At 73.2% G+C, this 226,259-nt stretch carries 205 protein-coding genes, 3 pseudogenes and 1 riboswitch (2 of these 209 running past the window's edge); of the genes and pseudogenes, 114 read left to right on the top strand and 94 right to left on the bottom strand.

Annotated elements, in window-relative coordinates; all coding sequences use genetic code 11:
* Positions 1–72 carry the 3' portion of an ABC transporter ATP-binding protein gene (locus ABZ449_RS00690; protein ID WP_360337784.1) on the top strand. It extends 729 nt beyond the left edge of the window, so only the last 72 of its 801 coding nucleotides appear in the window; its start codon lies off the left edge, out of view; it ends in the stop codon at positions 70–72.
* Positions 73–134: 62 nt separating this feature from the next.
* Here ABZ449_RS00690 and ABZ449_RS00695 read toward each other — a convergent pair whose 3' ends face one another.
* The 4 genes from ABZ449_RS00695 to ABZ449_RS00710 form a co-directional block, all read right to left on the bottom strand.
* The gene (locus ABZ449_RS00695; protein WP_360337787.1) at positions 135–1,184 is read right to left on the bottom strand and encodes an isocyanide synthase family protein; all 1,050 of its coding nucleotides are present in this window, start codon (positions 1,182–1,184) and stop codon (positions 135–137) included.
* A gap of 138 nt (positions 1,185–1,322) precedes the next feature.
* Positions 1,323–2,678 (bottom strand): cytochrome P450, encoded by a 1,356-nt coding sequence (locus tag ABZ449_RS00700; protein WP_360337790.1) that lies wholly within the window; start codon positions 2,676–2,678, stop codon positions 1,323–1,325.
* 150 nt (positions 2,679–2,828) lie between these two features.
* Positions 2,829–4,202 carry an MFS transporter gene (locus ABZ449_RS00705; RefSeq protein WP_360337793.1) on the bottom strand — a complete coding sequence of 458 codons (1,374 nt, stop codon included), beginning with the start codon at positions 4,200–4,202 and terminating at the stop codon, positions 2,829–2,831.
* 268 nt (positions 4,203–4,470) lie between these two features.
* On the bottom strand, positions 4,471–5,034 hold the full coding sequence (locus tag ABZ449_RS00710; RefSeq protein WP_360337796.1) for a sigma-70 family RNA polymerase sigma factor: 564 nt from the start codon (positions 5,032–5,034) through the stop codon (positions 4,471–4,473).
* A 55-nt stretch (positions 5,035–5,089) separates the two neighbouring features.
* Here ABZ449_RS00710 and ABZ449_RS00715 point away from each other — a divergent pair, with 55 nt between their 5' ends.
* Complete coding sequence (locus tag ABZ449_RS00715) at positions 5,090–5,356, top strand: zf-HC2 domain-containing protein (protein ID WP_360337798.1); 267 nt, start codon at positions 5,090–5,092, stop codon at positions 5,354–5,356.
* Between the two features lie 309 nt (positions 5,357–5,665).
* Here the strand turns inward: ABZ449_RS00715 and ABZ449_RS00720 are convergent, their stop codons facing one another.
* Entirely contained in the window at positions 5,666–6,589 is a 924-nt protein-coding gene (locus ABZ449_RS00720; protein ID WP_360337801.1) for a hypothetical protein, read from the bottom strand.
* A 767-nt stretch (positions 6,590–7,356) separates the two neighbouring features.
* On the opposite strand from ABZ449_RS00720, the pseudogene ABZ449_RS00725 reads away from it, so the two are divergent.
* A pseudogene (locus ABZ449_RS00725) lies at positions 7,357–8,571 on the top strand (cytochrome P450); the annotation flags it as partial.
* Between the two features lie 35 nt (positions 8,572–8,606).
* Here ABZ449_RS00725 and ABZ449_RS00730 read toward each other — a convergent pair.
* Positions 8,607–9,293 (bottom strand): N-acyl homoserine lactonase family protein, encoded by a 687-nt coding sequence (locus tag ABZ449_RS00730; RefSeq protein WP_360338761.1) that lies wholly within the window; start codon positions 9,291–9,293, stop codon positions 8,607–8,609.
* Between the two features lie 78 nt (positions 9,294–9,371).
* On the bottom strand, positions 9,372–9,830 hold the full coding sequence (locus ABZ449_RS00735) for an Lrp/AsnC family transcriptional regulator (RefSeq protein ID WP_360337804.1): 459 nt from the start codon (positions 9,828–9,830) through the stop codon (positions 9,372–9,374).
* A 286-nt stretch (positions 9,831–10,116) separates the two neighbouring features.
* Here ABZ449_RS00735 and ABZ449_RS00740 point away from each other — a divergent pair, with 286 nt between their 5' ends.
* Complete coding sequence (locus ABZ449_RS00740; protein WP_360337807.1) at positions 10,117–10,746, top strand: LysE family translocator; 630 nt, start codon at positions 10,117–10,119, stop codon at positions 10,744–10,746.
* A 22-nt stretch (positions 10,747–10,768) separates the two neighbouring features.
* Positions 10,769–12,277 (top strand): CoA transferase, encoded by a 1,509-nt coding sequence (locus ABZ449_RS00745; RefSeq protein ID WP_360337810.1) that lies wholly within the window; start codon positions 10,769–10,771, stop codon positions 12,275–12,277.
* A gap of 343 nt (positions 12,278–12,620) precedes the next feature.
* Here ABZ449_RS00745 and ABZ449_RS00750 read toward each other — a convergent pair whose 3' ends face one another.
* Positions 12,621–13,220: a DUF308 domain-containing protein gene (locus tag ABZ449_RS00750; protein WP_360337813.1), complete on the bottom strand. Its 600-nt coding sequence runs from the start codon at positions 13,218–13,220 to the stop codon at positions 12,621–12,623.
* A 233-nt stretch (positions 13,221–13,453) separates the two neighbouring features.
* On the opposite strand from ABZ449_RS00750, the gene ABZ449_RS00755 reads away from it, so the two are divergent.
* Positions 13,454–15,274, top strand: coding sequence for an NAD-binding protein (locus ABZ449_RS00755; RefSeq protein WP_360337816.1), 1,821 nt, complete (start codon positions 13,454–13,456; stop codon positions 15,272–15,274).
* A 184-nt stretch (positions 15,275–15,458) separates the two neighbouring features.
* On the opposite strand, the gene ABZ449_RS00760 is transcribed toward ABZ449_RS00755, so the two are convergent.
* From ABZ449_RS00760 to ABZ449_RS00790, 7 genes are all read right to left on the bottom strand, one after another.
* Positions 15,459–16,244 (bottom strand): enoyl-CoA hydratase, encoded by a 786-nt coding sequence (locus ABZ449_RS00760; RefSeq protein ID WP_360337819.1) that lies wholly within the window; start codon positions 16,242–16,244, stop codon positions 15,459–15,461.
* Between the two features lie 136 nt (positions 16,245–16,380).
* Positions 16,381–17,466 (bottom strand): enoyl-CoA hydratase/isomerase family protein, encoded by a 1,086-nt coding sequence (locus tag ABZ449_RS00765; protein ID WP_360337822.1) that lies wholly within the window; start codon positions 17,464–17,466, stop codon positions 16,381–16,383.
* 262 nt (positions 17,467–17,728) lie between these two features.
* On the bottom strand, positions 17,729–18,961 hold the full coding sequence (gene fahA / locus ABZ449_RS00770) for a fumarylacetoacetase (protein ID WP_360337825.1): 1,233 nt from the start codon (positions 18,959–18,961) through the stop codon (positions 17,729–17,731).
* Positions 18,958–19,872, bottom strand: coding sequence for a hypothetical protein (locus ABZ449_RS00775; protein ID WP_360337828.1), 915 nt, complete (start codon positions 19,870–19,872; stop codon positions 18,958–18,960). The genes fahA and ABZ449_RS00775 overlap by 4 nt, the downstream gene beginning before the upstream one ends.
* Positions 19,869–21,071, bottom strand: a complete 1,203-nt coding sequence (locus ABZ449_RS00780) for a cupin domain-containing protein (RefSeq protein WP_360337830.1) — start codon at positions 21,069–21,071, stop codon at positions 19,869–19,871. The genes ABZ449_RS00775 and ABZ449_RS00780 overlap by 4 nt, the downstream gene beginning before the upstream one ends.
* Before the next feature lie 183 nt (positions 21,072–21,254).
* Positions 21,255–22,469, bottom strand: coding sequence for a 4-hydroxyphenylpyruvate dioxygenase (hppD, locus tag ABZ449_RS00785; protein WP_360337833.1), 1,215 nt, complete (start codon positions 22,467–22,469; stop codon positions 21,255–21,257).
* 231 nt (positions 22,470–22,700) lie between these two features.
* Positions 22,701–24,062: a phosphoribosyltransferase family protein gene (locus ABZ449_RS00790; protein WP_360337836.1), complete on the bottom strand. Its 1,362-nt coding sequence runs from the start codon at positions 24,060–24,062 to the stop codon at positions 22,701–22,703.
* 415 nt (positions 24,063–24,477) lie between these two features.
* Here ABZ449_RS00790 and ABZ449_RS00795 point away from each other — a divergent pair, with 415 nt between their 5' ends.
* The 4 genes from ABZ449_RS00795 (at position 24,478) to ABZ449_RS00810 (ending at position 26,983) form a co-directional block, all read left to right on the top strand.
* Positions 24,478–24,870, top strand: a complete 393-nt coding sequence (locus tag ABZ449_RS00795) for a hypothetical protein (RefSeq protein ID WP_360337839.1) — start codon at positions 24,478–24,480, stop codon at positions 24,868–24,870.
* Positions 24,867–25,277, top strand: coding sequence for a hypothetical protein (locus ABZ449_RS00800; protein ID WP_360337842.1), 411 nt, complete (start codon positions 24,867–24,869; stop codon positions 25,275–25,277). The genes ABZ449_RS00795 and ABZ449_RS00800 overlap by 4 nt, the downstream gene beginning before the upstream one ends.
* A gap of 93 nt (positions 25,278–25,370) precedes the next feature.
* Positions 25,371–26,036 (top strand): cupin domain-containing protein, encoded by a 666-nt coding sequence (locus ABZ449_RS00805; protein WP_360337845.1) that lies wholly within the window; start codon positions 25,371–25,373, stop codon positions 26,034–26,036.
* A 236-nt stretch (positions 26,037–26,272) separates the two neighbouring features.
* Positions 26,273–26,983: a response regulator transcription factor gene (locus ABZ449_RS00810; RefSeq protein WP_360337848.1), complete on the top strand. Its 711-nt coding sequence runs from the start codon at positions 26,273–26,275 to the stop codon at positions 26,981–26,983.
* Between the two features lie 53 nt (positions 26,984–27,036).
* Here the strand turns inward: ABZ449_RS00810 and ABZ449_RS00815 are convergent, their stop codons facing one another.
* Together ABZ449_RS00815 and ABZ449_RS00820 are read right to left on the bottom strand one after the other, a co-directional pair.
* Positions 27,037–28,752, bottom strand: a complete 1,716-nt coding sequence (locus ABZ449_RS00815) for an acyl-CoA dehydrogenase family protein (protein WP_360337851.1) — start codon at positions 28,750–28,752, stop codon at positions 27,037–27,039.
* Between the two features lie 177 nt (positions 28,753–28,929).
* Complete coding sequence (locus ABZ449_RS00820) at positions 28,930–29,478, bottom strand: PadR family transcriptional regulator (RefSeq protein ID WP_360337854.1); 549 nt, start codon at positions 29,476–29,478, stop codon at positions 28,930–28,932.
* A 185-nt stretch (positions 29,479–29,663) separates the two neighbouring features.
* Between ABZ449_RS00820 and ABZ449_RS00825 the strand changes: the two genes are divergently transcribed.
* Complete coding sequence (locus ABZ449_RS00825; protein ID WP_360337856.1) at positions 29,664–30,137, top strand: SPW repeat protein; 474 nt, start codon at positions 29,664–29,666, stop codon at positions 30,135–30,137.
* Positions 30,138–30,250: 113 nt separating this feature from the next.
* Here the strand turns inward: ABZ449_RS00825 and ABZ449_RS00830 are convergent, their stop codons facing one another.
* Positions 30,251–31,657, bottom strand: coding sequence for a class II fumarate hydratase (locus tag ABZ449_RS00830; protein ID WP_360337859.1), 1,407 nt, complete (start codon positions 31,655–31,657; stop codon positions 30,251–30,253).
* Positions 31,658–31,882: 225 nt separating this feature from the next.
* Positions 31,883–32,668 carry a carbon-nitrogen hydrolase family protein gene (locus ABZ449_RS00835; RefSeq protein WP_360337862.1) on the bottom strand — a complete coding sequence of 262 codons (786 nt, stop codon included), beginning with the start codon at positions 32,666–32,668 and terminating at the stop codon, positions 31,883–31,885.
* A 367-nt stretch (positions 32,669–33,035) separates the two neighbouring features.
* Between ABZ449_RS00835 and ABZ449_RS00840 the strand changes: the two genes are divergently transcribed.
* The gene (locus ABZ449_RS00840) at positions 33,036–35,060 is read left to right on the top strand and encodes a cholesterol oxidase substrate-binding domain-containing protein (protein ID WP_360337865.1); all 2,025 of its coding nucleotides are present in this window, start codon (positions 33,036–33,038) and stop codon (positions 35,058–35,060) included.
* 30 nt (positions 35,061–35,090) lie between these two features.
* Here ABZ449_RS00840 and ABZ449_RS00845 read toward each other — a convergent pair whose 3' ends face one another.
* Positions 35,091–35,750: an XRE family transcriptional regulator gene (locus ABZ449_RS00845; protein WP_360337868.1), complete on the bottom strand. Its 660-nt coding sequence runs from the start codon at positions 35,748–35,750 to the stop codon at positions 35,091–35,093.
* A gap of 159 nt (positions 35,751–35,909) precedes the next feature.
* Between ABZ449_RS00845 and ABZ449_RS00850 the strand changes: the two genes are divergently transcribed.
* Together ABZ449_RS00850 and ABZ449_RS00855 are read left to right on the top strand one after the other, a co-directional pair.
* Positions 35,910–36,650 carry an AzlC family ABC transporter permease gene (locus ABZ449_RS00850; RefSeq protein ID WP_360337871.1) on the top strand — a complete coding sequence of 247 codons (741 nt, stop codon included), beginning with the start codon at positions 35,910–35,912 and terminating at the stop codon, positions 36,648–36,650.
* On the top strand, positions 36,647–36,958 hold the full coding sequence (locus ABZ449_RS00855; RefSeq protein WP_360337874.1) for an AzlD domain-containing protein: 312 nt from the start codon (positions 36,647–36,649) through the stop codon (positions 36,956–36,958). Before ABZ449_RS00850 ends, ABZ449_RS00855 begins: the two co-directional genes overlap by 4 nt.
* Before the next feature lie 102 nt (positions 36,959–37,060).
* Here ABZ449_RS00855 and ABZ449_RS00860 read toward each other — a convergent pair whose 3' ends face one another.
* Entirely contained in the window at positions 37,061–37,399 is a 339-nt protein-coding gene (locus ABZ449_RS00860) for a hypothetical protein (protein ID WP_360337877.1), read from the bottom strand.
* Positions 37,400–37,572: 173 nt separating this feature from the next.
* Here ABZ449_RS00860 and ABZ449_RS00865 point away from each other — a divergent pair, with 173 nt between their 5' ends.
* The 5 genes from ABZ449_RS00865 (at position 37,573) to ABZ449_RS00885 (ending at position 42,970) form a co-directional block, all read left to right on the top strand.
* Positions 37,573–38,760, top strand: a complete 1,188-nt coding sequence (locus ABZ449_RS00865; RefSeq protein ID WP_360337880.1) for an acyl-CoA dehydrogenase family protein — start codon at positions 37,573–37,575, stop codon at positions 38,758–38,760.
* Positions 38,761–38,855: 95 nt separating this feature from the next.
* Entirely contained in the window at positions 38,856–39,233 is a 378-nt protein-coding gene (locus ABZ449_RS00870) for an ADP-ribosylation/crystallin J1 (protein ID WP_360337883.1), read from the top strand.
* A 182-nt stretch (positions 39,234–39,415) separates the two neighbouring features.
* A complete protein-coding gene (locus ABZ449_RS00875; protein ID WP_360337886.1) occupies positions 39,416–40,294 on the top strand; it encodes an alkaline phosphatase family protein in 879 nt (292 codons plus the stop codon).
* A gap of 531 nt (positions 40,295–40,825) precedes the next feature.
* Positions 40,826–41,308 (top strand): hypothetical protein, encoded by a 483-nt coding sequence (locus ABZ449_RS00880; RefSeq protein WP_360337889.1) that lies wholly within the window; start codon positions 40,826–40,828, stop codon positions 41,306–41,308.
* Positions 41,309–41,644: 336 nt separating this feature from the next.
* On the top strand, positions 41,645–42,970 hold the full coding sequence (locus tag ABZ449_RS00885) for a multidrug effflux MFS transporter (protein WP_360337893.1): 1,326 nt from the start codon (positions 41,645–41,647) through the stop codon (positions 42,968–42,970).
* A 189-nt stretch (positions 42,971–43,159) separates the two neighbouring features.
* Here ABZ449_RS00885 and ABZ449_RS00890 read toward each other — a convergent pair whose 3' ends face one another.
* From ABZ449_RS00890 to ABZ449_RS00930, 9 genes are all read right to left on the bottom strand, one after another.
* A complete protein-coding gene (locus tag ABZ449_RS00890; RefSeq protein ID WP_360337896.1) occupies positions 43,160–45,217 on the bottom strand; it encodes a glycosyl hydrolase family 18 protein in 2,058 nt (685 codons plus the stop codon).
* 660 nt (positions 45,218–45,877) lie between these two features.
* Positions 45,878–46,471: a hypothetical protein gene (locus ABZ449_RS00895; protein ID WP_360337899.1), complete on the bottom strand. Its 594-nt coding sequence runs from the start codon at positions 46,469–46,471 to the stop codon at positions 45,878–45,880.
* 147 nt (positions 46,472–46,618) lie between these two features.
* On the bottom strand, positions 46,619–47,566 hold the full coding sequence (locus ABZ449_RS00900; RefSeq protein WP_360337902.1) for an ABC transporter substrate-binding protein: 948 nt from the start codon (positions 47,564–47,566) through the stop codon (positions 46,619–46,621).
* A 45-nt stretch (positions 47,567–47,611) separates the two neighbouring features.
* Positions 47,612–48,286: an ABC transporter permease subunit gene (locus ABZ449_RS00905; protein ID WP_360337905.1), complete on the bottom strand. Its 675-nt coding sequence runs from the start codon at positions 48,284–48,286 to the stop codon at positions 47,612–47,614.
* A complete protein-coding gene (locus ABZ449_RS00910; RefSeq protein WP_360337908.1) occupies positions 48,283–48,951 on the bottom strand; it encodes an ABC transporter permease in 669 nt (222 codons plus the stop codon). Before ABZ449_RS00910 ends, ABZ449_RS00905 begins: the two co-directional genes overlap by 4 nt.
* A complete protein-coding gene (locus tag ABZ449_RS00915) occupies positions 48,941–50,155 on the bottom strand; it encodes an ATP-binding cassette domain-containing protein (protein WP_360337911.1) in 1,215 nt (404 codons plus the stop codon). Before ABZ449_RS00915 ends, ABZ449_RS00910 begins: the two co-directional genes overlap by 11 nt.
* Before the next feature lie 214 nt (positions 50,156–50,369).
* Positions 50,370–50,756 carry a rhodanese-like domain-containing protein gene (locus ABZ449_RS00920; RefSeq protein WP_360337914.1) on the bottom strand — a complete coding sequence of 129 codons (387 nt, stop codon included), beginning with the start codon at positions 50,754–50,756 and terminating at the stop codon, positions 50,370–50,372.
* A complete protein-coding gene (locus ABZ449_RS00925) occupies positions 50,750–51,385 on the bottom strand; it encodes a cysteine dioxygenase family protein (RefSeq protein WP_360337917.1) in 636 nt (211 codons plus the stop codon). Before ABZ449_RS00925 ends, ABZ449_RS00920 begins: the two co-directional genes overlap by 7 nt.
* Positions 51,386–51,581: 196 nt before the next feature.
* Positions 51,582–51,659 carry a putative leader peptide gene (locus ABZ449_RS00930; protein ID WP_107086570.1) on the bottom strand — a complete coding sequence of 26 codons (78 nt, stop codon included), beginning with the start codon at positions 51,657–51,659 and terminating at the stop codon, positions 51,582–51,584.
* A 332-nt stretch (positions 51,660–51,991) separates the two neighbouring features.
* Between ABZ449_RS00930 and ABZ449_RS00935 the strand changes: the two genes are divergently transcribed.
* From ABZ449_RS00935 to ABZ449_RS00950, 4 genes are all read left to right on the top strand, one after another.
* Positions 51,992–52,834, top strand: coding sequence for a nitrilase-related carbon-nitrogen hydrolase (locus ABZ449_RS00935; RefSeq protein WP_360337920.1), 843 nt, complete (start codon positions 51,992–51,994; stop codon positions 52,832–52,834).
* An 11-nt stretch (positions 52,835–52,845) separates the two neighbouring features.
* Positions 52,846–54,297 carry a dihydropyrimidinase gene (hydA, locus tag ABZ449_RS00940; RefSeq protein WP_360337923.1) on the top strand — a complete coding sequence of 484 codons (1,452 nt, stop codon included), beginning with the start codon at positions 52,846–52,848 and terminating at the stop codon, positions 54,295–54,297.
* 219 nt (positions 54,298–54,516) lie between these two features.
* Positions 54,517–55,530 (top strand): TIGR03842 family LLM class F420-dependent oxidoreductase, encoded by a 1,014-nt coding sequence (locus ABZ449_RS00945; protein ID WP_360337926.1) that lies wholly within the window; start codon positions 54,517–54,519, stop codon positions 55,528–55,530.
* A 181-nt stretch (positions 55,531–55,711) separates the two neighbouring features.
* Positions 55,712–57,268, top strand: coding sequence for an NCS1 family nucleobase:cation symporter-1 (locus ABZ449_RS00950; RefSeq protein ID WP_360337929.1), 1,557 nt, complete (start codon positions 55,712–55,714; stop codon positions 57,266–57,268).
* A 134-nt stretch (positions 57,269–57,402) separates the two neighbouring features.
* Here ABZ449_RS00950 and ABZ449_RS00955 read toward each other — a convergent pair whose 3' ends face one another.
* On the bottom strand, positions 57,403–58,650 hold the full coding sequence (locus tag ABZ449_RS00955; protein WP_360337932.1) for a glycosyltransferase: 1,248 nt from the start codon (positions 58,648–58,650) through the stop codon (positions 57,403–57,405).
* Positions 58,651–58,935: 285 nt separating this feature from the next.
* On the opposite strand from ABZ449_RS00955, the gene ABZ449_RS00960 reads away from it, so the two are divergent.
* Positions 58,936–59,202, top strand: coding sequence for a GlsB/YeaQ/YmgE family stress response membrane protein (locus tag ABZ449_RS00960; protein WP_360337935.1), 267 nt, complete (start codon positions 58,936–58,938; stop codon positions 59,200–59,202).
* A 245-nt stretch (positions 59,203–59,447) separates the two neighbouring features.
* Positions 59,448–59,711, top strand: coding sequence for a GlsB/YeaQ/YmgE family stress response membrane protein (locus ABZ449_RS00965; protein ID WP_360337938.1), 264 nt, complete (start codon positions 59,448–59,450; stop codon positions 59,709–59,711).
* A gap of 23 nt (positions 59,712–59,734) precedes the next feature.
* Here ABZ449_RS00965 and ABZ449_RS00970 read toward each other — a convergent pair whose 3' ends face one another.
* The 5 genes from ABZ449_RS00970 to ABZ449_RS00990 all read right to left on the bottom strand — a co-directional run bounded on the left by ABZ449_RS00970 (position 59,735) and on the right by ABZ449_RS00990 (position 63,912).
* Positions 59,735–60,691 (bottom strand): ADP-ribosylglycohydrolase family protein, encoded by a 957-nt coding sequence (locus tag ABZ449_RS00970; RefSeq protein WP_360337941.1) that lies wholly within the window; start codon positions 60,689–60,691, stop codon positions 59,735–59,737.
* Positions 60,692–60,797: 106 nt separating this feature from the next.
* The gene (locus ABZ449_RS00975; protein WP_360337944.1) at positions 60,798–61,385 is read right to left on the bottom strand and encodes a TetR family transcriptional regulator; all 588 of its coding nucleotides are present in this window, start codon (positions 61,383–61,385) and stop codon (positions 60,798–60,800) included.
* A gap of 85 nt (positions 61,386–61,470) precedes the next feature.
* On the bottom strand, positions 61,471–62,484 hold the full coding sequence (locus ABZ449_RS00980) for an aldo/keto reductase (RefSeq protein WP_360337947.1): 1,014 nt from the start codon (positions 62,482–62,484) through the stop codon (positions 61,471–61,473).
* A gap of 188 nt (positions 62,485–62,672) precedes the next feature.
* A complete protein-coding gene (locus ABZ449_RS00985; protein ID WP_360337950.1) occupies positions 62,673–62,975 on the bottom strand; it encodes a GNAT family N-acetyltransferase in 303 nt (100 codons plus the stop codon).
* A gap of 49 nt (positions 62,976–63,024) precedes the next feature.
* A complete protein-coding gene (locus ABZ449_RS00990; RefSeq protein ID WP_360337953.1) occupies positions 63,025–63,912 on the bottom strand; it encodes a methyltransferase in 888 nt (295 codons plus the stop codon).
* Positions 63,913–64,107: 195 nt separating this feature from the next.
* Between ABZ449_RS00990 and ABZ449_RS00995 the strand changes: the two genes are divergently transcribed.
* Positions 64,108–65,586, top strand: coding sequence for a histidine kinase (locus ABZ449_RS00995; protein WP_360337956.1), 1,479 nt, complete (start codon positions 64,108–64,110; stop codon positions 65,584–65,586).
* Positions 65,583–66,242 carry a response regulator transcription factor gene (locus ABZ449_RS01000; RefSeq protein WP_360337959.1) on the top strand — a complete coding sequence of 220 codons (660 nt, stop codon included), beginning with the start codon at positions 65,583–65,585 and terminating at the stop codon, positions 66,240–66,242. The genes ABZ449_RS00995 and ABZ449_RS01000 overlap by 4 nt, the downstream gene beginning before the upstream one ends.
* A gap of 517 nt (positions 66,243–66,759) precedes the next feature.
* Here the strand turns inward: ABZ449_RS01000 and ABZ449_RS01005 are convergent.
* On the bottom strand, positions 66,760–67,587 hold the full coding sequence (locus ABZ449_RS01005) for a hypothetical protein (protein WP_360337962.1): 828 nt from the start codon (positions 67,585–67,587) through the stop codon (positions 66,760–66,762).
* Between the two features lie 13 nt (positions 67,588–67,600).
* Between ABZ449_RS01005 and ABZ449_RS01010 the strand changes: the two genes are divergently transcribed.
* The 6 genes from ABZ449_RS01010 to paaE all read left to right on the top strand — a co-directional run bounded on the left by ABZ449_RS01010 (position 67,601) and on the right by paaE (position 73,126).
* The gene (locus tag ABZ449_RS01010) at positions 67,601–68,761 is read left to right on the top strand and encodes a M20 family metallopeptidase (RefSeq protein WP_360337965.1); all 1,161 of its coding nucleotides are present in this window, start codon (positions 67,601–67,603) and stop codon (positions 68,759–68,761) included.
* A gap of 274 nt (positions 68,762–69,035) precedes the next feature.
* On the top strand, positions 69,036–70,076 hold the full coding sequence (paaA, locus tag ABZ449_RS01015; protein ID WP_360337968.1) for a 1,2-phenylacetyl-CoA epoxidase subunit PaaA: 1,041 nt from the start codon (positions 69,036–69,038) through the stop codon (positions 70,074–70,076).
* Positions 70,073–70,390, top strand: coding sequence for a 1,2-phenylacetyl-CoA epoxidase subunit PaaB (gene paaB / locus ABZ449_RS01020; protein WP_360337971.1), 318 nt, complete (start codon positions 70,073–70,075; stop codon positions 70,388–70,390). The genes paaA and paaB overlap by 4 nt, the downstream gene beginning before the upstream one ends.
* Positions 70,391–70,403: 13 nt before the next feature.
* A complete protein-coding gene (paaC, locus tag ABZ449_RS01025) occupies positions 70,404–71,330 on the top strand; it encodes a 1,2-phenylacetyl-CoA epoxidase subunit PaaC (protein ID WP_360337974.1) in 927 nt (308 codons plus the stop codon).
* Positions 71,324–71,935 carry a 1,2-phenylacetyl-CoA epoxidase subunit PaaD gene (gene paaD / locus ABZ449_RS01030; protein WP_360337977.1) on the top strand — a complete coding sequence of 204 codons (612 nt, stop codon included), beginning with the start codon at positions 71,324–71,326 and terminating at the stop codon, positions 71,933–71,935. Before paaC ends, paaD begins: the two co-directional genes overlap by 7 nt.
* Positions 71,936–73,126 (top strand): 1,2-phenylacetyl-CoA epoxidase subunit PaaE, encoded by a 1,191-nt coding sequence (gene paaE / locus ABZ449_RS01035; RefSeq protein WP_360337980.1) that lies wholly within the window; start codon positions 71,936–71,938, stop codon positions 73,124–73,126.
* Positions 73,127–73,129: 3 nt separating this feature from the next.
* On the opposite strand, the gene ABZ449_RS01040 is transcribed toward paaE, so the two are convergent.
* Complete coding sequence (locus ABZ449_RS01040) at positions 73,130–74,365, bottom strand: NAD(P)-binding domain-containing protein (RefSeq protein WP_360337983.1); 1,236 nt, start codon at positions 74,363–74,365, stop codon at positions 73,130–73,132.
* A 175-nt stretch (positions 74,366–74,540) separates the two neighbouring features.
* The gene (locus tag ABZ449_RS01045; protein ID WP_360337986.1) at positions 74,541–74,912 is read right to left on the bottom strand and encodes a YbjQ family protein; all 372 of its coding nucleotides are present in this window, start codon (positions 74,910–74,912) and stop codon (positions 74,541–74,543) included.
* Positions 74,913–75,037: 125 nt separating this feature from the next.
* On the opposite strand from ABZ449_RS01045, the gene ABZ449_RS01050 reads away from it, so the two are divergent.
* From ABZ449_RS01050 to ABZ449_RS01060, 3 genes are all read left to right on the top strand, one after another.
* Complete coding sequence (locus ABZ449_RS01050) at positions 75,038–75,967, top strand: hypothetical protein (protein WP_360337989.1); 930 nt, start codon at positions 75,038–75,040, stop codon at positions 75,965–75,967.
* 101 nt (positions 75,968–76,068) lie between these two features.
* Positions 76,069–76,605 (top strand): hypothetical protein, encoded by a 537-nt coding sequence (locus tag ABZ449_RS01055; protein ID WP_360337992.1) that lies wholly within the window; start codon positions 76,069–76,071, stop codon positions 76,603–76,605.
* A gap of 166 nt (positions 76,606–76,771) precedes the next feature.
* Positions 76,772–77,470, top strand: coding sequence for an aminoacyl-tRNA hydrolase (locus ABZ449_RS01060; protein ID WP_360337995.1), 699 nt, complete (start codon positions 76,772–76,774; stop codon positions 77,468–77,470).
* 149 nt (positions 77,471–77,619) lie between these two features.
* Here the strand turns inward: ABZ449_RS01060 and ABZ449_RS01065 are convergent, their stop codons facing one another.
* Genes ABZ449_RS01065 through ABZ449_RS01075 form a run of 3 tightly spaced genes read right to left on the bottom strand, consistent with a single transcriptional unit; the run spans position 77,620 to position 80,134 of the window.
* Positions 77,620–78,363: a hypothetical protein gene (locus ABZ449_RS01065; RefSeq protein WP_360337998.1), complete on the bottom strand. Its 744-nt coding sequence runs from the start codon at positions 78,361–78,363 to the stop codon at positions 77,620–77,622.
* 50 nt (positions 78,364–78,413) lie between these two features.
* Positions 78,414–79,220 (bottom strand): hypothetical protein, encoded by an 807-nt coding sequence (locus ABZ449_RS01070; protein ID WP_360338001.1) that lies wholly within the window; start codon positions 79,218–79,220, stop codon positions 78,414–78,416.
* Positions 79,217–80,134 carry an ATP-binding cassette domain-containing protein gene (locus ABZ449_RS01075; RefSeq protein WP_360338004.1) on the bottom strand — a complete coding sequence of 306 codons (918 nt, stop codon included), beginning with the start codon at positions 80,132–80,134 and terminating at the stop codon, positions 79,217–79,219. Before ABZ449_RS01075 ends, ABZ449_RS01070 begins: the two co-directional genes overlap by 4 nt.
* Positions 80,135–80,395: 261 nt before the next feature.
* Between ABZ449_RS01075 and ABZ449_RS01080 the strand changes: the two genes are divergently transcribed.
* Entirely contained in the window at positions 80,396–81,655 is a 1,260-nt protein-coding gene (locus ABZ449_RS01080) for a histidine kinase (RefSeq protein ID WP_360338007.1), read from the top strand.
* A complete protein-coding gene (locus ABZ449_RS01085; RefSeq protein WP_360338010.1) occupies positions 81,652–82,359 on the top strand; it encodes a response regulator transcription factor in 708 nt (235 codons plus the stop codon). The genes ABZ449_RS01080 and ABZ449_RS01085 overlap by 4 nt, the downstream gene beginning before the upstream one ends.
* A gap of 115 nt (positions 82,360–82,474) precedes the next feature.
* On the opposite strand, the gene ABZ449_RS01090 is transcribed toward ABZ449_RS01085, so the two are convergent.
* From ABZ449_RS01090 to modA, 3 genes are all read right to left on the bottom strand, one after another.
* Positions 82,475–83,551, bottom strand: coding sequence for an ABC transporter ATP-binding protein (locus ABZ449_RS01090; protein WP_360338013.1), 1,077 nt, complete (start codon positions 83,549–83,551; stop codon positions 82,475–82,477).
* 191 nt (positions 83,552–83,742) lie between these two features.
* Positions 83,743–84,558: an ABC transporter permease gene (locus ABZ449_RS01095; RefSeq protein WP_360338764.1), complete on the bottom strand. Its 816-nt coding sequence runs from the start codon at positions 84,556–84,558 to the stop codon at positions 83,743–83,745.
* Between the two features lie 197 nt (positions 84,559–84,755).
* Positions 84,756–85,604 carry a molybdate ABC transporter substrate-binding protein gene (gene modA, locus ABZ449_RS01100; RefSeq protein WP_360338016.1) on the bottom strand — a complete coding sequence of 283 codons (849 nt, stop codon included), beginning with the start codon at positions 85,602–85,604 and terminating at the stop codon, positions 84,756–84,758.
* A 428-nt stretch (positions 85,605–86,032) separates the two neighbouring features.
* Between modA and ABZ449_RS01105 the strand changes: the two genes are divergently transcribed.
* The 7 genes from ABZ449_RS01105 to ABZ449_RS01135 all read left to right on the top strand — a co-directional run bounded on the left by ABZ449_RS01105 (position 86,033) and on the right by ABZ449_RS01135 (position 94,542).
* Complete coding sequence (locus ABZ449_RS01105; protein ID WP_360338019.1) at positions 86,033–87,100, top strand: RNA ligase (ATP); 1,068 nt, start codon at positions 86,033–86,035, stop codon at positions 87,098–87,100.
* Between the two features lie 119 nt (positions 87,101–87,219).
* On the top strand, positions 87,220–88,623 hold the full coding sequence (locus tag ABZ449_RS01110) for a cytochrome P450 (RefSeq protein ID WP_360338022.1): 1,404 nt from the start codon (positions 87,220–87,222) through the stop codon (positions 88,621–88,623).
* A 374-nt stretch (positions 88,624–88,997) separates the two neighbouring features.
* Complete coding sequence (locus tag ABZ449_RS01115) at positions 88,998–89,891, top strand: MHYT domain-containing protein (protein WP_360338025.1); 894 nt, start codon at positions 88,998–89,000, stop codon at positions 89,889–89,891.
* Positions 89,892–89,998: 107 nt separating this feature from the next.
* Complete coding sequence (locus tag ABZ449_RS01120; protein WP_360338028.1) at positions 89,999–92,968, top strand: nitrate- and nitrite sensing domain-containing protein; 2,970 nt, start codon at positions 89,999–90,001, stop codon at positions 92,966–92,968.
* On the top strand, positions 92,965–93,375 hold the full coding sequence (locus ABZ449_RS01125) for a roadblock/LC7 domain-containing protein (protein WP_360338031.1): 411 nt from the start codon (positions 92,965–92,967) through the stop codon (positions 93,373–93,375). Before ABZ449_RS01120 ends, ABZ449_RS01125 begins: the two co-directional genes overlap by 4 nt.
* Positions 93,376–93,518: 143 nt before the next feature.
* A complete protein-coding gene (locus tag ABZ449_RS01130; protein ID WP_360338767.1) occupies positions 93,519–93,845 on the top strand; it encodes a DUF742 domain-containing protein in 327 nt (108 codons plus the stop codon).
* A 124-nt stretch (positions 93,846–93,969) separates the two neighbouring features.
* Entirely contained in the window at positions 93,970–94,542 is a 573-nt protein-coding gene (locus tag ABZ449_RS01135) for an ATP/GTP-binding protein (protein ID WP_360338770.1), read from the top strand.
* 141 nt (positions 94,543–94,683) lie between these two features.
* Here ABZ449_RS01135 and ABZ449_RS01140 read toward each other — a convergent pair whose 3' ends face one another.
* Positions 94,684–95,058 (bottom strand): hypothetical protein, encoded by a 375-nt coding sequence (locus ABZ449_RS01140; RefSeq protein ID WP_360338034.1) that lies wholly within the window; start codon positions 95,056–95,058, stop codon positions 94,684–94,686.
* 333 nt (positions 95,059–95,391) lie between these two features.
* Between ABZ449_RS01140 and ABZ449_RS01145 the strand changes: the two genes are divergently transcribed.
* Both ABZ449_RS01145 and ABZ449_RS01150 read left to right on the top strand, forming a co-directional pair.
* Entirely contained in the window at positions 95,392–95,982 is a 591-nt protein-coding gene (locus ABZ449_RS01145) for an RNA polymerase sigma factor (RefSeq protein ID WP_360338037.1), read from the top strand.
* 97 nt (positions 95,983–96,079) lie between these two features.
* Positions 96,080–97,126, top strand: coding sequence for a hypothetical protein (locus ABZ449_RS01150; protein ID WP_360338040.1), 1,047 nt, complete (start codon positions 96,080–96,082; stop codon positions 97,124–97,126).
* 197 nt (positions 97,127–97,323) lie between these two features.
* Here the strand turns inward: ABZ449_RS01150 and ABZ449_RS01155 are convergent, their stop codons facing one another.
* On the bottom strand, positions 97,324–98,763 hold the full coding sequence (locus tag ABZ449_RS01155) for a cation:dicarboxylase symporter family transporter (protein ID WP_360338043.1): 1,440 nt from the start codon (positions 98,761–98,763) through the stop codon (positions 97,324–97,326).
* A gap of 197 nt (positions 98,764–98,960) precedes the next feature.
* Here ABZ449_RS01155 and ABZ449_RS01160 point away from each other — a divergent pair, with 197 nt between their 5' ends.
* The 4 genes from ABZ449_RS01160 (at position 98,961) to ABZ449_RS01175 (ending at position 104,934) form a co-directional block, all read left to right on the top strand.
* A complete protein-coding gene (locus ABZ449_RS01160) occupies positions 98,961–100,904 on the top strand; it encodes a sensor histidine kinase (RefSeq protein ID WP_360338046.1) in 1,944 nt (647 codons plus the stop codon).
* Positions 100,901–101,629 (top strand): response regulator, encoded by a 729-nt coding sequence (locus ABZ449_RS01165; RefSeq protein ID WP_360338048.1) that lies wholly within the window; start codon positions 100,901–100,903, stop codon positions 101,627–101,629. Before ABZ449_RS01160 ends, ABZ449_RS01165 begins: the two co-directional genes overlap by 4 nt.
* 270 nt (positions 101,630–101,899) lie before the next feature.
* Entirely contained in the window at positions 101,900–103,399 is a 1,500-nt protein-coding gene (locus tag ABZ449_RS01170; RefSeq protein WP_360338051.1) for a diaminobutyrate--2-oxoglutarate transaminase, read from the top strand.
* Between the two features lie 80 nt (positions 103,400–103,479).
* Positions 103,480–104,934 carry a pyridoxal-dependent decarboxylase gene (locus ABZ449_RS01175; protein ID WP_360338773.1) on the top strand — a complete coding sequence of 485 codons (1,455 nt, stop codon included), beginning with the start codon at positions 103,480–103,482 and terminating at the stop codon, positions 104,932–104,934.
* Positions 104,935–105,083: 149 nt separating this feature from the next.
* Here ABZ449_RS01175 and ABZ449_RS01180 read toward each other — a convergent pair whose 3' ends face one another.
* From ABZ449_RS01180 to ABZ449_RS01225, 10 genes are all read right to left on the bottom strand, one after another.
* Complete coding sequence (locus ABZ449_RS01180) at positions 105,084–105,881, bottom strand: inositol monophosphatase family protein (RefSeq protein ID WP_360338776.1); 798 nt, start codon at positions 105,879–105,881, stop codon at positions 105,084–105,086.
* Between the two features lie 225 nt (positions 105,882–106,106).
* Positions 106,107–107,354 (bottom strand): type III PLP-dependent enzyme, encoded by a 1,248-nt coding sequence (locus ABZ449_RS01185; RefSeq protein WP_360338054.1) that lies wholly within the window; start codon positions 107,352–107,354, stop codon positions 106,107–106,109.
* Positions 107,351–109,234 (bottom strand): IucA/IucC family protein, encoded by a 1,884-nt coding sequence (locus ABZ449_RS01190; RefSeq protein WP_360338057.1) that lies wholly within the window; start codon positions 109,232–109,234, stop codon positions 107,351–107,353. The genes ABZ449_RS01185 and ABZ449_RS01190 overlap by 4 nt, the downstream gene beginning before the upstream one ends.
* Positions 109,231–110,454, bottom strand: a complete 1,224-nt coding sequence (locus tag ABZ449_RS01195; protein ID WP_360338060.1) for an MFS transporter — start codon at positions 110,452–110,454, stop codon at positions 109,231–109,233. The genes ABZ449_RS01190 and ABZ449_RS01195 overlap by 4 nt, the downstream gene beginning before the upstream one ends.
* Positions 110,451–112,418, bottom strand: a complete 1,968-nt coding sequence (locus ABZ449_RS01200; RefSeq protein WP_360338063.1) for an IucA/IucC family protein — start codon at positions 112,416–112,418, stop codon at positions 110,451–110,453. The genes ABZ449_RS01195 and ABZ449_RS01200 overlap by 4 nt, the downstream gene beginning before the upstream one ends.
* Complete coding sequence (locus tag ABZ449_RS01205; protein ID WP_360338066.1) at positions 112,415–113,641, bottom strand: ATP-grasp domain-containing protein; 1,227 nt, start codon at positions 113,639–113,641, stop codon at positions 112,415–112,417. Before ABZ449_RS01205 ends, ABZ449_RS01200 begins: the two co-directional genes overlap by 4 nt.
* Positions 113,642–113,762: 121 nt before the next feature.
* Positions 113,763–114,758, bottom strand: a complete 996-nt coding sequence (locus tag ABZ449_RS01210) for an iron-siderophore ABC transporter substrate-binding protein (RefSeq protein WP_360338069.1) — start codon at positions 114,756–114,758, stop codon at positions 113,763–113,765.
* An 88-nt stretch (positions 114,759–114,846) separates the two neighbouring features.
* A complete protein-coding gene (locus ABZ449_RS01215; protein ID WP_360338072.1) occupies positions 114,847–115,773 on the bottom strand; it encodes an ABC transporter ATP-binding protein in 927 nt (308 codons plus the stop codon).
* On the bottom strand, positions 115,773–116,741 hold the full coding sequence (locus tag ABZ449_RS01220) for an iron ABC transporter permease (protein ID WP_360338779.1): 969 nt from the start codon (positions 116,739–116,741) through the stop codon (positions 115,773–115,775). The genes ABZ449_RS01215 and ABZ449_RS01220 overlap by 1 nt, the downstream gene beginning before the upstream one ends.
* Before the next feature lie 62 nt (positions 116,742–116,803).
* Complete coding sequence (locus ABZ449_RS01225) at positions 116,804–117,781, bottom strand: iron ABC transporter permease (RefSeq protein WP_360338782.1); 978 nt, start codon at positions 117,779–117,781, stop codon at positions 116,804–116,806.
* Between the two features lie 312 nt (positions 117,782–118,093).
* Here ABZ449_RS01225 and ABZ449_RS01230 point away from each other — a divergent pair, with 312 nt between their 5' ends.
* Both ABZ449_RS01230 and ABZ449_RS01235 read left to right on the top strand, forming a co-directional pair.
* On the top strand, positions 118,094–118,936 hold the full coding sequence (locus ABZ449_RS01230; RefSeq protein ID WP_360338075.1) for a (2Fe-2S)-binding protein: 843 nt from the start codon (positions 118,094–118,096) through the stop codon (positions 118,934–118,936).
* 72 nt (positions 118,937–119,008) lie between these two features.
* Entirely contained in the window at positions 119,009–119,410 is a 402-nt protein-coding gene (locus tag ABZ449_RS01235; RefSeq protein ID WP_360338077.1) for a VOC family protein, read from the top strand.
* Here ABZ449_RS01235 and ABZ449_RS01240 read toward each other — a convergent pair.
* Positions 119,371–119,808 (bottom strand): DUF6191 domain-containing protein, encoded by a 438-nt coding sequence (locus ABZ449_RS01240; RefSeq protein ID WP_360338080.1) that lies wholly within the window; start codon positions 119,806–119,808, stop codon positions 119,371–119,373. The two genes, ABZ449_RS01235 and ABZ449_RS01240, sit on opposite strands and share 40 nt — an antisense overlap.
* Before the next feature lie 193 nt (positions 119,809–120,001).
* Between ABZ449_RS01240 and ABZ449_RS01245 the strand changes: the two genes are divergently transcribed.
* From ABZ449_RS01245 to ABZ449_RS01265, 5 genes and pseudogenes are all read left to right on the top strand, one after another.
* Complete coding sequence (locus ABZ449_RS01245) at positions 120,002–120,760, top strand: dienelactone hydrolase family protein (RefSeq protein WP_360338083.1); 759 nt, start codon at positions 120,002–120,004, stop codon at positions 120,758–120,760.
* A gap of 162 nt (positions 120,761–120,922) precedes the next feature.
* Positions 120,923–121,873 (top strand): alpha/beta hydrolase, encoded by a 951-nt coding sequence (locus ABZ449_RS01250; RefSeq protein WP_360338086.1) that lies wholly within the window; start codon positions 120,923–120,925, stop codon positions 121,871–121,873.
* 113 nt (positions 121,874–121,986) lie between these two features.
* Positions 121,987–124,062, top strand: coding sequence for a serine/threonine-protein kinase (locus ABZ449_RS01255; RefSeq protein WP_360338089.1), 2,076 nt, complete (start codon positions 121,987–121,989; stop codon positions 124,060–124,062).
* A 38-nt stretch (positions 124,063–124,100) separates the two neighbouring features.
* Positions 124,101–124,499, top strand: a pseudogene (locus tag ABZ449_RS01260) (GNAT family protein); the annotation flags it as partial.
* A 498-nt stretch (positions 124,500–124,997) separates the two neighbouring features.
* Complete coding sequence (locus ABZ449_RS01265; protein ID WP_360338092.1) at positions 124,998–126,635, top strand: M4 family metallopeptidase; 1,638 nt, start codon at positions 124,998–125,000, stop codon at positions 126,633–126,635.
* A 362-nt stretch (positions 126,636–126,997) separates the two neighbouring features.
* On the opposite strand, the gene ABZ449_RS01270 is transcribed toward ABZ449_RS01265, so the two are convergent.
* Positions 126,998–128,020 (bottom strand): iron-siderophore ABC transporter substrate-binding protein, encoded by a 1,023-nt coding sequence (locus tag ABZ449_RS01270; RefSeq protein WP_360338095.1) that lies wholly within the window; start codon positions 128,018–128,020, stop codon positions 126,998–127,000.
* A gap of 58 nt (positions 128,021–128,078) precedes the next feature.
* On the bottom strand, positions 128,079–128,855 hold the full coding sequence (locus ABZ449_RS01275; RefSeq protein WP_360338098.1) for a MerR family transcriptional regulator: 777 nt from the start codon (positions 128,853–128,855) through the stop codon (positions 128,079–128,081).
* Positions 128,856–129,069: 214 nt separating this feature from the next.
* Between ABZ449_RS01275 and ABZ449_RS01280 the strand changes: the two genes are divergently transcribed.
* The 3 genes from ABZ449_RS01280 to ABZ449_RS01290 are packed head-to-tail and all read left to right on the top strand — an operon-like array spanning position 129,070 to position 132,550.
* Positions 129,070–130,644 carry an NAD(P)/FAD-dependent oxidoreductase gene (locus tag ABZ449_RS01280; protein WP_360338101.1) on the top strand — a complete coding sequence of 525 codons (1,575 nt, stop codon included), beginning with the start codon at positions 129,070–129,072 and terminating at the stop codon, positions 130,642–130,644.
* The gene (locus ABZ449_RS01285) at positions 130,641–131,648 is read left to right on the top strand and encodes an alpha/beta hydrolase (RefSeq protein ID WP_360338104.1); all 1,008 of its coding nucleotides are present in this window, start codon (positions 130,641–130,643) and stop codon (positions 131,646–131,648) included. The genes ABZ449_RS01280 and ABZ449_RS01285 overlap by 4 nt, the downstream gene beginning before the upstream one ends.
* The gene (locus ABZ449_RS01290) at positions 131,645–132,550 is read left to right on the top strand and encodes an SDR family oxidoreductase (protein ID WP_360338107.1); all 906 of its coding nucleotides are present in this window, start codon (positions 131,645–131,647) and stop codon (positions 132,548–132,550) included. The genes ABZ449_RS01285 and ABZ449_RS01290 overlap by 4 nt, the downstream gene beginning before the upstream one ends.
* A 108-nt stretch (positions 132,551–132,658) precedes the next feature.
* On the opposite strand, the gene ABZ449_RS01295 is transcribed toward ABZ449_RS01290, so the two are convergent.
* Positions 132,659–133,984: a PLP-dependent aminotransferase family protein gene (locus ABZ449_RS01295; RefSeq protein ID WP_360338785.1), complete on the bottom strand. Its 1,326-nt coding sequence runs from the start codon at positions 133,982–133,984 to the stop codon at positions 132,659–132,661.
* Positions 133,985–134,136: 152 nt separating this feature from the next.
* Here ABZ449_RS01295 and ABZ449_RS01300 point away from each other — a divergent pair, with 152 nt between their 5' ends.
* On the top strand, positions 134,137–134,799 hold the full coding sequence (locus ABZ449_RS01300; protein WP_360338110.1) for a LysE family translocator: 663 nt from the start codon (positions 134,137–134,139) through the stop codon (positions 134,797–134,799).
* 65 nt (positions 134,800–134,864) lie between these two features.
* On the opposite strand, the gene ABZ449_RS01305 is transcribed toward ABZ449_RS01300, so the two are convergent.
* The 4 genes from ABZ449_RS01305 to ABZ449_RS01320 form a co-directional block, all read right to left on the bottom strand.
* Positions 134,865–135,986 (bottom strand): serine hydrolase domain-containing protein, encoded by a 1,122-nt coding sequence (locus ABZ449_RS01305; protein ID WP_360338113.1) that lies wholly within the window; start codon positions 135,984–135,986, stop codon positions 134,865–134,867.
* A gap of 140 nt (positions 135,987–136,126) precedes the next feature.
* The gene (locus ABZ449_RS01310) at positions 136,127–137,062 is read right to left on the bottom strand and encodes a hypothetical protein (protein WP_360338116.1); all 936 of its coding nucleotides are present in this window, start codon (positions 137,060–137,062) and stop codon (positions 136,127–136,129) included.
* Positions 137,059–137,775: a hypothetical protein gene (locus ABZ449_RS01315; protein ID WP_360338119.1), complete on the bottom strand. Its 717-nt coding sequence runs from the start codon at positions 137,773–137,775 to the stop codon at positions 137,059–137,061. Before ABZ449_RS01315 ends, ABZ449_RS01310 begins: the two co-directional genes overlap by 4 nt.
* A gap of 64 nt (positions 137,776–137,839) precedes the next feature.
* Complete coding sequence (locus ABZ449_RS01320; RefSeq protein ID WP_355252924.1) at positions 137,840–137,965, bottom strand: hypothetical protein; 126 nt, start codon at positions 137,963–137,965, stop codon at positions 137,840–137,842.
* Positions 137,966–138,197: 232 nt separating this feature from the next.
* On the opposite strand from ABZ449_RS01320, the gene ABZ449_RS01325 reads away from it, so the two are divergent.
* Both ABZ449_RS01325 and ABZ449_RS01330 read left to right on the top strand, forming a co-directional pair.
* On the top strand, positions 138,198–138,971 hold the full coding sequence (locus tag ABZ449_RS01325; protein ID WP_360338122.1) for an SDR family oxidoreductase: 774 nt from the start codon (positions 138,198–138,200) through the stop codon (positions 138,969–138,971).
* 212 nt (positions 138,972–139,183) lie between these two features.
* The gene (locus ABZ449_RS01330; protein WP_360338788.1) at positions 139,184–141,088 is read left to right on the top strand and encodes an ABC transporter ATP-binding protein; all 1,905 of its coding nucleotides are present in this window, start codon (positions 139,184–139,186) and stop codon (positions 141,086–141,088) included.
* 102 nt (positions 141,089–141,190) lie between these two features.
* On the opposite strand, the gene ABZ449_RS01335 is transcribed toward ABZ449_RS01330, so the two are convergent.
* Entirely contained in the window at positions 141,191–141,859 is a 669-nt protein-coding gene (locus ABZ449_RS01335) for a lysophospholipid acyltransferase family protein (protein ID WP_360338125.1), read from the bottom strand.
* A 177-nt stretch (positions 141,860–142,036) separates the two neighbouring features.
* Between ABZ449_RS01335 and ABZ449_RS01340 the strand changes: the two genes are divergently transcribed.
* Entirely contained in the window at positions 142,037–142,249 is a 213-nt protein-coding gene (locus tag ABZ449_RS01340) for an EF-hand domain-containing protein (protein WP_360338128.1), read from the top strand.
* Between the two features lie 161 nt (positions 142,250–142,410).
* Here ABZ449_RS01340 and ABZ449_RS01345 read toward each other — a convergent pair whose 3' ends face one another.
* Complete coding sequence (locus ABZ449_RS01345) at positions 142,411–144,612, bottom strand: bifunctional glycosyltransferase family 2 protein/CDP-glycerol:glycerophosphate glycerophosphotransferase (protein WP_360338131.1); 2,202 nt, start codon at positions 144,610–144,612, stop codon at positions 142,411–142,413.
* Positions 144,613–145,531: 919 nt separating this feature from the next.
* Between ABZ449_RS01345 and ABZ449_RS01350 the strand changes: the two genes are divergently transcribed.
* On the top strand, positions 145,532–145,798 hold the full coding sequence (locus ABZ449_RS01350; RefSeq protein ID WP_224282190.1) for a hypothetical protein: 267 nt from the start codon (positions 145,532–145,534) through the stop codon (positions 145,796–145,798).
* Positions 145,799–146,046: 248 nt separating this feature from the next.
* Entirely contained in the window at positions 146,047–146,508 is a 462-nt protein-coding gene (locus ABZ449_RS01355) for a YjbQ family protein (protein ID WP_360338134.1), read from the top strand.
* Positions 146,509–146,555: 47 nt separating this feature from the next.
* Here ABZ449_RS01355 and ABZ449_RS01360 read toward each other — a convergent pair whose 3' ends face one another.
* Complete coding sequence (locus ABZ449_RS01360; RefSeq protein ID WP_360338137.1) at positions 146,556–147,110, bottom strand: DUF1990 domain-containing protein; 555 nt, start codon at positions 147,108–147,110, stop codon at positions 146,556–146,558.
* 266 nt (positions 147,111–147,376) lie between these two features.
* Between ABZ449_RS01360 and ABZ449_RS01365 the strand changes: the two genes are divergently transcribed.
* Positions 147,377–147,595 (top strand): hypothetical protein, encoded by a 219-nt coding sequence (locus ABZ449_RS01365; protein WP_360338140.1) that lies wholly within the window; start codon positions 147,377–147,379, stop codon positions 147,593–147,595.
* A gap of 88 nt (positions 147,596–147,683) precedes the next feature.
* On the opposite strand, the gene ABZ449_RS01370 is transcribed toward ABZ449_RS01365, so the two are convergent.
* A complete protein-coding gene (locus tag ABZ449_RS01370) occupies positions 147,684–150,719 on the bottom strand; it encodes an SMC family ATPase (protein ID WP_360338143.1) in 3,036 nt (1,011 codons plus the stop codon).
* Positions 150,716–151,885 (bottom strand): exonuclease SbcCD subunit D, encoded by a 1,170-nt coding sequence (locus ABZ449_RS01375; protein ID WP_360338146.1) that lies wholly within the window; start codon positions 151,883–151,885, stop codon positions 150,716–150,718. The genes ABZ449_RS01370 and ABZ449_RS01375 overlap by 4 nt, the downstream gene beginning before the upstream one ends.
* Positions 151,886–152,406: 521 nt before the next feature.
* Here ABZ449_RS01375 and ABZ449_RS01380 point away from each other — a divergent pair.
* From ABZ449_RS01380 to ABZ449_RS01390, 3 genes are all read left to right on the top strand, one after another.
* Positions 152,407–153,282: a hypothetical protein gene (locus tag ABZ449_RS01380; protein WP_360338149.1), complete on the top strand. Its 876-nt coding sequence runs from the start codon at positions 152,407–152,409 to the stop codon at positions 153,280–153,282.
* A 306-nt stretch (positions 153,283–153,588) separates the two neighbouring features.
* On the top strand, positions 153,589–154,245 hold the full coding sequence (locus tag ABZ449_RS01385) for a hypothetical protein (RefSeq protein WP_360338152.1): 657 nt from the start codon (positions 153,589–153,591) through the stop codon (positions 154,243–154,245).
* A gap of 516 nt (positions 154,246–154,761) precedes the next feature.
* Entirely contained in the window at positions 154,762–155,559 is a 798-nt protein-coding gene (locus ABZ449_RS01390) for an SGNH/GDSL hydrolase family protein (protein ID WP_360338155.1), read from the top strand.
* Between the two features lie 90 nt (positions 155,560–155,649).
* On the opposite strand, the gene ABZ449_RS01395 is transcribed toward ABZ449_RS01390, so the two are convergent.
* From ABZ449_RS01395 to ABZ449_RS01405, 3 genes are all read right to left on the bottom strand, one after another.
* Positions 155,650–156,618 (bottom strand): nitroreductase/quinone reductase family protein, encoded by a 969-nt coding sequence (locus ABZ449_RS01395; RefSeq protein ID WP_360338158.1) that lies wholly within the window; start codon positions 156,616–156,618, stop codon positions 155,650–155,652.
* Between the two features lie 722 nt (positions 156,619–157,340).
* Complete coding sequence (locus ABZ449_RS01400) at positions 157,341–158,507, bottom strand: polysaccharide deacetylase family protein (protein WP_360338791.1); 1,167 nt, start codon at positions 158,505–158,507, stop codon at positions 157,341–157,343.
* A 294-nt stretch (positions 158,508–158,801) separates the two neighbouring features.
* On the bottom strand, positions 158,802–160,628 hold the full coding sequence (locus ABZ449_RS01405) for an AMP-dependent synthetase/ligase (protein WP_360338161.1): 1,827 nt from the start codon (positions 160,626–160,628) through the stop codon (positions 158,802–158,804).
* A gap of 528 nt (positions 160,629–161,156) precedes the next feature.
* Between ABZ449_RS01405 and ABZ449_RS01410 the strand changes: the two genes are divergently transcribed.
* From ABZ449_RS01410 to ABZ449_RS01435, 6 genes are all read left to right on the top strand, one after another.
* A complete protein-coding gene (locus ABZ449_RS01410) occupies positions 161,157–164,279 on the top strand; it encodes a nitrate- and nitrite sensing domain-containing protein (RefSeq protein ID WP_360338164.1) in 3,123 nt (1,040 codons plus the stop codon).
* Positions 164,276–164,695, top strand: a complete 420-nt coding sequence (locus ABZ449_RS01415) for a roadblock/LC7 domain-containing protein (protein WP_049652175.1) — start codon at positions 164,276–164,278, stop codon at positions 164,693–164,695. Before ABZ449_RS01410 ends, ABZ449_RS01415 begins: the two co-directional genes overlap by 4 nt.
* Positions 164,696–164,703: 8 nt before the next feature.
* The gene (locus ABZ449_RS01420; RefSeq protein WP_360338167.1) at positions 164,704–165,285 is read left to right on the top strand and encodes a DUF742 domain-containing protein; all 582 of its coding nucleotides are present in this window, start codon (positions 164,704–164,706) and stop codon (positions 165,283–165,285) included.
* 103 nt (positions 165,286–165,388) lie between these two features.
* Entirely contained in the window at positions 165,389–165,940 is a 552-nt protein-coding gene (locus tag ABZ449_RS01425; RefSeq protein WP_360338794.1) for an ATP/GTP-binding protein, read from the top strand.
* Positions 165,941–166,340: 400 nt separating this feature from the next.
* Positions 166,341–166,499, top strand: coding sequence for a hypothetical protein (locus ABZ449_RS01430; RefSeq protein WP_360338170.1), 159 nt, complete (start codon positions 166,341–166,343; stop codon positions 166,497–166,499).
* Positions 166,500–167,331: 832 nt separating this feature from the next.
* Entirely contained in the window at positions 167,332–167,853 is a 522-nt protein-coding gene (locus tag ABZ449_RS01435; RefSeq protein ID WP_360338797.1) for a winged helix-turn-helix domain-containing protein, read from the top strand.
* A 165-nt stretch (positions 167,854–168,018) separates the two neighbouring features.
* Here the strand turns inward: ABZ449_RS01435 and ABZ449_RS01440 are convergent, their stop codons facing one another.
* Entirely contained in the window at positions 168,019–168,801 is a 783-nt protein-coding gene (locus ABZ449_RS01440; protein ID WP_360338173.1) for an IclR family transcriptional regulator, read from the bottom strand.
* Between the two features lie 447 nt (positions 168,802–169,248).
* On the opposite strand from ABZ449_RS01440, the gene ABZ449_RS01445 reads away from it, so the two are divergent.
* The 6 genes from ABZ449_RS01445 (at position 169,249) to ABZ449_RS01470 (ending at position 175,199) form a co-directional block, all read left to right on the top strand.
* Entirely contained in the window at positions 169,249–170,334 is a 1,086-nt protein-coding gene (locus tag ABZ449_RS01445) for an ABC transporter substrate-binding protein (protein WP_360338176.1), read from the top strand.
* A gap of 70 nt (positions 170,335–170,404) precedes the next feature.
* Positions 170,405–171,433 carry an ABC transporter substrate-binding protein gene (locus ABZ449_RS01450; RefSeq protein WP_360338179.1) on the top strand — a complete coding sequence of 343 codons (1,029 nt, stop codon included), beginning with the start codon at positions 170,405–170,407 and terminating at the stop codon, positions 171,431–171,433.
* 8 nt (positions 171,434–171,441) lie between these two features.
* The gene (locus tag ABZ449_RS01455; RefSeq protein ID WP_360338182.1) at positions 171,442–172,296 is read left to right on the top strand and encodes an ABC transporter permease; all 855 of its coding nucleotides are present in this window, start codon (positions 171,442–171,444) and stop codon (positions 172,294–172,296) included.
* Positions 172,293–173,087 (top strand): ABC transporter ATP-binding protein, encoded by a 795-nt coding sequence (locus ABZ449_RS01460; RefSeq protein WP_360338185.1) that lies wholly within the window; start codon positions 172,293–172,295, stop codon positions 173,085–173,087. Before ABZ449_RS01455 ends, ABZ449_RS01460 begins: the two co-directional genes overlap by 4 nt.
* A 114-nt stretch (positions 173,088–173,201) precedes the next feature.
* Positions 173,202–174,107, top strand: coding sequence for an ABC transporter substrate-binding protein (locus ABZ449_RS01465; protein WP_360338188.1), 906 nt, complete (start codon positions 173,202–173,204; stop codon positions 174,105–174,107).
* Between the two features lie 3 nt (positions 174,108–174,110).
* Positions 174,111–175,199 (top strand): LLM class flavin-dependent oxidoreductase, encoded by a 1,089-nt coding sequence (locus tag ABZ449_RS01470; protein ID WP_360338191.1) that lies wholly within the window; start codon positions 174,111–174,113, stop codon positions 175,197–175,199.
* 172 nt (positions 175,200–175,371) lie between these two features.
* Here ABZ449_RS01470 and ABZ449_RS01475 read toward each other — a convergent pair whose 3' ends face one another.
* The gene (locus ABZ449_RS01475) at positions 175,372–176,364 is read right to left on the bottom strand and encodes an aldo/keto reductase (protein ID WP_360338194.1); all 993 of its coding nucleotides are present in this window, start codon (positions 176,362–176,364) and stop codon (positions 175,372–175,374) included.
* A 474-nt stretch (positions 176,365–176,838) separates the two neighbouring features.
* Between ABZ449_RS01475 and ABZ449_RS01480 the strand changes: the two genes are divergently transcribed.
* From ABZ449_RS01480 to ABZ449_RS01505, 6 genes are all read left to right on the top strand, one after another.
* Positions 176,839–177,858 (top strand): LLM class flavin-dependent oxidoreductase, encoded by a 1,020-nt coding sequence (locus tag ABZ449_RS01480; RefSeq protein WP_360338197.1) that lies wholly within the window; start codon positions 176,839–176,841, stop codon positions 177,856–177,858.
* 410 nt (positions 177,859–178,268) lie between these two features.
* Complete coding sequence (locus tag ABZ449_RS01485) at positions 178,269–178,835, top strand: TetR/AcrR family transcriptional regulator (RefSeq protein WP_360338200.1); 567 nt, start codon at positions 178,269–178,271, stop codon at positions 178,833–178,835.
* Positions 178,836–178,904: 69 nt separating this feature from the next.
* Entirely contained in the window at positions 178,905–179,588 is a 684-nt protein-coding gene (locus tag ABZ449_RS01490) for a DUF4865 family protein (protein ID WP_360338203.1), read from the top strand.
* A 17-nt stretch (positions 179,589–179,605) separates the two neighbouring features.
* On the top strand, positions 179,606–180,175 hold the full coding sequence (locus tag ABZ449_RS01495) for a carboxymuconolactone decarboxylase family protein (RefSeq protein ID WP_360338206.1): 570 nt from the start codon (positions 179,606–179,608) through the stop codon (positions 180,173–180,175).
* Positions 180,172–181,125: a phosphotriesterase gene (locus ABZ449_RS01500; protein ID WP_360338209.1), complete on the top strand. Its 954-nt coding sequence runs from the start codon at positions 180,172–180,174 to the stop codon at positions 181,123–181,125. The genes ABZ449_RS01495 and ABZ449_RS01500 overlap by 4 nt, the downstream gene beginning before the upstream one ends.
* Before the next feature lie 70 nt (positions 181,126–181,195).
* On the top strand, positions 181,196–181,687 hold the full coding sequence (locus tag ABZ449_RS01505) for a GNAT family N-acetyltransferase (RefSeq protein ID WP_360338212.1): 492 nt from the start codon (positions 181,196–181,198) through the stop codon (positions 181,685–181,687).
* 135 nt (positions 181,688–181,822) lie between these two features.
* Here ABZ449_RS01505 and ABZ449_RS01510 read toward each other — a convergent pair whose 3' ends face one another.
* Complete coding sequence (locus tag ABZ449_RS01510) at positions 181,823–182,587, bottom strand: SDR family oxidoreductase (protein ID WP_360338215.1); 765 nt, start codon at positions 182,585–182,587, stop codon at positions 181,823–181,825.
* A gap of 137 nt (positions 182,588–182,724) precedes the next feature.
* Between ABZ449_RS01510 and ABZ449_RS01515 the strand changes: the two genes are divergently transcribed.
* Positions 182,725–183,345: a TetR family transcriptional regulator gene (locus tag ABZ449_RS01515; protein ID WP_360338218.1), complete on the top strand. Its 621-nt coding sequence runs from the start codon at positions 182,725–182,727 to the stop codon at positions 183,343–183,345.
* Positions 183,346–183,629: 284 nt separating this feature from the next.
* Positions 183,630–184,772, top strand: coding sequence for an alpha/beta hydrolase-fold protein (locus ABZ449_RS01520; protein WP_360338220.1), 1,143 nt, complete (start codon positions 183,630–183,632; stop codon positions 184,770–184,772).
* A 143-nt stretch (positions 184,773–184,915) separates the two neighbouring features.
* Here ABZ449_RS01520 and ABZ449_RS01525 read toward each other — a convergent pair whose 3' ends face one another.
* Positions 184,916–185,245 (bottom strand): MoaF N-terminal domain-containing protein, encoded by a 330-nt coding sequence (locus ABZ449_RS01525; protein ID WP_360338223.1) that lies wholly within the window; start codon positions 185,243–185,245, stop codon positions 184,916–184,918.
* Between the two features lie 416 nt (positions 185,246–185,661).
* Positions 185,662–185,827, top strand: a riboswitch (cyclic di-AMP (ydaO/yuaA leader).
* A gap of 2 nt (positions 185,828–185,829) precedes the next feature.
* Between ABZ449_RS01525 and ABZ449_RS01530 the strand changes: the two genes are divergently transcribed.
* Positions 185,830–187,200, top strand: coding sequence for a hypothetical protein (locus ABZ449_RS01530; RefSeq protein WP_360338226.1), 1,371 nt, complete (start codon positions 185,830–185,832; stop codon positions 187,198–187,200).
* A gap of 65 nt (positions 187,201–187,265) precedes the next feature.
* On the opposite strand, the gene ABZ449_RS01535 is transcribed toward ABZ449_RS01530, so the two are convergent.
* Together ABZ449_RS01535 and ABZ449_RS01540 are read right to left on the bottom strand one after the other, a co-directional pair.
* A complete protein-coding gene (locus ABZ449_RS01535; protein ID WP_360338229.1) occupies positions 187,266–187,946 on the bottom strand; it encodes a hypothetical protein in 681 nt (226 codons plus the stop codon).
* A gap of 387 nt (positions 187,947–188,333) precedes the next feature.
* A complete protein-coding gene (locus ABZ449_RS01540) occupies positions 188,334–189,131 on the bottom strand; it encodes an IclR family transcriptional regulator (protein WP_360338231.1) in 798 nt (265 codons plus the stop codon).
* Positions 189,132–189,333: 202 nt separating this feature from the next.
* Between ABZ449_RS01540 and aceB the strand changes: the two genes are divergently transcribed.
* Both aceB and ABZ449_RS01550 read left to right on the top strand, forming a co-directional pair.
* Positions 189,334–191,013 carry a malate synthase A gene (gene aceB, locus ABZ449_RS01545; RefSeq protein ID WP_360338234.1) on the top strand — a complete coding sequence of 560 codons (1,680 nt, stop codon included), beginning with the start codon at positions 189,334–189,336 and terminating at the stop codon, positions 191,011–191,013.
* Between the two features lie 144 nt (positions 191,014–191,157).
* Positions 191,158–191,559 carry a gamma-glutamylcyclotransferase gene (locus ABZ449_RS01550; protein ID WP_360338237.1) on the top strand — a complete coding sequence of 134 codons (402 nt, stop codon included), beginning with the start codon at positions 191,158–191,160 and terminating at the stop codon, positions 191,557–191,559.
* 260 nt (positions 191,560–191,819) lie between these two features.
* On the opposite strand, the gene ABZ449_RS01555 is transcribed toward ABZ449_RS01550, so the two are convergent.
* The 6 genes from ABZ449_RS01555 to ABZ449_RS01580 form a co-directional block, all read right to left on the bottom strand.
* Complete coding sequence (locus ABZ449_RS01555; protein ID WP_360338240.1) at positions 191,820–193,205, bottom strand: 8-oxoguanine deaminase; 1,386 nt, start codon at positions 193,203–193,205, stop codon at positions 191,820–191,822.
* A gap of 68 nt (positions 193,206–193,273) precedes the next feature.
* On the bottom strand, positions 193,274–194,764 hold the full coding sequence (locus ABZ449_RS01560; RefSeq protein ID WP_360338243.1) for a nucleobase:cation symporter-2 family protein: 1,491 nt from the start codon (positions 194,762–194,764) through the stop codon (positions 193,274–193,276).
* 312 nt (positions 194,765–195,076) lie between these two features.
* Entirely contained in the window at positions 195,077–195,997 is a 921-nt protein-coding gene (gene pucL, locus ABZ449_RS01565; protein ID WP_360338246.1) for a factor-independent urate hydroxylase, read from the bottom strand.
* Between the two features lie 33 nt (positions 195,998–196,030).
* Positions 196,031–196,366 carry a hydroxyisourate hydrolase gene (gene uraH / locus ABZ449_RS01570; RefSeq protein ID WP_360338249.1) on the bottom strand — a complete coding sequence of 112 codons (336 nt, stop codon included), beginning with the start codon at positions 196,364–196,366 and terminating at the stop codon, positions 196,031–196,033.
* A gap of 96 nt (positions 196,367–196,462) precedes the next feature.
* Entirely contained in the window at positions 196,463–196,966 is a 504-nt protein-coding gene (gene uraD, locus ABZ449_RS01575) for a 2-oxo-4-hydroxy-4-carboxy-5-ureidoimidazoline decarboxylase (RefSeq protein ID WP_360338252.1), read from the bottom strand.
* Positions 196,967–197,384: 418 nt separating this feature from the next.
* Positions 197,385–198,005 carry a site-specific integrase gene (locus ABZ449_RS01580; protein ID WP_360338255.1) on the bottom strand — a complete coding sequence of 207 codons (621 nt, stop codon included), beginning with the start codon at positions 198,003–198,005 and terminating at the stop codon, positions 197,385–197,387.
* Between ABZ449_RS01580 and ABZ449_RS01585 the strand changes: the two genes are divergently transcribed.
* The 5 genes from ABZ449_RS01585 (at position 197,994) to ABZ449_RS01605 (ending at position 200,299) form a co-directional block, all read left to right on the top strand.
* The gene (locus ABZ449_RS01585; RefSeq protein WP_360338258.1) at positions 197,994–198,224 is read left to right on the top strand and encodes a hypothetical protein; all 231 of its coding nucleotides are present in this window, start codon (positions 197,994–197,996) and stop codon (positions 198,222–198,224) included. The two genes, ABZ449_RS01580 and ABZ449_RS01585, sit on opposite strands and share 12 nt — an antisense overlap.
* Complete coding sequence (locus tag ABZ449_RS01590; protein ID WP_360338261.1) at positions 198,199–198,717, top strand: DUF6879 family protein; 519 nt, start codon at positions 198,199–198,201, stop codon at positions 198,715–198,717. Before ABZ449_RS01585 ends, ABZ449_RS01590 begins: the two co-directional genes overlap by 26 nt.
* A gap of 16 nt (positions 198,718–198,733) precedes the next feature.
* The gene (locus tag ABZ449_RS01595; protein WP_360338264.1) at positions 198,734–199,582 is read left to right on the top strand and encodes a helix-turn-helix transcriptional regulator; all 849 of its coding nucleotides are present in this window, start codon (positions 198,734–198,736) and stop codon (positions 199,580–199,582) included.
* 103 nt (positions 199,583–199,685) lie between these two features.
* Complete coding sequence (locus tag ABZ449_RS01600; protein WP_360338267.1) at positions 199,686–200,045, top strand: hypothetical protein; 360 nt, start codon at positions 199,686–199,688, stop codon at positions 200,043–200,045.
* Positions 200,042–200,299, top strand: coding sequence for a hypothetical protein (locus ABZ449_RS01605; protein ID WP_360338270.1), 258 nt, complete (start codon positions 200,042–200,044; stop codon positions 200,297–200,299). Before ABZ449_RS01600 ends, ABZ449_RS01605 begins: the two co-directional genes overlap by 4 nt.
* 118 nt (positions 200,300–200,417) lie before the next feature.
* Here the strand turns inward: ABZ449_RS01605 and ABZ449_RS01610 are convergent, their stop codons facing one another.
* The gene (locus ABZ449_RS01610; protein WP_360338273.1) at positions 200,418–200,828 is read right to left on the bottom strand and encodes a hypothetical protein; all 411 of its coding nucleotides are present in this window, start codon (positions 200,826–200,828) and stop codon (positions 200,418–200,420) included.
* Positions 200,829–201,288: 460 nt separating this feature from the next.
* On the opposite strand from ABZ449_RS01610, the gene ABZ449_RS01615 reads away from it, so the two are divergent.
* Positions 201,289–202,638 carry a hypothetical protein gene (locus ABZ449_RS01615; protein WP_360338276.1) on the top strand — a complete coding sequence of 450 codons (1,350 nt, stop codon included), beginning with the start codon at positions 201,289–201,291 and terminating at the stop codon, positions 202,636–202,638.
* A complete protein-coding gene (locus ABZ449_RS01620) occupies positions 202,638–203,339 on the top strand; it encodes a hypothetical protein (RefSeq protein ID WP_360338279.1) in 702 nt (233 codons plus the stop codon). The genes ABZ449_RS01615 and ABZ449_RS01620 overlap by 1 nt, the downstream gene beginning before the upstream one ends.
* 282 nt (positions 203,340–203,621) lie before the next feature.
* On the opposite strand, the gene ABZ449_RS01625 is transcribed toward ABZ449_RS01620, so the two are convergent.
* The gene (locus ABZ449_RS01625; protein ID WP_360338282.1) at positions 203,622–204,011 is read right to left on the bottom strand and encodes a helix-turn-helix domain-containing protein; all 390 of its coding nucleotides are present in this window, start codon (positions 204,009–204,011) and stop codon (positions 203,622–203,624) included.
* Positions 204,008–204,262, bottom strand: a complete 255-nt coding sequence (locus ABZ449_RS01630; protein WP_360338285.1) for a thiamine-binding protein — start codon at positions 204,260–204,262, stop codon at positions 204,008–204,010. The genes ABZ449_RS01625 and ABZ449_RS01630 overlap by 4 nt, the downstream gene beginning before the upstream one ends.
* A gap of 205 nt (positions 204,263–204,467) precedes the next feature.
* Between ABZ449_RS01630 and ABZ449_RS01635 the strand changes: the two genes are divergently transcribed.
* The 12 genes and pseudogenes from ABZ449_RS01635 to ABZ449_RS01690 all read left to right on the top strand — a co-directional run bounded on the left by ABZ449_RS01635 (position 204,468) and on the right by ABZ449_RS01690 (position 217,935).
* Positions 204,468–205,313, top strand: a complete 846-nt coding sequence (locus ABZ449_RS01635; protein WP_360338288.1) for a TIM barrel protein — start codon at positions 204,468–204,470, stop codon at positions 205,311–205,313.
* Positions 205,314–205,486: 173 nt separating this feature from the next.
* Complete coding sequence (locus ABZ449_RS01640; protein ID WP_360338291.1) at positions 205,487–206,374, top strand: 2-hydroxy-3-oxopropionate reductase; 888 nt, start codon at positions 205,487–205,489, stop codon at positions 206,372–206,374.
* A gap of 480 nt (positions 206,375–206,854) precedes the next feature.
* The gene (locus ABZ449_RS01645; protein ID WP_360338294.1) at positions 206,855–207,997 is read left to right on the top strand and encodes a glycerate kinase; all 1,143 of its coding nucleotides are present in this window, start codon (positions 206,855–206,857) and stop codon (positions 207,995–207,997) included.
* 112 nt (positions 207,998–208,109) lie between these two features.
* Positions 208,110–209,501, top strand: coding sequence for an allantoinase AllB (allB, locus tag ABZ449_RS01650; RefSeq protein WP_360338297.1), 1,392 nt, complete (start codon positions 208,110–208,112; stop codon positions 209,499–209,501).
* 10 nt (positions 209,502–209,511) lie between these two features.
* A complete protein-coding gene (gene alc, locus ABZ449_RS01655) occupies positions 209,512–210,708 on the top strand; it encodes an allantoicase (protein ID WP_360338300.1) in 1,197 nt (398 codons plus the stop codon).
* 129 nt (positions 210,709–210,837) lie between these two features.
* Positions 210,838–210,990 (top strand): annotated as a pseudogene (locus tag ABZ449_RS01660) (catalase-related domain-containing protein); the annotation flags it as partial.
* A 351-nt stretch (positions 210,991–211,341) separates the two neighbouring features.
* Complete coding sequence (locus tag ABZ449_RS01665) at positions 211,342–212,121, top strand: IclR family transcriptional regulator C-terminal domain-containing protein (protein ID WP_360338303.1); 780 nt, start codon at positions 211,342–211,344, stop codon at positions 212,119–212,121.
* Positions 212,122–212,328: 207 nt separating this feature from the next.
* Positions 212,329–213,246: a metal-dependent hydrolase gene (locus ABZ449_RS01670; protein ID WP_360338306.1), complete on the top strand. Its 918-nt coding sequence runs from the start codon at positions 212,329–212,331 to the stop codon at positions 213,244–213,246.
* A gap of 183 nt (positions 213,247–213,429) precedes the next feature.
* Positions 213,430–214,518, top strand: a complete 1,089-nt coding sequence (locus ABZ449_RS01675) for a PDR/VanB family oxidoreductase (protein WP_360338309.1) — start codon at positions 213,430–213,432, stop codon at positions 214,516–214,518.
* A gap of 34 nt (positions 214,519–214,552) precedes the next feature.
* Complete coding sequence (locus ABZ449_RS01680) at positions 214,553–215,506, top strand: M24 family metallopeptidase (protein WP_360338312.1); 954 nt, start codon at positions 214,553–214,555, stop codon at positions 215,504–215,506.
* Positions 215,503–217,242 carry an SDR family oxidoreductase gene (locus ABZ449_RS01685; RefSeq protein WP_360338315.1) on the top strand — a complete coding sequence of 580 codons (1,740 nt, stop codon included), beginning with the start codon at positions 215,503–215,505 and terminating at the stop codon, positions 217,240–217,242. The genes ABZ449_RS01680 and ABZ449_RS01685 overlap by 4 nt, the downstream gene beginning before the upstream one ends.
* 72 nt (positions 217,243–217,314) lie before the next feature.
* On the top strand, positions 217,315–217,935 hold the full coding sequence (locus ABZ449_RS01690; protein WP_360338318.1) for a LysE family translocator: 621 nt from the start codon (positions 217,315–217,317) through the stop codon (positions 217,933–217,935).
* Between the two features lie 28 nt (positions 217,936–217,963).
* On the opposite strand, the gene ABZ449_RS01695 is transcribed toward ABZ449_RS01690, so the two are convergent.
* From ABZ449_RS01695 to ABZ449_RS01720, 6 genes are all read right to left on the bottom strand, one after another.
* On the bottom strand, positions 217,964–218,257 hold the full coding sequence (locus ABZ449_RS01695; RefSeq protein WP_360338321.1) for a hypothetical protein: 294 nt from the start codon (positions 218,255–218,257) through the stop codon (positions 217,964–217,966).
* Between the two features lie 99 nt (positions 218,258–218,356).
* Positions 218,357–219,616 carry an XdhC/CoxI family protein gene (locus ABZ449_RS01700; RefSeq protein ID WP_360338324.1) on the bottom strand — a complete coding sequence of 420 codons (1,260 nt, stop codon included), beginning with the start codon at positions 219,614–219,616 and terminating at the stop codon, positions 218,357–218,359.
* 209 nt (positions 219,617–219,825) lie between these two features.
* Positions 219,826–221,283: an NCS2 family permease gene (locus ABZ449_RS01705; RefSeq protein WP_360338800.1), complete on the bottom strand. Its 1,458-nt coding sequence runs from the start codon at positions 221,281–221,283 to the stop codon at positions 219,826–219,828.
* A 307-nt stretch (positions 221,284–221,590) separates the two neighbouring features.
* Positions 221,591–223,957, bottom strand: coding sequence for a xanthine dehydrogenase subunit D (gene pucD / locus ABZ449_RS01710; protein ID WP_360338327.1), 2,367 nt, complete (start codon positions 223,955–223,957; stop codon positions 221,591–221,593).
* A complete protein-coding gene (locus ABZ449_RS01715; RefSeq protein ID WP_360338330.1) occupies positions 223,954–224,442 on the bottom strand; it encodes a (2Fe-2S)-binding protein in 489 nt (162 codons plus the stop codon). Before ABZ449_RS01715 ends, pucD begins: the two co-directional genes overlap by 4 nt.
* On the bottom strand, positions 224,439–225,326 hold the full coding sequence (locus ABZ449_RS01720; RefSeq protein ID WP_360338333.1) for an FAD binding domain-containing protein: 888 nt from the start codon (positions 225,324–225,326) through the stop codon (positions 224,439–224,441). Before ABZ449_RS01720 ends, ABZ449_RS01715 begins: the two co-directional genes overlap by 4 nt.
* A gap of 338 nt (positions 225,327–225,664) precedes the next feature.
* Here ABZ449_RS01720 and ABZ449_RS01725 point away from each other — a divergent pair, with 338 nt between their 5' ends.
* A protein-coding gene (locus ABZ449_RS01725) for a helix-turn-helix domain-containing protein (protein ID WP_360338336.1) crosses the window boundary here: on the top strand, positions 225,665–226,259 show its beginning. Its footprint extends 998 nt past the window's final position; only the first 595 of its 1,593 coding nucleotides appear in the window; its start codon is at positions 225,665–225,667; its stop codon lies off the right edge, out of view.

Below are 226,259 nucleotides of genomic sequence, written 5' to 3' on the forward strand. Positions count from 1 at the left end.
ACCGGCGATCCGTTGATCGCCTTCGACCACCGGTTCCCGGTAGCGGCACAGGCCGCCGTGCCGGGGCGGTAGCCCGTATCGGCTCCTGTTCCGCCGACCCCGGTGCTGCCGGCTCCGTTCCACCGGCTTCCGATCTACCGGCACTCGTAGTGGCTCGGCCGACCGTCCCGCAGGACCAGTCGGCCGAGCCGCTCGGCTTCCGTGCTGCGCAGCAACTCGCTTTCACCGTCGGTGCGGTGGAGAACCGCGGAGTGCCAGGGCGTGATCCAGGCGTCGGCCGCGGCCAGCAGCCGGATGCCGAACTTGGACGCCCCGGCCGGCTGCGGGTGGATGGAGAGCCGGACGGCCCGCGGGTGGTGCTCGGCGATCAACTCGCCCCAGGCGCGGCTGCGCTGGATCACGCCGTAGGCGCGGCGGCGGCACTCCCGCTGGAGGGCGGAGCGGGTGCCGGTGAAGCCGACGGTGTCCTCGGTGAGGAAGCGGGTGATGCCCCGGTAGAGCCGCAGGGTCTCCTCCTCGGCCAGCACCTGTTCGCGCAACTCCTCGACGCTCGGCGCGTACCGGGCGTGCACCCGGGCGCGCTTCTCGTCGTACGGGAGGTCGCCGAGGACGGCCCGCAGGTCGAAGGTGTCGAGGTGGGCCAGGCCCTCGTGGGCGATCATCGCGGTCAGGGCGTCCGAGTAGGCGTCTATGTGGTCGTCCGGGACGTTGATCAGGTCGCCGAAGATGTGCCCGTCCGAGCAGATCAGGATGCGGGCGCCGGGAGCGTACAGGTGGCCGATCTCGGCGCACAGCCCGTCGAGGAAGGTCAGCGACAGCCGCTCGCCCTCGTCCGGCAGGTGGCCGAGTACCTTCGCCGGGTTCGGTGACTTGCAGGGGAAACCGGGCAGGGTCAGGACGATCGGTTCGCCGGCGGTGATGAAGTCCGCCAACTGGGCGAGCTGGAGCGGGAAGTGCTCCGGGCGGGCGTCGAACTCCGGGTCCGCGGCGCGGCGGTGCGGCAGCAGCAGGCCGAGGACGCGGGCGGCGAGCCGCTCGGCCGACGGGCGGTCCTGGAGCCCGGCGGTGACGGCTCTGGTGACGGCGGTGACGGCGGTGACGGCGGTGACGGGGGTGACGGGGGTGACGGGGGTAGTGGTGACGGGGGTGATGGTGACGGCAGGGGCGGTGCCGACGGGCGGCATGGGGGTCCTCCACGGAAGATGGTGCGGTGCGGCTTCGGGCTGCGGACGACGGTCGACCGGCTCCGGGCGGTCGGAGCCGGGGGCGGAACGGAGAGGCGGAGCAGAAGGGGCGGAGCAGGGGGTGCGCTGCCCCTGGGGTCAGCGGCGGTGGTCGTAGGCGACCGGCAGTCGGTTCACGCCGCGCGCCAGGACGGCCGGGATCCATGCCAGGTCGGCCAGGCCGTCGCCGGGCGCCTCGGCCGGGCGCAGGCCGGGCAGCCGGGTGAGCAGGGTGGCGAGGGCGATCTGGAGTTCGGCCCGGGCGAGCGCGGCGCCGGGGCAGTAGTGGATGCCGTGACCGAAGGCCAGGTGGGCGTTGGGAGTGCGGTCCAGGTCGAGGCGGTCGGGATCGGGGAACTGCTCGTCGTCGCGGTTGGCGGCGCAGAGCGAGACGATCACGGAGTCGCCGGCCGGGACGACGGTGCCGAACAGGTCGCTGTCCTCGGCGAAGAACCGCCAGGTGGTGAGCTCGAACGCGGCGTCGTGGCGCAGCAGTTCCTCCACCGCCCGGGCGAGCCTGCCGGGTTCGTCGAAGCCCTCGCGCAGCCGGGCGAGCTGCTCGGGGTGGCGCAGCAGGGTGACCAGCATGGTGGTGATCTGGTTGGTGACCGGCTCCTGCCCGGCGACCAGCAGCTGGAACACCATCGAGTCGAGCTCCGCGCGGCTCAACTCGCCCGCGTCATGGGCGGAGACGAGCCGGCCCAGCAGGTCCTCCCGGGCCGCCCAGCCTGGTTCCCGGCAGTCCAGGCGCTTGCGGGCGACGACATCGGCGATGTACGTCTGGAGGCCGCGCAGCCGCGCCTCGTACGCCGGGCGGCCGGGGTCCTGCGGGCCGACCGGCTGGACGACCTTGCCCCAGTCCCGATCGAAGCGCTCCGCCAACTCGTTCGGCAGGCCGATGACTTCGGCGAGCACTCGGAAGGGGTAGTGGGCCGCGAAGCCGGCCACCAGGTCAGCGCCGCCGGACTGCGGCAGCTCGTCCACCAGCGCGTCGGCCAGCTCCTGGAACCGGGGCCGCAGCGACTCCACCCGGCGCGGGGCGAAGGCTTCCAGCACGAGTCTGCGCATCGAGCTGTGCTTGGGCGGGTCCTGGTGGAGCAGGTGGACCTGGAGCTGCGAGTGCTGCGGCTCGGGCATGATCGACGCGAGCCGGCGCCAATTGTCGTTGCCCAGGGAGTGGTTCTTGCCCAGGCGGGGGTCGTTGAGGGCCGCGTGGGCGGCCCGGTGGCCGGTGACCAGCCAGGCGTGGATGCCGCTCGGGAACTCCACCCGGTGCACCGGCCCGGCCTCGCGCATCCGCCGGTAGAGCGGGTACGGGTCGCGCTTGTACGCCGGGCCGTACAGCGGGACGGGGGAGGGCAGCCGGTCGTACCCGTACGGGCAGCGCGGGGCGTCGTCGGGGGCGCCCGGAGCGGGGCTCGTGTCGGGGCTCATGCCGGGATTCGTGTCGGTCATCCGAGGGGTCCTTCGGTGTCGGGCGGGGCGGTGTCGGGCGGGGCCATGCGTGGCGGGGCCGGCGTTGCGGTGCGGGGCATGGCGGTGTTGGGCGGTGCGGTGTTGGGCGGTGCGGGGCTGGGCGTTGTGGTGCGGTGCGTTGTCGGGAGGTCAGGACTCGGGGCGGCGGTACAGGGCGAGCAGGGCGACGGCGGTGGCCGCGACCAGGGCGGCCAGGGCGATCCCGGCGCGCGTCCCGCTGGTGTCGCGGGTCCCGGCCAGGGCGGCGGCGGTGCCGAGGGCCGGGCCGAGCGCGAAGCCGAGGCTGCGGGCGAGCTGGACGGCGGAGCCGGCGGTGGCGAGCTTCCCGGGTGGGGAGGCGGACATCACCAGGGCCTGGGTGGGGCCGCCGTTGAGGCCCATCCCGGCACCGGCGAGGGCGAGTCGTGCGGCGATGTCGAGGGCGGACCAGCCGGGGTCCAGCGGGGTGAGCAGGGCCAGGCCGAGAGTGGTGACGGCGGCGCCGGTGAGCGCCGTCGGGCGGGCGCCCCAGCGGTCGGCCAGCCGGCCACCGACGCGGCCGGCCAGCACCATGCCGAGCGGGAACGCCAGCATGGTGAGCGCGGTGGCCGTGGCGCTCTCGCCCCGGGGGCCGCGCAGGTGCTGGGCGAGCAGGTAGTGGCAGGCCGCGAAGCCGGCGGCGAGGGCCAGCACCGAGGCGTTGACTCCGGCGGTCCCGGCGGCCCGCAGCACCTCGGCCACCGGCCGGCCGCCCGGGCGGCGAAGCCAGAGCAGCACCAGCGGCGCGGCGGGCAGGGCGAGCAGCAGCCACAGCGGGGCCCGCGGGGCCAGGGTGAGCCCGAGCAGCGTGGCGGCGACGGCGGCACCGATCAGCGCGGCGTCGCCGAGCGAGGACCGGTCGGGCGGCCGCAGTCCGCCGCGGCGAGGGGCGTGGCGTCGCACGATCAGGACGGCGGCCAGGCAGACCGGCAGCTTGACGAGGAAGATCGCCCGCCAGCCCAGGTGGTCGAGCAGCAGACCGCCGACCACCGGTCCGGTGACGGCGCCGAGCGGACCGAGCGTCGCGGGCACACTCATCGCCCGGCCGCGCAGTTCGGGCCGGACGGAGGTGGCGGCGAGCACCGGCATCAGGACGAAGAGCACGGCTCCGAAGGCGCCCTGGAACAGTCGCGCCGCGATCAGCCAACCGGCCCACGGGGCGCAGGCGGCCAGTGCACTGCACAGGGCGAAGCAGCCGACCGCCAGCAGCAGGGCCGAGCGGGTGCCGACCTGGTCAAGCCACCGGCCGGCTGGCAACAGCAGGGCAACGAGCGGGAGTTGGTATCCGAGGGCGGCCCACTGGGCGACCCCGGGGGAGACGTGCAGGCCGGCCGAGATGTCGGTGAGCGCGAGGTTGACCACGTTCATGTCGAGCATCGCGACGAACGACAGCAGGCCGGCGGCCACGACCAGGCTCCAGCGGTCGACCGGTTCTCGCTGATGGCGCGTCAGGAATCGGTCGGTCGAGGTCGGTTGCGCGGTCATGAAGTCCCTCCGTCTCCCGTGCTGCCGGACCGGACGCCGCCTCGGCGGCGGGGTCCGGTACAGCAGTCGGTGGCGCAGGGGTTCCGGTTCCGAACACCTGGGGGATTTCTTCCGGGGGTGGCGGAATGCGGCGACGGACGGTCGACGGCCGACAGGCGGCAACGTTCAGCGAACAGATGACAGATTTCGAAATCTGTCATCTGTTCGCCGTCGCTCGTTCGATGTCAGCTGTCAGCTGTTCGCCACCCGTCCGCCACCCGTCCGCCGCTCAGCAGGCGGTGGCGAGCTCCCCGGCCTCGGCGGCGCGCAGGCGGGCCACCAGCTCTTCTCGCGCCCGGGCGACCCGGGAGCGGACCGTTCCGACGGGACAGCCGGCGACCTCGGCGGCCTCGGCGTAGCTCAGGCCGACCACCTGTGTCAGTACGAAGGCCTCCCGCCGCTGGGCGGGCACCCGGTCGAGCAGGTCGCCGAGCGCGATGCCGTCCTCGAACCCGGCCGTCGGCGTACCGCCCTGCCGCTCCGCAGCCTCCTGCCAGTCCGGCAGTGCCGCGCAGCGCGGCCTGGCGGCGGCCATCCGGTACCGGTCGATCACCGTGCGCCGGGCGATCGACAGCAGCCAGGTGCGGGCCGAGGATCGCCCGGCGAACGCGGGCAGGCCGCGCAGGGCGCGCAGGAAGGTCTCCTGCGCGAGGTCGTCGGCGGACTGCACGTCGGTCAGATGGGCGACGAAGCGCCAGACGTCCCGTTGGGTCGCCCGGACGAAGGCCTCGACGTCCGCCGCCCGTCCGGAGCGGGCGGTCAGTGCCAGTGCGGTGAGCTGTTCGTCATCCACGGTGGCCCCCCACCCGGCCGGTCTCGACACCACGGCCGTGCGAGACGATGGTCGTATGAGATGCGCGCAGTGTCGTACCGCTCTGTCCGCCCGGCTCGACGGCGAACCGAGCGGCCTGCCGGAGGTCCGGCTGGACAAACACGTCGCGCGCTGCCACGGCTGCCGGGAGTGGCTGGCCCGGGCCGAACAACTGCGCGGTCTGGTGCGGGCGGGCACTGCCGACGGGCCCTCGCCCGAGTGGTCGGCCCGGCTGCTGGCCGGCCTCGGCGGGGACCGGTCGGGAGATCGTGCACCGAACGGTCCGCGGGCCGTCGAGGGCTAGGCGCGGCCAAGGCGCCCGGAGGGGCGGGAACGGCAGGAGGGGGGCGCCGGCCGGAGCCGGTGCGCCGTCGAAGTGAGGCATGGGAAGGTCCCGAGGGGAAGGCGGGGACGGCGTCGCGCAGCGCGACCCCGTCGGCGTCCATGGGCAGCCGCGCGGCACGCCGGCCCCCGGGGGAGGCACAGCGGCGTACGCGAGCCCGCACCCTGGCGCCACGACGGCACGAGGCGCGGCCGTACGGCAGGGCGACCTGCCCGTCGCGGGGGCCCGGCGGCCGGAGTCGGCCGGGGCGGAAAAGGAGCGGCGGGCGCGTCAGCAGGCGAGGGCGAACGCCGGCGGCCCACGCCGGACCACGGCATGCGTCAGCAGCGCCGACCGGGGCGGCCGGGCCCGGTCGTCGACCGGGCGGGGCGGCGCCGGGGCCCGGTGGCCGAAGGGGCGCGCGAACAGCGCCAGCAGCGGGAGCAGCAGAACCCCCGCCACCACCGAGCCGAGCGCGCCGAGCAGCTCGAAGAGCCGGACGAGCGCGGCGTCACCGCGCCAGAGCAGGAGCGCACACGCCAGCGCAGCGAGCACGTGGGCGGCGGTCATCCCCGGCGACATGCCGTGGGACATCCCGTGCGCCATGTCGTGCGCCGGTCCGCTGACCAGGCCCTGCGCCGCGTCGTACGACCCGCCGCCGTGGAACGTGCCGTCCGGCATCACGTGCGACCCGGCAGGCATGCCGGTCATGCTCGTCATGCCTGTCGTCCCGGACAGGTCGGGGCGCACGGTCGTCGCGCCCGGCGCTCCGTGATGCGTTCCCGCCGTCAGTCGCAGGCTTCCGGTGGTCGGTGGGACGTCCGGGTCGATGCCCGCCATCCGTGCCAGTTCGATCGGGGAGAGCCCGCCGGGCGCCCGGTCGGGGTTGCAGAGCAGGAGGGCGGCCCAGTCCGTGGTGGCGAGCCGGCCGAGGCCGCCTCCCCCTCGGGAGAGCGTCCCGGCCTGTTGGAACAGCTGGTGCAGCGCGGTCTGGGCCACGACCATCCAGAGGCTGATCACCCCGAGCCCGCGGCGCTTCCCGGCGAGCAGCCAGGTCAGCCCGAGGACCGCCCCGAACCCACCGGCCAGCACGCTCGGCGAGACACCGGGCCCGGCCATGGCGACGTGCGCGGTGGCGGCCAGCGCCACGCACAGCGCGGCGAAGACCACGGCGCGCAGCAGGCGGATCCGGTCGGTCATCACGATGGCACTCATCGTCGCACCTGCCCCGCCCGGCCCGTACCGCACCCTCCGCTCATGGCTGGTTCTGTGCCGTGAGACCATGCCCGGCCGCTCGCTCCGGCAGCTCACCCCGAGGCCTGTCGGACCGCCTCCCGGCCCGGTCCATGGCCCCGGCGCGTCGAGACGATCAATCACTCGTACGACCATCGGGGCGGTTTGACAGCGCGGTATCTCATGCTCACTTAATGTGCGTCACCCAGTACGGTGCGTATCGGGATGATGCCGTTCAGAAGCAGGGAGGTCCGGCCTTGGAGACCCCGACGGATACCTCGGCGCCCATTGCCGACAGTGCCGAGTCCGCTGCCCCCGCGGAGCCGAGCGTCCCGCAGCAGGCGACGGCCCCGAGAGGCGCGACGGCGTCGAGCGAGGCGAAGGCTCCGGCCGAAGCCGAGGAAACCGAGGAAACCGAGGAAACCGAGGAAGCCACCGAGCCGGCCGAGGCCGCTGAAGCCGCAGGGTCGGCCGAACCTGCCGAACCCGCCGAGCCGACCGGGGCCGTTGGACCCGCCGAGCGTGCCGAAGCCGCTGAGTCGGCGGAACCCGCCGAGTCCGCTGAAGGCGCCGAGCCCGCCGAGCCCGCCGAGCCGGCCGAGCCAGCCGGAGCCGTTGAAGCAGGCGAAGCCGTCGAGCCCGCCGACTCATCAGAGTCCCCCGAGCCCGCCGACTCTGCCGACCCCGCAGCTCCGCCCGAGGCCGCCGACTCGGCCGACTCCGCCGCCCCCGCCGCGCCCGAGTCCGCAGACCTCGCCGACCCTCGCTTCTGGCAGCTGCCTGCCCCCGCCCGCGCCGCCGCCTTCGCCGAGCTGCGCAGCCGCCCCGCCCCGGTGTTCTTCGGCGACCGGGCCACCGGGCGGGGCTTCCATGCCCTGGTCCGCCACGCCGACGTGGTCGAGGCCAGCCGCACCCCCGCCGTCTTCCTCAGCGGCCCCGGCGTGACCACCCCCGTCCCGGCCCGCTGGGTCCGGCTGCTGTTCGGCGACTCGATGGTCAACCTGGACGATCCCCGTCACGCCCAGCTGCGCCGGATCGTCTCGCGGGCGTTCACCCCGCGGCTGCTCGACCGGGTCGAGGAGGACGTCAGGCGGATCAGCACCGAGTTGGTCGACCGGATCGAGCGCGAGCGGCCGGAGGACTTCGTGACCGCCGTCGCCGCCGAACTCCCGTTCCAGGTGATCTGCACCATGATGGGCATCCCGGAACGGCCCCGCCGCACCATCCTCGAGCTGGTCAACCGCACCTCCGAGGACATCGGCGTGGCCCGCCCGCTGCGTCGCCGGCTGCGGGTTCCCGGGCGCGGGCTGCGGGCGCTCGCCCGGATGCAGGGCATCGTCGCCGGGATCGGCCGCCAACGCCGTCGCCGGCCGGAGGAGGACCTGATCTCCGCGCTGGTCACCGCGGACGTGGACGGCCGTCGGCTCACCGGGCGCGAGCTCGGCGCCTTCTTCAGCCTGCTGCTGGTCGCCGGGGTGGAGACCACCCGCAACGCGCTGGCCCACGGCCTGCACCTGCTGACCGTCCATCCCGAGCAGCGGGCCCTGCTGCTCGCGGACCTCGACGGGCTGCTCGGCGGCGCGGTGGACGAGATGGTCCGCCACTCCACGCCGATCATCCAGTTCAACCGGACCCTCGCCGTCGACCACGAGCTGGGCGGTTCCGGCGGGCCGCTGCTGCGCGCGGGAGAGAAGGTCGCGCTGTTCTACGGCTCGGCCAACCGTGACGAGGAGGTCTTCCCCGAGCCGGACGCCTTCGACATCACCCGCACGCCCAACGCCCACCTCGGCTTCGGCGGTGGCGGTCCGCACTACTGCCTCGGCGCGCACCTGGCCCGGCAGGAGATGACGGCGTTGTTCCACGAGCTGTTCACCCGCCTGCCCGAGGCGCGGTCGGTCGGCGAGCCGCAGCTCGTCCCGTCCAGCTTCGACCACCGGGTCCGCTCGCTGCGCTTCACCTTCTGAGCCTCCTCCCGGGCGACGTCAGCCTCCGCACCCGGCTAGTCGGTCGGCTCCCAGACCGCGTGGTCGTGCGCGAACAGCACGCGGTGCGGCCCGTGCTCCGCCACCTGGTCGAGCCAGGCGCGGTACCCCGGCAGCGGTGCGGCGACGCCCTCGCGCGCCGCCCGGCGGGCGAGCAGCGCCTGCCCGTACTCGGAGGCGAAGTCGTACGCCTGCCCGGCCAGCAGGACCGGGCCGCCGCCCGGGCGGTCGATCAGCAGTGACTGGTGGCCCCCGGTGTGGCCGGGCGTGGGAAGCACCCGCACGCCCGGCCAGACCTCGGTCTCGCCGTCGAGTTCGCGGTACTCGGCGCCGGGGAAGTCGACCAGCGCGCCGATGGTGTACCCGCCGCGCCGGGCGGTGGCCAGCTCCTCCGCCTGGACCAGGACGGGGGTGCCCGCGAACAGCGGGTTTCCGCCGCAGTGGTCGAAGTGCAGGTGGCAGTTGACCACCAGGTCGATGTCGCCGACGGCGACCCCGGCCGCGGCGAGCGCCTCCGGCAGCGGGCGGCGGACCGGGCGGTAGTGCGCCTCGGTCTCCGGCTCGCCTCCACCGATCCCGGTGTCGAACAGCAGCAGCCCCTCCGGACGCCGGACCAGGTATGCCAGCACCGGCTCCACGCGCGGCTCCGGGCCGCCCACCTCGGTGGCCGGCCGGACGAAGTACCCCAGGTCGAGACGGTGGATCACGCGCACTTCAGCCCCCCACGTCGTACTGCGTCGCTCTGCCCCGTGCGGCGGCCGCACGGGCCCCCGGTTCGCACCCTACCCGCCGACCGGTAGGCCCCGGTCGGCCTTCACCTGCTTCATCGTCAGGTGCGAGTTGACCTGCGCGATGCCCGGCAGGCCGGAGAGCACGTCGGTGATGAAGCGTTCGTACGCGGCGATGTCGGCCACGGCGATCCGCAGCAGGTAGTCGGGCTCGCCGAACAGCCGGTGGGCCTCCACCACCTCCGGCAGTTCGGCCACCCGGCGCTCGAACTCGGCGACCGTCACCTGGTCCTCGTGACGCATGGTGATGGTCACGAAGGGCTGGAACCCACGTCCGACGGCCGCGCCGTTCAGCACCGCCCGGTAGCCGCGGATCACGCCGTCCTGCTCCAGTCGGCGCACCCTGCGCAGGCAGGGGGAGGGGGTGAGGTCGACCCGGGAGGCCAGCTCGGTGTTGGTCAGGTGCCCGTCCTGCTGGAGTTCGCGGAGGATTCTGCGGTCGATTCGGTCCATGGCGCAACATTCTGCCAAAACGTGGCTCTGACCAGCGAGAAGTCGCCATCGCGTGCCAGCCCGGTCCGGCTACCTTCAGTGACCGGGGCCGCTGCACCGGCTGCACCGGCCCCCGGGACCTCCCAGCGGGCCCCCGGGACCTCCCAGCGGGCCCCCGGGACCTCCCAGCGGGCTCCGGCACCTCCCGGCCGACCCACCGGGGCGAACCCGGCGGACCGCCCGGGCACCCCCGGCCGACCCCGCCGGGCCCACATCGCGACGATCACGACAGGCCACGCCCACGCCCATGGACACCCACGCCCTCCTCCTCTTCCTCGGAGTCGACCTGCTGCTGGTCTGCACCCCGGGCCCCGACTGGCTCTACATCGCCGCCCGAGGCCTCGGCCAGGGACGCCGTGCCGCGCTGACCGCGGTCGGCGGGGTCTGCGCCGGGTACGCCGTCCACACCCTGCTCTCCAGCGCCGGACTGGCCGCCGCGCTGCGCGCCGTCCCGGCCGCCCTGCCCGTGCTGCGCCTCACCGGTGCCGCGTACCTGCTGGTGCTGGCCGTCATGATGCTGCTGGCGCTGCGCAAGGGCGGGGGCGCCGCCGCCCTGGCCGCGCCCAAGCCGCAGTCCACCAGGACGGTGCTGCGCCAGAGCGTGCTGACCGCGCTGCTCAACCCCAAGGGCCTGCTGCTCTACCTCTCCCTGGTGCCGCAGTTCGTCGACCCGGCCGCCGCGCTGCCGGTCGGCGTGCAGGTGCTCGCGCTCGGCTCGCTCAACGTGCTGGCCTGCGCGGTGGTGTACGGGCTGGTCGCGCACGCCAGTGGGCGGCTCGGCGGCCGGTTCGGCGGCTCCCCGCAGGCGGCCCGCCGGATGACCGTGGTGTCGGCGGTCCTGCTGATGTTGGTGGCGGGCGTCACGGCGACCGCCTGAGAACCGGAGCACAATGCCGGACATGACTGATCGTCCGTTGCCAGAAGGAACCACCGGAATCGCCGGATCCACCGGATCCACCGGAACCACCGGAACCACCGGATACGTCGACGGCCCCACCGCCCATGCCTGGGCGGCTCTCGGGGGATCACCCGAGCTGCTGGAACGGGTGAGCTTCCAGGGGCCGGACGACGTCCTGCCCTCCGGTCTGCCGGTGCTCCGGCTCGCCCGCGCCACCGTGGCGGTCTGCTCGCTGGCCGCCGCCGAACTCGCGGCTCACCGCAGCGGTGCGGCGGTCCAGGCCGCCTCGGCGGTCCCGGCGGCCCCGGTCGCTCCGGCTGCCCAGGCCGTCCCCGCCGTCCGGGTCGACCAGGGCGCGGTGGCCACCGCCTTCGTCAGCGAGCGGCACCTGACGGTCGACGGCCGTGCGCCCGTCTCCTTCGCCCCGCACTCCGGCTTCTGGCGCACCGCCGACGGCTGGGTGCGCACCCACGCCAACTACCCGCACCACCGCGCCCGGCTGCTCTCCGCCCTCGACCTCGCCGCCGACGCCGGGCCCGAGCAACTCGCCGAGGCGCTCGGCAAGCTGCCGGCCGAGCGGGTCCAGGAGCGCGCGTACGCGGCGGGAGCGCTCGCGGTCGCCGTCGCGCCGGTGGGCCCTGCCATGCACCCCCTGGTGGAGCACCGGGAGGTCGGTGCAGCCGCCGCGTCCGCGCCGGTCCGTCCGCTCGGTGAGGCCCCGGTGGACCGGCCCGCCGCCGGGGTCCGGGTCCTCGACCTCACCCGGGTGATCGCCGGACCGGTCGCCACCCGCGCCCTCGCCCTGCTCGGCGCCGACGTCCTGCGCGTCGACCCGCCCCGGTTGCCGGAGGCCGAGGACGCCCACGCCGACACCGGCTTCGGCAAGCGCTCCACCCGGCTCGACCTCGCCGCGCCGGCCGACCGTGCCGTGTTCGAGGAACTGCTCGCCACCGCCGACGTCGTCGTCACGGCCTACCGCCCCGGCGCCCTCGACGCCCACGGCCTCGGCCCCGACGCGTTGTTCGCCCGCCGCCCGGACCTGATCCTCGCCCAGCTCCGCGCCTGGGGCTGGGCCGGCCCCTGGGCCGGCCGGCGCGGCTTCGACAGCCTGGTCCAGGCGGGCGTCGGCATCGCCGCGCACGAGGCCGCCCCCGACGGCCGCCCCGGCGTGCTGCCCGCCCAGGCCCTCGACCATGGCACCGGCTACCTCATCGCCGCCGCCGTCCTGCGCGCCCTCACCGACCAGCGCACCCGCCGCCCCGGCGGCCGCCATCTCCGCTTCTCCCTCGCCGGCACGGCCTCCTGGCTGCTGCACGGCATCGAACCGGAACCGGACGCGCCGCACGAGGCCTCGCCCGAGCGGTACGACCCCTCCCGGTGGCTGACCGAGACCGATTCCGCGTACGGTCGGCTGCGCCATGCCCTGCCGCCGATCGGGTACGAGGGCGCGCCCGCGGACTGGTCGCGCCCGCCGGGGCGCTGGGGAACGGACGAGCCGGTCTGGCTCTGACGGCCTCGGGCGGCGCTGTCCAGGGCGTCCGGCAGCGGGGACGGACGCCGGGGCCGGGGAGCTGTTCGACCCGGCCGAGGAGCGGATGCTCGTCGCCGTCACCGAACTCGACGGCTGACCGACGTCCGGCTCGCCCCGGAGCGGCTGGAGGCCGCCACCTTCCGGATCGGCTACGCGCCGCGCCCGTGAAGCCGGGTGCCCGTGAAGCGCCCCGCTCCTGAAGTCCCGGTCCTGAAGTCCCGGCCATGAAGCTCCACGGTCGTGAAGCTCCCGGTCGAGAAGCCCCTTGCTCAGCCGTGAGGCCGTGCCCCGGTGGGGCACGGCCTCACGACACCGGGGGAGGTCAGACGCCGGATGGGATCTGCTTGGCCCGGCTGCGGACCTGGATCGCCGTCACGATCTCGACCAGGCCCAGGATCACCAGCCAGCATCCGGCCAGCACGGCCAGCGCGGTGATCGAGCCGACCGGCCACACCATCAGCAGCACGCCGGCCAGGGTGTTGGCCACGCCCGCGAAGGCCTGCCAGCCGCGGGCGGGCATCAGCGGGTCGGAGATCGCGGCGGCGAGCTGGGTGATGCCGCGGAACAGCCAGCCGATCCCGATCCAGAGCGCGAGCAGCAGCAGCGACTGCGCCGCGCTGCGGAAGCAGAGCAGCCCCAGTAGCACGCAGATCGCACCGCTGATGAAGGCCAGCACCCGAAGCGCCGTGGTGGAGTGGGTGCCGAACGCGGCGATCAGCTGCACGACGCCGATCACCAGCAGGTAGAGGCCGAACAGTACGCCCACCACCAGGAGCGTCTCCTCGGGCCAGGCGAAGACCACGATCCCGAGGGCGAGCGAGGCGAGTCCGGCGAGCAGCAGGACCTGCCAGGCGGCCTTGGCGAGCAGTCCGAGCGGTCCCTGGACCGGGGTACCGTCGGGGGTGATGATCGGAGGGGCCACGGTGGCGTACTCCTCGGGTTGAGGCCGGGCGACGGGTGACCGGTGACCGGTGTCGTGCTGGGTGCATGACGCCGTACGGGTGAGGTCGGGTCGGCCGGCTGACGGGCAGGGGACGAACCCCAGCGTCTCCGCGCCACGGCCGGACCGCGCGCCGGATACGGCCGTCCGGGGGATCCGCCGCAGTCGCCGGAACGTCACCCTCCGGACACTTTCCGTCGATATCATCCGGCGATATGACTTCTGAAGGGTGGGGGACCCCTCCGGTCGAGCCGATCAGCCAGCACTACATCGTCTGCGGGGGCAACGCGCTGGCTCACCGACTTGTCCTGGAACTCGTCGAGCACTACGAGGTCCCGGTCGTCGTCCTGGTCGCCGACCGAACCCGCGATCACGCGCCGCAGATCGAGCAACTCGACGGCGTCGCGGCGGTCGTGGAGTACGCCAGCATCACGGAGGAGGCGCTGCGTGCGGTGTCCATCGGCACCGCGCGCGGCCTCGCCCTGGTCGAGGGGAGCGACCAGGAGAACATCCACGCCGCGCTCAGCGCCCAGAACCACAACCCGGACATCCGCATCGTCTTCCGGATGTTCAACCAGCGGCTCGGCGAGAACATCGAGCGGCTGCTCAGGAACGGTGCCGCGCTCTCCGGTTCCGCCACCGCCGCCCCGGCCTTCGCCTCCGCGGCGCTCGGGCGCCCCAACTCGGTGGAGATCGACGGGCGTTACCTGCACATCGCGTTCGACGACGACATCACCTCGGACCGGATCTGCGTGGTCGCCGACCAGATCGACCGGCAGGACCTCGGCAGGATCCGGCTGCTGCCCGAGCAGCAGGGCGACTCGGCCGAATTCGTCAGGCTCGCCAGCGAGTTCGGCGACGACGGGCCGATCCGACCCGGCGGCGTGCGGCGCGAACCGGCGCCTGTGGTCGAACCCGCCGCGGAGGAGGAACCAGCCGGCAGGGCGGCGCTCCAGATGCTGCGGATGGAGCCCCGGGAACCGATCGACTGGAAGCGACGGCTGCGCTGGCGGCTGCTCGACACCATGCGCTTCTTCACCAGCGCCCGGATGCGGTTGGTGCTGCTCACCGCCCTCGCGGCGGTGCTGCTGGCCTTCGGGGTGCTCTGGTACCTCAACCGGAACTTCGGCTGGACCGTCTACGTCACGCTGCTCGACCTGGCCGGCGCCGCCCAGCCGGACCAGCTCTCCGACATCTCCTCCGGGACGGGCACCGGCGGGTTCTGGCAACGCGTCGCGCAGGTGGTGATCACCATCTGCGGGATCACCTTCGCGCCGGTGGCCACCGCCATCGCGGTCGAGGTGCTGGGCTCCGGGCGGCGCGGGCAGCCGCGCAACCCCGGGGCGGGCACCCGGGACCACGTGATCGTCGTCGGCCTCGGCAACGTCGGTACCCGCGTCGCGACCCAACTGCACGGCATGGGCGTGCCGGTGGTCTGCATGGAGCGGGACCCGCAGGCCCGCGGCATCTCCGCCGTCCGGGCGCTGGGGATCCCGGTGGTGATGGGCGACGGCCCCTTCGAGCAGCAACTGCGCCGGGCCCGGCTGAAGCACAGCCGGGCGCTGGTCGCGGTCAGCGGGGACGACGCCACCAACCTGGAGGCGGCCCTGGAGGCGCGCCACGGCAAACCCGAGGTCCGGGTGGTGGTGCGGCTGTTCGAGGACGACTTCGCCAGCCACTTCTACAAGACGCTGGACAACGCGGCCTCCCGGTCGGTGTCCTATCTGGCCGCGCCCGCCTTCGCGGCGGCGCTGATGGGGCGGGAGGTGCGCGGGACGCTGTCGGTGCTCCGGCACGTGCTGCTGATCGCCGAGCTGAAGGTGGAGGACGGCAGCGGGCTGATCGGGCTGAACCGGCACGACCTGGAGGACCCGGGCGGCGTCCGGGTGATCGCCGTGCGCTTCGCCCACGGCGGGTCGCTGCAGTGGAACTTCCCGGACCGTACCCGGCGACTCGCCCCGGGCGACCAGATCGTCGTCGCCGCCACCCGCAGTGGGCTCGCCCGGCTGAACACGGTGGCGGTGGAGGAGGGCTGAGCGTGGCGGCCGACAGCGGGAGGCCTTCGACGAACAGCCGACGGCCTCCCGCGGGCGGCTCTCGGCTGAGGCTTCAGCGGACAGCGTTCAGCGGACAGAGTTCAGCTGACAGATTTCAGATGCTGAAATCTGTCAGCCGTCTGCTGTCGACTGTCCGCCGTCATCCGTCGGACGCCCTCCGCCGTCAGCGGTTCCGGAACTCCGGCGGGCGCTTCTCGGCGAACGCCGCCATGCCCTCCTTCTGGTCCGCCGTGGCGAAGGCCGCGTGGAAGAGGCGGCGCTCGAAGCGGACGCCCTCGGCCAGGGTGGTCTCGAAGGCGCGGTTGACGCTCTCCTTCATCATGATCGCTGCCGGGGCGGACATCGCCGCGACGGTCTCGGCTGTGGCGAGGGCCTCGGACAGCAGCTGGTCCGCCGGGACGATCCGGGAGACCAGTCCGGCCCGCTCGGCCTCCTCGGCGCCCATCATCCGGCCGGTCAGGCACAGCTCCATGGCCTTCGCCTTGCCGACCGCCCGGGTCAGCCGCTGCGAGCCGCCGATGCCGGGGATCACCCCGAGCTTGATCTCCGGCTGACCGAACTTCGCGGTGTCCGCCGCCAGCAGGATGTCGCAGAGCATCGCCAGCTCGCAGCCGCCGCCCAGCGCGAACCCGGCCACCGCCGCGATCACCGGCTTGCGCAGGGCGCCGAGCCGGTCCCACGGGCCCAGCCAGTCGTCCAGGTAGACGTCCGGGAACCGGTTGCCCTGCATCTCCTTGATGTCGGCGCCGGCCGCGAAGGCCTTCTCCGAGCCGGTGATCACCAGACAGCCGATCTCCGGGTCCCGGTCGAAGACGGTCGCGGCGGCGACCACCTCGTTCATGAGCTGGGTGTTCAGCGCGTTGAGCGCCTTCGGCCGGTTGAGCGTGATCAGCCCCACCCGGCCCTTGCGCTCGACCAGGATCGTCTCGTAGGTCTCGGTCTCGGTCATCGCCGTCGACTCCCATTTCCGCTGCTCGGCGCCCGTGGGAGCGCCCTGACCACCCAACGATCTACGACGCGCCCCGCCTCGCGCCAGTCTTGGTATGCGAGACGCCGGTCACCAGGTGCTGGAGGAGGGGCGGGGATCAGGCCAGGCCCAGTTCGTCGCCCTCGCGCGGGGCGAAGTAGCGGGCGACGTCCGCCTCCGTCACCTCGGCGAGCGTGCCGGGCTTCCAGCGGGGGTCGCGGTCCTTGTCGATCACCTGCGCGCGGATGCCCTCGACCATGTCGTGGCTCTCCAGCGCGGTGCAGGAGATCCGGTACTCCTGGTCGAGCACGGCCTCCAGCGAAGGGAGGGTGCGGGCGCGGCGCAGCGCGGCCAGGGTGGTCTTGACGGCGGTGGGGGAGTTCGCCAGGACCGCGACGGCGGCCTCCTTCGCCTCCGGGACACCGGAGTTCAGCAGCCGGTCGACGATCTCCTCGACCGTGTCGGCCGCGTAGCAGGCGTCGATCCAGCTGCGCTGGGCGGCCAGCGCGGCGGGCGGCGCGGGCTCGGCGTGCGCGGCGACCATGCCGTCGACCAGGGCGGCGGCCTCGGCGGCGGTGCCGCTGGTCGCCGCGGCGGTGCTCCGGGCCAGGGCGTCGAGCAGGTCGGGGATGCGCGGCGAGGGTACGAAGTGGTCCGCGAACCCGCACAGCAGGGCGTCGCCCGGGCCCATCGAGGTTGCGGTGAGCGCGAGGTGGGTGCCCAACTCGCCCGGGGCGTGGGCGAGCAGTCGACTGCCGCCGACGTCAGGGGCGATGCCGATCCGGGTCTCGGGCATCGCGACGGTGGAACGCTCGGTGACGATCCGCACCGCGCCGTGGGCGGAGACGCCGACGCCGCCGCCCATGGTGATGCCGTCCTGGACCGCGACGTACGGCTTCGGATAGCGGGCGATCAGGGCGTTCAGCCGGTACTCGTCGCGGAAGAACGCCCGGGTGCCCGCTCCTCCCGCCCTGGCGTCGTCGTGCATCGCGCGGATGTCGCCGCCGGCGCACAGGCCGCGCTCGCCCGCGCCGGTCAGGACGACGGCGCGTATCCGGTCGTCCTCGGCCCAGTCGTCCAGAGTGGCGCGCAGGGCGGTGACCATGCCGTGGGTCAGCGAGTTGAGCGCCCTCGGGCGGTTCAGCACGAGCCGCCCGACGCCGCCGTCCAGGAAGGCCTGGACCTCCGCCACCTCTGTGCTCATCCGGCCCGCTCCCGTTCCTCTGTGCTGTCGACATCCGTCGGAGCCCGTCGGAGTCCGATGGAGTGCGCCGGAGCCCTTCGAAGTCCGCCTGGTGTCCACCGTACCGGGGGCGGCGGGGAGCACTGATCACCGGATCGGGAAGCGGGGACGGAGAACGGATGACAGCTGACAGATGATGAAATCTGTCAGCTGTCATCCGTGACCGGTGATCCGTGATCCGTGGTCCGTCAGCTGTCAGCTGCCGACTGTCACCCGTGAGCGCTCAGCCGCGCACGCGTCCGGTGACCTCGCCGAACCCGATCACGGCGCCGTCCGGCCCGGGCGCGGTGGCGGTGATGGTCACCTCGTCGCCGTCCTCCAGGAACGTCCGGGTCGTCCCGTCCGGGAGCTTCAGCGGCTCCTCGCCGTTCCAGGTCAGCTCGATCAGTGCACCCCGGGTGTCCCGCTCCGGCCCGCTGACCGTGCCGGAGGCGAACAGGTCGCCGGTGCGCAGCGAGGCGCCGTTGACGGTCATGTGGGTCAGCTGCTGCTGCGCCGTCCAGTACATGGTGGCGAACGGCGGCCGGGAGACGGGGTGCCCGTTCAGCCGGACCTCCATCGCCAGGTCCAGGCCCCACGGCTCGCCGCCCCGGTCGTCCAGGTACGCCAGCGGCTCGACGTCGCGCTCCGGCGGTGCGACCCGGGCGTGCTCCAGCGCCTCCAACGGCACGATCCACGGCGAGACCGAGGTCGCGAAGGACTTGCCGAGGAACGGGCCGAGCGGCACGTACTCCCAGGCCTGGATGTCGCGCGCCGACCAGTCGTTGAGCAGGCAGACGCCGAACACGTGCTCGCGGAAGTCGTCCAGGACGACCGGCCGGCCGAGCTCGGACGGCGTACCGACGACGAAGCCGACCTCGGCCTCGATGTCCAGCCGGCGCGACGGCCCGAAGGTCGGCGCGGAGTCGGCGGGCGCCTTGCGCTGTCCGTGCGGCCGCACCACCGGCGTGCCGGAGACCACGACCGTGCCCGCCCGCCCGTGGTAACCGATCGGCAGGTGCTTCCAGTTGGGGGTGAGCGGCTCAGTGCCCGGGCGGAAGATCCGGCCCAGGTTGGTGGCGTGGTGCTCCGAGGCGTAGAAGTCGACGTAGTCGGCGACCTCGAACGGCAGGTGCAGCTCCACCGCGTCGGCCGGCAGCAGCGCCGGCGACAGCGCCTCGCGGAAGGACTCGTCGGTGAGCCAGGTGGTGAGGTCCGCCCGCACCCGGGTCCAGGCCGGACGCCCCGCCGCCATCAGCGGGTTGAGCGAGTCCGCCTCCAGCAGCGTCGACGGCGCGCCGGCCGCGCGGGCGGCCGCCCCGGCGTCCAGCACGAAGTCTCCGACGCGCACGCCGATCCGGCGCCGGCCCGGCTGGTCGGCGGCGGTGAAGACGCCGTACGGCAGGTTGTGCACGCCGAACGGCGAGTCCTGGGCGCTGGCGAGCCAGCTGCCGGTGCTGCTGGGGGTGGTGCTCAACGGTCCTCCTGGTGCAGTGGACTGGGCGACGACAGCAGGCCGAGTGCGGCCAGGTCACCCAGGGGCTCGGCGATGCTACAGGTGCCGAAAGCAGTGAACGAGTTGCGGATCACCGTGACCTGACGATCCGTCAGCGACCGGACCGCCTTGGCCAGCACCTCGCCGTCGCGCTCCGCCAGCACCGCCGCGGCCGCGGCCCGGTCGGTCTCCTGTGCGGCCAGCAGCACGTTCAGGAAGCCGTGGTGCTCGAAGCCGGTCTCCGGGTCGGTGTGCCGGACGGCGTTGTGCAGCCCGGCCGTGCACTTGTACGGCAGCCCGCGCCGCGCGCAGCCGGTGAGGAAGGCGGCCAGCTCGTCCTCGTCCGGGAACGCCTCGGCGACCAGCCCGCCGGTGCGGAACTTCGCCCGGTACGGGCTGTCCACCAGCGCGTCCAGGACGGCGTCCAGTCCGTCCCCGCGCAGGAGTTCGCGCGGCAGTTCGACGGCGGCCGGGACGTCCGGTGGCAGCAGCCGGTCCAGTGCGGCCACCGCCTCGGCGGCGTCCCGGGTGGCCAGCTCGACGCCGGCCAGCTCGAACGGCGCGGCGGCGGCGAGCGCCGGGGCGAGCTCGGTGCTGCCCCCCGGCAGCACCAGCCCGACCTTGAGCGGCCGGTCGCCCGCCACCGCCGAGCCGTCCGCCCCCGCCGTGCCCCCGTCGGTGTCGGCGGTCGAGACCGCCGCGGCCAACTCGCCCAGTCGGCCGGCCCCGCAGAGGAACGGCCCGACCGCCTCGGCGTACCAGGCAGCGCGGTGCGCCCGGTGCGCGGGCACCGCCTCGACGACCGGGAGGTTCCCCGGCGGGAACACCGCCGCGTCGTCGAACAGTTCGCGGAACAGCTCGGGGATCACTCCCCCCGAAGGCAGTGCGCTCATCGCCCGGGCCCCCGACCGGCCCAGGTCCAGGCGTAGTCGGCGTCCTCGCCGGCCCGGCCGCCCTCGCCGAGCTCCAGCGGGCGGAAGGTGTCCACCATGACGGCCAGCTCGTCGAAGAACTCCACGCCGATGCTGCGCTCGTACGCCCCCGGCTGCGGGCCGTGGGTGTGCCCGCCCGGGTGCAGCGAGATCGAGCCCTGGCCGATGCCGGAGCCCTTGCGCGCCGCGTAGTCGCCGCCGCAGTAGAACATGACCTCGTCGCTGTCCACGTTGGCGTGGTAGTAGGGCACCGGGATCGACAGCGGGTGGTAGTCCACCTTGCGCGGAACGAAGTTGCAGATCACGAAGCCGTTGCCCTCGAAGACCTGGTGGGCCGGCGGCGGCTGGTGGATCCGGCCGGTGATCGGCTCGAAGTCCTTGATGTTGAAGGCGTACGGGTACAGGCAGCCGTCCCAGCCGACCACGTCGAAGGGGTGGTGCGGCACGGTGTAGCGGGTGCCCGCGACCCCGTTCGGGCCGCGGTGCTTGACCAGCACGTCGACGTCCCCGGGGGCGTCGACGACCAGCGGTCCGACCGGTCCGCGGAAGTCCCGCTCGCAGTACGGCGCGTGCTCCAGCAGCTGCCCGTACTTCGACAGGTAGCGCTTGACCGGGGTGATGTGGCTGTTCGCCTCGATGCAGTACGCGCGCAGCGGCTCGTCGCCGGACGGCACCCAGCGGTGGGTGGTGGCGCGCGGGACGATCACGTAGTCGCCCTGCCCGACCTCGATCGAGCCGAACACCGTCTCGACCGTGCCGGAGCCGGACTCCACGTAGACGCACTCGTCGCCGAGTCCGTTGCGGTAGAGCTCGCTCGGGGCCCCGGCGGCGACGTACGAGATCCGCACGTCGCCGTTGCCGAGGACCAGCCGGCGGCTGCCGACGACGTCCGCGGACTTCCAGTCCTGGTCCGCGAACAGCTCGTGCAGCTTGAGGTGCCGAGGGAGGAGCGGGTGGTTGGGCACCGTGGACTGGTCCGGCAGCTCCCAGGGCACCGCGTTGACCACCGCCGACGGGATGCCCCGGTGGTAGAGCAGCGAGGAGTCCGAAGAGAACCCCTCCTCGCCCATCAACTCCTCGTAGTACAGCCCGCCTTCGGGGGTGCGGTGCTGGGTGTGCCGCTTGGGCGGGATGCTGCCCAGCTGCCGGTAGTACGCCATCTCCGTGGTCCTCCTCGACCGTTTGGCAGAGATCCGTTCGTCAGAGCTCGGCGGAGCCCGTCACGGGCCCCGTTGGCCGGAGCCCGTCGGAGCTCCGTTCGCCGGAGCCCGTCAGAGCTCCGATCGCCGGAGCCCGTCAGAGCTCCGATCGCCGGTGCCCGGCTCGTCGGAGCCGTCGGACGCTCACAGGTTGCCGCGTCGGTCCTGCTCGCGCTCGATGGACTCGAAGAGCGCCTTGAAGTTGCCCTTGCCGAAGCCGAGCGAACCGTGCCGCTCGATGAACTCGTAGAAGACGGTGGGGCGGTCGCCGATCGGCTTGGTGAAGATCTGCAGCAGGTAGCCGTCCTCGTCGCGGTCGACCAGGATGCCGCGCTTCTTCAGCTCCTCGATCGGCACCCGGACCTTGCCGATCCGCTCGCGCAGCTCCGGGTCGTCGTAGTAGGCGTCCGGGGTGTTGAGGAACTCCACGCCGCGGGCGCGCAGCACGTCCACGGTGGTGAGGATGTCGTTGGTGGCGAGCGCCATGTGCTGGCAGCCGGGGCCGGTGTAGAACTCCAGGTACTCGTCGATCTGGGACTTCTTCTTGGCGATGGCCGGCTCGTTGAGCGGGAACTTCACCCGGTGGTTGCCGCTGGCGACGACCTTGGACATCAGCGCGGAGTACTCGGTGGCGATGTCGTCGCCGACGAACTCGGCCATGTTCACGAAGCCCATGACGCGGTTGTAGAACGACACCCACTCGTCCATCCGGCCCAGCTCGACGTTGCCGACGGCGTGGTCGAGGGCCTGGAAGAGGCGCTTGGGCGAGCCCTCCGGGTGGGTGACCTTGCTCTCCGCGACGACGTAGCCCGGCAGGTAGGGGCCGTGGTAGCGGGAGCGGTCGATCAGGGTGTGGCGGGTCTCGCCGTAGGTGGCGATGGCCGCGCGGCGCACGGTGCCGTTCTCGTCCGAGACGTCGTTCGGCTCCTCCAGCACGGTGGCGCCGGTCGCGCGGGCGTGCTCGATGCACTTGTCGACGTCCGGGACCTCCAGGGCGAGGTCGACGACGCCGTCGCCGTGGCGGCGGTGGTGGTCCAGCAGCGGGCTGCCCGGCTGGACACCGCCCTTGATCACGAAGCGGCAGGAACCGGAGCGGAGCACGTACGCCTTGCGGTCCCGGCGGCCGGTCTCCGGGCCGGAGTAGGCGACCAGCTCCATGCCGAAGACGACCTGGTAGAACTGCGCCGTCTGGGTGGCGTTGCCGACCACGAAGACGACCGCGTCCTGGGCCGTCACGGGGAACGGGTCGGTGGCGGCGTCGTGCTCGACGAGGCCGACGAGGCGGCGCAGCTGGTCGGCGTCAAGACCGGCCTCGCGCTCCTCGGGGGTCAACTCAAGGGCGTGGGTCTGCGGGGTCATCGCTCGTTCCTCCACTTCGGGCCTCGCCGTCGAGGCTTCCGCTGGATCGCGACCGCACCGCGAACGGGTGGGCGGTGTGGTTGCGGAGAGCTTGCTACTGTCGGGGTGGTTGGGCAACAGGTCGGATTTTGACTGCTCAATGTGTACAAGCTGATCAGAAAATCCCGCTATTGGCTGCGCAAAATGCGCTGCTGACCGGGGACGATGCACGAATCCTGCGCAATGGGACGGTCACGCACTTCCGAGGCCGGTGGGGCGCGGGAGGTGGCGCAGGAACCAGTCCGAGGCCAGTTCGGCGACCCGGTTCAGCGTCCCGGGTTCCTCGAACAGGTGGCTCGCGTGCGGGACCACCGCGAGCCCGGTCTCGCAGCGCAGCCGACTCCGGGCCTGCCGGTTGAGGTCGAGCACGGTGGGGTCCAGGGAGCCGACGACGAGCAGCGTCGGAGCGCGGACCCGGGCCAGGGTCTCGGGTGCGGCGAGGTCCGGGCGACCGCCCCGGGAGACCACGGCGCGCACCGCCGGGCCCAGCTCGGCGGCGGTGTGCAGCGCGGCCGCGGCGCCGGTGCTGGCGCCGAACAGGCCGAGCGGAAGGCCCCGGGTCTCGGGCACGGTGGCGTCCGGGTCGCCCTGCGCCGTGCCCAGGTGCCGGGCTACGGCGGTCAGCCGGCCGCCCAGCAGCGCCACGTCGAACACGTTCCGCCGGTCGGCCTCCTCGGCCTCGGTGAGCAGGTCGAACAGCAGCGTGGCCAGCCCGGTGCGGTTCAGGTACTCGGCGACGTACCGGTTGCGCGGGCTGTGCCGGCCGCTGCCGCTGCCGTGCGCGAAGACGACGACCCCGCGCGCGCCGGCCGGGACGGCCAGCCGGCCCGCGAGGCGGGCCCCGGCGACGGGCAGCAGCAGCTCGCGGTCGACGCCGGCGGAGGCTGCGGGCGGGTCGCCGCCGGCCTCGGCCAGCAGCCGCAGCACTTCCTCGTCCTCGGTCTGGGTGAAGTCGGCGTAGAACTCGCCGATCGCGTAGAACGGGGACGGCGTGTCGACGCAGACCAGTTCGTCGGCGACCTCGTCGAGGCGCTCGGCCCAGTCCGCCGGCGCGACCGGAACCGCGAGCACCACCCGGTCCGCGCCGCGCTCCCGGACGATCCGGCAGGCCGCCCGGGCGGTGGAGCCGGTGGCGATGCCGTCGTCCACCACGATCACCGTGCGCCCGCGCAGGTCGGTGGGCGGCCGGTCGCCCCGGTAGCGGCGGGCCCGGCGCGCCAGCTCGGCGCGCTCGCGCCGCTCCACCTCGGCCAGTTGCTCGTCGGTGACCGCGGAGAACCGGATGATCTGGTCGTTCAGCACCCGGACGCCGTCCTCGCCGATCGCCCCCATGCCGAGCTCCGGCTGGTAGGGCACGCCGAGCTTGCGGATCACGCAGATGTCCAGCGGCGCGCCGAGCACCGCGGCGACCTCGGCGGCCACCGGCACGCCGCCCCTCGGCAGCGCCACGATCACGGTGTCGGGGCCGGCCAGGTGGCCCAGGCGTGCGGCCAGCCGACGGCCCGCCTCGGTGCGGTCGGCGAAGCGGGTGAAGTGGGTTCCGGTGACGTGCATGACACGGCCTCCGGTTCCACCGTACGTCGTTCCGGTCGGCTCGGGGCGTTCGCGGGCGGGGGCGTTCCGTGTGCGTCTCGGGTGCGCTCGGGGTGCGGGTGCGGGTGCGGGTCGGTGGCGAGGCGGAGACGGGACGGGATCTCCGCGCGGCGGCGGGCCGGGATCCCGGGTGGGGCGGACCGGGATCGGGGCCGGGGCCAGATCGGGATCGGGGCCGGTGTCAGACCGGGATCGGGATCGGGGCCGGGGGCAGACCGGGATCGGGATCGGGGCCGGGGTCAGACCGGGATCGGGCCGGGATCGGATCGGGAGCCGGACGGGACGACACCCCCGTGTGGCCGGGACAGCGGGCGGCGCACGGTGGAGCACAGAGGCGGACCACGGAGCCCGCCCGCGACCGGAAGGAGCGCCCGTCATGTCGGGCACCGTCATCACCGACCTGCGCCGCCGAGGCGCCGTCGACCCCGGCCGCCTGCTCGCCGGACCGCTGCGCGGTGTCGGCCTGCAACGACTCGACCCGGGCCGGCGCGTGGAGCTGGCCGCCGACGGCATCGAGCACGCGCTCTACGTGATCGCCGGCTCCGGGCTCGCCGAACTGCCCGAGGGCACCGCGCACCCGGACCACCCGGAGCGCGCCGACGCGGGCCTGCCGCTGGTCGAGGGCACCGCGGTCGTGCTGCCGCTCGGCTCGCGGACCGTCCTGACCGCCGGGACGGCCGGGCTGGAGTACTTCCACGCCCTGCTCGCCGTCCCCGCCCCCTCCGTCCACCGTTCCGAAGCCTCTCCCGAAGAAGGTGACCCCAGGTGATCGTCACCACCGACACCGGCGCGGCCATGGTCGTCATCGGCCCGAACGGTGAGCGCGTGCGGATCCGCTCCCTCGCCCGGAGCCGGATGCTCGCCAGCGCCTGCGAGGCCTTCGACCACCTGCGGCTGAGCCCGGGCGCCCACCACGTCCTCCCGGGCCGGCCCGACACCGAGACCGTCCTGCACGTGCTGCGCGGCGCCGCCATCGTCGGCCAACTGTCCGAGGAGCCGGACCACTTGGCATCCGAGGGCGATCTGCTGCTGGCCCGCCGCGGCCGCACCCTGCACCTGGAAGCCGGGCCGCTCGGCGCGGAGCTGCTCTGCCTGACGCTCGCCGTCCCCCGGCACTCCGCCGGCACCCGGGCCGCCCTGGCCCGGCGCCGCGCCACCCGCCGCGACCGGCCCTGACCGGCCCTGACCGGCCCTGATGGGTCCTGACGGGTCCCGGCCGGTCGTGCCTGTCCAGCCTGTCCTGCCTGACCTCGTCGGAGGAGGTCTCTCGTGATCCTCGTCCCTGCCGCCGTCCCCCGCACCGCACCCGCGTTCCAGCGGCTGATCGACCCCGAGCAGCGGCCGGCCGTCCGCGCCGGACTCACCGTCGAGGCGCTGCCGCCTGGCGTCCGGGTCGAGCAACTCCCTTACGAATCCTCCGAGTCGGTGACCGTGGTGCTCTCCGGCCGGCTGTTCGCGGCCGGCCGGATCCTCTCCCCGGGCGAGGCACTGCACCACCGCCCCGGCACCTCCTGCCGGATCGCCGCCGTCCGCGGCACGCCGACCACCGTGCTCACCGTCCGCCCGACGCCGCTCCGGGGTGCCATCCCGGCCCAGCGGTCGGACTCCGCGCCCGCCGCGAGCCGGCGGCAGGTGGAAGTGGGCATCGTGCGGCTCGACCCGGGCGGCACCTGCGGACCGTACACGGACCGGGCCGCCGACGCCTTCCTGGTGGTCCTCTCCGGGGCCGCCGCCTTCCTCGGCGATCTGGGTGAAGTCCTGCTGCACTCCGGTGACTTGGTCTACGCCCGGGCCGGGGAGCGGTACGGCCTGCGGGCCGGCCGGCGCGGACCGGTGACCGCCGTGCTGGGCCGCGTCGGCGCACCCGGTGCCCTTCTGGGACCGGAATGGGACGGCAGGCCCATGCGCTCGGGGCGGACCGGTCCGCAGGGCTGAGGCCGAACGATCGACCGACGGGGTGGCGCCACCTCGCAGGCGGGCCGGGGCAGCGCGGACCTGGCCCGCAGCGTGACTCGGGTCAGGGTTCGAGCTCCGACGGCCGGGTGCCCCGAGTGCCCGGACCGGTTCGGATCCTTCCGGTGCCGGCCCCGCTCCTCCCGTCCCCGACACGCCGAGAACTTCACGAGCATGTCACGGAAAGTAATGCTATCGCCGCTGATAGTGTCGTCCGGGTGGATGAAGAACAGCCGCTGGCACCCACGGACCCGGGCGGTGGCCCGGCCGTCCGTGTGCTGATCGTGGACGACCACCCCCTCTTCCGGGAGGGGCTCAGGGCGGCGCTGGAGAGCGCCGAGGGCGTCCTCGTGGTCGCCGAGGCCGAGCGGGTCGCCGATGTCCCGGAGGCGGTCGCCCGGCACCGCCCGACCGTGGTGATCATGGACCTCTCGCTGCCCGACGGCTCCGGGCTGGAGGCCGTCCGGCAGCTCGCCACCCAGGAGGCGCCGCCGCCGGTGCTGATGCTGACCATGTCGGACGACGACGGGAACCTGCTCGCCGCCCTCCAGGCCGGCGCGCGCGGCTATCTGGTCAAGGGCGCCGGGCGGGAGGAGGTGCTGCACGCGGTGCGGACGGTCGCGGCGGGCGGCGCGGTGTTCGGCGGCGAGGTGGCCGGACGGATCACCGCCCTGTTGGCCGGGGCGAAGATGCGCGAGGCGGGACAGCTCTTCCCCGAACTCACCGCCCGCGAGGCCGAGGTGTTGGACCTGGTCGCGCGCGGGCTGGACAACCGGCGGATCGCCCGGGAGCTGGTGGTCGCGGAGAAGACCGTCCGCAACCACATCACCCACATCTTCGAGAAGCTGCACGTCGCCACGCGCGCCGAAGCGGTCGCCCGGGCCCGCGACATGGGCCTCGGCGACGGCCGGGCCGCCCCGGAGAGGTGAACCGGGGGTGCCGGCCCGCCGACCGGCACCCCCGGGGTCCCGCAACCTCCGCGCTACGGCTGCATCTCGTACGCGCCGGAGAGCGCCTCGACCTGCTCCCACACCCGCGCGTCCCGCGCCGGGTCGGCGACCGGGCGGCGCACGTTGGCCAGCGCCCAGGCGGCCTGCTGCTCGGTGGCCGAGGCCTTGCCGTGCAGCTCGGTGGCGTGAGCGGAGAAGTCGCGGACCAGTGCGTCGAAGATCCGGTCCAGCACGTCGCCGCCGTGCTCGGAAGTGGTCAGGCCGGTCAGCTCGGCCTGCTCCAGCACCAGCTGGCCGTAGACGATCAGCGCGAACAGCTGGCCGATCTCCAGCAGGAAGTCCAGGTCCGCCTGCTGCTCCTTGCTCGGGGCGTTCTGGAGCAGCAACTCGCAGAAGCCGTCGGCCTGTTCGCGGAAGCGGGCGACGTTCGGCAGTTCGGCGTGGCGGTCGTAGGCGGTGCGCCAGTCGTGGAAGCGGATCGCGCCGAGGCCGCGGGCCGGGCCCTGCCGGAACAGGAAGGCGTCGTCGGTGGCGTCCAGGCGGGTCGGCACCGGGGCGTAGTCGGCCGGGGCGAACAGGTAGTTGCCCATGAACTTGAGGATCAGCGCCAGGTTGACGTGGACGGTGCCCTCCAGCTTCGGCAGGCCGCGGATGTCCTTCGCGGCCTTGTCGAAGTAGGTGTCCGCCTCGAAGCCCTTGGCGGCGATGACGTCCCACATCAGGTCGACGACCTTCTCGCCCTCGGTGGTGACCTTCATCTTGGTCATCGGGTTGAACAGCAGGTAGCGGCGGTCCTCGGGGGAGGCGCTGCGGAAGTAGTCCACGGCCCGTGCGCTGAACAGCTTCATCGCCGTCAGGCGGACGTACGCGTCGGTCAGCTCCCGCTTGACGTGCGGGAAGTCGGTGACCCGCTTGCCGTACAGCACCCGGTTGTGGGCGTGCGTGACGGCCTCGTACATCGCGTGCTCGCAGATGCCGATCGAGGCGGTGCAGAGGTTGAACTTGCCGACGTTGACGGTGTTGAGCGCGGCGTCGAAGGCGGCCTGGCCGGTGTGCAGCACGTCCTCGGCGCGCACCGGGTAGTCCTCCAGGCGGAACTCGCTGACGTACATCTGCGCGTTCACCACGTTCTTGACCAGGTGGTACGCGTCGTGGCGGCTGTCGGCGGCGAAGAAGACGTAGCCCTCCGGGCCCTCGACGTCCGAGCGGCGGCCGAACACCGAGACCAGGCCGGCCACGTTGCCGTTGCCGATGTAGTACTTGGAGCCGGTCGCGGTGAAGCCGCCCTCGCCGTCCGGGGTGAGGATCATGTCGGTGGAGTAGATGTCGGCGCCGTGGGTGCGCTCGGAGAGGCCGAAGGCCATCACGTGGCCGTCCGCGAGGAGCTTGGCGGCGCGGGCGCGGACGGCCTCGTTCTCGCTCTGCCAGACCGGGCCGAGGCCCAGGATGGTGACCTGCCAGGTGTACCAGTAGCCGAGGCCGTAGAAACCGAGGATCTCGTTCAGCTCGGCGATCCGCGCGGTGTCCCAGCGCTTGTCGGGGTCGGCCGCGGCGGGGGTCAGGAACTCCGCGAACAGGCCCTCCTTGGCGGCGAAGTCCAGGAAGTCGGCGTACCAGCTGCGGTCGATGTAGGTGTCGATCAGCGCCTTCTTGCCGCGGGACTCGAACCAGTCCACCGTCGCGCGCAGCAGCCGGCGGGTCGGCTCGTCGAACTGTGCGGGGTCGTAGTTGCGCGGGTTGAAGAGCATCGAGGGGCTCCTGGGGGTCGAGGGTGTGGGGAGGGTGGGCGACAGGATTGGGATGACAGATTTCAAACTCTGTTACTTGTCGTCTGTCGCCTGTTATCCGTCCGCTGTCATCTGTTCGCTGTCATCGGTCGGCCGTCATCGGCCCGGCGTCATCCGCCGGGCGCTGTCTGCGGGCCGTCATCTGTCGGCGGCGAGGCGGCGCAGGGTGGCGAGCACGTCGTCGAGCCAGGCGAGGGTCATCCGCTCGTACTCGATGCCGCCGCGCAGCACCACGTGCTGCAGCTGCTCGTGCGCACCGAGTGCGGTGGTGTCGGGGAAGTCCCGCTGCTCGCCGTGCAGGTAGCGGGCGAGCAGGGCGGCGTGGCCCTCGCGGTGCCGTTCGACCTCGGAGATCAGTGCGGCCGGGTCGTCGAAGGCGGCGGCCCGGATCTTGACCGCGAGCTCGTGCCGGACGGTCTCCGGCTCGACCGGTTCGCGCAGCCAGCCGGCCAGCGCGGCCCGTCCGGGCCCGGCCGCCGAGTAGACCTTCTTGTCCGGGCGCCCGTCCTGGGGGACCTCCTGCGAGGCCACCCAGCCGTCCGCCTCCATCCGCCGCAGCACCCGGTAGATCTGCTGATGGGTGGCGGTCCAGAAGCGTCCGATCGAGCGGTCGAAGCGCCGGGCCAGCTCGTAGCCGGAACCGGGCTGCTCCAGCAGCGAGACGAGGATCGCGTGCTCCAGTGCCATGGCTCGCATCCTGCTATGCAACGAGTTGCATAGGCAATGGCGGCCCGGATGGTTGAGACGCAGGTCACCGGCGTGACCGGATGGTTATCGCTCATTCCGGATGATCGGGTGCAAAAGCATGGATAAGCGCCAGAATGGGTACGGGGCAAGCGCCTTACCGGTTCCGACCACAGGAGGTGGTATCGGTGGCAACCCATATCCCGACGACGGGCATGGAGCACCATCCGGACATCGTCGAACTCCGTGAACGCTACGAGCGGGTCACCTCGACCCCCCGTGCCCAGGGCGTCGAAGCCCTGGCCGTCCTGGCCGGTCTCTTCCTGGCGGCATCGCCATGGATCGTCGGCTTCACCGCGTTCAGCACCCTGACCGTGACCTGCCTGATCGTGGGTCTGGCCTACACGGCACTGATGGCCGGCTACGGCTCGGCCTACGAGCGCACCCACGCCCGGGCCTGGGCGGCCGCTGCGCTCGGTGTCTGGACGATCATCTCCCCGTGGGTCGTCTCCGGGTCCGTCGCGCACGGCAAGAACATCGTGACCTGCATCATCGCGGGCGCCGTGATGTTCCTGCTCGGCCTCGCGGCGATCTCGATGGCGACCATGACGGCGAACGGAGCGTCGATGCGGCGCGGCCGGGCCGGCCGCGCCAAGGGCTGATCTTCCCCACAGCCCCGTGACCGGGGCGCGGAGGGCGCAACCGCCCGCCGCGCCCCGGCGCGCGTCCCGTGGCGAAGACGGTGCCCCGCCGCGCCCGGCCGCCGCCCGCCCCGCTACGGGTGGGTCATCCGCAGCACGTCCAGGGCCTCGTCCAGCTGTTCCCCGGTGAGCCTGCCCTGCTCGACGTAGCCGCGCTCCAGAACCACCTGACGGATCGTCTTGCGTTCGGCCAGTGCCTGCTTGGCGACCTTCGCGGCCTCCTCGTAGCCGATGTAGCGGTTCAGCGGGGTCACCACCGAGGGCGAGGACTCCGCGTACTCGCGGGCCCGCTCCACGTTGGCGGTGATGCCGTCCACCGTGCGGTCGGCCAGCAGCCGGGCGCTGTTGGCGAGCAGCCGCACCGACTCCAGAACGTTGCGGGCGATCACCGGGAGCATCACGTTCAGCTCGAAGTTGCCGCTCGCGCCCGCCAGCGTGACCGTGGCGTCGTTGCCCACCACCTGGGCGGCGACCATCAGCACCACCTCGGGCAGCACCGGGTTCACCTTGCCCGGCATGATCGACGAACCGGGCTGGAGGTCCGGCAGGTTGATCTCGCCGAGCCCGGTGCGCGGACCGGAACCCATCCACCGCAGGTCGTTCGCGATCTTCGTGAACCCGACGGCCACGGTGCGCAGTTGACCGCTCAGCTCGACCAGGGCGTCCCGTGCGCCCTGGGCCTCGAAGTGGTTCCGGGCCTCGGTCAGCGGCAGGTCGGTGGCGCGGGCGACCTCCGCGATGACGGCCGCCGGGAATCCGGGCGGGGTGTTGATGCCGGTGCCCACCGCCGTCCCGCCGAGCGGGAGTTCGGCCACCCGGGGCAGGGTGGCCAGCAGCCGCTCCCGCCCGTGCCGCACCTGTGCCGCGTAGCCGCCGAACTCCTGGCCGAGCGTGACGGGCGTGGCGTCCATCAGGTGCGTGCGGCCCGACTTGACCACCTGGGCGAACTCGGTGGCCTTGCGCTCCAGCGACTCCGCCAGGTGCTCCAGCGCCGGGACGAGGTCATGGGTGACGGCGGCGGTCGCGGCGATGTGGATCGAGGACGGAAAGACGTCGTTGGACGACTGGCTGGCGTTGACGTGGTCGTTCGGATGGACCGGCCGGCCCAGCCGCTCCCCGGCCAGGGTGGCGATCACCTCGTTGGTGTTCATGTTGGACGAGGTGCCCGAGCCGGTCTGGAACACGTCCACCGGGAACTGGTCGTCCCAGCGCCCTTCCGCGACCTCCTCGGCCGCCGCCGCGATCGCCTCCGCCGTCTCCTCGTCCAGCACTCCGAGCCGGGCGTTCACCCGGGCCGCGGCGGCCTTGATCCGGGCCAGCGCGGCGATGTGCGCCCGCTCCAGCCGCTGGCCGGACACCGGGAAGTTCTCCACCGCCCGCTGCGTCTGCGCCTGCCACTTCGCGTCGGCCGGCACCCGGACCTCGCCCATCGAGTCGTGCTCGATCCGGTAGTCCTGCGCCTTCTCCTGCTCGCCACCCATCGCGCGCTGCACCTCCTGTACGGGCCCGAACGGCCCGGAACGGATCTTCGATCACCACAGCCGCGAACGGGGCCCGGGTATTTCCGGTCGGGGTGATCCGGCTCCGTTCAGTTCCGTCCGGTCCGGTCAGGTCCGGCGCTGGTCCGGCTCCGTGCCGTGCCGGTGTGCCCGGTGCCCGGGGCCGGCCGGTGCCGCTCGCTCTGGCTCGCTCTCCGCTCCCGGCGCCTACCGGCGGGGCAGCTCGGCGCGGACCAGCTCTCCCGGGTCGGTACCGGCCCGGACGACGAGCTCGCCGCCCGGGGCCCAGACTCCGGAGCCGCCCGAGCTGTCCGGGTACTCGCCGGTGGCCCCGGCACAGGTCGCGAGCACGCACCACACCCCGTGGGCGGCGGCCCGGTCACGGAAGTGGCCGTCCCGGCGCTCCGCCTGGGCGGCGCCGGGGCCGTACAGGGTGGAGGCGACGTAGGCGTCGATGCCGAGCGCGGCGGTCTCCTCGGCGTGCGCCGGGTCCGCGGCGTCCGCGCAGACGGCGAGGCCGAGCCGCAGGCCGTCCAGCTCCAGGACGACGGGCTTCTCGCCGGGGGCGAAGCGCTCGACCTCGGCGCCGTGCAGGCGCATCTTCCGGTAGACGACCTCGGCGCCCTTCCGGGTGACCGCCAGTGTGGCGATGGACTCGCGCCCGTCGGCCTCGGCCACCGGTGCCCCGACCAGGGCGACGGCGCCGGTCGCGGCGCAGGCCGCCACCAGCGGCGCGAGCCGGGCGTCCGCCGGGTCGACAGCGGGTGCGGCCAGGTCGTAGCCGGTCAGCGACAGCTCGGGGAACACCACCAGCCGGGTGCCCGCCTCCCGCACCGCCTCCGCGTGCCGGGCGACGTTCTCGGAGACGGTGTCCGGACGGCCGGCGGCGGCGCAGATGGGCTGGGCGACGGCGACGGTCAGCGCTCCGCCCGCGGACGGATCCGCGGGCGCGTTCGCGGGCGAGGGCTCGGGTGCAGGCGTGGACGAGGGCATGGCGGAGCCTCCGGCGGAGCGCGGTGGGGTGATCGTGATCAACCTATGTGCCCGTCGGGGCTGTGGGCAACGGAGCCAGGTCGAGGAGCGGACCAGGGCGGGAGCGCGACGCGGGACGGGGCTGGGGCAGGCGACGGGGGCGCCAGCGGCAGATCGCGTCGATCTCACTCGAAGGAGTGAGATCCCGGGCGGGCGCTTCAAACTGCCGTGCGCCCCTCCCTACGCTCCAGACCGGGCCGGGCAGAACCCGGCCCGACCCGGATCGCCGCAGCTCGGCCCGGGGGACCAGAACGAGGGGGCGGACGGACGGATGACCACAGGACACGGCCCGACGGGCGGAACGGGTGACGGGGCGGCACAGGAGGGGATGATCCCACCGAATGCCCCGGTGGACGCCCCGAAGGACGCTCCGAAGGGTGCCCCGACGGCTGCCCCGGCGAAGGCTTCGGTGACGGGCTCGGAGAGGGCCTCTTCGACCGTCGCGGCGGGCGGGGTGAAGGGCGCCCCCGGTGGCCTCACCCGACGGCGGCTGTTGGGCGCCTCGGCGGCGCTCGGCGGCGCGGCCTGGCTGCTGCGCGGCACCATCGGCCCGGACAGCGCCGAGGCCGCCGCGCCCGTACCGCCCGGGCTGCCCGTCGGCACCGAGCTCTACCAGCGGGTCTTCCAGAACTGGTCCGGCGAGATTCGCACCGACCAGCTGTGGACCTGCGCGCCGCGAACCCCCGAGGAGGTCCCGGCCCTCGCCGACTGGGCGCACGCCAACGGCTGGCGGCTGCGCGCCTCCGGCTACCGGCACACCTGGGCACCGCTCACCGTCGCCGCCGGGACACCGGAGAGCGCCCGGGTGCTGCTCGTGGACACCAGCCGGCACCTCACCGCCATCAGCGCCGACTCGCCCGACACCGTCCGGGTGCAGACCGGCACCACCATGGAGGCCCTGCTCGCGCACCTGGCCGACCGCGGCCTCGGCCTGACCGCCTGCCCGGCCCCCGGCGAGATCACCGTCGGCGGCGTGCTCGCCATCGGCGGCCACGGCACCGCCGTCCCGGCCGCCGGGGAGGTGCGGCCGGAGGGGCACGGCTTCGGATCGGTCAGCAACCAGGTCGTCCGGCTCACCGCCGTCGTCCTCGACCCGGCCACCGGCCGCTACACGCTGCGGACCTTCGACCGCTCCGAGGCCGACAGCGCCGCCTTCCTGGTCCACCTGGGCCGGGCCTTCCTCACCGAGGTGGTGCTGCGGGCCGGCGCCGACCGGCCGCTGCGCTGCGTCAGCCGGCTCGACATCCCGGCGAGCGAGCTCTTCGCCCGCCCGGATGCCGGTGCCGGGGCCGGCACCGGCGTTGGCGCCGGTGCGGGCGGGGTGCTCGGGGGAGTGCTGGGCGGTGTCCTCGGAGGCGTCCTCGGTGGCGGGGGAGGCCCGCGCACCCTCGCCGACTTCGTGGAACGCGACGGCCGGGCCGAGGCGATCTGGTTCGCCTACACCGAGTACCCCTGGCTCAAGACCTGGAGCGTCACCCCGAACAAGCCGCTCGCCTCCCTCTCCGTCGACCATCCCTACAACTACCCCTTCTCGGACAGCCTCCCGGAACCGGTCGCCCGGCTCGCCGGCGAGATCGTCGCCGGCGCCTGGGCCTCGGCCCCACTGTTCGGCCAACTCCAGTACCTGGTCGCGAAGGTGGCACTCACCGGCGACATCACCGAGGTGCTGCTCTCCGGCGCGCTGCTGCGTCAACTGCTCAGCGGCGAGGTGCTCACCCACCTGCTCGCGGGCGGACTGCGATCCGACCTCTGGGGTCCCTCGCGCACCCTGCTGCAATACGTCCGCCCGACCACCCTGCGGGTCACCGCCAACGGCTACGCGATCCTCGTCAAGCGCGCCGACCTCCAGTGGGCGGTGAGTGAATTCGCCGCCTACTACCGGGAGTTGCTCGCCGCCTACCAGGCCCGGGGCGAGTTCCCGGTGAACGGGGCGGTGGAGATCCGGGTCACCGGCCTGGACGACCCGGCCTCCTCCGGCGTCCCCGGTGCCAGGCCCCCGCTGCTGTCCGCGCTGCGACCGCGTGCCGACCGTCCGGAGTGGGACACGGCGGTCTGGGTGGACGTCCTCGCCTTCCCCGGCACCCCCGGACTGGAGCGCTTCGCGCGGGAGTTGGAGCAGTGGCTGCTGCGCACCTTCGACGGCACCCGGGCGGGCCTGCGGGTCGAGTGGTCCAAGGGCTGGGCGTACACCGATGCCGCCGCCTGGTCCGATCCCGAGCTGATCGGCCGGGTCATTCCTGACAGCCTGCGGGTGGGCGGAGGGCCCGGCTGGGATGAGGCGGTCGCCGTCCTGGACCGCCACGATCCGCACCGGGTGTTCGGAAATCCCTTCCTGGACGGGCTGTTGAAGTAGCGATGCCCGCTCCATGTCACCGACCGTCCGTCAGATGTGCTCCATGACGATCACCGCGAGAGTGTCCGGAGCCAGGGCGCGGAACACGTGCGGAGCGTCGCCCGGGTAGCTCACGTAGTCGCCCGGGCCCAGTTCCACCGGCGCCTCCGTCGGCCCGACCAGCGCCCGCCCGGCACCGATCAGCACGTGCTCGACGGTGCCGGGCATGTGCGGATCGGAGGCCCTGGTCTCGCCCGGCTGCGCCTCGATCCGGTAGATGTCGCGCCGGGCGTTGGGCGGGCAGGAGGAGAGTGCGGTGGCGGCGTAGTCGGCGCGCTCGGAGTGGGTCACCGGGCCCTCGCCGACCCGGATCACCTTGACCGCCGGGCGCGGCGGATCGACGAGTCGGCTGAACGGCACGTTCAGGGCGACTCCGAGCGCCCAGAGCGTCTCCACGCTGGGGTTGCCCGCGCCGGACTCCAGTTGGGACAGCGTGGACTTGGCGATGCCGGCGCGCCGGGCCAGCTCGGCCATCGACATCCCGCTGCGTTCGCGCTCGCGCCTGATCGAGGCGGCGATCTGGCCGATCAGCTCGCCGCCGCCGCTGCCGTTGTTGTTGCTGCCGGAGCTGCCGGAGCTGCCGGAGCTGCCGGAGCCGCCGGGGTCGCCGGGGTCGCCGGGGTCCGTGGTCGGGGTGCTCTGGTCACTCATGCTCGCCACTCACGCTTCTTCCCGGCCCCTTCCATGGCTCCCGGTACGGCTGCTGCCGCCGTTCATGCTGCCACGGCCGGTCGCGTCGACCATCGTTCGCCCGATCGGTCCGCGTGTTCGCCTTGACGAACGATGCTGGGTCGGTTCACTCTAATGAACATGCGTTCGCCATTTCGAACACTGGAGCGTGCCATCCTCCGGGACGTCGCCCTGGTCTGCCTGGCCGATGCGCTGGTCGGCGCGTCCTTCGGTGCGATCAGCGTCTCCGGTGGCCTACCGCTCTGGGTGCCGATGGCCCTCTCCGTGCTGGTGTTCGCCGGCGGCGCCCAGTTCGCGGCGGTCGGCGTGGTGCTCTCCGGCGGCGGCGCCCTCGCGGCGGTCGCCACCGGACTGGTGCTCAACGCCCGGCTGCTTCCCTTCGGCTTCACCGTGGCCGACGTGCTCGACGGCCCGTGGTGGCGGCGGCTGGTGGGGGCGCAGCTGCTCACCGACGAGACCGCCGCCTTCGCCCTGCAGCAGAGCGAGCCCCGTCGGCGCCGGGCCGTGTACTGGTTCTGCGGGATCGCCCTGTTCGTGGTCTGGAACGTCTCGGTGCTGCTCGGCGCGCTCGCGGGCGGGCTGATCGGCGACACGGACGCGTTCGGCCTGGACGCGGCCTTCCCCGCGGTGCTGCTCGCGCTCGTCCTGCCCTCACTCGCGGACCGCCGCACCCGTACGGCGGTGGTGGTGGGTGCGGTGGTCGCGGTCGCGGCGACGCCGTTCGTCCCGGCCGGACTGCCGGTACTGCTCGCCCTGGTCGGGCTGTTGTTCGCCGGGCGGTCGGCGGCGGGGGAGACGGGCGGCCGGAAGGCGGCCGGTGGACGGAACGCCGCGGACGCGGGGAAGGAGGAGGTCCGATGATGCCGCTGTACGCCGTGCTGCTGCTCGCGGTCGGAACGTACGCCTACCGCCTGGCCGGGCCGTTGCTCGCGGGCCGGCTCGCTCTCTCGGAGCGGCTGCGGCACCTGCTGGCCGTCGCGGCGGCCGTGCTGCTGGTGGCCCTGGTGGCGACCGGTGCGCTGACCCAGGGGCACGGCTTCGCGGGGTGGGCCCGGCCGGCGGGCGTGCTGGTCGCGGGCGTACTCGCGCTGCGCCGGGCGCCGTTCCCGGTGGTGATCGTCGCGGGTGCGGCGGCCACGGCGCTGCTGCGCCTCTGCGGGGTGGGGTGACGGCTGACAGAGTTCGAAATCTGTCATCTGTCATCTGTCATCTGTCAGCCGTTATCCGTTATCCGTTGTCCGTCGGCCGTCACTTGTCCGCCTGTTCGCCCGTCAGCGGCGCTCGTCCGGCCCCGTGCCCGGCCCCTCGGCCAGCCGCTCGGCCTGCACCTCCGGCCGCTTGCTGTCCCACAGCAGCTCCCAGACCTTGAACACGCAGTGGTAGTCGCGCATGCTCCCCTGCGAGATCAGCAGATAGGTGTCCCCGTCGCGGAGCAGCGTCCGCCGTCGGCTGTTGAACGGGTGCTGCGGGGTGTAGGAGGGGACGAGCCGCTTCAGCTCCTCGACCGCCTCCTCGCGGGTTCCCTCGACCTCGGCGAGCACCTTGCTCCCCCAGGTCCGATCCTGGCCCATGCCCACCGTCTCCTGGACGACCAGTGCCCAGCGCGCCATCTCCTGCCCCCGTTCCTTCCGTTCCTTCCGTGCGGCCCGTTTCCGCCCCGCGCGTTCTCGTCAGCCGTACGCGACACCGGACGTGTCGCGATCCTCACTCGTTCACGCCCGTCCACCGCCCGGCCGGGTGCGGAATACTCGCCGGTATTCCGCCGAGAGTACAAGGAGCTTCAGTGACGAAGCCGACCCGGATCGACCCGTCCGACCTGCTCGCCGTCGGTGACCTGCTCTCCGACGAGGAGCGGCTGATCCGCGACACCGTCCGCCGGTTCACCGAGGAGCACGTCCGCCCGCACATCGGCGACTGGTTCGAGCGCGGGGTCTTCCCGGCCCGCGAACTCGCCCCCGAGCTCGGGGCCCTGGGCGTGCTCGGCATGCACCTCGACGGCTACGGCTGCGCGGGCGCCGACGCGGTGGCGTACGGGGTGGCCTGCATGGAGCTGGAGGCGGCCGACTCCGGCCTGCGCAGCTTCGTCTCCGTCCAGGGTTCGCTCGCCATGCGCTCGATCCACGCCTTCGGCTCCGAGGAGCAGAAGCAGCGCTGGCTGCCCGGCATGGCCGCCGGCGAGCTGATCGGCTGCTTCGGCCTCACCGAACCGGACTTCGGCTCGGACCCGGCCAACATGCGCACCCGGGCGGTGCGCAAGGGCGGCGAGGGCGGCGACTGGGTGCTGTCCGGCAGCAAGATGTGGATCACCAACGGCAGCATCGCCGACGTCGCCGTGGTCTGGGCGCAGACCGAGGAGGGCGTGCGCGGCTTCCTGGTCGAGGGCGGCACCCGCGGCCTGACCGCCACCGACGTGCACGGCAAGCTCTCGCTGCGCGCCTCCGTCACCAGCGAGCTGGCGTTCGACGACGTGGTGCTGCCCGCCGACGCCGTGCTGCCGGGGGTGATCGGCCTGCGCGGACCGCTCTCCTCCCTCAACGAGGCCCGCTACGGGATCCTCTGGGGCACCGTCGGCGCCGCCCGCGACAGTTACACCGCCGCCCTTGACTACGCCAAGAGCCGGATCCAGTTCGACCGCCCGATCGCGGGCTTCCAGCTGACCCAGCAGAAGCTGGTCGAGATGATGCTGGAGGTCGAGAAGGCCTACCTGGTCGCCCTGCGGATCGGGCGGCTCAAGGAGCAGGGCGCCGCCCGCCCGCCGCACATCAGCTTCGGGAAGCTCAACAACGTCCGCACCGCGCTGGAGATCGCCCGCAGCGCCCGGACCGTCCTCGGCGCCAACGGCATCACCACCGAGTACCCGGTGCTGCGCCACGCCAACAACCTGGAGTCGGTGCTCACCTACGAGGGCACCAGCGAGATCCACACCCTGGTCCTCGGCGAGGCCATCACCGGCGAGTCCGCCTACCGCTGACGCGTCCGCCGACCGCCGACGGGCCGCCGTCGGCTCCTCCCCTGCCCGGGAAAACCGGTGGCCGGGCCCGTCGCGGCCCGGCTACCGTCCCCGCCATGACCAGCCAGTCCGTTCCGACGCAGCCCCCGACCACCACCCTCTGGCGCCCCACCGGCCCGGAGGAGCTGGCCCTGGTCGAGGCCGCCGACTGGCGCGCCTGGCCGCCCCGCCTGCCCGAGCAGCCGATCTTCTACCCCGTCCTCAACGAGGACTACGCGATCCGGATCGCCCGGGACTGGAACGTGCCCGCGTCGGGCGCCGGCTACGTCACCCGCTTCGAGGTCGACACCGCCTTCCTCGCGCGCTACCCCGTACAGCAGGCGGGCGGCCGTACGATCCTCGAACTCTGGGTTCCCGCCGAGGACGTGGCCGAGTTCAACCGGCACATCGTGGGCCGCATCGAGGTCGTCCACGAGTTCCGCCCACAGCCGTGAGGCGGCCGGGCGCCGAGCCGGCGGAGTTCCGCCGGGCGGCGGGCGAACGTCCGTCCGACACCTCGTGGACACCTGGCGTTCGGCGGTGGGACGCCGACCGGTACGGCGGTCGGTGAACCATGGCGCGGTCGGCGGCGCCCTCGGCGGGCGCGGCCGGGTGCGCACGACCGAAAGGAACCCCCATGTCCGCTGCCCAGTGGCCCCGCCCCCGCGTGCTCGTCGTCGGGATCGACGGAGTCCGCCACGACTACCTGGCACAGGTGCCGATGCCGCGCCTGCAGGAGGTCGCCGAGGCCGGGTTCCTGGTGCCGGTCACCGTCGCGGACGGCACGCCCACCATGTCCGGGCCGTGCTGGGCCACCATCGTGACCGGCGTCGAGCCCGCCAAGCACGGCGTGTGGGGCAACCACCTGGGCGGCAACCGGCTCGACGTGTTCCCCGACTTCGCCACCCGCCTCGCCCGGGGCGACCGGCGCCGCACCTTCGTCGCGGCCGGCTGGGACCCGCTGATGATCAACGAGTCGGGCGGCCCGCTGTTCCGCGCCCCCGGTCGGCTCTCCTACGTGGCCCCCGCCGAGGACACCCCCGAGGCCTGGGAGGCGGTGGACGAGGAGGTCACCCGGGAGGCCGTCCACGTCCTCGGCACCGCCGACCCCGAGGCGTCCTTCGTCTACCTCGGCGCCGTCGACGAGACCGCCCACTTCCTGGGGTGCGGTGACGAGTACCGCGCGTCCATGCGCACCGCCGACGAGCGCCTCGGCCGCCTCCTCGACGCCGTCCGCGGCCGGGCGACCCACGCCGAGGAGCAGTGGACGGTCATCGTCGTCACCGACCACGGGCACGTGGACGCCGGCGGTCACGGCGGCCGTACGACCGAGGAGCGGACGGCCTGGGTGGCCTGCGCCGGGCACGACATCCCGGCCGGCCCGCCCACCGGCGAGATCCGTCACCCGGACGTCGCCGCGCAGGTGTACGCCTCGCTGCTGCGCCCGATCGACCCGCACTGGACCCTCGACGGCCGCCCGTTCCCGGTCGCCCGGCCGGTGGCGGCGGCGATCTGAGGCGGTCGCGTCTCGAACGGCGGCGGCGGCGGTCGGGGCCGAGGCCCGGGGCCGAGGTCCGGGGCCGGGGCGGGGTCGGGCTCGGGGTCGGGATCGAGGGGCGGGTCCGGGACCGGCGGCCGGTGCCCCGGGTGCAGCAGGCCGGGCTGCGGCGGCTCCGGGCTTGAGCAAGGCTCGATCGGGGCTCTGGCCGTGCTCGACCCGGGCGTGCCGGTCCGGGGCCTGCGGGGCCGTGATCCCCGGGCGGAAGCCGTGGGTCCCGGATCCGTGGGCCTCAGGGTCCCTGCCGACGGACATACGCCTGAAGGTGGAGAACGTACCCCGTGGGTCGGAGACAAGATCGCGACCTGGTGGTGACGATCCGACGGGTCCGGACGGGCCACGATGGTTGCACCGGTCGGCGGAGTACGCCGGCCGGATCGGTGACGCCGACCCGAGCGGCCGCCGGCAGCGGGGACGAGTGGCAACGCACGGACGCACGGACGAGCGGCAAGGACCGCGCAGGTCACGACACGGAGAGGGCAGTCGGACATGAAGGGCATCGTGAGCAAGGTCGCGCTGGGAGTCGCGGGCACCGGCATGGCCGTCGCCGTGGCGGCTGTGGCAATCGGCCCGCGGGTGTCCGACTGGTACGACGCGCACCACCAGCAGCAGGGCTCGTACGAGTCCGGCACCCAGGCCAAGGCGGACCGCCGGTCGATGCCGGGCTGGCTGCCCGACAACGCCTCCGGGGTGAAGTACCTGATGTCCACCACGGGCGACGACCGCCTGCTGCGCGCCACCCTCCCGGAGGGCCGGCTGCCCGTCGGCTGCACCAACAAACTGCCGGGCAAGAGCGCGCACCCGGTGCCGGAGTCGCTCAAGGCCGGCTGGTTCCCCGAGAACGTCGTGACCAAGGCCAGCGGCACCTGCGGGCACTACAACGTGGCCCTGGCCGGCAACCAGCTCTACGCCTGGCAGGACGGTGCCGCGGTGCAGGCGGCGCTGCGCGCCGAGCACGTCGCCAAGCGCTGAGTCCGGCGGTCGGCCCCGGGGCACCCGCCGAGCGGGCGACAGCCCTGTCGGCCACTGCTGACGGCTCCTCCGGGCCCTTCCCTGGCCATTCCGGGCCACTCCGGGGGCACTCGTGGGCCACTCGCGGGCCGGGGAAGGGCACGGAACGGAACGGCCCGCCGCGCACCGGAAGGTGCGGGCGGGCCGTCGGCGTGAGTGGGGCGGCCCCGGGCGTCGGCGACCGCCGGACGCACCCCCACGGCCGAACAGCGCGCACCCCCGCTGTCGGAACCGGCCCGGGCTGCGATAGGACGGAGCGCGAACGAACCCCACGTCACCCGTCCGTAAAGGAGAGCCATGCCCGGCCCGACCGTCGGCCCCACCGACGACACGTCGACCGCTGCCACTTCCGCAACCACCACCCCCACCCGCACCACCCCGTCCGCCTCCGGACCCGTCGCCGCCTCCGCCAGCGGTCAGGCCCGTCCCGGCTGGGCCGTGATCGCCGCCCTCGGCGGGATCGCCGCGCTCGGCCCGCTCACCACCGACCTCTACCTCCCGGGCCTGCCCGCGATCGCCGACGACCTGGTCGCCCAGCCGGCCGCCGTCCAGCTCACCCTGACCTTCTCGATGCTCGGGGTCGCGGCCGGGCAGTTGCTCTTCGGGCCGCTCAGCGACCGCTACGGGCGCCGTAGGCCGCTGCTCGCGGGGCTCGTCCTCTACACCCTGGCCAGCGTGGTGTGCGTGTTCGCGCCGAACCTGACGGTGCTGATCGTCGGCCGCTTCGTCCAGGGCGCGGCCGGTTCCGCCGGGCTGGTGATCGGGCGCGCCGTCTCCCGGGACCGTTTCCAGGGCATCGCGCTGCTGCGCTTCCTCGCCTCGATCGCCCTGATATCCGGGCTGGCGCCGATCCTCGCCCCGATCATCGGGGCGCAACTGATGCGGTTCACCTCCTGGCGCGGCACCTTCGGCGCGCTCACGGCCCTCGGGCTGCTGCTCACCCTGGTCTCGTACGCGGTGCTGCGCGAGACGCTGCCTCCGGAGACCCGGGACGGCGGCGGGGTCGGTGCGGCCCTGCGGACGATGGGGAGGCTGCTGCGCAACCTGCCGTTCCTCGGGCTGGCGCTGACCAGCTCCCTCGCCTTCGGAGCGCTGTTCGGCTACATCAGCGGGTCGTCGACGGTGCTCCAGGACGTGTACCAGGTCTCGCCGCAGACCTACAGCCTGCTGTTCGGGCTGAACTCGTTCTCGATCGTGGTGATGACCCAGGTGAACGGGCGGCTGCTGGCGCCGCGCTTCACGCAGCGGGCGCTGATGCTGGGCAGCCTCGCGGCGGCGGTCGCCGCCGGGGTGGCGCTGGTTCTGCTGACGACGGTGTGGGACTTCGGGCTGGCCGGGTTCTGCCCGCCGCTGTTCGTGATGATGGGCAGCCTCGGGGTGCTGCTGCCGAACACTGCCGCCCAGGCGCTCGGCCTGGTCGAGCCGCAGGTGGCGGGTACGGCGTCGGCGCTGCTGGGGACGGGCAACTTCCTGTGCGGCGCGGTGGTCGCACCGCTGAGCAGCCTCGGTGGTCGGCCGTCCGCCGTGCTGCTGGCGTTGGTGGTCCTGGTCTGCGGGGTGCTGGCGACGCTGGTGTACCTGGCACTGTGTCGGCCGGAGCGGATGCGCAGGGCCGACGGCTGACGGCCGGATAGCCGCGAACGGAAGACAGCGAACAGACGACAGCGAACAGACGACAGGGAACAGAGAACAGCGAACAGACGACAGGGAACAGAGAACAGCGAACAGACGACAGCGAACGGAAAACGGATGACAGCTGACAGATGTTGAAATCTGTCAGCTGTCATCCGTCATTCGTCACCCGAAGCGGACTCAGGCGATGGAGAAGTCATCCCCGTACACGTTGCCCTGGCCGTACCAGCCGTGCAGGTACACGGTGACGGTGCCGTTGGCGCCGGTGGTGAAGGGGACGGACAGCTTGGTCCAGCCGGAGGAGTTGGCCCAGGCGCTCGCGGTGGCGCCGCCGCTGACGCCGACGTAGGCGTAGTTGCCCTGCACCCAACCACTCAGGGTGTAGCTGGTGTTGGGCTTCAGCGTGACGGTCTGCGAGCACTCGCCGGTCTGGCCGGCGGTGGCCGCCGCCTGGAGCGCCTTGGCGCCGGAGTGGACCGGGGTGGAGACCACGGCACCGCCGCTCTGGCAGGTCCACGGGGACAGGCTGCCGCTCTCCAGGTCACCGTTGACCAGGCCGGTCGTCGGGCCGGTTCCGGTGACGGTCAGGGTGTAGGCCGCGATGTGGCTGCCGGAGGCCCCGGTGGCGGAGACGCCGAGCTGGTAGGTGCCCGGGGCCGTGGCGGCGGTGGTGCTGATGTTGAGCGTGGCGCTGTTGCCGGCGGTGACGCTGCCGGGGGTGACGGTGGCGGTGACGCCGACGGTCGGGGTGCTGATGATCGCGAGGTTGAGGTTCTGCGCCGATCCGGCGGTGACCGCCGTCGTGATGGTGGCGGAGGTGGACGAACCGGCCGCGACGGTACCGGAGTTCGGGTTCACGGCGACGGAGAAGTCGTTCCCGGGCTGGGTGCCGGTGACGTTCAGGGTGAAGGTGCTGGTGTGGCTGCCGGAGGCCGCCGCGCCGGTCACCGTGATCGGGTAACTCCCGGGCGTCACCGAGGCGGTGGTGCCGATGTTGAGCGTGGCGCTGTTGCCGGCGGTGACGCTGCCGGGGGTGACGGTGGCGGTGACGCCGGCCGGAGCGCCGCCGACGGTGAGGTTGACACTCTGCGCCGAACCCGCCGTGACCGCCGTCGCGACGGTCGCCGAGGTGGACGAACCGGCCGTGACCGTGGCGGAGTTCGGGCTCACCGACACCGAGAAGTCGTTGCTCACCGTCGAGCCGCTGGTGAACGGCGCGAAGATGTGGGTGAAGTCCCAGGTGTTCTGCGCGATGCCGGAGCAGTTGTCGTTTCCGGCTGTGCCCGGGCAGCCGCCGTTGTCGCGCTGGAGCGCCCAGAAGGACAGCGTGTTGATGCCCTTGGAGACCGCCCAGTTGTACACGGTGTTGGCGTTGGCCAGGGTGAAGGTCTCCGCCGGGCCGAAGTCGTCGACACCGATCATCTCGATGATCCCGATCGAACCCCACAGCTGGGCGGGGGTCTTGGACGGGTACAGCTTGGCGAGCTGGTTGTAGAGGCCCTGTGCGGAGGTCTGGGTGTCGGCCGCCATGTCGTGGGCGGCGTTGTCGTAGTAGTCGAAGGTCATCATGTTGACGACGTCGATCCGCGCGTTGTTGCTGACCGCGTTCTTCAGCACCGCGAGCCCGCTGCTGGCCAGCCCCGAGGTGGTGGTGGGCAGCGTGTAGGAGAACTGGATGCTCCGCCCGTTGGCGGCGGCCCAGTCCTGCACGATCTTGATCGCCTTGTTGCGGCGGTCGATCCCGGCGGTGTTGTTCAGCGAGTTGTCCTCGATGTCGAGGTCGATCCGGCTGACGTCGTAGGTGGTGATCACGTTCTCGAACGCGGCGGCGATCTGGTTGACATCGGTGCAGCTGTCGGCCAGCTCGGTGCCGGTGTTGTCGGCGGTGTAGCCGCCGAAGGACGGGATCACGTCCCCACCGTTGGCGCGGATGGTCGCGATGTCGGCGCCGAAGACGGAGGAGGACACCGGCTTGGAGGAGTCGCCGTTCCAGTACGGCGTGCAGGAGCCCTTGGTGGCGGCCTGCAGGAACGCCATGGTCAGGTGCTTGGCGCCGGACTGCGCGGCCAGCTGGGCCGGGCTCTGACCGGTCCAGGACTCGAAGTAGGGGGCGAAGACCCGGCTGGGGAGCGGGGTGGCGGCCTGGGCGGAGCTCGTCCCGGCGGCGACCAGGCCGACCGAGGCGGCCAGCGTGGCGCAGGCCGTCAACACGGCCTGGACTGTTCTGCGAAGGCGCATGGATTCTCCAACAGACTTGGTGGGGCAGGACGTTGGGGAGGAGCGGTCGGTCCGGGCAGGGCGGTCGCGTGGGGTCGGCCGCAGTTCCGGGACCGGGTCGGATATCAGGAGTTCGGGAGTACGAGCGTGCGGGCGTGCGGGCGTGCGAAGGCCCACCGACTCGCGCGGAGGCGGGCGGCGTGCGGATGCGCGCGCCGTACGGAGCGGGGGTGGAGCGGAGCATGGCAGGGCAGTGCCTCAGCCGCCGGTGGTCACACCCCCACAGTGCATCCCGGTCGGATCGACATGCTTATGTTTGGACTAGACCACTGGTCTGTCAAGAGACCTAACAGTTCGTCAGCACACGGTCCGCGCGACGGAAGGGCGCGGACGGTGCACTTTCGGGCGGGCCACGGCGAGGGGCGGCCCCGGAAACGAGAAGACCGTGGCCGCGCACCCAAGAGGGGGCGCGGCCACGGCGGCCCGGCGCTCAGGACACCGGGCGTTTCATGGTGCCGCAGATCCGTGGATCCCTGAACCCACGGATCCGTGAAGCCGCGGGTCTCCGAAGCCGCGGGCGGCGTGTTCGTGGACCCGGCTGCGCGGATCAATGGCCCGGACCATCGGCCGAATCGGCGGGGCGGACCATCGGTCGGATCAGCGGATCAGCGGATCAGCGGATCAGCGGGGCGGCGGGCAGAGCGTGGCGAGCAGCGCCTCGTTGATCTTCGCGGCGGTGTCCGGGCCGAAGCCCTGCGGGTGGTCGGCGGAGGTGAAGCGCTGGTTGGCCAGGTCGGCCAGCTTCTGCTTGTCCTTGGGGGACTGGTAGATCGACTGGCACTGGTTGCGCGCCCGGTCCACGGCCTGGTCCGGCTTGCCGCCGACGATCGCCGGGTCGATCGCGTCCAGTGCGGACACCAGCTTGGCCGTCAGGTCGGTGCCGGGTTTGGCGGGCAGTCCGGCGTCGGCGGGCGGGGCGGGCTTGGCCGGTGCGGGGGCTCCCGAGGCGCCGGCGTCGGGGACGGGCGCGCCGGTGGCGCCGTCGGCCGTGGGGGCGGCCGAGCCGGGCGCGGGGGCCGCGGGCGTGGTGGCGGCGTCGGAGGGCGCGGTGGCCGATGCGGTGGCCGGTGTGGCGGAGGTGGTGGGGGAGCCGGCCGCGGAGGTGGCCTTGTCCGAGCCGGATCCCGAGCTGGAGCCGGAGCCGGAACTGGAGCAGGCAGCGAGGCTCACCGCGGCGAGTGCCGTGAGGGTGGCGGCGAGGAGACGAGTGCGCATGGCGCCCAGAGTGTCATGTTCGCGGCGTAGAAGGGAAGGTCCCTCCGCTGGCTGGAGGAGTATCTCCGGAACAGCTCCGGAACGACGGGCGGCGGCCCGGAGGAAGCTCCTCCGGGCCGCCGCGTTCACGGTCCACCGGCGTTCGGTTCAGCCGAGACCGTTGGACTTCAGCCAGTCCTTGGCGACCGCCGACGGGTCCTCCTTGTCCACCGACACGCGCTTCATCATCGCGATCAGCCCGGCCGTGTCGAGCTTGGCCGACACCGCGTCGAGCGCCGCCGTCGCGGTCGCGTCCACACCCGCCTTGTAGACCAGCGGCGTGACGTTCTGCGCGCCGAAGATGTTCTTCGGGTCGGCCAGCGGGACGAGCTTGTACTGGACGATCTTCGGGTCGGTGGTGAACACGTTGCCGACCTGGATGCTGCCGTCCTTGAGTGCGTTGGCGGTGGTGTCGGCGGTGGGCTTCCACTCCTTGAAGGTCAGCCCGTAGACGTCCTTGAGCTGCTGCTCGCGGCGGCTCTTGAACTCCGGCGGCCCGCCGATGGTGAACTCGCCGCCCTTGGCGGCGAGGTCGGCGATGCTCTTGAGGTTGTCCTTGTCGGCCGTCTCCTGGGTGACGCTGAGCGAGTCCTTGTCCTCGGCCGGGGAGGAGGCGAGGATGCCCAGCGAGGCGGGCAGCGTCGTGGTGAGCGCCGCGTTCACGTCCTGGGTGGTGACGGCGGTGGACTTGGCGTCGAGGTAGGCGAGCAGCGAGCCGTTGTACTCCGGCAGGACGGTCAGGTTGCCGCTCTGCAGCTGACCGTAGAGCACCTCGCGGCTGCCGATGTTGAACTTCTCCTGGACCTTGACGCCCTTGGCCTTGAGCGCCTGCGAGTAGATCGATCCGAGCAGGACGTTCTCCGGGAAGTTGGCCGAGCCGACCACGACCGTCGACCCGGACCCGCCCGAGCCGCCCGCCCCGCCTGCCGGGGCCGAGGCGCTCGAACCCCCGCCGAGCGGGTCTCCGCCGGAGGAGCCGCAGGCGGTGGCGCCGAGGGCGAGCGCGGCGAGGGTGCCGAGGACGACGGCACGGCGGCTTCGGTTGATTGTCGACATGATGACAAATGTCCTTCCGGAACGGGAGGTGGGAGGAGACGGACGTCAGTGGGGCCGCTGGGCGCGAACCCCGGGCGGGAGCGCGAACCGGGCGAGCAGGACGAAGAACAGCTGGGCGGCGACCGCGAGCAGCACCACCAGCAGCGCGCCGCCCACGGTCACGGCGTACTTGCGGGTCGCCAGTCCGTCGATGACGTAGCGGCCCAGGCCGCCCAGGCCGACGTAGGCGGCCACCGTGGCGGTCGCGATCACCTGCACGGTCGCGGTCCGGAAGCCGGCCAGCAGGGTCGGCGCGGCCGAGGGCAGGCAGACCTGCCGCAACACCTGGGGGTGGGTCAGCCCGATGCCGCGAGCGGCGTCCCGGACGTCCGGGTCGGTGCCCCGCACTCCCTCGACGGCGGCCACCAGCAACGGGGGCGCGGCGAGTGCGACCAGCGGGATCAGCACGGCGGTGTCGCCGACCCCGGCGAGCAGCACCGCCAGCGTCACCAGGCCGAGGGTGGGCAGGGCACGGGCGGAGCCCGCGAGCGCGGTCACCACGGTGACGCCGCGCCCGGTGTAGCCGATCAGCAGCCCGAGCGGGACGGCGAGCAGCGCCGCGAACAGCAGGGCCTCGCCGGAGAGCAGCAGGTGTTCGGCGACCCGGTGCACGATCGAGTCCGGCCCGCTGAGGTGGTCGGGGGCGGTGAAGAAGTCGCTCAGCCAGTTCAGCCAGTTCACGAGCCGGCTCCCTTCTCCCGGACGGCCCAGGGCGCGAGCAGCCGTCGGGCGGTCACCAGCAGCAGGTCGACGGCCAGCGCCAGGACGGCGATCAGCACGATGCCCGCCACGATCGGGGTCGGGAAGGTGCGCTGGAAGCCGTCGACGAACAGGTAGCCGAGCCCGCCGCGGCCGACCAGCGCACCGACGCTCGCCAGCGAGATGCTGGACACCGCCGCGACCCGCAGCCCGGCGATCAGGTACGGCACGGCGGCGGGCAGCTCGACCGAGGTCAGCCGGTGCCACGGCCCGTACCCCATCGCGGTCGCGGCCTGCCGGACGGCGTCCGGGACGGCGCGCAGCCCGTCCACGGTGGTCGGCAGCAGCACGGCGAGGGCGTAGAAGGTGAGCGGGATCATCACGGTCGCCTGGGTGGCGAGGCCGGTGTACGGGATCAGCACCACGAACACGGCCAGCGAGGGCAGCGCGTAGACGATGTTGAACACGGCGGACAGCGGCTGGTACAGCCGGGGGTAGCGGGCGCAGGCCAGGCCGAGCGGGACAGCCAGCAGCAGGCCGATGAGCACGGGGACGAGGGCGATCACGGCATGGTCGGCGAGCAGGTGGCCGAGGTAGCCGAGGTGGTCGCCGATCCAGTACCAGCGGACGATCGGTTCATCGTCCACCGTCGACTCCGTCCGCGCCGCCGGTGCTGCTGGTGCTGCTGGTGTCGCTGGTGCCGCCGGAGCTGCCTGTGCGGTTCGTGCCGCCGGTGCCGCTCGTACCGTCCGGGTGGCCTCCGGCGATCAGGGCCTTTCCGGCGCGGGCGGGCGTCTCCGCGGCCGGCGAACCGGAGGCGTCGGGCCGCAGCGCGGCGACGACGGCCTCACGGCTCGCGGTGCCGGTGACCCGCCCGTCGGCGTCCAGCGCGACGGCGACCCCGGCGGGGGAGAGGACGGCGGCGTCCAGCGCGGTGCGCAGGGTGTCGGTGTCCGGGCGGAAGCCGGCCGCCGGCTGCAGTTCGGCGATGGCGGCGTCGCGGTCGATCCAGCCGATCGGGCGGCGCTCGTCGTCCAGAGTCAACTCCCAGCTCCCGTAGCGGAGTCCGTCATCCACCGGGCGGAGATCGACGGCGCCGGCGGGGCGCAGGCCGAGGCCGCGCAGGCCCCGGTCGCGCCCGAGGAAGGCGGCCACGCCCTCGTCGGCCGGGGTGGTGAGCAGCGTGTGCGGGTCGGCCAGCTGGGCGATCCGGCCGTGCTCGCGGAGCACCACCACCTGGTCGCCGAGCCGGACGGCCTCCTCGATGTCGTGGGTGACGAACAGCACCGTCTTGTGGAGCTCGGACTGGAGCCGCAGCAGTTCCTCCTGGAGCCCGGCCCGTACCACCGGGTCGACCGCGCTGAACGGCTCGTCCATCAGCAGCACCGGCGGGTCGGCGGCCAGCGCGCGCGCCACGCCGACCCGCTGCTGCTGGCCGCCGGACAGCTGGAACGGGTACCGCTTGGCGGTCTCCGGTGCGAGCCCGACCAGTTCGAGCAGTTCGGTGGCGCGGGCGCGGGCCTTCTTGCGGTCCCAGCCGAGCAGGTAGGGGACGGTGGCGATGTTGTCGATCACCTTGCGGTGCGGGAAGAGCCCGGCCTGCTGGATCACGTACCCGATGCCGCGGCGCAGCTTGGCGGGTTCCAGCTGCGCGACGTCCGTGTCGTCCAGCAGGACCCGGCCCGAGGTGGGCTCGACCATTCGGTTCACCATGCGCAGCAGGGTGGTCTTTCCGCAGCCGGACGGGCCGACCAGGACGGTTATCCGACCGGTCGGGACCTCCAGGTCCAGGCCCTCGACCGCGACGGTGCCGTCGGGGTGGCGCTTGCCGGCGCCCTCGAATCTGATCACGTGGGAGTTTCCTCGTCAGGGCGCCCCGGGGAGGCGGCGCCTGGGTCGTTCGGTCGTTCGGTCGGGTCGTTCGGCGACGGCGGTTTCAAGCGCCCGGGCGTACTTCCGCCCGCGTGGCTGCCCAGCTTTGGACCGGCGGAAACTCTGATCAGACTATGACCTGCATCATCTCCTGTCCTTGATTTACCGTCCGGCACGCGGTGCGACCGCGGCCTCAACCGCCCTGACGGGTCGGCAGACCAGCGGCCGCCCAGCCCACGAAACCGCCGTCCAGGTCGGTCGCCCGGTGCAACCCCAGCTCCCGCAGGGAAGCGGCGGCCAGGCTGGAGGCGTAGCCCTCGGAGCAGACCACGATCACCTCGACGTCGTAGCCCGAAGCCTCGGGAACGCGGTGACTGCCCGTCGGATCCATCCGCCACTCCAGCACGTTGCGCTCGATGATCAGCGAGCCGGGAATCTCCCCCTCGGCCGCCCGCTGCGCCGCCGGACGGATGTCCACCAGCAGCGCGCCGTCCAGCTGGGCCTGGTACGCCTCGCGGGCGCGCGGGCGGTGGACGCCCTCCCGGGCCCGCTCCACCAGGTCGTCGATCGTGGTCACCATTGTTCCGGTCCTTCCTCGGAGGTGCGGACGAGCCCACCGGCCCGGAGGTCGTAGTGCGCCATCGAGCTCAGCGGCGGCGAGTAGGCGTGCAGGGTGACGGCGGGGCCGACGGCGGTGTTGCGCACGTCGTGCACGTACTCGGGGCCGAAGGCGCGGGCGGTGCCGGCCGGGACCCGGCGGATCAGCAGGCCCTGCTCCGGGCCGCCGAGCGACAGTTCCTCCAACTCGCCGAGGGCGACGGTGAAGGCGCCGCGCGAGCCGCCGTGGTCGTGGAAGCCGGTGGACTGGCCGGGCAGCCAGCTGATCAGCCACACCTCGTGGTCGTCGTCGGCCGTCAGTCGGCGGTACCAGCGGTCCTCGGTGGAGAGGCGGACGTGGTGGATCCACTCCTCGGGCCGCTCGGCCAGGTCGCGGACGATGGTCCGCAGCGTGCCGGGGGTGAGCGGCGCGGGGGCGTCCCCGGCGGACGGCGGCGGTGGTGGCTCGGGGGTGCTCGCCCGGCTCGCGGAGCCGGCGGTCGCGGCGGTGGCTGTGGCGGTCGCGGAGGTGGTGCCGGCGCCGGCTTCGGTGTGGGCTTCGGCGCCGGTGGTCGGGCGGGTGTCGCGGCTGGTGCTCGTGCTCGGGCTCATGGGGCGTCCTCGGGTGCGGCGGGAACGTCGGTGGGAAGTGTCCGGCGACCGGCGACGGCTGACGGGCGCAGGCCGCGGGGGCGGCCCGGCACGTGTGGGTGCGCCAGTTCGGGGCGGGAGTCAGAACTGCGGGTACGGGTGCACGGCGCGGGCCCTGGCGGACGTCACAGGGTGGTGCCGGCGGGGGAGAGCAAGGTCAACAGGCACAGATGGAACTCGCCTGGCGCCGCAGATCGACGTGCAGGCGGCAGACCAGAGTGGCGCCGGAGTCCATGCGCCGGATCCTTCCCGAGCGAACCGGACGAAGTCAAGCCGAGCCGGGAGCCCGCCGCCGTCCGTTGCGAGTAAGGAGGCGAATCCCGGGGTAGATCATCTCTTCCTTGCACCCGGGACCACCCGCGTGTCCGCGCAACGAGATCGCCCCAGACGCGTTTCCGCCAACGTATTGTCAGGCCACCGAGGCCAGGCCTACCGTCTACAGATCGCTTTCTACGCACGTAGACCCCGCGGTTCCCCGAGCGGAGCCGCGGGGCCGACCCGCCCCGTCAACCCTCAGACCGCGGGCCCGACCGCACACGGCCGGACCGCGGAGTTGCGGAGGTACCCATGTCGCAGATCGTCCGTGCCGCGCTCGTCCAGACCCGCTGGACCGGTGGCCAGGAGAGCATGATCGCGCTCCACGAGCGGTACGCCCGCGAGGCCGCCGCCCAGGGCGCGAAGATCATCGGCTTCCAGGAGGTCTTCAACTCCCCGTACTTCTGTCAGGTCCAGGAGGCCGAGCACTACCGCTGGGCCGAGGCCGTTCCCGACGGCCCGACCGTGCGCCGGATGCGGGAACTCGCCCGCGAGCTCGGGCTGGTGATGGTCGTTCCGGTCTACGAGGAGGAGCAGACCGGCGTCTACTACAACACGGCCGCGGTCATCGACGCCGACGGCAGCTACCTCGGCAAGTACCGCAAGCACCACATCCCGCAGGTCAAGGGCTTCTGGGAGAAGTACTACTTCAAGCCCGGCAACCTCGGCTGGCCCGTGTTCGACACCGCCGTCGGCAAGGTCGGCGTGTACATCTGCTACGACCGCCACTTCCCCGAGGGCTGGCGCGCCCTCGGTCTGGCCGGCGCGCAGATCGTCTACAACCCCTCGGCCACCAGCCGCGGCCTGTCCGCCTACCTCTGGCAGCTCGAACAGCCCGCCGCCGCCGTCGCCAACGAGTACTTCGTCGCCGCGATCAACCGCGTCGGCACCGAGGAGTACGGCGACAACGACTTCTACGGCACCTCCTACTTCGTGGACCCGCGCGGCCAGTTCGTCGGCGACGTCGCCTCCGACAAGGAGGAGGAACTCGTCGTCCGCGACCTCGACCTCGACCTGATCGAGCAGGTCCGCCAGCAGTGGGCGTTCTACCGCGACCGCAGGCCCGACGCCTACGGACCGCTCGCCGAGGCGTGAGGAGCGGCGCGATGACCACCAACGACACGCGGGCCGCCGCCCGTGACCCGCGCCGACGCACCGTCGTCCGCGGCGGCCTCGTCATCACGGCTACCGAAGAGGTCCACGCCGACGTCCTGATCGAGGGCGAGCGCATCGCCGCCCTCGCCGCCACCGGCAGCTCCGCCGCCGAGGCCTGGACCGCCGACACCGTCATCGACGCCACCGGCCACTACGTCATCCCGGGCGGCGTCGACGCCCACACCCACATGGATCTTCCGTTCGGCGGCACCGCGGCCTCCGACACCTTCGAAACCGGCACCCGGGCCGCCGCCTGGGGCGGCACCACCACGATCGTGGACTTCGCCGTCCAGCCGGTCGGCGGCTCGCTGCGCGAGGGCCTGGACACCTGGCACGCCAAGGCCGAGGGCAACTGCGCGATCGACTACGCCTTCCACACCATCGTCTCCGACGTCAACGACGCCGTGCTGAAGGAGATGGACGCCCTCGTGGACTCCGGCGAGTCCACCTCCTTCAAGCTCTTCATGGCCTACCCCGGCGTCTTCTACAGCGACGACGGCCGCATCCTGCGCGCCATGCAGCGCGGCGCCGCGAACGGCGGGCTGATCATGATGCACGCGGAGAACGGCATCGCCATCGACGTCCTGGTCGAACAGGCGCTCGCCGCCGGGAAGACCGCCCCCCGCTACCACGGCGAGGTCCGCCGCGAACTGCTGGAGGCCGAGGCCACCCATCGGGCGATCAAGCTCGCCCAGGTGGCCGGCAGCCCGCTCTACGTGGTGCACGTCTCCGCCGCCGCCGCGCTCGCCGAACTCGCCCGCGCCCGCGACGAAGGGCTCAACGTCTTCGGCGAGACCTGCCCGCAGTACCTCTTCCTCTCCACGGACAACCTCGCCGAGGAGGGCGCCGACGGCTTCGAAGGCGCCAAGTACGTGTGCAGCACGCCGCTCAGGCCGCGCGAGCACCAGGAGTCGCTCTGGCGCGGCCTGCGCACCAACGACCTCCAGGTGGTCTCCACCGACCACTGCCCGTTCTGCTTCGTCGGCCAGAAGGAGCTGGGCCGGGGCGACTTCTCGAAGATCCCCAACGGCCTGCCGGGCGTCGAGAACCGGATGGACCTGCTCCACCAGGCCGTGGTGGACGGGCACATCAGTCGGCGCCGTTGGGTCGAGATCGCCTGCACCACCCCGGCCCGGATGTTCGGCCTGCACCCGCGCAAGGGCACCGTCGCCCCGGGCGCCGACGCCGACCTGGTGGTCTACGACCCGACCGCGGTGCAGACCGTCTCCGCCGCGACCCACCACATGAACGTGGACTACTCGGCCTACGAGGGCCGCCGACTCACCGGCCGGGCAAGGACGGTGATGTCGCGCGGCAGCATCGTGCTGGACGACGGAGCCTGGCTCGGCCGGGCCGGGCACGGGACCTTCCTGCGCCGGGACACCTGCCAGTACCTGGTCTGAGCCCTCTCCCGCTCGCCGTCCGGCCGTTCACCCCTCGATTGCTCACTGTTCGACAGTTCGACCGTTCGCTGCTCGATTGCTCATCGTTCGACCGTTCGACCGTTCGACCGTCTGACTGTTCGCTGTTCGCTGTTCGCTGTTCGCCCGCTGCCCGCCCGCCGCTCCGATCCGCTCGACGGCCGGGCGGCGGCGGGCACAACCCTTACCTGGAGCCCCCACATGGACATCGGCCTCGTCCTTCAGACCGACCCGCCGGCCCGGCTGCTCATCGACCGGATGATCCGCGCCGAGCAGGCCGGGTTCAGCCACGGCTGGACCTTCGACTCCTGCGTGCTGTGGCAGGAGCCCTTCGTCGTCTACAGCCGGATCCTCGCCGAGACCGAGCGGATGACCGTCGGCCCGATGGTGACCAACCCGGGCACCCGCACCTGGGAGGTGACAGCCTCCACCTTCGCCACGCTCAACGACATGTACGGGAACCGGACCGTCTGCGGCATCGGCCGCGGCGACTCCGCCATGCGGGTCGCCGGGCGACGCCCCGCCACCCTCGCCCGACTCTCCGAAGCCATGCACGCCATCAAGGAGTTGGCCGAGGGGCGCACCGCCGAGGTGGACGGCACCGAGATGCGCCTGCCCTGGGTTCGCTCCGGCGCTTCGCTGCCGATCTGGATGGGGGCGTACGGGCCGAAGGCGCTTGCCCTGACGGGTCGTCAGGCCGACGGTTTCATCCTGCAGCTGGCCGATCCGTATCTCACCGAGTTCATGGTCAAGGCGGTGCGGGCCGCCGCCGTCGAGGCCGGCCGGGACCCGGACTCGCTCACCATCTGCGTCGCCGCCCCGGCCTACGTCACCGCCGACGACTCGCCCGAGGCGCTCGCCCACGCCCGGGAGCAGTGCCGGTGGTTCGGCGGGATGGTGGGCAACCACGTGGCCGACCTGGTCGGCCACTACGGCGAGCACTCCGATCTGGTGCCGGAGGCGCTCACCGAGTACATCAAGGGCCGCCAGGGCTACGACTACAGCCACCACGGGCGGGCCGGGAACCCGGACACGGCCTTCGTTCCGGACGAGATCGTCGACCGCTTCTGTCTGATCGGCCCGGCGGAGGCGCAGCGGGCCCGGCTGGAGGAGCTCCGCTCGCTCGGCGTCGACCAGTTCGCCGTCTACGCCATGCACGACGCCATCGAGGCCACCATCGACGCGTACGGGGCGGACGTCATCCCGCACCTGTGAAACGGGCCCGCGACGCCCCGCGTGTGACGTCCCGTCCGCGCCACGGATCGTGAGCCATCTTGTGAAGTCGCCCGTGGAGCAACCCGTGACTGTGAACCGTCTGCGAACCAACCTGTGAACCAGCCCGTGACCCCCACCTGAGAACAGCCGCGGATCCTGCCGCGGCGGACGGGAGTTGTCCGTGCCCGGCAGCGAGACCAGCGGCAGCAGACAGTGTCATCACCCCGACGGCCGGGTCGAACTCGACCCGGCCTCCGGGGAGTTGCCATCCAACGGATTCACCAGCGAGGACCTGCGGCCGGTCCCGGTGGCGCGCCGTACCTGGACCACCTACAACTTCCTCGCGCTCTGGGTCGGCATGGCCCACAACATCCCGTCCTGGACCCTGGCTTCGGGCCTGGTCACGCTCGGCATGGACTGGAAGCAGGCGGTGCTGACCATCGCGCTCGCGAACCTCATCGTGCTGGTTCCGATGCTGCTCACCGGGCACGCCGGTACCAAGTACGGCATCCCGTTCCCGGTCTTCGCCCGCGCCTCCTTCGGGCTGCGCGGCGCCAACCTGCCCGCGCTGCTGCGAGCGGCGGTGGCCTGCGCCTGGTTCGGGATCCAGACCTGGATCGGCGGCGAGGGCATCTTCCTGCTGGCCGGCAAGCTGTTGGGAGAATCCTGGCGCACCGCCGGGGAGTTCGGCGGCTACCCGTGGACGCAGTGGCTCTCGTTCCTGCTGTTCTGGCTGATCGAGATGGCCATCATCGCGCGCGGGATGGAGGCCCTGCGGCGGTTCGAGAACTGGGCGGCGCCGTTCGTCATCGTCGGTGCGCTCGCGCTGCTGGTGTGGATCACCGTCAAGGCGGGCGGGCTCGGGCCGCTGCTCGACCAGCCGTCCGGGCTGGGGTGGGGCGGGGGCTTCTGGAAGGTCTTCTTCCCGGCACTGATGGGCATGATCGGGTTCTGGTCCACCCTCGCGCTGAACATCCCCGACTTCACCCGCTTCGGCGGCAGCCAGCGGGCCCAGATACGCGGGCAGGCGCTCGGCCTGCCGACCACGATGACGCTCTTCGCATTCCTGTCCGTGCTGGTCACCTCGGGCTCCGAGGCGGTCTACGGCGTCCCGGTGTGGGACCCGATCCAGCTCGCCGCCAAGATGGAGAATCCCGTCGGCATCCTGTTCGCGCTGCTGACCGTGCTGGTCGCGACGCTGTCGGTGAACATCGCGGCCAACGTCGTCTCGCCCGCCTACGATCTCGCCAACCTGTTGCCTCGCCTCGTCGACTTCCGGACCGGGGCCCTGATCACGGGGGTGGTCGGGATCGCGATCTTCCCGTGGCGGCTGATCGCCGACCCGCACGTGTACATCTTCACCTGGCTGGGCGTGGTCGGCGGCCTGCTCGGCACCGTCGGCGGAGTGCTGATCGCCGACTACTGGGTGCTGCGCCGCACCCGGCTCCGGCTCGCCGAGCTGTACCGGCCGGGCGGGGCGTACTGGTACACGGCCGGCTGGAACTGGACGGCCGTCACGGCGCTGCTGGTGGGCGGCGTGCTGGCCGTCGGCGGCTCGTACTCCACCGTCGACGCCAACGGCGCGAAGCAGGGCCCGTTCCCGGCGGACGGCCTGATTCCGGTCCTCAAGCCGCTCGCCGACTACGGCTGGGCCGTTGGGCTCACGGCGGCGGCCGTGGTGTACCTGGGGCTGAGCGGGGTGTTCGGGAGGGGAGCTGCGCGAGAAGGGGTGGGCTGACGGGTGGCGGCGAACAGCTGACAGATTTCGAAATCTGTCAGTTGTCAGTTGTCAGCTGTTGGTTGTCGGCTGTTGTCCGTCGGCCGTCGGTTGTTCGCGGCTCGTTGTCGCTGCCTGCTGCCGCCCGCTGCTCCTCACCCGGCCGCTGCCGCCGCCCGATCGACGGCGGAGAGGACCTTTGCCGCACCGTCCTCGCTGGCCAGGGCGGCGGCGACGGCCTGGGCGCGGGCGCGGTAGCGGGGGTCGTCGACGGCCTGGCGGAGGGAGGCGGCGAGGCGGGCGGGGGTGAGGGTGCGCAGCGGGACCGGGCCGGGGGAGACGCCGAGCAGGGACAGCCGGGCGGACCAGAACGGTGCGTCGAGCTGGGCGGGCACGGGGACGGACGGGGTTCCGGAGCGGAGGGTGGCGGCCGTGGTTCCGGCGCCGGCATGGTGGACCACGGCGGCGGTGCGGGGGAAGAGCCAGTCGTGCGGGGTGTCGCCGATGGTCAGGACGGAGTCCGAGTCCTCGGCCGCCAGTTCGCTCCAGCCCGACTGGAGGAGGAGGCGCACCCGGGTGGCGCGGGCGGCGGCGAGAACGGTGGCGGTGAGCCGCTCGGGGTCGGGGACGACCAGGCTGCCGAAGCCGACGAAGACCGGCGGCGGCCCGGCGGAGAGGAAGTCGAGCAGTCGGGTCGGGGGCTGCCAGCCCGAATGGTCGGGCGGCCACCAGTAGCCCGCCACCTCCAGCCGGGGGTGCCAGTCGGCGGGTCGGGGCACTACCGATGGCGAGAAGCCGTGCAGGATGCGGTGGTTGCGACGGGCCCGGGCGACGCCGAGCGGCGGCAGGCCGAGCCGCCGGCGCAGCCCGCGGACGGCCGGCACGAAGAGCCGGTCGGTCGCGGTCTGGACGGCGTGCCCCGCCAGCAGGTTGCCGGACCGGCCGAGTGATCGGGTGCCGGTGACGGCGGGTGCGAACTCCCGGGTGGGGGCGAGGGGCTGGAGGTACAGCCCGATGCTGGGGATGCCGGCAGCCTCGGCGGCGACCTGGCCGAGTGCGCTGGTGGTGCTGGTGGTCAGCAGCAGCTCGGTGCCGAGCGCCGTGGCCTCGGCGATGCCATCCCCGAGGGCCGGCATGAACTTCCGGGCGAGCCGCAGGAGGTGCAGGATGCCCACCGGTCCGCTGCCGGCCCGCAGCAGGCGCCGGCCCTCGGCGGAGGCGAGTTCGGCGCGCGGGTCGACCGGCAGTGGGCGGAACTCCAGCCCGGCGGCCCGCACCGGCCCGGCGAATGCGTCGTGGGTGGCGACGGCCACCTGATGTCCGGCCGCCCGCAGGCGGATGCCGAGCCCGAGGAAGGGGGACACGTCGCCCCGGGAGCCGGCGGTGGCGATCAGGATGCGCATGGCCGCAGTATTTCGGCGTGGACGCCCCGCGGGAAGGGTGCCACGCGCGGTGATGGCACCGGCCCCGCAGACCGGGTCCGGGCGCCGTCCCGCCGGGGGCGAGCCCGGCGGCCGGCCTCCTCGGTTACCCCGGGGGCTGGAAGCCTGACCGGAACCGGTCAGCGGGCCGGTCAGCGGACTGGGCGGCGGACCGGGCGGCGGAACCGGGTGAGCGGGCGGAGGCGTCCTTCCGGGCAGAGCGCACGGGACGGGGCCCGTGCGCCGCCGATGGGAGGGGATGCCTGAATGAGCATCGTCGCGTGGATCGTGCTGGGCCTGCTGACGGGTGGGCTGGCCAAGTTGCTGCTGCCGGGGAAGGACCCGGGCGGCCTGATCGTGACCACCCTGATCGGCATCGCCGGATCGTTCGTCGGCGGCTGGATCGCGTCGCACTTCCTGCACCGCTCGGTCACGGCGCACTTCTTCGACGCCGCGACCTGGGTGTCGGCGATCGGCGGTGCCTTGGTGCTGCTGATCGTCTACCGGCTGCTGTTCGGCAACTCGCGTCGCTGACACGCGAGTTCTTTGCGTCCGCGGTCTCGGGAGGCTGCCGGGGCGTTCCGCGAGGCTGCCGGGGCGTTCCGCGAGGCTGCCGGGGCGTTCCGCGAGGAGGTCCGTCGCCCGGAGCGGAGGCGCCCGGGTGGCCGGTTCGAACCGGTCCCTCCGGGCGCTGGAACGGTGGGAGGCTCTCGTACGTCCTTCCGGTCGGACCCGGGGGCTCGACGGGGTCGTCACACCGATGACGCAAGGGGCGGCGGATGAGCTGGATGGCGTGGATCGTGCTGGGCCTGGTGTCGGGGACCTTGGCCAGGATGGCGATGTCGAGGGGTGAACGCGGCCTGATCGGCAGCACCCTGATCGGCATCACCGGCTCCTACATCGGCACCTGGATCGTCTCGCACTGGATGCACGGGGCGGTGAAGGTGGGCTTCCTCGACGTCACGACGTGGGTCTCGGCGATCGGCGGCGCGATGGTCCTGCTCCTCGCCTACCGGGTGTTCCGCTTCATCACTCGGCGCTGACCGCCGGGTACCGGTCCCCCGGATCACCCGGCGTCCCCGCCGCTCCCGGCCCTCGGCCGGTGGTCTGCGGCCCGGGAAGCCCCGGCGACCCAGCCCGGGAGCTGCTCGCGCGCCGCGAGCCAGCCGGGCGGCACGCCCGCGAGCCCGGTCCGGGCGGCGACCACGCCGGCGGCTATGGCGCAGGTGGTGTCCTTGTCGCCCCAGCCCTCCAGGGTGTGCCAGATGGCCTCGGGCAGCGAGTCCAGGTGCCCGGCCGCGGACCAGAGAGCGAACGGCACGGTGTCCGGGGCGGAGATCAGCGTGCCCGAGCCGAGCACGGTGGCGGCGTGCCGGACGCTGGTGTGTCCGGGCAGCCGGGCGGCGATCCGCAGCCCGGAGCGGACCTCGCTGTCCGGAAGCCGTCCGGCGATCTCGGTCAGCAACTCGGCCCGGCCGGGCGGGTTTCCGCCCCGGCTCCGGACCGCCAGTGCCGCCGCGAGTGCGACCGCGACCGCGCCGGCGACCGCCTCCGGGTGGAAGTGGGTGGTGAGCGCCTGCAGTTCGGCCTGCCGGACCACCGCGTCGAGGTCCTCGGCGAACCACGCTCCCAGCGGGGCGACCCGCATCGCGGCGCCGTTCCCGTGCGAGCCCTGGCCCTCGAACTGGCCCGCGGTGATGGCGCGCCAGTCCCCACCGGCGCCGATCCCGCGCAGTACCCGGTGCATCGAGGGGCCGTACTTGCGCCCGTACTCGCGGGCGTACTCGGCGGCGAACTCCCGGGCCAGCGCGTCCGGTCGGACTTCTCCCGCAGCGAGCAGGTGGCGGACCAGCACGAGTGCCATGGCGGTGTCGTCGGTCCAGTGCCAGGGCGCGCGCCTGACCAGCCGGGCGGCCAGCGCGGCGGGCGCCTCGTCCGTCGGGACCGAGAACCACCGGTCGCCGAAGGCATCGCCGAGGGCGAGTCCCTCCAGGCTGTCCAGGACCGGGCGAGCCGCACGCATGTCATCCTCCGAGTGAGATCAACTGTGTGCGGCAGTCTGGCGGAAGGACGAGCGGCCGGCGAGCGAATTTCCCTCCGCTCACCGGCCCCTCAGACCTGACGCTTCGTCACTTCGCCTTCAGGCCACCGAGGACGAGCTTCCACACGGCCTCGAACCGGTCGTCGATCCCGGGTGCGGACCAGGTGGAGGCGTAGGCCGGGTCGTGGAAGGGGCCGGTCGCGTCGAAGACGGCGCGGGCGGTGTTGCGGATGTGGGCGAGCTTGAACTCCTTGCCCTCCGTGCCCTCCGTGACGATCTGCGCGATCTGGTCGACCAGGGTGTCGATGTGGGTGTCCACCAGGCCGCTGTTCTCCTCGACCAGCACCATGTAGGTGGCGAACAGCTCCGGGTCGTCCAGCGCCTTCTTCCGCTTGGCCGCGAACAGCGTCGTCAGCCAGCGGTGCAGCCGCTCGGCGGCCGGGCCGCCCTCGTTGGAGATGGCCGCCAGCTCGTGGTGCGCCTGGTCGAGCCAGCGCTGGGTGACCGCCTCGCGCAGCGCGGCCTTGCTGGGGAAGTGGCGGTAGACGCTGCTGTGGCTGACCCCGAGGATGCGGGCGACGTCCACGACGGTGGCCTTGGCCGGGCCGAACCGCCGGAGGACGTCCTCCGCCGCGCTCAGGATCTGCTCGGCGGTGAGTGTGGTGTCCGTGGTCACGGGGAGGTCCGTCCTTAGCGTCGTGCGGTCGGGTCGTGCGGTCGGTCGTCAGGCGACGGTGGTGGTGGCGGCGCCGGCGGTGCGGTCAGCGCTCGCTGTCCAGGTGGGCCATCTGTGCGGCAGCGTACCGGTCACCGGCCGCGGAGCCGGCGGGGACGGCGGCCTCGACGGCGGGGAGGTCGGCCTCGGTCAGCGTGACGTCGAGTGCGCCGAGGGCCTCGGTCAGACGGTCGCGGCGGCGGGCGCCGACCAGCGGGACGACGTCCTGTCCGCGCGAGGCCACCCAGGCGATGGCGACCTGGGCGACGGTCGCACCCCGTGCGGCGGCGATCTCGCGCAGGGCCTCGACCAGTGCGAGGTTGTGGGCCAGGTTCTCGCCCTGGAAGCGCGGGCTGTGGCTGCGGAAATCGGTGCCGCTGAGGGCGCGTTCCCGGTCCCAGTGGCCGCTGAGCAGGCCGCGGGAGAGCACGCCGTACGCGGTGACGCCGATGCCGAGCTCGCGCGCGGCGGGCAGGACGGCAGCCTCGATCGAGCGGGAGAGCAGCGAGTACTCGATCTGGAGGTCGCTGATCGGGTGGACGGCGGCGGCCCGGCGCAGGGTGTCGGCGCCGACCTCGGAGAGTCCGATGTGGCGAACGTAGCCGGCCTTCACCAGCTCGGCGATGGCGCCGACGGTCTCCTCGATCGGGACGTCCGGGTCCAGGCGGGCCGGGCGGTAGACGTCGATGTGGTCGGTGCGCAGGCGGCGCAGGGTGTAGGCGAGCGCGGTCTTGGTGGCGGCGGGGCTCGTGCTGTAGCCGAGCCACTGGCCGTCGGGGCTGCGCTGGGCGCCGAACTTCACGCTGATCTGCACGCTCTCGCGGTCGCGGCCGCGCAGTGCCTCGTGGATCAGCAGTTCGTTGTGGCCCATGCCGTAGAAGTCGCCGGTGTCGAGGAGGGTGATCCCGGCGTCGAGGGCCGCGTGGATGGTGGCGATGCTCTCGGCCTCGTCGGCCGGGCCGTACATGTCGGACATGCCCATGCAGCCGAGGCCGAGGGCCGAGGTGACCGGCCCGGTGGTGCCGAGGGTGCGCTGGGTGGGGCGGGTGTGCGGTGACAAGGGGGCTCCAAGGGGCGGGCGAGTGCGGCGCCGGGAGGCGGGGGCAGGGTGGCCCGGGTATCACTATGGCACGACAGCGAACAGATTTCAAAATCTGTTCGCTGTCATCTGTTATCTGAAAGTTGAAATCTGTCGGTTGTCATTTGTTCGGACGAGCGGCCGCGGCCCCCTGGCCGCCCGCCCTGCCGTCAGTCGGCGACCCGGCTGCGGTTCTCGTACGCGAGATCGGTGTACTCGGGGTGGCGGAGCATCCAGCCCTTGGTGAAGGGGCAGGTCGCCAGCACGGCCAAGCCGCGGGCGCGGGCGTCGTCCAGGGCGGCGCGGGCCAGCGCGCTGCCGATGCCCCGGCCCTCGTAGGCGGGCTCGACGACGGTGTGCGGGTACACCACCAGCTGGTCGCTGCGCAGGTACTCGGCGAAGCCCGCCAGCCGGCCGTCCTCCCAGGCCTCGAAGCGGTTCTGGGCCTCCACGTCACGTACCGAGAGGGTCATCTCGGCTCCTCACTGCCGGAGAGTCGGAGCCGGGCCCGGCCCCGGTCCATCATCGAGTGGCCGGGGCCGCCCCGCCCGTCGATCCGCCGGTCGTGGCCTTCGCGTCGGTCGCCCCGGCCCCCGTTCCCGGCTCCGTGTTCGTCTCCCTCGCCGCGGCCTTCGGTTCGAGGGCCCGGCTCCCGGTCGGCGCCCAGCTCTCGCGCCCGCCCGGCGCCCGCAGCAGGTAGGCGCGGGCGGGCGGAACGTTGCGCCAGACCGTGCGCTCGCCCAGACCGTACGCCGCTTCGAAGCCTCGCAGCAGCCGCACCACCGCCCGGTGGCGGGCGCCGCGGCGGGGGCCCGAGGTGAGGGTGCGCGCCGTCGTCGTACCGAGGTACCCGAAGTACGTCAGCTCGCCGCCGGGCGCCAGCAGCCGCAGGTAGAGCTCGAGGATGTCGCGCACCTGCGCGGGCTCGAAGTTGGTGAACGGCAGCCCGGACACGATCACGTCGTACCGCTGCGCGCAGCCCTCCGGCCGAGCCGAGTCCGTCGCCGACGGGTGGCACTCCGACAGTTCCTCGACCCGGCAGGCCGACAGCCGCAGCCCGACGCCGGGGTGGCGCGCGGCCAGGACAGGGTCCTCCCGGAGCCGTTCGGCGAACCGCGGGTTGGCCTCGACGACGTGCAACCGGTCGCCCGGGCGCAGCACTTGGGCCAGCCGGCGGGTCACCACGCCCGTCCCGGCGCCGACCTCCAGCACCGAGATCGGACGGTTCGGGCGGCTGGTGACCGGTACCACCAGCGCGTTCACCAGCTCCGCGCCGCTCGGGGCCAGGGCGCCGGTGTCGTGGAAGGTGCGCAGGGCCTCGGTGAGGAACAGCAGGCGGTCCCCGCCGGCGGGCGGACCGTGGTGGAGGGAGAGGGATTCTGGGCCGTGGTGGAGCCGTTCGCTGGTCATGCCGTCGACGCTAGGCAGGGCGGAGCCACCGCGAATCGGCCGGTCAGTGTCGCCGACCCCCGACGAAAGTCGAGGGTGCGGTTGGCCGGAAGACAGAGGCGTTCCGCGGTCGAGCGCCCCTAGCATCGAGCCCGAGGTAGTGAACGGCGAACGTGCGGAAGGCTTTCGGGGTGAGGAGAGGAAAGGAGGAGTGCCATGCCCAGGAGTGTGCTCGGCTGGTACGGGCCGGATCACCGGGCCGGGATCGACACGTTGCTGCTGCTCGGCGTGTTCGGCCTGAGCATCGAGGAGGCGGCGGTGCAGTGGACGCAGTCCGACGGGCCGCTGCGCCTGCCGCGCACGGTCGTCGCCGCGCTCGCCGCGCTCGCGCTCCTCTTCACCCGCCGCCATCCGGTGGCCTCGGCCGTCCTGCCGGTGCTCACCGGTGGGCTGTTCAACCGGGCCTTCCCCGGCCTGTTCAGCGTCTTCCACCTCGCCTGCCTCGGCCGGACCGGCCCGGCGACGGCAGGTGGTGCGGTCATCGCGGTGGTCAGCGCGGCGGGGGCGGATTCGCTGGTCGGGTGGGCCGGTACCACCGGGTCCCAACTCCTCGTCCAGGCCGCCGTCCTGGCGGTCGGCCTCTGGTTGCACGGCAGACGGGTACTGATCCGCGCCCTGCACGAGCAGGTCGACGCGCTGCGCCGCGAGCGCGAGCTGCGCGCCGATCAGGCCCGAGCCGCCGAACGGGCCCGGATCGCCCGGGAGATGCACGACGTGCTGGCCCACCGGCTCAGCCTCCTGGTGCTGCACGCCGGGGTGCTGCGCGACCAGGCCAGGGCCGGTACCGTCGCCGCCGACCCCGATCGCCTCACCCACCGCCTCGAACTGCTGCGCACGACCGCCTCCCGATCGCTCGACGATCTACGGGACGTCCTGGGCGCACTGCGGGCCGACCCACCGGCCTCGGCCGGCACGGGAGGCGAGCCGCCCGTGCCGGCCGAGGCCGGGCGCGTCCAGGCGCCCGCACTGCGCGACCTCACCGAACTCGTCGGCGAGGTGACCCAGGCCGGTCAGCGGGTCGAACTCGCCCTCTCCGGAGACCCGGAGACCATCCCGACCACCCATCGGCTGGCCGTGCACCGGCTGGTCCAGGAGGCGCTGACCAACGCCCGCAAGTACGCGCCCGCCGCGCCCGTCACCGTCCGGGTCGGCTACGGGGCGCCCGCGACGACGGTCGAGGTCCGCAACGGCCCGGGCCAGGAGACGCCGGACGGGCCGGGCACCGGCGGCGGGTACGGGCTGGTCGGGCTGGCCGAACGGGTCGGTGCCCTCGGCGGCCACCTCGACGCCGGTCCGGACGGCGGCGGCTTCCGGCTCTCGGCCCGGTTACCCGTGCCGGACCGCCCGCCGGGGGCGGCGCCCGACGCGGCTCCAGCCCGTGGCGACGGTTCGGCTCCACAACCCGGGAGCGCGTTGCCGGACGCAGGGCGGCCGTCTTCGCGGCCGGGGCAAGGGACACGAGCGGCACGGCAGTCGCAGGAAGGGGCGCGAGAGGCGCACGGGGGGCGATACCCGGAGCCGCCGAAGGAACCGAAGGAACCGAAGGAATCGAGGGAACCAGAGCAGGAACCGAAGCAGGAATCGAAGCAGGAACCAAAGCAGGGACCGAAGCAGCAGCCGAAGGGTGCCGCATGATCCGAACAATGGTGGTCGACGACGACGCGCTGGTTCGCCTCGGCCTGGTCGACCTCCTGGCCCAGGACCCGGCGCTCACCGTGGTCGCCGAGGCCTCCGACGGGCTGCAAGCCGTCGAGATCGCCGGCAGCCGACGGATCGACGTCGCGCTGATGGACATCCGGATGCCTCGGCTCGACGGGATCGCCGCCACCCGGCGGCTGCGCGAACTCCCCGACGCCCCAAGGGTCATCGCCCTCACCACCTTCGACCTGGACGAGTACGTGTACCAGGCGCTCGCGGCAGGGGCGGACGGCTTCCTCCTCAAGGACACTCCGCCCGCGGAGATCGCCCGGGCCGTCCACGTGGTCGCGGGGGGTCAGGGAATGCTGCATCCGGCGGCCGCGCGACGGCTGATCGACCGCTACCACCGGGTCGGGGCACCCCGGTCGGTGGCCGCCCGCCACCGGGTCGCCGGGCTCACCCCGCGGGAGACCGACGTGCTGCGCGAACTCGCCGACGGGCTCTCCAATGCCGAGATCGCGGGCGTGCTCGGGATGCGCGAGAGCACCGTCAAGGCGCACGTCAGCCGGATCCTGACCGGGCTCGGAGTCGGCAACCGGGTCCAGGCGGCGCTGCTCGCGCGCGACGCGGGACTGGTGGGCGACGGTGGCTGAGAGCGCACGGTTGAGAGCGGCGGCGACTGGGGCCGCACACCCGGGTTCCGATCGGTCGTGCACGTTCCTGCCGGGCGTCCTCCCGGCTGCGCAGGGGTGCCGCCCTGTCGTGTCCGGGGGGCGGGCAACCGAGGCACGTCGAGGCTCGGCGGGGCACACCGGGGCACGGCATCGACCCGTGTTCACGCGGGTGTTCCCCCGTCGTTCCCCGGAGTCGAGCCGGCCGGCTGAGCGGGCTTCCCTGAGCCGCCGCGTGCTCCCGGTTCGTACCGCGTGCTGAGCCGTTGTCACCCATCCGGCGTGGAATTGCCGTGCCTTGGCCGTTTGCGCTGCCGAACTCGGGCGGCGGGTCCATGGTGGAGATGGGCGCGATCCGGCGACCGCGTCCGCGCGCCGATCCAGGCCCGCGCGCCGAGCGCCCGTGCCGATCGCGTACGGGCGGCCTCCGAAGCGGGGCCCGGTACCGGCACGCTGGGAGCAGGGCCACCTCGCAGGAAACCGAACGGTTCTTCTAGGCTCACATCTCGGCTTCCCTGCGGCGGTCCGGCCACTGCGCCCGCTGCCAGGAGGCCACCGTCCACGGGGGCTCCGGGCGGACCGGGGCCCCCGGATCGAGCGAGGAGGACGCACATGCCAAGCACGCCGCCCAGCCGTTCCACCGTACTTGGGCCAGACAGGCTGATTCGAGACGCCGCCCACCATCCCGGTCGACCGGTGCGGTCCGGCTGGGCCTGGTACCCGGGAGGGAGCGGTCGGCCGGTACGTCCGCTGTATACCGGCGGTGGTCGCGGAGGCGAGCGTTGAGTCCCCAGATCGTCGGGTCGCCCGCTGTGCCGGGCGCCGCCGTGGAACCGGACCCGACGCCGGTCACCGTCCCGGCCGCCACCGACGGCGAGGCCGTTGCCGCAGCCGCCACGACCACCGCGACCTCAAGCACTGCTGCCACCACCGTAGGTACCTCCGTGGCGACCGCCACCGCCACCGCGGGCACTGACACCAGTGCGGCAACTGCCACTGCAACTGTCGCTGTGACTCCGGCCGTCTCGGCCCAGGCCGCCGCGGTGGCATCCAGTGCCGCGAAGACCGCCTCGGCAAAAGCCGCCGTGGCCCAGACCGCGTCCGCCAAGGCCGCGTCCGCCAAGGCCGCGCCCGCCCAGACCGCGTCCGCCAAGACCACGTCCGCCAAGACGGCGGCAACCACGTCCGCCCTCACGACATCTGCCCTCACCAGAGCAGGCGTCGCGAAGACCGCGGTGGCGACGACCGCGGTGCCGAGGGCCGCTGTCGGAAAGCCCACGACCGGTCCGGCCGCCACCGCTGCCTCCGGTATCTCCACCGTCGCCACGGCGCCGCCCGGTGTGCCTCAGACGCTCAGCGCCCGTGCCCGTGCCCTGGTCGGAGCCGTCCGGCGGCGCTGCTCCGATCTGGCGCGGATCGAGTCTCCCAGCGGGGACGCCCCCAGACTCGACGCCCTCGCCGAGGAGTTGGTGGCAGGCTTCCGTGCCACCGGTGCCACCGCCCGGCGTGAGCCCGGACCGGCCGGGGACCACCTCGTGCTGGAATGGGAGGGCCGGGACGAGTCCCTGCCGCACCTGCTGATCGTCGGGCACCACGACACCGTCTGGCCGGTCGGCACCCTCGCGGACTGGCCGGTGACCGAGCAGGACGGTCGGCTCACCGGGCCCGGCGTGGTCGACATGAAGGGCGGACTCGCCGTCCTGGAGAGCGCGTTGTCGCTGCTCGCGGACCTGGGTGAGCGCCCGCACCGGACCGTCCGCCTGGTCGTGGTCTCCGACGAGGAGGTGGGCAGCCCGGACGGACGGCGCCTGGTCGAGCGCCAGCTGCGCGGCGCCGCGGCGGTCCTGGGGCTCGAACCGCCGCACCCCGACGGCCGGTTGAAGACCGCGCGGCGCGGCAGCACCCGGGTGCGACTCACCGTGACCGGCCACGAGGCGCATGCGGGCAACGATGCTCACGATGGGGTGTCCGCGGTCGACGAACTGGTGGACCAGCTCGTGCTGGTGCGCGATCTCGCAGGTCAGCCCGGCATCGAGTTGAACGCCGGTCGGATCAGCGGTGGTTCGCGCGCCAACGTGGTCGCCGGCCGGGCCGAGGCCGAGCTGGGGCTGCGCTTCGCCACCGCCGAGGCGCAGCGCCGCACGCTGGACGACCTCGCCCGGCTCGCTCCGTTGCGTCCGGGCGCCCGGGTTCGCACGGAGGTGTTGTCCAGTCGTCCGGCCTGGTCCGAGCGGACCGGTAATCCGCTGCTGCGGCACGTGCGTTCGCTCGCCGCCATGCTCGGTCAGCAGCTGGACGGCGCCCCGGCGGGCGGGGCCGGGGACACCAACCTGCCGGGCTCGCGCGGTCTTCCGACCCTGGACGGCTTCGGGGCGGTGGGCGCCGGGGCCCATGCCCGGCACGAACACATCCGGCTCGACCAGATCGCTCCCCGGATCGCCCTGCTGGCGGCCCTGCTCGCCGTTCCGCTGCCGCGACTGCGTGACCGCGCGGAGGGGTGAGGCGGCGGTGAGCCGCTGACAGTCGGCAGCCACAGCAGGCAGGCGCTGGCGAACAGATAGCAATCGACAGGCGGTAGCCGACAGACAAGCGACCGACAGATAGCAGCCGACAGATAACAGCTGACAGATTTCAGAATCTGTCAGCTGTTATCTGTTGCGCACCTTGCCATCCCTCTGCTCCGCCGCGCAGAATGGTACCGACCGAACGGTCAGTCGGTTGGTTGATCGGTGGTACTGCGGCAACCGGCCGGGCAGGACACGAGAGGGGACCGTGGTGACAGCAGAGGTGGCCGAGGCGGTCCCCGCGCAGACGCCGGAGGACCGGTTCGAGGCGGTCGTCGCCGCCGAGCAGCGGATCGAGCCCAGGGACTGGATGCCCGACGCCTACCGGGCCACCCTGATCCGCCAGATCGCCCAGCACGCCCACTCCGAGATCATCGGCATGCAGCCCGAGGGCAACTGGCTGACCCGGGCGCCGTCCCTGCGCCGCAAGGCCATCCTGCTCGCCAAGGCCCAGGACGAGGCCGGGCACGGCCTCTACCTCTACGCCGCCGCCGAGACCCTCGGTGTCGACCGCGCCGAGCTCACCGAGAAGCTGATCTCCGGCCGCCAGAAGTACTCCTCGATCTTCAACTACCCGACCCTCACCTTCGCCGACGTCGGTGTGATCGGCTGGCTGGTGGACGGCGCCGCGATCTGCAACCAGGTCCCGCTCTGCCGCTGCAGCTACGGCCCGTACGCCCGCGCGATGGTGCGGATCTGCAAGGAGGAGTCCTTCCACCAGCGCCAGGGCTACGAGCTCCTGATGACGCTGATGCGCGGCACCGAGGCCCAGCGCCGGATGGTCCAGGACGCGGTGGACCGCTGGTGGTGGCCGTCGCTGATGATGTTCGGCCCCTCGGACGCCGACTCGCCGAACTCCGCCCGCTCGATGGCCTGGCGGATCAAGCGGCACGGCAACGACGAGCTGCGCCGGCGCTTCGTCGACATGACCGTTCCGCAGGCCGAGCACCTGGGGGTCACGCTCCCGGACCCGGAGCTGCGCTGGAACGAGGAGCGCGGCGGCTGGGACTTCGGTGAGCCGGACTGGTCCGAGCTCACCAGGGTCATCCACGGCCAGGGCCCCTGCAACGCCCAGCGGATCGACCGCCGCCGCGCCGCCCACGAGGACGGTGCCTGGGTGCGCGAGGCGGCCGTCGCCTACGCGGCCAAGCGCGCCGCCGAAGCAGCCGAAGCAGCCGAAGCCGCCGCAGGCACCGCAGCAGCCGGAGCCACCGGACTCACCGAAGCCACCGAACAGGAGAACGGAAAGTGACCGAACCCCAGGTTGGCTCCCCGGCCGGGTCCAAGGCCGGCTGGCCGCTGTACGAGGTGTTCGTGCGCCCCCGGCGCGGGCTGAACCACGTCCACGTCGGCTCGCTGCACGCCGCCGACGACCGGATGGCACTGCTCGCCGCCCGCGACCTCTACACCCGCCGCAACGAGGGCGTGAGCCTCTGGGTGGTCCGCTCGGACGCGATCACCGCCTCCACCCCGGACGAGCGCGACCCGTTCTTCGAGCCCAGCGGCGACAAGGTCTACCGCCACCCGACCTTCTACGACATCCCCGAGGATGTCCCGCACATCTGACGGGGGAGCCACCGTGCACGACCACACCACCTCCACCACCGGCACCGGCCAGGGCGCCGACTCGGACGACCACGTCTACCTCAGCCTCGCCGACGCCGCCCCCGGCCCCGAGGGCGAGGGCCGCTGGGCGTACGGGACGGGCTTCGCCGACCCGCTGCTCGGCGTGGACACCGCGCTGCCCGCCGGCCTGGACGGCGCCGACCTGGCCGTCTACTGCCAGATGCTGGGCGACGACGCCCTGGTCCTCGCACAGCGGCTGATCGAGTGGTGCACCCGGGCGCCCGAGCTGGAGGAGGAGGTCGCGCTCGCCAACCTGGGCCTCGACCTGCTCGGCCAGGCCCGCCTGCTCCTCACCCGGGCCGGTCAGGCGGACGGCACCGGCCGCACCGAGGACGACCTGGCGTACTGGCGCGAGGAGCACGAGTTCCGCAACGTCCGTCTGGTGGAGACGACGAACGGCGACTTCGCGTACTCGATCGCCCGCCTGCTGCTGTTCGCCACCGCGCGCGGCGCCCTGTACGAGGCGCTGAGCGCGCACCCCGACCCGGTGCTGGCCGCGGTCGCCGCCCGGGGCGTCAAGGAGCTCGCCTACCACCGGGAGTACGCGACCGCCTGGACGCTCCGTCTCGGCGACGGCACGCCGTACTCCGCCGAGCGGATGCAGGCCGGGCTGGACGCGGTCTGGCCGCTGCTGGAGGAGCTGTTCACGGCGCACCCGGTGGAGCTGCGGGCGGGAGTCGACCCGGCGACCCTGCGCGAACCGGTGCTGCGCTCGCTCGCCGCCGTGGTCGCCGAGGCCGGACTGACCGTGCCGGACGTACCGCCGCTGGCCACCGTCCTCGGCCGGGCCGGCCGGGACGGCGTGCACACCGAGGCGCTCGGCCCGCTGCTCGCCGAGCTCCAGGTGGTGGCCCGGGCCCACCCGGGGGCGACATGGTGACGGACGACGTCGCGACGGGCACCGCGCACCCGACGGGCACCGCAGGCACGGCCGACCCGACGACCCACGACCTGGCCTGGACCGTCGCCGCGGCCGTCCCGGACCCGGAGCTGCCCATGCTCACCCTGGCCGACCTGGGCGTCCTGGCCGGGGTCGAGGTGGACGGCGCCAGCGGAACGGTGACCGCCTGGCTGACCCCGACCTACTCGGGCTGCCCCGCCGTCGCCGAGATGGCCACCGACGTGGACCGCCGGCTGCGCGCGGCCGGGTACCCGGACGTCCGGGTGCGGCTGCGGCTGGACCCGCCGTGGTCCACCGACCTGATCACCGCCGAGGGCCGCCGCAAGCTCGCCGAGGCGGGCATCGCCCCGCCGCGCCCGACCGCCGCCGTCGCGGCCGTGGCCGGACCGGTGGCGCTCACCCTCGGCCCGACCCGCGCCGGAGCCTCGACCACGGCCGGGCCGGGCACCGCGCCCCCCGTGCCGTGCCCGCAGTGCGGCGAGACCGCCACGGAGGAGCTGTCCCGCTTCGGTTCCACCGCCTGCAAGGCGCTCTGGCGCTGCCGGGCCTGCCGCGAGCCGTTCGAACGCGTCAAGGAGATCTGAATGCCCGCCGCTGCCGCCGCCTCCGCTGCCGCCGCCAGTTCCACCGCTGCCGCTGCCGCTGGAACCGACTCCGTCCCCGCCGGGTCGGCGACCGGCATCCGCCCCGCCCGCCGTCCGACCTTCCACCGGTTGCGGATCGACCGGGTCGAGCGGCTCTGCGAGGACGCCGTCGCGGTGACCTTCGCGGTGCCGGACGGTCTGGCGCAGGAGTACGCCTTCCGGCCCGGGCAGACCCTGACCCTGCGCAAGCTGGTGGACGGGGCCGACGAACGCCGCTCGTACTCGATCTGCGCCCCGGTCGGCGGGCCGCTGCGGATCGCCGTCCGCGAGGTGCCCGGCGGGCTGTTCTCACGCTGGCTGGTGCGCGACGCGAAGCCGGGCGAGGAGGTGGAGGTGCTGACCCCGTCCGGCCTGTTCACCCCCGAACTCGGGGCCCCGGCCGACCACGTGCTGCTCGCGGCCGGCTCCGGCATCACCCCGATGCTGTCGATCGCCGCCTCCGTGCTGGCCGCCGACCGCAGCTCCACCGTCACGCTGTTCTACGGCAACCGGCGCAGCGACACCGTGATGTTCGCCGACGAGCTGGCCGACCTGAAGGACCGCTATCTCGGCCGCTTCCAGCTGGTCCACGTACTCTCCCGGGAGACCAGGGACGCCGAACTGCTCAGCGGCCGACTGGACCCGGAGCGGGTGCGCGCGCTGCTGGCGGCGCTGGTGGACGTCGGGAGCGTCGGCCACTGGTGGCTGTGCGGCCCGTTCGGCATGGTCACCGGGGCGAAGGACCTGCTCGCCGAGCTGGACGTGCCGGGCGACCGGGTGCACCAGGAGCTGTTCCACGCCGAGGACGAGCCGCTCCCGGAGCGCGACGAGGACTGGGAGCGGGCGGACGTTTCGGCCGACGGCGGGTCGGGCCCGCAGAGCGAGGTCACCGTCGTCCTCGACGGTCGCGGCAGCACGCTCTGCCTCCCGCGCGACCGCTCGATCCTGGACGGCGCCCAGCGCTCCCGCCCCGACCTGCCGTTCGCCTGCAAGGGCGGCGTCTGCGGCACCTGCCGGGCCCTGGTCACCGAGGGCGAGGTGGAGATGCGCCGCAACTTCGCCCTGGAGGAGAAGGAGCTGGCCGCCGGGTACGTCCTGACCTGCCAGGCCCGTCCGGTCACCGACCGGGTGACCGTCGACTACGACCGCTGAGCCTCAGACGGCGGCCGGCTCCACGGCGGGCTCCACGGCGGGCTCCATGTCCGGCTCCACGGCCGGGGCCGCGAAGGCCGGGCCCCCGGGTACCCGGCTCGCGGGAGCCCGGCTCACGGGCGCCTGGCTCACGGGCGTCGGACTTCCGGGCATCGGCGTTCCCGGTGTCGGCGTCCCGAGCGCCGGGTCCCCGAGCAGCTTGACCAGGTCGTTGACGGCCGCGCGGCCGGCCCGGTTGGCGCCGATGGTGCTGGCGGACGGGCCGTAGCCGACCAGGTGGACACGCGGGTCGGCGGTGGCGCGGGTGCCGGTGAGCGCGATCCCGCCGCCGGGGGATCGCAGCCCGAGCGGGGCGAGGTGCCCGACCTCGGGCCGGAAGCCGGTGGCCCAGACGATCGCGTCCACCGCCAGCTCCTCGTCGCCCCAGGCGACCCCGCGCTCGGTCAGACGGTCGAACATCGGCCGGCGGTGCAGCGCGCCCAGCTCCTCGGCGCGCCGGTAGGCGACGGACGGGCCGAGCCCGGTCACGCTGACCACGCTGCGCACCGGCAGGCCCTGCCGGACCCGCTCCTCGACCTTGGCCACCACCGCGCGCCCGTACTCGGGCGTGAAGGGCCCGTCGTGGTAGACGGGTTCGGAGCGGGTGACCCACACCGTCTCGCCGACCGCGGCCACCTCCGACAGCACCTGGATCGCCGAGGCGCCGCCACCGACCACCAGCACGCGCCTGCCCACGAACTCCTCGGGGCCGCGGTACTCGGCGTAGTGCAGCTGGCGGCCCGCGAAGTGGCCCGGGTAGTGCGGGAGGAAGGGACGGGTCCAGGTGCCGGTGGCGTTGATCAGTGCGCGGGTGGACCAGACGCCGTGGTCGGTCTCGACCAGCAGCCGCGCGTCCGGTCGTTCGGACTCGGCGCGTACGGCATGCACCGCGACCGGGCGTACGACCGGGAGCGTGTGCCGGACCTCGTACGCCGCGAAGTACTCCGGCACCACCTCGCGCGCGGGGGCGTCGGGGTCGGGTGGCGGGAGTTCGGCGTCGGGGAGGTCGTGGACGCCGTGCACGGTGGCCATGCGCAGGGACGGCGAGCGGTGCGCCCAGGCGCCGCCGGGTACGGCGTTGGCGTCGAGGACGACGAAGCCGCCGTCGACGCCCGCCCGGTACGGGGCGAAACCGCGGCGGAGCAGGTGGTAGGCGGCGGACAGGCCTGCCTGCCCGGCGCCCACCACCAGGACGTCCACGCGTTCCGGAACGCTGTTCGTTGCACCGTAAACAGTCACGCCCCTGAAACATCGCGGGGACGGCGGCTGTTCCCGCCGGGAGCGCCAAACGGGCGGGCGGGCAGGGGCGCGCGTGAGCGGAAGTGCGAGCGGACGTGCGAGCGAATGTGTGAGCGGATGTGTGAACGGAGGGGCGTCAGGAGATCGGGGAGATGACCGCGGCGGTGCCGTAGGCGCAGATCTCGGTGCCGACATCGGCCGCCTCCGTGACGTCGAAGCGCATCATCAGGACGGCGTTGCCGCCGCGCGCCTTGGTCTGCTCGACCAGCCGCTGCATGGCCTCGTTGCGGCTCTCTACGAGGGTCTTCGTCAGACCGCGCAGCTCGCCGCCGATCAGCGACTTCAGACCGGCGCCGATCTGGCTGCCGAGGTGACGGCTGCGGACGGTCAGCCCGAAGACCTCGCCGATCACGTGGTCGACCCGGAAACCGGGAACGTCGTTGGTGGTCACGACCAGGACGTCGGCGTTGGGGCCCTGCCCGCCGCCGTACTCGTTGATGTCAGCCATGGGACGCATCCTGCCAGCTCGTGCGTCCGGGTGATCGAGGCGTGGCCGGGCGGTGGCCGAGAAGGCTTTCCGGAAGCTGGTCCGGACCGGTGATCGGGGGACCGAAAGGCCGTACCGTTAGCCCCATGGGCGAGCGAAGCGATCATCCACAGGGGCCGGGCGCGGCGGAGGACTCCGGCGCGCAGGAGATCGAGGCGACGGTGGTGCTGGGCCTGCGGATCACCGACTGGCCGGCCCTGCGCGCGGCCGCGATCAGGGCCGTCGAGGAGCTGGACTTCGAGGGCATCGACCCGGCCGGACAGCGCCGCGAGATGCTGCGCGAGGTCGCCGAGGACGCCAACGCGGCGCTCGGCGCGCTGCTGCATCCGGACCGGCTGGTGGCCGCCATCCCCGGGGTCGAGGCGAGCGGCGGGACCCTGGAGATCAGCGTCACGGAGGACTTCACGCCGGACTTCGCCGACCTCTTCCCGCTGGAGGGCGACGAGGAGGACGGTGGCGCGGGTGCGGACTGGACGCTCACACCGCGCACCGCCTGCCTGCTCCACGCCCAGCTGATCGGCCTGGCCGACGCCGCGTACGACGACTTCGACGAGCACGGGGACGAGCCGGTCGTCGACGGTGACGACGCGGATTGGACGGTCTTCGCCCGGCTGCCCGAGCGCACCTGGCGGATGCACCGGGGCTGGCGCCGCGCGATGGCCCGGGCCTTCGACGACCTCGCCGACGACCTCGCGCTCGGCGAGTGGCCGCTGCCGCGCTGCCTGGCCGAGGAGGTGGCGCTGCGGATGGCCCTGGTGGACTCCCGGGCGCTGCTCGGCGCACAGCCCGAGTCGGTGGCGGACATGATGGGCGACCTCCCGGCCGACCTCTACGACTACGACTGGGACGGCTGTCACGACGAACTGTTCGGGGTCTACGGACCGGACGACGGCGATCCGGAACTGGGGGCGGAGCAGCGCACGGAGGCGCTGCTGGCGGCCACCCACCCGGAGGGCTGGTTCCTGATGTATGAGGACGCGGAGGAGCGGGACCCGCAGCGCGGCTACCGTCGCTGACGGTCCGGGTCCCGGGCGCTGCGTGACGGGTGCGGGGCGGCCGGTTCCGGGGCTTTCGCCCGGACCGGGCGGTCCGGCGGGTGGGCGATTAGGCTGCGGACATGTCCGATGTGCGTGGCATGCACGATCCGTCCCCCGGCAGTCCCGGCGGTCCCGGCAGTCCCGGCGGTCCCGGCGGTCCCGGCGAGGACGAGCCGGCGCTGGCCCGGGTCGCACTCGGGCTGGACGGGGCGATGGCGGCGCAGCGCGGTCGGACGGCGGAGGCCCGGGCCGGCTTCGAGGCGCTCTGGGAGGCGCTGGGGGAACAGGACGTCTTCCACCGCTGCCTCGTCGCCCACTACCTGGCCGATCTGCAGGACGACCCGCGTGCCGAACTGGAATGGGACCGCCGGGCCCTGGTCGCCGCCGACTCGCTGGGCGCCGAGCGTGCCCGGACGTACGAGTCGGCCCTCCAGGTGCGCGCCTTCTACCCCTCGCTGCACCTCAACCTGGCCTCGGACCACCTCAAGCTCGGCGAGCCGGACCTCGCCCGTGAGCAGCTCGAACGGGCCGTGCGCAGTCTGGACGCGCTGCCGGAGGACGCATACAGCGCGAGCATCCGGACGGCGGTGGACGAGCTGCGGCACCGGCTGCGGTGAACGCGGAGGCGAGCGCCGAGGTGGACGCCGGGGCGCATGGGGCGGGCCGAGTCGGTCGGGGCGGGGCTGGCATCCTGGACGGGTGACTGATCCTTCCGATGCACCGACGTCCGCTGCTCCGACTTCGACTCCGATTCCCACTGCGGCCGCGACTCCTCCGGCCCCTGTGACCGACCCCGGCGAGGCCGAGGAGAGCGAGGACCGCGACGAGCGGCCGCAGTACGTGCTGCCGCTGGTCGTCCGGATGGAGCGGGCCACTCCGCCGGGCCGGACGGACGCGCTGGAGACCTCGGCGCGGGCGGTGCTCACGCTGCTGGCCGACCCCCGGGTGACCGAGGCGGACGGCGAGTGGGCGGAGCGGGTCGCGGCCTGGGAGGACGCCCGGATCCGCAAGGTGGTCCGGCGGGCCCGGGGCGGGGAGTGGCGCCGGGCGGGCGAGCTGCCGGGCGTCACGGTGCACGGCCGGGAGGCCGAGGTGCGGGTGTTCCCGCCGATCCCGCTGGACGGATGGCCGAAGGAACTCGCCAAGCTCCAGGTGTCCGGGACGGACCTCGAGGAGGCGGCCGAGGTCGGGGCGGCCGAGCCGGGGTTGCCGGTGCTGTGGCTCAACCCCGAGCTGGAGATGAGCGCGGGCAAGACCATGGCGCAGACCGGGCACGCCGCCCAGCTCGCGTGGTGGCGGCTGGACGAGACGCAGCGCAAGGAGTGGGCCGAGGCCGGCTTCGCGCTCGCGGTCCGGACGGCCTCGCCGGAGGCGTGGGAGGAGCTCGTTCGCAGCGGGCTGCCGGTGGTCCAGGACGCGGGCTTCACCGAGATCGCGCCGGGCAGCTGCACCGTGATCGCGGAGCACCCGGCGCTGCGGTGACGGCGAGTGCGGCGGGTGACAGCCGGCGGATGACGGAGATGACGGAGAACGGATGACAGCGGACAGATGACAGCGAACGGATGACGGATGACAGATTTCAAAATCTGTCATCTGTCATCCGTCATCTGTTCGCTGCACCCGGTCGCCCGTCAGCCCTGCTCGTACCGCCGCATCGCCCGCAGTCCGCCGTAGACCGCCAGGGCGGTCCAGAGCGCCATGATCGCCAGCCCGGTCCAGTGGCCGTAGTGGACGCCCGGCTCGGGCTGGGTGCGCATCGCGTGGAGGCCGGCCCGGTCGGGCAGGAACTGGCCGAGTTCGCGGACGCCGGGGATGGCGGCCAGCCAGGTGGTGCCCAGGAACACCATCGGGGTCAGCAGGCCGAGCGCGGCGCTGAAGTTGCCCAGCATCGCGGTCAGTCCGAGGCAGAGCAGCACCATCATCGGGTGGTACAGCACACCGGCCAGGAAGCTGCGGGTCAGGCCCGGGGTGGAGAGGTCCAGGCCGACGGTGGCGCCGACGGCCAGGAACGACCCCGCCGTCGAGGCCAGCCCGAGCAGCAGGCCCAGCCCGGCACCGAGCGCGATCTTGGCGCCGTACAGCCGGCCGCGTCGCGGGACGGCCGTGAGCGAGGTGCCGATCATGCGGGTGTTGAACTCCTGCCCCATCAGCAGGATGCCGAGGCAGGCGACCGCGACGTGGCCGAAGAGCAGCCCGTAGAAGATCCCCCCGGCCGGGTCCTCGCCGACCGTGTGGTCCTTCGCCCCGTAGGCGGCGTTGACGGCGGCCGTGATGCCGACGGTCAGTGCCAGGGCGACCGCCGGGGCCGCCCACTGCGAGGGCAGGGTGGTGAACTTGATCCGTTCGGCGTGCAGCGCGTCGGCCATCGTGCTCATCGTCGCTCCCATCTTTCGGCTCCCGTCTCCCATGTCCTCTTGGCCCGTGGTCACTTGGCGCGCCGCAGGGCTCGCAGGCCGCCGTACGCGGCCAGGGCGGTCCAGAGCGCCATGATCAGTAGCCCGGTCCAGTGGCCGTAGGCGATCTGCGGGTCGTCGGCGTACCGCAGGGCGTACTGGCCGGCCCGGTCGGGCAGGAACTGGACCACCCGGCGGGCCCCGGGCACGCCGCTGAGCAGCGGCGAGAGCAGGAAGAGGGAGGGGGTCAGCAGACCCATGGCGGCGGTGAGGTTGCCCAGCACGGCGGTCGTCCCGAGGCAGAACACCACCAGCAGCGTCTGGTAGAGCACGCCGGCGACGGCGCTGCGGAGGAGGGCCGGCCCGTCCCAGGCACCCGGGACGGTGGCCGCGTACCCGGCGAAGGCGCCCAGGGTGGCGAGGACGGCGACCGCCAGCCCGACCAGCGCACCGAGCGCGAGCTTGGCGCCGTACAGCCGGCCGCGTCGCGGGACGGCGGTGAGCGACACGTCGATCATGCGGGTGTTGAACTCCTGGCCGACCAGCAGGATGCCGAAGCAGATCAGCGCAGCCTGGCCGAAGTTGAGGCCGTAGAAGATCCCGACACCGGGGTCGTCGACGAGGTTGTCCTCCTTGCCGCCGAGGGCCGCGCCGACGGCGGTGGTGACCCCGGCGGTGAGCACCAGGGCGATCAGCGGGGTGATCCAGAGCGAGCGGAGGGTGGTGAGCTTGATCCGTTCGGCGCGGAACGCGTTGACGGCCGGACCCGCGGCCGGAGCCGCGGCCGGAGCCGTGATGTGGGGCGCGGTGAGTGCCGCAGCAGGCGTCGGCGCGCTCATGCGGCGGCCTCCGCACGGTACTCGACGCTGTCGGCGGTCATCCGCATGAAGGCTTCCTCCAGTGAGTCCTGCTGCACGGTGATCTCGTACAGCACCACACCGTGGGCGGCGGCGAGCGCGGCGATCCGCTCGGGTTCGGCGCCGCTCACCTCCCAGGCGCCGCCGCCGACTTCGGTGGCGCCGAGGCCGTGGACCGGGTCGCGGAGCAGAGCGGCGAGCTTGGTCGGGTCGACGGCGCGGACCCTGATCCTGGTCCGGCCGTGGCGGTCGATGAAATCGGAGGTCGCGGCGTCGGCGAGCAGTCGGCCGCGCCCGATCACCACCAAGTGGTCGGCGGTGAGCGCCATTTCGGTCATCAGGTGGGAGGAGACCAGTACGGCTCGGCCCTCGGCGGCCAGATCGCGCAGCAGGGTGCGGATCCAGCGGATGCCCTCCGGGTCCAGGCCGTTGACCGGCTCGTCCAGCAGCAGTACCGGCGGGTCGCCGAGCAGTGCGGCGGCCACGCCGAGGCGCTGGCGCATGCCGAGCGAGAAGCCCCGGATCCGCCGTCCGGCCGCGTCGGCCAGGCCGACCTGGCCGAGCACCTCGTCCACCCGGCGGGCCGGCAGTCCGTTGCTCGCGGCGAGCCAGCGCAGATGGCCGTGCGCGGTCCGACCGCCGTGCATCGACTGGGCGTCCAGCAGCGCTCCGACCGTCCGCAGTGGGGCGGGGAGTTCGACGTAGGGCCGACCGGTGACCAGGGCGTGCCCGGCGGTCGGCCGGTCGAGGCCGAGGACCAGGCGCATGGTGGTGCTCTTGCCGGCGCCGTTCGGGCCGAGGAAGCCGGTCACCACGCCGGGGCGGACCTCGAAGGTCAGGTCGTCGACGACGCGCCGGCCGTCGTACTCCTTGGTCAGGCCCTGGATCTCGATCACGGCCCGCTCCCCTCGTCTCGTCGTCTTGGCGGTCTCCGCCGGTGCTCGCCGCGGTCGGCCCCGGGCGGTGGTTCCATTCGACCGGAGCGGGCCGGTACGGCGGATCCCGCCGGGGCGGGGAGCCGTCTCCCTCCCGGGAGGGAGACGATCGGAGACCGGCGCGGGAGCCGGGAACGCCGGTCGGCCTGGCAGGATGGCTCAATGTCCAAGATCGCAGCATGGAAGAGCGCGGCGTCCGGAACCGCTTCGCGGGGGAGTGCGGTGCCCAGGCTCGTCGGGCCGCCGCTGGCGGGTGTCACGTACGCGCGACTGCTGCACCTGCTGGTCGGGTGGATCTTCGCCGGCATCGTGCTGATGATCTATCCGGGGACGGAGCAGAGGAGCCTCGACGAGATCCTGATGAAGAGCATCGCTCTGGACGCCGTGCTGCTCGTGCTGGTCGCGCTCATCCCGGCGGCGCGCCGGGCCGAGGGCGTCCAGGCGCGGCTGCTGCTGGTGCCCGACCGCGAGGAGGACATCGCCACCGAACCCTCCCGCACCTGGGCCGACCGGCGGCGCACCGCCGGCTGGCTGGTCGGGCGGGTCGTGCTCGGCTCGTCGGTCGGCTTCACGCTGGTCTTCGCAGCGGCGGCCGCCTACGACCGGCTGACCGGACCGGACGCTCTCGGGTACCTCCCGTTCGCGCCCTTGGCGGCACTCGGCCTCGGCTGGTTCCTGGTGTACGCGGGCCGCCTCCAACTCGCCATGGCGGTGAGGCTGCTGGGCCCCTCCCCGGCCGAGCGACTGGCCGAGGCCGAGCTGCGGGCCGAACGGCTGCTGGAGCGCAACAGGTTGGCCCGCGAGCTGCACGACTCGATCGGCCACGCCCTGACGGTGACGGTCCTCCAGGCGGGAGCGGCCCGCGAGGTCGGGGACCAGGCCTTCGTCGCCAGGGCGCTCGAAGTCATCGAGGAGACCGGCCGACAGGCCATGGAGGACCTCGAACGCACCCTCGTCCTGCTGCGCGAGACCCCGGCCGGGGCGAACGGCGTGGCCACCGAACAGCCCGGGATCGACCAGCTGCCCGCGCTGTTCGACACCGCCCGGGCGGCCGGCAGTCCGGTGGAGGCACACGTCGAGGTGCCGCCCGGCACCCTGCCCGGCGTGCTCTCCCGCGAGTCGTACCGGATTGTCCAGGAGGGTGTCACCAACGCGCTCAAGTACGCGCCGGGCGAGCCGCTCGACATCCGGATCGCGCTACGGGACGGCCGGTTGGAGCTGCGCTGCGCCAACCGGCTGCCCGGCGGCGGACGTTCGGCGGCCGGAGTGGCGCGGCCCCCGGTGGGCGGTGGGGGCGGTGCGGGGAGTGGGGGCGGTGTAGGCAGGGGCGCAACGCGCAAGGGCGGCAAGGGACTGCGCGGCATCCGCGAACGCGCCACGCTGCTCGGCGGGGAGGCGGCGGCAGGGGCGGCGGTACCGCTGGAGGAGGGGAACGGGGAGTGGGTGCTGACCGTGCGGTTGCCCCTACGCTTGGGCTCGTGACGAACGATCTTGTGACGGAAGGTCCGGCCGGAGGGGCCGCCGGGAAGACGGACATCCTGCTCGCCGATGACGAGGAACTCGTCCGGGCCGGCCTGCGGGCCGTCCTGGAGGCCCAGGGCGACCTCCGGGTGGTCGGCGAGGCCTCCGACGGAGCGGAAGCGGTCGCCCTGGCCCGCGCGCTGCGCCCGCAGGTGGTGCTGATGGACGTCCGGATGCCGGTGATGGACGGCCTGGCCGCCACCCGCGAGCTGCTGCGCCCCGGCGCACCGGGGGAGCGCCCGCCACGGATCCTGGTGGTCACCACCTTCGAGAACGACGACTACGTCTACCAGGCGCTGCGCGCGGGCGCCGACGGCTTCCTGCTCAAGCGCACCCGTCCGGCCGAGATCGCCCACGCGGTACGGCTGGTGGCGGCGGGCGAGTCGCTGCTGTTCCCGGCCGCGATCCGGCGCCTGGCGGCCGGGCACGGCAACCCGACCGCGCGTGCGGCGATGGAGCGCGCGGCGCTGACCGAGCGCGAGGCGGAGGTGCTGAGGCTGGTCGCGCGCGGTCTCAGCAACGGGGAGATCGCCGAGCAGCTCTTCCTCGGCGTGCAGACGGTGAAGACGCACGTCAGCAGCGTGCTCGCGAAGCTGGGCGCGCGGGACCGCACCCAGGCGGTGATCGCGGCGTACGAGTCGGGGTTCGTCGAGCCGGCGGAGTGAGTCCGGCATCGTGATCCCGGCAACGCAGTCCCGGCGAGGTGATCTCGGCGCAGTGATCCGGCGGAGCGAATCCGGCGAGGCGACAGCGCCGCCCAGCCGTCAGACCGTCAGGCCGTCAGGCCGGGTAGGCGTGGGTCTGGGTGGCCTTGACCGAGGCCCAGACCGCGACGCCCGGCGCCAGTGCCAGCTCGGCGACGGCGGCCGGGGTGAGGTCGGCGGCCATCGGCAGGTCGCCGGCGAGCTCGGCGCGGACCCGGTCGCCGTGCAGTTCCAGCCCGGTGACCTCGGCCTTCCACAGGTTGCGCGCGCTGGTCTGCGGGCGTTCCCGGTACAGCGTCACGGCGGAGGGCGGGAAGGCGACGAAGGCCGGGCCGTCCAGCTCCTCGGTGGTGGCCAGGACCGTGCCGTCCGGGAGCATGACCCGGGTGCCCTCGGCCCGGCCCTGGTACAGGTTCAGCCCGACCAGCCGGGCGATGTAGTCGGTGCGCGGGTGCCGGGCGACGTCCGCCGGGCTGCCGGACTGCACCTCCTGCCCTTCCTCGATCACCACCAGCCGGTCGGCCAGCACCATGGCGTCCAGCGGGTCGTGCGTCACCAGCACCGCCACCGCCTCGAACTCGGCCAGGTGGCGCCGCAGTCGGGCCCGTACATCGAGCCGGGTGCGGGCGTCCAGGGCGGCCAGCGGCTCGTCCAGCAGGAGGAGCCGGGGGCGTACGGCGAGGGCCCGGGCGAGGGCCACCCGCTGGGCCTGACCGCCGGAGAGCCGGCCGGGACGGACCGAGGCGTGGTCGGCCAGGCCCATCCGTTCCAGCCAGTCGGCCGCCTCCGTCCGCGCCTCGCGCTTGGGGCGGCCCTGGCAGCGCGGGCCGAAGGCGACGTTGTCGAGTGCGGAGAGGTGCGGGAACAGCAGGTAGTCCTGGAACACCACGCCGACCGGCCGCTCCTCGGCCGGGGTGTGAACGCGCTGCGCAGGGTCCTCCAGGAGGAGCCCGTCCAGACGCAGATGGCCGCCGGTGAGCGGGAGCAGTCCGGCGAGGGCGCGCAGGGCGGTGGACTTGCCGGCGCCGTTGGGGCCGAGCAGCGCCACCACCTCGCCGGGGGCGGCGGTGAGGGCGAGGTCGAGCGCGAACGCGGCGCGTTCGATTCGCAGGCGGGCGTCCAGGGCGGGCCCGGGGTGGCTGTCGGTGTTCATCGGGATGACGTCCAGGTGTCCAGTGTGCCCGGGAGGTTCGGTGAGTCCAGCGGGGCCGGGAGATCCAGCCGGTTCGGCGGGCCCGGGAGATCCAGCGGGCTCGGGCGGGTCCGGTGGGCCCGGGGGAGTGTCGTGCGAGGTGTTCGGGGGCGCGTCCACAACGGTCCCGGAGGTCCTGGGCGCAGGCAAGGTCACGGCGTCGACAGCCAGCGGTCGCGCAGGCCGACCAGGACGGCGACGGAAACCACCAGCAGCACCAGCGACAGCGCGATCGCCGCCTGCGGGTCGGACTCCATGGCCAGGTAGACGGCCAACGGCATGGTCTGGGTGCGGCCCGGGAAGTTGCCCGCGAAGGTGATCGTGGCACCGAACTCGCCGAGCGCCCGGGCCCAGGCCAGGACGGCGCCGGCGGCGATCCCCGGCGCGATCAGCGGCAGGGTGACCCGTCGGAACGCGGTCAGCCGGGAGGCGCCCAGGGTCGCGGCCGCCTCCTCGTAGCGGGGGTCGGCGGCCCGCAACGCGCCCTCGACACTGATCACCAGGAACGGCATCGCCACGAACGCCTCGGCGATCACGACCCCGGTGGTGGTGAACGGCAGCGTGATGCCGAAGGCCGAGTCCAGCCAGGATCCGACGATGCCGCGCCGTCCGAGCACCAGCAGCAGCGCCACACCACCGACCACCGGTGGCAGTACCAGCGGCAGGGTGACCAGTGCCCGGATCACCCGGCGGCCCGGAAGCTCGGTGCGGGCGAGCAGCCAGGCCAGCGGGACGCCGAGGACCAGCGACACCGCGGTGGCCGCGGTCGCGCTGATCAGCGACAGGCGCAGCGCCTCCCAGACGGCGGGGCCGGTGAGCTGCTCGGACAGGCTGCTCCAGGGGGCCCGGATCAGCAGACCGACCAGCGGCAGGACCAGGAACGCCAGTCCGAGCAGCGCCGGGAGCAGCAGGGTGACCGGAACGCGGTGCGTGCGGGCGCGGCGGACTCGCGGGCGGCGCCGCGGCAGGGCCTGCGCGGATCCTGCCGGTGCGCCTTCCGCCTGCGTGCCTTCCGTCGGTCCTCCTCCCGTCGGTGCGCCTGCTGTCGGCGTCGGTCCGGTCGACGCGGGTCCTGTCGTGCCGCCGGCGGCGACGCGGGTCCGGTGGTTCCGGCCGGAGCGGTCGCCTCCCGGGCGGTCCCCTCCGGAGCCGGTGGTGCGGCCGCTCACGGCGCCTGGAAGCCCGCCGCGGTCAGCACCTGCTTGGCCTCGGGCGACTGGACGTACGCGACGAAGGCGGCGGCGCCGTCCTTGTTCGGTGCCTTGGCGAGGGCGACGATCGGGTAGTCGTTCACGGCCTTGTCGGCCTCGGGGAAGTCCACGCCGTCGATCTTCGCAGCATCGGCCCGCACATCGGTCCGGTACACCAGGGAAGCGTCGACCTCACCGAGTTCGACCTTGGTGAGCGCGCCCTTGACGTCCTGCTCCAGGGTGACCGGGGTGAGGTTGACGCCGGCGGCCTTGAGCGCGGTCTGGGCGGCGGCGCCGCACGGCACCTCCTTTGCGCACAGGGCGACCTTCACACCGGAGGCGGTGAGGTCGTTGAGGCCCGCGATGTGCTTGGGGTTGCCCTCGGGGACGGCGATGGTGAGCGTGTTCCTGACGAAGGTCGTCGGCTGCGCGCCGGCGCCGCCCGCGTCCGTCACGGTCTTCATGGTGGCCGGGCTGGCGGCGGCGAACACGTCGGCCGGGGCACCGGAGTTGATGCTGGTGGCGAGGCTGGAGCTGCCGCCGAAGTTGAAGGTGACCTTGCTGCCCGGGTTGGCGGCCTCGAACTTCTTGCCGAGCTCGGTGAAGGTCTCCTTGAGCGAGGCGGCAGCGAAGACGGTGAGGGTGCCGGAGGCCTTCGGGACGCCGCTTCCGGGGGCGGAGGCGTTCGCGGAGGTGGTCGAGGAGGCCGTGGAACCGGAGGACTTGCCACCGTCACTGCCACAGGCGGTGACCCCGAGGGTGAGTGCGAGGGCCGCGGCGGTGGCGACGGCGAGCCTGCGGGTGGTGGGCGTGCGGGTGCTCATCGTGGTTCCCCTCCAGGGTGCGCGCCGGAAGGGGCGCGAGGGACCGGTCGCAGGTGCGGCCGTAATGGCGATCATAGTGCCGCATATGCGAGCGATAAATCCCCTGGCCGTTTGCACAGGCAGGGCCGGCGCGGGCCTGCGGGCGGCTGTGGGATGGCCCGAACGGATCCCGGTGGCTCGAGCGGCTGGGCTCGGTGGGACTCGGCGGGGCTCGGCGGGACGGGTGGGGACGGGGGTGGCGTGAGCGGCGGTGGAAAGCGGCGCATGGGAGGAGACGCGGAGGGGGCACGGAAGGGGGCACGGAAGGGGGGCACGTGGAAATTCCGTCGCGCCGGGGGCGGCCGGACGGTCAGAGTGGTCGCCGTCCGTACGTGCGGCCGGGTGGATCGATGCACCGCCGCGGCCGAAACAAGGGGAGGGGTCCGTCCATGTCCACGCTGCGCGTCACCGCGGAGAAGCTGACCATCCTGGAGCACCCGAACGCCGATGCCCTGGAACTCGCCCAGGTCGGCCTCTACCGGGCGGTGGTCGCCAAGGGCGTGTACCGGACCGGGGACCACGCCGTCTACATCCCCGAACAGGCCGTCCTGCCCGAGGAGTTGATCGAGGAGCTCGGACTGACCGGCAAGCTGGCCGGCTCCCGTGCCAACCGGGTCAAGGCGGTACGGCTGCGCGGTGAGCTGTCGCAGGGCATCGTCTGCCGGCCCGCCGCGCTCGCCGGTACCGACCTGGCCGCCGCGGCCGAGTGCGGCGAGGACTTCGCCGAGCCGCTCGGGGTCGTCAAGTGGCAGCCGCCGGTGCCGATGTCGATGAGCGGCGACGTGGTCAGCGCGCCGGACCTGCTGCCCTGGGTGGACATCGAGAACCTCAAGCGCTACCCCGACGCCTTCGAGTCGGGCGAGCCCGTGGTGCTGACCGAGAAGCTGCACGGCAGCTGCTGCCTGGTCACGTACGTCGTCGCCACCGGTGAGGTGCGGGTGTCGTCCAAGGGCATCGGCGCGCAGGGGCTGGCGCTGGCCGAGGACGAGCGCAACCTCTACTGGCGGGCAGTTCGCGGGTACGACATACCGGCGGTGGCCGCGCGGCTGGCGGAGCGCCTCGGGGCCGAGCGGGTCGGCATCTTCGGCGAGGTCTTCGGCGAGGGCGTGCAGGACCTGAGCTACGGTTCCTCAGCGCGCACCGAGCGGCCCGGCTATGCGGCTTTCGACGTGTCGGCCCTGGTGAACGGGCAGCTGAACTGGCTGTCGGCGGCCGAACTGCTGGACGGGGAGCTGCCGTTGGTGCCCGAGCTGTGGCGCGGTCCGTTCGACCCGGAGACCGTGCTGGGGTTCGCCCGGGGCAAGGAGAGCGTCTCCGGGCGTGAACTGCACCTGCGCGAAGGCGTGGTGGTGCGGCCCGTCACCGAGCGTTGGAGCCCGGTGCTCGGCGGGCGGGCGATCGCCAAGGTGGTCAGCGACGCTTACCTGACCCGCAAGGGGGGCACCGAATACGAGTGAGACGGGTCCGGATCCGGCCGGGCAGGTCGGCCCGTCGGTGGGTCCGGGCGCGGCTCCGTTCGGTGCAGACCGCTCGCCGGTAGAGGCGGCGGGCGCATCCCCGTGCAGAAGGAGTGCCGATGACCACCGAAGTCATCCCCGTTCGCGGCCCCGGGCTGCGGCCCGCCCCCACCTCGGCGATACCCGTCCCCGCCGGGAACCCCCTGGTCGGATCATTGTTCGACCTCACCCGACGGCCGCTGCGCAGCTACCTCGCGGCCCGCCGCGACCACGGCGACGTGGTGCGCTTCCAGGCCGGGCCGCCCGGGCTGCGGGCCGACTTCTACGGGGTGTTCTCGCCGGACGGGGTCCGTCAGGTGCTGGCCGGCGAGGCGGCCAACTTCCGCAAGGAGAACTCCTTCTACGACGAGCTGCGGACGAGCGTCGGCAACGGGCTGCTGACCAGCCAGGACGCCGACTACCAGCGCCAGCGCCGGATGGTGCAGCCGCTGTTCACCCGCCGCCGGGTGGACGGCTACGCGGACGCGCTCGCGCAGGAGGCGCAGTCGCTCGGCGAGCGCTGGCGGGCGGTGCCCGGCGGGGTGGTGGACGCGGCCGAGGAGACGTCCCGGTTCGCGCTGCGGGCGGTCGCGCGGATCCTCTTCGGCGCCGACGTGGATCAGGCGATCGCGGTGGTGCACCGCAGCTTCCCGGTGCTCGGCGAGTACGTGAAGGAGCGCGGCTACGCTCCCGTCCGCCTCCCGCGCACCTGGCCGACCCCGGCCAATCGGCGCGGCGCCGAGGCGCAGCGGGCGCTGTACGGGGTCTGCGACCGGATCGTCGCCGAACGCGCCGCGCGCGGCGACGACGAGGATGCGGACGACCTGCTCTCCCTGCTCACGCGGGCCCGCGACGACGACGGCGAGCGGTTGGACCCGGCCGAACTCCGCGACCAGGTGCTGGTGTTCCTGCTCGCCGGGCACGAGACCACGGCCACCGCGCTGGCCTTCGCGCTGCACCTGCTGGCGCTCCACCCCGAGCACCGGCGGCTCGCCCGGGAGGAGGCGCGGACCGTCCTGGCGGGGCGGGCGCCGACGGCGGCGGATCTGGAGGCGTTGCCCTACATCACCCGGGTGCTGAAGGAGGCGATGCGGCTCTACCCGTCGGCGGCCCTCGGCGGGCGGCGGGCGGTCGAGGAGACCGTCATCGACGGGTACGTGATCCCGGCCGGGGCGCAGGTCGTCGTCGCGCCGCTGGTCACCCACCGGCACCCGGACCACTGGGTGGACCCGGAGCGCTTCGACCCTGACCGCTTCCTGCCGGAGGCGGAACGGGCCCGGCACCGCTACGCCTGGTTCCCGTTCGGGGGCGGACCGCGGGCCTGCATCGGGCAGCACTTCTCGATGCTGGAGGCGGTGCTGGCGCTGGGGGTGCTGCTGCGGGACTTCGAGGTGGAGGCGGTGGACCGGCGGGTGGCGCTCGCCTTGGGGATCACGCTGCGGGCGGCGAGCCCGATGCGGATCAGGGTGACGGCGAGCCGCTGACCGGGGGCGATTGACGGCTGACGGCTGACGACGGACGGCCGACGACTGCCTGCGACAGGTGGCGGGTGACAGCCGACGGGCGACGGATTTCAGCGGACAGATGACAGATTTCAAACTCTGTCGTCTGTCCGCTGTCGTCTGTGCGCCGCCCGCTGGATACACGACCGGGCCATCCCAGCACACCAGCCGCGCCTTGCGGGCAGCTTTTCAGATCTTTCTCTGGCTGATTCCGGTGCCTCGGTAGCGTCCCACGCACCCCAGGCCGGAAGCGCACATGCGGTTGGCATATGCCATTCGTGTGCAGTCCGCCCGGCCCGGGGAGCCCGGGCGCACCGCGTACCGCCCCCGGGCCCGACCGGTCGACCGGAGGTCCCATGGGCACCCTCAACCATCTCAGCCTCGGCTGGCTGACCCCCGCCCTCTCGTACCTGATGGCCTGCGCCGGCGCGGCCCTCGGGCTGCGCTGCACGCTGCGAGGGCTGGCCGCGAGCGGCACGACCCGGCGGAACTGGCTGATCACGGCCGCCGCCGCGATCGGCTCCGGCATCTGGACCATGCACTTCGTCGCCATGTTCGGCTTCACCGTCGACGGCACCGAGCTGCGCTACAACGTGCCGCTGACCGTCCTCAGCCTCGTGGTCGCGGTGCTGGTCACCGGCCTCGGACTGACCGTGGTCTGTTACGGCCGACACCGCGGCCTCTCCCTGCTGTCCGGCGGCGTCACCACCGGTCTCGGCGTCGCCGCGATGCACTACCTGGGCATGGCCGCGCTGCGGATGCACGGGAGCCTGCACTACGACGCCGGGACGGTCGCGCTGTCCGTGCTGATCGCGGTCGGCGCCGCCACCGCCGCGCTCTGGGCCGCCGTCACCATCCGCAACGTGTACGCGGCCGCGGCCGCCGCGATGGGCATGGGCCTCGCCGTCAGCTGCATGCACTACACCGGTATGGCCGCCGTCCACGTCCGGCTGTCGCCGGTCCGGACCGGTCTCGGCGGGGCCAGCCCGATGGAGTTCGTGTTCCCGCTCGCCGTGGGCCTCGGCTCGTTCCTCTTCCTCGCCTCCGCCTTCGTCGCGCTCTCCCCGACCGCCCAGGAGCGCGCCGGCTACCGGGAGGCGGGCGAACCGGCCGTCGAGGAGGTCCCCGACGCGCCCCCGCACCCCGAGCGCGCGCGGCACGAGCCCACCCCGGCCGGGGCCGGGCGGCACGAGCTCACCCCGGCCGGGGCCGGGCGGTACGACGCCGGGCGGCACGACCACGTGGCCTGAACCGCCGCTCCCTGCCACCGCCCGTCCCTCCTCCGACCGTTCGGCCTCCCCCGACCACTCGGCCTCCGCCCGCCCTCCGACCTCCCCGCCCGAAAGGCTCCTCACCCATGCGAGAAGACCGCGGTACCGCCTCCGGTACCCGTCGGGGTGCCCATGCCGGGCCGCCCGCCCGTCCGCCGCGCCCCGGCCCGTGGCTGCGCGGGCTGCGCCCCCGGACCGTCCGCGCCCGGATCATCGCCCTGCTGATGGTCCCGGTCGTCTCCGTCATCGCCCTGTGGGGGTTCGCCACCGTCACCACCGCCCAGGGCGTCTGGGGCCTGATGCGCCAGCGCGACGCCCAGCGCACGCTGCTCACCCCCGTCGCGGAGACGGTCGCCGGGCTGCAGGCCGAACGCACCGCCGTCGGACAACTGCTGGCGTCCCCGACGACCGCGCCCACCGCCGCCCGGGAGAGCGCCCTGCGCGAGTCCGCGGCGGCCACCGACCGGGCGTTCACCCCGCTGTTCCCGGACCCCCGCCGCCCCGACCGGGGCTACAACCGTGCCGACGCCCAGGGCCTGGGCGGTGACGCGGCCGCCCGGCTGGACGCGCTCGGCAGTTCGCTCGCCGCCCTGCCCGTACTGCGCGACCGGGTCCTGGCCAGGAGCGTCGGCTGGCCCGAGGCGTACGCCGCGTACGGCGGGGCGGTGGACCGGGCACTGGCCGCCGCCGGTGCCGTCGCACCGTTCCAGGAGCACCAGGCAGCCGCCGACGCGCGGGTGCTGCTGGAGCTGGGCCGGTCCCGCGAGCTGCTCTCCCGCGAGGACGCGTTGCTGCGCGCCGCCCAGCTGTCGGGCGGGCTCGGCGACGACCAGCTGCGGGAGTTCGCCGGCGCGGCCTTCGCCCGGCGCGAGTTCGAGCGGGGCGCCACCGCGGACCTGCGCTCCGTCGACCGGGCGGCACTGCTCGCCGCCACCGGCGGACAGGACCACCGCGAGCTGGCCGGGTACGAGGACAAGGTGCGGACGGCCGCCGACGGTCGGGCCGCGGTCGCGGCGGTGCCGGCCGACCGCTGGGCGATGGTCGCGGGCAACGTGGCCGGGGCCCTGCGGGGCGTCGAGGACCAGGCCGGACGGCTCGCCGCCGAGCGCCAGGACCCTTACGCCCTTGGCCTGTTCACACCGGCCGGGATGGCCGTGCTGCTCGGTCTGGTCGGCGTGGTGGCCTCGCTGGTGATCTCGGTGCAGATCGGCCGCGGGCTGGTCACCGAGCTGATCGGCCTGCGCAACTCGGCACTTGAGCTGGCCGGACGCAAACTCCCCGAGACCATGCGGAAGTTGCGTGCAGGGGAGGAGGTGGAGATCGAGACCGAGGCGCCCCGGCCGGTCGGGCGGGGCGACGAGATCGGCCAGGTGCACCGGGCACTGGGCACCGTCCAGCGGGCGGCGGTCACGGCGGCGGTCGAGCGGGCCGAGGTGCTCTCCGGGGTCTCCGGGGTGTTCGTCAACCTCGCGCGCCGCAGCCAGGTCCTGGTGCACCGCCAACTCACCCTGCTCGACGCGATGGAGCGCCGCACCGAGGACCCGTCCGAACTCGCCGACCTGTTCCGGCTGGACCACCTCACCACCCGGATGCGCCGCCACGCCGAGGGCCTGATCATCCTCTCCGGGGCCGCCCCCGGCCGGGGCTGGCGCCGGCCCGTCCCGCTGGTGGACGTGGTGCGCGCGGCCGTCTCGGAGGTCGAGGAGTACGCCCGGGTCGAGGTCCACCCGCTGCCGCGCGCCGAGGTGGTCGGCCACGCCGTCGCCGACCTCACCCACCTGGTGGCCGAACTGGTCGAGAACGCCACCGGTTTCTCGCCGCCGCACACCCGGGTGCACATCCGGGGAGAACGGGTCGGCAACGGCTTCGCGCTGGAGATCGAGGACCGTGGCCTCGGCATGGGCTCGGAGGTGTTGGCCACGGCCAATCGCCGGATCGCCGCCGCCGAACAGACCGACCTCTTCGACAGCGACCGGCTCGGCCTGTTCGTGGTCAGTCGGCTCGCCCGACGGCAGGACGTCAGGGTCTCACTGGTCACCTCCGCGTACGGCGGCACCACGGCGGTGGTCCTGCTGCCGACCACGCTGCTGGCCGACGAGCGGGCGGTGGGCGCGGATGTGGGGGTGGACGCGGTCGCGTCGGACGCCGCAGTGGTCGGGGCGGGGCGCGGGGCGGAGGTCGAAGCGGTGCCGGCGCAACCGGTGCCGGCGCAACCGGTGCAGGTCGAGCGGTCGGCTCAGCACGGTACCCCGGAGCGGGAGTTCACTCCGGTGCACGGTCACGCGCAGACGCAGGAGCCGGCGCGTGCGCCGGGCAGTGGCCTGAACGACGGCTCAAGGGGTGTCCCGACCGGCGACCCGGGCCACCTGGGGCACCCGGACCAGCTGGGGCACCAGGGACACCGGGAACACCCGCAGGGCGGGGCAAGTGATGGACTTCCGGCGGTGGGTGGGCCGCCGCCGGAGGGTGGGGCGCTGCTGCCGTTCGGCGTCCGGGGCAGCGACCCCGGGCCGGTGCGCCGCACCCCCTTCCGGGCCTCCGGTGCCCGGGGGGCCGGCCCGGCTGCGGACGGGGGCGCGGGTGCGGCCGCCCGTCCGCAGTCCGGGCCGCCGCGGCCGCACGGCGCGCAGCCGCATCGCACGGTGCCCCGATCGGCGCCGGTACCCGGACCGGCCGCGGACGGCTCCCGACCGGACGGTGTCCGACCGGAAGGCCAGCAACTCGGCCAGGGCCCGGAGGAGTTGCCGCGCCGGACCCGTCAGGCGAGCCTCGCACCGCAGCTGCGCGAGGCCCCGGCCCGTCCGGCCGCGCACCACCGACGTACGGCTGCCGCCTCCTCCGCCTTCGCCTCCGCAGGGCCCGGCTCCGGCGACGGCTTCGGCGCCGCGGGTCGCAGCCCCGAGGAGGCGCGGGCGGCGATGTCCGCGTTCCAGAACGGCTGGGCGCGCGGGCTGCGGCCGGAGGGCGGCAGGGGCGGGCAACCCGCCGGCCCTCCGCAGCCGCCGCGGGCGCACCACCCCCAACCCCCGTCCCGATCCGAAGGAGAGCGTCCGTGATCGCCACCACCCACCGCGCGGGGGAGCTGAACTGGCTCCTCGACGAGCTGGTCCAGCGCGCCCCCGAGCTCCGCTTCGCCGTGATGCTCTCCTCCGACGGCCTGGCCATGGGCACTTCGGCCGGGCTGGCGCGTGAGGACGGAGAGCACCTGGCGGCCGTCGCCTCCGGCTTCCACAGCCTGGCCAAGGGAGCCGGCCGGCACTTCGGGGCGGGCGAAGTCCGCCAGACGATGGTCGAGTTGGAGGGCGGCTACCTGTTGGTCGCGGCGGCCGGGGAGGGCACCTGTCTCGCCGTGTTCGCCACCGCCAGGGCCGATCTCGGCCTGATCGCCTACGAGATGGCCAGGCTGGTCCGCCGGGTCGGTGAGCACCTGAGCGCACCGCCGCGGGCGGTGGGCGGCCGGTGAGTCCGGTGCCCCGCCCGTACCGGGGGCGACATCGGGAGCATCCGAGGGCCGACCCCGACGGACAGCCCCGCAACCCGCTCGCCGCCGCCCACCGGGCCCGCTGGTACGACGACGACGCGGGGCCGCTGGTCCGCCCGTACGCGATGACCAGGGGGCGCACCGGGGGCGGGGAGCAGCAGTTCGACCTGATCGCCGTGGTGGTCGCCGAGCCGCCCGACCCGACGCTCCTGCCCGGCGTGGCCGAGCCGGTCGGCCCGGAACAGGCGCACATCCTCGCACTGTGCCGGGGCACCCCGCTGTCCGTGGCCGAGCTGGCCGCCGACCTCGACCTGCCGGTGGGCGTCGTGCGGGTTCTGCTCGGCGACCTGCTGACGGCCGGGCTCATCCGGGTCCGCCGTCCCGTCCCGCCCGCCCTGCTCCCCGACGAGCGCATCCTCCAGGAGGTCATCCGTGGACTCCGCGCACTCTGACCACCCGTCCGCACCGCGCAGTCCGTCCGACCCGCGCGTTCCGTCCGGACCGTCCGATCCCCTCGGCCCCTCCGATCCGTACGGCGGGTCGGATCCGTTCGACGCGGAGGATCCCGACGGTACGGTGCTCGCGCTCAAGATCCTGGTGGCGGGCGGCTTCGGAGTCGGCAAGACGACGCTGGTCGGTGCGGTCAGCGAGATCCGGCCGCTGCGCACCGAGGAGCGGCTGACCGAGGCCGGGCGTGAGGTGGACGACCTGGACGGTGTGGAGCGGAAGACGACCACCACGGTGGCGATGGACTTCGGCCGGATCACCATCCGCGAGGGACTGGCGGTGTACCTGTTCGGCACCCCCGGGCAGGACCGGTTCTGGTTCCTCTGGGACGAGCTGGCCCAGGGGGCGCTCGGTGCGGTGGTGCTCGCCGACACCCGCCGGCTGACCGACTGCTTCCCGGCCGTCGACTTCTTCGAGCATCGGGGCATCCCGTTCGTGGTCGCGGTGAATCGTTTCGCCGGGACACGGGAGTTCGGCCTGGAGGACGTCGCCCGCGCGTTGGACCTGGATGCCGGTACGCCTGTGCTGTTGTGCGACGCGCGCCGCCGCGCCTCGGGCAAGGAGGTGCTGATCAACCTGGTCGAGCACGCGGGCCGGGTGCACGCCGCCCGCCTGCTCGCGGACGCATCGCCGGTGGGCTGAGGTGCGAGGGAGGCGGAGGTCGGCGGGCGGACGGCAAGCAAGTGACGGATGACAGAAGGCGAATGACAGATGACAGCTGACAGATTTCGAAATCTGTCAGCTGTCATCTGTCGGCCGCCGACGGCCGTCGCTGTCAACGGCTCAGCTGTGCCACTGGAACACGATCCGCGTCCAGGTCGACCCGGGGCACTTGCCCCAGACCGCCCAGGCCTCCGGCCGCGCGCCGATCCACAGGCCGGTGGAGTGCGACCCGTCGGCGCAGTAGGTGATGGTGCGCAGTCGTCCGGAGTAGACGTTGCAGTAGCCCTCCCAGCGCCAGTCGTAGTTGCCGGTGATGACGCAGTGGTAGGCCTCGGACGTGATGGTGTTCCAGGCGGTGGTGGCCTCGGGGGTGACGGACTTGGTCCGGGCCGTCGTCGCCGCGGCGGCCGGCAGGGTGGTGGTCCCGAGCGCTCCGAGGGTGGCCGTGGCGGCCAGCCCGAACGTGGCGATCTTCCTGGCGATGCAGCCTCGCACGGTGGTTCTCCTTGCTGAGGGGTTCTCGTCGGGCGGGGTGTCCCGGCCGCCGGGACGTCCGTGCGGAGGTGAAGTCCCGCTCCGCGCCCGACTGGTGACGTCTTGCACACGAATGAATGCGCACAGTGAGACGACGAACTATGATGTGACCTGTGTCACAAATAATTCGGTTGGCTCATGGCTGCTACGACCAGGGCGGACCGGGTTCTCGGGGTGCCGATTTCCGGGGAGAGCGGCATGGCGGATTGCAGCGGTCGGAACGAGGGCGGCGGCGGGCGGGAAAGGGACTTCGGTTCGAACGGGAGCGGCGGTCAATCGGCCGAATTCAACCGGGTGTTCACGGATCTGCTGCCCAGACTCCACCAGGCGGCGGCCTCGCTCGCCGGCGGTACGGGCGGCGCCGGGGACGTCGTCCACGAGGCGTACCTCAGGATCGCCCGTCGGCCGGAGCGGTTCCTCGGCCATCCACAGCCGTACGCCTACGCGTTCACCACGATGGTGAACATCCTGCGCGACCAGTGGCGCCGGGAGCGCCGGCGGGTGTCGATGCCCGAGGTGCCGGAGGCGGGCGACACCGGCGAGCGCGACCGCGGGGTGCCGGACCCCCGGGCCGGCGGGATGGCGGAGTTGCAGGCGCGTTGGGAGGTGATGCGACTTCTCGGCTTCCTGACGGCCAAGCAGGCCCGTGCCGTGGTGCTGGTCGACCTCGACGGCTACAGCGTCGACGAGGCCGCCGAACTCCTCGGGCTGCACCGCAGCACGTTGGCCGTCACCCGACGCCGCGCCCACGGCCGGCTGCGCGCCGTCCTCCAAGGGGAACGGGACCGGGAATGCGAGCGGGAACGGGACCGGGAACACGAGCGGGAACGGGACCGGGAACACGAGCGGGAGCGGGACCGGGAACACGAGCGGGAGTGGAGCTGAGGGTGCGGCGGCAGGTGTGCGATCGCCGCGTCGCCCCGACGCACCGAACCGGCGGCAAGTCGGCTCGGGCGCCGGCCGGACCCGTACCCTGCGAATCGTGATCACGTACGAGGGCGGCGGCCTGCGCGCACTGGCCGAGGACGGCCGCTGGCCCGAGCTGCTCGCCGCCTACCGGCAGGGCCGCGCGGCCGCCGTGGCGGAGGCGGGGGAGGAGGCCGCGGCGGCGCTGACGGCTCCGCTCGGCCACCTGATCGCCTATGCGGCGCCGCCCGAACTGGCCGTCCGGCTGTTCGACCCGGACGGTGGCGCGGGCACGGCCGCCGGGGTGGCCGATCATGACGCCGGTCCGCTCTGGGAGGTGCTGGCGACCCGGCACTCCTGGCTGCGGCTGGCCCCGCTGCTCGGTCCGGCCCCGGTAAGACGGCTGGTCGCGCACACCCGGGCGCTGCTCGGCGAGGACCTCTCGTACGGGTCCGAGCCCGATCCGGAGGGCGTGCCACTGCGTCTGGAGCCGTGGGAGGCGGCGGGCTGGGACGAGACGGCCCGGGTGCGCGAGTACCTGCCCGGCGGGGGTGCGCGCAGTGCGTTGCTGACCCTGCCGGCCAGCCGGGAGGGCCTGGGCGGGGTGGAGCTGCCCGCGGCGGCGCAGTCGGCCGGACGGCCGGACGGGCCGCGGGTCGCCCGGGCACTGGCCGGGCTGGGTGCGCTCGCGCCGTGGGCGGCGACGGCCTGCGTCCGCGGCCAGGCCCCGGCGGCGGCCGCCCTGCTGGCCCGCGACCGGCGGGTGGTCGGAGGCTACCTGCCGTTCGCGCTCGCCTACCCGGCGCTGGTGCGGGCCGCCGCCGTGGGGCGGTCGCGGGGCTGTGCGCACGGGCGGCTGGGGCTGTGGCGGGCACTTGCGGCGATGGCCCGGGCGGTCGGCTCCGGCTTCCCGGGCGACCCGGGAGGCCCGGGAGGCCCTGACCGTGCGGACCCTGCGGAAGGTGCGAGCGGGATCGACCGGGGCGAGGTGAACGCGCTGGTGGCCCGGATGCGCTGCTTCACCTGGCAGGAACCGTCGGCCGGACTGCACCATCTGCACGTCGCGCTGGAGGACCCGGCCGGCGGGGTGGCCTGGGTGGTGAGCGGCTCGCAGGAGTTGTGACGAGCCGGCCGGGCGCCGTTCGGGTCCGGAGCGCCGTTCGGGTCCGGAGCGCCGTTCGGGTCCGGAGCGCCGTTCGGGCGGAGGGGCGCCGTCCGTACGCAAAACGGACGGACGGGAGAGAAGGCCCTGGTCCGGCGCCGGTTCCGGGGGTTGGGGGGAGGCGTCGGACCAGGGAGTGCGGGGTGGTGCCGTCGGGCTCAGACCCCGGCGGGGGAGGTCCTCTGAGGGGTTCCCTGCGGGGCGCCCTGGGCGGGGACGGCCTCGGGGAGGTCGGTCGTGGAGCCGTCCGACGCGGTGGCGGGGCCGCCGGGCGCACCGTGGGCGTCGACCAGCGTCAGCTCGTCGAACGGCAGCTCGCCGGCCAGCACCCGCCGGGCGCGCTCGGCGTCGAGCTCGCCGGTCCAGTGCCCGATCAGCACGGTCGCGACGGCGTTGCCCGCGAAGTTGGTGAGCGCGCGGGCCTCGGACATGAAGCGGTCGATGCCGACGATCAGGCCGACGCCGTCCACCAGCGCGGGCTTGTGGGACTGGAGCCCGCCCGCGAGGGTGGCCAGTCCGGCGCCGGTGACTCCGGCCGCGCCCTTGCTCGCGATGACCATGAAGACCAGCAGCGAGAGCTGCTCGCCGAGCGACATCGGCTTGTCCATCGCCTCGGAGATGAAGATCGAGGCCATGGTCAGGTAGATGGCGGTGCCGTCGAGGTTGAAGCTGTAGCCGGTCGGCACGGTGATGCCGACGACCGGGCGGCTGACGCCCAGGTGCTCCATCTTGGCGATCAGGCGGGGCAGTGCGCTCTCGGACGAGGAGGTGGAGAGGATCAGCAGGAACTCGCGGCCGAGGTACTTCAGCAGCGCGAACACGTTGACCCCGGCGACCAGGCGCAGCAGCGCGCCCAGCACCACGACGACGAACAGCACGCAGGTGACGTAGAAGCCGATCATGATGACGGCCAGGCTCTTCAGCGCGGCGGTGCCGGTGGCGCCGACGACGGCGGCCATCGCCCCGAAGGCGCCGATCGGCGCGACCCACATGATCATCGACATGATCCGGAAGACCAGGCGCTGCAGGTGCTCGATCCCGCGCAGCACCGGCGCTCCGGCCGTGCCCATCGCCTGGAGCGCGAAGCCGGCGAGCAGGGCGACCAGCAGGGTCTGGAGGACCTTGCCCTGGGTGAGGGCGGAGAACAGGGTCTCGGGGATCATCCCGAGCAGGAAGTCGGTGGTCGACTGGGCGCCGCCGGCGGCCGCCTGGGCGTGGCCGGACTTGGCGAGCGCGGCGGTCAGGTGAAGGCCGCCGCCGGGCTCCAGGAGGTTGCCGACGACCATGCCGATGGCCAGCGCGACGGTCGACATGGCGAGGAAGTAGCCGAGGGCGAGGCCGCCGACCTTGCCGACCTTCGCGGCCTTGGTCACCGAGCCGATGCCCAGGACGATGGTGCAGAAGATCACCGGGCTGATCATCATCTTGATCAGGTTGACGAAGCCCGTGCCGACCGGCTTCAGCTCCACGGCGAAGCCGGGGGCGGCCAGACCGACCCCCACGCCCGCGACCACCGCGGCGATCACGGCGATGTAGAGGTAGTGGGTCCGGTCCTTGCGTCTGGGTCCCGCCGCCGGGGCGGCTCCAGCGATCGACATCTGCGGCTCCCTTGCCGTGCAGTCCTGGCGGCCCCGGGGGATGGGCCGCTCCGACTATGGGCCCCGGAGGTGACGGAGGTCACGTTTGCGTTCATAGAGTTCACGAACGGTGCGGGCGGCCCGGACGGCGGGTCCGTCGACAGGTGCGGGCCGGACGGGCCCCGGGACGTCCTGGAGCGTGGTGCACACTGGCAGGCATGTCCGAGCGCACCGCCCCCACCGCCCCGCGCCGCCGTTCGCACCGGCCGACGGGCCGCGGAGCCCGGCGGCCGTCTCCGGAGTCGTCCCGGCACCAGGCCCAACGCCAGGCCCGGCATCCGCTCCGGCGGCTGCCCCGGCGCTTCCCCTCCCGGCTGGTCCGGTGCCTGCCCGGGCGCCTGGTCCACAGCCTGGCCGGGCAGCTGTTCGTCGTCCAGGTGGTGATCGTCGCCGCCGTGGTCGCCGGTGGGACGGTGCTCGCGTACCTCTTCACCGCCGACCGCGCCGAGGACGCCGCCCGCCGCCAGGTCACCGCCGTCGCGCACGCCGTCGCCGACTCGCCGTCCGTCCGGGCCGCCGTCGTCGGTCCGGACCCGACCTCGGTGCTCCAGCCGTACGTGGAGCAGGTGCGGGCCGACACCGGGGTCTCCTTCATCACCGTCATGGACACCGACGGCGTGCGCTGGACCCACCCGCTGCCCGAGCAGATCGGGCGGACCTACCTCGGGCACATCGACTGGGCGCTCGCCGGGCAGACCCGCAGCGAGACGTACACCGGCACGCTCGGACCGTCCGTGCGGGTGGTCACCCCGGTGTGGGACGACCGGCACCGGGTGGTCGCCCTGATCAGCGCGGGCCTCACGGTGGAATCGATCTCCGCGCAGCTGAGCGGTCCGCTGCTCGCCCTGGTCGGCGTGGCGGTGGCCGCGCTCGCGGTCGGTGGGGTCGGCACCTACCTCGCCAACTCCCGGCTGCGGCGGCACACTCACGGTATGGGGCCGGACGAGCTGAGTCACCTCTACGAGTACCACCAGGCCACTCTGCACGCGGTGCGCGAGGGGCTGGTCCTGCTGGACCGCTCGCACCGGGTGGTGCTGTGCAACGACGCGGCCCGGGAACTGCTCGGCCTGGCGGGCGACGTGGACGGTCGTCGGGTGGTGGAGCTGGGGTTGCCGGAGGCGCTGGTGGCGGCCGTGCTGGGGGAGGAGCCGGTCCGGGACGAGGTGCACCTGACCGCCGAGCGGGTCGTGGTGCTGAACACCTCCACCATCGGCACCGGCACCGGGCTCGGTCGGGTGGTCACCCTTCGGGACCACACCGAACTCCAGGCGCTCAGCGGCGAGTTGGACTCGGTGCGCGGCTTCACCGAGGCGCTCGGCGCGCAGGCGCACGAGGCCGCCAACCGCCTGCACGCGGTGGTCTCGCTGATCGAACTCGGCTGCCACGAGCAGGCGGTGGAGTTCGCCACTGCCGAGCTCGAACTCGCCCAGCAGCTCACCGACCGGGTGGTCGCGGCGGTGAGCGAGCCGGTCCTGGCCGCGCTGTTGCTCGGCAAGGCGACCCAAGCCGCCGAACGGGGCGTGGAGTTGACCCTCACCGAGGACAGCCGGATCGATGACGGAGTGCTGCCGCCCGGGCTCTCCGCACGGGACCTGATCACCGTGCTCGGCAACCTGATCGACAACGCCGTGGACGCCGCCATCGCCGGCGCGGCCGAGAGTCCCGTCCCGCCGGAGGTCACCGTCACGGCGCGGGTCGCCCGCGGCCGGGACTGCGGAGGCCCGGACCGCGGTGCCGACGGTGGTGACGCTGGTGACGGCCGTGGTGCCGACGGCGGTGACGGCCAGGTGGCGGCCGGGGACTGCCTGCTGCTCCGGGTCGCCGACACCGGCGCGGGGATCGACCCGGGCGCGGTCGAGGACGTGTTCCGGCGCGGCTGGAGCACCAAGCAGGACGGCCGCGGGCACGGGCTCGGGCTGGCACTGGTCGCCCAGACCGCCCGGCGCAACGGCGGCTCCGTCGAGGTCGGGCGGGAGCGCGGCGCGGTGCTCACGGTGCGGCTGCCGCTGGCCGGGCGGCCGGGTGCGGCCGCCGTCGAGCCGGGGGAGCTCCGCACGTCGGGGGAGTCCACCGGCCGGGAGCAGGAAGGGGCGCTGGTGTGAGCGGCACCGCCGACACCGCCGCCTCGGCGGGCATCTCCGTCCTGGTGGTCGAGGACGATCCGGTGGCCGCCGCCGCCCACACCCTGTACGTCCGGCGCGAGCCCGGCTTCCACGCTGCGGGGACGGTCCACAGCTGCGCCGACGCGCTGCGCTTCCTGGACCGGGCCCGCGCCGCCGGGACACCCGTCGACCTCGTCCTGCTCGACCTCTACCTGCCGGACGGCCACGGGCTCCAGCTCTGCCGCACGCTGCGCGCGGCCGGCCACAGCGCCGACGTCATCGCGGTGACCTCGGCCCGCGACCTCGCCATGGTCCGGCAGGCGGTCTCCGCGGGCGTCGTGCAGTACCTGCTGAAACCGTTCAGCGCGGCCGCCCTGCACGATCGACTGGAGCGCTACGCCCGCTACCGCGACAGCCTCGGGCGCACCGGCGAGGCGACCGGGCAGGAGGAGGTCGACCAGGCGTTCGCCCTGCTCCGTACGCCGGAGCGCAGCACCCTGCCCAAGGGGCTGAGCGCGCCCACCCTGGACACCGTCGCCTCGGTGCTGCGCGAGGCGGCCACCGGGCTGTCGGCCGCGGCCGCGGGCGCCGCCGCCGGGGTCTCGCGGATCACCGCGCGGCGCTACCTGGAGCACCTGGTGGAGACGGGCTGCGCGGTGCGCGAGCCGCAGTACGGGAGCGTCGGGCGGCCGGAGCTCTGCTACCGGTGGCGGGGCCGGGCCTGAGTGCCGGAGCCGGGGCTGGCGCGAGGGCATGGCCGGCGGTCGGCAGGGTCGGCAGGGTCGGTCGCGGTGGTCGCGGTGGTCGGCACGGTCGGCAGGCCGGTCCCGGAGGTCGGTGAGAGCTGCGGGCGCGAGCCGTGACCATTCCGCGCGGCGCTCGTTGGAGGAGCCGGGGGAGGTTCACTCGCATGGGTGGTTCTGGAGATCCCCCGGCGTTCCGCCAGGTCAAGGGCAGTAAAGTTAGGCTAACCTAACTTCCCCTGGGGGTCTCTCGTGTCACTCGCTGCCGTACCCGTCCAGGCCGCCTCCGGAGCCCCGGCCGCCGGTGAAGCCATCCTGCGCCGTCAGCGCGTCCGCGAGTCCGCCGCCAGAACGTACGCCCGCTCCTTCCCGATCGTCCCGGTCCGCGCCCACGGCATGACCGTCGAGGGCGCCGACGGGAGGCGCTACCTCGACTGCCTCTCCGGCGCCGGCACGCTCGCCCTCGGCCACAACCACCCGGTGGTGCTGGAGGCGATCCGCCGCACCCTCGACAGCGGCGCCCCGCTTCACCTGCTCGACCTCGCCACCGCGGAGAAGGACGACTTCACCAGCGCGCTGTTCGAGAGCCTGCCCGCGGAGCTCGCCGCCCGCGCCCGGGTGCACTTCTGCGGACCGGCCGGGACGGATGCCGTCGAGGCCGCGCTCAAGCTGATGCAGACCGCCACCGGCCGCTCCGGCGCGCTCGCCTTCACCGGCGCGTACCACGGCATGACCGCCGGCGCCCTCGCGCTCACCGGCAACGTCGCCGTCAAGGAGCCGCTGCCGAGCGGTGGCGAGGTCGCCCGGCTGCCCTTCCCGTACGGTTACCGCTGCCCGTTCGGGGTCGGCGGCGACGCGGGCGCCGAGCTCGCCGCGACCTACGTGGAGCGGCTGCTGGACGACCCCTCGGGCGGTGTGGTGGCGCCCGCCGCGATGATCCTGGAGGCTGTCCAGGGCGAGGGCGGGGTCGTCCCCGCGCCCGACGACTGGCTGCGCGCGATGCGCCGGATCACCGCCGAGCGCGGGATCCCGCTCATCGTCGACGAGGTGCAGACCGGAGTCGGCCGGACCGGCGCGATGTGGGCGATCGAGCACAGCGGCATCGTCCCGGACGCCATGGTCCTCTCCAAGGCCATCGGCGGCAGCCTGCCGCTCGCCGTCGTCGTCTACCGCGAGGACTACGACGGCTGGCGGCCCGGCGCCCACACCGGCACCTTCCGCGGCAACACCCTCGCCATGGCCGCCGGGGCCGCGACGCTGCGCCACGTCGCGGCGAACGGGCTGGCCGAGCGGGCCGCCGCCGTCGGCGAGCGGATGGCGGCCCGGCTGCGCGAACTCGCCGTCGAACTGCCGGTGATCGGCGACGTGCGCGGCCGGGGGCTGATGCTCGGGGTCGAACTGGTCGACCCGGCGGCCGAGCCCGACGCCTGCGGTGCCCGGCCGGCCGACCCGGCGCTCGCGGTGCGGGTCCGGGAGGCCTGCCTGGCGCGCGGGCTGATCGTCGAGCTCGGCGGACGCCACGACGCGGTGCTGCGGCTGCTCCCGCCGCTCACGATCACGGACGAGCAGGTGGCGGCGGTCCTGGAGCGGCTGGCCGAGGCGATCGCGGCGGCTTCCACGGCTTGCGCAGCTTCCACGACCGGGCGGACGGGTGGATCGGCGAGCGTGCCGTCGTGCGTGCCGTCGGGTGGGTCGGCGCGCGTTTCGGCGAACGGCCCGGCGGGTGCGCCGAGGATTCGGGGCCAGCGGTGAGCGGCCCGGATTCCGATCCCGGTTCCGGCCCCGGATCCGGCCCCGTCGGCCTCCCCCGGGACGGCGTCGCGACGGACGCCCTGGCGGGCGGCGCGGCCGGGCCGGCCGCGCTGGGACCACTGCTGGCCACCGTCCTCGACTCCCTGGAGACCGGCACCGCGATGCGCTCCGGACCGCTGCCGGCGGGCAGCCCGGCCGAGATCGCCGCACTGGTCGACGACGCGCTGGCCGCGGGCGAGGGGCCGGGCGCGCTCGCCCGGCTCACCGAACTCCTCGCCTACGGCGCCGCCGACCCCGCCGACCCGGCCTGCGCCGCGCACCTGCACTGCCCGCCGCTCGCCGTCGCCGCCGCCGCGGACCTCGCGGTCAGTGCCCTCAACCCCTCCCAGGACTCCTGGGACCAGGCGCCCGCCGCCACCGCCCTGGAGAGCGCACTGCTCCTGGAGATCGCCGGCCTGGTCGGCTACGACCCGACGCGCGCCGCCGGCGTCCTCACCTCCGGCGGCACCGAGTCCAACCTCATGGGGCTCATGCTGGCGCGCGACCAGAAGCTCGACGGCATCGTGGAGTTGGACGGCATCCCGACCGGCGCCCGGCCGTGCATCCTCGCCTCCGAGGCCGCGCACTTCTCCGTCCAGCGCGCCGCCGCCCTGCTCGGCCTCGGAGAGCGGGCCGTCATCCCCGTCCCGGTCGACCGCGGGCTGCGGATGCGGGAGGACGAACTGGAACGGGCGATGGCCGAGGCCAGCTGGGCCGGACGGACCCCGATCGCCGTGGTCGCCACCGCCGGCACCACCGACACCGGAGCCATCGACCCGCTGCCCGCCGCCGCCGACCTCGCCGAGCGCTACGGCGCCTGGCTGCACGTGGACGCCGCGTACGGCGGCGGCGCGCTGCTCTCCGACCGGCTCGCCCCGCTGCTCGACGGCATCGCCCGCGCCGACTCGGTCTCGCTCGACTGGCACAAGCTCGGCTGGCAGCCGGCCGCGGCCGGGGTCTTCCTGGTCCGCCGCGCGGAGACGTACGTCTCGCTCGCCCGCCGCGCCGAGTACCTCAACCCGGTCGACGACGAGCAGGCCGGCTACCCCAGCCTGCTCGGCCGATCGCTGCGCACCACCCGCCGGGCCGACGCCTTCAAACTCGCCGTCACCCTGCGCACCTTCGGCCGCGAGGGACTCGGCCGGCTGGTCGACAGCTGCCACGACCTCGCCCGAGCCGCCGCCGACGCCGTGCGCGCCGACCCGGTGCTGGAACTCCACGCCGAGCCCGTGCTCACCGCCGTCCTCTTCCGCTACCGGCCGCCCGGGGTGACGGACGAGGCGGCGCTGGACGAGGTGAACGGCCGGCTGCGGCGCCTGCTGCTGCGCACCGGCCGGGCGGTGGTCGGCCGCACCGAACTGCCGGGCGACGGTCCGGGCCGGGTCCGGCTGAAGCTCACGCTGCTGAACCCCCACACCACGGTGGGGGAGGTCGGCGCGCTGCTGCGGGAGGTGGTGGGCGCCGGGCACAAGGTGGTGGGCGAGCGGGCGGGGTAGGGCGGGCGGTGCCGGGCCGGCCGGCGGTCCGCGGTCCGGGCGGATGGTGGTCCGGGTCGGGGGTCCGCGGTCCGGGCGGGCGGGCGGTCTGGGTCCGCGGTCCGGGTGGGCCGGTGCTCGGGGCGGATGGGGTGGATCGGGCCCCGGGGTCAGCCGCCCAGGAGGATCGAGCGGGTGAGCTCCCAGGTCTCGGGGTCGGAGGCGACCAGGAGACCGTCCTCGCAGCCGGGGGCCTCCGGCCGGTACGGGCTGCCGTCCGGGCGGGCGGAGACGCCGCCGGCCTCGGTGACCAGGAGCGAGCCGGGGGCGTGGTCCCAGGGAAGGGTGCGCCAGTAGAGGATGAAGTCGCAGCGGCCCTCGACGACGTCCGGGTACTCGATCCCGGCGGCGTGCCGGCCGGGGGAGATCTCACCGAAGGACGCGATGTTGTCCTGGAGTCGGCGGCGGTGCTCGGCGTCGAGGTACCGGCTCTTCACCGAGCCGCGGAGCTTCGCGACGTCCTGGGGCGCCGGTGGGCGGGTCAGGCGCACGCCGTCGCGCCAGGCGCCGGAGCCCAGTTCGGCGCAGTAGGTGGTGGCGGTGGCGGGCTGCCAGATCCAGGAGGCGACGGTCCGGCCGGAGCGGACCAGGGAGCACATCACGGCGTACTCGGGTCTACCGGCGACGAAGTTGGCGGTGCCGTCCACCGGGTCGACCAGCCAGGCGGCGGGCTCGTCGCGAAGGGCCAGGGCGAGCGACGGATCGGCGGCGACCGCCTCCTCGCCGACCACGGGGATGGGCAGCAGCTCGTGCAGTCGGCGGGCGATGATCGCTTCGGCCTCGCGGTCGGCGACCGTCACGACCTCACCGGGGGCCTTCTCCATCACCTCGCCGGCGGCCAGCGCCCGGAAGCGCGGCTCCACCGCCTCGGCCGACGCCTCGGCGAGTATCTCCGCCACCTTGTCCATCAGCACGTTCGCGCTCCCTTCGCTGCCTACCACTCTCCCACGAGCGGAGGAACGGGGCGGCGGCGGACCGGGGGCGGTGGTGGCAGCCGGGAGGCGGCGGCGAACGGCTGACGGCTGACCGCGCACGACTGACGGATGACGGGTGACCGCCGACCGCGCACGGCTGACAACTAACAGCTGACAGATTTCGAAATCTGTCAGCTGTTAGTTGTCAGCTGTCATTCGTCATCGGTCTGCCGGGCTCGGTCCGTCGCTGCCCAGGTAGTGGAAGCCCGGGCGAGGGTGCATCAGGAACTCGTGGTGCGAGATGTTCCACGCGTACGCGCCCGCCATCGCGAACAGCACCCGGTCGCCCGTCCGCAGGCCGTCCGCGCCCTCGACCGCGTGGGCGAGGACGTCCTTCGGGGTGCAGAGTTGCCCGGCCAGGGTGGCCCGGCCGCTGGTGACGGCCGGTCGCGGCCAGGGGTGCGGCCAGGCGTCCACCGGGAGCACCGCGAAGGGCTGGGAGTGGCCGCGGGTCACGGGCGTGCGCAGGTGATGGGTGCCGCCGCGGACCACCGCGAAGTCCTCGCCGTGGCTCGCCTTCACGTCCAGGACCTCGGTCGCGTACCAGCCGCAGTAGGCGGTCAGCGCCCGGCCCGGCTCGATCCGCAGGGTCAGCCCGGGGTGGGCGTCGAGCAGCTTGGCCAGGCCCTCGCCGAAGGCCGTCCAGTCGAAGCGGGCGGACGGGGCCGCGTAGTCCACGGCCATTCCGCCGCCGATGTTGACCTCCGCCAGCGGGAAGCCGTGCCGCTCGGCCAGGGCGGCCGACCAGGCGACGATCTGCGCCGCGACCGACAGCTGCTCCGCCGCCGAGAGCCCGCTGGCCAGGTGGGCGTGCACGCCGCGCAGCCGCAGCTGCCGCGCCGCCGGATCGCCGCCGGTGAGCAGTCGGACGCACTCCTCGGCCCGGTCCGGGTCCAGCCCGAACGGCGTCGGACGGCCGCCCATCGCGAGCGGCACTGCGTCGAGCGCCGCCGTTTCGACCGCGAGGTTGACCCGCAGCAGCACGTCCACGGTCGTGCCGGGCAGGTCCGCGAGGACGGCGGCCAGCCGGTGCAGCTCCTGCTCGCTCTCGATGTGCCAGCGGTGCACCCCGGCGTCCACCGCCGCGGTGATCTCGGCCGGAGTCTTGCCCGGTCCGCCGAAGGCCAGTGGCGCGTCCGGCACGGCGGCCCGGACGTGGGCCAACTCCCCGCCGCTGGAGACCTCGTAGCCGTCGACCGCCGAGCGCAGCGCGGTCAGCAGCGGCGCCTCCGGGTTGGCCTTGGCGGCGTAGTACAGCTCGACCCGCTCGGGCAGCGCGGCCCGGACGGCGGCGGCGTGCTCCCGCAGGGCGGTCAAGTCGTGGACATAGGCGGGAAGTTCGTCGGGAGTGAGGCCGGAGGTGAAGCTGCGGACGGCCTCGGTCGGCCGGGCGGTCTCGGTCGTCATCGGGCGGTGCTCCCGGCGGGAAGGCGGACGGGCGTGTCGGCGTGGGCGTTGACGGGCGTACGGGCGGGCGCGTTGGCGGCGGTGCCACCCGACGTGCCGGCCGGCGTGCGGGCGGGAATGCGGGCGGCCCCGGCGAGGACGGAACCGGCCAGCGGGGAGGGCAGTCGGACGTAGCCGGCCTCCCGGTCGGCCTTGCGCTCCCAGCGGGTCAGCAGGTTGGCCTTGGCGGGCAGTGGGACGCCGGCGAGCAGCGCGCGCAGCCGGGGCGGGCAGCCGTGTGCGGCGGCGTACTCCTCCAGGGTGTCCCGGACGGCCTGCCAGAGCGCGCACTCCAGCTCGGGGTGGCGGTCGGCGAGCGCGGCGAGCAGTTCGGCGACGTGGTTGACCAGCAGGCAGTACACCACCCGGTCCCAGCCGCGCTCCGCGTCGTAGGTCATCGGGCCGGCCACCTCGGGCGGGAGCGCGGCGAGGATGTCGGCGTTCTGCTCGGGGACGAGCTTGGTGCCCTCCAGGTCGCGGAAGAGCACCTGGACGGGCCGGCCGGCGGGGTCCACGCCGATCAGCACGTTCTGCAGGTGCGGTTCGAGCACCACGCCGTGGTCGAAGTAGGCGGCCAGGACCGGCGGGACGAGCAGGCGCAGGTAGTCGCGCCACCAGTCGAGCGCCGCCGCGCCGTCCGAACCCGCGCCCAGCAGGCGGGAGATGTGCGCGGAGCTGGTCGGGTGCTCGTCGGCGACGGCGGCCGCGAGCAGCGGGGTGACGCCGGGCCGCAGCACGCCGCCGAAGCCCTCCCGGACGATCAGGCCGAAGCCCTCGTACAGTGCCCGGTCGGGGTGGCCGTCGGCGCCGGGCAGCGCGAGGGTGCGGAAGGCCGGTTCGCGCAGCATGGCCGAGGCGGGGAAGCGGCGGGCGAGGTCGGCCAGGGCCGGGGCGAGCAGTCGGGTGAGTGCGACGGCTCCGGTGAGCTCGTAAGCGGCGTTCTTGCGCAGGCAGTTGGTGATGCGGACGTTCAGGCTGAACTTGAGGAAGGCGTCGGAGCCGTGCAGGGTGCGCACCGAGGCGGTGGCGGTGAAGCGCTCGCCGCGCGGGCCCAGGTCGAGGACGTCGCCCCGGGCCAGGGCCGCGCGCAGCAGCGGGTGGTCGCCGACGAGTTGGTACTGCCAGGGGTGGGCGGGCAGCAGCCGGTAGCCGTCCGGCACCTCGCCGAGCCCGTCCAGCAGTTCGGTCGCGCTGCGGTCCAGCGACTCCTCGGCCAGCAGGTCGGCGCGGACGGCCAGATGGCGCAGCGGGAAGGCGGCGCGGGACTCGGGGGCGTAGTGGCGCCAGTCGCCGCGGGCGGCGGAGCGGGACTTGGGGGCCGGGTGGAAGCGGTGGCCGAACAGCAGGGCCTGTTCGGACTCCAGGTAGCGGTCGGCGCCGGGGTCCGGCCGGTGGTCCAGGCCCTGGCGGACGCCGTGGTGGCTGGAGGCGACCTGGTCGACGAACTCCTCGTTCACCGTGCCGGTGCGCAGCTCCAGTTCGTGCTGGACGTAGTCGGCCAGCTCCTGCCAGCCCAACTCGGCCCAGTCGCCGTCCCGTTCGATCTCGACCGGCCCGGTGAAGCGGTGCGCGCCGAGTAGCGAGGTGCGGCGCAGGGCGACCCTCAGCAGGGCGCCGCGGCGCGGCAGGCGCAGCAGCAGGCGGCCCCCGTCGGCGGCGGTCTGGTGCTCGGGTGCGGAGACCTCGCGCAGCAGGCAGTTCAGCAGGGTGTGCACCACCGCCTCGTCGGCGGAGGGCAGTTCTTCGGTGCCGACGGTCCGGCTGCCGGAGTCGAAGGGCCGGCCGGTGGTGTCGCGGGGTTCGTCGGTCCTGGGCGAGTGGGTGGACTGCTCGGGGGTCATCGGCGACTCCAGCGCTGGCGGAGGGACGGGAGGATGAGGGTGGTGGCCGCGACGGCGGCCAGCAGGGCGGCGGCGGTTCCGGCCACCACGGGGGCGGCGGCGCCGAACCGTCCGTTGGCCAGCGCGGCGACGGCGCCGGCGGCGACGGCGCCGCCCTTGGAGACGAGTTCGAGGGTGCCGAACATCCGCCCGGGCTGTCGCCCTCGGGCGGCACCGGCGGCGAGCACGGCCAGGCAGACCAGCCCCAGCGTGAGCCCGGCCCCGAGCAGCAGGCGGACGGCGATGAACACGGGCAGGGAGTACGCCACCGCGTGCCCGGCCAGACCGAGCGCGACGAAGCCGAAGCCGAGCGCGATGCCGGTGTGCGGGCGGGAGTGGAACACGGTGTGGGTGCGGGAGGCGAACACCAGGTAGCACAGGTGCGGCAGGGCGAACAGCACGCCGGTGGTGGTGCCGTCCACGCCGGGCAGGCGCTGCTCGGCGAGGGCGATCAGGTAGGGGAAGGAGATGACCGTCGCGAAGACGAAGGTGAACTCGAAGGCGTAGAGCGGCAGCAGCGACACCGTGGCGGGCTGCTCGGCCGACCGGTCGGCGGTGGCCGCCGGGGCCTCGGGGCGCTTCGGCTCGGGCAGCAGGGAGAGGAACACCGCCGCGGCGAGCGGGAGCACGGCCATCACGAGGTACTGGCGGTGCGGGTCGATCCACGGGGAGAGCGCCCCGACCAGGATCGGCGCCGCCACCAGCGCCGCCCGCGCGCTGCCCTGCATGAGGGTGAGGGCACGGGAGAGCCGGGAACCGTCGAGCGCGGCGGCCAGGTAGCCGTTGGTGGCGGCGAAGGTGCCGCCGAGGAAGCCCTGGAGGACCAGCGCGAGGGTGAACGCGGTCAGGCTGTCGGCCGCCCCGGCCAGCAGGAAGGAGACGGTGAGCCCGAGTTGGGCGCGCAGCAGCAGCCGCTTGCGGCCGAAGCGGTCGGCCAGCCGGCCCCACAGCGGGGCGCCGAGCGCGCTGAACACCGTAGGGACGATGTACAGCACGCCGGCCCAGCGGGCCTGCGGGTCGCCGAGCGAGGGCAGGATCGCGGTCAGGTAGGGCGGCAGTCCGAGCGCGGCGAAGGAGGCGACGAAGTAGCAGGCCGCGACGGCGTGCACCTGGCGCCGGGCGAGCCCGCCGGAGCGGTCGGCCGAGGGCTGGGCCTGCTGCGGCAGGGTCTCCACACTCATCGAGCGGTCCCGTTCGTGAGCCGGTGGCCGTGCGGATGGCTGTCCGGGTGGTCCCGCGGGCGTTCGTGCCGGTGGCCGTGCGGCGGCTCGCAGGCCTGTTCACGCAGGTAGTTGGGCCCGCTGGTGTAGTGCTTGTTGATGTCGGCGGCGCCCGAGCGCTGCTTGCTGAGCAGCGTTCCAGCGGTGACCATGGCCTTGACCGGCAGTCGCTCGGCGTCCAGCAGCGCGGTCCGCAGCGGTTCGCCGACCGGTCCGATCCGTTCCACGGCCTCCGCCGTGCGCTTGCGCAACAGGGCCAGGGTGTCCGCGAGTTCGGCCCGGCCGTGCTCGGCGAGGCCGAAGGCGAGGGCGCCGGTGCACAGGTGGCCGGTGATGGTGACGAACAGGTCGACGAGCGCCCGGTCGTCCTCGCCGAAGATCCGCGCGTCGTCGAACTCCGCTTGGTCGGGGGCGAGTTCGCCGAGCGAGGCGGTCATCCGGGCGGTGTGTACGCGCGGGCCGTCGTCGTCCTTGTAGAGCAGGCGCAGGCCGTCCCGGTCGAGCACCAGGGAGGTGTTCTGCTGGTGCGACTCCAGGGCCACGCCGTGGTTGAACAGTGTGGTCTGCCAGTCGAGCAACAGCTCCAGCAGGGCGTCGTAGCAGGCGAGGACGTCGCCGCCGAAGTAGCGGTCCGCGAGGTGGTCGACGACGAGCCGGCCACCGGGTGCGGGGGCCAGCAGGGCGGCCAGGGGGACGGTCGAGGCCCGCTCCAGTCCGGCCGGATAGCGGCGCAGCAGGACGGCCAGCAGCTCGTGCCCGGCGTGAGCCCAGGACTGCTCGTCGGCGTGCAGGACCCGGTCGGCGAAGCGCGGCTCGCGCGCCAGGACGGCCTCGATCAGCCGCTGTCCGGCGGCGCCGTCGAGCAGCGTGCCGGGCTTGATGGTACGGCGGTTGAGCCGGCCCAGGGTGGCGGTGGCCAGCGGGAGCTTGAGGTGGCAGGTGGGGTCGTCGGCGACGGCGACGGTGCGCATGGACAGCGTCGGGACGACGGTCAGGTACGGCCGTTCGGCGAGCACCGCCCGGCCGGCCAGGCCGGTGGCGGCCAGCGCCTCGTCCAGCGGTGCGCCGACGGTGAGGGGGTGGACCGGAAGCGTGGCCCAGCCCTCGCCGGGGCACCGGTCGGCGAGGCCGAGCCAGGCCGGGGTGGGCCACCAGCTCGGCAGCGGCCGGTCGCCGTGGACGGTCAGCGCCTCGGCCGGGACGGCCAGCCAGCGCAGTTCGAAGGGGGAGTGGAACTCGGGTGCGTAGGCGCGCAGTTGCGGCTCGGTGAGGCCGGAGCGGCCGCGTGCGGTGGGGTAGACCGGGTGGTCGAGGTAGGCGGCCAGGGTGTCGTGGCCGAGGGCGGCGGCGAGGCCGGTCCAGGCGGCCGGGTCCTCGCCGTACAGGTCGGCGAGCCGGGCGTGCACCTCGGGGCGGACGCGCTCGTGCAGCTCCATGGTGGCGAGGGTCTGCCGGCACTCCTCGGCGAAGGCCGCCCAGCCGGGCCGGTCCTCGGTCTCGGCCGACTCGGCGAGCGCCGCCACGACGGCGTCCGGGCCGGTGATCCGCCGGCCGGCCAGCTCCAGCAGCGGCAGCCGGGCCGCGTACTCGCACTGGAAGCCCTCCGGGCGTACGGGCAGGGCGAGTCGCGGCTCGGGAACGGTCAGCCAGGGGCCGTCGGTGCGGTCCTGGACCGTGCCGCGGGTGCGCAGGCCGAGGACGTCCTCGCGCAGCAGGGCGGAGAGCACGCGCAGGGTGAGCTGCTCGGCCGGGGTCCACGCCTGTTCGGCCGGGGTCCACGCCTGGGCGTCCGTGCTCCAGGCCTGCTCGGTCGCGCTCCACGCCTGGGCGGTTGTGCTCGACGGCTGCCCGGTGGGAGCGGCGGGGCGGGCCCCGGTGGCGGTGCGGTCTCCGTGGGCCATGGCGGGTCGGTCTCCGACGGTCATGGGGTGATCTCCCAGCGGTTGGCGGCGAGGAAGCGGGCGGCGGCGGTGTCCACCGCGTCCTGGTCGGCGCCGATCGTCCAGACGACGCCCAGGTAGTCGCGGTTGGTGCGGTAGTGCTCGTGGCGCTCGCCGATCGGGCGCAGCGGACGGTAGGCGAGCCGGACGCCGTCGCGCTCCTCGTCGTACGGGCCGGGGGCGGCGGTGAGCACGCCGGCGCGGTCGGCGCAGACCACCTCGTTGCGGGCCCGGCGCGGGGTGGCGGCGCACCGCTCGGCGAGGTCGGCGGGCAGGTCGCGGCCGAGGTGGACGCCGAGGATCAGCTCGAACAGGGGTATGCCGAGGATCTCGGCCAGCATCAGGTCGCACTGGTCGCCGATGGCCCGGTAGTTGACCTCGATGATGCGGGCGCGGCCGTCCGGCTGGACGACGAACTCGGTGTGGCAGGCGCCGAAACCGACGCCCAGCGCGTCGAGTTGGGCGAGCACCTGGTCGACCACCGGCTGCGGGTGGGCCGGGACGAAGGTGAGCACCTCCTCGATGAAGTCCGGTGGCGGGGAGAGCCGGGTGCGGAAGCCGCCGAGGACGTGCCGCCGCCGGGAGTCGCCGAGGGTCTCCAGGGTGCACAGCTGCCCGGCGAGGAACTCCTCGACGACCAGGGTGGCGCCGGCTCTGCGGTGCTGGATCTCCTTGCAGCGCCGGGCGAGTTCGTCGGCGTCGGTGACCAGGGTGACGTCCTCGCTGGCCACTCCCTCGCGGGGCTTGACCACGCAGGGGAACGGCACGTCCAGCTCGGCCGGGTCCTGGCCGGGGGCCAGCTCGGCGGACCGGACGGTGTCCAGACCGGTCAGCGCGAGGTGGCGGCGCAGCTGGCCCTTGTCCTTGGCGCGCAGCGCGGCCTTCCAGTCCTTGGCCGGGAGGCCGAAGTACTCGGCGGCCAGCGCGGTCTGGGTCTGGAGGTGGTCGCTGTTGCTGAACACCGCGTCGGGCGCGTGGTCCGGGACGGCGAGTGCGCGGCGGGAGACGAGGCTGATGACGGCGCGGAAGTCGCGGACGTCGCATTCCAGGACCTCGGGTGCGGGGAAGGGCAGCTCGGCGTAGGCCCGCCGGTGGGCTTCGGCGCCGTCGGTCAGGACGGTGACGTCCAGTCCGAGCCGGGCGGCGGCGGGCAGGAAGCCGGAGGTGACGGAGTCGGTGGGGTTGAGCGCGAGCAGGTAGAGCCGCATGGAGGGTCCTTGGGTGGGGCGGAGGAGGGAGGGCGAACGGATGACAGCGGACAGATTTCGAAAGCTGTCATCTGTGATCTGTCATCGGTCAGCTGTCATCTGTTCGCCCCCGCAGTGACGGTTACTTGGGCGCGTCCACGCCCGCCGCCTTGGCGATGTCGACGAGCATCGCGTCGGCGGCCTGGACGCCGATGCCGGACATCCAGGTCTCGTCCGGGACGTTGAACACCTTGTTGTTCTTGACGGCGTTCAGGCCCTGCCAGACCGGGGTCTGCTGGACCTCGCTCTCCTTGGTCTTGGTCGGGTCGTCGGCGGTGGTGACGAACACCAGGTCCGCGTCGGCCTGGTTGATCTGCTCGGTGCTGACCTCGACGATGTTCTGCTCCACGTCCTGCGAGGCCGGACGGGCCAGGCCGACGTCCTTGAGCACCACGCCGCTGTAGGAGGACTTGGCGTACAGGCGGGTCGGGCCGGCCACGAAGCGGACCACCGACGCCGTCGGCATGGTCCCGTTGTTCTTCGCCTTGATCGCCTCGCCGAGCTTCTTCGCCCGCGCCTCGTAGTCGGCCAGCGCCTTCTTGGCGTCGTCCTCCTTGCCGAGCGCCTGGGCGTACAGCGCGAGGTTCTCCTTCCACGGGAAGCCCGTGGTCTCGGCCAGCACGGTCGGGGCGATCGCGTTCAGCTGGTCGTACACCTTGGCGTGGCGGACCTTGGAGGAGAGGATCAGGTCGGGCTTGAGGGAGGCGATCAGCTCCAGGTTCGGCTCGTTCATCGGGCCGACGTCCTTGGTGTCCTTGATCTTGTCCTTGAGGTAGTTCGGGAACCCGCCCTCGGTCTTCATGTGCGGGGACACCGCGCCGACCGGAGTGATGCCGAGCAGCGTGACGTCGTCCAGCTCGCCGCTGTCCAGGACCACGACGCGCTTGGGCTGGCTCTTGATCTCGGCCGTTCCGGCGGCGTGCTTGACGCTGCGCGGGAATCCGGCGGCGGTGCCGGAGGACGCGGGCGACGCGGAGTCGCCGCCGGACTTGGCACCGTCCCCGTTGCTGCCGCAGGCGGCGAGCAGGGTGGTCGAGAGGGCGACGGCGAGGACGGCGACGGGGAGGCGGCGGTTCATCGGGGTTCCTTGGATCGGTTCGAGCCGTTCGGCCGAACAGGGGGATGGGATGGGGGAGTTCACCAAAGGGGCAGGGGAGGGCGGGGTGTCAGCGCCGGGTCCGCGCCCTCGGCACGACCAGCGGCGTACCGGTCTCCGGGTCGGGCACGACCCGGCACGGCACCTGGAACACGCTCTCCACCAGCTCGGCCGTCAGCACCTCCGACGGCGGACCGGCGGCCGCGAGCCGCCCGTCCTTGAGCACCACCAGGTGGTCGGCGTACCGGGCGGCCTGGCCGAGGTCGTGCAGCACCATCACGACGGTCCGCCCGGCCTCGGCGTGCAGGTCGGCGACCAGGTCGAGGACGTCCAGCTGGTGGCGCAGGTCCAGGAAGGTGGTCGGCTCGTCCAGCAGCAGCAGGTCGGTCTCCTGGGCGAGCGCGAGCGCGATCCAGACCCGCTGGCGCTGCCCGCCCGAGAGCCGGTCCACCTGGCGGTCGCGCAACTCGGCGGTGCCGGTGCGCTCCAGCGCCTCCTCGACCGCCGCCTGGTCCGCCTTGGACCACGGGCTGAGCATCCGCTGGTGCGGGTAGCGCCCGAGCCGCACCAGCGCCTCGACGGTGACGGCCTCGGGGGTGACGGGCTGCTGCGGGAGCAGGCCCATCCGCTTGGCGAGCGCCCGGGCGGGCATCCGGTGGATGTCGGCGCCGTCCAGGGTGACCGTCCCGGCGGCCGGGTCGAGCAGCCGGACCAGCCCGCGCAGCAGCGTGGACTTTCCGCAGGCGTTCGGCCCGACGATCGCGGTGACGGCGTTGCCGGGCAGTTCGAGGTCGAGCCCGTCCACGATGGTCCGGTCGCCGTAGCGCAGGCCGAGGCCCCGGGCGGCGAGCCGGTTCGCGGCGCCACCGCCAGCCGCGCCCACCTCGGCCCCAGCGGTCCCAGCGGCCCCGGTCGTCCTGGTCGTCCTGGTCGTCCCGGCGGTCGTCCCGGCGGTCGTCCCGGCGGTCGTCCCGGCAGTGGTCTCGACGGAGGTCATCAGCTGCTCCTCTGGGGAAGCCGGCCCTGGCGGATCATCAGCACCAGGAGCCAGGGCGCGCCGAGGGTGGCGGTGACGGCACCGACCGGCAGGCCGTGGACGGGGATCACGTGCAGCACGAGGAGGTCGGCGGAGAGCAGCAGCACGGCGCCGGTGAGCGCGGTGAGTCCGAGCGTGCCGAGGGTGGGCGGACCGGCGAGCAGCCGGACCAGGTGCGGGACGGCGAGCGCGACGAAGGCGACCGGCCCGGTGAGCGCGGCGGCCAGCGAGGCCAGGGTGATGGTGAGCAGCAGCAGCCACAGCCGGTCCCGGGCCGGGTTGAGGCCGAGGCCGCCGGCGGAGTCGTCGCCGAGGTCGAGCACGGCGATCCGCCGCTGGCAGAGCAGTAGGGCGACGGCGGTCAGTGCGATGGCGGTGCCGCCGATCCACACCTCGGTCCAGTTGCGGCCGTAGAGCGAGCCGGTGGTCCACTGGAGCGCGGAGGAGGCCAGCTCGGCCGGAAACCGTACGATCATCAGGTTCACGGCGGCGGCCAGGCCCTGCTGGACCGCCAGGCCGACCAGTACCAGCCGGGTGACGGCCATCCTGGAGCGCCAGGCGAAGCCGCCGAGCAGCAGTGCCGCGAGCAGCCCGCCGCCGACCGCGGCCAGCGGGATCAGCTGCTGGGAGGCGCCGGTGGCCAGCATCAGCACCGCGCCGAAGGAGGCGCCGCCGGTGATGCCGATGGTGTCGGGCGCGGCGAGCGGGTTGCGGAACAGTCGCTGGAGCGTCGAGCCGGCCATCGCCAGCCCGGCCCCCGCGATCAGTGCCGAGACCACCCGGGGGGCGCGGAACTGCTGCACCACCAGGACGTTTCCGGGCTCACCCTGTCCGGCCAGCGCGCGCAGCGCGTCCCAGGCGGAGATGTCGAGCTGCCCGGTGCCGAGGGCGATCCCGGTCAGCAGCACCAGCAGCGCGGCGGCCACCAGCGACCAGACGGCGGTACGGGCGCGGCGGCGGCCGAGTGCCCGGACGGGCAGGGCGATCGCGCTCACTTGGCCACCTTCCGGGCCAGCACCGCGAGCAGCGGCGCACCGAGGAACGCGGTCACGATGCCGACCTCGATCTCGGACGGGCGGACCACCAGCCGGCCGAGCACGTCGGCGGTGAGCAACAGCAGCGGGCCGGTGACCAGGCAGCCGGGCAGCAGCCAGCGGTGGTCGTTTCCGAGCAGAGGACGGACCAGGTGCGGGGCGGCCAGTCCGATGAACGCCACCGGTCCGGCCACGGCGACCGCGCTGCCCGCGAGCAGCACCACGGCCAGCCCGCCGGCCACCCGGATCCGGGCCACCGGCACGCCCAGCGCCTGCGCGGTCTCGTCGCCGAGCGCCAGCGCGTTGAGCGCGGGCGCGATGGCGAGGGCGCCGACCAGGCCCAGCACGAGGAAGGGCAGGACGGGGACGAGGGTGTCCAGGTGCCGCCCGGCGATCGAGCCGGCCAGCCAGAACCGGGCCTCGTCCAGGGTGCGGTGACTGGCCAGCATCAGCGCGGAGGTCCAGGAGGTGAGCACCACGGTGAGCACGGTGCCGCCGAGCGCGAGCCGGACCGGGTCGAGGTCCCCGCCGCGCCGGGACATCGCGTACGCGGCGACGGCGGCGACGGCCGCACCGGCGAAGGCGAACCAGACGTACTCGACCGGGCGGGCGAGATCCAGCGTGAAGATCGCGGCGACCACGAACAGGCTCGCCCCGGCGTTGATGCCGAGGGTGACCGGGGAGGCCAGCGGGTTGCGGGTGACGCCCTGGGCGACCGCCCCGGCGACGCCGAGCGCGGCCCCGACCGCCAGTCCGATGAGCGTGCGCGGAACCCGAAGGCCCGTCACCACGTCGGCGTCACCGCCGTGAGCGGCACCGGTGAGGGCGTCGACCACGGTGGAGAGCGGAATGGAGCGGGAGCCCAGAGCAAGGCTCAGAGCGGCACACAGCACGAGCGCGCACACGCCGGCGAGCAGCAGCAGGGGCCGCCTGATCGCCGGCGCACGAGGCGTCGCCGGGGCTGTGGAGGCCGGCGGGTCGGTTCTCAGCACGAGGCAATATCTTAGGTTAGGTTTACCTAAATTCGTCAAGTGCCGGCGGGCTCGGCTGATGGGCTCGACGGGTGGGGTCGACGGGTGGGGCGTCGGTGCCGACCCCCGTCGCCAGGCGCCGTGATGCATTGTAAGGTGAGCCTCACCTTAATCGATCATGCAGAATCGATCTCGGGAGTGTCAATGGTTCCCGGAACACCCGTGTCCGTCGCGCCTTCCGCGCCCTCAGTGTCCGTCGCGCCCTCGGTGTCCGTCGTGCCCGCCGTGCCGGCCGTGCCGGACGCGCCCGTGGTGCCGGTTGTGGCCGTCGCGCCCGGCGTACCCGCCGCAGCCCCGGCGCTCGTCGCCGACTACCGGCGGCTGACGGAGCTCTGCCCGGTGCTGGAACTGCGCCTGGTCGCCGCCGACGAGCCCGACCCGGACACCGCCGACGGCTGGTACTCCGGAGTCGAACTCGCCACCGACGAAAGGGCGCTGGCCGCTGTCCTGGCCGGTGCGGAGGCCCGCATCGCCGACGAGCACGGCCGCGCCCCGCGACCTCATGTCACCGCCTCCCGGCTGCTCCACCACTACGCCTGGTCGGCCTGCCTGCTGATCGCCGGTCCTTGGCACCTCTCCCGCCGCGTGCCGGGCGTCGACCCCGCCGACCTCTGGCTGCACGCCCCCACCGGCGCGCTCGCCCTGCGCCCGCGCGGCCACGTCACCCTGCCCGGCGACGACGAGCTGCGCGCCGAACTGCGGACCGCCGTGGTCGCGCACCTCGGGCCGGTGCTCGCCGCGTTCGCCGGTCCCACCCGGCGCCGCGACCGTGCCCTCTGGGGCATGGTGACGGACGACCTCGCCTCCGCCCTCTGGTACCTCGGCCGGATGCTCGACGAGGAGGACGCCTCCGTCGCCGCCGCCGAGGCCGTCCTGCCCGGCGGCACCCTGCCGCTTCCCGGTGGGGCCGACTTCCGCCGCCTGCACACCCCCGACGGGTGCGCCCACCACACCCGCACCCGGCTCGGCTGCTGCCTCTACTACGCGGTCGGGCCCGCGGCGACCGCCTGCCTGACCTGCCCGCGGATCTCCGACGAGGAACGCCTGCGGCGGCTCTGACGAACCGTCCGCGAGGAGTCGCCGCCGCCCTGGCGGGGCCGAGTGTCAGCGGCGTCGGCTATGGTCGCCGACATGATCGACTCCACCGTGCACGTCCGGATCGCTCGCCCCTCGCTCGACCTCGCGGCGGCCGAGCGCTTCTACGTCGGCGGCCTCGGCCTCGCCGTGCAGTGGCGCAGCACCGAGCGGGTGCCCGGCAAGCACGACCTGCTGATGGTGGGACCGCCCGGCGGCAGCTGGCACTTCGAGCTGACGCACGACCCGGAGCGGCCGATGGAGCCCACCCCGACGGCGGAGGACCTGTTCGTCGTCTACCTCGGCGCCCCGGTGGACGAGGCCCTGATCGCCCGGCTGGAGGAGGCCGGCGGCACCCGGGTCAAGGCCCACAACCCGTACTGGGACGAGTTCGGCGTGACGGTAGCCGACCCGGACGGCTACCAGCTGGTGCTCTGCTCCCGCACCTGGGACGCCTGAGCCCCGGTCTCCCGCGGTGCTTGACCAGCCGTGACCCGGGCTGCCCGGGCAGCCGTACCCATCGGGCTCTCCGCGTGCGGGGCGGGCCGGGGCGGCCGCCCCGCGGCCCCGCCCGGCAGCACCGCCACGCCTTGGTCCAGGTCCACACCGAAGTGCGGCGGCGCTCCGGCCTGCGCGTCGTCCCGCAGGACGAGCTGCTCCCGCTTCTGTTCGATCTGCACCTGCTTGCCCGGTCTGAACAGCGCGTGCAACTCGTCCAGTCCACCAGCGCCCATCCCGGCCCCGGGCCCGCGCTTGCGCGGCCGCGACGAGGCCTCGTCCTGGACCTGCCACGCCGCCAGCAGTACGAGCCCCAGCACCGCCACGACGGTCGCCGCCACACCCACGATCCACCCCATGCCCACTCAACGCGGCGGCGGGGCCGAAGCGTTCCCCCGGGCGCTGGCGAGGACGCACCTCGACGCGCTCGCTGTGGACGCGGCGGGCATGGCGGGAATGGCGGGCACCGCGGGCACACTGTGGCGAACACCGTATGGGCCGGCCGCAGACCCACCGGTTACGCTGCCGGACGAACCGGAAGGAGCGCTCACCATGCCCGTGCGCGGAACCCTCGTGGACATTCCGACGGCGGACGGCACCGCCGACGCCTACCTCGCCCATCCCGACGACGGCCGGGCCCACCCGGGCGTCATCCTCTACATGGACGCCTTCGGGCTCCGGCCGCATCTGGAGCGCATGGCCGACCGGCTGGCCGCGGCCGGGTACACCGTGCTCGTCCCCAACGTCTTCCACCGGGCCGGCCGCGCGCCGGTCGTCGAACTGCCGGAGCTCATCGACCTGGAGCAGGCCGACGAACTCTTCGGCCGGATAGTCCCGCTGCTCGGCACCCTCACCCCGGAGGCGACCGCCGCCGACGCGGAGGCGTACCTGCGCTGGCTCGACGAGTCCCCGCTGGTCCAGGACGGCCCGGTCGGCCTGACCGGCTACTGCCTCGGGGCCCTGCTGGCGCTGCGCACGGCCGCCAGCCATCCGGACCGGATCGCCGTCGCGGCGGGCTTCCACGGCGGCGGCCTCGCCACCGACAGCCCGGACAGCCCTCACCTGGGCGCCGAACGGATCACCGCCGAGCTGTACTTCGGCCACGCGGACGACGACCCCGCGCTGCCGCCCGAGCAGATCGACCGACTCGCCGAGGCCTTGACCGCCGCCGGCGTCCGGTACCGGGCGGAGGTCTACGCGGGCGCCCCGCACGGATACACCCAGGCCGACACCAGCCGCTACGACGCCGCGGCCGCCGAGCGGCACTGGGAGGCGCTGCTCGGCCTGCTGAAGCGGGTCCTGCCGGCCTGAGGCCGGCTTCCGGCCGGCCGATTGACCCATGCGGCCGGCGGGCACGACGAACGGGTGCGTGCGACGGGGCGCTTGCCCGGCCGGGCAAGCGCCCGGCCGGGCGCAGGTCATCGGAACCAGGCCCCGGGGGAGGGGCCGGACGGCGATTCGGGGGGACGGCACATGAATGCCAGCCGGGACGAGCGGGGGGCGGGGGCGCCTCCCGGGCGGGCTCTGCGGAGCGTCCAGGAGGCCATCGCGCGGGCGCTCGGCGAGCACCTGCCCGGCGGCGTGCGCACCGGCGAACTGGACCGTGACGGACGGGCGTTGCGCTGGGTGGAGGCCGGCCGGGGCGGTGTCGCGCCGGTGGTCCTGATCGCGGGGTGCGGCACCACGGCGCTCAGCTGGTCGGCCGTACTGCCCGAACTCGCCCGGTACGGGCGGGTCGTGGCGTACGACCGGGCCGGGCTGGGCGCCAGCGATCCCGACCGGGCCTTCGCCGCCCCGACCCTGGACGGCCAGATCGCCGACCTGGCCGCCCTGGTGCGGCACCTGGACGCGGGCCCGGCGCTCCTGGTCGGGCACAGCTGGGGCGCTCAGCTGGCCCAACTCCTCGCCTGGCAGCGGCCGGAGCTGGTGGCCGGGCTGGTCCTGGTGGATCCGGCGCACGAGGAGTTCCAGCCACGGTCCATCCGGCTCGCCGAGGCGGTGCTGACCCGGCTGTGGCTGTACCGGGTCGCGTCGGCGTCGGCGGCGTCGCGGCCGACGTCCCCCGATCCGGGGGAGCCGCTCGTCCGGGCCGAGGCGGCCGTGATCGGGCACCGCCACCAGCGGCGGGCCGTCCTCGCCGAGCAGCGGCTGACCGCCCTCGCCGCCACCGCGATCCGGCGGCGCCGTTCCGCCGCGCGACCGGTCGGGGTGCCGCTGGCGGTCCTGAGCGCGACCCGGGGTCTGCCGGGCGCGGTGCGCGTCCGCTGGACCGCCCTGCAGGCGGGCGTCGCGAGGCGTGCCGTCCGGGGAACGCACGGCACGGTCCACGGCGCCGGTCACGTCATTCAGGCCGACCGGCCCCGGGCGGTCGTCGCGGCTGTCCGAGAGGTTTCGGAGCATGCCCGGTATTTCCTCAAAGAGTGATGATTCGTGCTCAATTCCTGTCCGGACCTGAATCATCGAGCCTGTGACATGCTCTGGCACACTGTGTGCCGATGACCCGTCGGGGCGGGTCACGAAACACGGGGAGCAGGGCTATGAGCGGGGCGGGCACCGTACTCGGCGGGCGGTACGAGCTGGTCGAGAAGATCGGTGGCGGCGCGATGGGTTCGGTCTGGAAGGCCGAGGACACCGTGCTGGCGCGCCGGGTGGCGGTCAAGATCCTGCGCTCGGAGCTGCTGGAGGACGAGACCTCCGCCCAGCGCTTCCGCCGTGAGGCCCAGCTCGTCGCCGCGGTCGACCACCCCGGCGTGGTCGGCGTCCACGACTACGGCGAGAGCGGCGGGGACGGCGAGGAACGCTGCGCCTACATCGTCATGGAGCTGATCGACGGCCGTCCGCTGGACAGGGTGCTCAAGGACACCGGCCCGATGACCGTCGGGCGCACCCTCGACCTGGTGGCGGGTGCCCTGGACGCGCTGCACGCCGCGCACCGGCGGGAGATCGTGCACCGGGACATCAAGCCGTCCAACCTGATGGTGCGCGTCGACGGGCGGGTGGCCATCACCGACTTCGGCATCGCCCGGGCGCTCGCCAGCACCAAGCTCACCGCTCCGTTCGCGATCATCGGCACCGCGCTCTACATGTCCCCGGAGCAGGCGGAGGGTGCGGACATCGGACCGGCCACCGATCTCTACTCGATCGGCGTGGTCTGCTACGAGCTGCTGGTCGGCAAGCCGCCCTACTCCGGTGACGGGCCGCTCCAGATCGCGCTCAAGCACGTCAACCAGCCGGTGCCGGAGCTGCCGGACACCTTCCCGGCACCAGTGCGGGTGCTGGTCGCCCGGGCGCTCGCCAAGAAGCCCGAGGAGCGGTACGCGGACGCCGCGGCGATGGCGGCGGCGGCCCGTGCGGCCCGTGCGGCACTCGCGGGGGAGGTCGGCGCGGCGGAGGTCGGCGTGGCGGAAGGCCTTGCGGGGGGAGGCGTTGCCGGGGAAGGCGTCGCGCAGGAGGGCGGCGCGGTGGAGGGTGCCGCGGGCGGCACGCAGGCGCCCGGGAAGGCGGGGAAGGCCGGGAAGGCCGGGGCGGCCGACAGCCGGACCGTCCCGCTCCGACCCGGTGCGGGCGCCGAGGCCGCGGGCGGCGCGGTGGAGCTGGTCAGGGGTGCCGCGAAGGAGCCGGTCAAGGGCGGCGCCCCGGCGGCGGACGAGGTCGCGAAGGTGGAGCCGCAGGCTCTCACCGAGCCCGGTCGCAAGCGCTCGCGGCGCACCCTGCTGGTACCCATCGTCATTCCCGTCGTCATCTCGATGGGCACGGCGACCGTGCTGCTGGTCGACCGCGGTGCCGGCGGCTCCGACGCGGCCCTGCCGCCCGCCGTCCAGCCGACCGTGGTGGTCACCGTGCCGGCGAACCCGGGCACCGCCACCCCGGCACCCACGGCCACGACCGCGCCGGCCGCCCCGGTGCCGACCGACACCCCGGCAGCAACCCCGGGCCCCGACCAGTCGGCACCCGGAGCCGTCCAGGGACAGCTTCCGGTCCCGGTCCCTCCGGTCCCGGCCGCCGGGCAGGGCGGCAGCGGCGGCCAGGGCGGTTCGAGCGGAGGCCGGACCGGTGGCGCGGGTACGGCTGCGGGCGGATCGTCGGCCGGTCAGGCGAGCCAGCCCGGCGGTGGCAACCCGCCCAACCCGCCCGCCAACCAGAACCCGCAGCCCCCGGCCCAGACCACCGGCGGTGACACCACCGGCGCCCCGCAGAACCCGAGCCGGCCCGCGTCCTGCGGCGGCAACAGTTGGAGCACCATCGTCAGTGTGAAGGACGGCCGCACCGTCGGGATGCGCGACGACAACCTGAACGGCGACAACCCGATCGTGGTCGGCGGTCACGCGCAGTACGGCTGGGTGCGTTCGACCAACCCCGGCGCGTGGATCCTCTTTAACGCCTGCAACAACGGCGGCCCGCAGATGGTCCAGACCATGGACGGGAAGGTCGTGCTGAGCGGAGGGTTCAGCTTCCTCACCAACTGGACGGTCCGCAGCGGAGGTTCGGCGGGCTCGTACACGCTCGGCGACTACCAGAACCAGAGCTGCATGACCAACAACGGCCCCGGCAGCGCGGTCACCATGGTCGCCTGCACCCCCGGCAACACCGCCCAGGAGTGGCGGCTCCAGTGACTGGGCCCGTCGGACGGCCGGGCCCGACGACCGGAACCGTCGGGGCGACGGCGTACTGGGACCCGCGCCGCCGGCCCGAGGACGGCTCGCTGTTCGCGATAGAGGTCGGGTTCACCTGGCTCGCGGCCTCCGCGCAGGGCACCGGGCTGAACACCGAGGCCAAGTACCTGCTGTTCCGGCACGCCTTCGAGGAGTGGGGCGTGGCCAGGCTCGATCTCAAGACCGATGCCCGCAAGGGCCGTTCGCGGGCGGCGATCGCGAAGGCCGGGGCGACGTTCGAGGGCGTGCTGCGGAACTGGTCACGGTCCTGGGCACCGGGGGAGGCCGGGAAGCTGCGGGACTCGGCGGTCTTCTCGATCACGGACGAGGAGTGGCCGTCCTGCCGGGCCGGTCTGGAACGGCGCCTCACCGGGTCGAGGTCCGCCGGGTCCCGCTGATGTCGGCGGGCGACTGGGTAGCAGACACCCTCCGGGTGGACAAGGAGGAGTGGGTGGCGGAACCTCGCCACCCGCTCGTCAAGGGACCGTATGGAATCTTCTACACACATGTAAAAGTCGATCGACGGCCGGCCTGCCCCGCTCGTCGAGCCGATGCGCGGCGAGCGGAGGGCCGTAGGCGCAGGCGATCGGCCGTGACCCCGGGGCGAAGCCCTCGGTGGAATGCGGTGAATCGCCCCGTTCCGCCCGTCGATTGGAAGCTCTTTACCTGATGGCGGGACCCGGCCAATCGCTGAAGCAGACCTGTCAATTCACCTGTTGGATTGTCATGCTTCTGGTCATCCCCCAGCGGCAGCCCCACCCCCACCCCTCGGTGGCGAGCCGCTCGACTGCACGGGGTTCCCGCACGTCAGCGCCCGTCCCGCCCCACAGGGCCGACCCGGCCCCCGGGACGCGGTGCGACCGCGCCCAGACGCGGCTTCCCGGAAGGACTCGCACGTGAAGCGTAAGCTCGCGGCCGTCGCCGTACTCTCGGCCACGGCCCTCCTGACCGGTGTGATCCAGGTCAGCGCCGCCGCCCAGGCCGCTCCCGCCCCCTCGCCGCAGGCCCAGGTCGCCCAGCAGCACACGACCGTGCTCAAGCTGGCGGCCGGTCAGGCCGGCCCGCTGGCCAAGGCGCTCAAGCTCGGCGACAAGGAGCAACTCGTCGCCAAGGACGCCGTGGTGGACAAGGACGGCAGCCGCCACCTGCGCTTCGAGCGCACCTACGCCGGTCTGCCCGTGATCGGCGGCGACCTGGTCGTCCACCAGAGGGCCGACGGCTCGGTGAAGGCGGTCGACAAGGCGGTCGCCGCACGGATCGCGCTGCCGAACCTGACCCCGAAGCTCGCCGCCGACCAGGCCGCCGCGCAGGTCGCCGCGGCGGTCAAGGCCACCGTCGGGGTGACCACCGACGCCGACGAGTCCCCGCTCACCGAGGTCCACCAGGCCGGCGGCGCCGAGCTGGTGGTCTGGGCCACCGACGGCACCCCCCGCCTGGCGTACCGCGCCACGGTCACCGGCCGGCGCGCCGACGGCACCCCGAGCCGTCAGATCCTGGTCACCGACGCCGCCGACGGCCGGATCCTCGCCACCCACGAGACCGTCCAGACCGCGGCCGGCACCGGCAACGGCGTCTTCGTCGGCCAGGTCCCGCTGACCACCACCCAGAGCGGCTCCGAGTACCGGCTGAAGGACGACAGCCGGGGCGGCCAGTCCACCAGCGACCTCAACAACGGCACCGACGGGACGGGTTCGCTGTTCGCCAACACCAGCAACAGCTTCGGCGACGGAACCGTCAACAGCCGCGAATCCGCCGCCGTGGACGCCCAGTTCGGCGCCGCCACCACCTGGGACTTCTACAAGAGCGCCTTCGGCCGCAGCGGCATCCGCAACGACGGCGTCGGCGCCCTCAGCCGGGTGCACTACGGCTCCAACTACGTCAACGCCTTCTGGGACGACAGCTGCTTCTGCATGTCGTACGGCGACGGCAGCAACGACACCGCGCCGCTCACCGAGATCGACGTGGCCGGCCACGAGATGAGCCACGGCGTCACCGCCGCGACCGCGAACCTCAACTACTCGGGCGAGTCCGGCGGTCTCAACGAGGCCACCTCGGACATCATGGGCACGATGGTCGAGTGGTACGCCAACCTGCCCTCCAACCCGCCGAACTACTGGATCGGTGAGCTGATCAACCTGCGCGGCGACGGCAGCCCGCTGCGCTACATGGACCAGCCGAGCAAGGACGGCGCCTCGGCGGACTACTGGGACGCGAACGTCGGCAACCTGGACGTGCACTACTCGTCCGGGGTGGCGAACCACTTCTTCTACCTGCTGTCCGAGGGCAGCGGCGCGAAGACGATCAACGGGTTCAGCTACGACAGCCCGACGTACGACAACTCCACGCTCGCGGGCATCGGGCGGGACAAGGCCGCGCAGATCTGGTACCGCGCGCTGACCACCTACTTCACCTCCACCACCGACTACGCGGGCGCCCGTGCGGGCACCCTCAGCGCGGCGGCGGACCTGTACGGCTCTGGCAGTGCGGAGTACAACGCGGTCGCCGCCGGCTGGACGGCCGTCAACGTCAACTGAGTCGAACCCGGCACCGAACCGGGCCCGGGCCTGGACCGATCAGGACCGGGCCCGGGACAGTGTCGAGGCCCCGCCGGGCCGTTGGTGCCGGCCGGCGGGGGAGTACGGCGGGGGCGACGGTGAGCGGACCACCGTCGCTTCCGCCGTGCGACGCCTGACGATACGTCAATTTTCCGTTCCGTGCAGCTTCCGTGGTGATGCGCGGCGCGGTGGGTGGCGGGCGGCGGAGCGCCGGGCGCGAAGCCGCGCCTCCGTCCGGTCCCTGCGCACCGGGAAAACTCGACCGTCGTGGTGGTAGCGGACAACTCCCCGGAGCGGCAGCGCACTTGGCCTGTCGTCCGTCGCGTGCTGCCCGTCGTCCGTCACCCGCCCGCCGGCACCAGGTCCTTGCGGATCTCGTCCAGGATCAGCCCGGCCCCGGTGTAGCCGATGCCGAGCATCCACAGACTGTCCTCCACCGCGAACACCCGCCCGCTGCGTACGGCGTCAAGGCCCTTCCAGAGCGCACCCCCGGTGATCTTCTCCCGGTCGGACTTGGCCGCGTCCCCGTACACGGAGTAGAAGATGACGTCGGCCGCCGCCTGGTCCACCTGCTCGGGGCTGATCTCCATCGAGAAACCGGGCTTGTCCTGGTTGGCGGGTCGGCCGAGTCCGAGGTCCTTGAACAGTGAGCCGACGAAGGTGTCGTTCAGGTAGAGCCTGGTCGGCGCGCCCGCCAGGAAGCGGGCCATCTCGACCCGGGTGGCCGCCGTCCTGGCCGGTCCGCCGAGCGCGGTCACCAGTTCCCGCAGCTCGGTCCGGTACGCCGCGTCCGCCGCTTCGGCCTCGGCCTGGCGGCCCAGGGCCTCGGCGTGCAGCCGGACGTTCTCCTTCCAGGTCGGCCCGGTGGTCTTGGAGAGCACCGTCGGCGCGATCTTCGACAGCTCGTCGTAGCGCTTGTCGTCACGGACCCGGTTGCTCAGGATGAGGTCCGGCCGCAGCGCCGCGATCGTCTCCAGGCCTGGCTGGCCGATCGCCCCGACGGGCTTCGTCCCGGACAGCCGTTCGGCGGGCAGGTAGGCGGGGAAGGGAGCGCCCGTGGCGACCGTCGTGGCGCCGACCGGACTGAGGCCGAGGGTGACCACCGAGTCCAGTGCGTCGGTGTCCAGGACCACCACCCGGCTCGCCCGCGCCGGCACGGTGCTCTCGCCGCGCGCGTGCCGGACCGTACGGGTCCCGCCGGAGCCCGACGAGCCCGACGAGCCCGACGAGCCCGACGAGCCCGACAAGCCGGACGAGCCGGCATTCGGCGTCGGGGAGCCGGGCCCGCACGCGGTGAGCGCGAGTCCGGGGGCGAGTCCGGCGGCGAGGCCGAGGGCGGCGCGGCGGCTGAGCGGTCGGGGCATCGGCGGTACCTCCAACGTGCGGGCAGGACGCGGGATTCCTGCCCGCGCGGCGGCCCGGCTACGCCTCGGAGCCGTTCTCCCGTCGCTGGCGCAGGAGTTCGGCGTACTCGACGTGCACCCGCCGGTCCATCGCCAGGGTGAACTGGGCGTCCGCGACCGTCCGTGCCAGCGGCCGGACCCGCAGGATGCGCTCGGTGAGCCGGGTGGCCTCGCCTGGCGGCAGCGGGGTGTCGGCGGCCAGTGCGCTGAGCAGGTGCTCGCTGACCACCTCAATGAAGATCTCGGCGATGGCGTCCACGTGCTCCCGGGTGCGCCGGCTGGCCTCCAGCACGGCCGAGAGCGGCACGCCCTCCGCCACCAGCTCCCTGGTGGCGTCCATCAGCCGGCGGCTGACGTGGGTGATGCCGTCCTCTCCGACGGTGATGTAGCCCTGGGCGATCGACTCGTCGGTGTTCTCCTCGGTGAGCTGGTCGCCGAACACGCTCTTCAGCTCGTCCCAGTCCAGGCGCACCGGCGTCTCGTCGGACCACGGTGCGACGATCGCCGCCTCCAGTCCGATCAGCTCGGCGACGTCCCGCCCGCTCTCCCCGGCACCGATCAGCTCGGCGATGCCGCCCAGGGTGTGGCCGCGTTCGAGCAGCTCGCCGATCATCCGCAGTCGGGCCAGGTGCTCCTCGCCGTACCAGGCGATGCGGCCCTCCTTGCGGGGTGGCTGAAGCAGTCTGCGCTCGCGGTAGAAGCGCAGGGTGCGGGTGGTGATGCCGGCGGCCTCGGCCAGTTCCTCCACCCGGTACTCGCGTTTTCTGTCGCCCGCAGCAGCTCTGACCTTGTCCACGGCGATCAGCATAGGACCGTCGGCTCGGTAGGTTCCCCGAACCGGAGTCGTCGCGCTTCTTCCATCCGGTGTCAGCAAGGGCTACCCTGCCAACCATGCCAGTGATTACTGGCGCGATTGGCAGGGTCCCGGAGGCGAGCCCCCGGGAGGTTCCGGGGCTGCAGACCCCGGGAGAGCGCGACGATCACCGTCCCACCCTCAGGAGGTTTGCCGCATGGCACCCAGCAGCAAGCGCCCCAGCTCCGGCGCGTCCGCAGCGAGCGACGCCACCGCGGTGCCGGAGCCCGTCCCGCACGTCCGGGTGGCGGTGATCGGCTCCGGCTTCGGCGGCCTCGGCGCTGCGGTCCGACTGCGCCGCGCCGGGATCACCGACTTCGTGGTGCTGGAACGGGCGGACTCCGTCGGCGGCACCTGGCGGGACAACAGCTACCCCGGCTGCGCCTGCGACGTGCCCTCGCACCTCTACTCCTTCTCCTTCGCGCCCAACCCCGACTGGCCGCGCAGCTTCTCCGGCCAGCCGGACATCCGCGCCTACCTGGAGAAGGTCGCCACCGTCTTCGGCCTCCGCCCCCACCTGCGCTTCAACACGGAGGTGCTGGAGGCTCGTTGGGAGAGCGAGCAGACCCGCTGGCGGATCACCACCTCGGCCGGCCAGTGGACCGCCGACGCCATCGTCTCCGCGGCCGGACCGCTCGCCGACCCGCAGATCCCCGACCTGCCCGGGCTGAGCGGCTTCCCCGGCAAGGTGTTCCACTCCTCCCGCTGGGACCACGACTTCGACCTGGCGGGCAAGCGCGTCGCGATGGTCGGCACCGGTGCCTCCGCCGCCCAGATCATCCCGTCGATCCAGCCCAAGGTGGGCAAGCTGACGGTCTTCCAGCGCACTCCGGCCTGGGTGCTGCCTCGCCGCGACCGAGAGATCACCCAGCTCGAGAAGTGGCTGCACGGCCGCCTGCCGGTCACCACGAAGGTCCGCCGCGGCACCCTGTTCGCCCTCCGGGAGATCCAGGTCGACGCCTTCGTGCGCCGCCCCGGGCTGCTGCGCCTGGTCCAGCGGATCGCCGAGCGCCACATCGCCCAGGGTGTCCGCGACCCGGAGCTGCGCGCCAGGCTCACCCCGGACTACCGGATCGGCTGCAAGCGCATCCTGCTCAGCAACACCTACTACCCGGCGCTCGCGGCGGCCAACACCGAGGTCGTCTCCTCCGGGCTGCGCGAACTGCGCGGCTCCACACTGGTCGCGGCCGACGGCAGCGAGCACGAGGTGGACGCCATCGTCTTCGGCACCGGCTTCCACGTCACCGACATGCCCATCGGCGCCCGGGTGTTCGGCGCCGACGGCACCAGCCTGGCCGAGGAGTGGAAGGACGGCATGGAGGCGCTGCGCGGCTCGACCGTGCGCGGCTTCCCGAACCTCTTCTTCGTCATCGGGCCCAACACCGGCCTCGGCAACAGCTCGATGATCCTGATGATCGAGTCCCAACTGAACTACATGATCGACGCGTTGACCACGCTCGGCTCGATCGGTGCCGCCGCGATGCAGCCCACCGCGCGCGCCCAGCGGCAGTGGAACCTCGAACTCCAGCACCGGATGGACCGCACCGTCTGGACCACCGGCGGCTGCCTCAGCTGGTACCTCGACCCGAGCGGCAAGAACACCGTGCTCTGGCCCGGCTCCACCACCTCCTTCCGCCGCGCCACCCGCAAGGTCGACCTCGGCGAGTACGAGCTGATCATGCGCGCCGCACCGACCGGCGCCCGCGCCGCCGCCCTGGAGGTCTCCGCGTGAACGGCATCCAGCTGCCCGAGGAGTACGAACCGCTGGTTCCGGCGGAGGAGTTGACCGTCCGCTCGGCGGACGGCATCCGGCTGCACGTCGAGGTGCACGGCCAGCCCGGCGCGCCCACCGTGGTGCTCGCGCACGGCTGGACCTGCTCGACCGCCTTCTGGGCCCCGGTGATCCGCCGACTGTCCGACCGCTACCGGGTGGTGGCGTACGACCAGCGCGGCCACGGGCACAGCGAGATCCCGCCCAGCCGGGCCCGCTACTCGACCCGGGCGCTGGCCGAGGACCTGTCCGCCGTGCTCGCACGGACCGTTCCGGCGGGCGAGCGGGCCGTACTCGCCGGGCACAGCATGGGCGGGATGACCATCATGGCCGCAGGTGGCCGTCCCGAGGTCGCCGAGCGCACCGCCGCGGCCGTCCTGATCTCCACCGGGCCGGGCGACCTCGTGGCCGAACTCACCGTGCTGCCACCATCCGTACGGTCCCGGGGTCTGCGGCGCTTCCTGCATCGGCAGCTGCTGCGCTCCCGGATGCCCCTCGGGCCGGTCTCGCCGGTCAGTCGGGCAGCGCTCAAGTACGCGACCATGGGGCCCGGTTCGCCCGCCGGGCAGGTCGAGGCGACGGCCCGGATCGTGCACGCCTGCCCGACCGCCGTCCGCGCCAACTGGGCCGCGGTGCTGGACCGGCTGAACGTCCGTGCCGGGCTCGCCCGGCTCACCGCGCCCACGGCGGTGGTGGTCGGCACCGACGACCGGCTGACCCCACCCGTGCACGCCCACCGGATGGTCGCCGAACTCCAGGACCCGCAGGGGCTGTTGCTGCTGCCCGGGGTCGGCCACATGTCGCCGCTGGAGCGCCCGGACGAGGTCGCCGCCGAGATCCACCGGATGGCCACCGCGCACCTCGCCACCGCGCCCGCCGGCGCTGCTTCCGCCGGCGCCGCTTCCGCCATCGCGCCCGCCGGCGCCGCTTCCGCTTCCGCCGATGAGAGGACCGCTGTCGCATGAACGCCATCCCGCCGTTGTCCGCGCAGGTCGTCGTCGTCACCGGGGCCGCGCGCGGCGTCGGTGCGTCGCTGGCCCGCAAGCTCGCCCGGCGCGGGGCGAAGGTGGCCCTGCTGGGGCTGGAACCGGAGGAGCTGAAGGCCGTTGCCGCGCAGTGCGGCCCGTCCGCGAGCAGCTGGGAGGTGGACGTCACCGACCTCGACGCCCTGGAGTCCACCGCCCGCCGGATCAAGGAGCACTACGGGCGGATCGACGCCGTCGTCGCCAACGCCGGGATCGCCATCGGCGGGCCGCTGACCGACAGCGACCACAAGGCGTTCAGCCGGGTCATCGAGGTCAACCTGCTCGGCAGCGTGGCCACCGCGCGGGCCTTCCTGCCGGCGCTCGCCGAGAGCCGCGGCTACCTGCTCCAGATCGCCTCGCTCGCGGCGCTGACCCCCGCGCCGCTGATGAGCGCGTACTGCGCCAGCAAGTCCGGGGTGGAGGCCTTCGCCCACTCGATCCGTGCGGAGGTGGCCTACCAAGGAGTCAAGGTCGGTGTCGGGTATCTGAGCTGGACCGACACGGACATGGTGCGCGGGGCAGACCAGGACGCCGTGCTGAAGCAGATGCGCTCCCGGCTGCCGTGGCCGGCGAACAAGACGTATCCGCTGGAGCCCGCGGTGGACCGGATCGTCGCCGGGATCGCCCGTCGGTCCGCCCACGTCTACGCGCAGGCCTGGCTGCGCGGGATGCAGCCGGTCCGCTGGCTGCTGCCGACCCTGATCGCGGTGGTCGGCTCCCGGGACGTGGCCCGGATCGCACCCCAGCTCGCCGCCACCGCGGCGAGCCGCCTGCGCGCCGTCGGCGCCGGGGGTGCGGCGGACACCGCGGTCCGGGGGAGCCGGAGCGGCACGGGCGACTGACGGCTGATGGGTGACGGGTGGCGGACGACAGGTAACGGATGACGAACGACAACTGACGGCTGACAGATTTCGAAAGCTGTCAGCTGTCAGTTGTTCGTCGTTCGCCGCTCACCCGCCTCCCTCCGCGATCTCCGACAGCGTCTGCAGCGCCCGCGCCAGCACCGGCAGCGGCGGCGACGCCAGCCCGACCCGGACGGCGGAGGGCGAGCGCCGGGGGTCGACGGCGAAGGCGGCCGCGGGCGTGACCGAGATCCCGGCACGCGCGGCCTCCGCGACGAAGGCCTCCGCCCGTCGGCCCGTCGGCAGCTCCCACCACAGGTAGTACGAGCAGGGGTCGGACCGCAGTCGTCGCCCCGTCAGCACCTCGCGCGCCAGCAGCTGCCGGGCCGTCGCGTCGGCCCGCTTCGCCGCCTCCACCGCGGACAGCGTGCCGTCCCCGATCCAGCGCACCGCCGCCTCCAGCGCGAAGCCGCTCGGCGTCCATCCGCCCGAGCGCAGCGCCCCCGCCACCCGCTCACGCAGTACCGCCGGGACGACCGCGAACCCGGTGGTCAGCCCCGGGGCGAGCCGCTTGGAGAGGCTGTCCACGAGCACGGTGCGCTCCGGCGCGAGCGCGGCCAGCGGCGCGAGTTCGGGCCGCAGGAAGGACCAGATGGCGTCCTCGACCACCGGCAGGTCGAGCCGTCGCAGCACCGCCGCGAGGGCCACCGCCCGCTCCTGTGGCAGGCTCGCGCCCAGCGGGTTCTGCAGGCGCGGCTGGACGTACACCGCGCGCAGCGGCCCGGCCCGGTGGGCGGCGGCCACGGCCTCCGGCACCAGCCCGTGCTCGTCCAGGGCCAGCGGTACCAGCACGATGCCCAGCCGCTCCGCCACCGCCTTGACCACCGGATACGTCAACTCCTCGACCCCCAGCCGCTGCCCGGGCGGCACCAGCGCGGACAGGGCACCGGCGATGGCCTGCCGCCCGTTGCCGGCGAACAGCAGGTGCTCCGCGTCGACCTCCCGGGAGCCGGCCGACAGCAGCCCCGCGAAGGCCCGCCGGGCCGCTCCCGTCCCGGCCGCGCCGACCGGCCGCAGCGCGTCGCCCAGCGCGTCCGGACGCAGCAGCGGCGCCAGCCCGCCCGTCAGCAGCTCGGCCTGCCCGGGGACGGAGGGGTAGTTGAGCTCCAGGTCCACGGGCGCGGTGGCCGGTTCCGCGAGTGCCACCCGGCCGCCGTCCGGTGCGCGACCGGCCCGGACGAAGGTCCCGCGTCCGACCTCACCGACGGTCAGCCCGCGCCGGGCCAGTTCCCGGTAGACGCGCCCGGCCGTCGAGTTGGCGATGCCCCGGCTGCGGGCGAACGCGCGCTGGGTGGGCAGTTGCTGGCCGGGGCGCAGCAGCCCGTCCGCGATCTCGGCGGCGATCCGGTCGGCGATCAGTCGGTAGTCGTCCATCGGCGGTCGGCCCTCCAGAGATCCCTCGTGGCAGCGCGCCATCGCCATCGCCATCGCCATTGCCATCGCCATCGCAAACGGTGACGACCAGCATTGCACCGAGTGCAAAGTCATCATTGCATCGACCCGATGGCCCGTCCTAGCCTCCTCGCATGGACGCGTTGACATCAGCCGTGGACGGTCGGGCCCTGCTCGGGATCGCCGCCGTGGCCCTGGGCATGGTGCTGTCGCCCGGGCCCAACATGATCTACCTGGTCTCGCGCTCGATCGCGCAGGGCCGCCGCGCCGGGCTGGTCTCGCTGGTCGGGGTCGCGGCCGGCTTCCTGGTCTACCTGGTCGCGGTGACGGCGGGTGTGGCCACGGTGTTCTCGGTGGTGCCCGCCCTCTACACCGCGATCAAGCTGGCCGGCGCCGGATACCTGCTCTGGCTGGCCTGGAAGGCGGTCAAGCCGGGCGGCACGGCGGTCTTCGCCCCGCAGGAGTTGCCGCCGGACCCGCCGCGCCGGCTGTTCGCGATGGGCTTCCTGACCTGCCTGCTCAACCCCAAGATCGCCATCATGTACATCTCGCTGCTGCCCCAGTTCGTGGCCCCGGAGCGCGGCCACGTCGCCGTGCAGAGCCTGCTGCTGGGCCTGACCCAGATCACGATCGCGATCACCGTCAACGGCCTGATCGCGGTGAGCGCGGGCAGCATCGCCGCCTTCCTCAACCGCCGCCCCGGCTGGCTTCGGATCCAGCGCTACGTGATGGGCACCGTCCTCGCCGGCCTCGCCGTGCACATCGCCGCCGACCGGGCCAAGGCCGTCGCCGTGTGAGGTCGCCGTGGTCAGGCCCGCCCGGTCAGACCTGGGCAGACCTGGGCAGACTCGGTCAGATCCGGTCAGGCCGTACGGCTGGCCTCTCGCAGCGCCTCGTACCCGGCCTGGACGAACCGGCCGTCCAGCGCCGGAGCGGTGTTGGCCACGGCCGCGACGGCCGCCGAACCCTCCGGCGAGAACCCCACGAAGGCGGTGAACCCCCGGGTGCCGCCGCTGTGGAAGTAGAGGTCCCGGCCACCCGAGCGGCGGTGCATCCACACCAGGCCGATCCGGTCGGTCGAGTGCGGAAGCCGCAGCCGCAGCCGTTGGACGTCCCGGAGGGCGGCTCCCAGCCCGCCGCCCGGCATCGCCGACAGTCCGCCGCCCGGCGCCGTCGACGGCCCGCCGTTCGGCACCGCCGGTCGCTCGCCGTCCCGCACCGCCGACAGCCCGCCGTCCAGGTGCGCCCGGAGGTAGCGCAGCAGGTCGGCCCCGTCGGCCCGGACCGCTCCGGCTCCCGGCAGCCCGGGGATGCGCCAGGGCGGGAGCGCGTGTCCGCGCCGGTACCCGATCGCCCGGCCGGGCGGGTCCGGGGCGCAGGTCGTGGACCGCAGGCCCAGGGGCCGGCAGACCCGTTCGGTGAGCAGGTCCCCGTACGGCAGCCCGCCCGTCTCGGCGAGCGCCCGTCCGAGCAGCCCGACTCCGTAGTTGGAGTACCCGTACCGGCTACCAGGTGTTCCCCGTACCGTGGTTCGGGCCAGTCCGTCCCTCAACTGCTCGTCGCCGAATGTCTCGTACGGGTTGCTGAACCAGGCCGGGACGGCCTTCGCGAGCAGTCCCGGGGGGAGTCCGGGCAGGCCCGAGGTGTGGGTGGCCAGGTGCAGCAGCCGGATGGGTTCCGTCGAACGGACCTTCGCCGCGCGCCAGCGGTGCGGCAGCCGGTGTTCGACCGGGTCGTCCAGTGAGAGTTCACCGCGCGCGGCCATCTCCGCGAGCAGCAGAGCGGTGAACGTCTTGCTGACCGAGCCGAGTTCGAAGACGGTCTCGGGCGTGCAGGGCGCGGCGCCCGGGCCCCGTCCGACCCGGCCGAAGCAGCGCACGTCGGCCTGGTCGCCGTGGGCCAGGGCGACCGTCACGGCGGTGGCGTAGGGCCGGGCCGCCCGCACCACCGCCGTGACCGCGGAGTCCAGGCTCCTCGTCTTCACGCCGTTCGCGCCGTGCCTGCCGGAGTCCGTCCCGCTCGCGTCGGGCCTGCGAGAGCCGTGCCTGCCGGAGTTCGTCCCGTACGCGTCGGGCCCGCGAGAGCCGTGCCTGCCGGAGTTCGTCCCACTGGCGTCCGCCCCGCTCAAGAGGCCACCGGCGTCCCGCCGAGCGCCCGGGAGAGCGTGACGGTGGCGGCCACCACCCCGACCACCGCCGTGTGGCAGTGCTGGCGGAAGTCCTCCTCCGGGTCGTCGTTCTCGGGTGCGGAGCCCTCGCACTTGATCATTCCGTCCGTCTGCTGCGCCGCTGCCAGCGCCTCCCAGCCGGTTCGGCCGGTGACCGGGTCCCCGATGCACGAGTCCACGATGAGCAGTTCGCCGGCCAGGTCCCACTGCTCGATCTCCAGCCAGATGTCGAGCCAGACCGGCAGCCAGTCGCGCAGGTAGTCGCGCATCGGCTCGGGCAGGCACTCGGGCCGTGCGCCCCAGTCGGTGAGGTGGAAGACGGTGTGGGTCACCTGATAGGCGATCACCCAGGCGATGGTCCAGGGTTCGGGGAGGGCGCCGAGCCAGGTGTTCCGGGCCAGCCCGGGCCAGTCCGGCTGGGGTTCGAGGCCCGAGATCCGCCGGGCGTTGGCGAGGGCGAGGTGGCGGCTGCCCTGGATCTCGACGGCGTGCACGGCCCGGAGCCGGCCGATCGAGGTGAGCAGTTCCTCCATGGCGGCGTGGCGGTATCCGGACCGGGCGAAGTGGCCGTACGTCTCCAGCGGGTCGACGAGGGTGACGTGCCGCAGCTGCCGTTCGAGCAGCAGGTCGCCCTCGCCCAGCTGGGACCAGGCGGCTTCGAGGAGTTCCCGCGCGAGGCGGGCGTCGTGCGGGCCGGTGACGCCGTCGCGCAGGACCAGGGAGGAGGCCAACGCGGCTTCGCAGAGCGGCTTGTAGACGTCCTCCGGGTCTGCCAGGTCGACGATGGTGCTCTCCTCCAGCCGGCTGTAGCCGCGCTGGTATCCGGCGTGCAACCAGGCAAGTGACCGGGAGCCGAGCTGTTGGGCGGTGGCGAGCACCTCGGTGTCGGTCATCTCGTCGCCCCGTTCGAATCGTTCAACAGGCGCTGGGCAATGGTGAGTTCGAGGACGGATCGGGCGGTTCCGTCGCCGGCCAGGCGGATCCGGTCCAGGACGGGTTCGAGCTCCAGCCGGAGCGGTCGGCCGTCGGCGTGGGCCCAGGCGAGCCACCGGGCGAGCCGGACGGCGGTGGTGGGGTCGCGCCGGAGCATGCTGCGGACGGTGCCGCGGGCGAGGCCGAGCGTGTTCGCGCGGGCGGCTTCGTGCATCGGGCCGTCAAGTGTCGGCAGCGCCAGCGAGGACAGCTGGGCCATCCGCCTCGACCACGCCTGCCAGCCGACGGACTCCGGGCCGGAGAGCGGCGCGGGCGGTGGCACGTCCGCCCCGTACGGTGTGCGGGAGAGCGGCCGACCGGCCGCCCAGTCCTGCCACCCGATCACCAGCGCGGCCTCCTCGGACGAGGCGGCGGGTGCGGGGAAGGCCACTCGTGCCTCGGCCAGCAGGGCGGCGGTGGTGCCGTCGGGCTCCGCGCCGGTGAGCAGCTGCGGTGCGAACAGGTCCGCACCGAGCACCCGTACCGCGGCCAGCAGTGGGCGGGGCACGAGGCTGTCGGGGTCCGCGAGTGCGGCCGTGCCCTCGCCGTCCCGGAGGACGGCGAGGGTCCGGTCCGCCACCCGCTCGACCGCCGCGGCGTACTCGTCACGGAGAGGGGTCTCGGCGGTTGGCATGGCGATCGGGTCCCCCTTCAGGAGGGTTGGTCACGGGCGCGAGGCCCGACGGGGAGGAGCGGCCCTACCGGGTCGGCTTCTCCTTCGGGCCCTTCGGCGAGAGGAGCAGCAGGGCGGCGAGCAGCACCGCGCCGGCGGCCTCGGGCAGGTACGTGGGCGCGTCGGACACGACGGCCTCGTCCTCCACCATCAGGCTCGCGAGTGTCTCGGCCTCAAGCGTCGCGCTGTGTGACGTCGTAGCCGTTTCGGTCCGGAACTGAGTAAGCATCAGATGTGCCTCCTCAACTGGATTTCACCGCCCGGTCGGACGATGCCCCCGTTCGAGATTACGAGCACCTCCGGGGACCTGCATCCGGAGCCCGCCGAGCTGCGTTCCCGCCCTGGATGTGGGCCCGGTCGCGGCGAGTCGGTACGGTCGGGGCATGACCACAGCCTTGATCACCGGCGCGACCGCCGGCATCGGAGCCGCCTTCGCCCGCCGGCTCGCCCGTAGTGGATACCGGCTCGTCCTGGTGGCCCGGGACACCGAGCGCCTGGAGCGCGCAGCCGCCGACCTGCACGGCAGGTACGGCATCGAGGCGGAGGTCCTGACCGCCGACCTCGCGACCGAGGAGGGCATCAGCGCCGTGGAGGCCCGGCTCGCCGACTCCACCCGCCCGGTGGACCTCCTCGTCAACAACGCCGGCTTCGGCAACAAGGGCGCCTTCGGGACGGTTCCGCTCCAGGACGAGCTGGCCATGCTGAAGGTGCACATCGAGGCGATCCTGCGGCTGACCACGGCCGCCCTGCCCGGCATGCGGGAGCGCGGCCGCGGTGCGATCGTCAACGTCGCCTCGGTGGCCGCCTTCCTGCCGCGCGGCACGTACGGCGCGAGCAAGGCCTGGGTGGTCAGCTTCACCCAGGGCGTGCTGCGCGACCTCGGCGGTACGGGCGTGCGCATGATGGCGCTGTGCCCGGGCTTCACCCGGACCGAGTTCCACCAGCGGGCGGGCATGGGCACCGGCAACATCCCCTCCTGGTCCTGGCTGAGCGCCGAGCGGGTGGTGGACGAGGCGATGCGCGACCTGGCCCGCGGCCGGTCCGTGTCCGTGCCGGGCAAGCGGTACAAGGTCGCCGTGGCCATCGCCCGGGTGCTGCCCTCCGGCAAGCTCGGCGGGCTCTCCTCGAAGGCGGCGCGCACCTACCGGACCAACTGACGGTCGGGGCGGTCGGCGGTCGGCGGTCGGGGCGTCGGGGCGGTCGGGCCCGGGTGTCGGGCTGGGCGGGCAGCCTGGCGGGGTGCGAGCCGAGGAATAGAGCAACCCTCACTATTAGCTTGTCTAACTATGAGCTACCCTCGCTATGCTGACCCCAGCCCGACCGCCCGCCCGACCGTCCCACCCAGGGAGGCCCGTCCTTGAGGCCCGCCATCGACTGGACCCCGCCCACACGCGCCGAAGGCGAACCCCGCCCGCCGGCCGAATGGCGCCGCATCCTCGCGCTCTTCCGCCCGTACCGGGGCCGCCTGGCCGCCGTCGGGCTGCTGGTCGCCGCCTCCGCCGTGGTCTCGGTCGTCTCCCCGTTCCTGCTCAGGGCCGTCCTGGACACCGCCATCCCGCAGGGCCGCACCGGGCTGCTCAGCCTGCTCGCGCTCGGGATGATCCTGACCGCCGTGGTGAACAGCGTGTTCAACGTCTTCCAGACGCTGATCTCCACCACCGTCGGCCAGCGGGTGATGCACGACCTGCGCACCGCCGTCTACGGCCACCTCCAGCGGCAGTCGCTGGCCTTCTTCACCCGCACCCGCACCGGCGAGGTGCAGTCCCGGATCGCCAACGACATCGGCGGCATGCAGTCCACGGTGACCTCCACCGCGACCAGCCTGGTCTCCAACCTGACCGCGGTGGTCGCCTCCGTCGTCGCCATGGTCGCCCTGGACTGGCGGCTGACCGTCGTCTCGCTGCTGCTGCTCCCGGTGTTCGTCTGGATCAGCCGCCGGGTCGGCCGGGAGCGCAAGAAGATCACCACCGAGCGGCAGAAGCAGCTGGCCGCGATGAGCTCGGCGGTCCAGGAGTCGCTCTCGGTCAGCGGCATCCTGCTCGGCCGCACGATGGGACGCTCCGGTTCGCTGGCCCGGGAGTTCACCGGGCAGTCCGACCAGCTCGCCGACCTGGAGGTGCGGGCCAGCATGGCCGGGCGCTGGCGGATGAACACCATCCAGATCGTGATGGCCGCGATGCCCGCGCTGATCTACTGGGCGGCCGGGCTGACCTCCGCCGCCGGAGCGCCGATCGTCTCGGTCGGCACCCTGGTCGCCTTCGTCACCCTCCAGCAGGGCCTCTTCCGCCCGACCGTCAGCCTGCTCTCCACCGGCGTGGACGTGCAGACCTCCCACGCGCTCTTCCAGCGCATCTTCGAATACCTCGACCTGCCGGTGGAGATCGACGAGCCGGCCCAGCCGGTCACCCTGACGGGCATCCGCGGCGAGGTCCGCTTCAAGGACGTCGACTTCCGTTACGACCCCGGGCAGGAGCGCCCGACCCTGGCGGGCGTCGACCTCACCGTCCCGGCCGGGAGCTCACTGGCCGTGGTCGGCGAGACCGGCTCGGGCAAGACCACCCTGAGCTACCTCGTGCCGCGGCTGTACGACGTCACCGGCGGGCAGGTCACCCTGGACGGCGTGGACGTGCGCGAGCTGTCCTTCGACACCCTGGCCCGAGCGGTCGGCGTGGTCTCCCAGGAGACCTACCTCTTCCACGCCTCGGTCGCCGAGAACCTGCGCTTCGCCAAGCCCGGCGCCGACGACGCCGAACTGGTCGAGGCCGCCAGGGCCGCGCAGATCCACGACACCATCGCCGCCCTCCCGGACGGCTACGACACCCTGGTCGGCGAGCGCGGCTACCGCTTCTCCGGCGGGGAGAAGCAGCGCCTCGCGCTCGCCCGGACGATCCTGCGCAACCCGCCGGTGCTCATCCTCGACGAGGCCACCAGCGCGCTCGACAACCGCACCGAGCGCGCCGTCCAGCAGGCCGTGGACACCCTGGCCGCCGGCCGCACCACGATCACCATCGCGCACCGGCTCTCCACCGTGCGCGCCGCCGACCAGATCGCCGTCCTGGACCACGGCGAGGTGGTCGAGCTCGGCACCCACGAGGAGCTGGTGGCGCTGGACGGCCGCTACGCGGCGCTGCTGCGCCGTGAGGTGCCGAACGTGCCGCACGCGCCCGAGCAGCCGGACGCGCCGGAGGTGCCAGGCGTGCCCGAGTCGTCGGACGTGCCGGAGTCGGCGGAGGCCGTCGGTCGGTCGGAGCCGGCCCGGCTCGGGAAGGGATGACGGACCCCGGACCGGCGTCCGGCCCGGGCCCGTGTTCGGGCCCAGGACCCGTGACTCGGTCCGGACCCGCGCTCGGGTGCCCGTGGGTGGACGGTCCGGCGGTCAGGCCGCCTTCGGGACCTCGTTGTAGCTCTCCGCGACCTCCTGGCCGGAGAGCCGCTGGATGGCCGCCATCACCTCGTCGGTCACCTGCCGACGGGCCTTCAGCGAACGGGCCTGCCCGTGCAGCTCGTCGAAGTGCAGCGGCTCGCCGAAGCGGACCGTCACCTTCTTCAGCCGCGGAATCCGCTTGCCGACCGGCAGGATCTGCTCCGGGCCCTCCAGCGCCACCGGCACGACCGGCACGCCCGCGGTCAGCGCGAGCCAGGCGACGCCCGTCTTGCCCCGGTAGAGCCGGCCGTCCAGCGAACGAGTGCCCTCGGGGTAGATGCCGAAGGCCTTGCCGTCCTCCAGGATCGCCAGCGCGGACTCCAGCGAGGCCTGAGCGGAACGGTAGGTGCCGCGCTCGACCGGCACGGCGCCGATGGCCTCGAAGAAGCCCTTGGAGAGCCGGCCCTTGAGCCCGGTGCCGGTGAAGTACTCGGCCTTGGCGAGGAAGTGGACCCGGCGCGGGGCGGTCAGCGGGATGACCACGCTGTCGATGAAGGACAGGTGGTTGCTGGCGAGGATCACCCCGCCCTTGCGCGGCACGTTCTCGATTCCCTCGATGACCGGCCGCCAGATTCCCCGCGAGACCGGTTTCAGCACCAGCTTGGTGACGAGGTCGAGCACGATTCCCTCCCTGGACGAACGAACGCCCGGGAGGAGCCCGGGCCTGCAATTCAGATCCGCAGACTACGACACCCACCCCCGCGCACGTCCACTCCCGGCGACCGTGGTGCGCGCCACGGCCGGGTAGTGTACGGCCGTCCGAACCCAGCAACACCCCGCAGTACCCAGGAGGGCACGATGGAGAGCACCGAGGCGATCAAGGCCATGTTCGACCGTTACGACGAGGACGGCGACGGCAAGATCACCGCGGCCGAGTACGCCCTCGCGGCCAACGAGATGGGCGACCACGACGTCACCATCTCGATGGCCGAGGCGCTGATAAACAGCATGGACACCAACCACGACGGTGTCCTGACCTTCGAGGAGTTCCTGGCCGCCCGCCGGCGCTGAGCTCGCGCCGACGGGGCCGGTCGCCGTACCGGCGGCACCGGCCCCGTCCGGAGCTCCCGCGGCTGCTGCGCGCCACTTCTCCGCCGGGGCCGCTCCCTCGGGCCGGGGCCACTGCCTCGGGCCGGGGCCGCTTCTCGACCGGTGCTGCTCCTCGACGGAGGTTACTTCTCCACCGGGAAGACCCGGCGCACCACCCGCTCCGAGGCCCCGCCGTCGTCCCAGACGCAGAACTTCTCCCGGAACCGCGTCCGCGCCGCCGGCTCCGGGTCGCCCGCCAGCAGCGCCCCCGCCAGCCCGTCCTCGTCCACCGTGACCGCGCCCGGTGGCTCCGCGAACAGGTCGAAGTAGACGCCGCGTTCGCGCTGGTACTCCTCCCAGTCCGGGGCGAAGATCACCACCGGCCGGTCCAGCACCGCGTAGTCGAACATCATCGACGAGTAGTCCGTCACCAGCACGTCCGCCGCCAGGTAGAGGTCCTCGACGGTCGGGTGCGTCGAGACGTCCACGATCCGCGCCGACTCCGCGCCCGCCCCGGTCAGATCGCCCGGGCCGTCGGTGTGGAAGTAGTGGGTGCGCACCAGCAGCGTGAAGTCCGGGCCCAGTCGCCGGGCCAGCGCCGCCACGTCCAGCAGCGGCACGTAGCCGCCCTTGCTGCCGCGGTGGGTCGGTGCGTACAGCACCGCCCGGGTGTCCGGCCGCAGCCCGAGCCGCTCGCGCATCGCCCGGACCTCGTCCGAAGTGGCGTTCGCCAGCCGGTCGTTGCGCGGGTATCCGGTGTCCAGCATCTCGTACCGGCCGGGGAAGGCGCGGGCGAAGTGCCCGCTGGTGTGCGGGTTGGGGGAGACCAGGAAGTCCCAGCGGTCGACGGCCTCCTGGAGCAGCTCGAAGTCCATCCCCTCGGCCGCCGCCGGGTGGTCGCGCAGGTCCATGCCCATCGCCTTGAGGGGGGTGCCGTGCTGGGTCTGGACGTGCACCGTGCCCGGCCGCTTCGTCATGGTGCGAGGGAAGTTGACGTTGTTGACGAAGTACTTGGCGGTCGCCATCGCCTTGAGGTAGGCGGGGGTGTTGACGATCACGTGCGGAACCCCGGGCGGCAGCGTGGTGGCCTGGGCGCGGTTCTCCACCACCCACACGCCCCGGATCCGCGGGGCGAGTTCCTTCGCCTTCTCGTAGATCGCCGCCGGGCTGCAGGCGTAACCCCGGTGCCAGTACGCGGCGTAGACGGCCAGGTTCTCGTCCAACGGCAGCCGGCGGAACGCGTTGTACGCGGTGAACCGGGCACCGCTGCGCATCCCCTTCTTCACCGCGGGCGCCACCGCCCTTGCCCCGCGCTTGAGTTCGCGCGGTAGCCGCCCGGTGCGGCGCAGCTCCGCGTACGCGATCCGGGCGCCGCGGGCCGCCAGCCGGTACTGCACGCCGCGCACTCCGCCGGGGAAGCGGTAGCCAGCCGGGCGGTGGCGGTCGAAGTGCCGGGCGATCCGCTGGAAGAAGTCCTTGCGCAGGTCGGCGGGGACCAGGCCGGGGGTGTCGTAGACGTTCAGCGCCTGGCGGACGGTCCGGTCGAAGACCAGGGTGCGCAGCGAGTCCGGGACGGGCCGGCCGGGGCGGTCCGGGCGGTCCAGGAAGGCGAAGATCGCGTCGTACTGGGCGAACACGTCGGCGTGCTTGGGGGAGGCGGTGGCGGTGATCGCGCCGTCCCGGCCGCGCCGGTAGAAGTAGCAGGGGCGGTCGAGGTAGCGCAGCCGCCCGGCGGCCAGCAGCGCCGGGTAGGTGACCGAGATGTCCTCGTAGTAGCCGCGACCGAAGGAGACGCCGAGGCCGTCCAGGAACGCGCGGCGGAACAGCTTGTTCCACACCGACATCACGGTCTGGAACAGCGCCGGGTGCTCGGCCAGGGTGCAGCCCTCGACCAGAGGGGAGCCGACGAGCACGTGGCGCCACGGGTTGGGTTCCGTCCCGCCGTCCGGGTAGACGTGGGTGAAATCGGTGATCAGCACGTCGGCGGGGATCTCCCGGCGACGCTCCTGGGCCAGCTCGTCCAGCAGCGCGCCGACCGTCCCCTCGGGCACCCAGTCGTCGCTGTCCACGAACCAGACGTACTCGCCGCGGGCCTGCGGCAGGGCGGCGGTGCGGGCGCCGCCGAGGCCCTGGTTCTCGGTGAGGTGCAGCACCCGCAGCCGGCTGTCGCGGGCCGCGTAGGCGTCCAGGATCGCGCCGGAGCCGTCGGGGGAGAGGTCGTCGACCGCGATCACCTCGAAGCGGGTCTCCGCGGCGGGGGTGTCGCCGAGGATCGAGTCGAGGCAGTGCGGGAGGTACCGCTCCACGCCGTGGACCGGGAGCACGATGCTGAGGAGGAGGGACACGCTGGCCGAGTGTACCGATCCACCGGGTGCGACCAGCGCGGACGTCCGGTGCGGGGCTTCCGGGGCGGTGGCGGTGGTGCCGCGAGGCGCAGCGGGGCGCAGCGGTCTGGTGGCGGCCGGCGGTGCGGGGTGCACGACAGGGGGTCGCGGTGGGGTCTTGGTGGGGCAGCCGTGAGGCCTTGGTGAGGCCGCGGTGCACCCGGAACCGCCGGTGCCGGGCCCCTCACGGGGCGGCACCGGCAGTCAGGTGGCGGTCCGGCCGACCCTCGACGGCCGACCGCCGGTCCGGGCACCCGTGCGAGCCTGGCCGCCGCAGCGTCGAGGCGGCCGGGCAGTGGCTCGCGGGAACCGGAGTTCTTCATCAATCGAACACGCGCTTGAGTGCGGTGCGAGCACTGGCGCGTGCATCAGAATATTGCTTGGAGGTTTGGCGGGAGTCAATCCCTCGTATGTGTTCACTTCCTGAAGTCGATCCGTCACGGCGCCGAACGGCCAGCCGTTCGGTCGAGTGGTGTGCGGCGGAAGCCCCGATGATCGCTTTGTCGATGTGGCGGCTGTCCCCTTCTATGGAGACGCGAGCGGGGTGGGGGTGGAGGCGGGGGTGCGGGTCTGAGGTTCGGGGCGGGGGTCTGAGGTTCGGGGCGCGGTTCGGGGCGCGGTTCGGCCGGGGTGTCGCCGTGCGCCGGGCGCGTGTCCCGCGAGCGGTCGCCGCATCCGCGTCTGCCGGACCCGGTGACGGACGGCTGGTCGTGCACCATCATTGATGCCTAGTCGTGACCGGCCGGGTGGCCCCTGGTGCTTCGTCAGTTGACGCCGCACGATACGGTGGCACAACACCAAGGACGGTTGCGCGAAGGCCGTCCGTCACGGATAGTCTTCGCCTCACGGCCCTGGCGCCTCGTAGGGGTGGGAAAAACTGATGGAACACATGCAAGTGCGGACTCGGCCCCGCGTGCCGGCGATCCAGTGCGGTGTCGGCACGACCGGCCGCCGGATCGAGCGACACCTGGCCGTGCTCGGCGCGCCCGCACTCCCGGCGGTGGACACCGCCGAAGCGCTCGGATTGATAAGGGAGCTCACGCCGCGTGGCGCCGAGGCCCCGACGATCCGTCGTCGCCACACCAGGATCTCGCTGCTGACGCCGCTGCGTCGGCTGCGGCGGAGCCTCTTCGGCGGGCGCGGCTAGCTCGACCGGCGCGGTACGGGTCCCTCCCCGCCGCCCGGTCGAGGACCGACCCGGTGGGCCGTTCGGTCCGCCGGGTCTTCGGTGTGTCCGGACGCGGCCGGCCAGGGCCCGGCGGGCGCCTCGGTCAGGGCTCTCGCCGTCCGGCGTGCTGTGGTCTGAACCTTTCACCCTACGCGAGTTTGCCTCCCCGGCACGGCGAGTCGGCGAGGGAGTACGCCCGGCCCGCTGACCTGGGACAGGATGGCGCCATGGCGGACAACAACCACTCCACCCGGACCGGCTCCTTCCCGGCCACCACCTTCCAGAGCAGCACCATCGAGATCACCACCGGCAATCGCGAGGTCGCGCTCGACATCACCGACCGCTGCGCGGCGTTCCTCGACGAACGGGCCACCGGACGTGACGGCCTGCTCAACATCTTCGTCCCGCACGCCACCGCGGGGATCGCGGTGCTGGAGACCGGTTCCGGCAGCGACGACGACTTCCTCGCCACCCTGCGCGAGCTGCTCCCGGCCGACGACCGCTGGCGCCACCGGCACGGCAGCCCCGGTCACGGCCGGGACCACGTGGTGCCCGGGCTGGTCGCCCCGCACGCCACACTGCCCGTACTCGGCGGTCAACTGGCGCTCGGCGTCTGGCAGTCGGTGGTGCTGATCGACACCAACGGGGACAACCCGCGCCGGACCGTCCGGCTGTCCTTCCTCGGCTGACGTCCGGGCGGCGTGTCGTGCGCGGGGCCCTGGCGGGCTGCGCGAACTCAGCGGACGTGCGCGGCCACCGCGGCGAGGTAGCGCTCGATCGCCAGGTGCTGGCAGAGCAGGGCCACCGGGCGGCCGAGCCTGGCGTACCAGGCGGACAGCCGGGAGAACGCGGTGACCTCGAACCACACCTCGCCGTCCGCGTCCATCGACACCAGGAACGCCTCCTCGCCGCATTCCGGGTGCCCGGGGAGGGTTCCGTAGCCGAACCCGATCCGGTCCGGCTCGTCCACCGTCCACACCACCCGGCACGGGATCACGAGTCGCGGTCGCCTGGTCCCCGGCAGGTTCAGCCGCAGCAGTACCGTCCCGCCCTCCCGGGCCGGGCCGGCGGGGTGCACCGCGAAGCCGGTGCCCAGCTGGCTGCCCCAGTCGAGCACGTACCGGCCGGCCCGCTCCAGAACCGCCGGCCCGTGCCCCAGGTGGACGCGTCGCCGCAGGTGGGCGTAGCCGTCCGGCAGTCGGCCGCCCCCGCCCCGGGTCGCGCCCACCTCGGGGTACGACGGGGCGGTGGCGCGGGCGGCGAGGAGGCGTCGGTGCAGGTCGGTGGGCATGCCGGTCACGGTAGCCGTTGGGTGCGAGGGGGCCGGCGGCGGGGCGGACGGGTTTCAGCGGACAGCTTTCAGAGAACAGCTTTCAGCGAACAGAATTCAGATGACGGATTTCAGCGAACGTTTTCTGAAATCTGTTCGCTGTTCGCTGTTCGCTGTTCGCTGTTCGCTGTTCGCTGTTCGGCGTTCGGTGTCACTCGTCCGCCAAGGCCGGGCAGGCCCGGGTCGGGCTTGTTGCAGCTGGGCGGGGAGCGGAGTAGGAAGGCGGCATGAACGACACCCGTACGAACCAGGAAGCGGCCGTCTGCGAGCTCGTGCCCGAGATCGGAGCGGAATCGGCACTGCGGCACGACCCGGCGGCGACCGGCCCGCGCGCCGACTGCGTGCTGTGCGGCGAGCCGACCGAACTGCCCGCCGACCAGCCCGGCAGCACCCTCTGCCCGGTGTGCGCCTGGCAGCAGGCCCAGCGGATCGCCTGCTCGGGCTGATCCCGGCCCCTGGCTCGAGGGGCGGGCCTCGCGCCGGCCGGGCCTCGCGCCGGCCCGGCTCGGCTCGGCCCGGTTCGGCTGGACCGGCCTACGCGTCCTCCCGCCCGGCCAGCGCCAGGGTCGAGCCGTGCCGCCCCTTGCGGACCAGCAGCTGAGCGGGGATGCGGCTGCGCAGGTCGGCGACGTGGCTGACGATGCCGACCGCGCGGTCCCGCTCGCGCAGGCCGTCCAGGACGTCCATGACCTCCTCCAGGGCCTGCTCGTCGAGGGTGCCGAAACCCTCGTCGATGAAGAGGGTGTCCAGCGGCATGCCGCCGGCCTCGTCGGTGACCACGTCGGCCAGGCCCAGGGCGAGGGAGAGCGAGGCGAAGAAGCTCTCGCCGCCGGAGAGCGTCGCGGTGTCCCGCTCGGTGCCCGTCCAGGCGTCGACCACCCGCAGGGCCAGGCCCGAGCGCTTGGTGCCGCTGCCCCGGTCGTCGCTGTGCACCAGGGTGTAGCGCCCGCCGGACATCCGGACCAGCCGGTCGCTGGCCGCCGCCGCGACCTGCTCCAGCCGGGCTGCCAGGACGTACGACTCCAGGCGCATCCGCAGCCGGTTGTCGGCGGAGGTGCCGGCCGTCAGCGCGGAGAGCCGGGTGATCCGCCCGTACCGGTCCAGCGCGGGGGCCAGTTCGGCGGCGAGCGCGGTCAGCTGCCGCCCGATCGCGGCCAGCGCCCCGCAGCGCTCAAGGGCTGCCGCATGGGCGGCGTGCGACCGGCCGAGCCGGTCGGTGGCGGCGTCGAGCTCGGCCGCGACGGCGGGCAGGTCCACCGGTGGACGGTCCGCGGCCTCGGCCAGCTCCGGCAGCGCAAGCTCCCGGCGGACGGCGGCGGTCTCCACGCGGTGCCGCTCCAGCCGGGCCTCCAGCCGCTCGCGCTCCTCGCGCGGCAGCAGCACGGTCAGGGCCGCCGCCGCGTCCGGGAAGCCCGCCGCGGCGGCGGCCTTGCCCAGCACGTCCTCGGCCTCGTCGAGCCGGGCCGCCGCCTCCGTGCGGGCCCGGGCGGCGGTCGCCGCGGCGGCCACCGCCTCGGTGAGCCGGGTGAGCGCGGCCGCCCGGTCGGCCACCGAGGCCGCCTCGCCCCGGGCGGCCGCCACCCGGGCGGTCAGCGTCCGCTGCTCGGTGCCGAGTGCCAGCAGCCGGTCGGAGAGGACGGCGGCGCGCTCCTTGGCCTCGTGGAGTTCCTCGACCCGGCGGGTGCGGTCCTGCGACAGCCGGGCGATCTCCTGCTCGACCCGGCCGAGAGCCTCCGCCGCGTGCCGCGCCTCGCGGTGCTCGCGCTCCAGCCCGGCGAGCGCCTGCGCGAGCGCCGCCGTCGCTTCCGGCCCGGCCGCGCCGGCGGCGGTGGCCTCGCGCACCCGCAGCGCGGTGAGCGCCTGGTCGGCCTCCGTCCAGAGCCGCTCGGCGTCGGCGTGCGCCCGGCGGGCCCGTTCCTCGTCCTCGGCGCCGACCCGGCCGCCGGGCGCGGCCTCGGCGGGCGCCGGGTGCTCAGGCGAGCCGCAGACCCGGCAGGCCTCGCCCGCGCGCAGCTGCTCGGCCAGCTCGGCGGCCATGCCGCTCAGCCGGCGGTCCCGCAGATCCAGGCTGTACTCCCGGGCGTCCAGCGCGGCGGTGCGCAGAGCGACGGCCCGGGGCCCGGCCGCCTCGATCTCGGCGCGCAGGCCGTCACGCTCCCGTGCCGCGCCGAGGCGTACGGTCAACTCGGTGCGCTGACCGTCCAGTTGCTCGACCCGGGTGGTCGCCGACCGGGCCTCGGTGTGCTGCTGCTCCAGTCGGCCCAGCTCGCCCTCGAACTCGGCGAGCCAGTCCTCGGCCTCCTCGGCCAGCTCCTCGGCGGCGCGCCGGTCCCGGGTCAGGGAGCGCTGCTCGTGGGCGAGTTCGGCGCAGCGCAGCTCCTCCGCCCGGGCCGCCTCCAGCCGGACCACCCCGGCCCGCAGCCGCAGTTCGGCCTCGGCCAGCCCGGTGGTGTCGGCCCCGGCGAGATCCCGGCCCTCGCCGCCGGATCCGGCCAGCACCTCGCGGTGCCGGCGTTCCACCTGCCGTGCGCGCCCGAGCGCCTCGGCCGCACTCTCCCGCAGTCGCAGGGCCGACTCCACCCCGACGGCCTCCTGCGCGGCGGCGAGCCGCTGCCGGTCCGCGGCTGCGGCGGGTTCGAAGCCGGCCAGCCGCTCGGCCCGGTCCAGCGCCTCCCGGTGCCGGCGCTGGCGCCCGGCCAGCTCCTCGGCGGCCTCCCGGCGCTCCTGCGCGGCGTGCTGGGCGGCCCCGGCACCCGCGAGGGCGGCCTCGGCGACGGCGAGCTGCTCGGCGGCGCCACTGCGCAGGACCGCCGCCCAGCCGAGCACCCCGGCGGCCAGACCCTCGTCGTCCTCGGCCGGCACCCAGCCCGCGGCGGGTTCGGCGCCCGGACCGGCCGCCTGCTCGGCCTTGCTGGCGAGGTCCCGCAGCCGGCGCCGGCCGGCCTGGACGGCGGCCTCCTGGCCGCGGCGCTGCTCGGCCAGCCAGGCCTCCACGTGCTGGAACCGCTCGGTGTCGAACAGCCGCCGCAGCAGCTTGCCGCGTTCCTCCGAATCGGCCTTGAGGAAGCGGGCGAAGTCGCCCTGCGGCAGCAGGACCACCTGGCAGAACTGCTCCCGGTTCATGCCGATCAGCCGGTGGATCTCCTCCCCGGCCTCCTGGTGAGACTTGCTGATCCCCCGCCAGCCGGGCGTGCCGTCGCCCGTGTCGAGGGCCCACTCGCGCAGCAGGGTCTGCGCCCGCTCGACGGTGGTGCCGGTGCCGACCTTCTTCGGCCGGCGCTGCTCCGGCAGCCGGGTGATCCGGAGCCGGCGCCCGCCGAGGGTCAGCTCCAGCTCCACCGAGGTCAGCCGCTTCGGGTCGGCGTGGTCGCTGCGCAGCCGGTTGGCCCGGCGCGCGCCCGGTGTCTCGCCGTACAGGGCGAAGCAGACCGCGTCCAGCACGCTGGTCTTGCCCGCGCCCGTCGCGCCGCGCAGCAGGAACAGCCCGCCGGCGGCGAGCGCGTCGAAGTCCACCGTCTCGCTGCCCGCGAACGGGCCGAAGGCGGTGACGGTGAGCCGGTGCAGCCTCATCGGGGCAGGTCCGCCTTCCGGTCGGTGGTCTCCCGCACGCGCTCGAAGCCCTCCCGCAGCCAGCCGAGCTCGTCCGGTTCCGGCTCGGCACCGGGGCGGACGTGCCGCAGGAAGCCCTCCGCGATCTCCAGGTCCCCGCGGCCGCTGACCCGCGCCGCGTACGACCGCGAGGGCTCGGTGTCGCTCCGCTCCGGGTCGAACAGCAGCTGGAGGGTGTGCGGGAAGCGGCGGCGCAGCCGCTCCATCGGCTCGCTCGGCCGCGCCGCGTCGGTGAGCGTGGCCTGCACCCAGGACTGCTCGTGCTCGGCGTACCCCTCGTCGGTGAGCAGCGCGTCCAGGGTGTCGCGCAGCGTCGCCAGTCGGCGCGGCTCGGGGCAGGGGACGCGTTCGGCCGTCACCGAGCCGTCGGCGGCCAGGTCGACCAGCCACATGGTCTTGCGCTGGTTCACCTCGGAGAAGGAGTAGGCGAGCGGGGAGCCGCTGTAGCGCAGGTGCGGGGCGAGCGTCTGGCAGCCGTGCAGGTGGCCGAGCGCGGCGTAGTGCACGCCGTCGAAGACCGACGCGGGTACGGAGGCGACGCCGCCGACCGCGATGTCCCGCTCGCTGTCGCTCGGCGCGCCGCCGGTGACGAAGGCGTGCGCCAGGACCACCGCCCGGGTGCCGGCCGGGCGTGCCGCGAGGTCCGCCCGGACCTGGTCCATCGCCGCTCCGAGCACCGCCGCGTGCCCGCCCTTCGCCAGCCCGAACCGCTCGCGCACCAGGGTCGGCTCCAGGTACGGCAGCCCGTACACCGCCACCGGGCCGTGCTCGTCCGCCAGCAGGACCGGCTCGGCGCACTCGCCCGGGTCGGTCCGCAGGTGGATGCCGGCCCGGCCGATCAGCCCCGCCCCGACGCCGAGGCGGCGGGCCGAGTCGTGGTTGCCGCTGATGAAGACCGTCGGCACCCCGAGGTCTGCCAGCCGGTGCAGCACGTCGTCGAACATCGCGACCGCTTCCAGCCCGGGCAGCGCCCGGTCGTACACGTCCCCCGCGACCAGCACGGCGTCCACGCCCTCGGACCGGACCACTTCCACCAGGTGGTCCAGGAAGGCGCGCTGGGCGTCGTGCAGGCTCTCCCGGTGGAACGAGCGCCCGAGATGCCAGTCGGAGGTATGCAGCAGTCGCATGGTCCCCGACCCTAACCCGCAGCACTGACAATCCCGCCCGCCCCGGTGGAACCAGCGGGCCCGGGCGCCCCAGGAGGTGGGCGGGTTTCGGGCAGTGCGCGGGGAGCGGTCGGCGGTCGGGGTGGGGTGGCGCTGAACTTGTTCGATTACTCGGGGTGCATTGTCAGTGGCTCTGTGTATGTTCCTCGGCGTCGGCCACTCCCCGGCGGGGAGGTCGGCGCGATCCGGTGTCGGATGAGTGAGGAGGAGGAGCCATGGCTGCTGTACGGAAAGCGGTGCGCGAGGTTCGCGAGGTGCTGGGCGCTGAGGCGGGGCGGCCGTCGCGGGGCCGTCGGAGGGTGCTGGTGCTGGCCGGGCGGAGGCCGGGCGGCGGTGCCGGAGGGGGTTCGGCGGGCGGGCCCGGTGGGGCGGCCCCGCCCGGGGGCGGGCGGCCGCCGGGTGCCCGGGCGGGAGGAGGAGGTGCGCGGGCGGCGGGCCGTGGCGGCCGGGTCCGGGGCGCGCCGCCGCCCCAGCCGGTGGCGGTGGCCCTGGCCGTCGACGCCGGAGACTTCGCCGGGCTCGCGCAGTACGGGCTGTTCGGCGGGCTCGGGCACCAGGCCTACCTGCGGAGCGCGGAGGAGCAGCTGACGGCCCTGCACCGGCAGGGGCTGGAGGTGCACCTGCGGGTCCTGGAGGCGGGCGACTTCGAGGACTACTGCGAGGCGCTCGGCCTCGACCCCCGGATGCCCGCCGCCAGGGTCGCCTACGCGGGCGATCCGGAGCTGGCCGGGGAGCCGTTCGTCTACGCGGGGGAGCGGCTGGCCGAGCTGGTGCCGGTGCTGCTGGACGACCACCGGGCGCGGGTGCGGATGTCCGTGGCCTGCGCAGCCCTGCTGAGCGCCGTTGGTGACGACCCTGCCGGGCAGCTCCGGATGGCGGCCGTGATGCGGTACGTGACCTCGGTCTACCTCGCGCTGGCCGAGGGCGCGGGGGAGGGGTGCCATTTGCTGACGCTGCGCTGCCACGGCCCGGAGGACGGCGAGGAGCTCACCTCCGCGGTGGACGTCTGCGTCGAGGAGGGGCGGCTGTACCCGGCCGGGCGGGACGCCGAGGCGTTCTGCGTCACGCTCGCGGCGGGCGTCACCCTGCGGGGGGAGGGGGCGCTGCTGCTGCACGGCGATCCGTCGGTGGGCGGGCCGGGCGACGACCGGGCCCGGGATGCCCGGCCCCGCCCGCCGGTGCACGGCTGGGCGCTGACCGGCGGGCGGCTGCGGCCGATGACGGCGCACGAGGTGTTCGACGAGTTGGCCGACGACGCCGCGCGGGGGCTCCCCTTCCCGCCCGGGGTGGATCCTCGGCCCGGGTTCCCGCTGCCCGGCCTCCAGGGCCCTTGGGAAGGGGGTGGGCCGCTGGGGTGATCGGGGCGTTCACCGCCTCCGCAGCCAGCGCGTTCGTCGCCTCCGAATCCACCATGCGGCGCTGGGGGCTGTTCATCGACCGCGTGTTCGGGGAAGATCGGAGAAGATCAACAGCAGGAGCGTGCGGTGCCCCACGCCGCCGTTCCGGCCGCTCCGCCCCGTACCGCGCTCTGCAGGTCCTCCCAGTGCACCGCCGGTCCGGCGAAGCCCGACTGCGAGAGGGGGACGGATGAGCGCGCGGAGCGAGCTCGGCGCCAGGTGGTGCGCGGGGGCGAGCGTCCCCGTCGAGGTTCGCGGGGCCGGAGCATGAGCCCGATCGAGTACAGCGCGGAGATCGCGGAGCTGCTCGGGAAGGTGCGCCGGCGTCCCACGGCGGGCTGGCCCTGGCGGCCGGGCGAGCAGGTGCCGGACGGGCTGCCGGTCAAGCAGTCCTGGGGGTGGCTGTTCGCGCCCGACGGGCGGGTGCTGACGCTGGTGAACCCCCGGGACGGGATCTGCTCGCTGCCCGGTGGTTCCCTGGAGCCGGAGGACGGTGGGGACCCAGCGGCCACCCTGGCCCGGGAGGCGGCCGAGGAGGCCCAGGCCCTGGTCGGCCGGCCGTACTACCTCGGCTACCTCTACGACCGGGTCGGTTCGGCGAACGGCGGGCACGAGTGCGCGCGGGTCCGGATGGCGGCGGCGCTGCGCTCGGTCGGCCCGAGCGTGGCCGATCCGGCCTCGGGCCGGCACTACCGGCGGCTGCTGGTGGCACCGGGACTCGCCGTCGAGTTGCTCGGCTGGGGCGCGCCCGGGCTGCGCCAGGCCCGGGCGGCGGTCGCCATCGCCGCCCGCTGGCTCGGTGTGCCCGCGGCCGCGAACGAGGTGATCGAGGAGTTGCCGGTCGAGGGCTGCACGGTCTCCTCGGGCATCGTGTACCCGGGCGCCGTGCACCCCAGTGGTGGCCGCCCCGGCGCGCAGGGCTGACCTCGCGCGTCGCCGTACTTCCGGGCGACTCCCCGCGGGGCTTCCCGACACGATGCCCGGTGCGATGCCCGATGCGAGGTTCCGGCGCGGGCCGTCCTGACGCGTCGCCACGGCGGGAGTCAACATCGGCCGCCCGGGGTCGATCGGCCGCATCGGTGAATTTCCCGTGGTGCCGCCGATGCCCGCTTCGGCCCACCTGCTGACGATCGTTCACCGATGTCGTCAGCCCCCCCTGGGTCGGCTGACGCCATCTTCGAATCTGACCCGGCGGTGGCCGCTCGGCGACCCACCGCTTGCCTTGCACGGAATTTCTGCAAGTTGCCGGTCTATGCGCGCTGCGCTACGCGCGTCATCAGGCACCCCTGCTGACCTGCGCGAAATCACGGAGCGTCAGCGGCAATTCATCTCCGAGCCGTGCGACGCCCCGTCAATATCCTTGGCATGACCGCTTCCGGGTTGGGCTACCGCCTGGTATCACTTCTGTGACCCTCACCACCCCACCCCACTGGAGCCGTGATGATCCGCCCTGCCCGCGCTCTGTCCGTCGCCGCCATAGCGGCAGGCCTCGCCATGACGACGCTCTTCACCGCGACCTCCGCGAACGCCGCCGGTGCCAACTACGTCGCCCTCGGCGACTCGTACTCGTCCGGTGTCGGAGCCGGCAGCTACCTGAGCGACAGCGGCAGCTGCAAGCGCAGCACCAACGCGTACCCGTACCTCTGGAAGAACGCGCACGCGCCGTCCTCCTTCAAGTTCGTCGCCTGTTCGGGTGCCAGGACCGGCGACGTCCTGAACAGCCAGATCTCGGCGCTGGACGCCAGCACCACGCTGGTCAGCATCTCGGTCGGCGGCAACGACGCCGGCTTCGCCGACACCATGCAGACCTGTGTCCTCGGCTCGGACGCCGACTGCATCAACGCCGTCAACACCGCCAAGAACTACGCCACCACCACCCTGCCCGGCCAGCTGGACAAGGTGTACTCGGCGATCAAGGCCAAGTCCCCGAACGCCCACGTCGTGGTGATGGGCTACCCGCACATCTACAAGGTCGGCGGCAGCTGCATCTTCGGCATCGGTGACACCAAGCGCTCCGCCATCAACGGTGCCGCGGACACCCTGGACGGCGTCCTCGCCAAGCGGGCCGCCAACGCCGGCTTCGCCTTCGGCGACGTCCGCAGCATCTTCAACGAGCACGAGATCTGCGGCTCGCTGACCACCTGGCTGAACAGCACCACCCTGCCGGTCGACGAGAGCTACCACCCGAAGGCGGCCGGCCAGTCCGGCGGCTACCTCCCGGTGTTCTCGGCGCTGTAAGGACTTCCGCAACGGACTGCGTCGTCGCAGGACGGACCGGTGCCGCCGCTCCCTCCCACCCCTCGGGAAGGGAGCGGCGGCAACGCCGTTTCAGCCGCCGGTCGGTGCGGACGGGCCCGGCGCTGAGCCGCCCGGCCCGGGCCTGCTCGGCACGGGACCGCTCGGCACGGGACCGCTCGGCGGGAAGGGAATGCCGGCGAGTACCGGCAGCAGTTCCGCCTCCTCGAAGTCGAGGTGCGCCTCCAGTTCGGCGGACATCCGGTCCAGCTCCGTCCGGAGCCGCTCCGGCTCGGTGACCGCGATCCCGGCCAACAGGGCTACCAGCTCCTCCTTGATCCGTCCGATGGCCCGGTGCTGCTCGTCGAGCCGCGTCAGGACGTCGGCCAGCTCCGGACGGCTGCGCGCGAGGGCCGGGAAGATCGCGGAGCCCTCACCGGTGTGGTGGTGCGTCAGCCCGTCGCAGAAGGCCAGGCAGTGCTGGCGCAGCTGCAGGCCGAGTGCGGCCGGTCGGCCCGGGACGTGGGAGCGCGCCTCCTGCCGTACGTGGCGCAGCTGCGCCCGCAGCCAGGTGTGCGCCTCCAGCAGTTTGTCGGCGAGGCTGCGCACCACCACCGGGGCCGGGCCGTCGGCGGGCGGTTCGAGTCGTTCCAGGACGACGACCGGCAACTCGCGCTCGGTATGGGCCTGGTAGTCCCCGTAGCCCGGAGCCTTCCGGACCACGGCGGCGAACAGCCGCTCCCGGCGGGCTCCTTCGGCGGGCACGGCGACGGTGTCGAAGGCGACGGTGTCGAAGGCCTCGGTGCCGAGTTCGACCCGGACCACCGGGTGGACGAGGAGGTTGCGGTACCACTGGGGGTGCTCCGGCGCCCCGCCGGCCGAGGCGACGACCAGGAGCAGCCCCTCCGCCCGGACGTACCCGAGCGGCACGGTGTGCGGCCGCCCTGAGCGGGCCCCGGTGGTGGTCAGCAACAGCAGGTCGCCGCCCTCGAACGGGCCGCCGACCCGCCCGCCGTTGGCGCGGAACTCCTCGATGACGTTCAGGTTGAAGGACATGGGCATGCGTGGGTGATGGGTCTCCGGAAAGAAAGGGGGGCGCGGCCACACGCGGTGTCGGTGCCGGAGCCGGAGGTGCGGCTGGTCGCGCCTCCGGCGCGTCCGTTGAAGGACGCGGAGTCCAGAACGCAGAACGCAGAACGCACGACGCGCTACGCGCACGCGGGCACCGTGGTGACCGCCTGGCGTCAGATCAGGGAAGCGGAGAGAGTGCTCATCGCGCATCGTCCCTTCGGAAGGGTGCCCGCTCGGCTGTCGGCCGGCCCACTGCTCTTTGGCCGACGCCGCGCTGCACGCCCCCATTAGAGTCGGGTATCGGACGCGCTGTCAACGAGCGTGATCACCCCCGAGGGGAGCCGGAACCGCCGTGGAACGCATAGTGGACCTCGACGACGCGGCGGCGCGGATCGCCGCCCGGGCTCCGCGGTGGCGCGAGGCCCGGCTGACGGTGAGCCCGCTCACCTGGCGCGATCCCGGCTCGGAACATCACCTCCGCCGCGGACTTCGAGGCGCGCCTGATCGGTTGGATGGGGGACGTCTTCGGCGGTTGAGCGGCCGCCGGACCGGGTCGCGGGGCATCGGACCAGGGCAGCACGGCCGCCGGACCGGGGCCGCGCGGGAGGCCCACCCCGCGCCCGAACGGCGACGAAGGACACCGAAGGACACCGAAGCCGCCGTGCCGCCGCTCCTGTCGGGGGTGGCGGCACGGCGGGCTCGGGTGGTGCCGGTCAGCGCAGGTAGTCGACCAGGCCGGCCGGCTTGAGTCCGGCGGCGTCGGCCGCGGCGAGGGCGCGCTGGAGGTCGGCGGCGAGGGTGTCGGTCCAGTGCATCAGCACGACGTCGCCGGGCTGCAGCAGGCCCGGGTGCCAGATGTTGGTGGCGCCCCAGCTGAAGTCCGCGTCGGCGGTGAGTACGGTGCGGATGCCGCAGTTGGCGGCGGCCTGCAGGGTGTCGGCGTTCCAGGAGAAGTAGGGCGGACGGAAGAACGTCGGCGCGGTGCCGAAGAGGCGGGTCATGGAGTCACGCGCGTCGCAGATCTCGATCTGCTGCCGCTCCAGCGGAAGCGTGCTGAGGTCGGTGTGGGAGACGCTGTGGTCCTGGACCGAGGAGCCGGGCACGGCGGTGATCCGCCGGAAGAAGGCCGGGTCGGTGGCGGCGGGCATCGGCAGCGGGAAGGCGGTGATCGGAAGCCGGTGGTCGGCGATGAACCGCTCGGCCTCGGGGGTGCGCTGCCAGCCGTCGTCCACGGTGAAGAAGACGACCTTGTCGCTGGTGGGGACGGAGCCGGCGGCCACGGACGGGGCGGGCGCGGGGCCGTCCACCCGGACGTCGTCCACGGAGAACGGGCCCTGCTGGTACCAGCCGTGCACGTACAGGCGAATGCTGCGCGCGTTCGGGCCGGTGGTGAAGCGGGTGCTCAGCCGTTGCCAGCCGCCGCCGGTGGTCTCCGTCCAGGCGGGGGCGACGTCCTTGCCGGTGCTGGTGGCGCCCAGGTAGACGAAGCTGCCGCGGACCCATGCGGAGGCCGTGTAGGTGGTGTTGGGCTGGACCGCGACGGTCTGCGCGCACTCGCCGGTGGAATCGGCGTTCGCCGGGGTGACGGTGAGCGCGGCGGCGCCGGCGTGTGGGGCGGTGGCGGAGACGGACGCCTCGGCCGGGCCGCCGGTGCAGTTCCAGCCGGGGACGCTGCCCCAGTCGGCGAGGTCGGGGGAAGGCAGTTCGAAGCCGGGGTTGGTGGCGAGGTTGACGGTCGGCGCGGCCTGGGCGTTCGGACCGCCGGCCGGGGGAGCGTCGGCGGAGGCCGCCGGTGCGGCGAGGCCGGTGAGCAGCGCGACCGAGGCGGCCAACGCGGACAGGCGCGGGGACAGGCGCGCGGACAGGCCGCGCGTGGACATCGACACGTGAGGACTCCAGCAGGTGGGGGCACGCCCGTGGGGGGACGTGAGCGGAATCGGACCGTCGAACACTGAGCGTGGAACACTGAGCGTGGAACACTGAGCGTGGAACAAGAGGAGTCGCGGAACTCCGGGATGTGGATCCCCGGATCGTCGCAACAATGGACTAGACCAATAGGGTCGTCAAGGGAATGGCGGGTGAAACCCGCGGCCTCGGCCGGGGGCCCGGGCGTCACCGCGCCTGGGAGACAAGGGACAAGACGCTACGTCAAGGACAAGGCGGACAAGCCTGGTTCAGGACAGGTAGAGCTCCTCGATGTCCGCCGCGTAGTGCTCGGCGATCGCCGTCCGCCGCAGCTTGAGCGAAGGGGTCAGCAGCCCCTGGTCCTCGCCGAACTCCCGTGGCAGGAGCCGAAACGCGCGGATCGACTCGGCTCGTGAGACGGCCGTGTTCGCGGCCGCCACCGCGCGCTGGATCTCCGCGTGCAGTTCCTCGTCCGCGAGCACCGTCCACGGGTCCGGCAGCTCCCGCCCGCGGGTCTTCAGCCAGTGCGCCAGTGCCGCCGGGTCGAGCGTGATCAGTGCGGCCACGTACGGGCGGTCGTCGCCCACCACCAGGCACTGGGAGACCAGCGGGTGGGCCCCGACCCGTTCCTCCAGGGCTGCCGGGGCCAGGTTCTTGCCGCTGCTGGTGACGATCAGGTCCTTCTTGCGTCCGGTGATGCTGAGGTAGCCGTCCTCGTCCAGGCGGCCCAGGTCGCCGGTCGCGAACCAGCCGTCGACCAGGGAATCGGCCGTGCACTGCGGATGGTTGAGGTAGCCGCCGAAGACCGAGCCGCCGCGCACCCACACCTCGCCGTCGTCGGCGATCGCCACCGAGGCGCCCGGCACCGGCCGGCCGACCGTGCCGAGCTTCTGCCGTCCGGCCGGGTTGGCGGTGATCGCGGCGGTGGTCTCGGTCAGCCCGTAGCCCTCGTACAACTGCAGGCCGGCGCCGGTGAAGAACAGGCCCAGCTCGCGCCGGAGCGTCGAGCCGCCGCACATCACGCTGCGCACCCTGCCGCCGAGCACCGCCCGCAGCCTCGGGTAGACGGTCCGCTCGTACGCGAGGTGGCGCAGCCGCAGGGCCGCGCCCGGGCCGGGGCCGCGGCCGAAGGCCTTCTGCTCCCGGGCGGCGGCCCAGTCGACGGCCACCTGCCGCGCCTGCTCGAAGAGTTCGCCCCGGCCGGCGTCCTCGGCGGCCCTGCGGGCCTGTTGGAAGATCTTCTCGAAGACGTACGGAACGGCGTGCAGGAAGGTCGGGCGGAAGGTCTCCAGCGCTGGCAGCAGCGCGGCGGTGGAGACCTCGGGGAAGTGTCCGATCCGGAAGCCGCCGCGGATCGCCGCGATCTGCACGGCCCGCCCGTAGACGTGGGCGAGCGGCAGGAACAGCAGAGTGGAGGGGTGGCCGCCGCCGCTCTCGCGCAGGACGTCCCCCCAGCCGGCGAGCAGGGCGTCGGCCTCGGCGGCCAGGTTGGCGTGGGTGAGCAGACAGCCCTTGGGGCGGCCGGTGGTGCCCGAGGTGTAGACGACCGTGGCGATGTTCCCGGCGGCGACGCCGAGGCGCTGGCGGTGCACCAGGGAGTCGGGCACGCCGAGGCCGTCCTCGGTGATCGCGGCGACGCAGTCGCGGTCCAGCTGCCAGATGCCGGTGAGGTCGGGCAGGGCGTCGCAGACCGCGCCGATCGTCATCGCGGCGTCCTCGTCCTCGACCAGGCAGGCCACGGCCTGGGTCTCGGCGAGGATCCAGCGCACCTGCTCGGGGGAGGCGGTGGGGTAGACCGGGACGGTGATGGCGCCGATCGACCAGAGTGCGTAGTCGAACAGCGTCCATTCGTAGCGGGTGCGGGACATCAGGGCGACCCGGTCGCCGTAGCGCACCCCGTGGGTGAGCAGGCCCTTGGCCAGCGCGAGCACCTGGTTCCGGAACTCCCTGGCGGTGACGTCCTGCCACTGCCCGTCCTCGGCCCGCCAGGACAGCTGGACCAGGTCGGGGGTGCGCTCCGCGGTGTCGTAGAGGGAGTCGGCGAGTCCTCCGGTGGCCTCGGGCGCGGCCGGGGCGGGGGTGGTGAACTCGCGCACGGTCCTCCCCAGTTCGGTGCCGTTGGTACGGGTGCGCCGAAACTATCGGATCGCCCTGTCACTGCCCAGGGTTGTGATGGTGACACGGCGAGATCGGCACCGGTCCCCTCTGGTGGTGCCGCGCCCGGGGCGGTCCGGGGTGGCCCGGGGACGGCCCGGGGGTGGCACGGAGGAGGCGCGAGGGAGGCGCCGGGGAGGAATCGCGGAGGGTGTGGGGGTCCGGTGTCAATCCCGCATTCCGGTCATCGGTGGACGTTCCGGACGCGAAGCGGAGGAGGGGAGGACCGGTTTCTGACGTGTGCGGGACGAGACCGGCGGGCGGACTGGTTCGCCCCTCGAACGAGTGGTGAGGGCGTAGTAGAGTCTCGCAGACCTGTGGCCCGGAGCCCCTCCTCCGACCTTTCCCCGACATCCTCCGAGCCCCCGCCACGCCCGTCCTGCCCCCGCTCCTGCCGTTCCCCGCTCCCACCGCTCCCACCACTCCCACCGCTCCCCGTCCGCGCCTGGCACATCCCGACCGAGGACTCCATGCGTCTGCGCAGCAGCTCGATCCGCGCGAAGATCATCGCGCTGCTCCTGGTGCCCATCGTCGCGCTCACCGCGCTGTGGGCGTACGCGACGATCGCCACCACCGGGGACGTCTGGAGCCAGCTCGGGATCAGTCGTACGTACAAGGAGTTCGCGGGACCGGTCGACCAGTACACCGGCGACCTGCAGAACGAGCGCCGCGCCGCCGTCCAGCGGCTGGCCGACCCGCGCTCGCCGGCCGCCAGGGAGGCCTACGAACGCTCCAAGGCCGCCACCGACCGCAGCCTGGACGTGCTGCGACAGAAGAAGGACAGCTCCGCCGGCAAGCTCTCCGCACCCCAGCGCGGCCGCTTCGTGCAGATCATCGCCGCCGCCGACCAGCTGGGACCGCTGCGCGCCCAGGTCGGCCGTTCCGCGCTGAACTGGGAGTTCGCGTTGGGCCAGTACAGCGACCTGGTCAAGCCGGTGTTCGGCTTCCGGTCCGCCTACGTCGCCCGGCAGAGCGGCCAACTCCCCCGTCAGGGCACCATCCTGATCGAGCTGGTGCGCGCCCGGGAGTACCTGTCGCAGGAGGACGCGGCGATGGAGGGCCTGCGCACCGGCGCCGCCAAGCCCACCGCCGAGCAGTACCAGGTCGCGCTGGACGCCCTCCACAACCAGCAGGCGCTGTTCACCGTCTACGTCGCCGAGCTCGACCCCGCCGACCAGTCCGACTACGCCGCGCTGCGCGGCGGGGAGGCCTGGGGAGCGCTGGCCCGCGCCGAGGCGGACTTCGTCGGCGCCGGCGGCCCCGACCGGGTGGTCCAGTCGCTCAACAGCGACTCCTGGCGGGAGACCGCCGACCGGGCGCTCGGTGACCTCGCCTCGATCAACAGCCGGATCTCCGCCGGGCTGGACGAGCGCGCGCGGTCCGCGGCGATCGGGATGCTCTGGCGCGGCGGCATCGCCGGTGCGGTCGGTCTGGTCGCGGTGGTGCTGTCCATCATGATCTCGTTCCGGATCGGCCGCGGCCTGGCCCGCGAGCTGATCGGCCTGCGCAACGCGGCCGACGAGCTGGCCGGCACCCGGCTGCCGTCCGTCATGCTGCGGCTGCGCCGCGGCGAGCCGGTGGACGTGGCCACCGAGGCCCCCGAGCTGCACTTCGGGAACGCCGAGATCGGCCAGGTCGGCCAGGCGTTCAACGCGGTGCAGCGGGCCGCCGTCGAGGCCGCCGTCGAGCAGGCCGAACTGCGGCGCGGGGTCTCGGCGGTGTTCGTCAACCTGGCCCGGCGCAGCCAGGTGCTGCTGCACCGCCAGCTCACCCTGCTCGACACCATGGAGCGCCGTACCGAGAACCCGGCGGAGCTGGAGGACCTCTTCAAGGTCGACCACCTCACCACCCGCATGCGCCGGCACGCCGAGGGCCTGATCATCCTGGCCGGCGGCTCGCCCGGGCGTGCCTGGCGCAAGCCGGTCCGGATGGTGGACGTGGTCCGGGCGGCGGTCGGCGAGGTCGAGGACTACGCCCGGGTGATCGTCCGGCCGTTCCCCGGCACCGGCCTGCTCGGCAGCGCCGTCGCGGACGTCACCCACCTGGTCGCCGAACTCGTCGAGAACGCCGCGGTGTTCTCCCCGCCGACCACCCAGGTCACCGTCCAGGGCGAGGTGGTGGCGCACGGCTTCGCGCTGGAGATCGACGACCGCGGCCTCGGGCTGAGCGAGCAACTGCTCGCCGAGATCAACGAACGCCTCGCCGTGGAGCAGGAGTTCGACCTCGCCGACACCGACCGGCTGGGCCTGTTCGTGGTCAGCCGGCTGGCCCGGCGGCACGGCATCCGGGTGCACCTGCGGCCGTCCCCGTACGGCGGGACGACGGCGGTGGTGCTGATCCCGCGCGAACTGCTCGCGGAGGCGCCGGACGGGAAGCCGGAGCCGGGCGCGGCCGGGCAGCGGCCCGCGGCGGTCGGTCGGCGCGGGCAGCGGGACCTCGTCGCCGTGCCCGGGCCGGCCGGCTCCGCTGGTGCTGGTGCCGGTGCCGGTGCCGGTGCTGGTGCTGGTGCGGGTGCGGGTGCCGCTGCCGGGACGGGGGCCGGAGGCCGTACGGGCACCGGCGCCGGCGGTGAGGCGGGAGGCCGGCACAGCGGGACGACGAGCGGGCCGAGGCCGTCCGTGCCGGAGGCGGGCCGTACGGCGGGCGGGCTGCCGCGCCGTGCCGCGCGGGGGAAGGGCGGGCCGGTGCTGGTCCCCGCGCCCGCGGCGGACACCGAGGACGCGCCGGGGACGGGGCGGCACCGGCGGGAGGACGTCGCGGTGGCGGCGGCCGAGGCGGCCGTCGCGGCCGCGGAGGCTGCCGGGGTCGCCGGGACGGACGGGATCGCCGGGACGGCCGGGACCGCCGGGGGTGCCGGGACCGCTAGGGCAGGGTCGGCGGCCGACCCGGCTGCTGCCGAGGCCACGCCCGTGGACGCCGCACCCCGGACGGTCGGCGGCCTGCCCCGGCGGGTCCGGCAGGCGAACCTGGCACCGCAGCTCAGGGACCAGCTCACCGAGCAGCTGAAGGAACGGTTCCGCAACGGGACCGGAGTCGACGGCGGGGCCGGCGGGGCGTCGCCCACGGACGCCCGGAACGCGCGGGACGGCCGGGCCCCCGGCAACGGCGAGGAGACCCGGGAGGTCCGGGAGCGTTCGCCCGAGGAGGCCAGGGCCACCTTCGCCTCGTTCCAGCGCGGCTTCACCCGGGGCCGCGGCGCCACGGCCCCGGCGGACCGCACGGGCGCTTCCGCGGGTCGCTCCGGTGCGCCGGCGGACCGCCCCGGCGCTCCGTTGACGGATCGTCCCGGCACGCCCGACGATCGTGGCGTGCGCGGGAACGGGCGACCCACCGCCGTACCGGCCTGGCAGCCGCCGGACCGGTCCCGGCGGGCGATCAGCCCGGCGCCCGCCCCGGCGGCGCTGCCCGCGCCGCAGGACACCGGCCGGGCACCGCTCGCCCGTCGGGTGCCGCCCGGGCAGCCGGTCCGCCGGAGCCCGGACACCGGCGCACCCGCGCCACCCGCCGTACCCGAACCACCCGTTTCACCTGCTCCACCCGTTTCACCTGCTCCACACGCACCACCCGCTCCAGCGGAAGGAACTGATTCATGACCACGTCGATGCAGTCGTCCGGGGACCTCAACTGGCTCCTGGACGATCTGGTGGGGCGCGTCGCTGCCCTGCGGCACGCGGTGATCCTCTCCAACGACGGCCTGGCCACCGGCGCCTCCCGCGACCTCGACCGTGAGGACGCCGAGCACCTGGCCGCCGTCGCCGCCGGGTTCCACAGCCTGGCGAAGGGCGCCGGCGGGCACTTCAAGGTCGGTGGCGTCCGGCAGACCATGGTGGAGCTGGACGAGGCCTTCCTCTTCATCACGGCCGCCGGCGACGGCAGTTGTCTGGCCGTGCTGAGCGAGGCCGAGGCGGACATCGGCCAGATCGCGTACGAGATGGCGCTGCTGGTCAAGCGGGTCGGCGAGCACATGGCCGCCGAGCCGCGCACCGAAACCGCCCCGCCGGTGAGATGAGCGGTCCGATGGCGGATCCGATGGCGGATGTGCCGGACGGCCCGGAGACGTCGGACGGCCCCCAGGTGCCGGTGGGCACGGCCGGGCCGTCCGGCGACGGCGGTACGGGTGGTACGGGCGGCCCGGACCGCCCGGGGGTGTCGGCCGAGGACGGGCAGGCGGACCCGGAGGGGCCCGAGGTCGACCTCTTCCGGCCGCGCACCCCGGTCGACGACCGCTGGTTCGACGACGAGGCCGGCCCGGTGGTGCGGCTCTACTCGATGACCCGCGGTCGCACCCGGCCGGTCGAGGAGGGGCTGTTCGACCTGATCTCGCTGGTGATCGCCGTCGAGCCCGGGCCGGTCGCGGGGGCCGTGCCCGCGCACGTCCTCGACCCGGAGCACCAGACACTGCTCACCCTGTGCCGCAGCGAGCCGCTCTCCGTCGCCGAGCTCGGCTCCTACACCGACCTGCCGGTCAGTGTGGTGCGGGTCCTGCTCGGCGACCTCTACGACGCCGAGCTGATCAGCGTCACCCGACCCGTTCCGCTCGCCGAGCTGCCGGACGAGCGCCTGCTGCGAGACGTGATCAATGGACTCCGTGCGCTCTGACCCCCACCCCCGACCGGCCGGCCCCGCGCCCGACCGGGACGGCGCCGAGCCCCGCCCGGCGAGCGCCGACGACCCGCGCTGGCGCGGTGGTCCGGCCGTCGCGGTGAAGATCCTGGTCGCCGGCGGCTTCGGCGCCGGCAAGACCACCCTGGTCGGCTCGGTCAGCGAGATCCGTCCGCTGCGCACCGAGGAGGAGCTCAGCGAGCTGGGCCGTCCGGTGGACGACACCTCGGGGGTGGAGGCGAAGCGCACCACCACCGTCGCGATGGACTTCGGCCGGATCGACCTGCGGCCCGGCCTCGCGCTCTACCTGTTCGGCACGCCCGGGCAGGACCGGTTCTGGTTCGTCTGGGACGAGCTGGCCCGCGGCGCACTCGGCGCCCTGGTGCTCGCGGACACCCGGCGGCTGGCCGACTGCTTCCCGTCGGTCGACTTCTTCGAGCAGCGCGGCATTCCGTTCCTGGTCGCGGTGAACTGCTTCGAGGGCACCGAGCGGTTCGCGCCGGACGAGGTCCGTGAGGCGCTCGACCTCGACCCGGACATCCCGGTGCTGCTCTGCGACGCGCGACTGCGGCAGGACGGCAAGGACCTGCTCGTCGCGCTGGTCGAGCACGCCGCCGTCCTCAGGCATCGTCGTGCCCCGGTGGGCGCCTGAGGACGGCTCGGCCCGACGTCGGGCGTGTGGCGGCATGCACGGATGATGCGTCGGCCGCGTACTGGCGGAGCGTCGGCCGCGCACTGGCGGTGCGGCGGCCGTTCGTCGGTTGAGCGAGGAGTCGGCAGGTGGGGGCGCCGACCTGCCGGTTCCACCCGTCGTCTCATTCTTCTGTCCGCATCCCGGACGATCACTGTGCGGAAGGTTGCCTAGACCCGCCCGGCCGTGGAAGGCTCTGTGGACGAGGGCCGCCCGGCCATGCCGTCGGGAATGCCGGAAACACCCCGTTCGCACGGGTGTTGCCACCGGCGGACGGCCTTCGACGAACCGGCGAGGCATCGTCGGCGGGCGCCGGAGCCGGCGCGCCGCCGTGTGGAGAACGAAGGGGGAGGGCAGTCGGATGAACGTCGACGGACGACGCATCATCACCGCCGTGCCCGGTTCCCCCATGCCCGGTGTCCTCATGCCCGGCGCTGCCGTGTCCGGCGCCGTCGATCCGGCGCTCACCGTCCGCCGCTACATCGACCACGCGCTGACCTGCAGCGCGTGTTGTCGCTGATCGGCCCGACCTTCCCGGTGCGTCCCCGGCGCTGACGGCCCACCCGGCCCACCGCCCGACGCACCGCCGACACCCGTCGACCAGGCCGCAGCGGACCGCCCTCCGGCGTGCCCGCGGGCCGACCACCCGGACCCGCCCAGCGGAGAGACCACGTGAACATCGTCTGCCCCAGCACCGCCCCCGGCATCGTCAGCCGTACCCGAACGACCGGTACGGCCCCCGCGATGCGCGCGGACGGACGGACCGGACGGTGGAACCGGTGCGGGAGCCGCGCCACGGACAGCCGACGCGGACGCCTCGACCTCGAGCCGTTCTGGCCGTCCCGGCAGCCGCACCTGTTCGATCAGACGTGTCCCGGCTCGCCCAGCGCGTCCCGGCCCTCCGCCCGCTGACCAGGTTCGCTCCGGTCCAGCCCAGGTAGTACGCCCGGTCGACGCGCAGACGACTCCACCCCGTCCGTCACGCGCGAAATGAGCGGCACACCATGTCTTCTTCCTCCACGGCCACCCTTCCCCTCCCCGCCGCGACCCCGCACCTGCGCGCGGTCCGCTCCGTCCCGCCGGTCATCTCCGTCCCCGCGACCGTGCCGGTCGGCCCCGGAGCGTCCGGGGCCGCGGGGCCGACCGTCCCCCCGGCGTCGGTGTCCGACCGATGGCCCGGCGCGGCGGCCCGTCCGTCCCACGCCCGCCCGCCCCAGGCCGGCCCGGTCCGCCCGGCCACCGTCCCGGTGCCCGCCGGCGCCCAGCCCGGCGCGGTGGTCCCGCAGGTGCCCCAGGCGCTGCTCGCCGCCCTGCCGGAGGGGGCGGCCGTCGTCGCCACCCTGCCGCAGGGCGTGCTGCCGCAAGGGCTGATCGCCCAGTACGGCGCGCAGTACGGCGGGCTGAGCGGCAGCCCGATGGTCGGGTACCTGGTGCTGGTGCCGGTCGAGAGCCCGGCGGCGGGGAGCGTCGGGCTGCCCGGGGTGCCGGCCGGCGCCGGGGCCCACCCGGCTCCCGGCCCGCAGTCGGTGGTCGGCGGGACCGCTGCGCACGTCGTCGCGGGGGGCCGTCCGGTCCGCCCGGCCGGGCGCGGCATCGCCGTCGACACCGAGCGGCGCAACGCCTACGTCGACGGTCGGCTGCTCGACCTCACCTACCTGGAGTTCGAGCTGCTGGCCCACCTCACCGAGCACCCGCAGCGGGTCCACACCCGGGACCACCTGGTCTCCGCGGTCTGGGGCTACGGCCACGTCGGAGACGGTCGGACGGTCGACGTGCACGTCGCCCGGCTGCGCCGCAAGCTCGGACCGGCCTACCGGGACACCATCGTGACGGTCCGCCGGGTCGGCTACAAGTACACCCCGGCCACGGTCTGACGGCGGGCCGCCACCGGCCGGCCAACCATCTGACGGCCCGCCACCGGCCGCCCCGTCACCAGCGGGCCGCCACCGGTCGGCCCGCCACCGTCGTGTCCGAGCGGCGGGCCGCTCGTCCCGAACGCGGACGGGCGGCCCGCCGCTTCGTCGTGCTCCGACGGGACGTCAGGGGCGCTGGTCCGGCGGCAGCAGGAGGACGGCGAGCGCGTCGGCGCAGCTGCGGGCGTGGCCGAGGAACCAGTCCAGCCGGTCCTCGGTGAGGTGCGCGGGTGTCGAGCGGACCGCGAGGGCGAACCGCGCCTGCCCGGTGCCGTCCAGGACGGGCACGGCCACCGTCCGCACCCCGGCGGTCGACTCGCCGTCGTTGAGCGCGTACCCGGTCGCCCGGACCTTCGCCAACTCCTCCTCCAGGATGGTTGGTTCGGTGATCGTGCGGTTGGTGAAGGAGGGCAGGGGGCCCAGTGCCGCCGCAGCCGTCTCGCCCGGTCGGGGCCAGGCCAGCAGGATCTTGCCGAGGGCCGTGGAGTGCAGTGGCCGGCGCAGGCCCAGTCCGGTGTCCGGGCGGACCGAGCCGCCGACCAGGATCACCGCGTGCGTGCCACTGCGAATCGCCAGGTCGGCGGTCGCCTTGGTGCGCCGGGACAGCAGCTCCAGCTCGGGCCCGGCCAGGTGCAGTCCGCGCTGGTGGAAGGTGAGCTGGCCGAGTTCGGCGACGGCGGGACCGAGCCGGTAACGGGCGGTCTGTTCGTCCTGCTCCAGGAAGCCGGCGCTGACCAGTGTGCGGGCCAGCCGGTGCGCGGTGGACACCGACAGGCCCATCCGGCGGGCCAGGTCCGAGGCGCTCAGGTCGGGGCCGTTGTCGTGGAAGCAGTGCAGCAGTCCGAGTGCGCGCTGGACGGCCTGCGCACCGGCCGGCGGACTCTGGACGGCGGTGGCGGCCTCGGCCATGGCACCTCGCGTTTCGGTTCGGAACTCCGGACGGGCGGCCGGAGGCGGTCTCAGCGTAGGGCAGCCAGTGCTGCGGGAATGTGTCGACGACGTTGCAATGGCATGGCGTTGATGAACAACTGATCCCACCATGTGGCAAAAGCTTGCTTCCGGCTCGCCTGCCGTGGAACGCTCCTGGCATCGCCCCGAACGGCCACTCGGCATCGGCGGCGCCGGCCCCGACTCTGCGGAAGGAGAAGCACCGTGACGTCCCACCGGTGTCTCCCCTCCCGTGCGTGTTGTCGCTGAACGATCCCTCCCGCGCCGCCCGTCCCTCCCCGCGGCGCCTGCCCCTCCCGCATCGTGGCGCACGACTCCCGTGTGCACCAGGCCTCATGGGTCGAGGTGCGGTCATCGATCCCGAGCTCCTCCGGCCGTCGTCGGAGCCCCCGTAGAGGACCAACTCCGTTGTCCAGTCGTACCCAGAACGCCTCCCCGCCTCCCGACACCCTCTGGTTCACCCGCTGCCCGGTGCCCACGGCGACCGGGATAGCCGCCGACCAGGGCCGGCTCGCCCGCGAGTTCGCCGCCGACGGCATCGCGGTCCGCTCCCTCCAGGACGCTCCGCCCGAGGTGGCCGCGGACCACCACTACACCCACGCGCTGACCGGTCTGTTCCGGGAGGGCGGGAACGTCCCCGCACTGTGGGCCCGTTCACGGGGCGAGGCGACCAGACTGATCGGCCTCACCTGGATCGAGGAGCGCCAGGTGGTGCTGGTCCGGGCCGGCAGCGGCATCACCGAGCCCGGGCAACTGCGCGGACTGCGGCTGGCGGCGCCACATCATGACATCGGCATCGACTTCTGGCGGGCGATGGCGCTGGCCGGCCTCCGCGGCGCCCTCGGGCTCGCGGGCCTCACCCTGGCGGACGCCGAACTGGTGGACGTCCCCGGCTCCGAGGGCGGCGGGCAGTGGTCCGCCGAGCTGGCCGCACTGCGGGACGGCACGGTGGACGCGGTGTACGTGAAGGGGGCGCTCGCCGTCGAGGCGGCCCGCCGGATCGGTGCGGAGGTGGCCGTGGAGCTGGATGCGGCGCCGGACCGCCGGGCCCGGGTCAACAACGGCACGCCCCGGCCGATCACCGTCCACCAGCGGCTGTTGGACGCACACCCCGAGCTGGTGGCCCGTTTCCTCGCCGTGCTGCTGGAGGCCGCCGACTGGGCGGCGGAGCACCCGGCGGATGTGGGCCGGATCCTGCAGGCCGAGACCGGTGCCGGGGCCGAGGGTGTCGCCGGGGCCTATGCGCCGGGCAGCCATCGCACCCTGCGGCTGGACCTGTCGGTGGAGCGGATGGAGCTGCTGGCGCTGCAGGAACGATTCCTCGGGGAGCAGGGCTTCCTCGCCGCGCCGGTGGACGTCCAGGCCTGGGCGGATCCGGAGCCGTTGCGCGCGGCCCGTGAGCTGCTGCGGGTGCGGCGTGCGGGTGAGGGTTCCGGTGCAGGCTCCGGTGCGAGTTCCGGTGTCGTCGGCGTTCGGATCACAGACTTCAGGTAACAGCGTTCAGCTAACAGATTTCGAAAGTTGTCAGCTGTCGGCTGTCATCTGTCACCCCTTTGGAGACCCCGTGAAGACTCCTCGTCTCGCCCTCGCCGCCACCGCGCTGTTCGCCTCCGCCGCCCTGGCCGCCTGCGGTTCGTCCGCCGACGGCGCCAAGGCCTCCGCCGAAGGCGGGTCGGGCGGCAGGACCGACGTGGTGCTCCGCCTGCCCGATCCCGGCAACAACGGCTTCCTGGCCCGCGGCAAGAAGGACGGTTCGCTGGACCAGGCCCTGGCCGCGGTCCGCGCCAAGGTCGCCTGGACCGGCAGCGCCGGCCCCTTCGCCCCCGCCGCCCAGGCCCTCTCCGCCGACCAACTGGACGTCGCGCAGGGCTCGATCACCTCGGCCGTCGCCGCGCTCGCCCAGAAGCCGGGCTTCAAGCTGTTCGCCCGGACCGCGCCCGACGGCGTCGGCGAGGGGATCCTGGTGAAGAACGACTCGCCCATCAAGTCCGTCCAGGACCTGGTCGGCAGGAAGGTCGCCGTTTCCCAGGGCGGCACCAGCGAGTACCTGCTGCTCAAGGCGCTGGCGAAGAACGGCGTCCCGGCCGAGAAGGTGGAGCGGGTCTACCTGCGCGCCGACCAGACCTCCGGCGTCTTCAACTCCGGCCAGGTGGACGCCTGGGCGACCTGGAACACCTTCTCGACGCCCGCCATCGCCAACGCCGGCGCGCACTTCCTGGTCAACGGCCAGGAGGTGGGATCCGACAACTACGCGGTCTGGGCGGTGCGCAACGGCTTCGCCGACAAGCACCCCGAGGTGGTGAAGGCCTTCTACACCTACCTGCGGGAGAACGGCGGGAAGGAGAAGGCCGACCCGGCCGGCTACCTCAACGTGTTCACCGACGCCGGTCCGACCGCCGTCACCCCTGCGGAGAAGGACGTCGCGGTGAACGTCAGCAAGCAGGCCGACCCGGCCGACGCGATCTCCGATGCCGACATCGCCCGCTTCGGGACGGTCGCCCAGTTCTTTGCCGACCAGAAGGTCACCAAGCAGCTGGTGGACGTCAAGCCGTACCTGATCGACGTCAACAAGCTCGGAGACGGTGCCAAGTGACCACCGCGATGGGTAAGTTCACGCCCGAGGACACCCGGGCCGCGCTGGCATCCGGTCTGGTCGCCCCGCAGGGCCGGCGGCGCCGGCCCCGCCCCCGCGCACTTGCCGTGACCCTGCGCACCATCGGTCCGCTCGCCCTGCTCGGCGGTTGGGCACTCGCCTCCGCCACCGGCGCACTCACCCAGGACGTGCTCGCCTCGCCCGCCCAGGTCGCCCAGGCGGTGGGGGAGTTGTGGGGAAGCGGCCAGCTGACCGACGCCCTGTCCGTCTCCCTCACCCGCGCCGGGCTCGGACTGTTCTTCGGTGCGACCACCGGACTGGTGCTCGGCGTGGTCACCGGATTCACCCGCCTCGGCGAGGAGTTGCTCGACTCCGCGATCCAGGTCCTGCGCACCGTGCCGTTCCTGGCCCTCGTCCCGCTGTTCATGGTGTGGTTCGGCATCACCGAAACCGCCAAGGTCGCCCTGATCGGGGTCGCCACCAGCTTCCCGATGTACGTGTCCGCCTCGGGCGGGGTCCGCAGCACCGACCGCAAGCTGGTCGAGGCGATGCGCAGCTTCGGCCTCGGCCGCTGGGCGATCGTCCGCACGGTCGTGCTGCCCGGCGCGCTGCCCTCGCTGCTGTCCGGACTGCGCCTGTCGATGACGCTCAGCGTGATCGCCCTGATCGCCGCCGAGGAGATCAACTCGACCGAAGGCATCGGTTACCTGATGGCCCAGGCGCAGAACTACTCGCGCACCGACGTCCTCGCCGTCTGCATCCTGATCTACGGGCTGCTCGGCCTCGCCGCGGACGGCATCGTCAGAGTCCTGGAGCGCGTGCTGATGCCGTGGCGCCAGGTCGTCCAGGGAGCGGCCCGATGACCGCCGACACGTTCACCACCACCACGTCCTCACCTTCCTCGCCTTCCTCGCCCTCCGCGCCGTCTTCGCCGTCCTCCCCGTCGGCTGCCGAGGAGACGGTCCCGGCCGTCCATCTGCGCGGTCTGCGCCGGGTGTTCGGCACCCGGGCGGTGCTCGACGGGGTCGACCTCTCCATCGCCCGCGGGGAGTTCGTCGCCCTGCTGGGTGCGAGCGGCACCGGCAAGACCACGCTGCTGCGCATCCTCGGGGCGCTCGACCAGGCGGACGAGGGCACCGTGCTCGTCCCGCCGATCCGTACCGTGGTGTTCCAGGAACCCCGGCTGGTGCCGTCCAAGCGGGTGCTGGCGAACGTCACAGTCGGCCTGTCGCGCGGCGCCGCGACCCGGGAGACCGGACTGAAGGCGCTCGCCGAGGTCGGCCTGGAACGGCATGCCGAGGCCTGGCCGGCCACCCTGTCGGGTGGTGAGGCGCAGCGCGTCGCACTGGCCCGGGCGCTCGTCAGGGAGCCGCAACTCCTGCTACTCGACGAACCGTTCGCCGCTCTGGACGCGCTCACCCGGCTGCGCATGCAGGACCTCGTCGGTGACCTGGTGCGGCGCCACCGCCCGGCAGTGCTGCTGGTCACCCACGACGTGGAGGAAGCTGTCCGGCTCGCCGACCGGGTCGTGGTACTGCGCGACGGACTGCTCGCCCGGGACGAGGCCGTCGCCGTCGACAGCCCGCGCGACCCGGCCGATCCCGCCTTCGCCGACCTGCGTCGCCGACTCCTCGCCGACCTCGGCGTCCACTGACGCCCGCGATCCACCTGGATCCACCTGGATCCACCGCTGTCCTCCCGATCTCCCCGACTTCCCCGACTTCCCCGACTTCCGACAAACCGACCCCGCACCACCGGAGTTGACCAGATGACCGTCACCCTCGGCGTCCACGCCAGCAACCCCTCGCTCTACTACCTCGCCCGGCTCCCGTACCTGGACGAGGAGCTGGCCCCGCTCGGCGAGACCGGAGCCTTCCACCACTACGCGGACGGCACCCGCACCGGCGCGCTGCTCGCCGAGGGCGTCATCGACTTCGGCGGCACCGGCTCCACCCCGCCGATCACCGCCCAGGCGGCCGGCCATGACCTGGTCTACGCGGCCGTCTCCGCACCCCGCCCGGACCACGGCGCCCTGCTGGTGCTGGACTCCGGCCCGGTGCGGGCGGTCGAGGACCTCAAGGGCGCCACCGTCGTCCTCGCCGTCGGTTCCTGGCAGACCCACCTGCTCGCCAAGGCCCTGCACGCGCAGGGGCTTTCGTACGGCGGCGACGTCACCCCGGAGCGCCCGGCGGCTGGCCAGGACCAGGCCCGGCGGCTGCGCGAGGGCGAGATCTCCGGCTGGATCGCCCAGGGCGCCGAACTTGCCGCCGCCCGCCGCACCGGGGAGTTCCGCGAGCTGGTCCGCACCGGTGACGTCATCACCGACCGCTCGGTGTTCTTCACCCGCCGGGACTTCGCGACCGGGCGCTCCGAGGTGGTTGCCGCGATCGTGACCGCGCTGCGCCGGGCGGACGCCTGGGCGGCCGCCAATCCGGCCGAGGCGGCCGCGATCGCCGCCGAGGAACTGGGCGGTACGGCCGCCGACTGGCAGTCCGCTCTGGTCGCGCTGCCCTGGCGACTGGAGCCCGCCACCGCCGGGTTCGTCGCCGAGCAGCAGGAGGCCGCGGACATCTTCCACGGAGTGGGATTCATCGACCGGATACTGACCGTCGCCGAAGCCCACCTCCCCGCGCTGGAGGCCCCGGTGGCCGCCGCGCTCGCGAAGGCGGTCTGATCCGTGGCCTCCGAAGTCCTCTGGTACATCATTCCGCGCGAGGGCCACTACCCCTGGGAACCGGCCGGGCGCCGCCCGGTGGACCTCGGCTACCTCCAGCAACTGGCTGGCAGCGTCGAACGGTTGGGCTACACCGGAGCCCTGCTCGCGACCGACCTGCACGACGTCTGGACGCTCGGCAGCGCGCTCGCGGCCGCCACCACCCCGGCCTTCAAGCCGCTGCTGGCCGTCCATCCGGGGCTGGTCTCGCCCACCCTGCTGGCCAAGATGGCGCTCAGCTTCGACCACCTGCACGGCGGCCGGCTGCGCTTCAACGTGGTGAACGGCTCGACCGCGCAGCTGCGCGAGTACGGCCTGGACGTCGAGCACGACGACCGCTACCGGCTCAGCGGAGAGTACTGGTCGATCGTCAAGCGCCTCACGGCGGGTGAAGTCTTCGACCACAAGGGCGAGTTCTACGAGCTGAAGGACGCGGGAGCGAGTCTGCGCGAACTGGCCCCGGTGCAGGCCGGCGGCATCCCGCTCTGGTTCGGTGGCAGCTCGGCGGCCGGCATCGAGATGGCGGCCCAGTACGTGGACGTCTACCTGACCTGGGGCGAGCCGCCGCACCTGCTCAAGGAGAAGCTGGACCTGGTCCGCGAGCGGGCCGCCGCCCACGGCCGGACCCTGCGGATCGGGCTGCGGCTGCACCTGATCGTCCGCGACACCGAGGACGAGGCCTGGGCGGCCGCCGACCGGCTGTTGGACGTCACCAGCGAGGCCACCTACGCGCGCCAGCTGGGTGGCGCGAAGGCGGAGGACGGGGTCGGCTGGCAGCGGCAGTTCCGCCAGCACGGGGGGAAGGTGCCGGCGCGGGCCCGGGAGCTGGAGGCCTACCCCAACCTCTGGCCGGGGATGAGCCTGTTCCGCCCCGGGCCCGGTACGGCGGTGGTCGGCTCGACGGCCCAGGTGATCGAGCGCCTGCAGGAGTTCGAGGCGCTGGGCGTCGACACCTTCATCCTCTCGGGCAACCCGCTGCTGGAGGAGGCCCATCGGGTTGCAGAAACGGTTCTTCCTGCCCTGGGCATCAAGCGGCCGAAGGCCGGAATCTGACAGATGTCAGATGACCGCTGACAAGTAACGGGCGACGGCAGACAGATGACAGCTGACAGATGTTGAAATCTGTCAGCTGTCATCCGCCGCTTGTCAGCCGTCAGCCGTCAGCCGTCAGCCGTCAGCCGTCCAGCCGGTATCCGCCAGCCGCCGGTCGGCGCCTCCGCCGCTCTCAGCGGCTCAGCCGGTCGATCTCCGCCAGCTCCTCCGCCGTCAGTGGCCCGGCCGCCAGTGCGTCGAGGTTCTGGTCCAGCTGGGCCACGCTGCTCGCGCCGATGATCACCGAGACCACCCGCGGGTCCCGCAGTACCCAGCAGAGCGCCAGCTGCGCCAGCGTCTGGCCGCGTCGCTCGGCGACCTCGGCCAGCGCCCGCAGCTGCTCCAGCTTCTGCTCGGTCAGCGCCTCCTCGGTGAGGAACTTCCCGACCGACATCCGCGAGCCCGCCGGAACCGCCCCGGACAGGTAGCGGTCGGTCAGCAATCCCTGGGCGAGCGGCGAGTAGGCGATGAGGCTGGTCTGGGTGTCGCCCACCGCGTCCAGCACGCCGCCGTCCTCCACGTACCGGTTGAGGATCGAGTACGCCGACTGGTTCATCAGCACCGGCGTCCCCAGCTCGCGCAGGATCGCCACCGCCTCCCGGTGCTGCTCCGCGGGGTAGTTGGAGATCGCCGCGTACAGCGCCTTGCCCGAGCGGACCGCGCTGTCCAGCGCCCCCATCGTCTCCTCGATCGGGGTGTCCGGGTCGTACCGGTGCGAGTAGAAGACGTCGACGTAGTCCAGCCCCATCCGCTCCAGCGACTGGTCGAGGCTGGCCAGCAGGTACTTGCGGCTGCCGCCGTTGCCGTACGGGCCGGGCCACATGTCCCAGCCGGCCTTGGTCGCGATGAACAGCTCGTCGCGGTACGGCCGGAAGTCCTGGGCGAACAGGTAGCCGAAGTTGCGCTCGGCGCTGCCGTACGGCGGGCCGTAGTTGTTCGCCAGGTCGAAGTGGGTGATGCCCCGGTCGAAGGCCCGGCGCAGCACGGCCCGCTGCACCTCCAGCGGCTGGGCGTCACCGAAGTTGTGCCAGAGCCCGAGCGAGACGGCGGGCAGCTGGACGCCGCTGCGGCCGGCCTTCCGGTAGGTCATCGAGTCGTAGCGGTCGCCCGCGGGGAGGTAGGTCATGCCGGACATCTTGCCAGCCGGCCGTGGCGGATGGAGCCTTGCCCCGCTCCTGGCCGGTGCCTATGCTCGCGGAGGATCGTGTGCGTGCGAGGCGAGGGGGAGGCGAGATGGCAGTCCGGGCCGTGACCGTGGCGGTGACCGGGCTCGTTGCCGTCTCCGCGGCCCGCTGTTGTTGTCGCCGCCTCCGCAGCACCGACCGCTGACGCTGACACCACCCGCGAGCCCCGCCGCCCGAGCGGCCCACCGCCCGCCCCGTCAGCCGTTCCGCCGGTGCCGCCCGTGAGCGCGCAGCGCCGGACCATGCACCGTCTCCCCGCGCTCCGCTCTCCGCGCGGCTCATCGCGTTCGGGGACGCCACGGCCCCGCCGAGCCCGTCCCCGGCCCTGCTCAGCCCGTTCCCGGCCAGGTCCGAGCCCGTCCCTGGCCCGTCCCCGGCCCGTCCCGAGCCCGACCCGAGAGCCCAAGGAGACCGCCGTGCGGTTCACCGTCTCGTCCCTCGTCGCCAACGCCCCCGACCCGGTCACCGGTGTCCGGCGCGCCCCGCAGCAGAAACTGCACAGCGTCATCGATCAGGCGATCCTCGCCGAGCAGCTCGGTTACGACGGCTACGGCGTGGGGGAGCGGCACGGTGAGCCGTTCCTCTCCCCGGCGCCGCCCCTGCTGCTCAGCGCCATCGCCGCCCGCACCTCCACCATCCGGCTGTTCACCGCGGTGACGGTGCTCAGCGTCCTGGACCCCGTCCGGGTCGCCGAGGACTACGCGATGCTCGACCAACTCTCCGGAGGTCGGATCGAGTTGATCGTCGGCAAGGGCAACGACCCGCGCCACTTCGGCCTGTTCGGCCTCCCCGAGGAGCGTCAGTGGGAGGCGCTCGCGGAGAACTACGGTCTGCTGCGCAGGCTCTGGCGCGAGGAGCAGGTGACCTGGGAGGGCTCGACCCGCCCGCCGCTCACGGCTGCCACGGTCTGGCCGCGCCCGCTCCAGGATCCGATCCCGGTGTGGCACGGCAGCGCGACCAGCACGCGGTCCACCGACCTCGCGGCCCGCCACGGCGACCCGCTCTTCTCCGCCAACTCCTTCCACCCGCTGGAGAAGTACCGGGCACTGGTCGACCACTACCGCGAGCGCTGGGAGCACTACGGGCACGACCCGGCGCGGGCCCGAGTGGGCGCGAGCTTCGGCGGGCTGTACGTCGCCAGGCGCTCCCAGGACGCCGTCGAGGGCTTCCGCCCGTACTGGGACGCGCTGTTCGAGTCGGCCGCCGGCCGGCACAACAACTCGCCGTTCACCTCGCTCGAGGACGCGCTGGAGCGCGGCTCGGCGCTGGTCGGCAGTCCGCAGCAGGTGATCGAGAAGATCCACCGCTACCACGAGGCCTTCGGCAACGAGGTGGTCGGCATCGGGGTCGACGCGCTCACCGAAGGGGCGCAACGGGAGCAACTGGAGTTGTTCGCGAGCGAGGTGGCGCCGGAGATCCGGCGCGCGCTGCCGTAGCGGCTCGGAATCCACGCTCGTCCGCCCGCGCAATGCGCCGTGCACCCCTACCCGGGGTGACGCCGGCGACCGTCCGTGACGTGACGCGCGCCACCAGGCGCGCCGGAATGCCGTTCGGCGGGGCGGGGGATGACGAACGGTCGAGGGGCCGTGGCCGCCGGGGGGCGGCGCACGGCCCTCAACCGTTCTCGCTCGCCAGCGGGGAGCGAACCCCGGGAGAACCCGGGAGAACCCGGGAGAACCCGGGAGAACTCGGGAGAACTCGGGAGAACCCGGGAGAACCCGGAAGAACCTGGAAGAACCCGGAAGAACCCCGGAGATCGCCCGGAGATCGCCCGACTGTCCGGAGTCGGAGCCCGGACAGAGTCCGCCCTGGCCTTCTGTACCTACTGGTATGTACAGTGATCCGCATGAGCACCCAGGACCGCCTCATCGAGAGCACCCAGGCCCTCCTCTGGGAGCGCGGCTACGTCGGCACCAGCCCCAAGGCCATCCAGCAGCGCTCCGGGGTCGGCCAGGGCAGCATGTACCACCACTTCACCGGCAAGCCCGACCTCGCGGCCGCCGCCCTGCGCCGCAGCGCCGAGCAGATGCGGAACGTCGCCGAGGCCGACCTCGCCGCCCCCGGCACCGCCTACGACCGGATCGCCGCCTACCTGCACCGCGACCGTGACGTCCTGCGCGGCTGCCGGATCGGCCGGATGGCCCAGGACCCGGACGTGGTCGCCGACCCGCTCCTGCGCGCGCCGGTCGAGGAGACCTTCGACTGGCTGCGCGGCCGGATCGCCGGACTGATCGCCGACGGCCAGGCGGACGGCGAGTTCGCTCCCGGCCTCGACCCGGCCGACACCGCCGCCGCCGTGGTCGCCGTCGTTCAGGGCGGCTACGTCCTGGCCCGCGCCGCCGACAGCGTCGAGCCGTTCGACCGGGCCGTCCGCGGTGCCCTCGGGCTGCTCGCGGCCCACCGTACGGCCTGAATCACCGGGCCGCGCCCGTCGGACAGCTTGCCGTACCCGTCGAACCCGTCGAACCCGAGGAGCCCCGCCGTGCACGCCATGCAGTACGAGATCACCCTCCCCGCCGACTACGACATGGGCATCATCCGCAAGCGCGTCGCCGACAAGGGCCACCTGCTCGACGCGCACCCCGGCCTCGGCCTCAAGGCCTACCTGGTCCGCGAGCGCGGCCGACAGGGCTCGCCCGTCAACCAGTACGCGCCGTTCTACCTCTGGCGCACCGCCGAGGGCATGAACGGCTTCCTCTGGGGGCCGGGCTTCCGCGGCCTGAGCGCCGACTTCGGCCGCCCCACCGTCCGGCACTGGCTCGGCGCGGGCCTGGCCCACGGTGCGTCCGAAGCCTCGTCAGCACCGGCACCAGTACCGGCACCGGCGTCGACAGCGACAGCGACAGCGACACCGGCACCGGCACCGGCACCGGAGTCCGTGGCAGCGGCGCCCGCACCCGGGCCGCCGACCACCGCCACCCGCGAGACCGTACGGCTGCCGGAATCCGCCGACCCGGCCGAGGCCGTCGAGCGGGCGCTCGCCGACCTGCCCGCGCACCCGGCCCTGCACACCGCCGCCGTGGCCGTCGACCCGAGCCGCTGGGAACTGCTCCGCTTCGCCCTCTGGTGCGGCCCGGCCCCCGAGGAGGAGCCCGGCGTCCGCTACCAGGTGCTGCACCTGTCCCACCCCGAACTCGACCGGCTGCCGGCCGGCCGCCACTGGTGAAAGGACCCACCGCCCCGATGTCCCCCGCGACCGCTCCCGCCGGCACCGACCTCACCCCGGCCCCGTTCGACCGCGCGGCCGGTCACGCCCTGCTCGCCGAACTCGCGGGTCCTGGCGCCGGTGCCACGCTCGGGGGACTGGACGCCCTCGCCCCCGGATTTCCCGACTGGATCGTCACCAGCCTCTTCGGCGGCACCTACCAGCGCCCCGGTCTGACCCTGCGTGACCGCCAGATCGCCAATCTGGCCGCCCTCACCGCGCTCGGCGGCGTCGAGCCGCAGCTGGCCGACCACGTCCGCTACAGCCGGCGGATCGGCCTGACGGCGGCGGAGATCACCGAGGTCATCGTCCACCTCGCGCCGTACGTCGGCCTCCCCAAGGCCCTGGCGGGCTTGCGTGTCGCCACCGCCACCTTCGCCGAGGCCGACAGGGGCACCGCCGACACCGGGACTGACGGGAACACCGCCGACACCGGGACTGACGGGAACACCGCCGACACCGGGACTGACGGGAACGCCGCCGACACCGAGGCCGACACCGAGTCGGACACCGTCGCCGAGAGCGCCACCGAGGAGGCCCGGGCATGAGCCGCACCGGCCCTACCGTCCGTACGGTCCTCGGAGACCTGGACCCCGCCGAGCTCGGGGTCACCGACTCCCACGACCACCTCTTCATCCGCAGCCCGCTGCTCCCCGGCCAGGAGCTGGACGATCCGGCCGCCGCCGAGGACGTCCTGCGCGCCTACGCCGCCGGCGGCGGCCGTACCTTCGTCCAGTGGACCCCGCTCGGTTTGGGCCGGGGCGCGGACTCCCTCGCCGCGCTCTCCCGTGCGACCGGCGTCCACGTCGTCGCCGCCACCGGCGCGCACCAGGCGGTCCACTACGCGCCGGGCTTCTTCCCGGAATCCGGCGCCGAGTCGGCCGAGCGCCCCGGCGCGTACGCCGGCCTCGCGGAGCGCTTCGTCGCCGAACTCACCACCGGTCTGCCCGGCGCGCCGGCGGGCGTCCGCGCCGGGCTGATCAAGGTCGCGGACGATCGGGGGCCCGCCGGCCGGCATACCCAGTGGACGATGGCCGCGGCGGCCGAGGCCCACCACGCCACCGGCGCCCCGATCGCCGTCCACCTCGAAGCCGACGGCGATCCGCGCTGGGTCCTGCACCGGCTGCGCGATCGGCACGGCGTCCGGCCCGACCGGATCATCCTCGGCCACCTCACCCGGCTCCCCGATCGCGCGCTGCACCGGGCCCTGGCCGCCGAAGGCGTCCATCTCGCCCTGGACAGTCCCTCCCGAGCCGGCCACCCCGGCGACCACCAGGCCTTCGACGTGATCACCGACCTGGTCGAGGCGGGCCACGCCACCCGACTGCTGCTCGGCGCCGACACCACCACCCGAACCGCCCGTGCCGCCGGTGGCCCGGTCGGCCTGCTCACCGACCTCGTCCCGCGCCTCGCCCGCAGCTACGGCCCGGACCTGCCCGAGCTGCTCCTCGTCGCCAACCCGGCCGCCGCCTTCGCCGCCGACTGGCGCACGCCGTAGGGCACCGCCGGCTCCACCGACTACGGGAACGAACCGACGGGTGCCGGGCGCGTCCTCTACGGTGCCGGACATGGTGACGTTGACGCTCCGAACCCTCACGACCGCCGACTGGCCGCTCTGGCGGGACCTCCGCCTCGCCGCCCTGACCGGTTCGCCCGAGGCCTTCAAGGCCGGCCTGGCCGACTGGCACCAGGGCGGCGAGGACCGCTGGCACGACCGGCTCCGCCTGCCGGACGCCCTCCACGTCGCGGCCCTGCTGGACGACGATCCGGTGGGACTGGTCGGCGGACTGCCCGGATCGCCGGACGGCGTACGGGAGTTGCGCTCGCTGTGGGTCGCCCCGCGGGCACGTGGCCGGGGCGTCGCGGACCGTCTCGTCGAGGAGGTCGAGCGCTGGGCGCGGGCCACCGGCGGCACCACGCTGCGCCTCGCCGTGCTCCCTGGCAACCACCCGGCGCTCGCCCTCTACCGCCGCCACGGTTTCACCCCGCTCGCGGAGCCCGGCGACCTGCTCGCCGACGGGCTCAGCCGCGAACTCCTCCTGGCGAAGCCCTTGCGGTGACCGCCGCTCCGGCCCCCGGCTCGGCATCGGGGCGGCGGTCGGCTGGTCCCGGCCCCGCCCTCAAGGGGGACGGCAGGGCGACCGGCGGAGCGACTGACTGGTCGCCCAGCCAGTCGCCCCATCGGTCGACCGACGTCACATGTGGGTGCCGCCGTCGATGCGGAGCTCGGTGCCGGTGACGAAGGCGCCGTCGTCGGAGGCGAGCATGGCGATCACGCCGGCCACCGTCTCCGGGCCGGCGAAGCCCTGGCCGAGGGCGGGGGAGAGCTTGGCCAGCAGGCCGAAGTCGGCGTCGGCGGGCAGGCCCGGGTTGTGGGTCATGCCGCTGTCGATGCTGCCCGGCGCGACGCAGACCGCGCGCAGGCCCTGCTTCGAGTACTCCGAGGCGATGGCGTGGGTGAAGGACTGGATGCCGCCCTTGGTCGCGGCGTACGCGGCCATGTAGGGGTGGGCGAAGCTCGCGGAGGTGGAGCTGAAGTTGACCACCACGCCCTTGCCGCCGGCGAGCAGCGCGGGGAGCGCCTCGCGGGTCATCAGGAAGGTGCCGGTCAGGTTCACCGCGAGGAGCTTGTTCCAGAACTCCAGGCTGGTCGCGTGGGTGTGCGAGGAGCGGAGGATGCCGGCCGCGTTGACCAGCACGTCCAGGCCGCCCAGGCCGGCGACCGCCTCGGCCACGCCCGCGACGACGGCCGCCTCGTCCGAGACGTCCAGCACCTGGGTGGTCAGGCGGTCCGCGGTGCCCTCGGTGGTGGCGCGGTCCAGGGTCCTCTTCAGGCCGTCCTCGTCGACGTCGACGGCGACGACCTTCCCGCCCTCGGCGAGGATCCGGTGCACGGTGGCCTGGCCGATGCCAGAGCCGCCGCCGGTGATCAGCACGTTCCGTCCGCTGAAGCGGTCCATGGTGGTACTCCGTTCGTTCGTGGTCTCTCGACCTCAAGAGGCACGGTACGCCTAGGTGACACGTTGTGCCAACAAGTCCATTCGTGCCGAACCGTCGCGACGTGCCGCCTTGGCATCCGCACGCGTAGGCTGACCCCGTGACCGGACGCCCGACCCTGACCCAGCGCCGCCGTGAGGCCACCCGGCTGGAGATCGCCCGTACCGCCGCCGCGCTCTTCGCCGAACGGGGCACGGACGCGACCACCGCCGAGGAGATCGCCCTCGCCGCGGGCATCTCGCTGCGCACCTTCTACCGGTACTTCTCCGTCAAGGAGGACGCCGTCGCCCCGCTGCTCGCGTCGGGCGGGCAGGAGTGGGTGGAGCTGTTCGCGGCGAGCCCCGCGGACCTGCCGCTACTCGAGGCGCTGGAGCGTGCGGCGGTCGCGTCGCTGACCCCGGCCGACGACGCGCGGGCGGAGATGATGCGGTGGGCCCGCGGTCTGTTGCGCGACCCGAAGCTGAACGCCACCTGGCAGCGCGTCCACGCCGACTCGGAGGAGCGGCTGCGGGCCGCCCTCACCGAGCGCTGCCCGGACGGCACCGACCCGCTGGAGATCCGGCTGGCGGCCGCCGCCGCGACCGCGGCGATCCGGGTGGCCCTGGAGCAGTGGGCCTCCTCCGATGCGCCGCTCGCCGGTCCGGGTTCCCCGCAGGATCTCGGCGCGCGCTGCATGCGCGAGCTCGCAGCGGGGCTACGGCTGTGGGGGCGGGTCGGCTGAGCCCGGGCCGGGGGTCAGGGGGGTGACCGTGGTCGACAGCCGACAGCCGACAGCCGACAGCCGACAGCCGACAGCCGACAGATTTCAGATGACAACTTTCGAAATCTGTTATCTGAACGTTGTCATCGCTCCGCCCCGCTCCCCGTGACCTCCCAGCCGCCGTCAGCTTCCTCCCAGCTGGGGTTAGGGTTGATCCTCGCGCCCCGGCAGGGGGAACCGGGGTGACCTCCTCGGATGTCCCCAGCGGAGGGGACTGGAGTTCGAGGCGTGGGAGCAAGCAGGGCATGGGTCTGACGAGCCACAAGGTGCTGGCGCTGACCGCACTGATCGCGGTCGCAATGATGGTCGGCACGGTCTGGCTGTGGCCCAGACTCGCGAAGAAGAGCTGGCGGGCGGTGCTCGGCCGGATCGGCGCACTGCTCGCCACCCAGCTCGCGGTGCTCGCCACGCTCGGCCTGGTCGCCAACAACTACTTCGCCTTCTACAGCAGTTGGGGCGACCTGCTGGGCATCGGCGACACCGGACCGGTGGTCATCCACAACAAGGCGGACGCCTCCGGCCGGCTGATGGTGGAGACGATGGGCCAGGCCGCGGTCAAGGGCGGCGGCGCGATGGGCCGTGAGCCCAGCCAGTCCGGCGAGATCCGCAAGGTCCGGATCGACGGCGCGGTCAGCCGGCTGTCCACCGAGGGCTACGTCTACCTGCCCCCGCAGTACTTCCAGCCGGAGTACGCCCAGAAGCAGTTCCCGGCCGTGATCGTCAGCACCGGATTCCCAGGAATCGCCGAGAACCTGATCACCCGCTTCAACTACCCGGGTGCCGCGCTCAAGCTGCTGCAGGAAGGGCGGATGCAGCCGACCGTCATGGTCCTGGTGCGTCCCTCGCCCGCGCTGCCGCAGGACACCGAGTGCGAGGACATCCCGAACGGCCCGCAGTCCGACACCTACTTCACCAAGGACGTGCCCTCGGCGATCCAGGCCAGCTACCGGGTCTCCTCGGACCCGCAGGCCTGGGCCTTCATGGGCAACTCGACCGGTGGCTACTGCGCGCTCAAGCTGGCCATGCGCCACCCGGACGTCTTCCCGACCGCCGTCGCGCTCTCCGCCTACTACGACGCGGCCGACGACCCGACCACGGGTGACCTCTTCGGCGGCAGCAAGCAGCGCCGCGACGAGGCCAACCTGATGTGGCGGCTGAAGAACCTGCCGCAGCCGAAGGTGTCCGTGCTGCTGGCCGGCACCAAGAAGGGGGACGGCAACTACCGGCAGGAGACCGAGGCCTTCGTCAACGCGGTACAGAGCCCGATGAAGGTCTCGTACAGCATGCTGGACAACGGCGGCCACAACTTCGAGACCTGGAGCGCCCTGCTGCCCTCCTCGCTGGAGTGGCTGTCCCAGCACCTCAAGGTGCCGAACCAGACCGTCTGAACGGACCCGGCCGAGCCTGACCGGCCGAATGATCGAACCCCCGGAGCCTCAGCCCCGGGGGTTCGATCATTCAGGTCGTCCAGGTCGTCCAGGTCGTCCAGGTCGTTCAGGAGCCGTCCGGCCCCGTCCGGCGGTCCCAGCGCTCAGGCCACCCGCTCCAGCGTCCCGGTGTGCAGCTCGCCGACCCGGCCGCCCTCGCCCTCGAAGGTCCAGAAGGCCCGCACGGTCAGCTTGCCGAGGTCCATCACGTGGCTGACGGTGATCCCGCTCTGTTCGGTCCAGCTGACGAAGTAGATCTCGGGCGCGACCTCGGCGACGTGCAGCCGCACGTCCTCCCACTGGCCCGCGGACTCGCCGAGGCCCTCCCAGCGCAGCCGCGTGCCGTCGGCCGAGTAGGTGTTGCGGAAGGCCGCGCCGTTGTCGGCCTGGAAGAGGTAGGTGCGGCCGGCGAAGGCGGGCAGGGGCGCGGTCATGGTGGGGCGGGTCCTCGTCTCTGTCAGGTCGTGGCGAGCATCCGGTCGGGCTCGCCGCTCTTGTGCACGGCGGATGATGTCCGACCTCCAATTTATCCGACCGGGTGCACTCGGTCAGGCAGTCGCCACGGTACGGTCCGCCATCACGCGGCCGCCCGGGTGTGCGACCGGCACATGGGCAGGGCCGCACACCGCTCCTGCCGCCCGGCCGGCTGGGTGATCCCCGTCCTACTCCTCCCGCCCTGTCCGTGATCAACTCGGCTGCCACGCAGCGTCGTTGATCGACACCGCTGTGAGCTGCGCGACAACCCGCCCGGCCGAGTTGTCCGCTCACGTACGGCCTGCCTAGCCTGCAACGGTCGTCCGCCCTCGCGGACCCCGCCGCCGGGACGCCGAGTCCTGTCCACCCGTGGGCGGGTCACCGAGCACCACAGCGGACGGGAGCGGGGGAACCAAGGTCAGCGCCCGGCCCGTACGCCCCTGCGTACGGGCCGCGGCTAGGGGTGAAGCCGCTCCCCAGGTGGCCGGGCAGCCTCAGCCCGAACCCGACAGCTCACCTCGCAGGCGTCGCAGAGGTCACCCCCATGCCCAAGCCTGCCGGCTCCATGCCGCGGCCCGCGCTCGCGCCCGCCCGCCGTCGCGGTCCACGCCACGCCCGTCCGTCCCGCCGCGGCCGCAACGCCGCCCTCGCCGCCACCGGGGCGCTCGCCATCAGCGGTGCCGGTCTGCTCGGCCTGTCGTCCGTCAGCGGGGCCCAGGCCGTCACGGCGCCGACCGTCACGGCGCCGACCGTGACCGCGCCGACCGTGACCGCCGTGCCGACGGTCTCCGCGCCGACCGTCACCCAGGACCGGCTCGGCCCCGCCACCATGGTCGCGGGCAAGGCCACCGCCGCCTCGCTCGGTCTGCACTCCTCGGCCTGCGTCACCGCGAGGACTGTCGGCGTGGGCGTGCGCGACGCGCGCGGCAACAACCTCGACTTCCCCGGCAAGGCCTCCGACGTGCAGATCTGCCCGAGCGGGTTCGACTTCACCAGCGGCGCGCGTGCCCTGCCTGCCGGGACGTACACCCGGTTCGGCTTCTGGCAGGACCTCGGCGGCACCTGGCACAACCTGTCCTCGCAGCGGCTGGTGGTCTCGGCGGCCGGGACGTCCACGCCGACCCCGACCCCGACCCCGACCCCGGCCCCGACCCCGGCCCCGACCACCGATCCGACGACCAAGCCGACCACGCCGAACCCGAGCACCGCGGCGCCGTCATCCCCGGTCGCCGGCAAGTCGCTGACCTGGTCGGACGAGTTCAACGGCGCGATCAGCTGGGGCCGGCGCTGGGTCGGCGACAAGAGCACCGCGTACCGGTACGCCAATCACAACCCGGGCGACAACAAGCTCGACTGGCTGAACAGGAACAACGTCAGCGTCGCCAACGGGGTCGCCACCTTCACCGCCACGCCCGGCGGTCCGGCCCTGGAGAACGGCAAGCGGTCCTGGAACACCGGCTTCCTGACCACCGAGGGTTCCGACGAGGGCTTCCAGGTCAGGACCGGCGACTACGCCGAGACCCGGGTCGAGCTGCCCGCCGACAGCGGCGCCTGGCCGGCCCTGTGGACCTGGAAGAACGGCAACGGGGAGATCGACTCATTCGAGTACCACCCCGACAACCCGAACCTGCTGGAGCTGACCAACCACGTCAACCCGGGCAATGCCAGATACCACACCGACGCGAGCGCCGTCGCGAAGGGCCGGTGGGTGACCATCGGCACCCACTACGGCGCCAATTCGGTGGACTGGTACGTCAACGGCGTCAAGGTCTTCTCGGACGGCAGGGGCGTCGGCGCCAACTGGTCGGCGTACCTGATCCTCAACCTCTCCGTGTCTGCGGGGCAGTACCATCCGGCGCCGCAGGGGGCCGCCCCGATCACGTTCGCCGCCGACTACGTCCGCGTCTTCCGGTAGGACCGGGGTCACCGCCGGGCCGGTCCCGCCGGTCGGCCCGGTCCCACCGGCGGGATACGGCCGGTTCAGGCGCCGGCAGCCGTCTCTGCCACCGTGATGTCGAACGGCTGCCGGTTGTCGTCCTCGTTCCGGTCGTCCGCGCTGCGCACCGTGACCGAGCCGCCGCTCAGTCTGCCCACCGGCAGCTCAGGGTCGAGCCGGACCGGGACGAGCGCGGTCGCGCTGCGCCCCTCCCGCAGCCCGGCGCCGAACACGCACCGCACGACGCGGCCGTGGCCCGTCACCCGGCAGTCGGACGGGAAGTACGGGCCCTGCGGGCTGACGCCCTCCGGCAGGGTGATCACGACCGTGAACGGGGAGGCGGTGGTGTCCGGGCCCCGGTTGTCGACGAAGGCGTGGATGGTGGTGGTGCCGCCGGGTGTGGCCGGATCCGGGTCCATCCGGACCACTTCCAGGTCGGAGTCGGACGGTCGAGCGGCGGCCGGCGCGGGCAGCGTGGAGGCCCCGTGCGCCCCCGAACCGGAACCTGAATCGGAGCCGGAGCCGGAACCGGAACCGGCCGTGGCCCCCGCCGCGGGCTTGGCCGGAGCCGGCAGGGTGGAGGCGGTGGCCGTCGCCGGCGCGGGCAGGGTGGACGCCCCGGGCGTGCCCGTCGCGACGACCTCCACCGCGGGCCGGGGCTCGGGCCGCAGCAGGGCCCAGGACGGGTCGGTGGCCAGCACCGTCACCGCGCACCCTGCCGCCACGGCCGCGACCAGCCCGGCCCCGCCGAACCCCCTGCCCCTCGCGGCACGCCGGCCGCCGCCACCCCGCCCCCGACCGCCTTGAACGCCGCCCCGTACGTCCCGGTGCTGCTGTTCCATCCCCGTTCACCCTGCCCTCGCGTCCCGGCCGCCCGCGCCGTTGCGGGCCGCGTCGGCACCAGGGTGGCGGAGCAGCCGCCGGAGCCCGGTGGCAACCCGCCCGTCGTCCGCTCGAACGGATGACGCGCCGCGCCGCCCCGACCGGGTCGACCGGCAACGGTGGTTGACGCCCCGTCAGGGCGTGAGGGTCTCAGAGCGTGAGGACCTCAGGGCGCCAGGAGCTCGGGGTGCGAGGACCTCAGGGACGGAAGACCTCGGGGGGTGAGGACCTCAGGGAGCGAGGACCTGCCCCAGTCGAGCCGCGATCCGGTGCATCACCGGCACCAGCGAGGAGCCCCCGGTCTGTTCCTCCAGGGCCCGGATGCGGGCCTCCGGCCCGGAGACCGAGAGGGCGGTGGGCGTCGGCGCGCCCGGGACGGCGAGCGCGATGCACCGGACGCCGATCTCCTGCTCCTGGTCGTCGACCACGTAACCGCGCTCGCGCGCCTCGGCGAGCTGGCGCATCAGCTCCTGCGGGTCGGTGACCGTGTACTCGGTGTGCGCGGGCAGCGGGTTGGGGCCGAGGACGGTGCGGGCCTCGTCCTCGGGGAGCTGGGCGAGCAGAGCCTTGCCGACGCCGGTGCAGTGCGGCTGCACCCGTCGGCCGACCTCGGTGAACATCCGCATCGAGCGGCGGGACTGCACCTGTCCGACGTACACCACCTCGCCGCCCTCCAGCACCGCCAGGTTGGCGGTCTCGCCGGTGGCCTCCATGAGCTCGGCCAGGTACGGGCGGGCCCAGCTGCCGAGCAGCCGGCCGGCCGTCTCGCCCAGGCGGATCAGCCGGGGGCCGAGGGTGTAGCGGCGCGCGGTGTCCTGGCGGACATAGCCCTGCTGGACGAGGGTACGAACCAGTCGGTGGATGGTCGGCATCGGGAGGCCGGAGGTGGTGGAGAGTTCGCTGAGCGTGGCCACGCCCCCGGAGTCGGCCAGTGCCTCCAGGAGTTGGAAGGCGCGCTCGACGGACTGCACGCCGCCGCCCGGGCGGTCCGTGCCGGTCGTCGAAGCCGGGTCGGGGGTCGCAACCACCTGCGTTCCCTTCACTGTCGGGGAGGAGTGGAGTCCCGGCGACCTCTTCAACAAATCGTTGAAATTCTGTATCGCGGAAACTAGTCTCCACTTTACAGAATCGAACTCGCCGACAGGCGCGTTCCGATCGAGGAAGTTCCCCGGGGAGGTTCCTGCCGGAGCTCCCTTCGCCAGGCTCAACCGTCTTAGGAGTGTCCTGCTCATGGCTGCAGATCAGGGGCCCTCCCCCAGCCTCCGGCCGGGGGTACCCCCAACCGCCTTCCCCGCCGCTCCGGTCGTCACTGTCGCCGGTCCGCACGTCCCCCGGGCGGAGGAGGTGCTCACCCCGGAGGCGATCGCCTTCGTCGCCGGGCTCCATCGCGCCTTCGAGGGGCGCCGGCAGGAGCTGCTGGCCAGGCGGAAGACCCGCCGCGCCGAGATCGCCGCCGCCGGAACGCTGGACTTCCTCCCCGGGACGGCCGGGATCCGGGCCGCGGACTGGAAGGTCGCCGAGGCGCCCCGCGCCCTCCAGGACCGCCGGGTCGAGATCACCGGCCCGACCGACCGCAAGATGGTCGTCAACGCGCTCAACTCCGGGGCGCGGATCTGGCTCGCGGACTTCGAGGACGCCACCTCCCCGACCTGGGAGAACGTGGTCGGCGGCCAGGTCAACCTGATCGACGCCTTCGAGGGCCGGATCGACTTCACCAGCACGGCCGGCAAGGCCTACACCCTCAAGCCCGCCGCCGAACTCGCCACGGTCGTCGTCCGCCCGCGCGGCTGGCACCTGGACGAGAACCACCTGCTGGTCGACGGCGCTCCGGTGGCCGGCGCGCTCGTCGACTTCGGCCTCTACTTCTTCCACAACGCCGCCCGGCTGCTGGCCAAGGGCGCCGAGGACCCGAACTCCGGCCCGTACTTCTACCTGCCGAAGACCGAGAGCCACCTCGAGGCCCGGCTGTGGAACGACGTGTTCACCCACGCCCAGGCCGAACTCGGCCTCCCGTACGGCACGATCCGGGCGACCGTGCTGATCGAGACCATCACCGCGGCCTTCGAGATGGACGAGATCCTCTACGAGCTGCGCGACCACGCGGCCGGCCTCAACGCCGGGCGCTGGGACTACCTGTTCTCGATCGTCAAGAACTTCCGCGACGCCGGCGAACACTACATCCTGCCGGACCGCAACAGCGTCACCATGGCCTCGCCGTTCATGGCCGCCTACACCCGGCTGCTCGTGCAGACCTGCCACCGGCGCGGCGCCCACGCGATCGGGGGCATGGCCGCGTTCATCCCGAGCCGCCGCGACCCGGAGGTCAACGCGGCCGCGCTGGAGAAGGTCAAGGCGGACAAGGACCGGGAGGCCGGCAACGGCTTCGACGGTTCCTGGGTCGCCCACCCCGACCTGGTGCCGGTCGCCCGGGCCTCCTTCGACGCGGTCCTCGGCGAGCGGCCCCACCAGAAGGACGACCCCGGCCCGGCCGAGCCGGTCACCGCCGCCCAGCTGCTCGACATCGCGGGCGCCGGCGGCAACTGCACCCGTGCGGGGCTGCACAACGCCGTCCAGGTCGGCATCCGCTACATCGAGGCCTGGCTGCGCGGACTCGGGGCCGTCGCCATCTTCAACATGATGGAGGACGCCGCCACCGCCGAGATCTCCCGCTCGCAGATCTGGCAGTGGATCCACAACGGGGTCGTGCTGTCCGACACCGGCGAGAAGGCCACCGCCGACCTGGTCCGCGCCCTGGTCGCCGCGGAGCTGGCCGAACTCCGCGCCGAGCTGGGCGAAGAGGCCTACGGTGCCGGCCGCTGGCGGGAGGCCGCCCGGCTCTTCGAACAGGTCGCCCTCGCCGAGGAGTTCGTGGACTTCCTGACCCTCCCCGCGCTGCCCCTGCTGGGCTGATCCCCAGTTGCCCGCCGGCGCCACCACCGCCCTCCGTCAGGGCGAGGTACTCCGGCGGCCCACCCCTGCGTTCCGTACGGCGACGCATCCCTCCGTCCTCTCGTCGCCGTGCGGAACGGTCTTTTCCACGTAAGGAGTTCACCCATGGCGCGCATGTTCTTCAACGGCCAGGCGATGGTCGGCGGCCCCTTCCACGCCAAGGTCGCCGACTCGCTGATCGGGCCGGCCCGAACCGCCCCCGGCTACCGCTTCTTCTCCATCGACCACAGCGGCGGGACGGACGTCTGCCCGGGGCTGCTGGCAGACCCGGAGGCGGACACCGCGATCGAGGGCGAGCTCTACGACATTCCCCTGGAGCGGCTGCGGGACGTCATCCTGCCGGGCGAGCCGCGCGAACTGGAGCTGGGCGTGATCGAGTTGGAGGACGGCTCGGCCTGCCTGTCGATGCTGTTGGCCCGCGGCGAGGTCGAGCGCGGTGTGCATCGCGAGATCACCCACCACGGTGGCTGGCGCGCCTACCTCGCGACGATCGGACGCGAGGCCTGACGGGGAACGGGTCGGCGGCGAACAGCGAACTTCGAACAGATTTCAGATAACGGATTTCAGCGAACAGATGACAACTTTCATCATCTGTTCGCTGAAATCCGTCCGCTCACCGCCCCGACTCCCAGGCGCCCCGCCCCCCCAGGCACGCCGCGGCCCCGGACCCTCGCCGTGGATCCGGGGCCGCGGTCCGTACACCCGCCGGGGTGTACGGAGTCCGGGAGCGCACCGTCCCTGGGCGCCCCCGGAGTCCGGGGTGGGCGTCAGACCGGACGGGCCGCCAGCTCGCGGGCGGCGCGGGCGCAGTCGCGCGCGATCCGATCCTCGTCGACGGTGGTCAGGAGCCCCTTCTCGACCACCGCGTTGCCGTTGACGAACAGCACCGACAGCGGCGGCAGCGCCCCGAAGGTGAGCGCGGCGACCGGGTCGGCGATGGACGAGTGCATGATCCCGTCGACCTTCCACAGCGCCAGGTCGGCGAGCTTGCCGGCCTCGATCGAGCCGATCTCGTCCTGCCGGCCGAGCACCCGGGCGCCTCCCATGGTGCCCAGGCGCAGCGCCTGCCGCCCGGTCAGCGCGGTGGGGGAGCCGTGCAACCGGTTGATCAGCAGCGCGTTGCGCAGCTCCGTACCCAGCTCGCCGGACTCGTTGGAGGCGGTGCCGTCGACGCCGAGCCCGACCGGTACGCCGGCCCGGAGCATGTCGGGAACCCGGGCGATCCCGGCCGCCAGGCGGGCGTTGGAGGAGGGGCAGTGGGCGACGCCGGTTCCGGTCTCGGCGAACTTGGCGATGTCGGAGTCGTTCATGTGCACGCAGTGCGCCATCCAGACGTCCTCGCCGAGCCAGCCCACCGACTCGAAGTAGTCGGTCGGCCCCATGCCGAACAGCTCCTTGCAGAACTGTTCCTCCTCGGCCGTCTCCGAGCCGTGGGTGTGCAGCCGGACGCCCTTGCGGCGGGCGAGTTCGGCGGACTGGCGGAGCAGGTCGGTGGAGACGGAGAAGGGCGAGCAGGGCGCCAGGGCGACGTGCAGCATCGAGCCGAAGGAGGAGTCGTGGTACCGGTCCACGGCGGCCTCGGAGGCGGTCAGGATGTCGTCCAGGTCCTCGACCGCGTGGTCCGGCGGCAGTCCGCCGTCCTTCCGGGAGCGGTCCATCGAGCCGCGCAGCGCGGTGAACCGCAGTCCGAGTTCCCGGACGGCCTCGATGGAGGCGCCGAGGACGTCTCCGCCGTCCTTCGGGAAGACGTAGTGGTGGTCGGCGGCGGTGGTGCAGCCGGACTTGAGCAGTGCGGCGGCGGAGCCCTGGCCGGCGGCGTGCACGAGCTTCTCGTCGATGCGCGCCCAGGTCGGGTAGAGCGCGACCAGCCAGTCGAACAGGATGTGGTCCTGGGCCAGGCCGCGGGTGATCCACTGGTAGAAGTGGTGGTGGGTGTTGACCAGGCCCGGGGTGACCAGGTGGCCCTCGCCGTTGATCCGGCGCACCACGTTCTCCAGCCACGCGGGGGCGGGGCCGTCGCCCACCGCCTCGATGGTGTTGCCGAGGATGACCACGTGGCCGCGGGCGTACTCGGTGTCGTTCGCGTCCACGGTGGCGATCGCGACGTTCTCGATCACGATCCGCCGGTCGGCGGGCGGGGGCTGGACTGCCATGGTGTGACTCCTAGGGGGAGGGCCGGGTGGGGCGCGCACCGCATGGCGCACGCCCCGTCCCGCGCTGGTCAGGACGGTGTCACCGTCGGAACGGTCGGAACGGTCGGAACCGCCGGAACCGTCGCGCCGGGGGCCTGGCCGGACCCGGACCGGCGGGCGGCCCCGACATGGTGGAAGAGCAGGTTGAGCAGGACGGCCAACACGCAGCCGGCCGAGATTCCCGAGTGCATCAGGGTCCGGACGGCCTCCGGGAAGGAGTCGTAGAACGTCGGTACGGCGATCGGGACGATGCCGACACCGAGCGAGACCGACACCAGGATGGTGTGCGAGCTGGACTCCATGCCGGCCTCCGCGAGGGTGCGGATGCCGCTGGCCGCGACCGTGCCGAAGAGCACGATCCCGGCGCCGCCGAGGACGGGCTGAGGAACCACGGAGACGACCGAGCCCAGCACGGGGAAGAGCCCCAGCAGGACCAGGATGCCTCCGCCGGCCGCGACCACGAAGCGGCTGCGGATCCGCGTCAGCGCCACCAGCCCGATGTTCTGGGCGAAGGCACTGGCGGCGAAGCCGTTGAAGACCGGACTGAGCGCGGTGGCCAGGCCGTCGGCCCGCAGGCCGGCGGCGAGGGTGGGTTCGTCCGCCTCGCGGTCGACGATCTTGCCGAGGGCGAGCATGTCGGCGGTGGACTCGGTCATCGAGACCACCATGACGATGCACATCGAGACGATCGCGGCGGCGTCGAACACGGGCGCGCCGAAGTGGAACGGGGAGGGGAGCGCGAAGACCTTCGCGTCCTGGACCGCGCCGAAGTCGGCCAGCCCCAGCGGGAAGGCGATCAGGGTGCCGAGCGCCAGACCGATGAGCAGGGACAGCTGCTGCCAGAAGCCGCGCAGCAGCCGGTTGCAGAGCACCACCGCGACGAGGGTGATCGCGGCGAGGCCGATGGCCCGTGTGGAACCGTACCCGGGGGCGCCCGGCGAGCCGCCGCGCGCCCAGTTGACCGCCACCGGAAGCAGGGACACCCCGATGAGGGTGATCACGGTGCCCTGGACGACCGGGGGGAAGAACCGGATGAGCTTGCAGAAGTACGGCGCCGCGAGGAAGCACAGCAGCCCCGCGACGATCACCGCTCCGAAGATCACGGGAAGGGCGTCCTTCGGGCCGTGCTCCTTGGCGATGGCGATCATGGGCGCGACCCCCGCGAAGGAGACGCCGTTCACGAACGGCAGTCGCGCGCCGATCCTCCAGATGCCGAGCGTCTGGAGGAGGGTGGCCAGTCCGGCGGTGAACAGGCTGGCCGAGATGAGCAGGGCGAGTTCGGCGGGCGAGAGCCCGACGCCGGCGCCGACGATGAGCGGGGGTGCGACGACTCCCGCGTACATCGCGGCGACGTGCTGGAGTCCGGTGGAGAACAGCTTCACCGGGGGCAGCAACTCGTCCACGGGGTGGGTTCCGGGCCGGGCCGACTCGCCGGGGAGGTGGGCCGACGCGCCGTCCGGGTCGTGCGTTCTTGCCGGGGTGGATCCGCCGTCTGTACTGCTGGTGCTGCTGGGTGCCATGTCGAGCCCCTCTTGTGCCCGTGGCTCCCGGCGCGCCCGTGGCGCTGGAGTGCGGCTGGTGCCGGTGTGACCGAGGGCGGGACGGCGGTGCAAGGATCCCTCGGCCGGTCCCTCCAGTGCCCCGGGCCGGCCGCCGCGAGGCAGACACGAACTCCGGTGGGTGGGGGTGGGATGGAGAAACCGCTGGAGCGGGTGGATCGGGTGGAGCGGATGGAAGCAGCGGAGCGGGCGGAGCGGCCCGCCCGGACCCGACCGGCCCACGGGGGCCGGAGGGTGCGGCGATTCCGGACGGCGTCCACCTGGTGGGGGAGGTCAGGCGACCGGGATGACCGGGACGACGCCCTCGCGGTGCACGGTGCCCTCGATCAGGCCGTACATGCGGTCCGCGGCGAAGTAGACCTCGTTCTCGTTCTTGAGGCCGAACGGTTCCAGGTCGACCAGGAAGTGGTGCTTGTTCGGCAGTTCGAGGCGGACCTCGTCCACCTCGGCGCGGTTGTCGAGGACCCGGGTGCCCATCGCGTGCAGGGTCTGCTGCAGCGAGTAGGAGTAGGTCTCCGCGAACGCCTCCAGCAGGTGCCGCTTCACCTGGGTGTAGGAGCGGTTCCAGTCGGGCTGGGCCTCGCCGTCCCGCCCGCCGTAGCCGAACCTCCAGCGGGCGGTGACCTGGGTGGCGAGGATGCGGTCGTACGCCTCCTGGAGGGTGGTGTAGCCGTCCTTGATGTAGCCCCAGAACTCCGAGTCGGTGGAGTTCAGGACGACGAGGTCCTTCAGGCCGGAGACGACCTGGACGGACTGCCCGTCGTAGACGATCTCGCTGGTGCGGATCTCCTGGCCCTTGCGGACGAAGGAGTGGCCCACCTCCTCCGAACCGATGAAGCGGGCCGAGCTGTCCGGCGTCCGGATCCGCTCCCAGGCGTACTCCTCGATCCGGATCCGGGCGCTGTGCACGACACCGCGCTCGGTGTCGTCGACGAAGTGGCGCGCCAGGAGGATGCCGAAGGCCTCGGCCGACTCGATGCCGTACTGCTTGGCGAAGGCGTAGACGGTGTTCTTGGTGGTGTCGGTGGGGAGGCAGTTGGCGTTCGACCCGGTGAGGTGGACGTCCTCGAACTCGCCGCGGAGCGAGACCGAGACGTTCAGGTCCTTGATCTCGTGCCGGGCGGAGTCGCGGTGGATCCGGACGATGCGGTTCTCCGCCTTGCCGTACTGGTTCTGGCCGAGCACGTGGGCCATGACGTGGCTCCTAAGCTTTTCAAGGTCGGTCCCCTAGCTTCCGCGGTAGACCGAGTATCCGAACGGGTTGAGCAGCAACGGCACGTGGTAGTGGTGCTGTTCGGGCGCGACCGTGAAGACGATCGAGACCTCGGGGAAGAACGGCGGCTCGGCGGAATCGAGCGCGTGGTACGCGCCGGTGCCGAAGAGCAGTCGGACGACCGAGCCCGCCTCCACGGCCGGCAGGTCCTTGACCCGGCCGTCGGAGTCCGTGGCGGAGGTGCCGAGCACCTGCCAGCCACCCTCGGTGCGCAGTGCGAGCTCGACCGGGACGCCCTCGGCCGGCCGGCCGAGGCTGGTGTCGAGCACGTGGGTGGAGATGCCAGTCATGGGTGAAGTGACCTTACTGATGGCGGAAATGATGATGCGTCAGTTATCTCGATGGAAGTCCGGCGAAGTCGGTGCGAGACGGGATGTGACGGAGCGTCAGCTGGTGTCGAGCAGCCGGTCGAGCCGGATGTCGTTGATCTTGCGCAGCTCCTCGCGGACGATCTCCGCCTCGGTGGCGGCGTCGTTGGGGTGGCGCTCGCGCAGGGCGGCGAGCATGCCGACCGCGGTGCGGCCGGTCGCGCAGATCAGGAACACGTGGCCGAACTTGGCCTCGTAGGCGGCGTTGGCCTCGTGCAGTTCGTCGAGGACCGCCTGGTCCACGCCCTGGATTCCGGCCTGTTCGCGCTCGGAGGTGGCGTCGCCGGCCATGGGCTTGCCGATCCGGGCGTGTCCGGCCATCGCGTCGCGCAGGTCCTCGGCGGTCAGCGACGCCATGGCCGACGCGTTGGCGGCGAGCAGGGCCTCGCGGTCGGACCAGGGCTTCGCCGCGGCGACCGCGGCGGCCCAACGGGGGCTGGAGCACACCTCGAGCAGGATCTCTTCCAGCTTCGCGGCGTCGGCCGCGGCGAGGGCGTCAAGGGTGTGGGGGTGGTTGGTCACGAGTGGACCTCCTGAAGAGTGGTGCCACCCGGAAAAGCTAGATCGGCCCCACCCGGCCGTCAACACTTTGTTGAACGGTTGGTGGTTACGTTTTGAACCGGGCCCCGATGTCGGGCCCTTCCGTGTGCGATTCGCCAAGTGTGCCCCGCCGCAGGCCGATCCACTCCTGCCGTGTCGGCGGGGTCACCCGTTCGGAAGCCCCCGGGGCAGGGGGTCGCGCGTGCCCCGGAGGACGTCGAACCGGGGCGTCAGGACGACTTCGCACCGTCCTGGCGGTTCAGGTAGTTTGAGCCGCACCCGCAAGGCGTCGGTCCATCCTGTCCAGCCAGTCCGGGAAACGTCCAGGTCAGCGGCCTGGGCCCGGAACGATCCTCACCAGTCTGTGAGACATGTGTGAGACGGCCGGACCACCAACCGATCACCCGAGCAGGCGATCAAAGGCCGCGGCCGCGACGCGCAGATGTTCCGGGTCGATCGTGACATAGACCCGCTTGGTGAAGGCGGCGTTGGTGTGACCGGCCCAGGCAGCAAGGACCGTGTCCGGGATCCCGCTGGTCGCCAGAAACGTCAGGGCACTGTGACGGGCGTCATAGGGGCGAACCTTGCGGGCGTTGACCTTCCGCATGAGCCGGTAGGTCTGGTAGCGCAGTCGCTCCGAGGTGAACGGTCGGCCCCACTTGTCCACCAGGACGTAGCTCGAGTCCTGAGACGCCTCCCCTGCCCGCAGCTTCTCCGCCGCCTGGCGAGTGTGGAACGAGCGCAGCGCGACCAGCACCGGCGCCGGCAGGGGCAGTACTCGCTCACCAGCCCGGGTCTTCGCCGGCTTCTCGTCGATCTGCGTTCCGACCAGCGTGCGCGTCCACTCGATCCGCAGCGTCCCCGCGGTGAAGTCCACCGCCGTCCACTTCAAACCACAGACCTCGGCAGGCCGAAGCCCAAGCAAGCTCGAGCAAGTTAGGTGTGCTGGAGTGACGGATAGTGCAAGCTCGATCACAGTGATCGACAGCCACGAGAACGGGAGGGCGCCATGGCACTGCACAAGTTGGGCAAGGATCCCGAGTCGCCGGTGAACAACTCGCCGACCCTGTACTACGACGACGAGACGGACAACTACCTCATCCAGGGTTGGAAGGTGCTGGATGGGAAACGGCGTTCCCAGCTGGACCTGCCCGACCACGAGGACGTGGTCGAGTTCCCCAAGCGCATGATGCAGTTCTTCCCGGAGGTGAGCGGTGGCACTGGACCCGACCAGGTTTGATGAACTGCTGAAGCTCGCCAAGCACTCGGCTGTGCACCTGGAGATGCGGGACGGGTACATGCGCTCCGACCCGGCCTTCATCCAGTGGCAGGCAGGGGAGGTGCTCGACCCCGCGGCCTTGTGGCCGCAGTGGTACGAGCTGGTTGGAGAAGCGGTGTCCCGGGGTGTGGTGGTCCGCCGGGCGCGCATTGTCTCTGAACCCCTCAGTGACTACGTGCAGTTCGAGCATGCCATCACCGAGGGGCTCAACCTCGCGGCAGGGGAAGACGTCCGCTGGCTCTCCCGCCGGCAGGCAACGGATCTGGCGTTGCCTGGCAATGACTTCTGGTTGTTCGACGGCAAGCTTGTCCTGGTGAACCACTTCGACGGCGACGGTGAACCCACGGCGCCGGAGTTGGTCGATGATCCGGCCGTTACGGAGCTGTGTGCCACCGCCTTTGCGGCGGTCTGGGAACGAGGCGTACCCCACGCCACGTACACACCGGCACGGTAAGGGCGCCTACGGACCCGTGTCGTCGCAGTACTCCAACACCGAGCAAGCACGGCGGGACCTCGGCCAGCGGTTACGTGAGCTCCGCAAAGACGCGGGCCTCACCGCACGAGCGATGGCCGAGGCCGTCGGGTGGCACGAGTCAAAGTGCTCCAAGCTCCAGAGCGGCCGGACGGTCCCCTCCGACGAGGACATCAGGACCTGGGCCCAACTCTGCGGTGTTCCGGAGGAAGCGGACGACCTGATCGCCACGGTCCGTGCCACGGAGGGTGCCTATATCGAGTGGCGACGCATCGAGCGGGCAGGGCTCAAGCGGGCCCAAGAAGCCGCAACGCCGATCTTCGACCGCACCTCGCGATTTCGCTCGTACTCCTCCTGGCTCATCCCCGGGCATCTGCAAACCGCGGACTATACCCGGGCCGTTCTCCTGGGGACAGCGACGCGACGGGGTCTCTCCCAGGACGTGGAAGAAGCAGTGGCCGTGCGCATGCAGCGCCAGCACGTCCTAAACGAGCGAGGCCGGCTATTCGCCGTGCTGCTTGAGGAGTCGGTCCTCTACAAGCTCATCGGTGGGCCTGAGGTCATGGTCGGACAGCTCGGCCAGCTGGTCACCGCCGGCTCACTCCCCGCGGTCAGCCTGGGCATCATCCCCGACACCGCGGACCGCAGCGGTATCCATCCGGTCGAAGACTTCTGGATCTTCGATGACACGCAGGTCAACGTGGAACTGGTAGCCGCCTGGCTCACCGTCACCCAGCCCGGCGAGATCGCTGAATATGCCCGCACCTTCGCCGAGTTGGCGAGCCTCGCAGTGTACGGGGCAAGCGCTCGGCTGCTCATCACCAAGGCGATCAACGCACTCGGGTGAACCGCGAGCAAGTTGAAGCAAGTTCGTTGAAGCGTCCTACGGCCTGCTCCTACCGTCCAAACGGAAGAGGCAGTGCTGTTTCAAGCCAAGGGACAGGCAGCAAATGACCGAGCTTGAGAATGAAGCGGAGATCCGGCGTGCCCGGCACCAGGAAGCCGAGACAGCGGCCGACGCGCTCCGGACAGCACTGCGGGTGAACCACTTGCCCACCCTGCCGGCGTTGGAAGCGGCACCCGCGGTCGAAGGCCTCCGGGAGGGTGGCTACGTGTACCTGGGCGGGTGCAACGCCAGAACCGCCCAGGCCATCGCGGACGCGCTGCTGCTTCTTGCGCGCTGGACGGGTCGGGTGATCCCCAGCGAGGCCGACGTCCGACTGACCCGCACGGTGTTGGACGAGATCGGGCTCACCGTCCAGACGCCGGCTGAACTGCCGACCCGATACCCCAAGGAGCTACGCGCATGAGCGAGGCCGCGCACGAGCAGGACGCCGCGTTGTTGGTTGTCCCAAAGCAGTCCGCACAGGGGGTGCCCAAGACAGGTCAGGAGGTGGCGCTCGTCAAGACGGGTGAGCTGGTGCGGATCATGTCCGTACACAGCTTCGGCATCTTCGTGAGGCCGCTGCGAGGTGGTCGGGAGCAGATCAAGCGACTCCGCGACCTGGTGCCCCCGGACAATGCTCCCGGCGGGTTCAACCAATGGCAGGCCAGCCGCGGGTAGCCGCACGCCCGGCAGGCTCGAAGCCCTGGAAGCTTTGGCCGGTGTCCTGGACGCGGTTGGGGAGCGGGGAGGCCGTACGCTCGCCGGCACATCGGGCAGCTGCCGCTTGGGAGACTCCCTAGCGTATGACTCTAAGGCCCGTGAAGGTGCCGTCTATTGGGATGCCAGGGGTTTCGACCTCCGGCTCGGGGTTCCAAATGGTGCGCTTCTTCCCGGAATTTCTTATGAGGTCGTTAATCCCGTCTATCCTCTCTTGCGTCATTTCCCCATCGGGATCGGGGGCAATGAGACGCTTAACCGTCCCAGAGGTTTGGGCGAGCCCTCCTGGTGAATTAATGCCACGAGACTCTGCATTCGTCTCCGAAAGCTGTTCAGCAAGTCGCCGAGGAGTATCCTCATGTAGCTCAGGCGTATTGCCTGACGTATTAAACACCACAACGGTCACCTTCAACGATAGGTGAATTTCCTTACCGCTCTCTCCTGGCTTGTCGCGGCGCTTGCGACGACCGCTTCCATTTCGCTCTTTCATGGGCACCCAGTGTGGGCGGCTACATTATAAATCCTGAGTCCGCGGGTTGCAAGAGGAAGAAATTGAAGCAATCCTTGCGGGCATAACCCATCAAGGTGAATCTTGCACTCGGTTGGCCTCCGGATCCCCCTGCAAGTATTGCGAGAGACTCTAGAGAGTGATGGCCTGCGAGAGTGGTCAAAGCTGCCGAGCGGTTAGAGATTTGACAATGTGTCCTGAACCTGAAGTGATCCGACTTGAACGAGAAGAACAGGAAGATCTGGCTATTGCCCTGCTCGCAAGCCGATCCTGGCGAGTCAGGGCAGTCGAGCGGATCGACCTGACTAGCGCCAGTTGGGCGGACCGAAAGCGGTCACTTCATGTTGGGCCGTTAGGAGACTACTTTCATAAACAGGGTCATGATCGGTTCGCGCGCCGACCGGGGGAGGAGACGCCGCGACAAGCCAGCATGTTGTTGCCAGTGGGCAACTTTTCAAAGGGAAACCTCCTGGACTTCAGTGTCACCGTTAACGAGAAGCCAGCCTATCTGCTGCCACGTACAGAGCACGCAAAGATCTACGCAAAGTTCCTCAAGGTTCAGGCATCAGAGGCTAGTCTCTCGCTGGATTCCGATCTCAAGCAGTTTCTTGAATGGATCTTCGCGTTTACGAATGCCGACTGGCAGCGTGTGTGGGGGGACGCGCGCCGGAGTCGATATTCCTCGGCCGAAGAGCGGGACGAGATGGTCCTTCGATACTTATTGGAACAAGGGATTAAGCGATACACGCCTGGCGTGCCAAGCAGCGATGACGTTCGCGACTGGTCGGTAAGAATTGCTCCTATCCGAGATATCGTTTCCTATAGCGTTGGTGCAAACATTGACAGTGCGTCACAGAACCCGCTGTTAGCACTGCCCAAGGTGCCCTTCGCGAGTGGTGTCGATGAAGGAGATATTGCCGATCTACTTGATCGGCTAGTAAAGCTGGTGAAAGACGCGGACCAGCTCTCGCTGAGTAAAACGCCGGCGGGTGAAGCCGCCAAGAGACTAGTCGCGGCATACGCGGGCTACGGATCGTACTGGGATGCCCTGGTTGAATGTGACGCCCCTCTTGATGAGCCGTTTATGATCAAGACACAGGAAAAGCGGGGTCTTCATCTGGCCGAGCCGGGAGAGACTGTTCAGAACGGGCTCGTCCGAGGCAGCAACTGGGCATGGCGAAAAGCATCAAGCCAGCTCGTTGTGGTGGGCGACGCAAAGTCGAACCACGTCAACGTCCGAGTGGCAGACCCAAACGTCGAGCTCTACGCGAAAGGGGTAAGAATCCTCAATGAGCGGTACGAGAAGCACGATCGGGGACCTGACTTTCAGACCGCTACTCCTGAGCTCTTGTCCTTCTATTATTCAGCCCAAAGGGAAGGCGGGCGGCCCCATCGAGTCTGGTTGAATCTTCCCCTGAGAACAAGCTTGTCGGGCTCGACCAGCCGATGGGTCATCCTGCTGATGACTAGCACAGCACTGGTCGCCTTCGCTTCATTTCTATTCCATTGGTTTAATGCGGGTGTCAACCGGACAATAGGGGCGGGAGATGTAGCCGTGATCCTTGTCCCGTCCGCAATCGCGGCCTCGCTTCTGCTGGTAAGAGAGTCATCGACGTTGAATGCTGAGATTACGAAGCGGTGGACGGTGGTTACCGGCTTCATCCTCCTCGCCTTATGGGTCTTTACCATGCTCATGTATGGAGCGAACAAAGTTGACTGGGGTGGGGGCAATAAAATGAGAAGCAGTATGCCTCTGGTCGAATTGGTGGCGGTAGAACGGGTGGTCAGGTAATGGCAGCACCTCACGGACCAACAGATCAACAGCAAAGAAACGCGCGGCTCGACCGATTCCTTTCCCGTGCCGCATTGCTGCTGATTGCTATCTTCCTGGTCATTGTCGGTGTGGGTGCAATCGTCGGCCTGTCCGAGGACTTCGGAGTGGCTGCCGTCGACAACTATCCTCAACTGTATATTGCGACTGCGCTTCTGATGGCAATTGCCGTGGGGCTCGCGATCTGGTCACTGTTTCAGAACGGCGAGAGCAGCGGTAATAGGAACAAGGCCTGGCTTCTCGTTGGGTCTACCGCGGCGTTTGCGATAGGCGTCTTGCTGGTCACGTTCAGTGTCCACCTTGGTGCGACTGGCGGAGGACGACCCAATCTTAGCGACGTATCCGTCAGGCCAAATTCTCTCGTGGAGGTGAGCTTCCACGTGCACGCCGATGGTGTGAAAAACGGCAAGATGATCATTGCTGAAGTTGGCGCATATAGAGACAAGATCCCAGTTGGAAACGATCTAGCCTATCGAGCCGTGCTGCGACCAAACGAGGCAGGCAAGGTCGACGGCACGGTTTCCTTCTCATTGAAGCCAAACGGTGCCAATCGATTGACGATCAGGGCCCGTCCCGATCACGGCACGGCAGACGGGGCGGACTGTGATCCGAGCCAAGCGCAGGAAAAGCTCACGTGTGCGACGGTTCTGTTGCCGGAGTAGATATCGATTGAGGTCAGCGTTCGGTTGGGCTCCTAGTACAGTGACCACCTGTGGGGCGCGGGTGCTGCCCAAGAGTCGACCGCTTGCCTGGCCCCGCGCCTCACCAATGCCCCCTGTGGGGGCACCACGCTCCACTAAGCGGCGCTTCGCGCCTTGATGATCACGGGGTCATTGCGGCCGACGAGGCCCTTCCTGGACTCCTGATGGCCTCAGGGCAGGTCTGTGAGAAAACGTGAGAGAACCGGCCCGCCTGGTGGCACCGGCTCGCTCAACTTGTGCGGTTCATTTGGATGTTGTGCCAGTGGATCCGTCTTGCCGGTTCAGGTAGTTGTACACGGTGAAGCGGCTGACGCCCAGGGCGGAGGCGACGGTCTCCACGCCGTGGCGAACGGTGAAGGCGCCGCGCTCCTCCAGCAGGGCGACGACCCGCTGCTTCTCCAGTCGGTCGAGCTCGGCCAGTGGGCGGCCGTCGAACTGGCGGGTCATCTCGGTGAGCATCCGGTCCAGCGCGCTGCTCAGGTGCGGCAGCCGGACGGCCAGGGCCGGGGTGCCCTCCCACTCCAGGACCACGTCGTCGGGCTTCGCCTCGTCCAGCGGGACGGGCGTCGCGCCGACCGCGGCCAGCAGCGGCTTCACCGCCGCGGCGAGCGGGTGTTCCACGTTCCCGGTCACGGCGTACCGTCCTCCTCGCCCAGAACGCTGACCTGGACCGAGATCCGGGTCGCCCCGGCGTCCAGGGTCTCCCTGAGCAGCTTGGTCACCGCGGCGAGGACCTGTTCGGCCCCGCCTTCGGCGCCGGTGCCGAAGGGGCCGACCGACACGGCCAGGCCGGCCTCGTCGACGACCTTGCGGGCCGCCGAGGCGTGCTCCGGGAACGTGTCCAGTTCGAACGGTTCTGTCGTGAACTCCACCATCAATCGCACGAGGTCACTGTAGCGAGCGGGGGTGCGGGCGGGCAGGGGTCGGGTGATCGAACAGTCCGGCCCCGGGGGTGGGGCGCCCATGAGTCGGCTTCAACAAAATGTTGCGACTCCCTTGACACTCGCTCCGCGGGCCGGAGATGCTTCCACCACACAGAATCCCTATTCCGGATCGTGGAAGTTGCGGATGGCGGAAGAGAGATGAGAGGTGAGCGACGTGACGGCGGCCGCCCAGCACGGCTTCACGGTCAACCTGTCGATCCTGTTCGGCGAACTGCCGCTCCTGGAGCGCCCCGCCGCGGCCGCCGCGGCCGGCTTCACGGCCGCCGAACTGTGGTGGCCCTTCGGAGCGGAACACGGCCCCTCGCAGGCCGAACTGGACGCGCTGCGCAAGGCGTTCACCGACGCCGGCGTACGGCTCAGCGGCCTGAACCTCCTGGACGACCTGAGCCGGGGCGCCCGCGGAACCGTCTCGGTGCCCTCCGAGCGGGACCGCTTCCGCGCCAACGTCCCGGTCGCCGCGGAACTCGCCGCCTCGCTCGGCGCCACCGCGCTCAACGCGCTGTACGGCAACCGGATCCCGGGCGTCGACCCGGCCGAGCAGGACGCGCTCGCGCTGGAGCACCTGGCGCTCGCCGCGCGGGCCGCCCACGGGATCGGCGCGATCCTGCTGATCGAGGCCTTGAACAAGGCCGAGTCGCCGGACTACCCGCTGGTCTCGGCCGCCGCCGCGGTCGAGGTGGTCGACAAGGTCAACGCCGCCACCGGCCTGGGGAACGCCAGGTTCCTCTGCGACCTGTACCACCTGGCCAGGAACGGCGAGGACCCGGCGACGGTCATCGCCACGTACGCCGACCGCATCGGCCACGTGCAGATCGCCGACAACCCGGGCCGCAACGAGCCCGGCACCGGAGACCTGGACTTCGAGGACCTGTTCGCCAGGCTCACGGCCGCGGGCTACACCGGCTCGATCGGCCTGGAGTACCGCCCCTCCACCGGCGTCAGCGCGGACAGCTTCGCGTGGCTGCCGCGCGAGCTGCGCGCCGCCCGGTGACGGAGCCGCTCGGCGGAACCGCTGAGCGCCGCCGCTGAGTGCCGCCGACCGGGACACCGCCGCGGTCGTGCCGCTGCCGTGGTGCCGCTGAGCCGCGTCGCCGACCTCTGCCGTGCCGCGCTGCGCCGCCGACCACCCGACCTCCCGCCCGCACACGTAAGGAACTCGACGCTATGAGCCGCAAGATCGCCTTTATCGGCCTCGGCATCATGGGCAGCCCGATGGCCGCCAACCTGGTCAAGGCCGGCCACCACGTCACCGGCTTCAACCTCACCCGGCCGCCGATCGACGCCCTGGTCGCGGTCGGCGGCCACGGTGCCACCTGCATCGCGGACGCGGTACGGGAGGCCGAGGTGGTCATCACCATGGTCCCGGCCGACCCGCAGGTCGAGCGGGTCCTCCTGGGAGAGGGCGGAGTGCTGGAGAACGCCGCGCCCGGCACCCTGGTGATCGACATGTCCTCGATCACCCCGCAGACCTCGATCAAGGTCGAGGCCGCCGCCAAGGAGAAGGGCGTCCGCACCCTGGACGCCCCGGTCTCCGGCGGCGAGGCCGGTGCCGTCGAGGCCGTCCTGTCGATCATGGTCGGCGGCGCCGCCGAGGACTTCGCCGAGGCCAGGCCCCTGTTCGACGCGCTGGGCACCACGGTCGTCCACGTCGGCCCGTCCGGCGCCGGCCAGACCGTCAAGGCCGCCAACCAGCTGATCGTCGCGGCCAACATCCAGGTGCTCGCCGAGGCCGTCGTGTTCCTGGAGAACGCCGGCGTCGACCTCGCGGCCGCGCTGGACGTGCTCGGCGGCGGCCTGGCCGGCTCCACGGTGCTCAACCGCAAGAAGGCGAACATGCTGGACCGCGAGTTCGCCCCCGGTTTCCGGATCGACCTGCACCACAAGGACATGGGCATCGTCACCGACGCCGCCCGCGCCGTGGGCGCCGCGCTGCCGGTCGGCGCCGTGGTGGCTCAGCTGGTCGCCTCCGCCCGGGCCAACGGCGACGGTTCGCTCGACCACTCGGCGCTCCTGCGTGGCGTCGAGCGGCTCTCCGGGCGCGAGGTCGCGTAACCCACCCGGGGGTTCCCTCGCGGAGCCCCCGGCCCAAGCTCCTCCTGGCGGCGTGTACCCATTCCGGTCGTGCCCGCGCCGCCAGGAGGACTGGTCCGACCGGCGTGCGGGCCGGGGCTCATCCGCCCGCCCGTCGGTCGATCCAAGCCGGTGACGCGTACGTCCCCCAGGGGCACTTCGGTCGTGCCCGGTACGCGTCGCCCGGCCTCCTCCCCGCCGAGGGGAGTCCCCCGTGGGCCGGAAGCGGGACGGGGGAGCGGGCGGGGAGGGGGCGCACCCCTGCGGGCCACCTCGGTCGGCTCCCCTTCGGACCCGAAGCGTCCCGGCCACCCGGCCCGTCCCGGCCACCCGGCCCGTCCCGGCCACCCAGCCGATCCCGGCCGCCCCGGCCCAGGCGCTGGCCCCCCGGTGCGCCCGGGCCCATGCTGGACGCACATCGCAGAACCACCGCCAGACCCGTACGGAAGCGAGGACCGCGCCATGCCCCCCATCCCCCACCAGGGCCATGTGGTCGTCGCCCCCGACAAGTTCAAGGGCAGCCTGGAGGGCTCCGAGGTGGCGGCCCGGATCGCCGCCGGCATCCGGCGTGCCGCGCCCGGTACCGAGGTGCGCGAACTGCCCGTCGCCGACGGCGGGGAGGGCACCCTGGCCGCCGCGCTCGCGGCCGGCTTCAGCCGGGTCCCGGCCAAGGTGGCCGGTCCGACGGGCCTGCCGGTGGACGCCGCGCTGGCCGTCCGGGACGACACCGCCGTGGTCGAGCTGGCGCAGGCCTCCGGCCTCGCCCGGCTGCCCGGCGGCCGCGCCGCACCGCTCGCGGCCGGGTCCTACGGGGTCGGCCAGCTGATCGCCAAGGCGGTGTCGCTCGGCGTCGGGCGGATCGTGCTCGGCCTGGGCGGCAGTGCCGGTACGGACGGCGGCGCCGGCATGGTGCAGGCACTCGGGGTGCGGCTGCGCGACGCCGCCGGCGCCGAACTCCCGCCCGGTGGAGCCGCGTTGCGCGGGCTCGCGGAGATCGACCTCGGCCCGCTGGCCGAGGCGCTGGGCGGGGTCGAGGTCGTGGTGGCCTGCGACGTGGACAACCCGCTGCTCGGCCCGCGTGGCGCCGCGGCCGTCTACGGCCCGCAGAAGGGCGCCGACGGTGCGGACCTGGTGGTCCTGGAGGCGGGGCTGACCCGGTTCGCCGACCTGGTCGCCGAGGCCACCGGGCGGGACGTCCGGGAGGCGCCGGGCGCCGGCGCCGCGGGTGGGGTGGGCTTCGCCGCCCTGGCCCTGCTCGGCGCCACCATGCGACCCGGCATCGAGCTGCTGCTCGACCTGCTGGGCTTCGACGGGGCCGTGCGAGGGGCACGCCTCGTCGTGACCGGCGAGGGCTGCCTGGACGCGCAGACGCTCCACGGCAAGGCCCCCGCCGGGGTCGCCGCGGCGGCCGCCCGGGCGGGGGTTCGGGTGGCCGCCGTGGCGGGTCGGCTGGAGCTCTCCGAGCCCGAGTGGCGGGCCGCCGGCTTCACCGCCGCGATGGCCCTGACCGACCTGGCCGAGCGGCCGGGGGAGAGCATGACCCGGGCCGGCGAGCTGGCCGAACTCGCGGGCGAGAAGCTGGCCGTCGAGCTGCTGTCGGGCTGAGCCCTCGTGCGTTCATCCATTGACGTTTTGTTGAAGCCGGGCCTAGGCTCCCCGCAATCCTTCGCCTCCACCCGTGTCCCCGCGCCTCAACTTCCAGGTTTCGGAGGTCCCCATGCCTTTCGGCCAGCCCACGGTGATCCGCTCCCGCCGGGCGGTCCTGCCTGACGGCGAGCGTCCCGCGGACGTGCTGATCCAGGACGGGACGATCACCCGGACGGCCCCGCACGGCTCGCTCGCGGCCGCCGAGGGCGAGCTCGTCGACCTCGGCGACACCGCCCTGCTGCCCGGCCTGGTCGACACCCACGTGCACGTCAACGAGCCGGGCCGCACCGAGTGGGAGGGCTTCGCCACCGCCACCCGGGCCGCCGCGGCCGGAGGCGTCACCACGATCATCGACATGCCGCTCAACTCGATCCCGCCCACCACCACGGTGGCGGGACTGGCACTCAAACGGAAGACCGCCGAGGGGCAGGCCTGGGTCGACCTCGGCTTCTGGGGCGGCGCCGTCCCCGGCAACGTCGCCGACCTCGAAGCGCTGCACCGGGAGGGCGTGTTCGGCTTCAAGAGCTTCCTCGCCCCCTCCGGGGTGGACGAGTTCCCGCACGTCGAGGCCGAGGACCTGACGGCCGCGCTGGCCGAGCAGGCCCGGATCGGGGCGCTGGCGATCATCCACGCCGAGGACCCGGCCGTGCTCGCCGCCGCCCCGCAGCGATCCGGCGTCCACTACCGGGACTTCCTGGCCTCCCGGCCCGCCGACGCGGAGACCGCGGCCGTCGCCCGGCTGCTCGACACGGCCCGGCGCACCGGTGCCCGGGTGCACGTCCTGCACGTCTCCTCCGCCGCCGTCCTGCCACTGCTGCGGCAGGCCCGCGAGGACGGTGTACGGGTGAGCGCGGAGACCTGTCCGCACTACCTGACGCTCGCCGCCGAGCAGGTGCCGGACGGTGACACCGCCTTCAAGTGCTGTCCGCCGATCCGCGACGAGTCCAACCGGGACGCCCTCTGGGAGGCCCTGGCGAACGGCGAGTTCATCGCCGTCGTCTCCGACCACTCGCCCTCCACCCCCGACCTCAAGCTGCTGCCCGAGTACGGCGGCAGCGGCGACTTCGCGGCCGCCTGGGGCGGCATCGCCTCGCTCCAGCTCGGCCTGCCGGCCGTCTGGACCGAAGCCCGCCGACGCGGCCACACCCTGGCCGACGTGGTGCGCTGGATGTCCGCCGGACCGGCCGAACTGGTCGGCCTCACCGGCACCAAGGGTGCCATCGCCCCCGGCCACGACGCGGACCTGGTCGCCTTCGACCCCGAGGGCGAGTTCGCCGTCCGGGCGAGCGGGCTGCACCACCGCAACCCGGTGACCCCCTACGCGGGCCGGACCCTCACCGGCGCCGTGCGCGCCACCTGGCTGCGCGGCCGCCAGGTGGACCTCGCGGCCCGCCCCCTCGGCCGGCAGCTCGCCCGGCCCCACTCCCTCCCCACCGCCAACACCCCGTCCGTACGCGCCTGAAGGAGAGTCAGTGACCACTGCCGAAAGCCCGAGTGCTCCCTTCACCGAGCTGGTCAACCTGGCCTCCCGACTGCTCGGTGCCGGCGTCGTCGCCACCAACGAGGACACCTTCGCGGACGCCGAGAACCTGCTGGTCGCCAAGCCGGCCGAGTTCCGCCCGCACACCTTCGGCCACAAGGGCCAGATCATGGACGGCTGGGAGTCCAAGCGCCGTCGCGGAGTCTCCGCCGAACGGCCGCACCCCACGGACGAGGACCACGACTGGACGATCGTCCGGCTCGGCGTCGCCGGGGTGGTCCACGGCGTGATCGTGGACACCGCCCACTTCACCGGCAACTACCCGGAGTCCGCCTCGGTCGAGGCCGCGTCCGTCCCCGGCCACCCCTCGCCCGAGGAACTCCGGGACGCGCGGTGGACCACGATCGTGCCGCGCACCGCGCTGAAGGGCGACACCGCCCACGAGTTCGCCGTCGCGGACGGCACCCGCTACACCCATGTGCGGCTGAACATCTTCCCGGACGGCGGCGTCGCCCGGCTGCGGGTGCACGGCGAGGTGCTGCCCGACCCCCGCGAACTGGACGGCCTCACCTTCGACCTGGCCGCCCAGGAGTACGGCGGCGTGGCCGAGGCGGCCTCCGACCGCTACTTCTCCTCCCCGCACAACCTGAACGCTCCCGGCCGCGCCACCGTCATGGGCGACGGTTGGGAGACCAGGCGTCGGCGCGACAAGGCCAACGACTGGGTGCAGATCGCCCTGGCCGGGGGCGGTGAGGTCCTGGCCGCCGAAGTGGACACCTCCTGCTTCGTCGCCAATGCCCCCGGCTGGGCCGACCTGGTCGGCTTCGACGCCTCGACCGGGGCCGACCCGGCCGACGGCCCGTGGTTCGAACTCCTGCCCCGCACAAGGCTCCAGCCCGACACCCGGCACCGCTTCCGGCTCGACGCCGGCCGCCCGGTGACCCATGTGCGCATCAACGTCTACCCGGACGGCGGCCTGGCCCGCCTCCGGCTCGCCGGCCGCCTCACCGAGGCCGGCCGCACGGCCCTCGCACTGCGCTGGTTCAACGCCCTCCCGGCCGCCGAGGCCGTCGCGGCCCTCACCGGGGCCGGTGTCGCCGCCGAGGAGGCCGCCGCGCTGACCGCCGCCCGCCCGGTGGCCGACCCGGCGACGTCCGCGACCGTCGTGCGGAGCCTGCTCGGCGGCTGACGGCGCTGCGGATGGCTCGTCGGAAGCCCGACCGAGCAGAGATATGACGAAGCGTCAGTTCTCCCTCCACGCACCGCCCTCATTGACACCCGAAGGACCCTCCATGCCCAAGATCCTGACCACGGAGTCCGCCTGATCGACAACATCGCGGGCTCCCTGACCCAGGTCTCGCGCGACGACGTGGTGGAGAAGAACCTCGCCCACTTCCACGCGGCGGACGAGGAGTACGGCGCCCGGCTGGCCGCTGCCGTCGCCAGGCTGCGTGCGGGCGACGAGGCCTGATGCCGACCACCGCTCGACCCTTCGACCGCACCACCCCCCGCACGGCCGCCGGGCCCCACGCCGGGGGGCCGTGCGAGGGCCCCTCCGCCGGGGCAGTGGGGGAGGGGCCCGTCGTGATCGGCGGGGCAGCGGAGCCGGAGACCCGTCGGTCCCGTGAGGGACGCCTGGGTCTGCACGGTGGCAACGACCGGAACGTGCCGCACTGCTGATCCCCGGTGACCGGCCGGTCCGGCGGGTGGTCTCCACGGATTGTTCACGGATATTCACGGACGGGAGCCGTCGGAGCCACCGGGTCGATAGGCTGGTGCGTGCCCGCGGTCGCTCCGTGGGGGGACATCGGAAGGGGACGACATGTCGACACCAGCCCCGGGTCGTCACGCCGCTTTGGACCAGGGTCCGGCGGGCCCGTTCACCTCCCTCCAGCACGCCCTCAGACTGCTGGAGGCGGTCGATCGCCACCCCGACGGCGCCACCCTGGTGGCCCTCGCCCGGGAGACCTCGCTCGGGCTGCCCACCGTGCGGCGGCTCGCCGAGATCCTGGAGGTGGAGGGCTACCTCCAGTGCCAGGACGGCGGGTGGCTGCTCGGCGGCACCTTCGCCCTGCTCGGCCAGCACAACCGGGAGCAGCTGGTGAAGGCCCGGCTCAACCGCAAGCTCGCCGAACTCCGGGACGAGTTGGGCGCCGCGGTGTACTTCAGCCGGTACCACGACGGCGAGTTGTCGGTGGAGGCGGTCTCGGCCGCCGACTACGCGCCGGCCGTGCAGGAGTGGGTGGACTTCCGGGCCACCGCGCACGCCAGCGCGATCGGCAAGTGCCTGCTCAGCCAGTTGGACGTGGATGCCCGGCGGGACCACCTCTCCCGGCACCCCGTCGCCCGGCTCACCTCCCGCACCGTCACCGACGCCGACCAGCTGATGCACCGGCTGGAGCGGCAGCCGGCCACGGTGCCGGTGCTGGACATCCAGGAGTACGCGCTCGGCACGGTGTGCGCGGCGGTGCCGATCACGGCGGGCAGCACGGTCGGCTGTCTGGCCACCTCGATGCCGGCGGACAGCATCCACAGGCTGAAGGCCGCCGCCGAACTGCTGGCGGCCCGGGCGGCGCCGCTGATGCTGGCGATGGCGGTCTGACGGGAAGCCGACGGTCGCGCACATGAGTTCGACGAGGCCCCGCCGGGAAGCCGGTGGGGCCTCCCGCGTTTCCCGTGGCGTTCGCCGATGCACACCACTTATTAGACTCGATGTCGATAAGGGCTGCCGAAACCCTTGTCCTGGCGGCTACCCGCGAGTACGTTTCCCTGGAGCCGAGCCGCCGCCCCCAGGTCAGGAGGGCCTGCCATGCCCCGTTCCACCCCCGTCCCCGCCCTCGCCGCCCCCGCCGCGCGCGTGCACGACGGCCTCGTCCTGGAACCCCGGGACGTCCGCTTCGACTGGGCCCAGCTGCCGCTGCACTGGATCCCGGACGAGCCGATGGCCACCCACGTCATCAACGTGCTGCACCTGCTGCTGCCCGAGGGCGAGCGGTGGTTCGTCAAGGTGTTCAAGGAGGCGCTGCCGCTCATCCGGGACGAGCAACTGCGCGAGGAGGTCCTCGGGTTCATCGGACAGGAGGCCATCCACGCCGAGGCGCACCAGGAGGTCCTGGACCACCTGCTCGGCCAGGGGCTCGACCCGAGGCCGTACGTCCGGCAGATCTCCTGGCTGTTCCAGCGCGTCCTCGGCGACAAGCCGGGGCTGACGCCGGCTCGGCAGCGCGAGAACGTCATCGAGCGGGTCGCCTTCATCGCGGCGATCGAGCACTTCACCGCTTTCCTCGGCAACTGGGCGCTCAACTCCCCGGGCCTGGACCGGGCCAAGGCCGACCCGACGATGCTGGACCTGCTGCGCTGGCACGGCGCGGAGGAGGTCGAGCACCGCAGCGTCGCCTACGACCTGATGGTCCACCTGGACCCGGGCTACCTGCGCCGGGTGCGCGGGATGGCGATGTCCGGGCCGCTGCTGGTCCACCTCTGGGTGCGCGGAGCGCGCTTCCTGCTCGCCGCCGACCCCACCCTGCGGGGGCGGCTCAAGCCGACCTGGCGGGAGGCGGGCCGCATCGCCAAGCGCGGACTGCTGCCGGACCCGGTCAAGTCGATCCGCTCCGGGCTGCGTTACCTGCGGCCGGGCTACCACCCGACCCAGGAGGGCTCGTCCAGCCAGGCGCTGGGCTACCTCGCCACCTCCCCGGCGGCCCGCGCGGCCGCCGGGCGCGGGTGACGAGCGGCAGATGACAGATGACGGCTCACGGATGACGGATGACGGATGACGGGCTTCAGCGAACAGAAAGCGTCATCTGTTCGCTGAAATCTGAAATCTGAAACCCGTCAGCCGCCCGCCGCCCGCCGTCAGCCGTCAGCCGTCCCGCCCGCCACCCGCTCCCCACCCCGAGGACCCCGCCGGATGGACCTGTTCACCCCGCCCCCCGACCTCTACGGCCGCCCCCGCGCCGATGGCTTCATGCGCCGGCTCACCGCCTTCGGCGACTGCTACAGCCCGGCCCTCGGCGGCCCGCTGCTGCGCCGCAACCCCCGCCGTCCGCTCAGCCGCCCCACCCCGCTGCTCCAGCTGGTCGTCGTCGAGCGCCGCCAACCGGCCGTCGACGTCGTGGAGCTGCGGCTCGCCGACCCCTCCGGCGGCCCGCTGCCCGGCTGGCAGCCCGGCGCCCACCTGAGGTTCGTCCTGCCCTCCGGCCGCGAGCGCCACTACTCCCTCTGCGGTGACCCGGCCGACCGCACCACCTACCGCATCGCCGTCCGGCGGCTGCCCGAGGGCGGCGGCGGATCCGTCGAGGTCCACGACGCCCTGCACCCCGGCGCGCGGCTCGCCGCCCGCCGCCCGCGCAACGGCTTCGCCTTCTGTGCCGAGCCCGCCGTCCTCCTGCTGGCCGGCGGCATCGGCATCACCCCGCTGCTCCCGATGGCCCGCGAGGCGCAGCGGCACGGCCTGGACTGGCGCCTGGTCCACGTCGGTCGCAGTGCCGACACCCTCCCGTACACGGACGAGCTGCGCGCCCTCGACCCGCGCCGGGTGGTGCTGCGCACCGACGACGAGCACGGCGGCGTCCCCACGGGAGCCGAGCTGCTCGCCCACGCCCCGCGCGGCGCCGCCGTCTACTGCTGCGGCCCGGCGCCGATGCTCACCGCCGTGCAGCGCGCCCTGGACGACTCCCCGGCCGCCGCCCTGCACTTCGAGCGCTTCGGTGCGGCCCCGGTCGTCGACGGCGAGCCGTTCGCCGTCCGCCTCGGCACCGACGGTCCGGCCCTGGACGTCCCCGCCGGCCGTTCCGCCCTGGACGTGCTGCGCGAGGCCCGCCCCGACCTCCCGTACTCCTGCCACCAGGGCTTCTGCGGCACCTGCGAGGTCCGCGTGCTGGCCGGCTCGCCCGACCACCGGGACCGCCGCCTCACCCCCGAGCAGCGCGCCGCCGGCGCCCTGCTGCCCTGCGTCTCCCGGGCCGCCGAGGGCGAGACCCTCGTGCTCGACCTCTAGACCCTCGTGCTCGACCGCCAGAAGGAGCCCAGCCATGGCGACAGCGCCCCCCGCCTTCCGCTACACCGAGCACGACCTCGCCCGCTTCCGCGAGATCCAGCAACTCGCCTACGACTGCGCCGAACAGGTGGCCGCCTGGATCGAACCCGGCGTCACCGAGCGGCAGGCCACCGCCGAGCTGCGCCGCCGACTGGTCGCCTCCGGGGTGCAGGACTTCTTCCACGTCCCCTTCGCCTGGTTCGGTGACCGGACGGCGTTCCGGCACTTCCACACCCCGCTGCAGTTCTTCGCCGGCAACCGCCGCCTGGAGACGGGCATGCCGTACGTGCTGGACTGCGCGCCCGTGGTGGACGGCTACACCGCCGACATCGGCTACGGCGGCAAGGTCGGCGAGAACCGGGTCTGGGACCGTCTGGCCGCCGACCTGAAGGTCTACCGCCGGCTGATCCTCGAGGAGGTGCGGGCCCGCAAGCCGCTCGCCGAGGTGTACGCGGCGGTGGACGCCCAGATCGCCGCGCACGGCTACGACAACCGCCACCAGGTCTACCCGGGCCGGGTGATCGGCCACCAGGTCACCCGCAACACGGCGCGCGGCCCGGCCGGCGTGAACCTCTTCGGCTTCGGCGTGCGCACCCTCCAGACCCTCGGCCGCGAGCTCATCTCCGAGCGCCTGCACGGCCGTTCACCGCTCTGGGCGGACGGCCGGTCGTCCCGGCACGCGCCCACCCCGGGCCTGTGGGCGGTCGAGCCGCACATCGGCTTCCGCGGTGTGGGCATCAAGTTCGAGGAACTGCTGGTGGTCACCGAGGACGACGCCTACTGGCTCGACGACGACCTTCCGCACGTCCGCCGCTGGACCGCCGAGACCGAGTCGGCCGCCACGGCCCCGACCGCCGCCGCGCCGACCGCCGCCGCGCCGACCACCGCCGCGCCGACCACCGCCGCCCCGACCGCCGCCGCGCCGACCACCCTGGAGGCCACCCGATGACGAGCCGCCCCCCGCACGCGGACATCCGCCGCCGGACCGTCCGCTCCGGCGGCCTCCCGCTCGCCGTCTTCGAGCAGGGCGACCCGGCCGCCCCCACCGTCCTCCTCGTGCACGGCTACCCCGACAGCCACGTCGTCTGGGACGACATCGCCGCCGACCTCGCCCGCGACCACCACGTGGTCCGCTACGACGTGCGCGGCGCGGGGGAGTCGGCCGCCCCCGCCGACCGGTCCGGCTACCGCCTGGAGCACCTCGCCGAGGACCTGTTCGCCGTCGCCGACGCCGTCAGCCCGGACCGCCCGGTGCACCTCGTCGCCCACGACTGGGGCTCGATCCAGTCCTGGGAGGCCGTCACCGCGCCCGGTGCCGAGCGCCGGATCGCCTCGTACACCACCCTGTCCGGCCCCAGCCTGGACCACATGGGCCACTGGCTGCGCCACCGGCTGCGCCGCCCCACCCCCCGCCACCTCGGGCAACTGCTGCACCAGGGCCTGCACTCCTGGTACATCACCGCCTTCCACCTGCCCTACCTCGCCCCCGGCATCTGGCGCCTCGGCCTGGCCCGGGCCTGGCCGCGGGTGCTGCGCGACCTGGAGCACGTCACCCCGCGCGCCGACCACCCGCAGTCCACCCTGCGCCGCGACGCGGTCCGCGGCATCGAGCTGTACCGGGCCAACTTCCGCCCCACCCTGGGCAGTCCGCGCGAGCGGCCGACCGAGGTGCCGGTCCAGCTGATCACCCTCACCCGGGACCGCTACGTCGGCACCTACCTCTCCGAGGGGCTGGAGCGCTGGGTGCCCGAACTGACCCGCAGGACGTTGCACGCCGGCCACTGGTCGGCGCTGCTGGAGAAGGGGGCCACCGTGGCCGGGATGGTCCGCGAGTTCACCACCCGCATCGAGACGGGCCGGGCCCGACCGGCCGAGGGGGACGGCCGGCTGGTCGTGGTCACCGGCGGCGGCAGCGGCATCGGCCGGGCCACCGCGCTCGCCTTCGCCGAGGACGGCGCCCGGGTGGTGGTCTGCGACCTCGACCTCGCGGCCGCCGAGCGCACCGCCGAACTGGCCTCGCTGATCGGGCCGAAGGCGCACGCCTACCGGGTGGACGTCTCGGACGGCGCCGCGATGGACGCCTTCGCGCAGACCGTCGCGGCCGAGCACGGGGTGCCCGACGTGATGGTCAACAACGCCGGCATCGGCCACTCCGGGACGTTCCTGCAGACCACCGAGAAGGAGTGGCAGCGGGTCCTGGACGTCAACCTCTGGGGCGTGATCCACGGCTGCCGCGCCTTCGGCGGCCTGATGGCCGACCGTGACCAGGGCGGCCACATCGTCAACGTCTCCTCGGCCGCCGCGTACCTGCCCTCCAAGGCGCTCACCGCCTACGCCACCAGCAAGGCCGCGGTGTTCATGCTCTCCGACTGCCTGCGCGCCGAGTTCGTCGGCCACGGCATCGGCGTCTCCACGATCTGCCCCGGCATCGTCAACACCAACATCACCCGCACCTCCACCTTCTCCGCCACCACCTCCGACGAGCAGGCCGCCAAGCAGGCCCGGGCCGCTAAGCTCTACGCCCGCCGCGGCTTCCCCCCGGAGAAGGTCGCCGCCGCGATCCTCACCGCCGTCCGCACCGGAAAGCCCGTCGTCCCCGTCACCCCGGAGGCCAAGGCCGCCCGCTTCCTCTCCCGCCTCAGCCCCGGCCTGCTGCGCCTGGCCGCCCGCCTCAACGTCACCTGACGCGGGCCGCCGGTCGGGGCCGCTCCGGGTGGCCCGAGGGGGCCGCCCGGGGCTGTGAGAGGATCGAGGCCCATGGAGATGACAACGGCTCTGTGGTCCTTCGCCCTCGTCGTGGGGCTGCTCACGCTCACGCCCGGGCTCGACACCGCGCTGATCCTGCGGACCTCGGCGTTGGGGCGCCGCCGGCAGGCGTGGGGGGTCGTGCTGGGGATCCAGACCGGGACGCTGCTCTGGGGGACGCTGACCTCGGCCGGCGTGACGGCGCTGCTGACCGCCTCGCAGGTCGGGTACGAGATCCTGCGCTGGGCGGGCGCGGCCTACCTGGTGTGGATGGGCATCGGGATGCTGCGCAGCCGCGGCGGCGAGGCGTCGGCCGAGGAGGAGCCGCAGGACGGCGGGTTCGCGCACGGCTGGCGGCGGGGCACCCTGACCAACCTGCTGAACCCCAAGGTCGGGGTCTTCTACGTGGCCGTGCTGCCGCAGTTCATCCCGGCCGGGGCCCCGCACTTCGCCGCCGGCGTGGCGCTGACCTGCGTGCACGTCGTGGAGGGCCTGCTCTGGTCGACGGTCCTGGTGGGCTTCGCCCAGGTGCTGCGCGGCTGGCTGCGCCGGCCGGCCGCCCGGCGGCTGATGGACCGGGTGACCGGCGCGGTCGTGGTGGGCTTCGGTGTGAAGCTGGCGCTGACGGACTGATCCGTCCGCCGGCGCCGGGCCGGAGGCCTCAGCGGCCGAGGCGCTTCAGCCCTTCCGCGAGTTCGTCGGCGTTCATGCAGATGTGCAGGTCGACGGTGGCGTTCAGCCGGTCCCAGAACGGCTCGGCGATCGACGGCAGCGAGGCCTCGTCCGCGACGTCGACGACCATGACCATGCCGCGACGTCCGTTGCGGGTGAGGAAGTAGGCGGCTTCCGGCTTGAGTTGGGCCAGGACTTGCTGGATCCCTTCCGCCATCGCTCCGTCGCTGATCAGCTTGTTCGAGGTCGCGGTGTCGAGTTCGACCTCCAGCAGGGCGCGCATGATCCCCGCTCCTTCCCCGGGCTCGGGGTGAGTCCGCAACTCCAGCCTCCCGCCGTGCCGGTGGCCACGCAACGTGAGTGGCGCTCGGGCGCTCCCGCCTCAGGCCGCGTGGGGACGGGGTGTCGGGCCCTCGGCCGTGCCCGCCTCCTCGCCCTCGGTTCCCGTGCGCGACAGGCCGTGGTGGTCGGGCCCGTCGTGGTGGATCGTCCCGGCGCGGTGGTCGGGCCCGTCGTGGTGGATCGGCCCGTCCGAGGCGCTCAGCGGCAGGCAGCTGCCGCCCCGCCGGTGGGCGACGATCTCGGCGGCGACGGACACCGCCGTCTCCTCCGGGGTGCGCGAGCCGAGGTCCAGGCCGATCGGGGAGCGCAGCCGGGCCAGTTCGGCCTCGGTGAGCCCCGCCTCGCGCAGCCGGGCCACGCGCTCCCGGTCGGTGCGGCGCGAGCCCATCGCGCCGACGTAGCCGACCGGCAGCCGCAGGGCGCGCTCCAGCAGCGGGATGTCGAACTTGGCGTCGTGGGTGAGCACGCAGAGCACGGTGCGTCCGTCGATCCGGCCGAGCTGGGAGTCCAGGTAGCGGTGCGGCCAGTCGACCACCACCTCGTCGGCGTCGGGGAAGCGACGGACGGTGGCGAAGACGGGCCGGGCGTCGCACACGGTCACGTGGTAGCCCAGGAACCTGCCGATCCGCACCACCGCGGCCGCGAAGTCGATCGCCCCGAACACCAGCATCCGCGGCGCCGGCACGTACGAGTCGACGAAGCAGGTGACGGTGCCCTGCCGGTGTTCGTCGCAGGGGCGTCCGTCCAGGCCGAGCACCACCCGGCCGGTGTGTCCGGCCTCCAGCATCGCCCGGGCCTGGGTGACGATCGCCCGCTCCAGGCCGCCGACCGTGGAGGGCGTCGGCGAGAGCGCGCCGGCGACGTCGTCGGCGGTGACCGCCAGGGTGGCCCCGACCAGGGCGCCCGGCCCGACGATCACCCGCACCAGCGCCACCGGCGTGCCGGCCGCGATGTGGGCGATCCCGGTGTCCAGTCCGGCGTCGGCGCCCGGCACCACCGGCTGGACGAACACGTCCAGGACGCCGCCGCAGGTCAGACCCACCGCGAAGGCGTCCTCGTCGCTGTAACCGAAGCGCTCCAGCACCGGCTCGCCGCTCGCGATGGCGGCCTGGCAGAGCTCGTAGACCGCGCCCTCGACGCACCCGCCGGAGACGCTGCCGACGACCTCGCCGTCCGCGTCCACGGCCAGCGCCGCCCCGGGGTCGCGCGGAGCGCTGCCGGAGACGCCGACCACGGTGGCCACGGCGAAGGCCCGCCCGGACGCGTGCCAGGCCCGCAGCTGCTCGGCGATGTCCTGCATGGGGAGGCTCCTTACACGGTTTCGACAGTAGCGGGAGACGCCGCCGTACGGGAAACGATCCCGTACGGCGGCGGTGGTGGCCAAGGCGTTCGGGGAAGCCGGCGGTACCCCGTCGAACCGACGGCGCCAGCTCGACGGAGCCGCCCGACGGAGCCGCCCGACGGAGCCCGCCCGAGGGCGCCCCCGATCGGCGGCGCGGGGCGGACCGGCTAGTGCACGCCCAGCCAGGACTTGACCGGCGTGATCGCGAAGTACACCACGAACACCGCGGTGAGGATCCACATCAGCGGCCCGGGCTCGCGCCAGCGCCCCACCCCGGCCTTGATGACGGTGTACGAGATGACGCCGGCCGCGACGCCCGCCGTGATGCTGTACGTGAACGGCATCAGCGCGCAGGTGAGGAAGGCCGGGACGGCCACCTCGCGGTCGGACCAGTCGATGTGCCGGGCCTGGCTCATCATCATCGAGCCGATCACGACCAGGGCGGCCGAGGCGACTTCGACCGGGACGATCCCGGCGATCGGCGAGAGGAACAGCATCAGCGCGAAGAGGGCGCCGGTGACGGTCGAGGCGAGTCCGGTGCGGGCGCCGTCGCCGACGCCGGTGGCGGACTCGACGAAGACGGTCTGCCCGGAGGCGCCCGCCAGGCCGCCGACCGCGCCGCCCGCGCCGTCGATGAACAGCGCCTTGGACAGCCCGGGCATCCGGCCCTGCCGGTCGGCCAGTCCGGCCTCGGTGCCGACGCCGATGATGGTGGCCATCGCGTCGAAGAAGCCGGCCAGCACCAGGGTGAACACCGCGACCGAGGCGCTGATCGCGCCCATGCCGTGACCGCCGAAGGCGCCGAACAGGTCGATGTGGCCGAACAGGCCGAAGTCGGGTGCGGAGACCGGACTGCCGGGCCAGACCGGTACCGAGTTCCTCCACGCCGCGGCCGGCACGTGCGCGGCCCGGTTGACGATCACCGCGAGCACGGTGCCGCCGGCGACGCCGATCAGGATCGTGCCGCGGACGCCGCGCGCCATCAGCACGAAGATCGCCAGCAGGGTGACGCAGAAGACCAGCACCGGCCAGCCGGCCAGCTCGCCGGTGGGGCCGAGCGAGAGCGGGGTGGGGCCGCCGGTGTGCATGAACCCGGCCTTGTAGAGGCCGATCACCGTGACGAACAGGCCGATGCCGATGGTGATGGAGTGCTTGAGCGGCAGCGGGATGCCGTTCATGATCCGCTCGCGCAGCCCGGAGACGACCAGCAGCACGATCAGCAGGCCGTAGATCACGCACAGGCCCATGGCCTGGGCCCAGGTGGTGTGCGGGACGACCAGTGCGGAGACGGCGCCGGAGACGGAGAGGCCCGCGGCGAGGGCGAGCGGCACGTTGCCGACCAGGCCCATCAGGACGGTGGTGACGGCGGCGGCCAGCGCGGTGGCGGTGGTCAGCGCGGCGTGGTCCAGCCTGGCGCCGGTGGCGTCCGCGCCGCTCAGGATGAGCGGGTTGAGCAGGATGATGTACGCCATCGCCATGAAGGTGGTGAGTCCACCGCGCAGTTCGTTGGCGAGGGTCGATCCCCGGGCCGAGATCTTGAAGTAGGCGTCCAGTGCGCCGGCGGGGCGTGCTGCCGCGGACGAGGGGTGGGTCTCGTCCGCGTCGGGTCCGTCCGCGTCGGCCATGTCCTCGGTGGGTCCGTCCGCGGCGGCTCCGTCTGCTTCGGTGGTGCCGGGCTCCGTGGGGATCCGGGTCATGTCCACTCCCAAGTGTCAAAGGGGGTTGGGGTGGGCGAGCCGACCTGACTGCCAGTCAACGAAGTTGGCACAGGGGGACGTTGTCGACTCACGGGAGGCACTCCGTGGGGGGAGCGCCGGCGGCTGAGTTGAGAGGGTGCGCACCACTGCGGAACCCCGGCGTGGGCAGGGCAGCAGGCGGGTGTCCCGGGGCGGCGGGGAAGGGTCGCCGCCCCGGGAGGGCGAACTCCGGCCGTCAGAGCGGCTTTTCGGTGGTCAGGTGCTCCGGCCGGACCGGGATCCGGTTGAGCGCCAGCCCGGTGGCGTTGCGGATGGCGGCCACGATGGACGGCGTCGCCGAGACGGTCGGTGCCTCGCCGACCCCGCGCAGCCCGTACGGCGCGTTGGGGTCGGGAAGTTCGAGCACCTCCACCGGGATCGGCGGGGTGTCCAGGATGGTGGGGATCAGGTAGTCGGTGAAGGAGGCGTTGCGCACCTTGCCGTCCCGCACGATGATCTCCTCCATCACCGCGAGGCCCAGCGCCTGGGTGCAGCCGCCCTGGATCTGGCCGACCACGGAGAGCGGGTTGAGCGCCTTGCCGACGTCCTGGACGGCGGTGAGCTCGACCACCTTGACCAGGCCCAGCTCCACGTCCACGTCCACCACCGCGCGGTTGGCGCAGAAGGTGTACTGGACGTGGCCGAAGCCCTGGCCGGTCTCCTTGTCGAAGGGCTGGGTGGGCCGGTGGTGGTGCTCGCGGGTCTGCTCGATGGCGTCGTCGCCGAGCAGGTCGACGATGGACACCAGCACGCCGGACCCGGCCGAGACCACCTTGCCGCCGGTCAGCACCAGGTCGTCGTGGGTCCAGCCGTAGCGCCGGCGTCCCCGGTCGAGCAGTTCCCGGCGCACCGCCTCGGCGGCCAGCTTCACCGCGCCACCGGTCATGTACGTCTGGCGCGAGGCGGAGGTCGAACCGGCCGACCCCACCTCGGTGTTGGCCGGGTGGATGGTGACCTGCTCGACGCCCAGCTCGGTGCGGGCGATCTGGGCGTGCACGGTGACGCCGCCCTGGCCGACCTCGGCCGCCGCGGTGTGCACCATGGCGACCGGCTCGCCGCCGATCGCCTCCAGTCGCACCCGGGCGGTGGAGTAGTCGTCGAAGCCCTCGGAGAAGCCGACGTTCTTGATCCCGACCGAGTAGCCGACGCCGCGCACGATCCCCTCGCCGTGCGAGGTGTTGGACAGCGCGCCGGGCAGTCGGCGGACGTCCGGGTGCTCGGTGTCCAGCGGCGGCGGCAGCGGCATCTCCTTGGCCCGCCGGAGCAGTTCGGCCACCGGCGCCGGTGCGTCGATCTCCTGCCCGGTGGGCATGAAGTCTCCCTGCGAGACGGCGTTGAGCTGCCTCAACTCCACCGGGTCCATGCCCAGTTCGGCGGCGAGCTTGTCCATCTGCGACTCGTAGCCGAACGCCGCCTGCACCGCGCCGAAGCCCCGCATCGCCCCGCAGGACGGGTTGTTGCTGTACAGCGCGATGGCGTGCATCCGCACGTTCGGGATGACGTACGGGCCGTGCCCGAGCGAGGCCGCGTTGCCGACCACGGCGGGGGAGGCGGAGGCGTAGGCGCCGCCGTCCAGCACGATCCGGCAGTCGGCGAAGACCAGCCTGCCGTCCCGGGTGGCGCCGTGCTCGTAGTGCATCCGCGCCGGGTGGCGGTGCACGTGGCCGAAGAAGGACTCGTCCCGGGAGTAGACGATCTTGACCGGCTTGCCGGTGTGCAGGGCCAGCAGGCAGGCGTGGATCTGCATCGACAGGTCCTCGCGGCCGCCGAACGCGCCGCCGACGCCGGCCAGGGTGAGCCGGACCTTCTCCTCCGGCAGGTCGAGCACCGGCGCCATCTGCTGGCGGTCGACGTGCAGCCACTGGGTGGCGATGTAGAGGTCGACGCCGCCGTCCTCGGCGGGCACCGCGAGTCCGGACTCCGGGCCGAGGAAGGCCTGGTCCTGCATGCCGACCTCGTAGTCCCCGCTGACGATCACGTCCGCCAGCGCCCGCACCTCGTCGTTCACGCCGAGGCCCGAGACCAGCCGCTGCTCGTGGCAGATGTTGCCGTGCGCATGGGACTTGTACTCGTGCGGCTCGTGCACGTACCCGTAGGTCTCCGGGTCGAGGCATTGCTCCTCGGTGACGATCGGGGGGAGCACCTCGTACTCGACCGCGATCTTCTTCACCGCCCGGCGGGCCGTCTCCGGGTGGTCGGCGGCGACCAGGGCGATCGCCTCGCCGTGGTACCGGATCCTGTCGATGGCCAGGGCCGGCTGGTCCTGGATCTCCAGACCGTAGTACTTCGAGCCGGGGATGTCCTCGTGCGTCAGCACCGCGTACACCCCGGGCACCTTGAGCGCCTCGGAGATGTCCACCGAGAGGATGTTCGCCCGGGGGTGCGGCGAGCGCAGCGCCGTGCCCCAGAGCATGTCCTCGTGCCACAGGTCGGAGGAGTAGGCGAACTCGCCGCGGACCTTCAGGTTGCCGTCCGGGCGCAGCGGGGAGCCGCCGATGCCGTCCTTGGACGCCTGGTTGATGTTCTGGAGGTTCTTCTGCCCCTGGATCGTCCTGCTGCTCACCGGGCACCGTCCGTCCCCGCGCACGCGCGGGCCGAGGCCAGCCGCACCGCGTCCATGATCTTCTCGTAGCCGGTGCAGCGGCACAGGTTGCCGGACAGCGCCTCGCGGATGTCGTCGTCGCTGGGCTGCGGGTCGTCGGCCAGCAGCGCGTCGGTCTGCACCAGCAGGCCGGGGGTGCAGAAGCCGCACTGGACGGCGCCCGCGTCGACGAACGCCTGCTGGACCAGGCCCAGTTCGCCGTCCTCCGTGCCCAGGCCCTCGACCGTGCGCACCTCGCGGTCCTGCACCTGCCCGGCCGCGACCAGGCAGGAGCAGACCGGGACGCCGTCCAGGTAGACCGTGCAGGAGCCGCACTCGCCCTGTTCGCAGGCGTTCTTCGAGCCCGGCAGGCCGACCCGCTCGCGCAGGACGTGGAGCAGGCTCTCGCCCTCCCACACGTCGTCGGCCTCGACCGGCTTGCCGTTGGCGGTGAAAGTGACCCTCATGCCGCGCTCCTGATCTGCTTGCCGTAGTCGTTCCAGGCCCAGGTGAGCGTGCGGCGCGCCATCACGGCGAGCGCGTGCCGGCGGTAGTCGGCGGTGCCCCGGACGTCGTCGATCGGCGAGGCCGCGGCCTTCACCAGCTCGCCGAAGCGCTGGACCACCTCGGTGCCCAGCAGCTCCCCGGACTCCCACAGGCCGCGCTCGGCGAGCACGTCCCGGAGGTACTCCTCGGCCTCGACGGCGCGGCGCGGCGTGGGGGAGGCCGAGCCGATGCCGGTGCCGACGGTCCCGTTCCCCGGGTGCAGGGCGAAGCCGAACGCGCAGACCGCGATCACCATGGCGTTGCGGGTGCCGATCTTCGAGAACTGCTGCGGCCCGTCCGCCACCGGGATGCGCACGGCCCGGATCAGCTCGTCGGCCTCCAGGCGGTTGCGCTTCACCCCGACGTAGAAGTCGTCGATCGGGATCAGCCGGGTGCCGCGCACCGAGGCCGCCTCGACGAACACGTCCCGTCCGGCCGCCAGCAGCGCCGGGTGCGAGTCGCCGGCCGGGGAGGCCGCGCCGAGGTTGCCGCCGACGCTGCCGCGGTTGCGGATCTGCGGCGAGCCGACGGTGCGGGACGCCAGCGCCAGCCCGGGCAGCGGACCGGACAGCTCCGCGATGATCCGGGTGTACGGGACCGCGGCGCCGAGCCTCACGACGCCGTCGTCGTTCGACCATTCGGTGAGTTCGGTGATGCGGTTCAGGTCGAGAATCGCGGATGGCCGGTGCACGTCGAAGTTCAGCTCGACCATGACGTCCGTGCCGCCCGAGAGGGGCAGCGCGGTCGGGTACTCGGCCTTCGCCGCGAGTGCCTCGTCCCAGGTGGCGGGCCGAAGGAACTCCATGCGGGTGTCTCCTCAAGTCGTCGCCCGCCGGGTGTCCGGCGGCGTGTCGCCCAGTGAACCGCTGTGACGCGGCCCACTGGCAGTCACCGATGGCATGAAGCCCCGGCTGTGAGCCCGCCCGGCATCCTGTACGTTCCTCTAAGGAGGAGAACCTCGCAGCCCAGGTGTTCGCCGGGTGCTACCTACGACCGTAATCCGGCCCTGACGCGCGGGCTACGGACCCGCGCACACGCCCGCTCGGCCAGGCCCTATCGTTACCCCTTCGCCCTCCCCCCAAGCCTTCGTCCCTCCTTTCCAAGCCTTCGTCCTTCCCCCAAGCCCCGTTAAGGAGTCCGCGGATGCGCGTCCGTGACCTGCTCGCCCCCGGTGCCCCGCGACTGCGCCTGCTCGCGGCCGAGGAAGAGCTGGACCGGCAGGTCAGCGGTGTGATGACGACGGACCTCCAGGACCCCGGCCGCTACCTGCACGGCGGCGAACTGGTGCTCACCGGCATGCTCTGGCGCACCGTCCCGGCCGACTCCGAGCGCTTCGTCCGAACCCTCGCGGCCGGCGGCGCGGTGGCCCTGGCGGCCGGCGAGGCCGAGGTCGGTCCGGTGCCCGAGGACCTGGTCGAGGCCTGCCGCCGGCACCGGATGCCACTGCTCGCCGTCCCCGACGACATCGCCTTCGGCACCGTCACCGAGTTCATCGGCCGCCAGGTCTCCGCGGACCGCGCGGCCGACCTCGCCGCCCTGGTCGACCGGCACCGCCTGCTGGTCTCGGCGGCCGGCGGCGGCGGACTGGACGCGGTGCTGGACCTGCTCGGCGGCGACCTCGACCTGGACTGCTGGGTGCTCACCCCGACCGGCGCGGTGATCGCGGGCCCCGCCGACCGGCTCTCCGTCCAGGACCGCGACCAGCTGGTCCGCGCCCACCTGGCCGCCCAGCGCCAGC

Origin of the sequence: Kitasatospora sp. NPDC005856 (genome assembly GCF_040629945.1) — a bacterium.
GTDB lineage: Bacteria > Actinomycetota > Actinomycetes > Streptomycetales > Streptomycetaceae > Kitasatospora.

Coding starts and splice junctions, on each gene's coding strand:
- ABZ449_RS01685 (WP_360338315.1), top strand. CDS start 215,503: ATGACGAGCCGCCCCCCGCACGCGGACATCCGCCGCCGGACCGTCCGC.
- ABZ449_RS00820 (WP_360337854.1), bottom strand. CDS start 29,478: ATGGCACTGGAGCACGCGATCCTCGTCTCGCTGCTGGAGCAGCCCGGT.
- ABZ449_RS01420 (WP_360338167.1), top strand. CDS start 164,704: ATGGCGGATCCGATGGCGGATGTGCCGGACGGCCCGGAGACGTCGGAC.
- ABZ449_RS01155 (WP_360338043.1), bottom strand. CDS start 98,763: ATGTCGATCGCTGGAGCCGCCCCGGCGGCGGGACCCAGACGCAAGGAC.
- ABZ449_RS01610 (WP_360338273.1), bottom strand. CDS start 200,828: ATGAAAGAGCGAAATGGAAGCGGTCGTCGCAAGCGCCGCGACAAGCCA.
- ABZ449_RS00845 (WP_360337868.1), bottom strand. CDS start 35,750: ATGAGTGACCAGAGCACCCCGACCACGGACCCCGGCGACCCCGGCGAC.
- ABZ449_RS01065 (WP_360337998.1), bottom strand. CDS start 78,363: ATGAGCACGATGGCCGACGCGCTGCACGCCGAACGGATCAAGTTCACC.
- ABZ449_RS01385 (WP_360338152.1), top strand. CDS start 153,589: ATGAGCCCGATCGAGTACAGCGCGGAGATCGCGGAGCTGCTCGGGAAG.
- ABZ449_RS01720 (WP_360338333.1), bottom strand. CDS start 225,326: ATGGAGTTCCTTCGGCCCGCCACCTGGGACGAGGCACTCGCGGCGAAG.
- ABZ449_RS01215 (WP_360338072.1), bottom strand. CDS start 115,773: ATGACCTCCGTCGAGACCACTGCCGGGACGACCGCCGGGACGACCGCC.
- ABZ449_RS01315 (WP_360338119.1), bottom strand. CDS start 137,775: ATGCCAACCGCCGAGACCCCTCTCCGTGACGAGTACGCCGCGGCGGTC.
- ABZ449_RS01110 (WP_360338022.1), top strand. CDS start 87,220: ATGACCACCGAAGTCATCCCCGTTCGCGGCCCCGGGCTGCGGCCCGCC.
- ABZ449_RS00990 (WP_360337953.1), bottom strand. CDS start 63,912: ATGACCAGCGAACGGCTCCACCACGGCCCAGAATCCCTCTCCCTCCAC.
- ABZ449_RS01295 (WP_360338785.1), bottom strand. CDS start 133,984: ATGGACGACTACCGACTGATCGCCGACCGGATCGCCGCCGAGATCGCG.
- ABZ449_RS01400 (WP_360338791.1), bottom strand. CDS start 158,507: ATGTCCACGCGCGGCCTGTCCGCGCGCCTGTCCCCGCGCCTGTCCGCG.
- ABZ449_RS00890 (WP_360337896.1), bottom strand. CDS start 45,217: ATGCGCCTTCGCAGAACAGTCCAGGCCGTGTTGACGGCCTGCGCCACG.
- ABZ449_RS01440 (WP_360338173.1), bottom strand. CDS start 168,801: ATGGCCGAGGCCGCCACCGCCGTCCAGAGTCCGCCGGCCGGTGCGCAG.
- ABZ449_RS00795 (WP_360337839.1), top strand. CDS start 24,478: ATGTCGGGCACCGTCATCACCGACCTGCGCCGCCGAGGCGCCGTCGAC.
- uraH (WP_360338249.1), bottom strand. CDS start 196,366: ATGACTGGCATCTCCACCCACGTGCTCGACACCAGCCTCGGCCGGCCG.
- ABZ449_RS00985 (WP_360337950.1), bottom strand. CDS start 62,975: ATGACCCTCTCGGTACGTGACGTGGAGGCCCAGAACCGCTTCGAGGCC.
- ABZ449_RS00925 (WP_360337917.1), bottom strand. CDS start 51,385: ATGAGCCCGAGCACGAGCACCAGCCGCGACACCCGCCCGACCACCGGC.
- ABZ449_RS00765 (WP_360337822.1), bottom strand. CDS start 17,466: ATGAGCACAGAGGTGGCGGAGGTCCAGGCCTTCCTGGACGGCGGCGTC.
- ABZ449_RS01560 (WP_360338243.1), bottom strand. CDS start 194,764: ATGGCACCCAGCAGCACCAGCAGTACAGACGGCGGATCCACCCCGGCA.
- ABZ449_RS00920 (WP_360337914.1), bottom strand. CDS start 50,756: ATGGTGACCACGATCGACGACCTGGTGGAGCGGGCCCGGGAGGGCGTC.
- ABZ449_RS01390 (WP_360338155.1), top strand. CDS start 154,762: ATGATCCGCCCTGCCCGCGCTCTGTCCGTCGCCGCCATAGCGGCAGGC.
- ABZ449_RS01355 (WP_360338134.1), top strand. CDS start 146,047: ATGGCGGACAACAACCACTCCACCCGGACCGGCTCCTTCCCGGCCACC.
- ABZ449_RS01235 (WP_360338077.1), top strand. CDS start 119,009: ATGATCGACTCCACCGTGCACGTCCGGATCGCTCGCCCCTCGCTCGAC.
- aceB (WP_360338234.1), top strand. CDS start 189,334: ATGGCTGCAGATCAGGGGCCCTCCCCCAGCCTCCGGCCGGGGGTACCC.
- ABZ449_RS01360 (WP_360338137.1), bottom strand. CDS start 147,110: ATGCCCACCGACCTGCACCGACGCCTCCTCGCCGCCCGCGCCACCGCC.
- ABZ449_RS00860 (WP_360337877.1), bottom strand. CDS start 37,399: ATGGCGCGCTGGGCACTGGTCGTCCAGGAGACGGTGGGCATGGGCCAG.
- ABZ449_RS00885 (WP_360337893.1), top strand. CDS start 41,645: ATGCCCGGCCCGACCGTCGGCCCCACCGACGACACGTCGACCGCTGCC.
- ABZ449_RS01640 (WP_360338291.1), top strand. CDS start 205,487: ATGAGCCGCAAGATCGCCTTTATCGGCCTCGGCATCATGGGCAGCCCG.
- ABZ449_RS01000 (WP_360337959.1), top strand. CDS start 65,583: ATGATCCGAACAATGGTGGTCGACGACGACGCGCTGGTTCGCCTCGGC.
- ABZ449_RS01180 (WP_360338776.1), bottom strand. CDS start 105,881: ATGGACAAGGTGGCGGAGATACTCGCCGAGGCGTCGGCCGAGGCGGTG.
- ABZ449_RS01340 (WP_360338128.1), top strand. CDS start 142,037: ATGGAGAGCACCGAGGCGATCAAGGCCATGTTCGACCGTTACGACGAG.
- ABZ449_RS00815 (WP_360337851.1), bottom strand. CDS start 28,752: ATGCTCTTCAACCCGCGCAACTACGACCCCGCACAGTTCGACGAGCCG.
- ABZ449_RS00830 (WP_360337859.1), bottom strand. CDS start 31,657: ATGGGTGGCGAGCAGGAGAAGGCGCAGGACTACCGGATCGAGCACGAC.
- ABZ449_RS01670 (WP_360338306.1), top strand. CDS start 212,329: ATGCCCCGTTCCACCCCCGTCCCCGCCCTCGCCGCCCCCGCCGCGCGC.
- ABZ449_RS00695 (WP_360337787.1), bottom strand. CDS start 1,184: ATGCCGCCCGTCGGCACCGCCCCTGCCGTCACCATCACCCCCGTCACC.
- ABZ449_RS01455 (WP_360338182.1), top strand. CDS start 171,442: ATGGGTAAGTTCACGCCCGAGGACACCCGGGCCGCGCTGGCATCCGGT.
- ABZ449_RS01485 (WP_360338200.1), top strand. CDS start 178,269: ATGAGCACCCAGGACCGCCTCATCGAGAGCACCCAGGCCCTCCTCTGG.
- ABZ449_RS01645 (WP_360338294.1), top strand. CDS start 206,855: ATGCCCCCCATCCCCCACCAGGGCCATGTGGTCGTCGCCCCCGACAAG.
- ABZ449_RS01250 (WP_360338086.1), top strand. CDS start 120,923: ATGAATGCCAGCCGGGACGAGCGGGGGGCGGGGGCGCCTCCCGGGCGG.
- ABZ449_RS00965 (WP_360337938.1), top strand. CDS start 59,448: ATGAGCTGGATGGCGTGGATCGTGCTGGGCCTGGTGTCGGGGACCTTG.
- ABZ449_RS01105 (WP_360338019.1), top strand. CDS start 86,033: ATGTCCACGCTGCGCGTCACCGCGGAGAAGCTGACCATCCTGGAGCAC.
- ABZ449_RS01245 (WP_360338083.1), top strand. CDS start 120,002: ATGCCCGTGCGCGGAACCCTCGTGGACATTCCGACGGCGGACGGCACC.
- hppD (WP_360337833.1), bottom strand. CDS start 22,469: ATGACCCCGCAGACCCACGCCCTTGAGTTGACCCCCGAGGAGCGCGAG.
- ABZ449_RS01680 (WP_360338312.1), top strand. CDS start 214,553: ATGGCGACAGCGCCCCCCGCCTTCCGCTACACCGAGCACGACCTCGCC.
- ABZ449_RS01695 (WP_360338321.1), bottom strand. CDS start 218,257: ATGCGCGCCCTGCTGGAGGTCGAACTCGACACCGCGACCTCGAACAAG.
- ABZ449_RS01370 (WP_360338143.1), bottom strand. CDS start 150,719: ATGAGGCTGCACCGGCTCACCGTCACCGCCTTCGGCCCGTTCGCGGGC.
- ABZ449_RS00760 (WP_360337819.1), bottom strand. CDS start 16,244: ATGACCGAGACCGAGACCTACGAGACGATCCTGGTCGAGCGCAAGGGC.
- ABZ449_RS01395 (WP_360338158.1), bottom strand. CDS start 156,618: ATGCCCATGTCCTTCAACCTGAACGTCATCGAGGAGTTCCGCGCCAAC.
- ABZ449_RS01410 (WP_360338164.1), top strand. CDS start 161,157: ATGCGTCTGCGCAGCAGCTCGATCCGCGCGAAGATCATCGCGCTGCTC.
- paaD (WP_360337977.1), top strand. CDS start 71,324: ATGGTGACGGACGACGTCGCGACGGGCACCGCGCACCCGACGGGCACC.
- ABZ449_RS01310 (WP_360338116.1), bottom strand. CDS start 137,062: ATGACCGACACCGAGGTGCTCGCCACCGCCCAACAGCTCGGCTCCCGG.
- ABZ449_RS01700 (WP_360338324.1), bottom strand. CDS start 219,616: ATGCAGGACATCGCCGAGCAGCTGCGGGCCTGGCACGCGTCCGGGCGG.
- ABZ449_RS01705 (WP_360338800.1), bottom strand. CDS start 221,283: ATGGCCGACGCGGACGGACCCGACGCGGACGAGACCCACCCCTCGTCC.
- ABZ449_RS00755 (WP_360337816.1), top strand. CDS start 13,454: ATGACTTCTGAAGGGTGGGGGACCCCTCCGGTCGAGCCGATCAGCCAG.
- ABZ449_RS00850 (WP_360337871.1), top strand. CDS start 35,910: ATGCGTTCGCCATTTCGAACACTGGAGCGTGCCATCCTCCGGGACGTC.
- ABZ449_RS00740 (WP_360337807.1), top strand. CDS start 10,117: ATGGACACCCACGCCCTCCTCCTCTTCCTCGGAGTCGACCTGCTGCTG.
- ABZ449_RS00855 (WP_360337874.1), top strand. CDS start 36,647: ATGATGCCGCTGTACGCCGTGCTGCTGCTCGCGGTCGGAACGTACGCC.
- paaE (WP_360337980.1), top strand. CDS start 71,936: ATGCCCGCCGCTGCCGCCGCCTCCGCTGCCGCCGCCAGTTCCACCGCT.
- ABZ449_RS00835 (WP_360337862.1), bottom strand. CDS start 32,668: ATGCCCTCGTCCACGCCTGCACCCGAGCCCTCGCCCGCGAACGCGCCC.
- ABZ449_RS01460 (WP_360338185.1), top strand. CDS start 172,293: ATGACCGCCGACACGTTCACCACCACCACGTCCTCACCTTCCTCGCCT.
- ABZ449_RS00700 (WP_360337790.1), bottom strand. CDS start 2,678: ATGACCGACACGAATCCCGGCATGAGCCCCGACACGAGCCCCGCTCCG.
- ABZ449_RS01185 (WP_360338054.1), bottom strand. CDS start 107,354: ATGACGACCGAGACCGCCCGGCCGACCGAGGCCGTCCGCAGCTTCACC.
- ABZ449_RS01070 (WP_360338001.1), bottom strand. CDS start 79,220: ATGAGCGCGCCGACGCCTGCTGCGGCACTCACCGCGCCCCACATCACG.
- ABZ449_RS01090 (WP_360338013.1), bottom strand. CDS start 83,551: ATGAACACCGACAGCCACCCCGGGCCCGCCCTGGACGCCCGCCTGCGA.
- ABZ449_RS01465 (WP_360338188.1), top strand. CDS start 173,202: ATGACCGTCACCCTCGGCGTCCACGCCAGCAACCCCTCGCTCTACTAC.
- ABZ449_RS01550 (WP_360338237.1), top strand. CDS start 191,158: ATGGCGCGCATGTTCTTCAACGGCCAGGCGATGGTCGGCGGCCCCTTC.
- ABZ449_RS00715 (WP_360337798.1), top strand. CDS start 5,090: ATGAGATGCGCGCAGTGTCGTACCGCTCTGTCCGCCCGGCTCGACGGC.
- ABZ449_RS00705 (WP_360337793.1), bottom strand. CDS start 4,202: ATGACCGCGCAACCGACCTCGACCGACCGATTCCTGACGCGCCATCAG.
- ABZ449_RS00870 (WP_360337883.1), top strand. CDS start 38,856: ATGACCAGCCAGTCCGTTCCGACGCAGCCCCCGACCACCACCCTCTGG.
- ABZ449_RS00960 (WP_360337935.1), top strand. CDS start 58,936: ATGAGCATCGTCGCGTGGATCGTGCTGGGCCTGCTGACGGGTGGGCTG.
- ABZ449_RS01280 (WP_360338101.1), top strand. CDS start 129,070: ATGGCACCCAGCAGCAAGCGCCCCAGCTCCGGCGCGTCCGCAGCGAGC.
- ABZ449_RS01665 (WP_360338303.1), top strand. CDS start 211,342: ATGTCGACACCAGCCCCGGGTCGTCACGCCGCTTTGGACCAGGGTCCG.
- ABZ449_RS01600 (WP_360338267.1), top strand. CDS start 199,686: ATGACCGAGCTTGAGAATGAAGCGGAGATCCGGCGTGCCCGGCACCAG.
- ABZ449_RS01120 (WP_360338028.1), top strand. CDS start 89,999: ATGCGAGAAGACCGCGGTACCGCCTCCGGTACCCGTCGGGGTGCCCAT.
- ABZ449_RS01495 (WP_360338206.1), top strand. CDS start 179,606: ATGTCCCCCGCGACCGCTCCCGCCGGCACCGACCTCACCCCGGCCCCG.
- ABZ449_RS01500 (WP_360338209.1), top strand. CDS start 180,172: ATGAGCCGCACCGGCCCTACCGTCCGTACGGTCCTCGGAGACCTGGAC.
- ABZ449_RS00955 (WP_360337932.1), bottom strand. CDS start 58,650: ATGCGCATCCTGATCGCCACCGCCGGCTCCCGGGGCGACGTGTCCCCC.
- ABZ449_RS00930 (WP_107086570.1), bottom strand. CDS start 51,659: ATGGACTCCGGCGCCACTCTGGTCTGCCGCCTGCACGTCGATCTGCGG.
- ABZ449_RS01045 (WP_360337986.1), bottom strand. CDS start 74,912: ATGGCTGACATCAACGAGTACGGCGGCGGGCAGGGCCCCAACGCCGAC.
- ABZ449_RS01160 (WP_360338046.1), top strand. CDS start 98,961: ATGTCCGAGCGCACCGCCCCCACCGCCCCGCGCCGCCGTTCGCACCGG.
- ABZ449_RS00780 (WP_360337830.1), bottom strand. CDS start 21,071: ATGGCGTACTACCGGCAGCTGGGCAGCATCCCGCCCAAGCGGCACACC.
- ABZ449_RS01050 (WP_360337989.1), top strand. CDS start 75,038: ATGGGCGAGCGAAGCGATCATCCACAGGGGCCGGGCGCGGCGGAGGAC.
- ABZ449_RS01415 (WP_049652175.1), top strand. CDS start 164,276: ATGACCACGTCGATGCAGTCGTCCGGGGACCTCAACTGGCTCCTGGAC.
- ABZ449_RS01555 (WP_360338240.1), bottom strand. CDS start 193,205: ATGGCAGTCCAGCCCCCGCCCGCCGACCGGCGGATCGTGATCGAGAAC.
- ABZ449_RS01350 (WP_224282190.1), top strand. CDS start 145,532: ATGGAACACATGCAAGTGCGGACTCGGCCCCGCGTGCCGGCGATCCAG.
- ABZ449_RS00935 (WP_360337920.1), top strand. CDS start 51,992: ATGTCGCAGATCGTCCGTGCCGCGCTCGTCCAGACCCGCTGGACCGGT.
- ABZ449_RS01620 (WP_360338279.1), top strand. CDS start 202,638: ATGGCAGCACCTCACGGACCAACAGATCAACAGCAAAGAAACGCGCGG.
- ABZ449_RS00840 (WP_360337865.1), top strand. CDS start 33,036: ATGATCCCACCGAATGCCCCGGTGGACGCCCCGAAGGACGCTCCGAAG.
- ABZ449_RS01255 (WP_360338089.1), top strand. CDS start 121,987: ATGAGCGGGGCGGGCACCGTACTCGGCGGGCGGTACGAGCTGGTCGAG.
- ABZ449_RS00790 (WP_360337836.1), bottom strand. CDS start 24,062: ATGCACGTCACCGGAACCCACTTCACCCGCTTCGCCGACCGCACCGAG.
- ABZ449_RS00900 (WP_360337902.1), bottom strand. CDS start 47,566: ATGTCGACAATCAACCGAAGCCGCCGTGCCGTCGTCCTCGGCACCCTC.
- ABZ449_RS00720 (WP_360337801.1), bottom strand. CDS start 6,589: ATGAGTGCCATCGTGATGACCGACCGGATCCGCCTGCTGCGCGCCGTG.
- ABZ449_RS01365 (WP_360338140.1), top strand. CDS start 147,377: ATGAACGACACCCGTACGAACCAGGAAGCGGCCGTCTGCGAGCTCGTG.
- allB (WP_360338297.1), top strand. CDS start 208,110: ATGCCTTTCGGCCAGCCCACGGTGATCCGCTCCCGCCGGGCGGTCCTG.
- ABZ449_RS01195 (WP_360338060.1), bottom strand. CDS start 110,454: ATGAGTGTGGAGACCCTGCCGCAGCAGGCCCAGCCCTCGGCCGACCGC.
- ABZ449_RS01530 (WP_360338226.1), top strand. CDS start 185,830: ATGCCCAAGCCTGCCGGCTCCATGCCGCGGCCCGCGCTCGCGCCCGCC.
- hydA (WP_360337923.1), top strand. CDS start 52,846: ATGACCACCAACGACACGCGGGCCGCCGCCCGTGACCCGCGCCGACGC.
- ABZ449_RS01205 (WP_360338066.1), bottom strand. CDS start 113,641: ATGCGGCTCTACCTGCTCGCGCTCAACCCCACCGACTCCGTCACCTCC.
- ABZ449_RS01290 (WP_360338107.1), top strand. CDS start 131,645: ATGAACGCCATCCCGCCGTTGTCCGCGCAGGTCGTCGTCGTCACCGGG.
- ABZ449_RS01585 (WP_360338258.1), top strand. CDS start 197,994: ATGGCACTGCACAAGTTGGGCAAGGATCCCGAGTCGCCGGTGAACAAC.
- ABZ449_RS01300 (WP_360338110.1), top strand. CDS start 134,137: ATGGACGCGTTGACATCAGCCGTGGACGGTCGGGCCCTGCTCGGGATC.
- ABZ449_RS00970 (WP_360337941.1), bottom strand. CDS start 60,691: ATGCGTGCGGCTCGCCCGGTCCTGGACAGCCTGGAGGGACTCGCCCTC.
- ABZ449_RS01200 (WP_360338063.1), bottom strand. CDS start 112,418: ATGACCGTCGGAGACCGACCCGCCATGGCCCACGGAGACCGCACCGCC.
- ABZ449_RS01115 (WP_360338025.1), top strand. CDS start 88,998: ATGGGCACCCTCAACCATCTCAGCCTCGGCTGGCTGACCCCCGCCCTC.
- ABZ449_RS01430 (WP_360338170.1), top strand. CDS start 166,341: ATGAACGTCGACGGACGACGCATCATCACCGCCGTGCCCGGTTCCCCC.
- ABZ449_RS00880 (WP_360337889.1), top strand. CDS start 40,826: ATGAAGGGCATCGTGAGCAAGGTCGCGCTGGGAGTCGCGGGCACCGGC.
- ABZ449_RS00775 (WP_360337828.1), bottom strand. CDS start 19,872: ATGAGCGCACTGCCTTCGGGGGGAGTGATCCCCGAGCTGTTCCGCGAA.
- ABZ449_RS01320 (WP_355252924.1), bottom strand. CDS start 137,965: ATGGTGGAGGACGAGGCCGTCGTGTCCGACGCGCCCACGTACCTGCCC.
- pucL (WP_360338246.1), bottom strand. CDS start 195,997: ATGGCCCACGTGCTCGGCCAGAACCAGTACGGCAAGGCGGAGAACCGC.
- ABZ449_RS00875 (WP_360337886.1), top strand. CDS start 39,416: ATGTCCGCTGCCCAGTGGCCCCGCCCCCGCGTGCTCGTCGTCGGGATC.
- modA (WP_360338016.1), bottom strand. CDS start 85,604: ATGAGCACCCGCACGCCCACCACCCGCAGGCTCGCCGTCGCCACCGCC.
- ABZ449_RS01130 (WP_360338767.1), top strand. CDS start 93,519: ATGACCAGGGGGCGCACCGGGGGCGGGGAGCAGCAGTTCGACCTGATC.
- ABZ449_RS01325 (WP_360338122.1), top strand. CDS start 138,198: ATGACCACAGCCTTGATCACCGGCGCGACCGCCGGCATCGGAGCCGCC.
- ABZ449_RS01270 (WP_360338095.1), bottom strand. CDS start 128,020: ATGCCCCGACCGCTCAGCCGCCGCGCCGCCCTCGGCCTCGCCGCCGGA.
- ABZ449_RS01240 (WP_360338080.1), bottom strand. CDS start 119,808: ATGGGGTGGATCGTGGGTGTGGCGGCGACCGTCGTGGCGGTGCTGGGG.
- ABZ449_RS01375 (WP_360338146.1), bottom strand. CDS start 151,885: ATGCGACTGCTGCATACCTCCGACTGGCATCTCGGGCGCTCGTTCCAC.
- ABZ449_RS00995 (WP_360337956.1), top strand. CDS start 64,108: ATGCCCAGGAGTGTGCTCGGCTGGTACGGGCCGGATCACCGGGCCGGG.
- ABZ449_RS01210 (WP_360338069.1), bottom strand. CDS start 114,758: ATGAACCGCCGCCTCCCCGTCGCCGTCCTCGCCGTCGCCCTCTCGACC.
- ABZ449_RS00735 (WP_360337804.1), bottom strand. CDS start 9,830: ATGGACCGAATCGACCGCAGAATCCTCCGCGAACTCCAGCAGGACGGG.
- ABZ449_RS01675 (WP_360338309.1), top strand. CDS start 213,430: ATGGACCTGTTCACCCCGCCCCCCGACCTCTACGGCCGCCCCCGCGCC.
- ABZ449_RS01715 (WP_360338330.1), bottom strand. CDS start 224,442: ATGAGGGTCACTTTCACCGCCAACGGCAAGCCGGTCGAGGCCGACGAC.
- ABZ449_RS01190 (WP_360338057.1), bottom strand. CDS start 109,234: ATGACCCCCGAGCAGTCCACCCACTCGCCCAGGACCGACGAACCCCGC.
- ABZ449_RS00895 (WP_360337899.1), bottom strand. CDS start 46,471: ATGCGCACTCGTCTCCTCGCCGCCACCCTCACGGCACTCGCCGCGGTG.
- ABZ449_RS01525 (WP_360338223.1), bottom strand. CDS start 185,245: ATGACCGCGCCCCTGCCCGCCTTCGCCGGCCGCACCTACCTCTTCCAG.
- ABZ449_RS01475 (WP_360338194.1), bottom strand. CDS start 176,364: ATGACCTACCTCCCCGCGGGCGACCGCTACGACTCGATGACCTACCGG.
- ABZ449_RS01605 (WP_360338270.1), top strand. CDS start 200,042: ATGAGCGAGGCCGCGCACGAGCAGGACGCCGCGTTGTTGGTTGTCCCA.
- ABZ449_RS01510 (WP_360338215.1), bottom strand. CDS start 182,587: ATGGACCGCTTCAGCGGACGGAACGTGCTGATCACCGGCGGCGGCTCT.
- ABZ449_RS01690 (WP_360338318.1), top strand. CDS start 217,315: ATGGAGATGACAACGGCTCTGTGGTCCTTCGCCCTCGTCGTGGGGCTG.
- ABZ449_RS01520 (WP_360338220.1), top strand. CDS start 183,630: ATGGGTCTGACGAGCCACAAGGTGCTGGCGCTGACCGCACTGATCGCG.
- ABZ449_RS01055 (WP_360337992.1), top strand. CDS start 76,069: ATGTCCGATGTGCGTGGCATGCACGATCCGTCCCCCGGCAGTCCCGGC.
- ABZ449_RS01505 (WP_360338212.1), top strand. CDS start 181,196: ATGGTGACGTTGACGCTCCGAACCCTCACGACCGCCGACTGGCCGCTC.
- ABZ449_RS00745 (WP_360337810.1), top strand. CDS start 10,769: ATGACTGATCGTCCGTTGCCAGAAGGAACCACCGGAATCGCCGGATCC.
- ABZ449_RS00945 (WP_360337926.1), top strand. CDS start 54,517: ATGGACATCGGCCTCGTCCTTCAGACCGACCCGCCGGCCCGGCTGCTC.